Source organism: Streptomyces sp. NBC_00247 (assembly GCF_036188265.1).
Lineage (GTDB): Bacteria > Actinomycetota > Actinomycetes > Streptomycetales > Streptomycetaceae > Streptomyces.
This window is the reverse complement of sequence record NZ_CP108093.1, coordinates 6658403-6889088: the sequence shown is the minus strand read 5'-3', so window position 1 is coordinate 6889088 and position 230686 is coordinate 6658403. Positions and strand designations below refer to the sequence as shown.

Here is a 230686-nt window from a genome sequence, read left to right as displayed (position 1 = left end):
GACGACACCTCCGCCGTGACGAGGTCGAGCAGCGCGGTGTCGAGGGCGGTCCCGGACAGCTCCGCGTGCCGCTCGGCCCAGCTCGGCCCCGCGGCGGGAGGCTCGGGAGCGGTGAGCAGGGGTGCGCCGGTCGTGCCGCGGGTCACGGTGGCATCGAGCCAGTGGCGGCGGCGCTGGAAGGGGTAGGTGGGCAGGTTTACCGTGCGCGGCGCGCGGCCCTCGAAGACGGCCCGCCAGTCGACCGGCACCCCGTCCGCGTGGAGGCGGGCCAACGCCGTCAGCAAGGTCGTCGCCTCGGGCCGGCCGCCGCGCAGCAGGGGCACCAGGACGGCGGGCGACGCCGCGTCGGGAGCCTGGACGGTCAGGATGTCGGCGGCCAGCCCGGTGAGGACGGCGTCCGGCCCGATCTCGACGAACCGGGTGGCCCCGGACGCGCGCAGCTCCCGCACCACGTCGAGGAAGCGGACCGGCCGCCGGGCGTGCTCGGTCCAGTGGTCCGCCGTGCCGAGCTCCCCCGCCGTGGCGGGGGCGCCGGTCAGGTCGGAGACCACGGGGACGGCGGGCTCTTCGTACCGCAGCGCCTTCGCCGTGCGGTGGAACTCGTCCAGCATCGGGTCCATACGGGGCGAGTGGAAGGCGTGGCTCACCCGCAGCCGGGAGGTTCTGCGACCGCGGGCCTTGAAGGCGGCGGCGACGGCGAGCACGGGTTCCTCGTCTCCGGAGACGACCACCGAGCGGGGACCGTTGACCGCGGCGATCGCGACGGTCTCCCCCGCCCCGGCGAGTTCCTCGGCGACTTCCTCCTCGGTCGCCTCGACCGCCGCCATCGCACCGCCGGGCGGCAGCGCCTGCATCAGCCGCCCGCGCGCCGCGACCAGGGCGGCGGCGTCGTCCAGGGAGAGCACCCCGGCCACGTGGGCGGCGGCGAGCCCGCCGATCGAGTGCCCCGCGACGAGGTCGGGCCGCACGCCCCAGGTGTCCAGCAGCCGGAAGAGCGCGACCTCCACGGCGAAGAGGGCGGGCTGCGCGTACTCGGTCCGGTCGAGCAGTCCGCCGCGGTCGGCGGACAGCACGGCCTCGCGCACCGGCTGGGAGAGGTGGCCCTCGCAGTGGCGGTCGAGCGCTGCGGCCACCTCGTCGAAGGCGCGGGCGTAGGCGGGGAACCGCTCGTGCAGCTCCCGCCCCATGGCGGCCCGCTGGCTGCCCTGTCCGGTGAAGAGGAAGGCGGTGCGGCCGGTGCGTGCGGTGCGGGGAAGATCCTCCCCGGCACCGACGACGGCGGCCGAGGAGTGTCCGTCGGCCAGTGCCCGCAGCCCGGCGAGGAGCTCGCGACGGTCCGCCGCGACCACGGTGGCGCGGTGCGGGTGCGCGGTGCGGGCGGTGGCCAGCGACCAGGACACGTCGAGCGGGTCGAGTCCGGGGCGGGACTCCAGCAGCTCCGCCAGCCGGGCCGCCTGCTCCCGCAGGGCCTGCGCCGACCTGGCGGAGAGCAGCCAGGGCAGCACACCGGTGGCGCGGGACCCGGCGTCCTCGCCCGGCTCGCTCCCGTCCGTTCCCGGAGAGTCCGTACCCGCAGAGTCCGTACCCGGAGAGTCCGCGGTCGGAGAGTCCGCGGTCGGTGCGGCGGGGGCCTCCTCGACGATGACGTGGGCGTTCGTCCCGCTCACGCCGAAGGCGGAGACGCCGGCCCGGCGGGGACGTCCGGTCTCCGGCCACGGGCGGGCCTCGTCCAGCAGCCGCACCCCGCCGCCCGCCCACTCCACGTGCGGGGTGGGCGTGCCGGTGTGCAGGGACTGCGGCAGGACGCCGTGGCGGATCGACTGCACCGCCTTGATCAGTCCGGCCACTCCGGCGGCGGCGGCCGTGTGTCCGATGTTGGACTTGAGCGAACCGAGCCAGAGCGGGGCGTCCTCGGACCGGCCGCTTCCGTAGATCTCCTGGAGCGCCTGGGCCTCGATCGGGTCGCCGAGGGTGGTGCCGGTACCGTGCCCCTCCACCAGGTCGACGTCGTGCGGGGCGAGATCCGCGGCGGCCAGCGCCTGCCGGATGACACGCTGCTGGGCCGGCCCGTTGGGGGCGGTCAGGCCGTTCGACGCGCCGTCCTGGTTCACCGCGGAGCCGCGTACCACCGCGAGCACCCGGTGGCCGAGCCGCCGCGCGTCCGACAACCGCTCCACCAGCAGGAGGCCCACGCCCTCCGCCCAGCCGGTGCCGTCCGCCCCGGCGCCGTACGCGCGGCACCGGCCGTCCGGCGACAGGCCGCGCTGGCGGGAGAACTCCACGAAGCCGGCCGGGGTGGACATCACGGTCGCCCCGCCCGCGAGCGCGAGGTCGCACTCCCCCGAGCGCAGCGCCTGTACGGCGAGGTGGAGCGCCACCAGCGAGGAGGAGCACGCCGTGTCCACCGTCACCGCCGGACCCTCGAACCCGTACGTGTAGGAGATGCGCCCCGACGCCACACTGGCGAGGTTGCCGATGCCGAGGTACCCCTCCAAGTCGGCCGGTACCTCGGCCAGGCGGTGGTGGTAGTCCTGCGCGGTCAGGCCGACGAAGACGCCGGTGCGGCTGCCGCGCAGGGAGTCCGGCGCGATCCCGGCCCGCTCGAACGCCTCCCAGGACGACTCCAGCAGCAGCCGCTGCTGCGGATCGGTGGCGAGCGCCTCGCGCGGTGACATCTCGAAGAACTCCGCGTCGAAGTCGGCCGCGTCGTAGAGGAATCCGCCGTGCCGGGCGTAACTGGTGCCGGGGTGGGTGGGATCGGGGTCGTAGAGAGCTTCGTGGTCCCAGCCGCGGTCCTCGGGCCAGGGTCCGACCGCGTCGCCGCCCGCGGCCACCAGCTCCCAGAGCGCCTCGGGCGAGTCCACCCCGCCCGGCAGCCTGCAGCTCATGCCGACGACGGCGATCGGCTCCCGGAGGCCGGACTCGACCTCCCGCAAGCGCTTCTGCGCTTCCCGGTTCTCGGCGAGCGCGCGCTTGAGGTAGCTGCGCAGCTTCTCCTCATCGGCCACGACCGGTCACCTCCTCCATGGTCCGTGCTCCTGTGACGAAATACCCTTGGTGCAGCGCGAGTCGCTCACCCGCCGATCGGTCCTGGTTCATCGCGCCTCGCTGTCCATCAGCTCGAAGAGCTCTTCGTCGGTGGCCTCGTCCAGGTCGATCTCCTCGGCGTCCCTCTCCTCGGGCGCGGGCCGGCCGGTGTCCCATCGGGCCACCAACGCGCGCAGCCGGGAGAGCAGTTCGGTTCCGTCCGGGTCGAGGGGGCCGGTACCGGGCACGGCCTGTTCCAGCAGGGCGAGGGCGTCCTCCGCGGAGCCTCGGCCCGCCGCCGGATCCGCCGTCGGGGAAGGGGCGTCGGGCAGCAGGGTGGCGAGGTGCGCGGCGACAGCGGCAGGGGTCGGATGGTCGAAGACCAGGGTCGCCGGCAGCCGTACGCCGACTGCGGCGGCCAGCCGGTTGCGCAGATCGACGGCGGTCAGCGATTCCAGGCCGAGCCCCTTGAAGGCGTGGTCCGCGCCGATCTCCCCGGCGTCCTCGTGTCCGAGCACCTCGGCCGTCTGGCGTACCACCAGGTCGAGCAGGGCCTCGGCGCGGGCCGCGGGTGACAGGGCGGCGAACCGTGACTCCGGGCCCTGCCGCTCCCGCCGGCCCTCCTCCTCGTCCTGGCCGCGGGCGAGGCCGGAGGCCCCTGCGAGCGGCCCGGTGGCGGCCGTGCCCGCGTCCAGCCAGTAGCGCCGGCGCTGGAAGGCGTAGGTGGGCAGATCCACGCGCTCCGCCCCGCCCGCCCGTCGGCCCTCGAACGCCGGGGACCAGTCCACCCGTACGCCGCGGGCGTGGACGACCGCGGCGGAGGTGAGGAAGCGGTCGAGTCCGCCGTGGTCCCGGCGCAGCGTCTCGGTCACCGCGACATCGGCGCCCCCGGTCTCGTCCACGGTGTCCTGGATGCTGCTGGTGAGCACCGGATGCGGACTGACCTCGATGAAGACGGTGCAGCGGTCGGCGAGCAGGTCCTTCACGACGGGGGCGAACCGAACCGTCTGCCGGATGTTGCGGTACCAGTACTCCGCGTCGAGCTCCCCGGGTCCGGCGAGCGCGGCGGTGACCGTCGACCAGAGCGGGATCTCGCCCTCGCGGGGCGTGACGAACGCGAGGCGTTCGAGGAGCGCGTCCTTCACCTCGTCGATCACCGGCGAGTGTCCGGCGACGGTCGCCGCCCTGATGCGGCGGGCACGCTCGCCGCGTGCCTCGCATGCGGCGAGCAGTTCGTCGAGTGCCGCCTCGTCCCCGGCGACCACGGCGGCCGAGGGGCCGTTGACCGTCGCCACCGAGAGCCGTCCCGGCCAGGCCGCGATCCGTTGCTCGACCTCGGCGAGCGGCAGCGCCAGGGAGGCCATGCCGCCCCTCCCGACGAGCCCGGCCAGGATCAGGCTGCGCTCGACGACGATGCGGGCGGCGTCCTCCAGCGTGAGGATGCCCGCCACGCATGCGGCGGCCACCTCGCCCTGGCTGTGCCCGACCACCGCGTCCGGCCTCACGCCGTAGGCCTGCCACTGGGCGGCCAGTGCCACCAGTACGGCCCACAGGGCGGGCTGGGCCACGTCCACCCGGTCCAGGCCGGGTGCGCCCGGGACCTCCCGCAGGACATCGGTGAGCGACCAGTCGACCAGGGGTTCCAGCGCTCCGGCGCACTCCTCGATGCGCGCTGCGAAGGCCGGCGCGGTGTCGAGGAGCCCCCGCGCCATCCCGGCCCACTGCGATCCGTGGCCGGGGAAGACGAAGACCGTGCGGGTGCCTTCGGAGGCGGTTCCGCGGACGAGGTTCCCGGCGGGTTCGCTCCGTACGAGCGCGCTCAGGCCGTCCGCGAGGCCGTCGCGGCCCGCGGCGACCACGACGGCCCGGTGGTCGAAGCGCGAGCGGTCGGTGAGGAGTGCGTGAGCGGTATCGGCGGTGGCCGGGGCCCGGCCGGGACGGTCGAGCAGCTCCAGGAGACGCGCGGCCTGGTCGGAGACGGCCTGCGCGGTCCGGCCGGAGAGCACCCAGGGCAGCGGGGCGGCGTCCTCGGTGCGTGCGGTGTCGGGGGAGGCGCTCGGCGGGGCGTCCTTGGGGGCGCTCGCCTCGGGGCCGGGCTGTTCGAGGATGACGTGCGCGTTGGTGCCGCTCACGCCGAAGGAGGAGACGCCCGCGCGCAGCGGCCGGCCGTCCGCCTGCCAGGGGCGTTCCTCGGTGAGGAGGCGTACCCCGCCCGAGGCCCAGTCCACGTCGGGCGAGGGCGTGTCGACGTGCAGCGTCCGGGGCAGCACGCCGTGCCGCATGGCCTGCACCATCTTGATGACGCCGGCCACTCCGGCGGCGGCCTGGGTGTGGCCGATGTTGGACTTGAGCGAGCCGAGCCAGAGCGGCCGGCCCTCGGGGCGCCCGGCGCCGTACGCGGCCACCAGCGCCTGGGCCTCGATGGGGTCGCCGAGGGTGGTGCCGGTGCCGTGCCCCTCCACCGCGTCGACGTCGTGGGGGCCGAGGCCCGCGGTGGCCAGCGCCTGGCGGATGACCCGCTGCTGGGCCGGCCCGTTGGGGGCGGTCAGCCCGTTCGACGCGCCGTCCTGGTTCACCGCGGAGCCGCGTACCACCGCGAGCACCCGGTGGCCGAGCCGCCGCGCGTCCGACAACCGCTCCACCAGCAGCAGCCCGACGCCCTCGGCCCAGCTCGTGCCGTCCGCCGAGGCCGCGTACGCCTTGACGCGGCCGTCGGGGGCGAACGCCCGGTGCCGGGAGGTGGCGACCATCCCCGACGGCGAGGCCATCACGGCGACTCCGCCCGCGAGCGCCAGGTCGCACTCGCCCGAGCGCAGCGCCTGCGCCGCGAGGTGGAGCGCCACCAGTGAGGAGGAGCACGCGGTGTCCACCGTCACCGCGGGGCCCTCGAACCCGTACGTGTAGGAGATGCGCCCCGAGGCCACGCTGGCCGCACTGCCGTTGTGCACGTACCCCTCCAGCTCCGGCGGCAGTTCCCGCAGCCGGGAGGCGTAGTCGTTGTACATCACGCCGACGAAGACGCCGGTGCGGCTGCCGCGCAGCGAGTCCGGCGCGATCCCGGCCCGCTCGAACGCCTCCCAGGACGACTCCAGCAGCAACCGCTGCTGCGGGTCCGTCGCCAGCGCCTCGCGCGGCGAGATGCCGAAGAAGCCCGCGTCGAACTCGGCCGCCTCGTGCAGGAATCCACCGTGCTGGGTGTAGGTGCGGCCCGGCTCGTCGGGGTCCTCGTCGAAGAGGTTCTCGTTGTCCCAGCCACGGTCGGCGGGCCACGGGGTGATGGCGTCCCCGCCCTGGGAGACCAGGTCCCACAGGTCGTCGGGCGAGGCCACCCGGCCCGGCAGCCGGCAGCTCATGCCGACGATGACGACCGGGTCGTCCGCGTCCGCGGACGGGACGGTCACGGGTGCGGGGGCCGCCGGCTCAGGGTGTCCACCGAGCAGTTCGGCGAGGAGGAAGCGGGCCAGGGACTGCGGGGTGGGGTGGTCGAAGACGAGCGTGGGCGACAGCCGCAGCCCGCTCGCCGCCCCCAGCCGGTTACGCAGGTCCACGGCGGTCAGCGAGTCGAATCCGAGGTCCTTGAAGGCCCGGCCCGAGGCGATGGAGTCGCGGTCGGAGCGCCCGAGCACGGTCGCCGCCTCCGCGCGGACCACATCGGCGAGGAGCTCCTCGCGTTCGGCCGCGCCGAGCGGGAGGAGCCGCGCCGCGAGGGTGGAACCCGATGTTCCGGCGGCCTGGCGGGCGACCGGCCTGCGGGTCCGTACGACGTCGCGGAGGACCGGCGGGATCTGTCCGGGCTCGGCGCCGTGGCGCAGGGCGACCGGCACGAGGAGCGCGTCGGCGGCCGCCCCGGCCGCGTCGAGGAGCGCGAGGCCCTCGGGGGTGGTGAGGGCGCGGGTGCCGTGGCGGGCGTTGCGCCGGTGGTCGGTGTCGTCCAGGTGGGCGGTCAGCTCACCGCTCTCCTCCCACAGGCCCCAGGCGAGGGAGGTCCCGACCAGGCCGTGGGCCCTGCGGTACGCCACCAGGGCGTCGAGGAAGGTGTTGGCGGCGGCGTAGTTGCCCTGGCCGGGGACACCGAGGACGCCCGCCGCCGAGGAGAACACCACGAACGCGCAGAGCGGGGCGTCCCGGGTGAGCGCGTGCAGGTTCCATGCCGCGTCGGCCTTGGGGCGCAGCACGGTGGCCAGTCGGTCGGGGGTGAACGAGCCCACGACACCGTCGTCCAGGGTCCCGGCCGCGTGCACGATCCCGGTGAGCGGGTGGGCCGCCGGGATGCCGTCCAGCACGGCCCGCAGGGCTTCCCGGTCGGCCGCGTCGGCGGCGGCGACCGTCACTTCGGCTCCGAGCGCGGTGAGTTCGGCCGTGAACTCCGGGGCGCCCGGCGTGGCAAGGCCGCGTCGGCCGGTCAGCAGCAGGTGCCGTACGCCGTGTTCGGTGACGAGGTGGCGGGCCACCAGTTTGCCGAGGAGCCCCAGGCCGCCGGTGACCAGGACGGTCCCTTCGGGCGGTCCGAAGTACCAAGTCCGCCCGGTCTGTGCGGATTCGGTCGAGGCGGGGACGAGTCGTGGGGCGTGGGCGGTGCCGGCGCGGAGTGCGAGCTGCGTCTCACCCGTGTCGAGCGCCGTCGCGAGCGCCGCCGCGAGGTCGGACGCACCGGGTGGCACGCCCTGTTCCACGCGCTCGGTGTCGATGAGCAGGAAGCGGCCGGGGTGTTCGGACTGGGCCGAGCGCAGCAGGCCCCAGACGGCGGCCGTCGTGAGGTCGGGCGACTCTCCGACGGCGGAGACCGCGCCCGTGGTCACCAACGCCAGTGGCACAGAGTCAAGTTCGGGGTGGGAGAGCCATTCCTGGACGAGGGCGAGCACCCGCTCCAGGGTCGCCCTCGCCCGCGCCGGCGGGGGTGTCCCGTCCTCGAGCCGGGGGTCGGCGGGCACTTCGTACAGGACGGGCCCGGGCAGGCTCCCGCCCGCACGGACGGCGGCGGCGGCCTCGGCGGGGTCGCGGAACCTCAGCGAGGCTTCCGGGTCCGCGTACCGGGACACGGCGCCCTCCGGCCGCAGGAGCGCGAACGGCCCCGAGGCGGGCGCGGCGAGCGGGAGCGGGGTCCAGTCGAGCCGGTACAGCGGCTCGGCGGCCCCGGGACCGGAGGTGAGCCGGGCTGCCGCCACCGGGCGGTACACCAGGGAGTCGATGGAGACGACCGGAGCGCCCGCCGGATCGGTCGCGTCCAGGGAGAGTCCGCCGTCGGCGGTGGGTGCGAGCCGTACGCGCAGGGCCGTCGCTCCCGAGGCGTGCAGCCGCACCCCGTTCCAGGCGAACGGCAGCAGCACCTCGTCCGGTCCGGCCTGCGGCGAGGCGCCGAGGGACGCCGCGTGGAACGAGGCGTCGAGCAGGGCCGGGTGCACCCCGAACTCCCCTGCCGCCGACTCCTCTTCACCGTCGAGCGCGATCTCGGCGAAGACCTCGTCGCCGAGCCGCCAGGCCGCGCGCAGCCCCTGGAAGCGGGGACCGTACGCGACTCCGGAATCAGCGAGCCGGTCGTAGAGGCCGTCCAGCGGGAGCGCGGTGGCCCCCGGCGGCGGCCAGCTGACCGGTGCGGCCTCCGACCGCGCCGGGCCTGCCGTACGGGTGAGGTGTCCGGTCGCGTGCCGGGTCCAGCCCGCGCCGTCCGCCGCGTCCTGGGGGCGGGAGTGGACGCTCACCGCGCGGCGGCCGTCCTCGTCGGGGGCGGCCACGGCCACCTGGATCTGGAGGGCCTCGCCGGGCGGCAGCACGAGGGGCGCTTCGATCACCAGCTCCTCGACCGTGTCGCGGCCCGCTTCGTCGGCGGCGCGTACGGCCAGCTCCACCAGGGCCGTGCCGGGGACGAGGACGCGGTCGAGCACCGTGTGGTCGGCGAGCCACGGGTGGGTACGGACGGAGACGCGCCCGGTCAGGAGGAGCCCGTCGCCCTCGGCCGGCCGCAGCGACGCGCCGAGCAGCGGGTGTCCGGCGGCGCGCAGGCCGAGCCCGGGGACGTCGGCCGCCCTGGCGCTCGCGCTCTCCAGCCAGAACCGCTGCCGCTGGAAGGGATACGTGGGCAGGCCGGCGAGGTCGTCCGGGGCGGACGCGGACGGACGCGGCCCGGCGAGCGCCGGGTTCCAATCGACGGCGACGCCGCGGACCTGCGCCTCGGCCAGCGAGGTGAGGAAGCGGGCCTGTCCGCCCTCTCCCCGGCGCAGCGAGCCGGTGACGACGGCTTCGGCGTCGGGGTGCGCCGCTTCGGCGGTCTCCTGCACGGCGGAGGTCAGCACCGGGTGCGGGCTGGCCTCGACGAACACGTCGTGGCCCTCGGCGAGCAGCTTGCGGACGGCCGGTTCGAAGAGGACGGTCTGCCGGAGGTTGGTGTACCAGTACCTCGCGTCCATCGTGGTCGTGTCGAGCCAGTCGCCGGTGACCGTGGAGAGGAGGGGGACTCTCGCGGCGCGCGGGGCGACCGGCGCGAGGGCGGTCAGCAGCTCCTCGCGGATCGTCTCGACCTGGGCCGAGTGGGAGGCGTAGTCGACCGGGACCCTGCGGGTGCGTACGCCGTCCCGCTCGGCGGCCGCGATGAACTCGTCCAGGGCGGTGGGTTCACCGGCTACCACCACGGCGGTGGGGCCGTTGACCGTCGCCACCGAGATGCGCCCGCCCCAGGGGGCGATGGCCGTCTCGGCCTCGGCCAGGGGCAGCACCACGGAGACCATCCCGCCGCCGCCGGAGAGCGCGCCGATGGCCCGGCTGCGCAGGGCGACCACCCGGGCGGCGTCTTCCAGGGTCAGGGCCCCGGCGACGTACGCGGCGGCGATCTCGCCCTGGCTGTGCCCGATCACCGCGTCGGGGCGCACCCCGTACGACGTCCACAGCTCCGCGAGGGAGACCATCACGGCCCAGAGCGCGGGCTGCACGACGTCCACCCGGTCGTGGTCGGGGGCGTGCTCCGCCCCGCGCAGCACGTCGGTGAGCGACCAGTTGGTCCAGGGCTCCAGCGCCCGGGCGCACGCGTCGATACTGTCGGCGAACACCGGTGCGGTGTCGAGGAGTTCACGGGCCATGCCGGTCCACTGGGAGCCCTGGCCGGGGAAGACGAACACCGTGCGGCGCTCGCCCCCGGTGGCCGTCCCCCGCACGGACCCGGGCGCGGATTCGCCCGAGGCGAGCGCGTCGAGCCCGGCGATCAACTCCGCCCCGGTGGCGCCGACGACGACGGCGCGTTCCTCGAACGCGGTCCGTCCCGCGACGAGTTCACGGACGACGGCGGCGGTGTCCGGTCCGGTGCGGAGGTACGCGGCGAGGTCGGCGGCCCGTGCCGCGAGGGCGGCGGGGGTGCGCGCGGAGAGCAGCAGGGGTACGGCGGTGGGCTCGGTCCCGTCGTGCGGCTCGCCGGCCGGTCCGCTGTCGGCGGGCGCGGGTTCGGGGGCCTGTTCCAGGATGATGTGGGTGTTGGTGCCGCTCATGCCGAAGGCGGACACGCCCGCGCGGCGCGGCTCCCCGGTCTCCGGCCACGGCCGGTGGTCCGCGAGGAGGGAGACGGCGCCCGACGCCCAGTCGACGTGCGGGGACGGCTCGTCCAGGTGCAGGGTCTTCGGGAGGACCCCGTGCCGCATGGCCTGCACCATCTTGATGACGCCGGCCACCCCCGCCGCCGCCTGGGTGTGGGCGATGTTCGACTTCACCGAGCCGAGCCACAGCGGGGCGTCTTCGGTGTGCTCCTGGCCGTAGGTGGCGAGCAGCGCCTGCGCCTCGATGGGGTCGCCCAGGGTGGTGCCGGTGCCGTGCGCCTCGACGGCGTCGACCTGCCCGGCGGTCAGGCGGGCGTCGGCCAGTGCCTGCCGGATGACGCGCTGCTGGGCGGGGCCGTTCGGCGCGGTCAGTCCGTGGGAGGCGCCGTCCTGGTTGGCGGCCGTGCCCCTGATGACGGCGAGCACCCGGTGGCCGAGGCGGCGGGCGTCGGAGAGCCGCTCGACGAGCAGCAGTCCCGCGCCTTCGGACCAGCCGGTTCCGTCGGCGGCACCGGCGAAAGCCTTGCAGCGGCCGTCCGCCGCGAGCCCGTGCTGCCGGGAGAACTCCACGAAGGTGGAGGGGGTGGTCATGACGGTGACCCCGCCGGCGAGCGCGAGGTCGCACTCGCCGGAGCGCAGCGACCGTACGGCCAGGTGGAGGGCGACCGAGGACGAGGAGCAGGCCGTGTCGACCGTGACGGCGGGGCCCTCGAACCCGAAGGTGTAGGAGATCCGTCCGGAGGCGACGCTCGCCGCGTTGCCGACGACGATGTAGCCCTCCAGGTCCTCGGGAACGGCTCCGGCCGGGGGCGCGTAGTCGTTGCCGTTGCTGCCCACGAAGACGCCGGTACTGCTCCCGCGCAGGGTGTCGGGGCGGATGCCGGCCCGCTCGAACGTCTCCCAGGCCGTCTCCAGCAGCAGCCGGTGCTGCGGGTCGGTGGCCAGCGCCTCGCGGGGCGAGATGCCGAAGAAGTCGGTGTCGAAGTCGCCGGGCGCCGCGAGGAACGCGCCTCGCCGGGTGGAGGAGGTGCCGGGGCGGTCCGGGTCCGCGTCGAAGAGAACCGAGGTGTCCCAGCCCCGGTTGTCGGGGAAGTCGCCCACTACGTCGCCGCCTTCGGAGACAAGCCGCCACAGGTCCTCCGGGGAGTCGATCCCGCCGGGGAAGTGGCAGCCCATGCCCACGATGGCGACGGGTTCCTGGCCGCCTTCCTCGGCGTCGCGCAACTTCTTGCGGGTCTCGTGGAGTTCGGCGGTGACCCGCTCCAGGAGATACCGCATCCGGCTGTCGTTCATGAATCCACCCTTCGTGCGGAGTGCCCGGTGCAGTGAAGGCCGAGCGGATCGGGCAGTGGGCCGAGCGCCCGGGGCCGGGCGGTCGGTGGTGCGTCGTGGAGGGCCGGACGCGAGGGGCGCGAGGGACCGGCTGTGGGCATGCGCCGGGGCGTGTGCCGAAAGTGGCGCCGTCCCGCCGGACAGGCGGGCCTTTCGACACATGCCCTAGGCGATGCCGAACTCCTTGCCGATGAAATCCATCAGTTCGTCGTCGGTGGCGGACGAGAGGCCTGCGGCCACGTCCCTTTCGTCACCGCCGGCCGGGCGGGGCGTTCCGTGGTCGCCCGCCGCCAGCGCGGCCAGCCGGGCCGCCGCCACCGCGCGTTCGGGTCCGCCCGGCGGCAGGGAGGCGAGCAGGGCCTCCAACCGGTCGAGATGTCCGCTGAGTTCGTGTTCCGCGGCGTCCTGCGTCCGGTCTGCCGGGGCGAGGCGCTCGTGGAGCAGCTCGGCGAGCGCGTGCGGGGTGGGGTGGTCGAATACCGCGGTGGTCGGCAGGTTCAGCCCGGTGTGCCGGTTGAGGCGGTTGCGCAGTTCCACGGTGGTGAGGGAGTCGAAGCCCTGTTCCTTGAACCCCCGGTGTATCTCGACCGAGCCGGCGGGCCTGCCGCCTTGGACCTCGCCGACCTGGGTCGTCACGAAGCGGAGCAGCAGTCTGCGGCGCTCCTGTCCGCTCGTCGCTCCGGCCAAGTCTGCGAGAAGACCGCTTTGTTCGGGTTCCTGCGGCGAGGCTGTCCCGGTGGTGGACGGTGCGGCCGTCAGCTCCGCCAGCAACGGGTGGGCGCGGCCGGCGGCGAGGGCCTGCCAGTCGGCACGGCAGACCACCAGATGGGTCTCGTCCTGGTCCAGGGCCTGTTCCAGTACGTATACGGCGAGTTCGGGCTCCATCGGGAGCAGCCCGCCGCGCGCGTTGCGGTGGGCGCCTTCGTCGCCGGCGATGCCGTCGCCCGCCCACTGGCCCCAGGCGATCGAGGTGGCGGGGAGCCCGGCGGCCCGGCGGGTGTGGGCGAGGGCGTCGAGATAGGCGTTGCCGGGGGCGTAGTTGCCCTGCCCGGGGGTGCCGGCGATCCCGGTGACGGAGGAGAAGAGCACGAAGGCCGAGAGGGGCAGGCCGCGGGTGAGTTCGTCCAGATGGCGTGCTCCGAGCGCCTTGACCCGCAGGACCCGGTCGGCCCGCTCCGGGGTGAGGGCGTCGAGCAGGGCGTCGTCGAGTACGGCGGCGGTGTGCACGACCGCCGTCAGCGGGTGTTCGGCGGGCACCGCGGCCAGTACTCCGGCGAGCGCGTCACGGTCGGAGACGTCGCAGGCGGTGAAGGTCACCTCGGCTCCCAGCGCGGTGAGTTCGTCGCGCAGGGCGTCCGCGCCGGGCGCTTCGCCGCCCCTCCGGCTGACCAGCAGGAGATGGTCGGCGCCCTTGCGGGCCAGCCAGGTGGCGGTGTGCCGGGCGAGCGCCCCGGTGCCTCCCGTGACGAGGACCGTGCCGCTCGGGGTCCAGCCGGTCGTACGGCCGCCGGGGGCGGCTTCCAGTGGTGCGGGGACGAGGCGGCGGGCGAGGAGGCCCTCGGGGCGCACGGCGAGTTCGGCTTCCCGGTGGCCCCCGGTGAGGGCGGCGGCCACCCGGCCGGCGGCGCGGGCGTCCGCGCCTTCGGGCAGATCGAGGACACCGCCCCATCCGGGGCTCTCCACGGCGGCGATCACGCCGAGCCCCCAGACGAGTGCACCGGTGGGGTCGGCCGTCCGGTCGCCGGAGGTGGCGGTCACCGCCCCCCGGGTGAGCGCCCAGTGCGGGGCCCCGGTTCCGGTGGTCTCCAGCGCCTGGAGAAGCGTCGTGGTGGCGGCCGTACCACGCGGAAGGGCGGGCAGGTCCGGGTCCGTGCCGTGGTCGAGCGGGAGCAGGGACAGCACTCCGGTCACCGGCTCGGCCGGGGCCCGCCCGGTCGCTTCCGCGAGCAGCGCGGCGAAGGTGTCGCGGTCCGCCCGCAGGTCCGCCACCGGGACCAGGTCGACGCGCGCGCCGCTGCCGGTGAGGGCCTTCTCCAGGAGCGGCGCCCAGGTGTCGTACGGGCGGTCGCCGTCGGTGGGCCCGGCCGGTACGAACAGGAGCCAGCGGGCCGGTCCTGCCGGGGGGGCCGGCTGGTCCGGTACCGGCTGCCAGCGCACCCGGTACCGCAGACCGTCGGCCTCGGCGGCCCGCCCGCGTGCGCTCCGCCAGTGGGCGAGCCGGGGCAGGACGGTGCCCAGTGCCTCGCGGTGTGCCGGTTCGAGGAGGCCGAGGGTGTCGGCGAGGGCGTCGAGGTCCTGGCGTTCCACGGGCTCCCAGAACCGGTCGTCCCCTGCGGGTACGGCGGAGGGGGCGCGGAGTCCGGGTGCGTCCGCCCAGTGGCGGCTGCGCTGGAACGGGTAGGTGGGCAGCTCCACCCGGCTCGGCCCGGTGAGGCCGAGGACGGCGCTCCAGTCGACCGAGGCGCCCCGGGTGTGGGCGGCGCCGAGCGCGGTCAGCAGGGATTCCGGCTCGGGACGGCCCCGGCGCAGCAGGGAGGCCAGGGCGGGCGGCGGTGTGGCCTCGGGACGATTGCCGAGCAGGGCCTCCTGGGTCAGCGCCGTGAGGACGGCGTCGGGGCCCAGCTCCAGGAAGGTGGTGACGTTGTCGCGTTCCAGGCGGCGGGCGACGTCGAGGAAGCGCACCGGGCCCCGGGCGTGCGCCGCCCAGTAGTCGGGCATGAGCGGGCGTTCGGGGGTGAAGTGTTCGCCGTCGAGCGCGCTCAGCAGGGGGATGCGGGGCGGGAGGTGGGTGAGGCCTTCCGCCACCTCGCCGAGTTCTCCGGTCATCGGGTCCATGAGCGGGGAGTGGAAGGCGTGGCTGGTACGCAGCCGGCTGGTGCGGCGGCCACGTGCACGGAAGCGTTCGGCGGCCGCGAGGACCTCCTTCTCCTCACCGGACATCACACTGGCGGTGGGGCCGTTGACGGCCGCTATGCCCACGGTGTCTGCCAGTCCTTCGAGTTCGGCCAGCACCTCCTCCTCGTCGGCCTCGACGGCGATCATGGCCCCGCCCTCGGGGAGCGCCTGCATCAGGCGGGCGCGAGCGACGACGAGCGCGGCGGCGTCCCCGAGGCCGAGCACTCCGGCGACGTGGGCGGCGGCGATCTCGCCGACGGAGTGTCCGGCCACCACGTCGGGGTGCACGCCCCAGGACTCCAGCAGCCGGAAGAGCGCCACCTCCAGGGCGAACAGCGCGGGCTGGGTGTACAGGGTGCGGTCCAGTTCGCCCCCATGGCCGGCGGGCGCGTCCGGGGCGCCGTGGATCACGTCGCGCAGCGGAACCGACGCGTGCCCTGCCAAGTGCACATCGAGAGCGTCGCAGTTGGCGTCGAAGGAGGCGGCGAAGACGGGGTGGTCCGCGTACAACTCCCGCCCCATGCCGACCCGCTGGCTACCCTGCCCGGTGAAGAGGAAGGCGACCCGGCCGTGGGCGGCGGCGTGGCCGCGTACTGCTCCCTCGGCCGACTCGCCCCGGGCGAGGGCGCTTACGGCGGCGCGCAGCCCGGCGGGGTCCCTGCCCACCAGCACGGACCGGTGGTCGAAGGACGGCCTCCGGGCGAGCGCGTACGCCACTTCGGCGGGGTCGGTCGCGCTCGGGCCCTCCGGTGCCTCGTCATGGTCGAGCAGCGCGGCCAGTCGGGCGGCCTGGTCCCTCAGCGCCTGCGGGGTACGGGCCGACAGGACCCAGGGGACGGGGCTGCCGGGCGCGGCCGGGGTGCGGGCGGGCTGTGGCGGGGCGGCGGGTGCCTCTTCGAGGATGAGGTGGGCGTTGGTACCGCTGATGCCGAACGCGGAGACGGCGGCGCGGCGCGGGCGGCCGACGGCCGGCCACGGGGTCTCGCGGGTGAGGAGTTCGACGGAACCCCGGCTCCAGTCGACGTGCGGCGTGGGCCGGTCGACGTGGAGCGTCCCGGGCAGCGAGCCGTGGCGGAGGGCCTGGGTCATCTTGATGACCGCCGATATGCCGGCCGCCGCCTGGGTGTGGCCGATGCTGGACTTCAGGGAGCCGATCAGGAGCGGCCGGTCCTCGGGGCGGTTCTGTCCGTAGGTGTGGATCAGTGCCTGGGCCTCGACGGGGTCCCCGAGGGTGGTGCCGGTGCCGTGGGCCTCCACGGCGTCGACGTCAGCGGCGGTCAACCCGGCCGATTCGAGGGCCTGTCGGATGACTCGCTGTTGGGACGGGCCGTTCGGGGCGGTCAGACCGTTACTGGCGCCGTCGGAGTTCACCGCGCTCCCCCGGACCAGGGCGAGCACCCGGTGGCCGTTCCGGCGGGCGTCGGAGAGGCGTTCGAGCAGGACGAGCCCCACCCCCTCCGACCAGGCGGTGCCGTCCGCCGCAGCCGCGAAGGGTTTGCAGAGCCCGTCCGGGGCCAGACCGCGCTGCCTGCTGAACTCGGTGAACATGCCCGGTGCGGCCATCACGCTCACGCCGCCCGCCAGCGCGAGATCGCATTCGCCCGAGCGCAGCGCCCGGGCCGCGAGATGGAGCGCCACCAGGGACGACGAGCAGGCGGTGTCCACGGTGAGCGCCGGGCCCTCCAGGCCGAGGGCGTAGGCGATCCGCCCCGAGGCGACGCTGACGGTCGCGCCCGTGAGCCGGTGGCCCGCACCGTCGCCGGTGGTCTCGTGCAGCCGGGGGCCGTACTCCTGCTGGGTCGCGCCCACGAAGACCCCGGTACCGCTGCCACGCAGTGCGGCGGCGTCCACCCCGGCCCGTTCCAGCAGCTCCCAGGAGGTCTCCAGCAGGAGCCGCTGCTGGGGGTCCATCGCTTCGGCCTCGCGGGGCGACAGGCCGAAGAAGTCGGCGTCGAACCGGTCGGCGTCGTGCAGGAACCCGCCCCGTGCGACGTACGATCCGCCGGGCCGGTCGGGGTCCGGGTGGTGGAGGTCCTCGGGCCAGCCCCGGTTGACCGGGAAGCCGCTGGTCGCGTCGGTGCCCGAGGCCAGCAGGTCCCAGAGCTGTTCGGGGGTGTCGGCGCCGCCGGGCCACCGGCCGGCGGTGGCGACGATGGCGACGGGGTCGTCGTCCGACGCCGCTCTCCCGGGCGGCCGTGCGACCTCCGGCGCGGCCTCCCGCCGGGACTCCGCCTCCAGGTGCCGGGCGAGCGCGAGGGGCGTGGGGTGGTCGTAGGTCAGGGTGGGCGTCAGCCGGAGCCCGCTCGCGCGGGAGAGGCGGTCGGCGAACTCCACGGCACCGAGGGAATCCAGGCCGAGCGCCTTGAACGTACGGTCCGTGTCGAGCCCGTCCGTGGAGGCGCTGCCCAGGACCTCCGTGGCGGCGGCGGTCACCAGCCGGAGGAAATCCGGGCGGGCGGCGGTGTCCGGCGCGCGTCCGACGTGCGGGAGCTCCCGGCCCGGCGTGGGCTCGTCCCGGCCTTCGGCACGGAGGGCCGGGTCCCGTACGGTGTCCGGCGCGGCGGTTCCGGCCCGCGCCGCGGTGGCGAACCGGAAGGGCCGGCGCTGGAACGCGTACGTGGGCAGGGTGGCGCGCTCCGTGCGGTCGGTGCCGCCGAAGAAGCCGGACCAGTCGGCGTCCGTACCGGTCGTGTGGAGTTCGGCGAGTCCGGTGAGCAGGGCGAGCCGTTCGGGCGTCCCGGGCCGCAGCAGCGGTACCGCGGTCGCGGTGGTGTCGCCGTCCGCCGCCAGGATGGAGCGGGTCAGCGCGGTGAGGACGTTGCCGGGTCCCAACTCGAGGTAGCCCGACACCCCTTGTGCTGTCAGCGTACGCACGGCGTCGTGGAACCGGACGGGGCGCCGGAGGTGCTCGGCCCAGTAGTCGGGGGAGGTCAGCTCGTCCGGGTCGGCCGGCTGCCCGGTCGCGTCGGAGATCACGGTGAGGGTCGGCGGGCGGAAGGCGAGACCGGAGGCGGTCCGGCGGAACTCCGCCACCGCGCCGTCCATGTGCGGGGAGTGGAAAGCGTGGCTGACCTTGAGGGCGCGGGTGCGGCGCCCCTGGGCGGCGAACCGTGCGGCGGCCTCCTCGGCCGCGTCGGCGTCTCCCGAAAGCACCACGGCCCTGGGGCCGTTGACGGCCGCCAGGGCCAGACGCCCCGCGTAGTCGGCGAGTACGGGTGCCGTCTCCTCTTCCGTGGCCTCCACCGCGATCATCGCCCCGCCGGTCCGGGCCTCGCCCATCAGGCGTCCACGCGCCGCGACGAGGGCCGCCGCGTCGGCGAGCGACAGCACCCCCGCGGCGTACGCGGCGGTGAGACCTCCGACGGAATGGCCGAGTACGAAGTCCGGCTCCGGAAGGTGTTGCCCGAGCACCCGGTGGAGAGCCGCACCGAGGGCGAAGAGCGCGACCTGGGTGTACTCGGTGCGGTCGAGCAGAGCGGCTTCCGGGGTGCCGGGCTCGGCGAACAGGATCTCGCGCAGAGGTCGTTCGAGGTGGATGTCGAGGTGGGAGCAGACCTCGTCCAGCGCCCCGGCGAAGGCGGGTACGGTGCGGTGGAGTCCGAGGCCGGCGCCGGGACGCTGGCTTCCCTGGCCGGGGAAGAGGAACGCGAGGGTTCCGGCCGCGCGGGCGCGTCCGGTCTCCGCGCCGGGGGTGCGGTGGCCCGCCGCGACGGCGTCCAGGGCGGCGAGCAGGCTCGTACGGTCGGTGCCGAGGACCACCGCGCGGTGGTCGAACAGGGCGCGTGTGGTGGCGAGAGCGTGCCCGATACCGTCGGGGGTGGCGTCCGGGTCGGCCCGTACGTGCGCGGCGAGCCGACGGGCCTGGGCCCGCAGCGCGGCCGGGTCGGCGGCGGAGAGCGTCCAGGGCAGGACGGCCTCCGCGCGGACGGATTCCTCAGGGGCGGCTTCCGCACGGGCGGCTTCCGTACCTGCGGCGGCTGTACCGGCGGCTTCCGTACGCGCGGCCTCGGTACGGGCGGTGGCGGCGGTGGTGACTCCGGCTCGGGGTGACGGGCGGACCGGCGTGGGCGGTTCGGCCAGCAGGACGTGGCAGTTGGTCCCGCCCATGCCGAAGGAGCTCACCCCGGCGATCAGCCGCCGGTCCGGGCGGGGCCAGGGGCCAAGGTGGCGCTGGACCCGCAGGCGCAGGGTGTCGAGCGGGATACGCGGGTGGGGCGTCTCGTGGTTGAGGGTCGCCGGAATCCGCCGGTTCTTCAGGCTCAGCACGGTCTTGAGGAAGCCGGCGATCCCGGCGGCGCCCTCCAGGTGGCCGATGTTGGTCTTCACCGAGCCCACGAGGAGCGGTGAGCCGGCGGCGCGGCCCACGCCGTAGGCGGCACCGAGCGCGGCGGCTTCCACCGGGTCCCCCACCGGGGTTCCGGTGCCGTGCAGTTCGACGTACTGGACCTCGTGCGGGTCGATGCCCGCTTCGTCCGCCACCAGCCTCAGCAGCTCCCGCTGGGCATCGGCGCTCGGCACGGTGAGGGCCTCGGTCGCACCGTCGTTGTTGACCCCGCTGGCGAGGATCACACCGTGGACGCGGTCACCGTCCGCGAGGGCCGCGTCCAGGGGTTTGAGGAGGACGAGACCGCCGCCTTCGCCCCGTACGTACCCGTTGGCGCGCGAGTCGAAGGTGAACGAGCGTCCGTCCGGGGAGAGTCCGCCGAAGCGGGCGGCGGCCGAGGTGCTGTCGGGCGCCAGGTTGAGGTTGACCCCGCCGGCCAGCGCGAGGTCGCAGTCGCCGTCCCGGACGGCCCGGTGGGCGAGGTGGAGGGAGACGAGGGCGGAGGACTGGGCGGAGTCGACGGTCAGGCTGGGGCCACGAAGCCCGAGGTGGTACGACACCCGGTTGGCGAGCAGGCCCCGGTTGAGGCCGGCCAGGGTGTGCCGGGTGAGCGGCTCGGCGTCCTCGCGGTGACGCAGCAGCGCGTAGTCGTACGCCATCGCCCCCAGGTAGACGCCGACCGGGGTCCCGGCGAGCGAACCGGGGACGATCCCGGCCTCTTCCAGCGCCTCCCAGGCGAGTTCGAGGACCAAACGCTGCTGGGGGTCCATCTCGGCGGCCTCGCGCGGGGACACCCCGAAGAACGCGTGGTCGAAGTGGTCGACCTCGTCCAGGAAACCGCCGGGCAGATCCTCGTCGGAGCTTCCGGCGGTCCCCCGCCCGCCCGGGGCCGCCGGGCGGCGGTCCTCCGGGAGCGGACGGATCGCGTCGGCCCCCTTGCTCAGCAGGTCCCAGAAGGAGTCGGGGCCAAGGGCTCCGGGCAGCCGGCACGCCAGCCCGATCACGGCGACGGCCCGGCCCCCGCCGTGGCCGGCACCGGCCGTGCGGTTGGCACCCTGACTGGTCGTCGTCATCGCCGAGCCCTTCTCGATCGTCGCGCGGAGCGTTGCCGGCGCTACGGGTCCCGCTTTCCGCGGTCCTGGAATTCGACGACCGGGCTGGAATGAGCCCGAGGAATTCTTCTCCGAAGGCCGCCGGAAACCCTGGTGTCGCCTCCCACATCCTTGCCCCCGAGGCCGTCCACGCCTACCCCTAGCCTCCCCCTATGACCCCCACCAACCGGTCGGCACCTGGGGTTTCACCGCCTCACCCCTTGTTCTGCACCCTTGCGGAGGTCACCCCCTAGGGGCGCGGGGAATAGGGGTTCCGTTCCGGAAAAGGACCGCCGTAGCGTCGAATGGAAACAATGCGAAAGCCTCACGATTCACCGACTCACCGATCCGGGAGGAATCAGAAATGGATTCGCTGACCGAGGCCGTTCTCCGGGGAGCCTCACCCGAGGAGCTGGAGCGCGCCCCCGTTCCCAAGGACTTCGTGGCCGCCCACATCCGGCAGGAGGACGTCGGCATCTTCGACGGCGTGGCCGACAAGGACGTACGCCGCTCGTTGAGAGTGGACCGGGTGCCGATGCCCGAACTGGCGCCGGACGAGGTGCTGGTCGCGGTCATGGCCAGCTCCATCAACTACAACACCGTCTGGTCGGCGACCTTCTCGCCGGTCTCCACGTTCAACGCGCTCAAGCGGTACGCCCGCACCGGTGGTTACCACGCCCGTCACGACCAGCCGTTCCAGGTCGTGGGGTCCGACGCGGCCGGCGTGATCGTACGCGCCGGCGCCGGGGTCCGGCGCTGGAAGGTGGGCGACCACGTGGCCGTCAACGCCGCGGTGGTGGACGAACAGGACCCGGTGACGCACTCCGACGGCATGCTCGGTGCCGACCAGAAGGCCTGGGGGTACGAGACCAACTTCGGCGGTCTCGCGCACTACACCGTCGTACGGGCCAGCCAGTTGCTGCCCAAGCCGGCCCATCTGACGTGGGAGGAAGCCGCCTGCGTGCCGCTCTGTGGCGGGACGGCGTACCGCATGCTGGTCAGCGACCGGGGCGCCCGCATCAAGCAGGGCGACATCGTTCTGATCTGGGGCGCGACCGGCGGGCTCGGCGCGTTCGCCGTCCAACTGGTCAAGAACGGCGGCGGTATCCCGGTCGGAGTCGTCAACTCCGAAGCCAAGGAAAAGCAGTTGCGCAAGCTCGGCTGCGACGTGGTGATCAACCGCGAGGAGATCGGCATCGGCGGCGAGCCCGCGGCCGGAGCCGGGACGGTGGAGTTGGCCAAGCGGCTCGGCCGGGCCATCCGGGCGGAGCTCGGTGAGGACCCGCACGTGGTCTTCGACCACGTCGGCCGGGCCACCTTCGGCATCTCGGTCATCGTCGCGCGACGCGGCGGCACGGTCGTCACCTGCGGTTCGAGTACCGGCTACGACCACAGCTTCGACAACCGGTACTTCTGGATGAACCTCAAGCGCATCGTGGGCAGTCACGGGATGAACCTCCACGAGGCGGCGGAGATGATGCGGCTGCTCAAGCTCGGCAGCATCGCGCCGGTCCTCTCCGAGGTGTACCCACTGGCCGAGGTCGGCGAGGCGGCCCGCCTGGTGCAGACGAACAGCCATACCGGAAAGGTCGGCGTCCTCGCCCTCGCTCCCGAGGCGGGTCTCGGCGTGACGGACCCCCAACTGCGGGCCCGGATAGGCGAGGAGCGGCTCGGTCCGCTGCGTTCCCCCCTCTTCCCGCAGCCCGCTCACGCCCGGTGAGCACGGAGAGCGGGACACGCACCGCACCACCCGCTTCCACCCCGGGCACACGGACCCGAGCCCGTACACGCACCGCACCACCCGCAACCGCCATGAGTGCCCCGAGCCGAACGCACCGGCGACCCACCCGCCGCAGCGACGAGAGGCCTGACACCCCATGACCGCTTCCTCCCCCGCGACCCCCACCCTCCACGCAACCGGTCACCCCGGGTACGGCTCCGGCGCGCCGGACGCCACGACGGGCGAGCTTCCGAGCCTCCCCGAAGTGCTGCGCCTGCGCGCCCGGACCCGGCCCGACGACCTCGCCTACGTCTTCCTCCGCAACGGCGAGAACCCCGAGCAGACACTGACGTACCGTCAGCTCGACATTTCCGCACGGGCCCGCGCCGCGAGGCTCGACGCGGCGGGGCTGCGCGGCAAGGCGGCCGTCCTGCTCTACCCGTCCGGCCTGGAGTTCGTCTCCACCCTCCTCGCCTGCATGTACGCCGGTGTCGCGGGCGCACCCGTCCAGGTGCCGACGCGGCAGCGCGGCCTGGAACGGCTGCGGCGCATCGCCGACGACGCCGGGACGGCCACCGTGCTCACCACGGCCGCCGTCAAGAGCGATCTGGAGCAGCGCTTCGGCGGGTCCCCGGAACTGGCGGGGCTCACCCTCGTCGCCTCCGACACGTTCGACGCACCGGCCGAGAGGCCGACGGACGGCTCGCCCGGCGTCGAGTGGTCCGGACCGCCGGCCGGTCCTGACGACACCGCCCTGCTCCAGTACACCTCGGGTTCCACCGGTGACCCGAAGGGCGTCCGCGTCACCCACGCGAACTTCCGCAGCAACGTCGCCGAGACGGACCAGCTGTGGCCCTGCCGTACGGACAGCGCCGTCGTCAACTGGCTGCCGCTCTTCCACGACATGGGGATGCTGTTCGGGGTCGTCCTGCCGCTGTGGGCGGGGATTCCGGCCTATCTGATGGCTCCCGAGGCGTTCATCCGCAGGCCGTCGCGCTGGCTGGAGGCGATCTCCCGGTTCCGGGGCAGCCACACCGCCGCGCCGAGCTTCGCGTACGAGCTGTGCGTGCGGGACGCCGCCGACAACGGCCTCGCCGAGGGGCTGGACCTGTCCTCGCTCCGGGTAGCGGCGAACGGGGCCGAGCCGGTGCGGTGGGACACGGTCCGCGCCTTCACCGGGACGTTCGCCCCGGCCGGGTTCCGGCCGAGCGCGATGTGCCCGGGCTACGGCCTCGCGGAGAACACCTTGAAGGCCACCGGCAGCCGGGAGGACCGGGAGCCCACGCTCCTGGTCCTGTCGGCCCAGGCGCTGCGCGAGGGCCGCGCCCAACCGGTCGCGGCGCCTCAGGAGCCCCGGGAGGAGCCGGCTTCCTCCGCGCGCACGGTGCACGCGGTGGGCAGCGGCACCACGGTCGGTACCACCACGGTCCGGATCGCGGACCCGGAGCGGCTGACCGGTCTGCCGGACGGATCGGTGGGGGAGATCTGGGTCAACGGCCCCTGTGTCGCGGACGGTTACCACGGCAGGCCCGGTGAGACTCTGCGGACCTTCCGGGCGCGACTGGTGGGCGAGGAGGACCTGGGCACCTGGTTGCGAACCGGCGACCTCGGTTTCCTGCACGAGGACGAACTGTTCGTGACCGGCCGCCTGAAGGACGTGATCATCCGCAAGGGCCGCAACTACTATCCCCAGGACATCGAGGTGTCGGCGGAGAGCGCCGACCCGGCGCTCCAGCCGAACTGCGCGGCGGCGTTCTCCGTGGACGACGGTGCGGCCGAGCGGCTGGTGCTGGTGGTCGAGGCGGACGGCCGTGCCCAGCGCGACGGGGGTGCGGAGGGTCTGCGCGACCGCGTGCGGGCCGCCGTGCTCGACGGGCAGCGGCTGGAGCCGGACGAGATCCTGCTGGTCCGACGCGGCTCGCTGCCGAAGACGTCGAGCGGAAAGGTGCAGCGCCGCGAGACCCGACGACGTTATCTGGACGGCGAATTCGAGGGACGCGCGATCCCGTCGTCCGTTCCGGAGGCGTGATGGGCACCGGGGCGACGGACATCCGCACGACACAGACGCGTACGGAGACGGGCCCTGCGGGCGACGTGAGCACCGCAGCCACGGGGAGGCTCCGGGCGGCGGCGCCGGTCCCCGGCTCCCGTCTACTCGGCGTCGGCGCCTATCGGCCCGCCCGGGTGGTGGGCAACGACGAGGTCGCGGGGCCGATCGATTCGAGCGACGAGTGGATCCGGCGCAGGTCGGGCATCGCCGCCCGGCGGTTCGCCGCCCCGGACGAGACGGTCGTCGGCATGGCGGCAGCCGCCTCGGTGAAGGCACTGGCCCAGGCGGGCATCGCTCCTTCGAGCGTGGACACGGTGCTGCTGGCCTCGATGTCCCACCGGGAGCAGTCGCCGCCGGCCGCTCCCCGGGTCGCCCACCTCATGGGGGCGGCGTCGGCGGGCGCCATGGACGTGGGGGCGGCGTGCGCGGGGTTCTGCCACGCGCTCGCGGCGGCCGACTCGCTGATCAGGTCCGGCAGCAGCAGATACGTCGTGGTGGTGGGTTCGGAGCGGATGTCCGACATCGTCGACCCGACGGATCGCGGGACGGCCTTCCTCTTCGGGGACGGCGCCGGCGCGGTGGTGGTCGGCCCGGCGGCCGAACCCGGGATCGGGCCGGTCGTCTGGGGTTCCGAGGGCGGACGCCAGGAGGCCATCGCCCACTCGTCGCCGTGGCCGGCGGTCGGGTCGGCCGCGGCCGGCGCACCGCCCACCCTGCGGATGGACGGCCCCGCCGTCTTCCGGTGGGCGGTCGCGACGGTGCCGAAGACGGCGCGGGCCGCGCTCGACGCGGCCGGTCTGACCCCGGACGACCTGGCCGCGTTCGTACCGCACCAGGCCAATCTGCGGATCATCGACGGGGCGGCCGCGGCGCTGCGGCTGCCGCCCCACGTGGTGGTCGCCCGGGACATCGTGCGGGCGGGCAACACCTCCGCGGCCTCCATTCCGCTCGCCATGGAGGAGTTGCTCGCCCGGGGCGCGGTGCCCCGGGGCGGCCTGGCGCTGCTGGTGGGCTTCGGTGCCGGACTGGCGCACGCGGCCCAGGTGGTGGCACTCCCGTGACGGAGGGGGTCAGGACAGCCAGGGGGTGGTGAACGTCTGGACGGCCGAGCCGTCGGCGTCGGCCAGTTTGATCCCGGCGAGTTCCCGGGCGAGGCCGGAGGTCTGCGCCCGGAACGCGGGCCGCTCGGCGGTGAGTACGTCCACCACGGAGGCCGCCGCTTCGGCCGAACTCTGCGCCTGGTCGAAGAGGCCCTCCGTGGTGGCGAGGTACGCCTTGAACGCGGCCTCGTACGGTCCGGCGGCCTCGGTCAGCCCCGGCACGGACGGACCGAGGGAGGCGACGAACTCACTGGCCACCGGACCCGGTTCGACCACGGAGACCTGTACCCCGGTGCTCGCGGCGACCGGTGCGAGCGACTCCAGGAAGCCTTCGACGGCGAACTTCGCCGCGCAGTAGGCCTCGTTGAAGGGCTGGCCGATCACGCCGCCGAGGCTGCTGACGGTGATGACCCGGCCGCCGCTCGCGCGCAGATGCGGGAGCGCAGCGAGTGTCACCTCCACGACTCCGAAGAAGTTCACCTCCATCACGGCGCGGAACGGCTCGACGCCGAGCTGCTCGACGGTGCCGAGCTGCCCCACCCCGGCATTGTTGATCACGGCGTCGAGCCGCCCGTGCTCGGCGACCGCCCCGGAGACGGCTTCGGCGACGGACGCCGGGTCCGTCACGTCGAGGCGTGCGACCCGGACGCGCGTCGCCACGCCGGCGGCCTCCGCGGCGGCGCGCAGGGCGCCGGCCCGGCCGGTGTCGCGAAGGGTCGCGACGACGTTCCAGCCGGCCTCGGCCGCGGCGACCGCGGTGGCCAGGCCGATACCGGAGGACGTGCCGGTGATGAGGACGGTACGGCGGTCGGTCATGGGACCTCCTGCGAAGTGCGCGTTCGGCGCGTGTCGGTTCGTACGCGCGCGTTCGCGCGGGCGGGTGCGGGACCGGAACGGCTCCGCCGCGCGCCGGGACACGGGTCCGGTGCGTGGCGGGCGGTTCCTGGGATGCGGTCCACCGTGTCACCGGCGCCGGGAGGGAACCAACCCCTATTTCCGGTGCCCCCTATGGCGTGTTCCGAAAGTCGCGACTGTCCGGCGAAGCCCGGCACGCACGCTCCTCGCGTGGTCGGGATCGCACGCACCGGACCGCCGCCGGACCCGCTCTCCGGGCGGACGGCTCCACGTCGAGACACGAACGCGGGCCTCATGACCACCGGGCCGGGGGCTTGTCCCGCGTCCCCGAGTCTGATTGTGTACCGCGCACCTCACGCGACGGGCGTGGCGGCCGGGACGGGAGCGGACTGCGTGCGAGCGACAGAACGACAGGACACGGGCGGGCCGCTGCCCGAGGCCCTCCGACAGGCGATACGCGGGACCGCCGACGACATCGCCACGCTGTTGCGGAGCGCCCCCGCCACCACGGCCGCCGTACCCGGATCGGAGTGGACGATCGGCGAGGCGGCGGCCCATCTGGCCATGGTCAACGAGTTGATGGCGGACCTGGCGGCCGGACGCGAACGCCCGTACGGCGACGGTACGCCGCAGAGCCTGGCTCCGGCCAACGCGCGGGCCCTCGCGGCGTTCGGGGAGCGCCGGGCGCAGCCGCTGGCGGCGATGATCACGGAGCAGGCCGACGCGTTCCTGGCCGCCGTGGACCGGGCTACCGTGGACCGGGCTGCCGTGGACCGGGCCGCGTCCGGGACGACCGACGCGGACACCGGGGGCTCGGCCGAGGCCAGCGATGCCGGTGCCTCCGACGCCCCGACGCTGATCACGCCTCTGGGCCCCATGAACCGGGCCGTACTCGCGTCCTATCTGCTGACGCACATGCTGGGCCACGGTTACGACCTCGCCCGTGCGCTGCGCCGCCCGCACATGCTCGACGGCGACCGTGTGGGTCTGTGCATGCCGTTCATACTCTCCGTCATGCCGCGGGTGGCCGATCCGGCCGCCGTCGCCCGCCGTACGGCCCGCTACTGCGTGCGGCTGCGCGGCGGCGGGACGGTGTTCGGCGTCGATCTGGCCGACGGCGCGGTCGTCGTCGTCGAGGGGCGACCGGAGCGGCCGGACTGCACCCTCCACATCGACCCCGTCGCCTTCCTGCTCATCGCGCTCGGTCGGCGCGCCCCGTGGCGGGCCATGGCCCGGGGCCAGGTCTTCGCCCGGGGACGCGAGCCGTGGCTCGGCCCCCGCTTCCCGGCACTGTTCACCGCGCCCTGAGCAGGCGTCCGGTACGTTGCCGGGCCTCACTCGCGCAGTCGTGCCATGCCGCTGTGGGGCGGCAGGCACCGCCCGCTTCGCCCGGATCCGTTCACAGCGGCTCCCGCAGAGGCTCGCGCCCCGGCAGGTCGGACGGAGGAAGGCGCCTCTGGCGCGGAACCGAACGGGTGTCGCAGGCGTTTGTTCCCATGCAAGGTCCAATGCCCTCCGGGTGCCGACGGCGGGCCGAGTCTCGCGGGGGCCGTGGTGTTCGGATGGGCGTTGCTCAGGTACTGGGGCTCGGTCAGGGCGCGGTGGTTCGGTCCGCAGGGGCCTGAGGACATGGCAGCCGCCCAGGCCCGGATCCTCGGCCTGGCTGCCGCGCCCGCCGGTCTCGACCGGCGGATGCAGGACCTGCCGGCGGACGCGGTACACCAGGCCCTCACGGACCTCGTGACGCTGGCCGGCGGCGCGGGCTCGGCGTGGCAGGACACCGAGACGGCTGCGGCGATGGCCGAAGTGCTCGCCGCGACCGGGTTGTTGATCGGTACGAATGACGAGCCGCAGGCGCTCGCCATGGCCGACCTGCTGGAAGCGGACGCCCGGGTGCTGCGTGGTGTGGCGGCCGATGTGCGGCACGACCGTGCCGAGGCACACCGGCAGTTCACCCTGGCCGAGCGTGCCCGCAGCCCTCTGGATCCCTTCGCGTCGCTCTTGGGAACGATCGGCAGACTGGGTACCGGAGACGACGAACCCCTCGGCGACCGGCGCGTGCGAAAAGACGTCGGACGCGCCCTGGAAGCCGTCCCCGGAAATGACAGGTCCGCGGCCGATGCGGTGCTGGGGGCGCTCATCACACGAGGCTCCGCGCGGGACACAGCGTCTCTGGTGGCCTCCGGCACGAACAGTGGGTCGGCAAGCAGAAAGGTGGGCCGCTGGCTGCGTGCCCACGGGGCGCAGAGCGCACCGGAGTTGTGGTTCGCCCTCCTGCCCGGTCTGTCGGCGCTCAGCTGGGAGCCCGGGCCCGCGGCCCTGGAGCGGGCCCGCCTGCTCGACGCCGCGTTCGAAAACGTCCCCGGCCTCTCCTCCTTCCGGGACGTCCTGGAGTCGCAATTCCGCGGCCGGGGCGAGCTGCACCGCTCCATCGAGGTTCTGGAAGAGCTGTACGCCCTGGGACCAGGCCCCGAGCGCCCGGTGTTACGGCTGGCCGCCACGTACAGCCAGGTGGGTGAGGACGGAAAGGCGGAGTCGATCCTGCGCGCGCACCTGACCGACCCGCCCGCCCCCGAGGACGGAGAACTCGTGCGGCTGCTCGTGCTGACCCTCCTGAGGACCGGGTCGCCCGAGGCCGTCCACTGGGACGCGCACCTGTCCCGCCTGCGAGACGGCTCCGGGCTGGCGGCCACACTGCCGACGGACTCGCGCAAGGGGTTCTCGCTGCCACCCGCCCGGTTGCTGGCCCGGTTGGAGAACGGCACTCTCACGATCGACCCCTCGGCCGCGGCGCTCCCGCCACCCCTGCTGCACATCCACATGACCGCCGCCCTGATCGTGGGAAGCCCGGACGGCCCGGATCGGCTGCGGCAGCTGGCCGACGAAGACCCGGAGACGGCGGCACAGGTGGCGGAGCTCCTGGGAGTGCCGCTGGAGGCGCCGGTGGCTCTGTCGGAGAGGACCGAGGTCGCCGAGCTGCTGCTGAGCGGCGACCTCCACTTCCAGCAACGCGAGTTCGAGCAGGCCGCGGGCTGCTACCGGCAGGCCCTGGAGCTGGATCCGGACAGCACCTACGCCCTGCTGTGGCTCGGCGACGTGTACTTCGCCCAACAGCAACGTGCCTTCGCCCGTGCCTACTTCGAAGAATCCCTCGCGGCCGGTGAGACGCCCATGGCCTGGCGCTTCCTCGGTGACGTACTCGGTGACCGGGCCGAGACGGTGGAGCGCGCACGCGCCTGCTACGAGCGGGCCCTCGCCCTGGACCCCGGTTACGGCGGGGCCCGGGAGGCGCTGGCCGCGCTTCCCCGCTCCGCACCCCCCGGCCCCGCCGTGGACGAGTCCCGCATGGGGGCGCCTCCGAAAAGTCAGACGCTCTGGTCGCGCGCCTGGCTGGCCCGGGCCGCAACTCCCCAGGCGCCCCGCCACACGCCCGGCGCGGCGCAGGAGGACCCGGCCTTCCAGACCCTGTCCGAAGCGGGTGCGCTGACCGGTCTCCCCGCGAAGTTCGAGGCTCTCGTGCGGAGCCGTGAACCATGCCTGCCGGGAGTACTCGACACCCTCACGGACGACGACGCGTTCGGACGGTGGAAGGAGCAGTGGCTCCCCCATCACTTCGCCACCGTGACGTCGACGCTCACCGCCCTCGTATGGCAGTGGAACGCGAAGTCGCGCGAGACCGGGCGTGCCCTGCTCCTGGCGCGGCGCCAGGTGCAGATCGCCGAGACCCTGACCTCCCAGTGGGGTGACGGCGCACCGCACTACGGCGGCCGCGCCCTGATCATCGCCGACGCGCTCCAGCAACTGGCCTCCGTACTCAAAGACCTGGGCAGGTGGGCCGAGGCGTACGCCGTCCTGCGGCGGGCCGAGGAGTCCCTGGAGACGGACCAACGGGAGCGGGAGCGTGCCGGGCGGCCGCTGACGAGCCTGCACGACGAACCGGACGACGTGAATCCGCGGATCGCCCTCCATCAGGAGCTGGCGGAGACCGCCGCCCTCTGCGGGGACCAGGAAGCCGCGGAGCGACATCGGGAGGCGTCCCGCGGATGGAACGAGCGGGCTCCCGTCTCCGACCATCAGCGGGTCGTGGCGCTGGTCGAGGAGGGGCTCGACCGGCTGGAAGCCGGCGATGCCGACGGCGGCCTCGACTGCCTGGACCGTGCCCTCCCGATGGCGGAACGCGCCGTGGCCTGGCTGCCGGTCAAACAGACCCTCGCCGTGGTCCACCACTTCCGTGCGCGCGCCCTGACCGGGCTCGGTCTGCACCGCACCGCCCTACGGCACATCGCCGAGGCCCGCGCGTGCAACACCGGCAATGCGGACCGGCTCGCCACCGACTGGCTCGCAACCGCGGAGATCCTGCGGGCGCGCCCTGATCTGGGCGACGCCCTCCAGGCGTTCGAACACGCGCTGAGCCTCTCGGGCGTACCGGGCCAGGAGGGTGACCCGCTGCTGTGGCGGCCCCGTCACGGCACGGGCGGCCCCGTCCGCATCCAGCATCCCGAACGGGCCTGGGAGGTCGTCGTCCCCATGGCGCGCGCGGCCCGGGAGTCGGGAGCCTGCGAAACCGCGATCTCCGTGCTGGAACTGGGCGTCGAGGTGGCCGACCTGGTGCGTGCCGCCCAGAACGCCCCCGCGCAGCGACGGCACGTCCAGGACCAGCGGGCCGACGTCTACGAACTGCTCATCCAGAACAACCTGGAGCAGGGAAGGACGGAGGCCGCGTTCACGGCAGCCGAGCGCCTGCGGGCCAGGACTCTGCTCGACGCCATGAGCACGGCCGAGCTGAGGCCGCCGGACGCCGTTCCCGCAGACCGGCTCGCCCGGGAGGCCGCGCTGTTGAGCGAGCGCACGGCCCTGGAACGCGCGCCTCTGACGGACTGGGGGCGCCACCACCAGGTCCGCGAGGAGTTGGAGCGGCTGTGGTCGGCCATCTCCGCGCACGGCCCAGCTGCCGAGGACTACGTCGAGGTGCGGAGGGCCACGGTGTCCGGCGCTGCCGCGCTCGCCGGGGAACTCGCGGGCGAGCGCGTCGTCGTGGTGTCGTACGCCCGGCTCGGAGACGGACGCACGGTGCTGTTCGTCCTCGACCCGCGCGCCGGGCTCTCCGTCGTCCCGGTGGACGCGGACAGCGGGCGGATCGACCGCTTCGTCGCGGACAACCTGGGCAGCGCGGGGCGGGTCCGCGAAGCCGCCATCGACATGCCGGACCTCCTGCGGCAGGTGCTCTCCCCGCTCGTCGCTCCGCTGACCGGGCTCACCGATCCCGGCGACACCGTGGTGATCTGCCCCACCGGCGTCCTTCAACACGTGCCCTTCCACGCCCTTTCGCCGGACGGCGGCGCCGTCCTGCTCGACCGCAACCCCGTCGCCTACCTGCCGAGCGCCTCCCTGCTGACCACGCTCCGCCGCCGTACGCCCCACACGGGCCGCGGCGCCGTCGTGCTCGGGGACCCCGGCGGCGACCTCCCGTACGCCCGTGCCGAGGCCGAGTACGTCGCACGCCGCCTGAACGGCGTGCCCCTCGTCGGTCGCGCCGCCACCCGCGAGCGGGTGCTGCGGGACATGGACGGCGCCGAGATCTTCCACGCCGCCTGCCATGCCTCGTTCGATCCCGACGATCCGATGTCGTCGGGACTGTCCCTCGCCGACGGCCTGCTGACCGGACACGACATCCTGCGGCAGGACTGGCAGGGTGTGCGCCTGGCCGTGCTGTCGGCCTGCGAGACAGGTCTGGGCAGCACAGGCCGCACCGACGAGGCTCCCGGTCTCAGCCGTGCCCTGCTCTTCTCGGGCGTACGGTCGCTGGTGATCAGCCTGTGGCGGGTGCCGGACGACACCACCGCCACCCTCATGGGCGACTTCCACGACCTCACACTGGCCGGTGAGGCACCCGCTGCGGCCCTGCGCACCGCCATGCTCGCTGCGCGCGACCGCCCCGGCGGGGATCGGCTCGACCGCTGGGCGGGATTCTGCCTGCTGGGCGAATGGCGCGCGCCCGACACGTTGGACAAGGGAGCGAAGCATGCCGAGCACCACTGACCCGAGCGGTCGGCTGCCCGCCGATTACGACCTCCTCGGGCTGATCACGCCCACGGTCGAGGAGGACGAGCCCGACCGCGCCTTCACGCCGGTCGACGAGGCGACGATCCGCCTGCTGCGCCGCGAGACCCGCATCGGCCTGGCCCGCGGTACGGTCACCCGGGTGGAGTCGGACGACCCCACGACGCAGCTGTACGACATCCCGCTGATGTGCGTCGTCCAGACGCACCCCGAGTGCGCCGTGCGGTGGTCGCGTCTGGTGCTCGACCTCTCGCCGACGCCGGGCACCACCGTCGTGGACATGGCACCAGCGCTGGTCGAGGGCACCACCCCGATGGAGATCGAGACGACCCTCGGCGCAGACCTCGGCTTCGATGTCGCCGGCTCACTCCTGACCGCCCAGGCCACCCCGCAGATCCTGCGACGCCGTACGGTCTACTGTCCCCGCATCACCTCCTCGGGGATCGGTTTCACCACGGCCTACTGGGACTTCCGGGCTTCGGACCAGGAGTTCCTGCACGTCAACGAGGAGTTGCGGCTGCTGGTGCGGGCCCCCGCAGGAACACCCGTGGACGCCATCGTCACCCTGCGCACACGCGTCGTTCCCCGCGGCCTCGGCCGTGCACTGCGTCTGTCGGGAAAGGTGGCGGGCCTCGACGGGAGGTGCAGGCTGGCTTGAAGGACACGTCTCCTCGCGCCCGGCTCGCGCCGGCGCGTTCCGGGTCCGGCGACGCGGGACTTCACCGGGCGTCGCGGAGCCGGAGCAGATAGGCGGCGGTCAGCGAGACGGCGCGGTCCTCGTCGTCGGACAGCTCGACCAGGGCGTGCGACGCCGTCGGTCCCGGGATGCCCGCCAGCGCCTGGGTCAGCCGTCCGCGCGCGCCCGCTCCCGTGGTGGACCGGGCGAGGCGGTCGACGAGTTCCTCCGCGATACGGTCGGCCGTCGCGGTGTCGCTCGCCAGCACGCTCAGCGCGTCGGCCGCGTCGGTGTCGTTGCCGCCCTCCACGATCATGCCGATGAGCGTCGGGACGGCGTCGGCGACGCCCCGGGCCCCGAGCGCCAAAGCCGCGTAGCGCCGTACCACGTCGTCCGGACTCGTGAGGGCCACGCGCAGGTGGGCGGTCGCCTCGGCGCCGGGCAGCTCGGCGAGGGAGTGGACGGCCCGCTTCCGCACCGCGGCCTCGGGTGATCCGAGGCCTTCCGCCAGCAGTTCCCGGCCGCCGTCGCCCGACCGTGCCAGCGCCCATCGCAGGGCGCCGGCCACGACCGGGTCCGTCTCGCTCAGTACCGCGTCGACCAGGACCTCCACCGGCAGGGGAACCCGGTCGACCGAGGAGAGGGCCGCGCGCTGGCGGGCGTCGGCGCTCTGCGACCCCAACGCCTGGAGGAGGGAGACGACGTGGAGGACGCCTTCCCAGTCGGCCGGGTCCGCCGCGTCGATCCGGCGCAGCCGGGTGAGCAACTCCGTCTCGGCCGCGATGCGTTCGGCCGTCCGGCGGACGAGGTCGTCCACGAGCGCGGAGGGCGCGAACCCGGGGTCGTCGAGCGCGCGCCCGATCTCCCGCAGCGACAGTCCCAGCGACCGCAGGCTCTCGATGTGGAAGATCCGCCGGATGTCCTGTGCGGAGTACTCCCGGTAGCCGGAGCCCGTACGGCCCGAGGGCCGCACCAGGCCCAGCGATTCGTAGTGCCGGAGCATGCGGGCGCTGACCCCGGACCGTTTCGACACCTCACCGATCAGCACGGTGCTCATCGTCCGCCCCGGGGGCTCCGGTGAGGGCCGCGACGCGCCTGGCCTCCTCGATCGCCGCCTCGAATCCGGCGTCCGGCTCTCGCAGCAGATGTTCCGTGGCGAGCGCGTGGGCACGGACGCGCGGGTCGGGGTCCGTCGTCGCGCCGTTCAGAGCGGGCACGGCCGACTCGCCCAGTGCGACCATCGCCTGGCTGAGACTCAGCTGCATTGCTCGCTCTCCGCGAGCGAGTTGCTTCGCCAGCTCCACGGCGAGGGCGGGTTCCTCACCTTCCGGGACGAGCACGACCGCGGCCCGCCAGGCGCTCCTCGCCACCTCGTCGTCGGCGTCCGCCAGCAGCTCCGGTGTGATCGCCGGCCATGCCCGCCGGTCACCGATCTTGGACAGCGTGTGCAACGCCTGACTGCGCGCCTGAGGACGCTCCGAGCGGGCCTCCCGGAGTAGCACGGGGAGTGTCAGGGACACCGGGTGGCGTACCAGCGCCCAGGTCAGCATGTCCCGGACGAAGAACTCCGGCTCGATCGCGCACCGCTCGACGAGCTTGTCCACGAAGCACGGGTCGGGCGTCGTCCCGACCGCCAGGGCGGCCCTCAGCCGTGCGGTCGGACTGCCGTCCTCCAGTGCCTGAAGTGCTCGTGTCGCGTCCGTGCCCTGCCTCGTCGTGGTCATCGGACCACCTCCTCGGGAGGCAGTGAAGACCTTGTCACCGTGTCAGGGTCAAACGGCGCGGCTGCCCTGCGCCGTCCCAGGGGGAGCGCCACCGCCGTCGGCGCGCGGGCCTCACGCGGTTCTCGCTCTTCACCGCGCGGCCCTCCGCTCACACCGCTTTGCCGGGGTTCAGGATGCCGTGCGGGTCGAAGGCGGCCTTGACGCGTCGTTGCAGCGCATGGTTCTCGGCGCCCAACTCCTCGGCGATCCACTGCCTTTTGAGTGACCCGACGCCGTGCTCGCCGGTGAGCGTGCCGCCCAGCCGGAGCGCGAGAGCGAAGATGTCGCCCGCCGCCTCCCAGGCCGCCTCGGGGAGTTCGGACAGGGCCGGGTCGACCACGATGATGGGGTGCAGGTTGCCGTCCGCCGCGTGCGCCAGGGTGAAGACGGGCACCTCGCGCCGCGCGGAGATCTCCGCGATGCCCCGTACCGCCTCGGCGAGCCGGGAACGGGGGACGGCGATGTCCTCGATCAGCGGGCGCCCCAGGCGTTCGAGGGCGGGCAGGGCCAGCCTGCGCGCCGCCAGCAGGGCGTCCGCCTCGGCGTCGTCGGCGGCGACGGTGAGCGAGGTGGCGCGCTTCTCCAGGACGGCGCCGACCCGTTCGGCCTCGGCCCGCGCACCGGCGCCGTCGCACTGGACGATGAGGAGGGCCGCGCCCCTGCCGCGCAGCGAGGTGCCTCGGGCCGCGTCGATCGCGTCGAGCACGGGGCCGTCCAGCAGTTCGGCCATCGCGGGCTCGATCCCGGCCGCGGTGATCGCGGTCGCGGCGTCGGCCGCGTCGGCGAAGGTACCGAACCAGGCCGCCAGGGTGGCCGTCTCGACGGGTACCGGCCGCAGGCGCACCGTGGCGCCCGTGATGACGGCGAGCGTGCCCTCGGACCCGGTCAGCAGGGCCGTGAGGTCGTACCCGGCCACCCCCTTGACCGTGCGCCGGCCGGTCCGTACGACCGTCCCGTCCGCGAGGACGGCCTCCAGGCCCAGCACGCTGTCCCGGGTGACGCCGTACTTGGCGCAGCGCAGTCCGCCGGCGTTGGTCGCGATGTTCCCGCCGATGGTGGAGAGGGCGGCGCTCGCCGGGTCGGGGGCGTACCGCAAGCCGTGCGCGGCGGCGGCCCGGTCGAGGTCGGCGGTGACGACGCCCGGTTCCACGACGGCGAGTTGGTCGTCCGGGGCGATTTCGACGATCCGGTTCATCCGGGACAGGTCGAGCACCAGGCTCCCGTCACCGGCCGTCGCACCTCCCGAGAGTCCCGTACCCGCGCCGCGCGGGACGACCGGGACGCCCAGTGCGTCCGCGTGGCGCAGGACCGTGCACACGTCGTCGGTGCCCAGGGCGTGCACGACGGCGAGCGGTTCACCGTGACGGGGGGCTCCGGAGCGGTCCGTGGCGTACGAGGCGGTGCGCAGGGGATCGCTGGTGAGCCGGTCGGGAGGCAGGTCCCGAGCGAGCAGGCCGAGTAACCGGGCTCCCGCCGAGGCCTGTTCGACGGATTGGGTGGCCGTGTTCACGGTCCGGCCGTGGTGTGCGACATGCCGCCAGGATGGCGAACCCTCCGTGCACCTTCAACAAGGAGGAACGATCACAAGCGATCGTGAATGCTTATTGGTTGATGCTAGCGTGCCCGCATGGGGCCAGTTTTCGACATTGTCGCTTTGCGTAGTCTCGTCGCCGTCGCGGACCGCGGCGGATTCCACCGGGCCGCCGAGGCACTGACACTCAGCCAGTCGGCGGTGAGCCAGCATGTCCGCCGCCTGGAGCGGGCGTTGGGCAAACCGGTGGTCGAACGAGCGGGCCGGGCGACCCGGTTCACCGACGCCGGGAACCTCCTTCTCGAAGAGGCACGCCGGATACTCGGGGTCCACGACGAGGCCGCACGCAGGCTGCTGGACTCCGAGCCCGCCACCATCGTCATCGGCTCCACCGAGCACGGAGCGGACCAGATACTCCCCCGGATCACCGAGGCCGTCCACGGGACGCTCCCGCACTGCCGGGTCCGGTTCCGCATCGACCGTTCCGCGCGGCTCGTGGAGGCCGTCGACCGCAGGTCCGTGGACCTGGCGGTGTACGTGACCGAGGCAGCCTCCACGGAGGGCATGCAGGTCGGCGGGATGCCCCTGACCTGGTACGCCGCACCGGGATGGTCGCCACCGCCGGGCCCGGCCCCCCTCCCGCTGGTCGCGGTGGCGGCACCGTGCGCGATCCGCCGCAGGGCGCTGGACGTCCTCTCCACGCACGGCATCACCGCCTCGGTCGTCTGCGACGCCGGCTACCTCGCGGGGGTGCTGGAGGCCGCGCGCGCCGGGCTCGGGGTGGCCCTGCTGGCGACCGCGGGCCGGGGCCCCGACGGCCTGGTCGAGTACGCCGGCCTCCCGCAGGCACCCGCGATCCGGATGAGCGCGCACGCCCGGCCGGGCGCCGACCCGGCGATGGTCATGCACGCGGTGGAGGCCGTCCGCTCCCTGCTGGTCGGGCTGGAGCCGCCCGGCACGGCCGCCTCGCATCCGCCCCACCCGGCTCCGGGGACGATCGCCACCGGCCCGGCACCTTCGGCCGTGACGGTCCGGTGAGCCGGATCGCCCCGGGATCGCCCCGGGCCTGTGCGATGTCTTGACGTGACCCCGACAGAATGGCTTTATGGGAGCGCTCCCATTTGTGGGAGCGCTCCCATATCGCCCGATGCTCGACGCGTCCACCCTCTGGAGCCGCAGTGAGAACAGCGAGAAGCACGGCACGAACGCACCCCGCCCTCTTCATCAGGAGAGCCCTGACCGCTCTCCTCGGGATCATCCTCGTCGGCGCGCTGGCGCCGGCGACCGCCCTGGCACGGACCGGCTCGACGGAAGCCGCCACGACCGGACTCCACATCAGCGACGGGCGCCTCCTCGAAGGCAACGGCAAGGACTTCGTGATGCGCGGGGTCAACCACGCGCACACCTGGTACCCGGGCGAGACCCAGTCGCTGGCCGACATCAAGGCGACGGGCGCCAACAGTGTCCGCGTGGTGCTCTCCGACGGTTACCGGTGGACGAAGAACAGCCCCACCGAGGTCGCCGGGATCATCACCCAGTGCAAGGCCAACCGGCTCATCTGCGTGCTGGAGGTGCACGACACCACCGGCTACGGCGAGGACTCCGCCGCGGGCACCCTCGACCACGCGGCCGACTACTGGATCAGCCTGAAGGACGTCCTGGCCGGCCAGGAGAGCTACGTCATCATCAACATCGGCAACGAGCCCTGGGGCAACACCAACCCGGCCGGGTGGACCGCGCCCACCATCAGCGCCGTGCAGAAGCTGCGCACCGCCGGATTCCAGCACACGATCATGGTGGACGCCCCCAACTGGGGCCAGGACTGGCAGGGCGTCATGCGCGCCAACGCCCAGTCGGTGTACGACGCCGACACCACCGGCAACCTGATCTTCTCGATCCACATGTACAGCGTCTACAACACCGCCCAGGCCGTCACCGACTACCTGAACGCCTTCGTGAACGCCGGACTTCCTATTCTCATAGGTGAGTTCGGAGGCCCGGCGGATCAGTACGGGGACCCGGACGAGGACACCATGATGGCCACCGCCGAGCAGCTGAAGCTCGGTTACCTGGCCTGGTCCTGGAGCGGCAACACGGATCCGATCCTGGACCTGGTCATCGACTTCGACCCGACCCGGCTCAGCTCCTGGGGCGAGCGCATCTTCCACGGCGTCAACGGCATCGCGCAGACCTCCAAGGAGGCCACCGTCTTCGGCGGGACGACGGCCGACACCCAGGCCCCGACCGCCCCCGGCACCCCGACCGCCTCGGCGGTCACCGCCACCTCCGCCACCCTCAACTGGGCCGCCTCGACGGACAACGTGGGCGTGACGGGGTACGACGTCGTGCGCGTCAACGGCACCACCGAGACCTCGGTCGCGGCCTCCACCACCGCGAGCGTCACGGTGAACTCCCTGACCGCGCACACCGCTTACTCCTTCGCGGTGTACGCACGCGACGCGGCCGGAAACCGTTCGGCCCGCTCGGCCGCGGTGAGCCTGACCACCGCCACCGGCGGCGGCTCCACCGGAGCCGCCTGCTCCGTCGCCTACCGCGTGGTCGGCGACTGGGGCAACGGCTTCCAGGGCGAGATCACCCTCCGGAACACCGGCACCGCCGCCGTCAGCAACTGGAAGCTCGGCTTCTCCTTCGCCAACGGCCAGACCATCGGCAACATGTGGGGCGGGACCCCCACCCAGAGCGGAAGCGCGGTGAGCGTGGCCCCGGCCGCGTACACCTCCGCCATCGCCGCCAACGCCTCGGTCACCCTCGGCTTCATCGGCACCCGGGGGGCCACGAACACCTCACCGGCCGCCTTCGACCTCAGCGGCACGGCCTGCGCCGTCGCCTGACCCTTCCGGTCCGACCACCCTCGCCCGATCCCCCGGTCCGACCACCGTCGTCCGACCCCTCCGGTCCGACCGTTCCGACCCGATGCCCGGCAGGGCCCCGCCCTGCCGGGCATCGGCTTTCGGGCGAGAACTGCCGTAGCCGGCAGGTTTGTCCGTCCATCATGTGGACCGCCCATTGCCCGGGCACGGCACGACTGCCAAGGTTCGTGACCATGACAACCCCTGGGGAACTCGGGTACGCACCCGCCCTGCTCGTGGCCCGTCGCCACGTGGACCAGTGCAGGCAGTCCAGCGCACTCTGTCGCTGATCCCACCGGTCCGGTCCCGACGGGACGTTCCGCCGCTTCTCGGCGCCTCTCCCGCACCCCGGGTTCTCCTCTTCGACGTCCCTCCGCACCGCGGCCCCGGACCGTCGGCCTCCTGGCAGTGACACCCATCGGCTCGCTCCGTCGCCCCTGACGTCGCCTGCGGACGAACTCTGCCCCCATCGGTCAGCATCTACCGATTCCTCACGGATGTCCGCGTTCTCGGCTGCCGTCCGTCGCCGTCGGCTGCCCCCTGCCGTCCTCTCCCGAATGGACTCCACCGTGCCTCGTCCGTCCCTGTTCCCGCGTGCCGCAGTGCTGGGCGCCGCCACCCTCTTCACCCTGGCGGCGGCTTTCCCGGCCCAGGCCGCGACGACGTCCGGTCCGCTGCCGCCGCACAACCCGTACAGCGGCCCCCAGGGCACCGCGACCATGCACGGCGACACCGGCTCGTCCGACGCCACCCCGCTTCCCGGGCCGGGGACGGGTTCGCTGACCTCGAAGCGGGTCGCCCTCCAGTCGGCTTGCCCCACGATCCTGGTCGGGTCGGACGGCTACCCGGTGGCCCTCTGCACGCCGATCTTCGGCCAGGTGCCCACCGTGCACCTGCTCGACCCGGCGTCCGGCGCGTCGCTGACGACGCTCACCATCGCCAAGGGCTCGCTGCTGGGCGGGGTGTACGCCTACCTCGACAACCAGGACCGCCTCGTCGCCGTCGACGGGAACCGCACCCTGCTCCGCATCGGTCACCGCCGGAACGCCTCGGGCAACTGGGAACTGTTCGTCGCGAGTTCACTCTCGCTGGCCGGGGCCGTACCGGAGGGCGACGCCGTCACCGGGGTGTCGCCGGACTGGCAGGGCCGCGTCTGGTTCGCCACCGGTGGCGGCGTGGTCGGCACCGCCGACGACACCACCGGCACCGTCCGTTCCCTGGCCCTGCCCGCCGGGGAGCGCATCGACAACTCGATCTCGACGGCAGCGGCCGGCACGTCGATCGCGACCAGCCACGCCACGTATCTGCTGACCGCCGCCGCGGACGGCACGCCCACCATCGCCTGGCGGCAGGCCTACGACCGCGGGCCCGCCCGCAAGCCCGGTCAGCTGAGCTGGGGCACCGGTTCGACCCCGACGTTCTTCGGGCCGCGCACCGGCACCGACTACGTCACCATCGTGGACAACGCCTCGCCCACCGAGAACCTCCTCGTGTACCGGACCGACACCGGCGCCCAGGTCTGCTCGGTCCCGGTGCTCAAGTCCGGCAGCGGAAGCGAGAACTCCCCCGTCGCGGTGGGCAACTCCGTCTTCGTCGCCAGCACGTACGGCTACCCCTACCCCGCCCTCCCGCAGAACGCCGGCACCAGCGTCCCCGCCTCCGCCGACTTCACGGGCGGCTTCAGCCGGGTCGACGTACGCGCGGACGGCTCCGGCTGCGACCTGAAGTGGGACACCGGCATCCGCTCCTCGGCCGTGCCCCGGCTGTCCACGGCGGACGGCCTCCTCCACACCATCGTCCGCAGCCCGCTCATCCCGGGAACCACCAGCACGTCCGTCCTGGACAACTTCGCCTACGCGGAGATCGACCCGGAGACCGGCAAGACGGTCCGTACCAAGTCCGTCGGTACCGGCTCGCTCTTCGACTCCCTCCAGATGGTGGGCTCCATCGCCCCGGGCGGCGTGGTCTACCAGGGGACCATCACCGGAGTGGTGCGCATCAACAACGGCTGATCCGGGAGAGGGCGAGGGCGGTGACGTGGTCCGCCGGTGCGGCCGGGGCGGTGGTCCGTCCGGCCGGCCGCCCGGGAAGCCACGTCACCGTCGGTGTCAGTCCTCGGCGTTCCGGAAGGGCCTGTCGCGGCGCGGCTTGACCTCCCTCCACGCCCAGGCGCTGACGGCGCCGTCGCGGCCGTCGTGGAGGAGGAACAGGATGCCCCGGTGCGCGCTTTCGGCCGCTTCCAGGGCGAAGGCCCTGCGGTCGGCGTCGGCGGGGAGGGCCGCGATCACCCGGCCGTACTCCTCCGTCACCCGCTCGACGAGCCGGTCGTGCCGCTCGTGCAGGGAGGCCGCGACGGCGCGGGTCCAGTCGGCGAACTCGTCGGGCACCTCGTCGAACAGGACCGCCGGGTCCTGACCGGACGCCAGCACTTCCCAGACGGTCCGTTCGTTCGTGCCGGTGAACAGCTTGTGCAGGGCCAGGTAGGCGGACAGTTTGATCTTCGCCCTGGCTCCGGAGGCGTAGCGGATGACGTACCCCTCCTCGTCCGTACCGTCGGCCCTCACTCCGTCCAGGGTGGTACTCGTGGCGGCCAGCCGCTCCAGTTCCGCGAGACCGTCCCGCAGACCCCAGCACCGGACGACCGTCCCGATGGGCTTCCAGCCCGGGGCGACGGCGGCCAGCGGCTCCTCCACGCGGGCGGCCGGCCGGTAGGCGGCGAGGAGGACGAGGTCTTCGCGCCGCCCGTAGTCGACGACGACCCGATTGGCGGGGTAGATCGCCTCGGCGAGGTAGGTGAGTTCGGGGTCGAGGCCGGACAGGTCGGCGGCGTCGAGGACGGCCTGGGCCCATTGGGCCTGCGCGGAGACGAAACTGCCCTTCGACGCGGCGTGCCAGCCGCCGTCGTAGTGGAAGACGATGATCAGCGAGCCGTCCGTCTTCTCGAATATCTCGAACGGCTCGGCGGGCAGCGGCGGCGCGAAGTCGTGCGCTCCGTGCATGGCCGTCAGGAAGATCTTCGGGAACGGCAGGGCGACCACCGCGCCGGAGAGGTCGTCGGCGATCAGGCCACGGCAGCGCATGGTGACCGGCGTCCACACGTGCCCGTACTGGCACTCCCGCGTGTAGGTGTAGATCGACAGGGGCAGGGTCGGATGGGTTTTCCGGCTGACGTGGCCCGCCTCCATGGCGGCGGCGAGGTCGGCGGGCGGGACGAGGGTGTCGAGGTCGGTCATGCGGGACAGCTTGCGCGGCGAAACCCCTGCGGGGCGACGGCTTTTCGCCGCCACCGGCAGGAGGCGACCACACCAGCCGCGGTCCGGCCGGCTCCGGGGACGGAGAGGGGCATCCCCCCGTCCCCGGATTCCGTCATGGGGCGGCCGTCACCTGCCGCGGTGCCGGCAGGAACCCGGTGCCCCGGAAGTACCTCAGGTAGCGGTCCAGCACCTCGTCGGTGAGCGGCGGCAGGTGGACGCCGAGGGCGGCCACCGCCCCGGTGGTGCGGCCGGAGTCGAAGCGGCGGTGGTCCGTCGCCCCTCCGCCGGACCCTTCGCCGTCGCCGCCGCTGCCGCCGAGGAACAGTTGTGCCGCGTTGTCGGGCCGGGCCGCGACGCGGGCCCGCCACTCGTCGGCGGGTACGGTGCGCACCTCGTGGCCGAGGCGGCCGGCGGCCTCGAAGACGCGGTCCAGGCCGGGCGCGTCCGGGTTGGTGTGGTGGTACGTCCCGTCGCCGGAGCGGCCGGAAAGGGAAAGCGCCACCACCGCCGCGCTGACGTGGTCCACGGGCACCCAGTCGGTCGAACCGTGCGGCAGGTCCGGTACCGCCTCCGCCTGCAGGCACCCCTTGATCAACTGCCAGAGCAGGTCCCGGTCCTGGCAGGCGCCGGTGGTGGTGTCGCCGCTGATGCGGCCGGGGCGGTGGACGGTCACCGCAAGTCCGCGCTCCCGGGCGAGGCCGACGAGCCCTTCGGCGACCCATTTGCTCTGTGCGTAGCCGTCGGGCAGCGCGGCGGCCGGGCCCGTCGGGCTCGTCTCCGTGAGGAGGGTGACGGGGCCGGAGGCGGGGGCGTAGACGCCGGTGGTCGAGACGTAGTGCATCCCGGGCGATGCGGAATCGGCGAGCAGGCGCAGTAGTTCCTCGGTGCCGGCGACGTTGGCGGCACGCAGATCTCCGTACGGGGCGGCGAAGTTGACGTGTGCGCCGTTGTGCAGGACAGGGCCGAGACGGCGTACCAGGGCGGTCCGGTCCTCGGGTGACAGCCCGAGCCCCGGGGCGCCGAGGTCGCCGGGGACGGCGTGGATCAGTTCGGCGTACCGGGGGTGCCAGAGGCCGTAGTGCTCCAGGTTGGCGCGCAGCCGGTGGGCTGCGCGGGCCCCGTCCTCGGCGCGTACCAGGCAGTCGACGGGGCCGCCGGTGGACTCGATGAGGTCGCGCAGGAGGAAGGCGCCCAGGAACCCGGTGGCGCCGGTCAGCAGTGGGCGGGCGGACGGCCGGGCCGGGCGGCGGGCGGGTTGGGGCGGCGGGGCGCTCCGGCCCGTGCCGGTGATGTCCGGGGCCAGCCGGACCTCCGCGGTGAGGTCCACGTCGGCTGCGCTCGGCGTGGGGACCCCCTCCCCCGCGCCGCCCGCCAGGAGGCGGTCCAGCCCTTCGACGGTGGGCGCCGCGAACAGGGTGCGCAGGGTGGGGCGTTCGCCGCAGCGCTCTTCGATGCGCTGGGCGAGGTTCACGGCAAGGAGCGAGTGGCCGCCGAGGGCGAAGAAGTCGTCGGTGACGCCGACCCCGTCCACCCCGAGGGTCTCGGCGAACGCCTCGCAGAGGGCCTTCTCCCGGTCGGTGCGCGGGGCGCGTCCGCCGGTCGGTGCGGAACGGTCGGGCTCGGGCAGGGCTCGCCTGTCGGTCTTGCCGTTGGGGGTGAGGGGCAGCACGTCGAGAGTCACGTAGGCGGCGGGGAGCATGTGCTCGGGGAGAGCGGCGGCGAGGTGGGCGCGCAGCTCGGACGCTCCGGGTCCGGCCTGGCCGTCCGCCGGCACGGTGTACGCGACCAGGCGCCGGTCGCCCGGGCGGTCCTCACGGACGACGGCGCAGGCCGCCGCCACGCCGGGCAGGGCGGTGAGCACGGCCTCGATCTCGCCGAGTTCGATGCGGAAGCCGCGCAGCTTGACCTGGTCGTCCACGCGGGAGACGTAGACGAGTTCACCCTGTGCTCCGTCGCCACCGGCCCAGCGGACCAGGTCGCCGGTCCGGTACATCCGGCCTCCCGTACGGTCGCCCGGATCGGCCACGAACCGGCTCGCGGTGAGACCGGGCCTGCCGTGGTAACCGCGGGCGACTCCCGCCCCGGAGACGTAGAGCTCACCGACGACACCCACCGGCACGGGGGCCAGCCGGTCGTCCAGGACGTGGACCCGGGTGCCGTCGACGGGTACGCCGATGGGCACCGTGCGGTCGGGGGCGAGCGGTCCGTCCGGGTGCTGGGCGGCGCTCATGGTCGCGCAGACGGTGGTCTCGGTGGGTCCGTAGGCGTTGACGAGGAAGCGGCCGGCCGCCCACTCCCGTACCAGGGCCGGGGTGCACGCCTCGCCGGCGAGGACCACGGTGGTCCCCACGGGCAGCGAGCCGGGCGGCATCACCGCGAGCGCGGCGGGCGGCAGGGTGAGGTGGGTGGCCCCGCGTTCGCGGACGGTGGCGGCGAGAGTGGGGCCGGGCAGCAGGGCGTCGCGTTCGTCGATCTCCAGGCAGGCCCCCGAGAGCAGCGCCATGCAGAGTTCCCAGAACGCGGCGTCGAAGCTGACGGACGCCATGTGCAGCACCCGGCTGTCCGGGCTGACGCGCAGCCGTTCCCGCTGGGACCTGGCCATGGCGCCTGCGCCCCGGTGGGTGACCACGACCCCCTTGGGCCGGCCGGTGGAGCCGGAGGTGTAGATGACGTAAGCGGGGTGCTCCGGCAGCGGGTGCCGGGCCGTGGCGGGGCCGTCGCCCGGGTCGCCGGGGTCCGTCGCGTACAGGGGGGGCACCGGTGTCGCGGGGAGCCGGCGGTGGATCGCGGGGGTGGTCAGGAGCAGGCGCGGGCGGGCGTCTTCGAGCATGTAGGAGAGCCGGTCGGCGGGGTAGTCGGGGTCGAGCGGTACGTACGCCGCCCCGGCCTTGAGGACGCCGAGGAGAGAGACGAGGAGCTCGTGGGTGCGGGGCAGGGCGACCGCCACCCGGTCCTCGGGGCCGACGCCGAGGGCGGTGAGCCGGCGGGCGAGCGCGTCGGCGCGGGCGTCGAGGGCGGCGTACGTGAGGGTGGTACGGGCGTCGCGCACGGCGGGCGCGTCCGGGGTGCGCCGGACCCACTCCTCGTAGAGGGAGGGGACGGTGGAGCCGGGCAGGTCGTCCGCGGGACCGGTGCCCCAGATCGCCAGGCGGGTGCGCTCGGTCGCGGTGAGCACCTCGTACGTGTGCAGGGGGCGGGACGGGTCGGTGGTGACCGCGTCGAGCAACAAGGCGAGGCGTTCGGCGAGGGCCCGCACGGTGGTGGGGTCGAAGAGTTCGGTGGCGTAGTCGACGGTGGCCCGCATGCCGTCGGGCGCCCCGTCGGCGTCGTGGGTTTCGGTGAAGGTGAAGGAGAGGTCGAACTTGCTGACGGCCGTGTCGACGGGCACGGCGGTGACGGCGAGTCCGGGCAGTTCGACGGGGGCGGCGGGGGTGTGGTTCTGGAGGACGAGCATGGTCTGGAAAAGGGGGTGGTGGTTCTGCGAGCGGGCGGGGTTGAGGAGTTCGACCAGCCGCTCGAAGGGCACGTCCTGGTGCGCGTGCGCCAGGAGGTCGAACTCCTTCACGCGGGAGAGGAGTTCGAGGAACGTCGGGTCGCCGGAGAGATCGGTGCGCAGCACCAGGGTGTTGACGAAGAAGCCGACGAGGTCGGTGGCCGCCTCGTCGGTGCGGCCGGCGACCGCCGTGCCGAGCGGGATGTCGTCCCCGGCGCCGTGGCGGGAGAGCACGAGCGACAGGGCGGCTTGGAGCACCATGAAGACGGTGCTGCCGGTGGCGCGGGCGAGGTCGTTGATCCGCCGGGCGGTGGCGCGGCCCAAGTCGAAGGCGTGGGTGGCGCCGGTATGCAGGGAGACGGGCGGGCGCGGGCGGTCCCGGGGCAGCTCGACGATCTCCGGGAGCCCGGCCAATGCGGTGCGCCAGTGGTCCAGTTGGCGGTTCAGCAGGCTGTCCGGACCACCGGGCCCCCCATCGAGCAGGCGGCGCTGCCACAGGGCGTGGTCCGCGTAGTCCACGCGGAGCTCCGTCCAGGCGGGGGCCTCGCCGCTCAGGCGCGCCCGGTAGGCGGTGGCGAGGTCGCGGGCGAAGGGGGCGAGGGACGATCCGTCGGCCGCGATGTGGTGGATCACCAGGATCAGGACGTGCGCTTCGCCGGCGAGGCGCAGCAGGGTCGCCCGGACCGGGAGGCGGTGTTCGACGTCGATCGGCTCGGTCGCGGCGGCGCGGACCCGGTCGGCGAGTTTCTCCTCGTCGGCGGCCTCGACGACGAGCGGGAGCCGCACGTCCTCGGGTGCGGTGATGTGCTGGCACGGCCCGCCGTCACGCTCCGGGAAGACGGTGCGCAGGGAGGCGTGCCGGGTGACGACGTCGCGCAGCGCCCGGTGAAGGGCTTCGGTGTCGAGCGGCCCGTCGAGGCGTACGGCGAAGGGGATGTTGTAGGTGGCGGAGGGGCCTTCGAGCTTGTGCAGGAACCACAGGCGCTGCTGGGCGTAGGAGAGCGGGAGGGTGGCGGGGCGTTCCTGCGGGACGAGGGCGGGGCGGGCGGGGCGGCGGGCGTGTTCCAGAGCGGTGGCGAGCGTGGCGACGGTGGGGTTCTCGAAGAGGGTGCGGATGTCCGCCTCGGTGTCCAGGGCGGAGCGGATGCGGCCGACGAGACGGGTGGCGAGCAGGGAATGGCCGCCCAGGGAGAAGAAGTCGTCGTCGGCGGCGACGCGGTCCACACCCAGCACGTCGGCGAAGAGCCCGGCGAGGATCTCCTCGTGGGCGCCGCGCGGCGGTCTTCCGGCCGGTCCGGTCGGCCGGGCGGGCACGGGCAGGGACTGCCGGTCGAGCTTGCCGTTGGGGGTGAGCGGGAGCGCGTCGAGCAGCGCGATGGCGGCAGGCACCATGTACGCGGGCAGGTGGCGGCCGACGTGCGCGGCCAGCAGGCCGGGGTCCGGGGTGCTGCCGGGCGCGGGGACGACGTAGGCGGTGAGGGCGCGGTCGCCGGACAGGCCCTCGCGGACCAGGACGCAGGCGGCGCGTACGGACGGGTCGGCGCGGAGCACCGCTTCGATCTCGGCGGGCTCGATGCGGTGCCCGCGCAGTTTGATCTGCTGGTCCGCCCGTGCCAGGTGGTGGAGGGCGCCGTCCGGGTCGCGGCGCACGAGGTCGCCGGTGCGGTACATGCGGGCTCCGTCCCCGGCGAAGGGGTCGGCGACGAAGCGGGTGGCGGTGAGTCCGGGGCGTCCGAGGTAGCCGCGCGCGACGCCGGGGCCGGCGAGGTACAACTCCCCTTCGGCACCCGGGAGTACGGGGCGCATGGCCGTGTCCAGGACGTGGGCGCTCATGCCGTCCAGCGGCCGGCCGATCGCGGGCACCCCGTCGGGTTCGTCGCCGGGACGGACGCGGTACAGGGTGGCGAAGGTGGTGGCCTCGGTCGGCCCGTAGGCGTTGAGGACGGTGGTACCGGGGTGGGCGGCGGCGAGCCGTTGGAGGACGCCGGGGGCGGCGGACTCGCCACCGGCGGCGGCCAGCCGCAGCATGCCGAGCGCGCCGGGGTCGGTCTCGGCGACGACGTTGAACAGGGCGGTCGTCAGGAACGCCGCCGTCACCCCGTGGCGTGCGACGAGGTCGCGGATCGCGGCGGGCTGGAGGGTCCCCTCGGGGGCGAGGACGACGCGGCCCCCGTTGAGGAGGGGGATCCACATCTCGAAGGTGGAGGCGTCGAAGGCGTAGGCGGAGTGCAGGAGCACGGCGTCGGCGACGCCGCCGCCCCAGGTCCGGTCCGCCGCGAGGGCGGTGATGTCGGCGTGGGTGACGCCGACGCCCTTGGGGAGCCCGGTGGAACCGGAGGTGAACATCACGTAGGCGAGGCGGGTACCGCGGCCGCCACCGTCGAAGGGCGGTTCGCCGGGTACGGCAGGTCCCCCGTGCAGCACCCGGCCGGCCGGGTCGACGGTCACCACCGGTGTGCCGGGCGGGAGTTGCCGGACCCAGGGGTGCGCGCGGGTCGACTCGTCGACGACGAGGACACGCGGGGCGGACACCTCCGCGACCCGGGCGAGGCGTTCGGCGGGCCAGCGCGGGTCGAGGGGCACGTAGGCGGCCCCCGCGCGCAGGGCCGCGAGCGAGGCGGTGACCAGGGCGGTCGAGCGCCCCAGGAGGATGCCGACACCGCTCTCCGCCCGGGCTCCGAGCCCGGTGAGCGCTCCGGCCAGTCCGTCCGAGAGCCGGAGGAGCCGGGCGTAGGTCAGCTCCTCACCGGCGCCGGTGACGGCGATCGCGTCCGGCTGCTGGGCGGCGATGCGCGCGACGGCTTCCGGCACGCCCGTCGCCGTCGCACCGGGCGGGAGTTCGGCGCCCCGCCCCCGGGTCACCAGTGCCTCGTGTTCGCCGTCCAGGAGAACGGGTACGGCGTCGGCACGCAGGTCGAGCCCTTGCGCCATCACCGTCAGCAGCCGGCGCATGCGCGCCGCCGTGCGGGCCACCTCCTCGCGGCCCAGGACGGCTGTCCGGTGGCCGAAGGTGATCCGCAGCGTGTCGCCGGGGGCGATGGTGAGGGTGAGCGGGTAGTGGGCGGCGTCCGTGCCGCGGAGGCCGGTGACGGCGATGCCGGACAGCCCTTGCTGGGCGGTGCGCAACGCCTCCGCGTCCAAGGGGTAGTTCTCGAACACCGTGAGGGTGTCGAAGAGTTCGTCCAGGCCGGTGGTCCCGCGGATCTCGGTCAGCCCCACGAACTGGGCTCCGAGGAGGCGCCCCTGTTCGTCCTGGAGGCGGGTCAGGAGCGTGGCCAGGGTGTCGTCGGCCGCCGGCCGCAGCCGTACCGGCACGGTGTTGATGAACAGTCCGACCATCGACTCCACCCCGGGGATCTCCGGCGGCCGGCCGGAGACGGTGGTGCCGAACACGATGTCGGGGCGGCCGGTGAGCCGGGTGAGCAGGAGCCCCCAGGCGCCCTGCACCAGGGTGTTGAGGGTGAGCCGGTGCGCCCGGGCCGTCTCCCGCAGCCGGACGGTGGTGGCCTCGTCCAGGTCGAGGACGAGCGTCTCGGGCAGTTCGCCTCCGTTCCCGGACCCGCCCGGGGCGGGCTCTCCCGAGGACGGTGCGCCGCCGCGCCAGGCTCCGGCGAGCAGTGTGGGCGCCTCGATGCCGGCCAGCGCGGCGCGCCAGGTGTCCAGGGCCTCCGCGCGGTCCTGCTGGGCCAGCCACGCGAGATAGGTGCGGTACGGGGCGACCCGGGGCAGGGCGGAATCGTCGCCCCCGGCCGCGTACAGCTCGAACAACTCCCTCACCAGCAGCGGCATCGACCATCCGTCCAGCAGGATGTGATGGCAGGTCATGACGAGCCGGTGCGTGCGCGGCGCGGTGCGGATCAGCGTGAAGCGCATCAGGGGCGGGACGGCGAGGTCGAAGCGCCGGGTGCGGTCGGCGGCGAGGAACGCGGCGAGGCGCTCCTCCGTGGCCGCGGGACCGTCCGGGCCGGTCAGGTCCAGTTCCTCCAGGGGTACCGGCACCTCGGCGGCGACGGCCTGGACGGGCTCGTCCAGGTCCTCGTGGAGGAAGCCGACCCGCAGGTTGGCGTGCCGTCGCAGCAGGCCGCCGACGGCGGCGCGCAACACGGAGACGTCGGGGGTGCCTTCGAGGTCGAAGACGAACTGCGCGGTGTAGACGTCCACGGCGGTGGAGTCGTACAGCGCGTGGAAGAGCATGCCTGCCTGCAACGGCGTCAGCGGCAGTACGTCTTCCAGCTGGAACCCGGTCACTTGCGTCCACCCCACTTGTTCTGCAGTCGGTCGATCTGGGCCTGGTCCAGGGAGACCAGGGGGAGGTCGGACGGCGTCCAGCCGCCCGCGTCGGGCCGTCCGGCGTCTTCGGCGAGTACGCGCAGGGCACGGGCGAAGGCCTCGGCCAGGGCTTCCACGTCCTTGTCCGGGAGGAGTTCGACGGGCCAGGTCCATCGGGTCACCAGGGTCGGTCCCTCAGGTCCGTCCTCGGTGTGCGCGTTGATGTCGAGCACGTGGTGGACGGGCATGCCGGGGTCCTGGGACCGCGGACCGCCGGCGTCGAGCAGCACCTCCCAGTCGGCTCCGCCCGACTCCCCCGTGTCCCTGGAAGCCCCGTACCTCCCCAGGTAGTTGAAGCCGATCTGGGGGTCGGGGGCGGTGGCCAGCCGGGGGCGGGTCGTCGCGTTGAGCCGGCGCAGCATCCCGTAGCCGACTCCGTGGTCGGGGACGGTCCGCAGCTGTTCCTTGACGCGCTTGAGGGCGCGTTGGGCCAGGGCGGCGTCGAAGCGCCCGGGGTCGCGGGGGTCGAGCGGGCCGGGGTCCAGCCTGACCGGGTACAGGCTGGTGAACCAGCCGACGGTACGGGACAGGTCGAGGCTCTCGTCGATCTGCTCGCGGCCGTGGCCCTCCAGGTCGACGAGGACGCTGGGGCCGTCCGTCCCGCCCGGAGTCCCTTCCGCGCGCCGGGCGCTCACCGCGAGGGCGAGGCCGGTGAGCAGTACGTCGTCCACTCCGGCGTGGAAAGCGGTGGGAACGGTGGTGAGGAGGGGCCGGGTCCAGGTGGCGGGCAGTCGGGTGACGAGGGTGCGGGTCCGGTCGGCGGTGTCCCGGCCGGGGTCGAGCGGGCGGTGTCCCAGTCGCGAGTCAGGGGTAGTGAACATCGCTTCCCAGAGCGGCAGTTCCGCCTCGCGTGCCGCGTCGCGCGCCTGGGCGGCGAGGAGGTGTGCCCACTGCCGGTAGGAGGTGGTGGCGGGGAGGGCCGCGTGCGGCCCGGGACTTTCGGTGACGGTCCGCCAGGCGGCGGCCAGATCGTCGGCGAGGATGCGCCAGGAGACGGCGTCGACGGCCAGGTGGTGGATGACGAGGAGCAGCCGGCCGCGCGCCCGGGGCCCCGCGTCGCACCAGACGGCCTCCACGACGTTGCCGTCCGAGGGGCTGAGCCGGCCGCGGGCCTCCTCGCCCGCCTCGGTGACGGCGGCCCGGACCGCTTCGGAGCCGAGACCCACGAGGTCGATCCGGGTGAACCGGTCGCCGGCGGCGACGGAGCCCCGGGGCAGCGCTTCGAGGACGGGCTCGCCCCCGGCCGCCTCCGTCACGCGGAGCCGGAGCATGTCGTGCTGGTCGATGAGGAGTTGCAGGGCGGCGGTCAGGCTTTCCGGGGCGGCTCCCAGCGGCGTGCGCAGCACTGCGGACTGGTTGTAGCCGTCCGTGGTTCCGGGGCGCTCCAGGAACCAGGCGACGATGGGGGTCGCCGGCATGGTGCCGGCCCCTCGCCCGTCGGGCGCGAAGGCGGCCGGGCCGGACGCGTCGCCGTGGTCGAGCGCGGTGGACGCGGCGGCGATGGCCTCGGGCGTGCGGTGGACGAAGACGTCGCGGGGGGTGACCCGGAGGCCGGCCTCGCGCACCCGGCTGACGAGCTGGATGGAGAGGATGCTGTCGCCGCCGAGCGCGAAGAAGTCGTCGTCGGTACGGACGGAGGGCACGTGCAGGACCGAGGCGAACACCTCGCAGAGGGCCCGTTCCCTCTCGGTGCGCGGCCGTCCGCCGGAGCGCACGGCGGCGGGTCGGTCCGGGGCGGGCAGGGCCCGCCGGTCGGTCTTGCCGTTGGGCAGCAGCGGCAGCGCGTCCAGGGTCACGAAGACGGCGGGCACCATGTACGGCGGCAGGGTCCCGGCGAGGCGGGTGCGCAGTTCGCGCTCCGCCGGCGCCGGGTCGCCGTCGCGTGTGCCGGGGACGGTGTAGGCGACCAGGCGCCGCTCGCCGGGCCGGTCCTCACGGACCAGGACGCAGGCGGCGGCCACGCCGTCGAGTGCGGCGAGCGCGGCCTCGATCTCACCCGGCTCGATGCGGAATCCGTTCACCTTGACCTGGTCGTCGGCGCGGCCGACATGGGTGAGCAGGCCGTCGGCGTGCCGCCGGACGAGGTCGCCGGTGCGGTACATCCGGCTTCCGGCGGGTCCGTACGGGTCGGCGACGAACCGTGCGGCGGTCAGGCCGGGGCGGCCCAGATAGCCGCGGGCGAGCCCGTCGCCCGCGAGGTGCAGTTCGCCGGTGACGCCGGGCGGCACGGGCCGCAGACCCGCGTCGAGGACGTAGGCGCGGGTGTTGTCGACCGGGTGTCCGAGCGGCACGCTCCCCTCCCCCGCCGGTCCGCCGGCTTCGGCGGCACGGTGGTGGTGGGCGGTGGCGTCGATGGTGGCCTCGGTCGGCCCGTAGAGGTTGTGCACCTCGGTCCGCCAGTCCCGTGCGACGCGTCCCGCCAGTGCCCGGGGCAGGGGTTCGCCGCCGCACAGGACGGCCCGCAGCGTTTCGGGGGCCTGGCCGGGAGACGTCTCGGTGAGGACGACCGCGAGGTGCGAGGGCACGAACTGGGCCACGGTCACGCCTTCGGCACGCATCCTGGCCAGCAGCCCGGCGGGGTCGTGGTTGAGGGCGGGCGGCACGGGGCAGGTCGAGCCGCCGTGCAGCAGCGGCAGCCAGGTCTCCCAGACCGAGGCGTCGAAGCTCGGCGAGGTGCGGGCGAGGACCCGGTCGTCGCCGGTGAGGCCGAGGTGGTCCGCCATCCACGCCATGTGGTTGGTGAGCGAGGCGTGGGTGACCACCACTCCCTTCGGGGTGCCGGTCGAGCCCGAGGTGTAGATGACGTATGCCGCGTCGCTCGGGTCGGGCGCCGGGACGGGCGGCGTGGCGCGCCCGGTGGACCAGGCGGCGCGGGCGTCGATCGCCAGGGCGGGCAGGGTGAGGTGTGCGGCGCGGCCGGTGTGGGTGAGGAGCAGCGCCGGACGGGCGTCTTCGAGCATGTGGGCGATACGCGCCTCGGGGTACTCCAGGTCGACCGGCAGATAGGCCGCTCCGGCCTTCGTGACCGCGAGCATCGCGAGGACCTGGTCCGCGGTGCCTTCCAGGGCCAGCGCGACCAGGTCGCCCCGGCCGATGCCCCGGTCACGCAGGTGGTGTGCCAAGTCGTCGGACAGCAGATCGAGTTCACCGAAGGTGAGGCCGTCGCCGCCGTCGCGTACGGCCCGCGCCCCGGGGGTGCGGGCGACTTGCGCGCGGAACGCCTCGGGCACGGTACGGGCGGGCCCGGAGCGGGTCGGGCCGTGCGCGACGCGGTCCAGGCTCCGTAGCTCGTCCGGGCCGAGGACCTCCACGGCGTTCACGCGCCGGGCGGGATCGGCGGAGAGGGCGGTGAGGAGGCCGGTCAGCCGGGCGGCCAGGGCGTGGGCGGTGGCGGGCACGAAGAGTTCGGTGGAGAACTCCAGGACGCCCCGGAGACCGGCCGGCCGCCCCGAGTCGTCGTGCTCCTCCGTGAAGGTGAAGGTCAGGTCGAACTTGCTGATGCCGGTGTGGACGGGCTGTTCCGTCACCGTCAGTCCGGGCAGGCCGATCGTGGCGTCCGTCTGGTTCTGGAGGACGAGCATGGTCTGGAACAGCGGGTGGTGGTTCTGGGCGCGGACGGGGCTGAGGGCGTCCACCAGCCGCTCGAACGGCAGGTCCTGGTGGGCGTAGGCCGCCAGGTCGAAGTCCCGCACCCGGTCGACGACTTCACCGAAGGTGGGGTCGCCGCTCAGATCGGTGCGCAGCACCAGGGTGTTGACGAAGAAGCCGACCAGGTCGTCGAGCGCCTCGTCGGTGCGGCCGGCGACCGCGGTGCCCAACGGGATGTCCTCACCGGCTCCGTGGCGGGAGAGGAGGACCGCCAGAGCGGCCTGGAGGACCATGAAGAGGCTGCTGCTCCGGGCCCGGGCCACGTCGGCGAGCGCCCGGTGGGTGTCAGCACCGACGGTGAAGGAATGCGCGTCGCCGCAGTGGGCCGGCACGGCGGGTCGCGGCCGGTCGACGGGCAGTTCGAGCAGGTCGGGGGCGCCGGTGAGTGCGGCGCGCCAGAAGGCGAGCTGGCGGGCGGCCTGACTGGAGGGGTCGTCCTCCTCACCGAGCAGTGCGCGCTGCCAGAGGGTGTAGTCGGCGTACTGGACGGCGAGCGGGGTCCAGCCGGGCTCCTCGCCCGCGGCCCGCGCCCGGTACGCCTCGCCCAGGTCGCGGGCGAGCGGGGCCAGCGACCAGCCGTCCCCGGCGATGTGGTGCAGGACCAGCACCAGGACGTGCGCTTCGGGTGCGATCCTCAACAGCCGTGCGCGCACCGGGAGTTCGGTGCTCACGTCGAAGGCGTGCGCCACCTCGGCCGTGAGTGTGTCGCCGAGGTCCACGAGGTCGGTGTCGCGGGGCGTCAGGTCGAGGTCGGCACGGGCGGCGTCGAGCACCGACTGCCGCGCGACACCGTCGGTTTCGGGGAAGACGGTGCGCAGGCTCTCGTGGCGCCCGACCACGTCCGCGAGGGCCTGCTCCAGGACCCGCGCGTCGAGCGGGCCGTCCAGGCGGAGCACCAGCGGCACATTGTAGGTGGCGCTGGGCCCCTCCATCCGGCCGAGGAACCAGAGGCGCTGCTGCGCGAAGGAGAGCGGCAGGGGATCGGGGCGTTCTCCGGTTCTCTCCAGGGGTCTTCTGGCCTCCTCGGCGCCGTCCAGCACGGCGGCGAGGGCGGCCGGGGTGGAGTGCTCGAAGAGCGCCTTGACCGGGACCTCCACGCCGAGCACGGTGCGGATGCGGGCGGCGAGGCGGGTGGCGAGCAGGGAGTGTCCGCCGAGGGCGAAGAAGTCGCTGTCACCGCCGACGTGCGTCCCGTCGAGTCCGAGGACGTCGGCGAAGAGCCCGCGGAGGATCTCCTCCCGGGCGGTCCGGACGGTGAGGACCGCTCGGGCCGTGCGGCCCGCCCCCTTGCGGTCCCGGTCGACGGGCGCGGGTGCGGGCAGAGCACGCCGGTCCACCTTGCCGTTGACGGTCAGCGGCAGCGCGTCGAGCGGCACGAAGGCGGAGGGCACCATGTACGCGGGCAGGGAGCGGCCGAGCGACCGGGCGAGGTCGGCGGGCGTCGGGCGCGTACCGGCCACGGGCACCACGTAGGCGACGAGGCGCCGGTCGCCCGGGGTGTCCTCGCGGACGACGGCGAAGGAGTCGGCGACCCCCTCGCAGCGGGCCAGGACGGATTCGATCTCGCCGAGTTCGATGCGGTAGCCGCGCAGCTTCACCTGGCCGTCCGCACGGGCCACGTAGGCGATGTGCCCGTCCGGCGTCCAGCGGACGAGGTCACCGGTGCGGTACATCCGTGCGCCCGCCGGGCCGTACGGATCGGCGACGTAGCGGCCGGCGGTCGGCGCGGGCAGGCCGGTGTAGCCCCGGGACACCCCGCGCCCCGCGAGGTACAGCTCGCCCACCACGCCCGGCGCGACCGGGCCGAGGGAGCCGTCGAGCACGTACAGCCGCATGCCGTCGAGCGGGCGGCCGACGGGCGGCGGCCCTGCCGGGAGCCCGGCGGCCACGTCGAACCGGGTTGCGAAGGTGGTGGTCTCGGTCGGCCCGTACACATGGAGGACGCGCAGGCCGGGCGTGGCGGCGGCGATCCGCTGCATGGCGTCCGGGGAGGCGAGTTCGCCACCGGCGCACACCAGGCGCAGGCCACTGAAGGCCCCCGGGTCGGTCTCGGCGATCACGTTGAAGAGCGCGGTCGTCAGGAAGACGGCGCTCACGCCGTGCCGGCGGACGGCGTCGCCGAGGACGCGGGCCTCCAGGACGCCCTCCGGCGCGACGACGATCGTGCCGCCGCGCAGGAGCGGGGCCCAGATCTCGAAGGTGGAGGCGTCGAAGACGTACGCCGAGTGCATCAGCACCGCGTCGGTCGCGCCCTCGCGCCAGGCGGAGTCGTCGGCCAGCGCGGCCACGTCGGCGTGGGTGACACCGACGCCCTTGGGCAGACCGGTGGAGCCGGAGGTGAACATGGTGTACGCGAGGGCGTCCGGCCCCGGTACGGCGACCGGGTGGCCCGGCCGCTCGGGGGCACCGCGCAGAACGCGGCCGAGCCGGTCCACCACCAGGACCGGAAGCCGGCCTGCGGTCGCCGCCACCCAGGGGGAGGCGAGGGACGCCTCGTCGACGACGAGGACCCGCACCGACGCGACTTGTGCGACCTGGGCGAGCCGCTCCTCGGGCCAGCGCGCGTCCATGGGCGCGTAGGCACCGGCCGCGCGGACCGCGCCGAGGGAGGCCGTCACGACGGCGGGCGAGCGCGCGAGCAGCACGCCGACACCGGATTCGGGGCCGGCACCGAGTCCGGCCAGTGCGCCGGCGAGGTCGGCGGAGAGCGCGTCGAGATCGGCGTAGCTGAGGGTGGTGGTGTCGTCGGTGACCGCGACGGCGTCCGGGGTGCGGAGCGCCTGGGCGGCGAAGAGGGCGGGCAGGGTGGTGTCCGGGGCGGCCTCGCCGATCGGGCGGCCGGTGCCCCAGCGGGTGACCCGGGCGTGTTCGCCGGCCGTCAGCAGGTCGTAGCCGGCGAGCGGCCGGCCGGGGTCCGAGGCCACCTGTTCCAGGAGGCGGAGCAGCCGGGCGGCGAGGGTTTCGACGGTGTCGCGGTCGAAGAGTGCGGTGGCGTATTCGATCCCGGACGTGAGGCCGCCGTGTTCGGGCTCCTCGGTGAAGGCGAAGGTGAGATCGAACTTGCTCAGACCGTTGTGGACGAGCCGGTCCGCCACGGTGAGACCGGGGAATTCGGGGCGGACGGTCTCCTGGTTCTGCAGCACCAGCATGGTCTGGAAGAGCGGGTGGTGGTCGCCTGCCCGGACGGGGTTGAGGCTCTCCACCAGCCGCTCGAACGGCACGTCCTGGTTGCTGTAGGCGGCGAGGTCGAACTCCCTGACGCGCACCAGGAGTTCCCGGAAGGTCGGATTGCCGGACAGGTCGGCGCGCAGGACCAGGGTGTTGACGAAGAAGCCGACCAGGTCCTCCAGCGCCTCGTCGGTGCGCCCGGCGACAGGGGTGCCGAGCGGGATGTCGTCGCCCGCGCCGTGCCGGTGCAACAGGGTGGCCACCGCCGCCTGGAGCACCATGAAGAGGCTGCTCCCCGACTCCCTCGCCAGGACCAGGAGCCGGGCGTGGAGCGCGGGGGGTACGTCGAACTCGTGGACGTCTCCCCTCGGGTCGGCGGTGACCGGGCGCGGCCGGTCCAGCGGCAGGTCGATCAGGCCGGGCAGTCCCGCGAGCGCGGTGTGCCAGTGGGCCAGTTGCCGGCCCAGCACGCTCTGCGGTGCGGTGTCCTCGCCCAGGGTGGCGTGCTGCCAGAGGGTGTAGTCGGCGTACTGGAGCACGCCGGCGGCCGTCGGCGCGGGTTCCCGGCCGGCCAGCCGGTCCCGGTAGGCCTCGCCCAGATGACGGGCGAGCGGGGCGAGGGACCAGCCGTCGCCCGCGATGTGGTGCAGGACAAGCACCAGGACATGGCGACCGGGGGCGGCGCGCAGCAGCAGGGCGCGCAGCGGCAGGTCGGCGGTGACGTCGAACGGCTCGCGCACGGCGTCGAAGACGGCCTCGTCCAGATCGGCGCGGGCCACGTCCACGACCGGCAGTGCGGGAGCGGCGATGTCCGCGCCGACGACCGACTGGTGCGGTGTGCCGTCCCGTTCCGGGAAGAGGGTGCGCAGGGACTCGTGCCGCTCCGACACGTCGCGCAGCGCCGCGCGCAACGCGTCCGTGTCCAGTGCGCCGTCGAGTTCGAGCACCAGCGGGATGTTGTAGGTGGAGCTGGGTCCTTCGAGCCGGTTGAGGAACCAGAGCCGCCGCTGGGCGAAGGAGAGCGGCAGCGGATCGGGCCGCCGCTCGGCCGGGGCCACGGGAGGGCGGGTCCGGGCAGCCGGGTCGAGGGCGCGGGCCAGGCCGGCGACGGTCGGGTGCTCGAAGAGGGTGCGTACGGCGATCTCGGCGCCCAGTACGGCGCGGACGCGGCTCACCACGCGCATGGCGAGGAGCGAGTGCCCGCCGAGGTCGAAGAAGCCGCTGTGCGGGCCGACTTCGGCCACCTGGAGGACGTCGGCGAAGATCCCGGCGAGCAGTTCCTCCCGCAGGGTGAGCCGCCCGGGTCCGGCCGGGCCGTCGGCGCGCGGATCGGGTTCGGGCAGGGCGCGCCGGTCCACCTTGCCGTTGGGCAGGAGGGGCAGGGCGTCCAGTACGACGACGGCGGAGGGCACCATGTGGTGCGGGAGAGCCTCGGCGAGGCCGTCCCGCAGGGCGACGGGGCGCGCGGCGGGGTCGTCGGTCACGGCGTAGGCGACGAGGCGGCGCCGGCCGGGCGCGTCCTCGCGGATCACCGCACAGGCGCCCCTGATGGCGGGGTTCGCCAGGAGAGCGGCCTCCACCTCGCCCAACTCGATCCGGAAGCCGCGGAGTTTGACCTGGTCGTCGGCGCGGGCCAGGTAGTCGAGCAGCCCGTGGCCGTTCCACCTCACCAGGTCACCCGTCCGGTACATGCGGGTGCCGTCGGTGGTGAAGGGGTCGGCGACGAAGCGTTCCGCGGTCAGTGCGGGCCGGTGCAGATACCCCCGGGCGAGGTTGGGGCCGCTGAGGTACAGCTCCCCGGTGACACCGGGCGGTACGGGGCGCAGCCGGCCGTCCAGGACGTACGCGCGCATGGTGTCCACCGGTCGGCCGATCGGGACGGTCTCGGCCGGGGAGGCGGTCCGGGGGCCGTCCTCGCGGTGCGCGGTCGCGTCGATGGTCGCCTCGGTGGGCCCGTACAGGTTGTGCGCGTGGGCGCCCCAGTGGCCGGCGATCTGGTCGGCGAGGGCGCGCGGCAGGGGTTCGCCTCCGCACAGGACGGCGCGCAGCCGGGGCAGTGGCGCGGCATGGGCGGCCTCGGCGAGGACGTGGGTCAGGTGCGAGGGCACGAACTGGGCGACCGTGATGCCGAACCGGCCCATCCAGGCGAGCAGTTCGGCGGGTTCCTGGTTGGCCCGCGGCGGCAGCACGCAGACCTCGCCACCGTTCATCAGCGGGAGCCACAGCTCCCACACGGAGGCGTCGAAGCTGGTGGAGGTGCGGGCGAGCACCCGGTCCTCGCCGGTGAGGTCCAGGTGGTCCGCCATCCACGCCATGTGGTTGGCCAGTGCGACGTGGGGCACGACCACGCCCTTGGGGCGGCCGGTGGAGCCGGAGGTGTAGATGACGTACGCCGGGTCGTGCGGGTGGGGTACGTGGCGGACGCGCGGGACGTCCGGCGCGGGCGGGTCCACCGGGGTGTCGAGGGCGAGCCAGGGCAGTCCGGTCGCGGGCAGCGACGGGTGGGTGGCGGCCGTCGTGAGCAGCAGGACCGGCCGGGCGTCGTCGAGCATGTGCCGGATGCGGGCCGCCGGGTACTCGGGGTCGACGGGTACGTAGGCGGCGCCGGCCCGCAGCACGGCCAGCACGGCGACGACGGTGTGGACGGACGGGGGCGCGGCGACGGCCACCCGGTCCTCGCGGCCCGCGCCCCGCCGGCGCAGGGCGTGGGCGAGGGCGTCGGCGCGGGCGTCGAGTTCCGCGTAGGTGAGGCTGGTGCTCTCGTCGCGGACCGCGACGGCGTGGGGGGTGCGCGCGGCCTGCTCACGGACCGCCTCCGGTGCGGTGGCGGCGGGCAACGACCTTGTCCTGCCCCGCCCTTGGGTGAGCATCCGGTCCCGCTCGCCCGGCCCGATCGGGTCGAAGCCGCCGACGGGCCGGTCGGGGTCGGCGACGGCGAGGGCGAGGACACGGGCGAACCTTGCGCTCAGACCGCGGGCGGTGGCGGCGTCGAAGAGGTCGGTGGCGTACTCCAGATACCCCTCGATGCCGGCGAACTCAAGATCGGCGACGACGAGTTCGCTCAGCGAGAAGGTCAGGTCGAACTTGCTGATCCCGGTGTGCCCGGACCGGTCCCGGGTGGTGATCCCGGGCAGGTCCAGGTCGGTCCGCTCCTGGTTCTGGAGGACCAGCATGGTCTGGAAGAGCGGGTGGTGACCGCCGGACCGCTCGGGGTTGACGGCCTCCACGATCCGCTCGAAGGGGAGGTCTCCGTGGCCGAAGGCCGCGACGTCGAAATCGCGTACGCGCGCCAGCAGCTGACGGAACGTCGGGTCGCCGGAGAGGTCGGTGCGCAGCACGACGGTGTTGACGAAGAACCCGACCAGGTCGCCGAGAGCTTCGTCGGAGCGGCCCGCCGCGGCGGTGCCCAGGGGGATGTCCGTGCCGGCGCCGTGGCCGTGCAGCGTCACCGCCAGCGCTGCCTGGAGCACCATGAAGGGGGTGCAGCCCGCCGCGCGGGCGAGCCGGACGAGTGCGGCGTGTTCGGGGGCGGGCAGGGCGAAGGGGACCGCGTCGCCCCGGTGGCTGGCCACGGTGGGCCGCGGCCGGTCCAGGGGCAGGTCGAGGAGGTCGGGGGCGCCGCGCAGGGCTTCTCGCCAGTGGGCGAGCTGGATCGCGGCCAGGCTCTCCGGGTCGGTCTCGTCGCCGAGCAGCCGGTGCTGCCAGAGGGTGTAGTCGGCGTACTGCACCGGCAGCGCGGGCCAGTCGGGGGTGCCGGTGCCCTCCGTCCTGGCGCGGTAGGCGGCGCCGAGGTCGCGGACGAGGGGGGCGAGGGACCAGCCGTCGGCGACGACGTGGTGGAGGACGAGAACCAGGAGATGGCGGGCCGGGGCTTCCTGGAGCAGGCTCACCCGGACGGAGAGGTCGCCGGTGAGATCGAAGGGCTCGGCCGTCAGACGGCGGATCGTTTCCTCCGCCCAGGCTCCGACCACTCCCTCCGCACCAGCGTCTCCCCCCACTCCGGTTTCTCCGGTTTCTCCGGTTTCTCCGGCACCGGGTTCCCCGCCCGGGGGCCGCAGGACGGTCAGCGGGACCATTTCCGCCGCGACGGCCGCGTCGAGGACGTGCTGACGGGGCACGCCGTCGAGCTCGGCGAAGACGGTGCGCAGGCTCTCGTGCCGGGCGAGCACGTCGGCCAGGGCGCCCCGCAGGGCCTTCGTGTCGAGCGGGCCGTCGAGTTCCAGGACGAGCGGAATGGTGTACGTGTCGCCGGGGCCCTCCGCCTTGTTGAGGAACCACAGCCGCCGCTGCGCGAAGGAGAGCGGCACCACTTCGGGGCGCGGCTGCGGCGTGAGGGCGGGCCGGGCGGCGCCGGCGGTGTCGAGGACCGCGGCCAGCGAGGCGACCGTGGGGTGGTCGAAGAGGACACGCAGGCTGAGTTCGGTGCCCAGAGCCGCGCGCACCCGGCCGGTGAGACGGGTGGCGAGCAGCGAATGGCCGCCCAGGGAGAAGAAGTTGTCGTCGGCGCCGACGGCGGCGACGCCCAGCACGTCGGCGAACAGACCGGCCAGCAGCTCCTCGTACGCGGTGCGCGGGGCGCGGCCCGTGGAGGTCGCGGCGGGGGGTGCGGGCAGGGCGCGGCGGTCCACCTTGCCGTTGGGGTTCAGCACGAGCGCGTCGAGCGTCACGAACACCGAGGGCACCATGTAGCTGGGCAGGGCACGGCCCACCCGGCGGGCGAGCGCGGTGTGGTCCAGGTCCGTGCCGGCGACCGGCACCACGTACGCGACGAGCCGGCGGTCGCCGGGTATGTCCTCGCGGACCAGGACGCTCGCGGCCCGTACGCCCGGGTCGGCGAGCAGGGTGGACTCGATCTCGGCGGGTTCGATGCGGTACCCGCGCAGCTTGACCTGCCCGTCCACGCGTCCGACGTACTCGATCTCGCCGCGCGCGGTCCAGCGGACGAGGTCCCCGGTGCGGTACATGCGGGCCCCGTGCGGACCGTGCGGGTCGGCGACGAACCGCCCGGCGGTCAGCGCGGGGCGCTCCTGGTAGCCGCGCGCGACGCCGCGGCCGGCCACGTACAGCTCTCCCACCACGCCGGGCGGCACCAGGGCGAGCCCGGCGTCGAGGACGTGGAGCCGCATCCCGTCGAGCGGGCGGCCGATGGGCGGCAGTCCGCCCGCGCCGGCGGCGACCCGGTGGCGGGCGGCGAAGGTGGTGGTCTCGGTGGGCCCGTAGACGTGCAGGACCTGGGTGCGGGGCGCGGCGGCGGCCACCCGCTGCATCAGGTCCGGGGTGGCGGCCTCGCCGCCCGCGGCGACCACGCGCAGCCCGGCGAAGGCCGCCGGGTCGGCCTCGGCCACGACGTTGAACAGGGCCGTGGTGAGGAAGAGCGCGGTCACGCCGTAGCGGTCTACCAGACCGGCGAGGACCGGCGCCTCCAGGCCACCCGGAGGCGCGACGACCACCCGGCCGCCGTGCAGGAGCGGAACCCAAGTCTCGAAGGTGGAGGCGTCGAAGACGTACGCCGAGTGCAGCAGCACCGCCTCGCACGCCCCGCCGGTCCAGGCGGTGTCCGCGGCGAGCGCGAGCACGTCCGCATGGGTGACGCCGACCCCCTTGGGCAGGCCCGTGGAGCCGGAGGTGAACATCACGTAGGCGAGCCGGTCGGGGTGCGTCGCCTCCGGGAGGCGTCCCGGTACCGGTGGAGCGCCGCGCAGCACCCCGCCGAGGGCGTCGACGACGATCACCGGCAGGACGGCCGCGGTCACCTTGACCCAGTTCCGCCCGGCGGCGGCCTCGTCGACCACCAGGGCACGGACCCCGGCGACGCCCGCGACGCGACCGAGGCGCTCCTGGGGCCACTCCGCGTCCATCGGTACGTATGCGGCGCCCGCGCCGACCACGCCGAGGGTGGCGGCCACCGTCGCGGCGGAGCGGTCCACGAGGACGCCGACGCCGTCCTCCGCGGAGAGCCCCCAGCCCGCCAGCGCTCCGGAGAGCTCCGCCGCGCCGCGGGCCAGCTGCCGGTACGAGAGGGTGGTGTCGCCGTCCACCACCGCCGGGGCGTCGGGGGTGCGGCGCGCCTGCGCGCCGAACGCCTCCGCCAGGCCCACGGCCGGTTCCGGGACTCGCAGATCGGCGCCGCGGCCGTGCGCGAGGAGTTCGCGGGCGGCTGTCTCGTCGGTCAACGGCAGTTCGCGCAGCGGGGTTTCGGTGTCCGCGCCGGCGAGGGCCCTCAGGAAGGAGACGACGGCGCGCTGGCTCAGCCGCACGTCCTCGGGGCGGTACAGCTCCGGGTTGGCGTCGAATCCGATCAACGGCCCGGTCCCTTCGGAGCGTTCGGAGACGAAGAGGGAGACGTCGTCGACCGGTCCGATGGACAGAACGCGGGAGGTGGCGGGGCTGCCGGCGAATTCGAGGTCGTACTCGTAACCCATGATGTTGACGACGACGTCCGTCAGACGTGCCGCGTCGTCGGCCATCCTGAGTTCGCGGGCGAGTTGTTCACGGGAGAAGCGCCGGTGGCGCAGGGCCCCGCGCATCTCCAGGGCGACGGCCCGGACGAGTTCGCCGACCGTCATGTCGGCGGTGATGCTCAGCCGCAGCGGCAGGATGTTGGCGGTCATGCCGACGATGTGCCGCAGTCCGCCGTGGCGGCCGTTGGAAGCGAGGCCCACGACGACGTCCCGGGTGCCGGTGGCCCGGCCCACGTAGGCGGCGACCGCGCTCACCATGACGGCGGTCCAGCTGGTGCGGTTGGCGGCGGCGAGCCGGCGCAGCTCCTCGAGGACGGCGACGGGCAGCGTCTCACCGGTGTGCAGGTGCACACCGTCCGCGCCGGCCGGACCGCCCGGGGCCGGGGTGTCGGTACGGCGACGGATGAGCGGCGTGCCGCCCCGGGCGCCGGTCCCGGGGACAGAGCCGTCAGAACCGGCGGCGTCCGGAGCGCGGTCGGCGAACTTGGCGGTCCAGTAGGCCCGGTCGGCCTCGTACCGGTCGGATGCGAGGTAGGCGGTCTCGTCCGCGAGGAGGTCGGCGAGCGGAGCGGGCGGCAGCTCGGCTCCGGCGATGTCCTCGCCCCGCTGGACGCGAGCGTAGAGGTCGGCCACGGTGCGGGCGAAGACGGCGCCGCCGAGGCCGTCCACGACGATGTGGTGGAACCGGATGTACCAGTAGTGCCATCGGGGGCCGAGACGCAGCAGTGCCAGGCTGTGACGCGGAGTGTCGATGCGGTCGACGGTGGCCATGTCCTCGGCGAGGTAGCGCTCGGCCGCGGCCGCGGGGTCGTCGGTACCGGAGAGGTCGACCAGGCGGAGCCGGTCGGTGTGGGACCGGGGCACCGGCATGACCCGTTGGCGCACGGCTCCGTCCCTGAGGACGAACTCGACGTTGAGGCTGTCGCAGAGGGCGACCGCGCGGGCGACGGCGGCGGCGAACACCTCCGTGTCGAGATCGCCGCGGATCTCGAAGCATTCGGCGATGTTGAACTTGGGGCTCTCCGGTTCGACCAGTTGGCCGTACCACACGCCCTGTTGAGCCGCAGTCAGTTCGAAGAACTCTTCGGGAATCGAACGAGGCGGGATCGAGTCGTTTTCAGTCATACCGGTCGACACCTTTGGGGAGAGATTTCGGGGACGACGGAGAGGGCGGAGAGGGACAAGAGAAAGCCCACCGCACCGGTGCGCACATCGTCGGGCAAGAGGTCCGCGGAAGCGGAGAGAAGCCGCCGCACCCATGGCGGGATCCACCGGGGTATCACGCCGGGTGCGTTCACCCGACGCAAAGCCCGCCCCCTCCTCCGAAGGGTCGCGGGACGAATTACCGGCGCCTTCTGTGCGGCTCGAAAAAACCACGCGGCGGCACGGGAATCCTGTCCGCCGAACACGGATCAAAGACCGGTCACACCCCGATCGGTTCCGCTCCCACCAGACCCGTTAAGGACACAAGAAGGAGCAGAAGCGATCAAGGTGCGCACCGGATCACACACCGAAGCGCCATCCATCCCGAGGCGGGCGGAGCGCTTCCGTGTACCGGCGGCCGGCCTACTCGGCCGCAGCCTCCATGGCCCGCACCAGGCCGGCGGGCCGCATGTCGGTCCAGGCGGCCTCGATCGCGTCCAGACACTCCTGACGCGACCCCTCCGGGCCGACGGCGCGCCAGCCGCCCGGGATCTCGATGTGTGCGGGCCAAAGCGAGTACTGACCCTCGTCGTTGACCAGCGCCACGAACCGTCCCGACTCGTCATCGAAAGGATTGGTCACGGCCGTCCCCCACTTGTTCTCGCTCTTTCTGCGACATGTTCATCGGTCATTCCCGAGCACATCACGCCGGATCGTTTCCCGCCGCGATTCCGCCGGCCCCCGACCATTCCCCCGACGCGTCGGCGTACGAAGAGCGGCGAGATATCGCACACTTTTTCGATTGACCTTGGCGACCGGGTCGGGGTCACCCCGACTTCACCCGTTCATGCCAATCACATTAGAGGATGCACGGCCCGCCATGCCTCCATTCGCCCCATTGCCCGTACGCCCTCAATCCGACGAGGCGACACATCTCGCCCTGGACATATGCCAAGTGATCACCTGTGAACCTGTTCAGTCACCCCGTGTCCCGCTTGCGCGGATATCAATGAATTTGGTCCCCGGTATTCCAAGAAAGCGCCCGCGCGCGCCCGCAGACGCCGTGCCGCCGAATGATCCAACCGAGCTACCGTGCGCCGGGCACGCGCCCCGTCCGCCGCACCCTTGCCCGTGCCCGCGAGCGGCTCGTGCGCCGCCTCTCGCCTCCTGGGTGGTGCCGGCGGACAGAGGTCCCTCAGCGGCCCGGTCGTCCGGTGCGGTGCCGCGTCGTGGAGCGCCCGCCGCGAAGGCCGTACCGGCGCTGACCGACGCCCCACGCCCGACTCCCCGCACCCCGGAGTCGACTCCCCGTGCCCCGTGCCCGCGTCAGAGAGGGATCAGCCCCGCCTGCGTCACCCGGAAGCCGCAGACGTCGAGGTAGAACGTCCGTAGACGCTCCTCGAAGTCGACGTGCAGCCAGGAGCACCGCGCGGCGCGGGCCTCGTCGACAGCGACCGCGACGAGAGCCGTACCGACCCCGCGCGACCGGCGCTGCCGGGCCACGACCGTGTCCAGGAGAAAGGCGTGGAGGCCGCCGTCCCACGCCACGTTGACGAAGCCGATCAGCGAGCCGTCCTCCCACGCGCAGACCCAGCCCAGACTGTGGCGCTCCAGGCGCGCCCGCCAGTCGGTCCCGGTGGCCCGACCGCCGAATCCCTCGGCGTGCAGCGCGTCGAGGGTCGCGTTGTCGAACTCACCCCGCCACTCGTATGTGATCGTCATCCCAGGATCGTAGGAGCCGCCGCCGGAGCGTCCACCCCGGCGGGCCGACGTGCCGGTCCGCCCGGGCGGACCGACGTGCCGAGCGCTCGCCTCCCCCGGGCCGCGCCGTCGCGCGGATGCGTCCTACCGATCAGCATCAGCGGGCGAGCAAGGAGCGGTAGGTCCGACAAGAACGAGGCAGGGGAGGAGAAGCAGGCCTCGTCGTCCGAAGAGCGCGGGTCCGGTGTCGATCAGCAGGCCCGGCGTCCTTCAGCACTTCCCCGACGGCACCGTCGTCCGGGGGACTCGCAAGAGGCGGGTGAGGCACGGCCGAAGATTCCGGGCCGGCGGCCGGGCGAACCCGGCACCCGTCGTGAGGAGCGCCGTCGAACGCCGCGGGTCCGGCCACGGGTCCGGCCGCCGGAAACTCGGGACCGGTCTCCGCCGCGGAACCCCCGGTGGATCCGGAGGCGGTGGCCAAGGCCGCCGAGATCCCGCGGACCCGGTGAGCGGGCGGGCGCGGCCGACCGGCGCGGATCAGGACCGGACGGGCAGGCGCGGCACGCTGTCGATGAGGCGGCGGGTGTAGGGGTGCGCCGGTGCGCCGAGCACCTGGGAGGTGGCGCCCTGCTCGACGATCTGCCCGCGCTCCAGCACGGCGGTGCGCTCGCAGAGGGTGGCCACCACCGAGAGGTCGTGGGAGACCATGACCAGCGTCAGCCCCCGCTCCTCCTTGAGTTCGGCCAGCAGGTCGACGACCTTCACCCGGGTGGTGACGTCCAGCGCGCTGACCGGTTCGTCGGCGAGCAGGACGCGCGGGTCGCAGACGGTGGCACGGGCGATGGCGATGCGCTGGCGCTGCCCGCCGGAGAACTCGTGCGGGTAGCGGTCGACGGCGTCGGCCCGGAGGCCGACCCGCTCCAGTGCGGCGGCGACCTTGGGAGCGGCGGTCGTACGGCTGTCGATGCCGAGGGAGCGCAGGGGTTCCGCGACGATCGCGCCGATCTTCCGGCTGGGGTCGAGCGAGGAGTAGGGGTCCTGGAAGACGCAACTCACGCTGCGCCGGAAGCGGCGCATCTGTTCGCGGTCCCGGGTGTTCAGATCGGTCCCGTCGAAGCGGACGGCCCCGGCCGTGGGCCGGGCAAGGCCGAGCAGCAGGCGGAGCAGGGTCGTCTTGCCGGCGCCGGACTCGCCGACCAGCGCGAGGCTCTCGCCCGCGTCGACGGCGAGGGAGACGTCCCGCACCACGTCGGTGGCGGAGCCCCGGTAGCGTACGGCGGCCTCCTTCAGCTCCAGTACGGGCGTCATCGCGCGCTCCTCAGGTCCAGGGCGGATTCCAGCTTCCGGGCGCTGGCGACCAGGGTGCGGGTGTACTCCTCGCGCGGTGCGTGGACCACGTCGTGGACGGCGCCCTGTTCGACGGCCCTGCCGTCCTTCATGACGAGGACCCGGTCGGTGACCTTGGCGACGACGGCGAGGTCGTGGCTGACGAACAGCACGGCCATCTCCCTCTCGCGCACGAGGCCGTCGATCAGTTCCAGCATCTCCGCCTGGACGGAGACGTCCAGGGCGGTGGTGGGTTCGTCGGCGATGAGCAGCTTCGGTTCGCAGGCGAGCGCCATGGCGAGGGCGACGCGCTGACGTTGCCCGCCGGAGATCTCGTGCGCGAAGGCGCGCGAGATCCGCTCGGGTTCGGGGAGCCGGACCTGCTCCAGTGCCTCGATCACGGCGACGCGCAGGGGCTTGCCCTTGAGGCCGGTGCGCCGGGCGAGCGGTTCGGCGATCTGGCGGCCCAGTCGCATCAGCGGGTCGAGGGCGGTCAGCGGCTCCTGGAAGACGATGGCCGCGTCCCGCCCCCGGACGGAGGTGAGGCGCTTCTCCGGCGCGCCCACCGTCTGCGTCCCGGCGAGTTCGACGCTGCCGGAGGCGGTCATGCCCTCGGGGAGCAGCCCGAGCACCGCGAGGGTGGTCAGGGACTTGCCGGAGCCGGACTCGCCGATGAGGCCGAGCCGTTCGCCGCCGTCCACCGTGAAGTACAGGTCGTCGACCAGGGTGCGGCCGTCGTCGGTCCGGACGGTCAGTCCCGTCACGTCGAGGAGAGTCACGCGCGCCTCCGCCGGGTGGCCGGGTCGAGGGTGTCCCGCAGGCCGTCGGCGACGAGGTTCACGCCGATGACGAGGAGGACGAGGAGGATGCCGGGCGCGAGCGCGCCGACGGGTGCCGTGGTGAAGGTGGCCTGGGCCTCCTGGAGCATGCGGCCCCACGAGGCGTTGGGCGGCGGCGCGCCGAGGCCCAGGTAGGACAGCCCGGCTTCGGCGAGCACCGCGAGACCGAACTGCAGCGCGAGGTTGACGACGAGCGTCGGCCAGATGTTGGGCAGCACGTGGGAGAGGACGGTGCGCGGCCAGGTGGTGCCGGAGGTACGGGCCGCCGTGATGTAGTCGCGGGCCAGGACCCGCTTGACGAGGATGCGTACCAGCCGCGCCACGACCGCGCTCTGCGCCAGGCCGATCGCGAGGACCGCCGAGCCGAGGGTCGCCGAGCGCGCGGCGACGATGAGCATCGCCAGGAGCAGCGTCGGGAAGGCGATGAGGATGTCCAGCAGCGCGGAGAACGTGTCGTCGAGCCAGCCCTGCGCGAACGCGGCGAGCACCCCGAGGGTGACCCCGATGAGCGCGGCGACGAACACCGAGCCGAGGCCCGCCTCGACGGCGATGCGGGAGCCGGTCAGAACCTGGGTGAAGAGGTCACGTCCGAGCTTGTCGGTGCCGAGCAGATGGCCGCCGCCGGGTCCGTCGAGCCGGCCGCCGGAGGTGTCCTCCGCGTCGAAGGGCAGCCAGAAGACCGACACCACGGCCAGGAGTGCGATCAGCCCGGCGAGTACGCAGCCGACGACGAGGTTGGCGGAGCGGCGGGAGCGCCTCTTGGTCGAGGTGGGCGCCGGGGTTGCCGCCGGGGTGATCAGGTCGGTCCCGGTCATCGGGCACCTCCGGAGAGCCGGCCGCGCAGCCGCGGGTCGATGATCCGCTGGACCAGGTCGGCGACGAAGCCGATCAGGAGCACCGCGAGGGTGGAGACGAACAGCACGCCCTGGATGACCGGGTAGTCGTGCTGGGAGATGCCGTTGGCGAGCATCGAGCCGAGGCCCGGCAGCGCGTACACCGATTCCACGACGACGGCTCCGAGCAGGGTGGAGGCGAGCTCGATTCCGAGGATGGAGATCACCGGGACGGCGGCGTTGCGCAGGCCGTGCCGCCACATGGCGCGCCCGAAGGACGAGCCGAGGGCGCGTGCCGTACGCAGGTGGTCGCTGCCGAGGACGTCCAGGGTGGCGGAGCGTACGTAGCGGATCAGGGACGCGCTCATCACCAGGGCGATGGTCACGACCGGCAGCACCAGGGCGCGGACGGCCTCGGCGGGGTCGTCCCAGCCGTCCGGCGGGAAGCCGCCGGACGGCAGCCAGCCGGCGTTCAGCGCGAAGACCGCGATGAGGATCATGCCGAGCCAGAACACGGGGACAGCGATGCCCAGTTGGGACACGCCGCTGAGCAGCGCGCCGTACCAGGTGCGCCGCTTGTACGCGGCCACGAACCCGGCCGGTACGGCGACCACCACGGCGAGCACGAACGCGGCCAGCGTGAGCGGGACGGTGACGTCGAGCCGGGCGCTGACCTCGGGGCCCACCGGGAGCGAGCTGACGAACGAGGTACCGAGGTCCCCGCTCGCCAGCTGCCCGATCCAGTGGGTGAACTGCTCGGGCAGCGGCCGGTCCGAGCCGATGGAGTGGCGGGCCGCGGCGATCTGCTCGGGACTGGCGCCGACCGCGGTGAGTGCGTTGGCCGGGTCGCCGGGGAGCAGGCGCAGCAGTGCGAAGAGCACCACGCTCGCCAGGGCCAGCGACACAAGGAGGAAGGCGAACCGGCGCAGGAGGTAGCGCGCCATCAGCCCGTCTTCTTGATGTCGTAGGCGAAGAACTGGGTGTTCAGGCCGTTGACCGGGTAGCCGGAGAGCTTGGTGCTCGCGACGACGATCTGCGGGTAGAGGTAGAGCCAGTCGCTGGCGGCGTCCTTCGCGGTCTGCTCGTTGACCTTCTTCAGCAGTTCGGTCTGGGCGGCCGCGTTGGGGGCCTCTTCGGCCTCCTTGACCCACTGGGTGACCTGCGGGTTGTCGTAGCCCCAGTAGAAGTCGGGGTTGCCGTACCAGACCAGGTCGCGGTCGTTGACGTGCTCCTGGAGCGTGGCCGAGAAGTCGTGGTTCTTGTAGACCTTGGTGTACCACTCGTCGGGCGTGATCGTGTTGATCTTGACGGTGATGCCGACCTTGGCCAGCTGGGACTTGATGAAGGTCGCGGCGGTCGGGTGCGGGTCGTAGTTGGGGGTGTCGAGGGTGAAGCTGAATCCCTTGGCGTAACCGGCCTCCGCGAGCAGCTTCTTGGCCTTCGTCACGTCGTAGGCGTTGACGGAGGTGAGGTCCTCGTACCAGGGGTCGGTGGGCGGGACCATCGAGCCGATCTGCTTGCCGTAGCCGCCCCAGACGGACTCCAGGAGCTTCTTGTCGTCGATGGCGGCGGAGACGGCCTGGCGCACCTTGACGTCGGTGAACGGCTTGGCCTTGTCGTTGAACGCCAGCAGCAGCTTGGTGGTGGAGTCGCCGTCGCTGACCTTGTAGGAGCCGTTGCTCTTGAACTGCTCCAGGGCGTCGGGCGACTGCTCGCTGGTGACCACGTCGACGGCGTTGGTCAGCAGCGCGTTGTTCAGCGCGGTGGCGTCCTTGTAGTAGTGGAAGACGACCTGCTTGTTGGCGGCGGCGGTGCCCCAGTAACCGGCGAAGCGGTTCAGGCTGAGCGCGGAGCCGCGGGTCCACTTGTCGAGGGTGTACGGCCCGGTGCCGTCCTCGGTCGTCTTCAGGTTCTTCGCCTGGGAGTTGATGATCCAGACGTAGGAGAGGTTGTAGACGAAGGAGACCGACTTCTGGGACAGCGTGATCTTCACGGTCCGGGCGTCGGGGGTGGCGATGTCCTTGACGACTTCCAGGTTGCTCTTGCGTGCGGACTGGGAGTCCTTCGCGAGCACCTTCTCCAGGCTGTACTTGACGTCCTCGCTGGTGAGGGCCTTGCCGCTGTGGAACTTCACGCCGTCGCGCAGGGTGAAGGTGTAGGTGAGGCCGTCGGCGCTGGTCCGGTAGTCCTCGGCAAGGAGCTTGTCGACCTTGCCGTCGTCGGTGAGCCGGAACAGGCCTTCGTAGACGTTGCCGTTGAGCACCTCGGTGACGCCCTGGCCGCCGCCGGCGGTGTTGTCGAGGTTCTGCGGCTCGTAGAGGGAGCCGATGTTGACGATCGCGTCCTTGTTCCAGGTGCCGCCGCCGGAGGCGCTGGTGCCGCCGTCGCCGCCGCAGGCGGTCAGGGCCACGGCGAGGGCGGCGACGGTCGCGGTGGAGAGCAGGACGTTCTTCTTGGTGCTCATGGGGTGAGGGTTCTTTCGGTGCGTGGAGCTGCGGGGCGGTGGGTACCGGCGATCAGTGCTGGGCGTCGAAGCCGTCGCGGAAGACGGGGAGCTTCTCACCGGCCTCGATGGGCAGGTGGAAGCGGTTCTGCCGCGGCGGCATCGGACAGTTGTACTGATCGGAGAACCCGCAGGGCGGCACGAAGGCCCGGTTGAAGTCGAGGACGACCCGGCTCTCGTCCTCGGTGCGCCGCACGAAGAGGAAGCGGCCGGCGCCGTAGGTGGAGTCGCCGTTGGTCGGGTCGCCGAAGACGAGGAGCAGGGTGCCGTCGTCGTCGAAGGCGCTCAGGGTGTAGTCGCGGCCGTCGAAGGTGAGCGCGATGTCGCCCGGGACGACCAGGTCACGGCTGCCGCCGTTGTCCCGGATGTGCTCGAAGGCGACGCGCCGGGCGCCGGGGACGGGTGTGTACGTGGCCTCCAGCACCAGAGCGGGGTCGTACGCGAAGGTGTCGACCCGGTCGAAGGCGCGGATGGCGGGCGCGTCGGCGTCCCAGAGCCGAAGGCCCCGCTCGGGCTCACCGCTGACCAGGTCGGTGCGGCGGACCTCGGTGACGGTCACGGTGTCCGGCGCGTCCGCGCGTGCGGCCTCCGCGTCCGGGGTCTCCCCCGTCGGCGCCCAGCGGGTCTCGACCAGGGCGAGGTTGCCCATGGGGGAGGTGAGCGCACGGTGACGCTCGGCGCGCCAGGCGTCCCATTCCTCCGCCGGGTCGACGGCGGCGCGGGCGGGGGTGGAGTCGGACACGGCAGTACTCATTCGTCTAGGCGGGGCAGCCCTCAGCGCCCCGAGTGACAGGACGTGAATGCATGGCCAAAGCATCCCCTTTATTGACCATAAGTCCCTCTAATGTCAAACCTCCGCACCACATGCCGAGACGGCCGTTCCGCCCACCGGAAGCCGACACTCCGCTCCCTCGACCGGCAAGGAAGGCCAAGTCATGGTGTGACAGAGGGACTTGCGGGCACTCGTGGCCTTAGGCCGGTCCGTCCCCGGATCGGCACCCAGGGTGATCGTCCCAAGGAGTGAACAGATGACCACGGAGTACGACAACCAGCCGACCGGGCAGCAGTACCCCGGCACGCCGCAGCGCACCGGCGGGGCAGGAAACGTGCTGAGCATCATCGCGATGGTGCTGGGCGTGATCGCGCTCCTCTTCTTCCCGATCGTCTTCGGCGTGATCGGCGTGATCCTGGCGATCGTCGCCAAGACCGTCCGCCACGAGCGCTTCGCCACGATCGCCATCGTGGTCAGCGCGATCGGCCTGGTGGGCGGCATGATCCTGGGCGCCGTCGTGGCGAACGCGTGACCGCTCCCCAGGATCTGGGGCCGTCGAGCAGTTTCGAAGCACACCGGGGTGGGTGGCGACGAGGTCGCCACCCACCCGTCACCGGTTACGACCCACCCGGCCCAGCCCTCGGGCCGCACATCCGGTCGAATACCGGGCGCCCCGTCCGATCCCCCGGAACAGGGATTCGGTCACGAGGCGTGGACGAGCTGCGGAAACACCCGGAGCACGTCGGCGTGCAGCTCCTGGAGGTAGATGTAGAGGCTGTTGTCGCACTCGTCGACCATGTTTGAGCTTTTTCCACCCTCAGGTCGGTGAAGGACGAGAGTGGTCCTCACGATGCCGTTCCCAGTGGTCCGTGGTCCGTATCAGGATGGGCCCCTCGTCCGTCCGTTCAGGACACCCGGATCGCCCGGTCGATCTCCGCGCCGGTGCGGGCCACGACAACGGGCCACTCGTCCCTGAGGGCGGCGGGCAGAAGGTCGCGGTCCTCGTCCCGCTGAATCATGGTTGGTCCGCCCGGGACGACGAGCACGGCATCCAGCCGGCGCAGCAGGACGGCCAGGAGGTCCATGATTCCGCTGCCTCCGAAGCGGTTGAAGGTGATGTTGTCCTGGCTGGAGATGAACACATCCGCCTCCTCCCCCTTCGCCGTACGGACCTGCAGGAAGCCCGTCCGGGGGTCCCGTGCCACCACATAGGGATCGAGGACCTCGTGCGCAGCACTCGTGTCCAACGGCGTCGGCTCACCGTTCTCGAACCGGCACACGAAGATGTCGAAACTCATGGAGCCATTTTTCCTCAGTTCGAGGCATGGCGAAGGGGGCGACTGCCCACCTCGGTCTGTTCAGTTCAGGTGCGGGGTGAGGAGGGCTTGGACGAGCCCGGTGATGCGATTGATGCTGCAGCGGAGTTTGCGTGGCAGGCGCCGGGTCTTCAGGGTGGCCATGGCCTGCTCGCCCCGGCACGGATGCGCGCGTGGGCGATGTTGACGGCTTGCTGACCTGCGGACAGTCGCTCCCACCGGCCGCGGAGGGGTACTCGGACGGTGCCGCCCGCGCCCTGGTAACCCTTGTCGGCCCAGCAGGCCAGACCGGCGTCGGTAAGGGCATCGATGATGCCGTGGCCGCGGGCCGCCTTGAAGTCATGCACACGGTCAAACAGGGGCTCGATGAACAGGGCTCGTTCCCCCGCCCGCCCCGGCCGCACCACCCCGTCACCCCTCACCGGATCCGCCCGACAGCCGGACTCCGGTGAGCCTTCGCGCGCCACCGCTGTGAGGCACCACCCCACGACGACGAACCGCAGCGTCCTCGTCCCACGCCCCCCTCCGGCCAACCTCCTTTCCGGCCAACGGCTTACGCCGGGATCGCCCCCGCGTAAGCTGCGCTCGGCATGAACACGGCGGGGGTGCGGAACACATGACGGCTGGACCGGCGCAGAGCTGGGAATCGACCCTCGACTCGGTCGTGGTGTACGCGCAGGGCGCGGTCTGTCGCCGCCTGGCCCGGGGCACCGTGCCGCCCGACGGCCGGATACGGGTGACGGGGCTGCCCCGCACCCTCGACCCGGGCTCGCTGCGGGCCCGCGTCCTGGGCTCCTCGGGGCTTCGCGTCACCGAGGCCAGGGTGGCCACGGAGGCCGCACCGCTCGACGCGGAAGCCCCCCAGGGCCTGCGGGACGAGGTCGAACGGCTGAAGGACGCGTACGCGGCGGCGCGGGATCGCCGGGACCGGGTGCTGAGCCGGATCGAGGAGACCGGGGCGCTCCGCCCGGTACCACCGCCGCGCAAGCGCGACGACCCGCACCGCCGCACCCCGGTCGACGCGTGGCTGGAGCTGGCCGATTTCGTCGACGGGCGCCTGACGGAGCTGCACCAGCGCCTCGCCGGGCTGGAGGAGGCCCTGCGCACGGCCGAACACGAGTGGAAGGTCGCCTCCGACCGGCTCGCCCGCGCCTCCACCGACGCCCCGGCCGCGCACGTGGAGGCCTCGGTCGGCGCCGTACTGACCCTCGACGGCGCCGGTGAGGCGGAGTTGGAGCTGGAGTACGGCGTGCCCGGGGCTGTCTGGGTGCCGGCCTACCTCCTCGCGTACCGCCAGGGCGACGGAGGCGGGCGCCTGGTGCTGCGCGCGTCCGTCGCCCAGCGGACCGGCGAGGACTGGACCGGCGTACGCATCGCGTTGGCCACCGCCGACCTGCGGCGCCGGACCGATCTTCCGAAACTCCGCTCCGTCCGGATCGGGCGCAGTCAGCCCGCCCCCGCCCCGGCCGGGTGGCGTGAGCCTCCGGCGGGGCTGGCCGGTCTCTTCTCCGGCTACGACGCGGCGGGCCCCCGCCCGGCCGCGCCCGTCACCTCACGGGCGGCCCCGGCGCTCGCGGGCGGCGCCGCGGCCGGCTCCGCCCCGCCTCCGCCTCCGCCGCTGTCGGCGCCCGCGTCGGCGCGGGCGCGGAAGGGACGCGGTGGTCCGCCGCCCACCGGCGGTTTCCCGGCTGCCCCGGCCGGCATGTCCTACGGTGCCGCCCCCGCGCCCGGCGCGCCCGCCCCCATGGCGCCCGGTGCCCCCGCGCCGGCCGCGGCGCCTCCCCCGCCGGCCGGCCCGCCCCGGCCGACCAGCGCCGAGCTCGACTACACGAGCCTCGTCCTGTCCGGCCCCGACGAGCAGGGCGGTCGCCGGGGCAGGCTCTTTGCCGACGTGCCGTTCGATCCGGTGGTGGCCGAACACCGCCGCCGTGCCGAAGCGGTGGCCTCGTTGCCACTGCCGGGACAAGCCGTGCGGCCCCGGGAGTCGGCGGGTTCCTTCGACCACCGCTTCGACGCCGCCGCCCGGGCCGACGTACCGTCCGACGGCACCTGGCACACCGTCACCGTCGGCGAGATCCCGGTGGGCCTGCGCGCCGAGTACCTCGCGGTGCCGTCCGTGGAACAGACCGTCTACGCGACGCTGGTGCTCTCCAACGCCACCGGCCAGGCTCTGCTGGCCGGGCCGGTGGAGGTCACCGTCGACGACGAGTTCCTGCTGACCGCCGCCCTGCCCACGCTCGCCCCCGGTGCCGTCCGCCGGGTGGGGCTCGGGCCCGCCGAGGGTATCCGCGTCACCCGGCGCTCCAACCTGCACGAATCGACCTCCGGACTGCGCGGCAACACCACCGTGCTCAACCACGGTGTGCGCGTGGAGCTGGCCAACGGGCTCGCGCGGCCCGTCCTGGTCGAGGTCCACGAGCGGGTGCCCGTCACCTCCGATCCGGACGTACGGATCGAGGAGCGGGCCGGCTGGACCGTGCCCGCGGAGGGCGCGGGGCCCGACCACCACGCACCGGGCACCCGTGTCTGGCGCCTGGACCTGGCCGCAGGTGCCACCGCCGCCCTCGACGGCGGCTACGAGATCCGCATACCGACCGGCAAGTCCCTGGTCGGCGGCAACCGCAGGAGCTGACACCCGCCATGTCCACGGCCCCGAAGCCAATTCCCCTCCCCGTCACCGCCGTCACTTGCCTGGAAGACCGGGCCCAGGTCGAGCGCACCGCCGCGCTCGACCTGGTGCCCGGCGTCCAGCGGCTCCGTCTCGGCCCCGTCAGCGCGCTGGCCGTCGATCGGAGTCTCCACGCGGAGCTGACCGCTCCGTACGCCGCGACCGTCCTCGACGTGCGGATCGTCCGCACCTGGACACCGCGCGGACCGCATCCGCTCACAGATGAGGACTCTCCCCTCCGCCACCGCGTGCGCGCCCTCGAAGAGGAGCTGCCGCTCCTGGAGAGGCAGCGCGACCGCCTGCGCACCCGCCTCGACGTCCTCGGCCGACTCGCCGCCGATCTGCTGCGGGACATCGGCGAGGGCTCCGGCGCCGGCGAACCCGAGCAGTCCCGCTGGGCGGGCGAACTGGACAGGGTGGACGAAGAACGTGACGCGTACGGCGAGCGACTCCGCTCCGTGGAGGCCCGGCTGGCGACCCTGGGCGACCAGCTCGGCGAAACGGAAAGGGCCATGGCCCTGACCGAGGAGGAACCTGCCGAACTCGTCGGCCACATCGAGCTGACCGTGGAAGCCGGGGCGGCGGGGGCGGCCGTGCTGCGTCTGACCCATCTCACCCCGTGCGCACTGTGGCGGCCCGCCTACCGGGCCGCGCTCGACGGGGAGTCCCTGACGCTGGAGACGGACGCGGTGGTCTGGCAGCGGACCGGCGAGGACTGGTCGGACGTACCGCTGACCCTGTCGACGGCCCGCTCGGCGTCGGCGGGCGCACCACCGCGGCTGACCGAGGACCGGCTGACGCTGAAGGACCGCCCTGCGGCCGAACGCCGTGCGGTGGAGGTCGAGTTGCGCGAGGAGGAGATCGCCTCGCTCGGCCCCGCCCCGGTGCTCGGCCTCCCAGGGGTGGACGACGGCGGCGAGGCGCGCGTGCTGAGGGCTCCCGCGCCGGTCTCGGTGGCAGGTGACGGCCGCGCCCACCGTGTACTGCTCTCCTCGTTCACCTCCGCCGCGCGCGACGAGTACGCCTGTGCACCGGAGTTGTCCCCGCTGGTCACCCAAGTGGTGCGGTTCGAGAACCTTTCCGGCCACGCGCTGCTCGCCGGACCGGTGGACCTGATCCGCGGAAGCGGGTTCAGCGGGCGCGGCACGCTGGACTTCACCGCGCCCGGCGGCCCGGTCGAGCTGGCCTTCGGCAGCCTCGACGACTTCCACGTGGTCCGGGAGGCCGAGGAGTCCCGCGACACCACCGGCATCACCCAGCGGACCGTGGCCACCCGGACGGTACGGCTGCGGGTATCGCGGTTCTCGGCCCCCGGCGACGCGGGCGAACGGGTGGTCGTCCTGCACGAGCGCGTCCCGGTCTCGGAGGTCTCCGCGGTGGAGGTGCGCGTGAGCAAGGACGGCTGCTCCCCCGCGCCGGACGCGGTCGACGCCGAGGGCATCGTCCGCTGGGACGTCTCCCTGCCGCCCGGCGGACATCGCACGGTCACTCTGGTCTACGAGGTGTCGGCGGGCGCCAAGGTAACCGGTCTCTGAGCGGGGCTGGAGCGGCGCGGCCACCGGGCTGTCGCGGGGTGGACGGGGGGCTGGAGCAGAACGGAATCCAGCCGTCCGCGGGTTGACGGGACCATGTCCGAACGGCAAAGATCATCGAACTCGACTTTGACAACGTTGTCGTACGAGAGGAATGCGATGAAAGCGCTGAAGAAACGCGTATGCGGCGTCCTGTTGATCGCCACCACGTTGGTCGCCGCGTCCGCCACCTCCGGTGTCGCGAACTCCCGGTCCCAGGGAGCGAAGTTCGCCGCCGATCCGACCACGCTGGTCGACACGTCGATCGGCAACAACGGCGACGGGACCACCTTCCCCGGGGCCGCGGCACCGTTCGGCATGGTGCAGCTGAGCCCCGACACGCAGCTGAACAAGTACGCCTCCTACGACTACGCCCAGGACACCATCCTCGGTTTCAGCCACACGCACCTCTCGGGCGTCGGGTGCCAGACGATGGGCAACTTCCGGTTCATGCCCACCACCGGTGCGGTCACCTCGTCCGACCCTGCGCAGTACGGCGCGAAGTTCAGCCACGACAACGAGACCCGCTCACCGGGCTACTACGGCGTGGAGCTCGACAACGGCATCAAGGCCGAACTCACCGCGACGGAGCGCACCGGTCAGCACCGGTACACCTTCCCGGCCGGCTCGGACTCCGAGAACGTGCTGATCGAGACCGGCCAGAGCAACGGCAGCACCTACGCGGGTGACATCAAGGTGGTCGGCGACGACACCGTCGAGGGCTGGCTCCAGGGCGGCAACTTCTGCGGCGAGACGGGCAAGGAGCGCTACCGGATCTTCTTCAGCGCCAAGTTCGACCGGAAGTTCTCGACCTTCGGCACCTGGACCGACAGCACCCTCACCCCCGGCGCCCGTGAGGCGACGCGCGGCACCAAGCGCGCCGGTGCCTGGCTGTCCTTCGACCCGGAAGAGGGCGACCAGGTCGGCACCTCGGTCGGCCTCTCCTACACTTCGGTCGACGGCGCACGCCTCAACCGCAAGGCCGAGCAGCCGAAGTCGTTCGACAAGGCCCGGGCCGGCGTGCACGACGCCTGGAAGGACGAGCTGAACCGGATGCGCGTCGCCGGTGGCACCACCGCCGACCAGCGCACCTACTACAGCGCGCTCTACCACTCGCTGCTGCACCCGTCGATCGGTTCCGACGTCGACAACCGCTACCGCGGCTTCGACGACCAGGTGCACCGCGCGGACTCCACGTACTACCAGATGTTCTCGCTCTGGGACACCTACCGTTCGCAGAACCAGCTGGTGGCCCTGCTGAACCCGGACAAGGCCACGGACATGGCCAAGTCCGTGCTGCACGTCTACCAGGACGGCGGCTGGCTGCCGCGCTGGGGTCTCGGCAACGGCGAGACCAACGTGATGAGCGGCGACCCGATCACGCCGTGGGTCGTCGACCTCTACAACCGCGGCCTGCTCGACAAGAGCACCTCGCGTCAGCTCTTCGACGCGCTCTGGAAGAACGTCAACGAGGTCCCCGCCGACCAGTCACTCTTCCGCGGCCGCGACGGCAACCCGACCTATGTCCAGAACGGCTGGGTCGCCTACCAGAACCTGCCCGGTTACACGTACGGCGACAGCCGCCAGGCCGGTTCGGCCACGCTGGAGTACGCGCTCGCCGACTGCGCGCTGTCCACCATGGCCGGCGGCCTCGGTTACCGGGACAAGGCCGCGACGCTCGCCTCGCGCTGCGACAACTTCTCCACGCTCTGGGATTCCAGCGTGACGTCGCAGGGGTTCACCGGCTTCCCGGTCACCCGCAACGCGGACGGCACCGTCGCCGGCGACCCCGACCCCACCCAGTCCGGCGCCTTCCACGAGGGCACCGCCTGGCAGTACCAGTGGCTCGCCCAGCAGGACCCGCAGACCCTCTACGGTCTGATGGGCGGCAAGGACAAGGCCGAGCAGCGGCTCGACACCTTCTTCGACCTGCCGACCGTGCTCGCCGACCCGGCGAAGGCCGCCGAGGAGAGCTGGGTGACCGGGGCGTACGACTACCACAACAACTTCGCCTTCAACCCGAACAACGAGCCCGACTTCCACACGCCGTGGATGTACACGTGGACCGACTCGCCGTGGAAGACCTCGTCCGTGCTGCGCGCGATGCGGACGCTCTTCACCGACGACGCGTACGGCATGCCCGGCAACGACGACCTCGGCGCGACCTCGTCGCTGCTCGTCTTCGCCATGGCCGGTGTCTTCGAGGCCCAGCCCGGTTCCGCCAACTACATCGTCACCGCCCCGATGTTCGAGAAGGTCGAGATCCGGCCGGAGCACGGCCGGACGATCACCATCGAGGCCCCCGGCGCCAGCGCGTCGAAGCTCCAGTACGTGTCCTCCGTGACCACGTCCAAGGGCAAGCTGCGCCAGAGCTGGCTCTCCCACGAGAACCTGCTGCACGCCGGCACGATGCGGATCAGCCTCTCCGAGAAGCCGACCACCTGGGGCGTCGACGCCGCCCCGCCCGCCATGGGCGCCACGGCCGCCAGGCACTGACGGCCGCGGGGGTGTCCGGCCGGGTCGACCACGCCCCGGCCGGACACCCCCGCCGCGCGTGGTGGGGGTCGACCGGCGAGTGCCGAGTGGTCCCGTAGGCGTTCCGTGGTCGGGGGGAGTCAGAGGAAGATCAGCGGAACGTCCTTGTCGACGCAGAGCCGCAGGACGCCCGCCGGCGGGCGTCCTCGATGTGCCGCTGAAGAAGCGGGTCGCCGCCCTCCCGTACCCATTGGTCCGTGATCGCCTCCAGCCCCATGCGCCCTCCCCTGCTTGCCGAATGCACAGCATCGGGGGCATCGCGCAGCGTCCGCAACCGAGATGCCCCTGGTTGGGCTGGGGTGATCACGACGGCGTCAGAGCCGTCCCGGACGGCTCCGCTCTCCGGGCTGAAGCCCGCGCGCGTCCGGGAAGTCGGGGACGGTTCCGCGTCGCGAAGGTGAGTACGCGGTCCGCGGGGGCCGGCCGTGGAGCCTTCGACCGCAGCCGGGGCACCGCGCGTCCTGCGACACCGCACCCGGTCCGCCTCCAGCCGACCGCCCCCCGAAAGCCCGTACGCACAAGCGGACTTCGGGGAATCGGGCGAAACTCTTGCGCGCCTCGCCCCGCCGGTTTAGCGTCTGTGCCACCCAAGCGCCCCTCCCCCCACTCGACGCCGGCTCTGAATTGTTAGCGCTAACAATTCCACTCCACGGCCTGACCTGCGACCACGCGAGGAACCGCGCCTCCCCGCTGCCCCCGACCGCGTGCGACACGGCCATGTCGCCGCACCGGGCGCAGCTCCGCGCCGACGGGCGCCCGGACGGACCCCGCTCGCCGGACGACGTACCCCGCACGCCGTCCGGACCTGGCTCCATGACCGAACGACGTACCCCTGTCCCAGGGGTCGTCAGGTGTGCGCGCACCGCTTTCCGCCCTTCCTGAACGTCCTGGTCCGGAGTTCTGTGCTGCCCTGCCGCCCTCCGCGTACCGGCCGTGTCCGTGCCCGAGGTCGTAGGGGCCACGGCGCCGGCGGAACGCTCAGGCGCCGGTCAGTCATGCCCTTCGGCGATTCCCCGGCCCATCAACGAAACGAGGACAGTGATGAAAGGACTCCGGTCCGTTTTCCGTCGCCGCGCAGCCGCGCTGACGGCGGCTCTGGTCGGCGTGCTCGTCGCCGGCACCCTCTCGGGCACCACGGTCTCCCAGGCCGCGACGTCCCAGCCCTGCGACCTGTACGCCGCCGGTGGCACTCCGTGCGTCGCCGCGCACAGCACCACCCGCGCGCTGTACGGCTCGTACAACGGGGCGCTGTACCAGGTGCGCCGCGCCTCGGACAGCACCACCCGTGACATCGGGGTGCTCAGCGCCGGAGGGTACGCCAACGCCGCCGCGCAGGACTCGTTCTGCGCGGGAACCAGCTGCGTCATCACGGTCGTCTACGACCAGACCGGCCGCAACAACCGCCTCACCCAGGCTCCCCCCGGCGGGTTCAGCGGCCCCGCCGCAGGCGGCTACGACAAGCTCGCCAACGCCACGATGGCGCCGGTCACCCTCAACGGCAACCGGGCCTACGGCGTCTTCGTCTCGCCCGGAACCGGGTACCGCAACAACGCGACGAACGGCATCGCGACCGGTGACAAGGCCGAGGGGATGTACGCGCTCTTCGACGGCACGCACTACAACGACGGCTGCTGCTTCGACTACGGCAACGCCGAGACCAACAGCCTCGACAACGGCAACGGCACCATGGAGGCCATCTACTTCGGCAACAGCAAGGGCTGGGGTTCGGGCGCCGGCAACGGCCCCTGGGTGATGGCCGACCTGGAGAACGGCCTGTTCTCCGGCGTCAACACCGGATACAACGCCAACGACCCCACCGTCAGTCACCGCTTCCTCACCGCGATCGTCAAGGGTGAGCCGAACCACTGGTCCATCCGCGCGGGCAACGCGCAGTCCGGTTCGCTCTCCACCTACTACAACGGGGTCCGGCCGAACGCCTCCGGCTACAACCCGATGAAGAAGGAGGGCGCGATCATCCTCGGCATCGGCGGCGACAACAGCGTCAGCGCGGCCGGTACTTTCTACGAGGGCGTCATGACCTCGGGCTATCCGACCGACGCCACCGAGAACGCAGTCCAGGCCAACGTCGTCGCGGCGGGTTACGCGCAGGGTTCGGGCGGCGGGACCGCCCTCAACAGCGGTTCCTCGGTGTCGCTCCGGGCGACCACCTCCTGCTGCACCACCAGCTACCTCAGCCACTCGGGGGCGAACGTCAACACCACGGTGGTCAGCTCCGCCAGCTCGGCCACCGACAAGGCGAACGCCTCCTGGATCGTCCGGCCCGGCCTGGCCAACAGCGCCTGCCGGTCCTTCGAGTCCAAGAACACGCCGGGCAGCTATCTGCGGCACCAGAACTACCAGCTCTACCTGCACTCCAACGACAACAGCGCGCTCTTCGCCAGTGACGCCACCTTCTGTTCGCAGGCGGGCGTGAACGGCCAGGGCAACTCACTGATCTCGTACAACTTCGCCGACCGCTACGTCCGCCACTACAACAACACCGGATACGTCGCCTCGAACGGCGGCTCCAACACCTTCGACGCCACCGCCCTCTGGCCGGACGACGTCAGCTGGGCGGTCGTCGCCGCCTGGACTCCCTGATCGCACGGGCCTGAACTCCCCCATCACGTGAGGAGCGGGCGGCCGCCCCCGGGGACGGCCGCCCGCTCTTCGCCGTGTCTCATTCGAAGAACTTGAGGCTCCATCCGGTGTCCGACGTCGCTCCCGGGACGTTGGCGCGGCTGTAGGTCGTACCGCCCCACCAGCAGAAAGACCCGGTGTACCAGTACCGGTTGGCCCACGAGTACGCCGTCCCCTTCGGGACCGCGTGGAACATCAGCGGAAACGTCGGGCCGGCCGGCGGGCTGGTGTTGATGTCACCGTCCAGCAGCACGAAGCTGTGGTGCCCGGGTCCGTTCACCTGCAGTGTGGGATCCCAGCCGGGATTCATCGTCGAGCCGTTCGAACCGAACAGGCACCCGTTCGACTTGTACCAGTCCCACACGTACGTCGGGTCGCCGCCGGCCCGCAGTCGCACTTCGGCCAGGCAGTACTGGTCGCTCCAGCTGCCGTTGGCCGAGTACACGATGTGCAGCTGGCCGTTCGGGTCCTTGATCGCCTCGGGTGCCTCGTTGATGTACGGGTTGCCGACCACCCGCTCCCAGCTCTCCCGGGGCTGCGAGATGACGTGACGCGCCCCGGTGGGCGTGGTGGGGCTGCTCATCCGGGCGATGTAGAGGTTCTGCTCGACGTTGGTGTCCCCGGCCCAGCCGGACCAGACGAACCAGCGCTGCCCGTTGAAGGTGAACATCGTGCCGTCGATGGCCCATTTGCCGTCGGGCAGGGCGAGTTGGGTCTCGGCGGTGTAGCCACTGTCGGCGGTCGCCGAGCTGATCACGTACATCCGGTGCGCGGCGCCGGCCCCGGCCGTGAAGTAGATGTAGTAGCGGCCGCCGTCCCGCACGAGCTCCGGAGCCCAGACCTCGCCGAGGCCGCGGGTGTCGGACCAGACCTGCCGCGCGGACGCGGACGCCAGGGCGGCCGTGGACGACGCCTGCCGCACGGCGATGCCGCCGCCGGTCGACTGTACGGAGACATAGGTGGAGCCGACCCGGATCACGCTCGGATCGGCGGCCCGCATGCTCGTCTGGGAAGCCCGGGCGGGCCCGGCCGACGACACGGACACCACGACCGTGAGGAGTCCCGCGAGAACGAGGGCGGCAAGGCCGTACATACGGCGGGTGAGATTCATGGTCCCCTTCCGTGGTTCGTCTGCGCTTCGACGCCGGGCGAGGACCGGCAAAGGGGCGCCGGGCCGCGTACGGCATCCGGCCGGGACCGCCGCGCAGGACGCCGCAGGGCGGTTCCTGCCGTGACTCCCCGACTCGTCGATCTCGCGCGCTCGCCGGGCTCCCCGGCTCACGCAACCCCTGACGAAGCGTCCTCACATGGATGTGAGAGCGCTCTCACAGCATCCGGAATGGTCCTGTCCATGTCAACATCCACGGCCGGTGGCGCCCCGTTCCACGAGCCGTCAGCCGACGTACCGTCGGGCCGTCCGCGCCACGCACCCAACTCCCCCGCCTCCGGGTCGAACTCGACTCGAAACGATCAGTTAGCCCGTTCGCCGTCCGGTGCCCGCCCCTCCTCGATTCCGCCCCGGAAGAAGGTGACCTGCGCAAACGGGAGGCCTGAGACGGAGTACCGGGCCTGACCGGGTGACATGGGCGTCGGCTCCCCGTGTTGCGGGCGTGACGGAGTGTCGGTTGCCTCGGACGCGGAGCACAGCGGAGGAGCCGCGCTGTCCGGCCGGGCCCCGCTCTCGATGGAGGAACCTCATGCGCAACACACGCACCGGTGCGGGTATCTGTCTGGCCGTAGGTCTGGTGGCCCTCACGGCTCCCGCCGCCGTGGCCGCGGACCCCGCCGGTGAGCAGACCATCCACATCAGCCCGGCGAGCGCCTCACCCGGTTCGCTGGTCACCGTCAGCACCCGGGCCTGCGGCAAGGAGACCTACGGCAAGGGCACCTCGGAAGCCGCGGGCGCGTTCCACCTCTTCGAGGGAAAGCGCAAGGGTGTCCTCGTCGGCGAGTTCGAAGTGCCGGACGACGCCCGGCCGGGCACCGACACGGTCACCGTGAAGTGCCCCCCGCGCATCTTGATGACGGACACCTACCGGATCGCCGACCGCACCCCCAGCGGCGGGGTCGCCGCCGGATTCAGCGTGCCCGTGAACCACGGCGCGCAGCTCGCCCTGGGAGGCGTCCTGCTCGCCGGGGCGGCGGCCGGGACCGCGTTCAGGCTGCGCCGCCGGGCGGCGTCGGCCCGCGGCTGACCGTACGACACCTGTCCGCGCGCCCCGAATCCCGTCGTGCTCCGGGGCGCGCGGACGTGCCGTTCCAACCGCCGCGAACAGAGGACACGCGATGGAAACCGGGCGCAGTACCAGAACGTCGCCCCAGCCGTTCCCGGCGGTGAAACACCTGGTCTGGGCCGTCGTGGCGGGTAGCGTGCTGGTGGTCAGCGGCATGCGGGACGACCGGCCGCCGCAGCCACCGCGCGCACCGGCGGTCGCCGCGCCTCCGCCACCGTCCGCCGCACCGCCCCTCGCAGCACCACCACCGGCGGCAGCCCCGGGCCCGGTGTACATGGCGTCGCGGTATCCGGTGCCCCCGCCGCCCTCCCTCGTACGCCGCTCCACCGCGCCGCCGGTGCTGCTCCCCCGGCCGCCCGTCCGGCCGGCGCCCCTGCGACCGGCGCCGGCGGGCCCAAGGCCGGGCGCGTCCGCCGGCCCGGCCCGTCCGGCGGGCCCCGTCGTACTGCCGCTTCCGCCGTCCCCGCCCGTACGGCTGCGCATCCCCGCGCTCAAGGTCGACTCGCCGATGATGAGGCTGGGGCTGGACGCGTCCGGCGCGCTGGAGACCCCGCCCGACAACGACCCGGTGCTCAGCGGCTGGTACACGGACGGGACGGTGCCGGGGGCGGTGGGCACCGCCATCACGACCGGCCATGTCGACACCCGGCTCGGGCCCGGCGTCTTCTTCCTGCTCGGCGCCCTGCGCGAGGGCGCCACCGTCGAGATCGTCCGGGCGGACCGGAGCGTCGCCGTGTTCACGGTGTACGCGGTCGACTCCTACAGCAAGAAGGACTTCCCCGACGAGAAGGTCTACGGCCCCTCGGACCGGCCGGAACTGCGGGTCATCACCTGCGGTGGCGAGTACGACAAGAAGTCCGGCTACCAGGAGAACGTCGTGGTCTTCGCGGCCCTGACCGGCTCTCGCTGACCACCCGCCGGTGACCACCCGCCGGTGACGGACTCCCGGCGAACGCACCGGTCCCCGGCGGCCCGGGGGGGGGCGCGCCGGGGACCGGTGTTTCCGGATCAGTTCCGGTGGAGCAGGGTCGTCACGGCCTTGTGGAGCGCGGCCTCCGGGTCGGGCGCCGCGTCCTGTGCGCGCCAGGCGACGAATCCGTCGGGGCGTACCAGCACGGCGCCCTGGGCGCAGGTGCCGTGGACGGCGGCCCAGTCGGCGCCGTCCACGGACCGCAGATCCGCGTCGGGGCCGGACCCGACCGTGAAGGCGTCCAGACGGATCGCCAGTCGCTTCGCCACCTGGCCGGCCGCGCCGCGCCACTCCGAGCTGTTCGCGTCGCAGAGCAGGACGAACGCCTGCTCGTAGAGGTCAAGCGTGGAGATCCGCTCGCCGTCGCGGTCGAGCCACATGTGCGGGGCACGGGTGCCGGGCTCGCCCGTCAGGCCGATGCCGTCGGGAACGACCGGCAGCTCCGGGTCCACCCCCAGGACCGCTCCCCGCACATAGCGGTAGCCGAGGGCGACGGAGAGCATGCCACCCTGCCGGCCGCCGCCGGGGCCTCCAGGACCGCCCTGTCCACCCGGACCGCCCCGTCCACCGGGACCACCGGGACTCCCCTGTCCGACCGGTCCGCCGGGCGGGCCGGCGTAGCCCGGGTGGCTGTGCTCCCCGGAACGGGCCGAAGCGCGCGCGCTCGTGGCCTTCGCCACCGGGAGCCGCTCCGCCTCGTACGTGTCCAGCAGCCCCGGACCGGCCGCCCCTCCGGTCACGGCCGCGAGCTTCCACGCCAGGTTGTGGGCGTCCTGGATGCCGGTGTTCGAGCCGAACGCCCCGGTGGGGGACATCTCGTGGGCGGAGTCGCCGGCCAGGAAGACCCGGCCGCAGGCGTACCTCTCGGCGACCCGCTCGGCCGCGTGCCAGGGGGCCTTGCCGGTGATCTCGACGTCGAGCTCCGGATCGCCCACCGCCCGGCGGATGTGCTCGGCGCACCGCTCGTCGGTGAAGTCCTCCAGTGTCTCGCCCCGGTCGGGCTGCCACGGCGCGTGGAAGACCCACCGCTCCTCGTTGTCGACCGGCAGCAAGGCCCCGTCCGCCGCCGGGTTGGTCAGGTAGCAGACGATGAAGCGCCGGTCGCCGACCACGGAGGCGAGGCGGCGGGAGCGGAAGGTGATGCTGACGTTGTGGAAGAGGTCTCCGGGGCCGGTCTGGCCGATGCCCAGCTGCTCGCGGATGGGGCTGCGGGGGCCGTCGGCCGCGACCAGGTAGTCGGCGCGCACCGTGGTGTGCTCCCCGGTCTCCCGGTCCTTGACGACGGCGGTGACTCCGTCCTGGTCCTGCTCGAAGGTGAGCAGCTCGGTGGAGAAACGCAGTTCGCTGCCCTGGGCCCGGGCGTGGTCGACCAGGACGGGCTCCAGGTCGTTCTGGCTGCACAGGCACCAGCCGCTCGGGCTGAACCGGGCGAGTCCGTTACCCGGGTCGATCTCCTTGAAGAGCCATTCCTGGTCGTCGCCGGTGAGCGAACCGGCTTGCAGGATGCCGTGATTGTCGGCGAGCACGGATGCCGCGTCCCGGATGAGCCGCTCCGCGCCGGCGCTGCGGAAGACCTCCATCGTGCGGACGTTGTTGCCCCGGCCCCGGGGGTGGGTCGAGGTGCTGCGGTGTTTCTCCACCAAGAGGTGGTCGATGCCGAGCCGGCTCAGGAAGAGAGAGGTGGACAACCCCACCAGGGAGCCGCCCACGATGAGGACCGGCACGCGGTGGTCGACGCTTTCGTTCATTCGATTGCTCCAGCTCAAAGGCATGGGGGACGCAGTGTCCATGCCCTGCCGGGAGTCGGTCGGCGGGGCTTGTGCCGACGCCTCACCTGAACGGTTCATAAATCTGGCGCCGCCCGTACCAGCGTTCCACGATCGGTCGCGGGAGCGGTGCGCGCGTCGCACGGGGCGGGACGTCACCCACCGGCAGGCAGGAACCTGCACGACTTCCACCGAAACCGGCCCATGACGGGCGGGACGGGACAGGAGAACGGAAAGCGATGACAATCCTCTCGGAACGGGTATCCCAGTCCGCCTTCGACGGTTCGAGGCTCCGGGTCATACTGCTCCTTGACCTGCACGACGGCGCCCAGAACCAGTTCCTGGAGGCGTACGAGCACATGCGCAACCAGGTCGCCTCGATTCCCGGACACATCAGCGATCAGCTGTGCCAGTCCATCGAGAACCCCTCTCAGTGGCTCATCACCAGCGAGTGGGAGAGCGCGCCGCCCTTCCTCACGTGGGTGAACAGCGAGGAGCACGTGGCGACGGTGCAGCCGCTGCACAGCTGCGTACGCGACACCCGCTCACTGCGCTTCAGCGTGCTGCGGGAGACCGGGGCCGCGTTCGAGAGCACTCCGGAGCACGCCAAGGGCCGGCTCCAGTCCGCGCCCCGTCTGGGCAACGGCGTCGTACGTCACGCGCTGACCTTCACGGTGAAGCCGGGCACGGAGGAGATCGTCGCGAAGATCCTCGCCGACTACGACTCCCCTCAGGCCCAGGTCAACGAGAACACGCGGCTGCTGCGCACCTCGCTCTTCATGCGCGGCAACCGTGTCGTGCGGGCGGTCGAGATCGAGGGCGACCTGATGGCGGCCCTGCGGCACGTCTCCCGCCAGCCTGAGGTCAGGGCCGTGGAGGAGGCGATCAACCCGTACCTGGAGCAGGACCGGGACCTGAGCGACTCCAACTCCGCCCGGCTGTTCTTCACCCGGGCGGCGCTCCCGGCCGTCCACCACGTGACGGCCGGCCGCCACGACGCCGCGGACGTCCAGCGGCACGCGCTGTTCTACCAGGCCAAGGAAGGCTGCGGCATGGCGCTGGCCCGGCTGTTCGCCGGCCAGGACGAAGAGGCCGCGGACGACGTCGCGAGCCCCGTCGAGAGCAGCACGATCTTCCAGCGCGACGACGTCGTGGTGCGGCTCCTCGAAGTGAGCGGCCCGCTCGACGCGCAGCCCACGCAGGCCCTGGGCATCGGCGGCGACCGCAAGGCGGCGATGCTCGAACGCCTCCTCGACGGCGGTTCGCAGGGCATGCCGAGAGACGACGCGGAGGCCGCGCGCTTCCTGGCCGACGCCGAGATGAACCTGATCACCGACCGTCGGTCCGCCGAGTCCTGACGCGTCACCGGCAACGGGGGGCGGCCCCGCCCTGCCGTCACACCTCACAACGTGCCTGGAGAAGAACAGCCATGACCATCCACCGGCATCGCATCGTGGATCTCAGCGAGACCCAGCCCAACCGCAGGCGCGGCGGCGACCTGCGCGCCATGCTCACCCCGACGGCGGTCGGAGCCACCAGCGGCTTCATGGGGCTGGCCCTCGTCGACCCCGGTGACCGGATCGGCGAGCACTACCACCCCTACTCGGAGGAGTTCGTCTACGTCGTCGCCGGACACCTCGAAGTGGACCTGGACGGCGAGACGTACCCCATGCGGCCCGATCAAGGTCTGCTGATCCCGCCGCACGTCCGCCACCGCTTCCGCAACGTGGGGGACGTGGAGGCTCGCATGGTCTTCCACCTGGGCCCGCTCGCCCCGCGGCCGGAACTCGGCCACGTCGACACGGAGGTCACCGAGGCCACGGAGGCGACCGAGCGGGCCGAGCGCGGAGCGCCGCCAGAACGAACGGCGGCGTCCTCATGACCCGGCGCGTGGCGGTCACCGGGGTCGGCGTCGTCGCCCCCGGTGGTATCGGCGCCCCCGCGTTCTGGGACCTGCTCGCCAACGGCCGTACGGCGACCCGCGGGATCACCCTGTTCGACCCGTCGCAGTTCCGGTCGCGGATCGCCGCCGAGTGCGACTTCGATCCCGTCGCCCACGGCCTGGACGCGGACCTGATCGCCCGCTCCGACCGGTACGTCCAGTTCGCGCTGGTGGCGGCCAGGGAGGCGCTGGGCGATGCCGGTCTCGACCTGGAGAAGGAGGACCCCTGGCGCATCGGGGTGTCCCTGGGCACGGCGGTCGGCGGCACCACACGGCTGGAGCACGACTACGTCGCGGTCAGCGAGGGCGGAGCGCGCTGGGACGTCGACCACCGGTCGGCCGGCGCCCACCTGGAGCGGGCGTTCGCGCCGAGCACCCTCGCCTCCGCGGTCGCGGAGGAAGTCGGTGCGCACGGGCCCGTACAGACCGTCTCCACCGGCTGCACCTCCGGTCTCGACGCGATCGGGTACGCCTTCCACTCCGTGGAGGAGGGCCGCGTGGACGTCTGCGTCGCGGGGGCGTCCGACACCCCGATCACCCCCATCACGGTGGCCTGCTTCGACGCCATCAAGGCGACCTCGGCGAACAACGACGACCCGGAGCACGCCTCCCGGCCGTTCGACGCACGCCGGGACGGGTTCGTGATGGGCGAGGGCGGTGCCGTCCTCGTCCTGGAGGAGCTGGAGCACGCACGGGCCCGCGGGGCGACCGTCTACTGCGAGATCTCGGGGTACGCCACCTTCGGCAACGCGTACCACATGACCGGGCTGACACCGGAAGGGCTGGAGATGGCCGAGGCCATCAACACCGCCCTCGCGCACGCCCGCCTCGACGGATCGCGGGTCGACTACGTCAACGCGCACGGTTCGGGCACCAAGCAGAACGACCGGCACGAGACGGCGGCGGTCAAGCGGGCTCTGGGCTCCCACGCCTACAAGGTGCCGATGAGCTCGATCAAGTCCATGGTCGGCCACTCGCTCGGCGCCATCGGGGCCATCGAGATCGCGGCGTGCGTGCTGGCCCTCAAGCACCAGACGGTGCCGCCGACGGCCAACTACGAGACCGCGGACCCCGAGTGCGATCTCGACTACGTACCGCGCACCGCACGGCCTCTCAAGCTGCGCAGTGTGCTGTCGGTCGGCAGCGGATTCGGGGGATTCCAGTCCGCCGTCGCCCTGACACGTTCGGGCGGGAGGACCTCATGAGCGCCCGGGCAGGCTCCGCGCACCGCGCCTGCGTCATCACCGGGATCGGTGTCGTCGCCCCCAACGGGACCGGCGCCGGCGCCTTCTGGAAACAGACCCAGGAGGGTGTCAGCGTCCTCGACCTGATCTCCCGCGAGGGGTGCGAGAACCTCCCGCTCAAGGTCGCGGGCGAGGTCAGGGACTTCGACCCGGTCGCTTTCATCGAAGAGCGCTTCCTCGTCCAGACCGACCGCTTCACGCACTATGCCATGGCCGCCGCCGATCTCGCCCTGAGCGACGCGCGGCTCGGCCGCGCCGACTACGAGGACGCGCCGTTCAAGGTGGGCGTGGTCACCGCCGCCGGTTCGGGAGGCGGCGAATTCGGCCAGCGCGAACTCCAGCGGCTGTGGGGGGAGGGCTCCCGTTTCGTCGGCCCGTACCAGTCCATCGCCTGGTTCTACGCGGCCAGCACCGGTCAGATCTCGATCCGGGGCGGCTTCAAGGGGCCGTGCGCCGTCGTGGCGAGCGACGAGGCCGGTGGTCTCGACGCACTGATGCACGCGGCGCGTTCCATCCGGCGGGGTACCGACGCCGTGGTGGTCGGCGCCGCCGAGGCGCCGCTCGCGCCGTACTCGGTGGTCTGCCAGCTCGGTTACGCCGACCTCAGCCTCAGCGACGAACCCACCCGCGCCTACCGGCCGTTCACCGCGGACGCCTGTGGATTCGTGCCCGCCGAGGGCGGCGGCATGCTGGTGGTCGAGGAGGAGGCTGCGGCCCGCGACCGCGGCGCCCGGGTACGGGCGGAGCTGGCCGGCCACGCGGCCACCTTCACCGGCGCGTCCCGCTGGGAGGAGTCCCGCGCGGGCCTGGCCCGTGCGATCGACGGGGCACTGCGGGAGGCCGGCTGCGCGCCGGAGGAGATCGACGTGGTCTTCGCGGACGCGCTCGGCGTGCCTTCGGCGGACCGGGCGGAGGCGCTGGCGATCGCCGACGCGCTCGGCGCGCACGGACGCCGGGTGCCGGTGACGGCACCCAAGACCGGGACCGGTCGCGCCTACTGCGGCGCGCCGGTGCTGGACACGGCAGCCGCCGTACTGGCCATGGAACACGGTCTGATCCCGCCGACGCCCAACGTCTTCGACGTGTGCCACGACCTGGACGTGGTCACCGGGCGTGCGCGCCCCGCCGAACTGCGCACGGCGCTGGTACTGAGCCGCGGCCTGATGGGGTCGAACTCGGCCCTCGTACTGCGCCGCCCCACCGACACCCCGCTGTGAGAAGGAGTGGTCCCCATGCCCGTTCAGCTGACGTACGAAGAGCTGGCCGCCCTGATGAAGAGCGGCGCCGGCCTCGACGCCGACGCCTCCGAGATGGCGAGCCGTCCCACATCGGCCTTCGAGGACTACGGCCTGGACTCGCTCGGCCTGCTGGGCATCGTGGCCGTGCTGGAGAACCGCTACGGCCACGCGCTGCCGGCCGACGCCGACCAGTGCAAGTCGCCCGCCGAGTTCCTCGACCTCGTCAACAACACCCTCGTGACAGGAGCCTGACGTGTCCGGACACACCGAGAACGAGATCATCATCGCCGCTCCGCTGGATCTCGTCTGGGAGACGACGAACGACCTGGAGAACTGGCCGCAGCTGTTCAGCGAGTACGCGGCCGTCGAGGTGCTGAAGCGGGAGGGGCAGAAGACGACCTTCCGCCTCACCATGCACCCGGACGACAACGGCAAGGTCTGGAGCTGGGTCTCGGAGCGCACCACCGACCGCCCGGGGCGCAACGTCCAGGCCCGCCGGGTCGAGCCCGGCCCGTTCCAGCACATGGACATCCGGTGGGAGTACACGGAGGTCCGGGGCGGTACGCGGATGCTCTGGCGGCAGGACTTCGCGATGCGCCCGGACGCCCCGGTCGACGACGCGTGGATGACGGACAACATCAACCGCAACTCCCGCGTCCAGATGGAGCTCATCCGCGACAAGATCGAGCAGCGCGACCGTGAGCGCCGCTCCGCGGCCGTACCCGCCAACTAGAGGCTGTCCGGTACTCGGCGGACCGCGGTCGCTCCGGTCCGCCACCGGCAACCCCTGACGCCCCGAAAGGCAGCCAGATGCACCACGCTCTGATCGTCGCCCGGATGGCTCCGGGTTCGGCTCCGGACATCGCGAAGCTGTTCGAGGCCTCCGACAACACGGACCTCCCCCACCTCGTCGGCGTGCACCGGCGCACGCTGTTCCAGTTCGGTGACGTGTACCTGCACCTGATCGAGTCCGACCGCCCTCCGGGCCCGGAGATCGCGAAGGTGACGGAGCACCCGGAGTTCAAGGCCATCAGCGACCGGCTCACCGCCTTCGTGAGCCCGTACGACCCGCAGACCTGGCGCGGTCCGAAGGACGCGATGGCCCAGCCGTTCTACACGTGGCAGCGGTAGGACTCGCTCCCGCGCACAGCGAAACGCCCCGGGTCCGGCACTTCGGTGCCGGACCCGGGGCGTTTCGGTCGCGCGGCCGGTTTACGGCACGGTGCACTCGAAGGCGTGGAGGTAGGCGTTGACCGGGTGGATCTCGCCCACCTGGAGGCCCGCCTCGGACATGCGTGCGAGCAAGCTCTCCCTGGTGTGCTTCGCTCCCCCGACGTTGAGCAGGAGCAGCAGGTCCATGGCGGTGGTGAACCGCATCGACGGGGTGTCGTCGACGAGGTTCTCGATGATCACCACGCGGGCGCCGGGGCGGGCCGCGGCGACGACGTTTCCGAGGGCCCTGCGGGTGCTCTCGTCGTCCCATTCGAGGATGTTCTTGATGATGTAGAGATCGACCTCGAACGGGATGTCCTCGCGGCAGTCACCTGCCACGATCCGCACCCGGTCGGCGAGCGGGCCGCCGTCCCGCAGCCGCGCGTCCGCGCGGGCCACGACGCCCGGCAGGTCCATGAGGGTTCCCCGGACCGAGGGGTGCTTCTCCAGCAGGCTGGCGAGCACGTGTCCCTGGCCGCCGCCGATGTCGGCGACGGAGGAGACGCCGGTCAGGTCGAGGAGTTCGGCGACGTCACGTGCGGACTGCACGCTGGAGGTGGTCATCGCCCGGTTGAACACGTGGGCGGACTCGCCGGCGTCCTGGTGGAGGTAGTCGAAGAAGCCCTTGCCGAAGGTCTCGGGAAAGACGCTCGTGCCGGAGCGCACCGCGTCCTCCAGACGCGGCCAGACGTCCCAGGTCCAGGGCTCGGTGCACCACAGGGAGATGTAGCGCAGGCTCTGGGGGTCGTCCTCGCGCAGCAGCCGGGACGTCTCGGTGTGGACGAACTTGCCGTCCTCCGTCTCGGCGAAGACGCCGTAGCAGGTCAGCGCTCGCAACAGGCGCCGCAGCGGTACGGGCTCGGCGTCCACCACGAGGGCGAGCTCGGCCGCGGAGGCCGGGGTCTCACCGAGGGCGTCCGCGACACCCAGCCGGGCCGCCGCGCGGACGGCCGCGGCGCAGGCCGCTCCGAAGGCGAGCTCCCGCAGGCGCATGGACGGCGGCGGGGCCGGGGTGCCCGCGTGGACGTGGGGCGCGGCGAGGGTGGAGGTGAGCGATGCCTTCTCGGGGCTGGTCTCGGGGGTGGGGCTCACGGTGGTCATGCCGTCTCGTTCCTCCTGGCGCGGGGGTGGTTGGTCATTCGGCGCACATCCCGGCCGGTACGGAGGTGGCGCAGGTGTTGCCGACGAAGGTGTTGCCGGTGCCCGAGGTGTCGCGGTCGGCGAGATCGGCCGGGCTGTTGCCGCTCACGAGGTTGTCCTGGACGGTGTTGTCGGTGTTGAGGGCGCCCACGAAGCTCTTGAGGAGCAGGATGCCGCCGGAGAAGTCGGTGGAGCCCGCGTTGTCCTGGATGACGTTGGACCGCACCACCGTGCTCTCGCTGCCGGTCAGGACGATGCCGGACCCCTGGATCGCCGAGAGGCGCGGGGTCGCCGCGCAGAGCTTGTTGTTCTTCACGATGCGGTTGCCGCTGATCGTCATCGCACCGGCCGCGGGCTTGGACTCGTCGCCCACGACGAAGATCCCGCTGCAGTTGCCGGTGATGGTGTTGTCGTCGATCAGGAGGTTCCTGACCCGACGTACGGTGACGCCGATGCGGTTGCCGCTCACCGCGTTGTCCGCGATGGTCGTCCCGCCGGTGTCCGTGGCTCCGCCCTCCTCGTTGACCGCGTTCGCGACGAAGATTCCCGCGTCGCCGTTGCCGGTGGCGGTGTTGCGCCTGATGTCGGCGCGGGTCGAGTGCTCCTGGGCGATGCCCCAGGTCCCGTTGTCCCGGGCGGTCACCCTGCGGACGGAGAGCCCGTCGGTCCGGGACGCCCAGACTCCGTTCTTGGTGAAGCCGGTGACGGTGAGCGCGCGGATCCGGACGCCGTCGACGGGGTTCTTCTCGGTACCCACGACGCAGACGCCGTTGCCGCCCGCCGCACACGCGTTGACCGCCCTCGGCCCCTTGGCGGCGGCGGGAGCTCCCTGTGTGGTCTTGGCGGGCGTCGTCCCGGCGGGCGCCTCGGCGGATGTCCCGGCGGGTGCCTCGGCGGATGTCCCGGCCGCCTGGGGTGCGAGAACCGTACGCTCGCCCGTTCCGCGCAGCGTCAGGCCCGGCGTGGTGATCAGCACACTCTCGCGGTAGGTGCCGGGCAGGACGACGACGGTGTCGCCGGGGCGGGCGGCGTCGACCGCCTCCTGGATCGATTCTCCTGGGTGCACCACGTGTTCGTGGTGTCCGGACGCTGCCGTGGGAACGGCCGAGAGCCCCAGGACGGTTGCCGTGACGGCCGTGACGCCCGCCAGGCATTTCATGTGTTTTGTTCTCATGAGCCGAAGCTATGGGCGATCAACCGCCGACGCCACGCAGGGTGAGCGAGTGGATACAACGCGCGCCCCTGAATGGCTTACAGGTGCGTCCCGCCACCCCCGCCCGCCCCTGCCGTGCCGGAACACCCGGCGGGCTCAGTGGGCGTCCCCCGTCGTGGACGAGGTGATGATGTCTCCGTGCGCGAAGTCCCCCGGAGGGATTCCCGGATGGTGCCCCTCGGACCCCGGACGCGGGGCGGAGGTCCCCAGCGCCAGCCGGGAGACGATCCGGTAGCGGTCGCCCCGGTAGAGGGAGTGCACGTACTCGACGGGCCGGCCCGCCGTGTCGGTGGTGAGTCGCTCGATCAGCAGGGCGGGCGAGAGTACCGGCATGTCGAGGACCGCGGCCTCGGCCTCGTTGATGACGGTCGGCTCGATGGACTGGACCGCCTGGTCGACGTGGACGTGGTGGTGCTCGCGCAGGTGGTCGTAGAGGTCCCCCGCCTCCAGCTCCTGCGGGGTGAGGGAGGGGACGAGCTCCGCCGGGATGTGCAGGTGCTCGATCGCCATCGGCGAGCCGTCGACCAGCCGCAGGCGGGCTATGTAGAGCACCTCGGCGGCGGGTGACACCCGCAGCTTGCGGCCGATGCGCGCTCCGGCACGGATCGTGTCGAGCTGCAGGAGTCTGCTGGACCAGGTACCGGCCGCCCGGGGCACCACGAAGGCCGCGTCGTCCGAGACGAGTTCCTGGGTGATCTTGGCCGGGGCCACGAACATGCCGCGCCCGTGCTCCCGTACGAGCTGCCCGGTGGCGACGAGTTCGTCCACCGCCGCCCGCAACGTGGGGCGGGACACACCGAGTTCCGCGCTGAGCGTGCGCTCCGAGGGGATGGCGTCCCCGGGCCGCCGCACCTCGATCAGACCGAGGAGGTGCTCACGGACCCGCTCCCGTTTGAGTACGCCACCTGAGCCTGAGGAGCTGTTCTGCATGGATCTGACCTTTCCGCCTCTTCGTCGGCAACTGGTTCGGTGGTAAGTGATGAATGGAGCACCCCGGAGTCTACAACGCACCCAACTGCCCTTATTACTTCGAGGGTTGACGTCATCACTGGTCTATGCCACCTTCTAGCCACGCCGTTGCCCAGTTGACCAATTGGTCAACTCCCATTCGAGGTGAATCCAGTGAAGATCCGCTTCATCCCGACCGCGGTCGCCCTGGCGGCCACCTGCGCGCTCACCGCGTGCGACAGCTCCTCGTCCGGGTCCGACCAGTCGGACGGACCCGCCACGCTCACCGTGTGGATCATGAAGGACAGCGTCTCCGACGCCTATCTCCAGCGGTTCGAGAAGGACTTCGAGACCCAGCACCAGGGAACCGACCTGGACATCCAGATACAGGAGTGGGACGGGATCGGCGAGAAGATCACCGCCGCGCTCGCCAGCAAGGACGCCCCGGACGTGCTGGAGGTGGGGAACACCCAGGTCGCGCAGTACGCACAGAGCGGCGGCGTGCTCGATCTCAGCGACAAGGTGTCGGATTTGCAGGGGGCCGACTGGCTGCCCGGCCTCGCCGAGCCGGGGAAGGTCGACGGGAAGCAGTACGGCATCCCCTGGTACGCGGCGAACCGCGTGGTGATCTACAACAAGGACCTCTTCGCGAAGGCCGGCGTCACCGCGCCGCCCACGACCCGCGAGGAGTGGCTGGAGACCACCGGCAAGCTCGACATGGGCGGCACCCAGGGCATCTACCTCCCCGGGCAGAACTGGTACACCCTGGCCGGCTTCGTGTGGGAGGAGGGCGGCGAGCTGGCGGTGAAGGACGGCAACACCTGGCGGGGCGCGCTCGACAGTCCCGAGGCGCTCAAGGGCATGGAGTTCTACAAGCGGCTCCAGGCTCTGGGCAAGGGGCCCAAGGACTCCGACGAGGCCAAGCCTCCCCAGGCGGACGTCTTCGCCAAGGGCGACGTCGCCCAGATCATCGCCGTGCCCGGTGGCGCGAAGATCGTGGAGCAGGCGAACCCGGCGCTCGCGGGCAAGCTCGGCTTCTTCCCGATCCCCGGCAAGACGGCCGGGAAGCCGGGGGCGACCTTCACCGGCGGCTCCGACCTCATCGTCCCGGTCGCCTCGGCACACCAGAAGGCCGCGTACGAGGTGATCGCGGCGCTCGCCGGGGAGAAGGAGCAGACCGAACTCGCCCGCACCATGAGCTACGTGCCCAACCGGACGTCCCTGGCCGGTGTGCTCAAGGACGACGAGGGCGACGCGGCGATGGCTGCCGCCGCCGCGCAGGGGCGCGCCACGCCCAACTCCCCCGAGTGGGCCGCCGTCGAGGCGACCAACCCGGTCAAGGAGTACATGACGGCCGTGCTCACCGGGACCGACCCGGCGAAGGCGGCGAAGACCGCGTCCGACGCCATCAGCAAGACCCTCAACCCGTGAGCCGGACACCGATCGAGGGGGCGGGCGCGTGACGCGGACCGCGGACCGGCTCGAAACGGCGAAGACCGTACCGGCCGGCCCCACCGCCCCTATGGACGCTTCCCGGGCCCGCGGGCGGGGCGGACGTCGCGCCGGCGTGCCGGCCACCCTGTGGCCGTATCTGCTGATCGCGCCCACCGTGATCGGGTTCGCCTTCCTGCTGGCCTATCCCCTCGCCCGCAACCTGCTGATCTCCTTCCAGCACTACGGCATGGCGGAACTGATCCGCGGGAACGCGGACTTCGCGGGCCTGGGGAACTACTCGGCGATCCTGCGGGACGGTGAGTTCTGGCAGGTGGCGCGGCGCACCCTCTGGTGGACCACGGTCAACGTCACGCTCATCATGGTGATCGGCACGGGCGTCGCGCTGATGCTGCAACGGCTCGGCAAGCGGATGCGGACCCTGGTCCTCGTGGGGCTGGTGCTCGCCTGGGCGAGTCCGGTGATCGCCACCACCACGGTCTTCCAGTGGCTCTTCTCCTCCCGGCTCGGAGTGGTCAACTGGGTGCTGGTCCGGCTGGGGTTCGACTCCTTCCAGGACTACTCCTGGTTCGCGCACGGTACGGCCGCCTTCACCGTCCTGGTGCTGCTCGTGGTGTGGCAGTCGGTGCCGTTCGTCGCCATCACCCTGCACTCCGCGCTGACCACGGTCCCGGCCGAACTCTTCGAGTCCGCCCGGATCGACGGGGCCGGCGGCTGGCGGATCTTCCGCTCCGTCACCCTGCCGGTCCTGCGGCCGATCTTCGGTCTGGTGCTGAGTCTGGAAGTCATCTGGGTCTTCCGGTGCTTCGCGCAGATCTGGGCGGTCACCAAGGGCGGGCCGAGCGGCGCGACCACCACCCTGCCCGTCTACGCCTACCAGGTCGCCCAGTCCCTGCACCGCTACGACCTCGGGGCCGCGGCGGCGACCCTGACGGTGCTGGTCCTGATCGGCGCGCTGATCCTCTACTTCCGCCAGATGTTCCGTCAGGAGGCCGAGCTGTGAGCGCCCGTCCCGTCCGCGTGGTCCTGCGCGGGCTGCCCCTGAAGGCCGGGGCGCTGGTCGTCTTCGGCTTGAGCGTCTTCCCCGTCTACTGGATGATCCTCACCGCGTTCAAGCCGACCTCGGACATCCAGGCCGAGACACCCGTGTTCCTGCCCACCTCGCTGACGCTGGAGCACTTCTCCGACGCGGTGACGGCCGACGGCTTCTGGTCGTTCTGGCGCAACAGCCTCCTCGTCACCACCGGCTGCGTGCTGCTGGCCCTCGTCGTCGCCCTCGGCGCGGCGTTCGCGGTGGCCCGGATGCGCTGGAGAGGCCGGCGGGGCTTCGTCCTCATGGTGTTCGTCGCGCAGGTCGCCCCCTGGGAGGCGCTGCTGATCCCGATGTACGTCATCGCCCGCGACACCGACATGCTCGACCGGCTCACGACCCTGACCCTCGTCTACTTCATGATCACGCTCCCGTTCACCATCGTGACCCTGCGGAGCTTCCTCTCCGCCATCCCCGCCGAACTGGAGGAGGCGGCCCAGGTGGACGGCTGTACCCGGGCCGCCGCTTTCCGCCGGGTCACCTTCCCCCTGCTGGCGCCGGGGCTGCTCGCCACCTCCCTCTTCGGCTTCATCACCGCCTGGAACGAGTTCGCCTTCGCCAACATGCTGATCATCAAGAACCAGGACGACCGGACCCTGCCCGTCTGGCTCTCCTCGTTCTCGAACGTCTTCGGCACCGACTGGGGCGCCACCATGGCCGCCTCCACCCTCTTCGCGCTGCCCGTCCTCGTCCTCTTCCTCGTTCTCCAGCGACGGGTCGCCACCGGTATGACCGGTGGCGCGGTCAAGGGATAGGAGAAACCGTGTCCATGCCCCCCACCGGTCTCGGCCTCGTACCGGGCCCCTTACGGCTCCATCTGCGACGGGGCCGGTTCACCTTCGACGCCGCGACGGCGATCCGCGCCACCCCGGGCACCGAGCCCGCCGCCCTGCTGCTGCGTACCCTGCTCGCCCCGGCGACCGGGCTGCCCCTGCCCCTCGCGGACGACGGCCGGGTCGTCCTCGCCCTCGACCCCGGGCTCACCGGGCTCGGCGACCAGGGCTACGGACTGACCGTCAGCGAGGACGCCGTCCTGCTGCGGGCGGCCCGGCCGGAGGGGCTGCTGCACGGCGTCCAGACCCTCCGCCAGCTTCTCCCGCCCGCCGTCCTCTCGGCCGCCCCGGTGCGCGGCACGCCGTGGTCGGTCCCCTGCCTGGAGACGACGGACGTGCCGCGGTTCGCCTGGCGCGGGGCGATGCTCGACGTGGCCCGTCACTTCCAGCCCGTCTCGTTCCTGCGGCGCTTCACGGACCTGCTCGCCCTCCACAAGCTGAACGTGCTGCACCTGCACCTCACCGACGACCAGGGCTGGCGGATGCCGGTCGGCGCCTGTCCCCGGCTCACCGAGGTCGGTGGGGTGCCGCACGGGGGCGCGTACACCCGCCGGGAGCTGACGGACCTGGTGGCGTACGCCGCCGACCGGGGGGTGACCGTCGTCCCGGAGATCGAGATGCCCGGTCACGTCCGTGCCGCCCTCGCCGCCTACCCGCACCTCGGGAACTTCCCGGACAGGCGGCTGGAGGTCTGGGACCGCTACGGCGTGTGCGACACCGTCCTGGGCGTCCACGACGAGGCCCTCGACTTCTGCCGGACCGTACTCGGCGAGGTCATGGAGGTCTTCCCCTCGCCGTACATCCATGTCGGCGGCGAGGAGTGCCCGACCGGCGAGTGGCGCACCTCGCCCTCCGCGCTGCGGCGCGTCGCGGACGAAGGGCTGGCCGGCCCCGAGGCGCTCCGCGGCTGGCTGATGGAGCGGGTCGGGGCGTTCCTGACCGAGCACGGCAGGCGCCCGCTCGGCTGGACCGAGCACGGGGACGACCTGCCGGAGTCGTTCACCGTACTGGCCTGGCGGGACCAGGAGCACGGGCTCGCGGCCGCGCGCAACGGCCACCCGGTCATCATGGCGCCGCACCGCTCCACCTACCTGGACTACCCGCAGTCCACGCACCCGCAGGAGCCGCCGGGCCAGCCCGGCTTCTCCGTGGACCTGCCCACCGTCTACGCCACCGACCCCGCGCCGGCCCACTGGGACGCGGCGGACTCCGCACAAGTCCTCGGAACCCAGGCTCAGTTGTGGACCGAGTACGTGCCCACCGCAGCGCACGCCGAGTACCTCGTCTTCCCCCGGCTGTGCGCCCTGGCCGACACCGCCTGGTCCGGCGGCCGCGACTGGGACGGATTCCGGACGCGGCTGGACCACCACAGAACCCGGCTCGACACCCTCGGCGTGCCGAGCCGTCCCTCCACGCTCCACCATCCCGAGAGGAATTCCAGGTGACGAGCACCAGCACGAGCAGAAGAGCACGCACCCCCCGCCGCGGCGTCTCCCGCGTCCGCGTCGCACTGGCCGCCACCGCACTGGCGGGCCTCGGCTGCGCCACCCTGGCGGCCGTTCCCGCCACCGCGGCCGGCGAGCCGTTGACGATCCAGTACCGCCAGAGCTCCACCGGCTCCGACCAGGCGGAACCCTGGTTCAAGGCTGTCAATACCGGCAGCGCGTCCGTCTCCCTCGCCCAGGTCAAGATCCGCTACTACTTCAAGGCGGACTCCGGGGCCTCGTACACCTACGCCTGCTCCTGGGCGGTCAAGGGGTGCGCGAACATCACCGGGACCTTCGGCACCCTGGCCAACCCCACCGCGACGGCCGACCGGTACCTGGAGATCGGCTTCACCGCCGGCGCCGGCTCGCTCGCACCGGGCGCGGACACCGGAGACATGCAACTGCGCTTCTACCGCTCCAACTGGCAGTCGCTGAACCAGGCCGACGACTACTCCTTCGGATCCGGGCAGACCTCGTACGCCAACTGGTCCAAGGTCACGGCGACCGTCGGCGGCACCCAGGTGTGGGGCACGGCGCCCACCGGCAACGACCCGGGTACCGACCCGACGGACCCGACCGACCCGCCCACGGGCGGGCCCCGGCTGTTCGACGACTTCGACTACACCTCGTACAGCGACCCGGCGATCGGCGCCCACGGCTGGAACGTGCGTTCCAACTCGGGCGGTCCCGGGGTGCCGGGCGCGAGCTGGCCGGCCGAGAACGTCACCTTCGCCAAGGAGGGGACCAACTCGATCATGAACCTGGAGACCTCCACCGCGGGTACGGCGGAGAGCACCGAGCAGAGCGAAGTCCTCACCAAGGCGACGAAGTTCCGCAACGGCACCTACGCGGCGCGGGTCCGGTTCGCCGACGCCCCGAAGTCCGGGCCGGACGGGGACCACCTCGTCAGCACCTTCTTCACCATCAACGACCTCAAGGCCCCGATGGCCGACGACTACGCCGAGTACGACTTCGAGTACCTGCCCAACGGCGGCTGGGGCGAGCCCTCCAACATCCTCTACACCACGTCCTGGGAGACCTACCGCCCCGACCCGTGGGAGGCGGTCAACCAGCACTCGGAATCACGGACCAGCTACGCGGGCTGGCACGACCTCGTGCTCACCATCGACAACACCGCCATCGTCTACTACATCGACGGCGTCGAGTTCGGCCGCCACGACTCCCGCTACCTGCCGGAGCGGCCCATGTCCATCAACTTCAACCAGTGGCTGATCGACCTCGCGGGCCAGACCAGCACCACCCCGCGCGCCTACGACCAGAAGGTCGACTGGGTGCTGCACGTCAAGGACCAGGTGCTGACCCCGGCCCAGGTCACCGCGGAGATCGCCGCCTACCGGGCGGCGGGCACCGCCTTCGAGGACACCGTGCCGGCGGCCTGATGTCCCCGTCCTTCCCGCCGTACCCGACCCCTCCGGCGGAAAGGACTGGCCCGGTGTTCCACCCGGGGGACGGACGCGCCCGTCCCACAGGCGCGTCCGTCCCCCGGCGAGCGGTTCCGCGAAGAGACCTCAGTCGGGCGGGGGTGTGCGTCCCGACTCCAGCTCCCGCAGGGCACGCGAGACGTCGAAGGGCAGGATCGTGACCGCGACGTGCGGGAGGTTGCCCAGCGCCTTCGCCATCGCCTCGCCGGTGCCCCGGTGGAGCACCTTGCCGAGGGCGTTGGCGTACAGCCGCCGGGGCACGAGCACCGTCAGCGAGGTCTCGCCGTCCCGGGTGGTGCGCACGGCCAGTTCCCGCATCGCGTGGCGCAGCCTGCGGTCCGGGCAGGCCACCAGTTCCAGAGCCACCGAGGTCGCGGCCGTCGACTCCCACACGTCGGACAGGTGCCGTGCGCGGGTCTCGTCGATGGCGAAGTGCACCGCCCGGGTCTCGTCCGGCCGCAGTTCGTGGGCGTACCGCAGAGCCTTCAGCGTGGCGAGGTCCAGTGAGTCGACGAGGACGAACACCTGGTGGCGCCGCACCCGGGGCCGGTCCGCTCCGGTGGGCAGCCGTTGCAGTACGGCGGCCTCGCGCCGGTACTCGCGGTTGATCCGCATCAGTACCCACACTCCGAGCGGGAAGATCACCACGACCAGCCAGGCCCCCTCGGTGAACTTGGTGACCGCGAAGATCAGCACCACGGCCGCGGAGATGGCCGCCGCCAGCGCGTTGACCGTGATCTTCGTCCGGCGCAGCGGCTCGCGCCTTCGCAGGTGGTACGCGGTGAGACCGGCTCCCGCCATGGTGAAGGCGGTGAACACACCGATCGCGTACAGGGCCACCAGTCGGTCCACGCTGGCGCCGGTGGCGAGCAGCAGCGCCAGGGAGATCACGGCGAGGGCGATGATGCCGTTGGAGAAGGCGAGCCGGTGCCCTCGCCGGGTCAGCACCCTCGGCAGGAACCGGTCCTGGGCCACGAAGCTGGCCAAAAAGGGAAACCCGGTGAACGGGGTGTTGGCTCCGGTGTAGAGGACCAGTGCGGTCGCCAGTTGGACGAAGACGAGCCCGGCTGTCCCCGGCACGCCGTCGCCGAAGGCGAGATGCGCCTCCTGTGCGATGACCGTCGGTGTTCCGTCGGTGTACGGGACGGCGTGGGTGAAGTGCGCCATGGTGGAGACGCCGAGGACCAGGACGGCGAGGACGCAGCTCATGGTGACGAGGGTGCGCCTGGCGTTGCGGCCCTGTGGTTCGCGGAAGGCGGAGATGCCGTTCGAGATCGCTTCCAGGCCGGTGAGGGACGAGCCGCCGTTGGCGAAGGAGCGGAGCACGATGAAGAGCGAGGCGCCGTAGAGCCATCCGTCGCCGGGAGTGCCCAGGGGCACGACCCCGGCGGCCTTCAGGTCGGCGTGCGGCAGTCCGCCGGTCAGGCCACGCACGGCCGCCACGACCAGGACGAGGCCGACGGCGGTCATGAAAAGGTAGGCGGGCAGCGCGAACATCCGGCCCGCCTCACGGATTCCGCGCAGGTTTCCGAATGCGAGCAGGACGATCACCCCCGCCGAGACCGGAAGTTGGAGGTGGTCCAGGCCCGTCCAGTCGTCGCCGGCGAGGTGGGCGAGCGAGATCAGCGCGTTGGTTCCGGCCGAGACCTGTACGGCGACGGTGACGATGTAGTCGACCAGCAGCGCCACGGCGGCGACCTGCGCGACGTCCGGTCCGAAGTTCTCCCGGGCGACCACGTAGGAGCCGCCGGCCCGGGTGTAGAGGGTGACCACGTCGCTGTAACAGAGCGTCAGGAGAAAGAGCACCAGCAGGATCGCGCCGGTCAGCGGCATCAGCAGGGTGAAGGCTGCGGCACCGACGACGGGCACCAGCACCCGGAGCATCTCCTCGGAGCCGTACGCCGAAGAACTGACGCAGTCGGAGGCGAGGACGCCCAGCGCCGTCCGGTTGCCGAGCTTCCGGCCGATGGACTCGGTGGTGAGGGGCGCACCGAGGAGGCGGCGCTTGGCGCGGTACATCGGCCGGTCGAGGGTCACGCCCCCATCAGAACGGGCGGGCGTACGGGAGCCCGGCAGGCACCACCGGCAGCCACTCACACGGGGGCGCCCCGGCCGCGGGGCCGGGGCGCCGTTCCGGCAGCGGGCCAGGTCGCGGCGACGCCGGCCGGCCGGCCCGGCTCCTGGACGACGTGGCCGCGGGCGGGGTCCGCAACGACGTCGCGGGCCGCCGTCCCCCCGGTCGGCCTCCCCGCCGTCCACGCCGAGGCCGACCGGGGCGCGCTGCGCGGGAAGACCGTCATCACCGTCCGGAGTCCCCGAACGGCGGCGGTGGGCCCGGTGACCCGACGCCGTCAGAAGGCGTACCTGACCCGCATCCAGGGCGCGTGCTCCCCCAGCAGGCCCTGGACGCGGGTCAGGGACCGCCGCTTGATCTCCCGCTCGTAGCGGACGTTGAGCGCGCCGTTCTGCGAGCGCTTGGTCTCCTGGGCCTCGGGCTGCCAGAGCACGTCCTCGGCGCGGGGGTGCCAGCCGAGGTTGACCTCGTGCAGCGCCCGGTTGTGGGTCAGCATGATGATTTCGGCCGCCGCCTGCTCCTTCACCCGGGCGGGCAGCACGTCGTCGAGGTGGGTGAACAGCTCGGCCCAGTCCCGTTGCCAGCCGGGGCGAAGTACGACCGGCGAGAGGTTGAAGTGGACCTCGTAGCCCGCGTCGAGGAAATCGGCGGCGGCGGCGATCCGTTCGGCGACCGGGCTGGTACGGATGTCCAGCAGCCGTGCGTCGTCGTGCGGCATCACGGAGAAGCGCACCCGGGTACGGCCCCGGGGGTCGAGCGCGAGCAGGTCGGGGTTGACGAACTTCGTGGCGAAGGAGGCCTTCGCCGTCGGCAGCGTACGGAACGCGGCGACGAGGTCGGCGGTGTTGTCGCAGATCAGGGCGTCCACGGAACAGTCGCCGTTCTCGCCGATGTCGTAGACCCACGAGCGGGGATCGCAACTGTTGGGTTCCGTCTTGGGGCCCTGCGCCCGTACGTGGCGCCGGACGTGGGCGACGATCGCCTCGATGTTGGTGAACAGCGTGATGGGGTTGGCGAAGCCCTTGCGCCGGGGGACGTAGCAGTAGACGCAGGCCATCGCGCAGCCGTTGGAGGCGCCGGGTGCGATCCAGTCGGCCGACCTTCCGTTGGGGCGTGTGACCAGGTGCTGTTTGACTCCGAGGACGAGCGTCTCGGTCTTGACGCGTACCCACCGGGCGATGTTGCCGTCGTTGCCGTGGAGGGAGGGGATGCGCCAGTGGGTGGGGACCTCCGTCACGGGCACCCCGGGCAACCGGGCCATGATCTGCCGGCCGCGCGGCGAGTCGAGCGCCGCCGGCTCGGCGTAGACCTCCCGCACGTCGAGCATCCTGCGTGCCCGGGGGGTGTCACGGAACGGCTGGGGCACGGCGGACTCCCCTGCGGTGTCCGGCCATCCGAAGAGTGCCTGCTGCTGGGGCTCCGCCGGGGCGGGTTCCTCCGCCGGGGCGGGTTCTTCCCTCGCGGGCCGCCCGGAACGCGGGTCCACGTCCTGCTCCTTCTCTCGTGCGGGCGGTCGGCGGCCACCGGACGGGGTGGTCGCGTGCTCAGTCCGGGCGGTGGCGCTCCTGCTCCAGCAGTTCGTCCAGATCGGTGAGCCGGTCCAGTCCCCGGACCACCTGGCCCATCCGGGCGTTGTGCTCGAACCGGTCGCGGTGGCGGTGCAGCAGGTTCCAGTATCCGGCGGTGAAGGGGCAGGCGTCCTCGCCCACCCGCACGGTGGGCTTGTAGCGGCAGGGGCCGCAGAGATCGCTCATGCGGTCGATGTAGGCGCCTCCGGAGGTGTACGGCTTGGTGGTCATCCGGCCCCCGTCCGCGTACTGCGACATGCCCACCACGTTGGGAACCATGACCCAGTCGTAGCCGTCCACGAAGCTGCGGTGGAACCAGTCGGTGACGGCGCGCGGTTCCCAGCCCCGTTGCAGGGCGAGGCTGCCCAGGATCATCAGGCGCGGAATGTGGTGGGTCCAGCCGGTCTCCCTGACCTGGTCGAGGACGTGGGCGACGCAGTTCGCGCCCGTGCCCCGCGAGGACAGTTCGGTGAACCACTCGGGCAACCGGCCCCGGTGGCGCAGGGTGTTGCTCTCCCGGTACTCCGGGCCGAAGTACCAGTAGACGTGCCAGACGAACTCGCGCCATCCGGCGATCTGCCGTACGAAGCCCTCGGCGCTGTTGAGCGGAGCGTCGCCGGACCGCCACCGCGCCTCCGCCCGTTCGACGCACTCCGCGGGGTCCAGCAGCCCGAGGTTGAGGGACGAGGAGAGCAGGCTGTGGCTCATCGTCCTGTCCTCGGCGAGGACCGCGTCCTCGTACGCGCCGAACGTGGCGAGCCGGTGCTCGGCGAAGCGGCGGAGTGCCGCGAGGGCCTCGCGACGGGTGGCGGGAAATCTGCGCGGCGCGTCCTCCCCGACGAACCCGACGTCCCCGTCGCGCGCCCAGCGGTCGAGGTCCGAGCGCACCTCGGCGTCGATGTCGCTCTCCCGGGGCCGGTAGGGCGCCGGGACACCGAGCCCACTCGCGCCGCGCGGTGGCGGCTCCCGGTTGTCGTGGTCCAGGTTCCACCGGCCGCCGGCCGGCCGGTCGCCCTCCATCAGCAGATCGTGTGTCCGGCGGACCCAGCGGTAGAAGTCCTCCTGACGGAGATGCTTCGTGCCGCGGCCGTCCGCCCATTTCCTGAACTCCTCGTGCGCCACGAGGAAACCGCGCGCCGGCAGGACACGTACGGAGGGCAGGGTGTCCACGAAGGCGCGGGCGGCGTGGGACGTGGGGTGGTGCACGGTCACCGGTCCGTCCCCCACGGCCTCGCGCAGCCCTTCGCGGTAGGTGTCCGCCTTGACGTAGCGCACCCTTTCCCCGAGTTCGGCGGCCCGGTGGCGCATCGCCGACAGGATCAGATGGGCCTTGGCGCGGTGGAACCGTCTGCGGCGGAAGACGCTCCTGGCCTCGATCATCAGCAGCGGCGCGTCCCGGTGCGGCCCGCCGCCCGACGGATCGGTGAAGTGGGGCCCGAGCTGATCGCCGAACAGCCAGTGGGGGGTGGCGGACTCTTCGTCGCTCATGCCGGGCGCTCCCTCGACGGTCCGTTCTGCCCTGTCCTCGTCCACCGATCAAAGCGCACGCCGGTCCGGGCGGTGTCCCTCACACGCCGGGTACGTCGCCCGGAGACTCCGGTGCCGAGGCGAAAACGGCGGTCCGGTCGGGACGACCGGCCGGGTCGGCGGCGTTGAGGCGGTTGAGCGCCTGGGCGGTGGCGGCGTCCGCAGGCAGGAACGCCTCGACGGCCAGCTCCGCGACGGTCGCGTCGAGCGGCATGCCGAAGGTGGCGATGGTGCAGATCAGCGAGAGTTCGGCGCCCCGGTACCGCAACCGCAGCGGCAGGGTGAGGTCGGTGCCCTCGGCGCGGGCCGGCCGGTCCGGTTCGCCGGCCGCCGGGTAGCCCCGCAGCTCCCGCAGCAGCCCGGTCAGCCCCGGTTCCGCGGTCAGCTCGACCCGCCGCTCCAGGCGCAGCAGCAACTGGTCCCGCCATTCGGGGAAGTTCAGGATGCGCGGCCGCATCCCCCGGGGGTGCAGCGCGAGTCGCAGCGCGTTGACGGGCGGGCGCAGCAGTTCGCGCGCCGCGTCCTCGGCGAAGAGCGCGAAGCCGCTGTTGCTGAGCACGATGTTCCAGTCGTGGTCGACGACGAGGGCGGGCAGCGGTTCGTGTCCGGTGACGATCTGCCGGAGCGCGTCGCGAACGGGGCGCATGCCGTCCGTGTCCAACGGTGAGTCGGTGCGGACGGGGGCGTACCCGGCGGCCAGCAGAAGCTGGTTCCTCTCGCGCGGCGCCAGCTCCAGGTGCCGGCCCAGGCGCAGCACCATGTCGCGGCTGGGGCTCGACCGGCCGGTCTCCAGGAAGCTGAGGTGGCGGGCGGAGATGTCGGCCCGGGTGGCCAGCACGAGCTGGCTGTAGCCCCGGCGTTCCCGCCACCGGCGCACGAGTGCGCCCACCGGTCGGTGCGGCTGCCGTTCGTCGTGCGCCTCGGTCATCCCCCCACCCTGCATCAGTGCGGGTTCGGGAGACAACCGCGGTACGGGTCGCGGGAGATGACGGGACGGGCCGTCCGTGGAGGGGCCGCTGCCCGCCCGGGTCCGGGCAGCGGGGCCCGGACGGGCCGCGGGGCCGGAGGTCACCCCTCGTGCCGCTTCGTCCGGGTGAAGCGGTGGTGCTCCCGGACCTGTCCCGTACCGTCGCGGAGCAGGAAGTCCACGCCCTCCGCTCCCTGGTCGGCCCTCTCGCCGGCGCTGGCCTCGCGCCACCGGTAGCGGAGCGCATCGTGCTGCGCGGAGGTGCTACCCGCCAGGAGCCGCACGCCTCCGTCCACGAGTGCGGCGGTGATGGAGTGCGGGCCTTCGTGCACTCCGTCGCCGTCGACGAGGCGGGCGTCCGGCAGGTAGAGCCGGGCCGCGTCCGTCAGCGCCAGGTGGCGCTCCGCCTGCCCGTCGAGTGCTCCCGAAGCCTCCGGGGGCTCGTTGAACTGGTAGTCGGCGGCGATCCGGCCGTCACCGTCCAGCAGCACCACGTCGAAGCCGACTGCGAGCACCTCGTCCTTCCGGTCCGCGGGCGTCATCACCCAGTCGAACGCCAGTGCGCTGCGGTTGCGCATGAGTTCGCCGCCGGACCTGAATCGAAGTGCCCGGCCGCCGACGAATTGGTCGTACGCCTCGGTGATGCGGGCCACCAGTTCCTCGGTGCCCCGAAAGCGCCGGGTCGCGGTGAGATGCAGGCCGTCGGGCCGCCACAGGGCCGCCACCGCGGCTCGCCGGGCCGCGGGGTCGGGCTCGTTCCAGAGGGCGATGTAGCGTTCCAGGGTCGCGTGCGCGCTCATGCGGGGTTCTCTTCCGGTCGGCCCCGGGGGCACGGCAGGCCGCCGCTCCGGGAGGTCGGTGGGGATCACTCGGCGGGGGCGTTCGTGCGGGGCAGGGCCTGCACCAGCAGGGCCAGTGCGGCGGCGACCGCCACCAGGAAGACGATTCCCCGGATGAAGGCGTGCGGATAGGAGGCCGCCGCGGGGTTCTCGCCGAGGGCTCCGAAGAAGACGAGGCCGATCGCCGCCACGCCGATCGCGTTGCCGATCTGCAGGCCGGTGGTCAGTACGCCGGAGGCGGCCCCGGCGTACTGCGGGCCGACCCGGGCCAGCACCGTGGAGGCCAGGGGTGCGACCGCCAGGCCCATGCCGGCGCCGTCGATCACCAGTCCCGGGACGAGCCACGCGGTGCTGCCGTCCGTACCGAGCCGGTCGGCGGTGAGGCCGATGACGACCAGGCCGGCGAGCATGAGCAGGGCGCCGACGGCGAGCACCTGACGGCCGAGACGGGCGGCGTACTTCGAGGCGTTCATCGACGTGTAGAGGTACCCGGCGCCGATCGCGGCGAAGAGCAGGCCCGCCTCCAGGGCGGTCAGGCCCCGGCCGTCCTGGAGGTACAGGGCGAGTACGAGGAAGAATGACGCCTGGCCCGTCCAGAAGACCAGCTGCAGGGCGAGACCGACGACGAAGGCGCGGTCACCGAACAAGTCCATGTTCACCAGAGGCGATCCGCCGCGCGCGGCGATCGTCCGCTCCACGGCCACGAACACGGCGAGCAGCACCGCGAACGCGCCGAAGGACACCCAGGTCCACGCCGGCCAGCCCTGCTCCCTGCCTTCCACCAGCGGCAGCACGAGGGCGACCAGGGCGAGGGTGATGAGGGCGACGCCCGCGAGGTCGAGCTTCGGCCGGCCCTCCGCCCGGGCCTCGGGTACCACCTTCAGGGTCAGACCGATGATGAGTGAGCAGAGCGGCACGTTGACCAGGAAGCAGGAGCGCCAGCCCCAGCCGGCGATGTCGGCCTCGATCAGCAGACCGCCGATCAACTGGCCGAAAACGGCTGCCAGTCCCATGGCCAGGCCGTAGCCGACGAACACCTTGCCCCGGGCCGCCCCGGTGAAGACGGTACTCAGCAGCGCCAGGACCTGGGGGGCGAGCAGCGCCGCGGCCAGCCCCTGGAGGACCCGGGAGAAGACCAGGAAGTCCCCGGTCCGGGCGATGCCGCACAGGAGCGAGGCGACGGTGAACAGGGCCAGGCCCAGCAGGAACATCCTGCGCCGCCCGTAGAGGTCGCCGAGGCGCCCCCCGGTGATCAGCCCGACGCCGTACGCGAGACCGAACCCCGCGACCACCCATTCGACGGCGGCGGAGCTCGCTCCGATGTCGGTCCGCAGCGAGGGTATCGCGACGTTGACGATGAAGAAGTCGAGGGTGGCGATGAAGACGCCGGCCAGCACGACGGGCAGGACCAGCCGGTGCGGAACGCCCGGACTCCCGGGCGGCACGGCTGGCGGTGGGAGCGCCGGGGCGCCGCGGTCGGTCTCGGTGGTCATCGGTCGGACTCCTGATCGTTCACGAGGGGAGGTCCCGTCGGCGTTCACGTCCGCATGGACGCGGGACCGAGCGGTTCGCACAGCGTGCCGAGGACTCGCTCCGAGGGTCAATTACTCGCCAGGTAAGAGACGTTGTTTCCCAAAGGGCCCTCGGACATGGACACCCCCACCGACCAGGGAGAGCGAAGGAGGGCGGGGCACCGGAAGGAACCGGGCCCTCCCGTCCGGTCCGGCCACCCGGAACCGCTCGGAGGGAGCGGGGTTCCGTTCGACCTGGGCACACTCGTTCGCCACATTTTTTGGCAGCACCGGCCCGCTCACCCGAATACCCGTCGGCGTACGGCAGTTGTGCCGCCGCAGATGCGGCCGAAACACGTCCGCGCCCGTACAAACATCAGGCGGCGCGTGATCATCGTATCGAGTTAATGTCAGCGGTTTTCCTTGGTCCCGGGGGCGGATCGGCCATTAGTGTCCTCTGCGTCTGGAGGGGTTTCCTTCCACATACCCCTTTTCCCTCGTGTTGCCCGGTGACGTCCGTATGCCCGCGTCACCGCCCTGACCATGGAGAGCGTGCACGATGACTGTTGACTCGAGCCCGGACGAGCAACTGGCACTGCCCCGGCAGTCCAGCCTGAGCACGGCGGCTGCCCGCAACCTTGCCAACACGACCAAATCCGCCCCGCAGATGCAGGAGATCACCTCCCGCTGGCTGCTCCGCATGCTCCCCTGGGTGGAGACCCAGGGTGGCGCGTACCGGGTGAACCGCCGTCTGTCCTACACCGTCGGCGACGGGACCATCGAGTTCGTCCAGGAGGGCGCCGATGTCCGGGTGATCCCGCGTGAACTCGGTGAACTGGCTCTGTTGCGCGGCTTCGACGACGTCGAGGTGCTGGCCGCGCTCGCCGACCGGTGCGAGCAGCGCGATTTCCGCGCCGGTGAGACGCTGGTCGAGCGCGGAGCACCGGCGGACCGGATCCATCTGGTCGCCCACGGCCGCATCAGCCAGACCAGCGTGGGCACTTACGGCGACGAGGTCGATCTGGACGTACTCGCCGACGGCGACCGGTTCGGCGAGCACGCACTGCTGGACGAGGACGCCCGGTGGGAGCAGACCGCCACCGCGGAGACCTCCGGCACTCTGCTCACCCTGTCGCGTTCCGATTTCGCCACCGTGCTGTCCCAGGCACCCGGACTCCGTTCCCACGTCGAGGAGTTCACGGCGCTCTCCGGCCGGCACCAGAACCATCGCGGTGAGGCGGAGATCGCCATGTCCGCCGGTCACGTCGGCGAGCACGAGCTTCCCGGCGCCTTCGTCGACTACGAGCTGAAGCCGCGCGAGTACGAGCTCTCCGTCGCGCAGACCATTCTGCGGGTCCACACGAGGGTCGCCGACCTCTACAACGGACCGATGAACCAGACCAAGGAGCAACTCAGGCTCACCATCGAGGCGTTGCGGGAGCGCCAGGAGCACGAGCTCATCAACAACCGGGAGTTCGGGCTGCTCCACAACGCCGACTTCAAGCAGCGCCTCCAGCCGCACTCCGGCCCGCCGACCCCGGACGACCTGGACGAACTGCTCTGCCGTCGCCGGGGTTCCAAGTTCTTCCTGGCGCACCCCCGGACGATCGCGGCGATCGGGCGCGGGTTCAACGCGCGCGGGATCTACCCGGACCACGTCGACCTCGGCGGGCAGCAGGTGCCGGCCTGGCGCGGGGTTCCGATCCTCCCCTGCAACAAGATCCCCGTCACGCCGGAGAAGACCAGCTCGATCCTCGTCATGCGTACCGGCGAGGCGAACCAGGGCGTCATCGGTCTGCATCAGACCGGCCTGCCGGACGAGTACGAACCGGGCCTGTCGGTCCGCTTCATGGGCCTCGACGAGAAGGCGATCACGTCCTACCTCGTGAGCACCTACTACTCCGCCGCCATCCTCGTGCCGGACGCGGTGGGTGTGCTGGAGAACGTGCAGATCGCCCACTGGCCCAGGTAGCGGGCCTGCCCAGAAGGGGCGGCCCCGTGACGTCCCCGGACCAGCAGGGACGGTCGCGGGTGCCCCGGAGGGATTTCGGACAGCCGCCCACCCCACCCGAGGAGCCATGGATGCCAGCGCCCGAGCTGCCTCCGCCGCGGTCGAGCCTGCCTGAGGCCGCCGCCCACTTCGGGGCGCACGTACTCGCGTCCGCCACGACCCGCGCCCCAGACGTCGAGGCCGCCATCGGCGGCGCACCCGGCGGGCTCTCCGTGCCCGCCCCGCCCGCGGGTCCCGTACCCGCCCCACTCGCTGCCCCGCAGGCCGCGCCGCCGCCCCCCGCCGGCGCGGGGGCTGTCGCTCCGGCACCGGACGCCGGTCTGGAGCGCCTCCTGCGCGGCCCCAGCGGCCTGGGCACGGCGGGGCTCCGCCTGATCCTGCGGGAAGCGCCACCGGCGGCGGCGCCTCTGCCTGCACCCGTGCTTCCGCCACTGTCGGCACCCCTGCTTTCGCCGGCGACACCGGCGACGGGTGCCGAGGCGGTCGTGGACACGGCGGAGGGTACGCCCGTCCCGGGGCTCTACTACCACCCGGTGGCCGAGCCCGATCCGGCGCGGGTCGAGGAGGTCAGCAGGCGGATCAAGGCCTGGGCCGTGGACGAGGTCAGCCTGTTCCCCGACGACTGGGAGAAGGAGTTCGACGGCTTCTCCGTCGGCCGCTACATGGTCGCCTGCCATCCGGACGCGCCCACCGTCGACCACCTCATGCTCGCCACCCGGCTGATGGTGGCCGAGAACGCGGTGGACGACTGCTACTGCGAGGACCACGGCGGCTCGCCCGACGGCCTCGGCGAACGCCTCCTGCTGGCGCACACCGCCCTGGACCCGCTCTACACGACCGAGGAGTACCAGCCGCGGTGGGCGGAGTCGCTCGGGGCCGACGCACCCCGGCGCGCGTACCACTCCGCCATGGAGTACTTCGTCCGGGCGGCCAGCCCCTCCCAGGCGGACCGGCTCCGGCACGACATGGCCCGGCTGCACCTGGGGTACCTCGCCGAGGCGGCCTGGGCGCAGCTGGACCGCGTACCGGAGGTGTGGGAGTACCTGGCGATGCGCCAGTTCAACAACTTCCGCCCCTGCCCGACGATCACCGACACCGTCGGCGGTTACGAACTGCCGGCCGATCTGCACGCCCGAACCGCCATGCAGAAGGTCATCGCGCTCGCCGGGAACGCGACGACCATCGTGAACGACCTGTACTCCTACACCAAGGAACTCGACTCCCCCGGACACCACTTGAACCTGCCCGTGGTGATCGCCGAACGCGAGGGCCTCTCCGAACGGGACGCCTATCTGAAGTCGGTCGAGGTGCACAACGACCTCATGCACGACTTCGAGGCCGAGGCCGCGGCCCTGACCGAGGCGTGCCCCTCCCCCCATGTGCAGCGCTTCCTGCGGGGCGTGGCCGCATGGGTCGACGGCAACCACTACTGGCACCGGACCAACACCTTCCGCTACCGACTGCCCGACTTCTGGTAAAGAACGGACCCACCTGTGACCCACACCGAACTCACCCCCGCCCCCGCCTCCCTGCGCCTCCCCCGGCCGGCGACGGCCAGCCCGGCGACGCCCTACCAGGGGGACATCGCCCGCTACTGGGACGGGGAGGCCAGGCCGGTGAACCTGCGCCTGGGCGATGTCGACGGCCTGTACCACCACCACTACGGCATCGGCGACGTGGACCACGCGGCACTCGGCAGTCCCGAGGACAGCGAGAGCGAGAAGAAGCTCGTCGCCGAACTCCACCGGCTGGAGTCGGCCCAGGCCGAGTACCTGCTGGGACACCTCGGCGACATCGGCCGGGACGACACCCTGGTGGACGCGGGCTGCGGCCGCGGTGGCTCGATGGTGATGGCGCACCAGCGCTTCGGCTGCACGGTCGAGGGCGTGACGCTCTCCGCCAAGCAGGCCGAATTCGCCAACGGCCGTGCCGCTGAGCTGGGTATCCAGGACCACGTCCGCTCCCGCGTCTGCAACATGCTCGCCACCCCCTTCGAGACCGGGTCGGTCGCGGGCTCCTGGAACAACGAGTCGAGCATGTACGTCGACCTGGAGGACCTCTTCGCCGAGCACTCCCGCGTCCTCGAAGTCGGCGGTCGCTACGTGACCATCACCGGCTGCTGGAACCCGCGCTACGGCCAGCCCTCCAAGTGGGTCTCGCAGATCAACGCGCACTTCGAGTGCAACATCCACTCGCGCCGCGAGTACCTGCGCGCCATGGCCGACAACCGCCTCGTGCCGACGGCCGTCGTCGACCTCACCCCCGACACGCTGCCCTACTGGGAGCTGCGGGCCACCTCCTCGCTGGTCACCGGGATCGAGGACGCCTTCATCAACTCGTACAAGGACGGTTCCTTCCAGTACCTGCTGATCGCGGCGGACCGCGTCTGACCCGTCCGGTCTCCGGCCTCACCGTGCAGTGGGCCCGTTCCCCGGAACGGGCCCACTTCCGTGACCGCCCGGCTCAGGAGCTGACCGTCACCGCCGACCGGGCTCGTGGGTCCAAGGCCGCGGGCGGGGCAGGGTCCATGGCGCGCGTGCTGCGGGACCGGAAAGCGTGGTGTCGGTCCCGTTCGCCGGACATCGGGGCCCGCGAGACGGGCATTCCGGTGGAGGTGAAGCATGCACGGCGGCGGGTCGACCGACGCCGGAAGGACAGCGCGGGAGCGTGTGCGGCTCCATGCCGTCGAGCGTTCGAGGGCGGGCGGAAGAACGCGGGGACCGCGGTCGCGTCGAGGGTGAGCCCGCGTTCGGCGGAGGGGTGGCGTCTCGCGTCGCGCTCCGCCCCTACGAACCCGTGACCCGCCGAAACGGGGCGATGATCTTCCGTACGGCCTCCGCCGCTCCCCAGCCGTCGTCGTCGTGGGCGATGACGCCCAGCAGTTCCCGGAGGTGGAAGAGGTCCATCCTCTCCCGCCAGCCCGCGTCGATCCCGGTGATCTCCTCGTAGACGGCGAAGAACCGGTCCGAGGCGGGTGGACGGGGGGAACACCACAGCATGCTGAGGTCGACTTCCGGCCAGTTGTAGGAGACGGCGGGGTCGATGAGCACGGGTGCGCCGTCGGCGGTGGCGACGATGTTCTCCTGCCACAGATCGCCGTGGGTCAGGCACGGTGGCCGGTTCGGCACCAGCTCGGGCAGGGCCGCGCACAGCCGCTCCAGGGCCTGCCGCTCCGAGGCGTCGAAAGCCGCCTCGACCAGGGGTTCCTCCAGCCAGCGCAGGATGCGCCGCTCCCCGAAGAACGTATGGCCGTCGGTGTCCCAGGTGTTGTCCTGGCGCAGCCTGCCCAGCCAGCCCGGACGGTGCCAGCCGAAGCGCTCGCCGGTGGTGGTGGTGTGGAGGGCGGCGACCGTGTGGGCGAGCCGCTCCCAGAAACGTGCGTCGTCGCGGCGCGGCCGCATCTTCTCCAGCACGAGCAGTCGGGGCGAGGCGCAGAGTACTTCCGGCGTGATCACCCCGCCGATCTCGCGGAGTTCCGTCAGGCCGACCGCCTCGACGGGGAAGACGTCCTGGTCCGGCCCGAGGAGGGTTTTCGCGAATACCTGGGAACCGTCCTCAAGGGTCACCAGCCCGGCGACGGCGACCGCTCCGCCGGTGGATCTGTCAATCCCCGTGGCCGCGTATCCCGCTCGGTGGAGACGCTCGACCAGTATCGCTTCGTGAGAATCCACGGAACCGCGCTCCTTCATCCAGCGACGTCGACGCCGTAGCCGCGGGCCAGATCTGCCAGCCCGTGGTCGTATCCCTGCCCTACGGCCCGCAGTCGCCAGCCGTCGCCCCGGCGGTACAACTCGGCCAGGATCATGGTGCGTTCGGTGGTGGCCGCGTCGAGTGTGGCCCGCGCGGCAGGGGCTGCGCCGACCCCGCGCAGGGCGGTGATCTCGATGGCCCCGACCTCGGAGAACGTCGCATCGCCGTCGATCGCGGCAGCGACGACGACCCGGTGGATCTCCAGGGGCAGACGCTCCAGCTCGACGGAGACGGCCTGCCCCGTCGGACCGTCCGTAGCGAGTCTCACCGTCCCGTCCGGGTGCTCGGGCGCCCCGTGGAAGACGAAGTCCTCGTCCCCCGGTACCTTTTCGTGCGCGTCGAGGGCGAACGCGACCACGTCGACGTCGCATGCGGTGTGCTGGGCCCAGGCCGCTGCCACCGTCCAGGCCGTACCGGTCTCCGACAGGTCGATGACAGCGCCTCGGACCATGAGTTCCGCACCGTCCCGCGGGTTCTCGGCCACGCTCCGTGGGAGCGCGCCGGGCGCGGCCGACTCGGTGGATTCAGCGAGTGCGACGGGCTCGGCGGACTCGGCGGACTCGGCGAGTACGACGGACTCGGCGGCGAGGAGCCAGTCGGCGTCGTGCACCCGCAGGCCGAGGGAGGTGACCCGGCTCCGCCGCGTGTCGGCCTCGCCGCCGGGAAGCACCACGACATCGGTCACACCGGCCGACAGGTTCACCGCCACGGAGGCACCCCGCGCGACAGCCCGAACGCGTACCTCGGCGGCCTCGCCGTGGGTGCCGCCGAGAACCAGGACCCGGCGCCCGGCCAGGGGCCCCCTTCCCCTGCCCTTCGGGGTGGAGAGCGGGGTCACCGTCGAAGCGGGTACGCGCGGTTCCGGAACGCTCACGGCCGGGGCGGCGCTCGGGGCGGGCGTCGCCGTCGCCCCGCTCACGGGCACCCTGCCCGCGCGGGGCTGACGAGCGGCACCCTTGGCCTGACCGGGCCGTACGTCCTCCAGCAGTCGCAGGTAGGTCGGCTCGTCCAGGAGGAGAACGCCCTCGTCGGCGGCGCGGCGCAGTTTCCCGGACGCGGTGGCGGGGTCGTTGGTCACGAGAGCGCTGGTCTGACCGCTGACCGAGGTCGTCATGTTCAGTCCGGCCTCGACCGAACGGGCGACGAGTTCCTCCCGGGATACGTGGGTGTCTCCGGTGATGCTGACCTTCATGCCCTGGACCAGTGGCATTCCGCGCTCCAGGCGGCCCGGATTCCGGTAGGCACACGGCACCTTGGGGGTGCGGGGCCTGAACCCCTGGCGCGGCGGGCAGTCCAGGAACGGCAAGGAGAGCCCGAGCCGTTCGGCGGCGCCGAGCGAACCGCGCAGGATTGCGGAGAGGACGCGTACGTCGTCCTGCGCGTCGTGCGCCCGCTCCTGACGCACCCCGTAGTGCGCGGCAAGTGTGCCCAGCTTGAGATCGGCCGTCGGGGGACCGACCAGACGGTTGAGGGCCAGCGTGCAGAGTCGTCTGCCGACGGGGAGCACGAGACCGGCGCGGGCGAACTCGTGGGACAGGAAGTTGTAGTCGAAGTGCGCGTTGTGGGCGACGAACACGCGGCCGTCGAGGTACTCGCCCACCTTCGGCGCCACCTGGCCGAAGGTGGGCGCGCCCGCGAGACGTTCGGAGGTGAGGCCGTGGACGTGTACCGGTCCCGGGTCGCAGCCCGGATCGAGGAGGGTGTGGTACTCCCCCGTCTGCCGCCCGTGCGCGTCCAGCGTGAGCACCGCCAGGGACAGCACACGGTCCTGGCCAGGCCTCAGCCCGGACGTCTCCACGTCGACCAGCGCCCACTCGTCGCCGTGGCCGGGCGTCGCGGACGGCTTCGGACTCGACGACAACAGGGCCATGCGAGGCTCCCCTCCCCCGGGTGCGGCAGGCGGTACGCCGTCGGCCGCGGTGATCCATCGAACTGAGGGGATTTTCGCATGTACGCACCACGGTTCCCGACAGGGCGGCGTCCGGCTCCGTTCGGGGCGGCGAGCCGCCCCGGCTCGTGCCCGACACCTGCCGCTCTGCGCCCTCCCCGTCTGCCGGACCGCCACAGCGGTTGACGGACCTCACCGCTCCCCGCTATTGGTGTCGTTGACCGTGCGGGCGTGTCGCGGCGGAGGGAGAACGTGTGAGTACGTGGTGGTGGGTGCCGGCGCCGCCGGTTCTGCTCGGTTGCTGGACCGCCTGGCGGCTCGTCCGGTACCCGGGCAGGTGGGCCCACGCGTTCCACGAGGCGTACGGCAAGGAGCGGAAGGCGCTGGCGGAAGCCCGCGGCTCGGTGAGGAAGCTGAGGAGCACCGCTCGTCGCGAGACGAGGCGGGCGTGGTTCGGCGTGAAGCGGGCGGAGTCCGCCCACCGGCGCGGGGTCCGCCGAGTCGAGTCCGATCTGGAGCAGTTGCGCACGCCGGTCCGTGGTACTCGAATCGACCAGCTGGGTGCGATCTCGCTGTACGAACACGCGGTCCTCGTCGCGGAGGACGAACTTCCGCTGGCGGGCCTGCACGTCCGGTTCGAGCTCGCACGCACCGAGCACGTGTCGTACGTCTACCTCACCCGGCCCGAGGGGCAGACGCACATGGAGCGGTACGAGGGCGAAGAGTTCCCCGAGGAGATCGTGCGCAGGTTCAGCGTGCGAATCGGTAACGCCGCCGCCGCGGCGCACCGGACACGCGAGACGCGCGAGAAGGACATCGCCGCGCTCGAAACCGCCCTCGGCGAGGCCCGCAAGGCGACCGGTCCGGTGGAAGAGGCGCAGCAGCGGCTGGAGGAGACGCGCGCCCGCCACAGCTCCGACCCCAGGCTCCCGCGCGCTCGTGCGGCCCTGGACGACGCCCGCACGGATTGGCGGAACCTCACCGGCCGCCGCCCCTGGTGATCGCCGCCTCCCCGGGTCAGCCGACCAGGTCCGGTGCGCGCAGCATCTCGGGCGGGATTCCCCAGGCGTCGACGAGGTCGACGGCGAGGGGGCGGACCTTGCGGCAGAGTTCGTTGACCTCGCGGGTGATCGCCTTGGAGCGCTGGACGGTCAGCCGGCCGTGCTCCATGAACCAGGCCCGGTCCGACTCGATGACCGACAGCGCGGACAGGTCGCGGAGCAGGCTCAGCGCGGCCTTGTTGCCGCCCTCGGGCAACGTACGCACCTTGTCGGTGAAGGCCTCCAGCACCAGTCGTTCGACATGGGCGCGGGCGACCCCGATCACATGGTCCTGCACCTGTGAGAAGACGGCGCCCGGGTCGCGCTTCTGGTCGATCCCGCGCTGGAGACGGCGTGCCGCGCCGGCGAGCATGTGCTCCTCCCGGTAGCGGAGCATGGCGATTTGGTACTCCGGGTCGAGGAGGCCCGCTTCCTGGTCCCCTTCGTCGCCACCGGGCAGCAGGTCGCGTACCCGCTCGAGGAGTTTGTGGGCCGACGTCTTCTCCAGCACCGTCTCGACGGCGAGACCGGTCACGTGGCGGACCATGCCGAGCTGGTCCAGGTCCTCGAACTCGCTCGCGTAGTGGGTGAGCAGGCCCTTGGCCACGAGCTGCAGGAGAACGTGGTTGTCGCCCTCGAAGGTGGTGAAGACGTCGCTGTCGCTCCTGAGGGCGGCGAAACGGTTGACGGTGAGATACCCGGCGCCGCCGCACGCCTCGCGGCACTCCTGGATGACCCGGGTGGCGTGCCAGGTGCCGAGGGCCTTGGTACCGGCGGCGCGTGATTCGAGCAGGCGCCGCGCGTGCGGATCGTCCCCGGTGCCGGAGAACGCCTCGTGGAGTTGTGTGCGCACGACGTCCTGCGCGAAGTGCAGGGCGTACGTGCGCGCGAGGAGCGGCAGCAGCCGACGCTGGTGGAGGCCGTAGTCGAGGAGGAGTTGCTCCTCGGCCTCCGGGGCCGCCTGGAACTGCCGCCGCCGTACCGCGTACTTCGTGGCGATCGTGAGGGCTACCTTCGCGGCGTTGATGCCGGCTCCACCGACGCAGACCCGGCCCTGCACCAGCGTGCCGAGCATGGTGAAGAAGCGCCGGTCGGGGTTGTCGATCGCGCTCTCGTAGACGCCGTCGGCGGTGACGTCGGCGAAGCGGTTGAGCAGCGCCTCGCGCGGCACGCGTACCCCGTCGAACCGGATGCGGCCGTTGTCCACGCCGTTGAGGCCCATCTTGCGGCCGTCGTCCTCGATCCGGACTCCGGGCACCACCTCACCACCGGAGCGGATCGGCACGAGGAACGCGTGCACGCCCACGGACTTCCGGCCGACCTCCAGCTGGGCGAAGACGACCGCCAGCTCGGCGTGGCGGGCCGCGTTGCCGATGTAGTCCTTGCGCGCCCGGTCGCCCTCGGTGGTGATGACGAACTCCTGGGCGGCGGGGTCGTACCTCGCGACGGTGCCGAGCGCTTGGACGTTGGAGCCGTGCCCACTCTCGGTCATCGCGAAGCACCCCATCAGCCGCCCGGTGATCAGGTCGGCCAGATGGGCTTCGTGGTGGCGTCGGGTGCCGAGTTGGAGGATCGCGCCTCCGAAGAGCCCGAACTGCACACCGACCTTCACCAGCACCGAGAGGTCGCCGAAGGCGAGCGTCTCGAACGCGGCGACGGAGGCTCCGATGTCGCCGCCCCCGCCGTACTCGCCGGGGAAGCCCATGCCGGTCTGGCCGGTCGCGGCCAACTCGACCACGATCTCGCGCACCCGCTCGCGGAACGCGTCGATGCCGAGCTCGTCGGCCTCGTCGAGGACGGCGGCGTGGGCCACCAGGTTGGTCCGGACGAGATCGCGGATCTCGGCGTACTCGCCGTCGAGCAGCCCGGTCAGCGCCCGGACGTCGACCTCGGGCCGCACGTGACCGGTGCCGGGGGTGGTTGCGTTGTCGGTGGTCATGGCATCTCGCTACCCCGGCTTCGGACGATCAAGCGGTCGGCGCTCCCGGTGTTCCGGGGCCCCGCGACAGCTCTTTCGCGGGCGGGTCGACGCGGGCGGCACCTCGCACCGGGTCAGCCGACGGCGATCAGGTCACCCGCCGCGGCCCGGACCGCCGTGTACGCCTGTTCCAGCACCTCGGGCGAGGTGGTCTCCCGGGGCACGTCGTCGGGGGTGTGGAACTGGCGGAAGTTCCCGGCGAGGGAGAGCAGGGGGACCGCGGGGCCGAGGAGCTTGTTCCAGACCGCGCCCTCACCGGGGAACGCGGCGAGCGGGCCGAACCGTGCGGTGGCGAGATCGGCGGCGAGGCCGGGAACCGTGTCGAGACGGGGGTTGGCGGCCGCGCCCCGGGGCGTGAGTGCGAGCCGTCCGTCGGGGCCGGGAGCGGCAGCCGCGAGGGCGGAGCCCAGGTGGAAGACCGCGCGCGGCCGGAGGTCGAAACCGTCTGCCAGGTAGGCGCGCACACCGTAGTTGCTCAGCTCGTGGCCGGTGTTGCCGAGGAAGAAGACCGGGTGCTCGCGCGAGAGCTCGGCGGCGAGCGCCAGAGCCAGCGCGAGGCCGGTCCCGCGCTCGGCCGCGCAGGTGAACCATCCGCTGAGGGGGGTGGTGACCACGATCGGGTCGGCGACCGGCCTCCGGGTGCCGAACCAGCCGGTCAGGCAGTACGCACGCCCCTGGACGGTCCGGGCCCGGAAGTCGACGTCGGCTCCGTACCGCTGGATCCGGTCGGCGAACCGTCCGGGGACGAGGAGCGTCGGGACGCCCGTCTTCGGGGCGTCGGGATCGCTGTTGTAGGCCACAAGACCGTCGTACGCCGGGTAGTTGGCCGTGGTGCTGGTGGTGGGCAGGACCGCCACCGAGGCTCCGGCCGCGGCGGCGTCGGCCACCGCGGCGAGCACGGCGGGGTCGTTGCCGTCCTTGCTGGTGGTCACGGGCCGTACGAAGTCGGCGCGGCCCTTCCGCCGGCCGACGCCCTCGTAATACAGCGGAACGGTGGGAACGCTGACGCCTCCGGCCCGGACCTGCGCCTTCCACGCGTAGTGCGGGTAGTCGTAGTACCAGCGGGCGGTGGTCGCGCCCAGCTCCCGCAACCGTCCCTCCAGCCACCGGAGGGCGGCGGCCTCCTCGCTGCTTCCGGTGCGGTGCTGCCACCTGCTGTACCCCTCGACCAGGGAGTAGAGCGAGGCACCCGACCCGAGGGCACGGCGGCCGGCCCCGGCCACCCGGTGGGAGGACTCGGCGTGCGCGGGAGCGGCGCCGAAAGCTGCGAGACCGGCCGCGGCGGCTCCGGCGGTGAGCACGGCACGACGTGACGGGCCGCCCTGGAAGTTCGGTCGGTTCATGGGTATTTCTGCTCCAGAGAAGGGTGTGGCCGCGCCCCGTTCCGGACGGAGGGGCGTGGACGGGAGAAGGACTGCCCGGTGCACGGGAGATCGCGCACGGACGACGCCCCGGGGCCGTTTCGCGGAGCCGCTCCGTGGCCCGACGGACCTGTCACCGCCGCACCCGGCGGAAGAGGCCCGCGCCTTCTGCGGGTCCGCGCCCGAATCAGGTCACCGGGTCCCGCCACAACGGCCCGCACGGCACACGCACAGGGGCCGGGACGGGACGAGTGACGGGAGGCGGCCGGGGTGCGCGATCAGCATGTTCGTCATTCGATCATGCGAGTGACACGCGTTCCACGGAACGGAGCCACCTGAAACGTGAATGACACACTGCCGCCGCGATCACGGTTCGGCCGGCCGGCTGAGGACAGCCCACCACGCGCACCGGGGGAGGGAAGGCGCCGGCCGATACGGGCCGGCACCGGGTCCGAGTCTCCGGGACGGCACGGCGGTCAGCAGAACCAGCCGTTCTGGACCCAGCCCCGGCGGTTGATGTCGCCGTAGGCGAACCCGTGAACCCATGTTCCGCCGGCTTCCTCCACGAGGAAGGTCTGCCCCCGGTACAGGGTGCCCATCCAGGCCCCGTTGGGGGCCGTGACCCGGACGAAGAGGTCCTCGGCGCAGACGGTTTCGCGCTGCCCGGCGGTGCCGTTGGCAGCTGCGGCGGGACCTGTGGCCAGGGCCGCCACCGTGGCGGCAACGGCCAGGACGAGGGCTACGCGCTTACTGGTACGGGTCACAAGGTGCCCTCCGGGGGTGCGATTCGGGAACGTCACCATGATCCGTAACCGCCCAGGCACTCCTGCCTGACGAACCCCCAGTCGTTGGGCCCGAAGTCGAAGGTGGCCGCCCATCCGTTGTAGACGGGGTGGGCGCCACGCGTGTGTCCGACCTTGTCGCCCCGCGCGAGTACCCGCTTCAGACCCGCAGGCCCGGAGGCGCTGTCGTAGTTGGCGTAGAAGCTGGCGCTGTCGCAGACGATGACGGCGTGGTCCGGAACCGTCGGCTCGGCCTGCGCCGATCCGGCGGCGATCAGGGCGAGGGCGGCGGCCAGGGGCAGCACCAGACCCTGCAATCGCGTCGAGGCCATGACCATCATGATGGGCCGCCGCCGCCTTCGTGTCGAGAGGGCCCCGCGCCGCGGAAAGGGACGCGCGCGGCGCCCACGCCCTCGGACCGGGCGCACCGGAACGCACAGTTCACCCGCTCTTCATGACTCCACCGGCAGGGAGCGTCCCAGATGATTCTTGGCGTGAGCATGCTCTGGCCTGCACCGCCCCCGTACCACTCCCGACTTCCCCACCGGAGGCCCCCGTGCTCGGCAGATCCGTGTTCCGCCGCAGTCGCACCGCCCTCACCTGCGCCTTTGCCCTCACCGCCCTGGCTGCCGTCGGCCTGTGGACCGGCATCGGCGGGTCGTCGTCGGCGCAGGCCGCGGCCAGTGTGCCCACCCCCGACCACGTGATCGTGGTGGTCTTCGAGAACCACGGCTACAGCCAGGTCATCGGCTCGTCGAGCGCCCCGTACATCAACTCGCTGAAGACCGGCGGTGCCAACCTCACCGCCTCCTACGCCGAGACGCACCCCAGCCAGCCCAACTACTTCGCCCTGTTCTCCGGAGCCACCCAGGGCATCACGGACGACAGCTGCTACACCCCGGGCTTCTCCAGCCGGCCCAACCTCGCGTCCGAGCTGATCGCGGCGGGCAAGAGCTGGGCGAGTTACAACGAGACGCTGCCCAGCCAGGGTTCGACCACGTGCAGCAGCGGCAACTACGCCCGCAAGCACAACCCCTGGTTCGGCTTCAGCAACGTCCCCACCTCGTCCGCCTACACCTTCCAGCAGTTCCCCACCGACTACACGAAGCTGCCGCAGGTCTCCTTCGTCGTCCCGAACCTGTGCAGCGACATGCACGACTGCTCGGTGTCGAGCGGCGACACCTGGCTGAAGAACAACCTCGGCGCCTACGCGACCTGGGCCAAGACCCACAACAGCCTGCTCGTCGTCACCTTCGACGAGGACAACCGGCTCAGTGGCAACCGCATCCCGACGGTCCTCTACGGGCAGCGGGTGACCGCGGGCGCCACCTCCGCCACCACCTACAACCACTACGACCTCCTGCGCACGCTGGAGGACATGCACGGCCTCGGGCACGCGGGGAACGCCGCGACCGCCAAGGACATCACCGGAGTCTGGACCTCCTGACATGTACGTAGCGGACAGCCGCGCCACTCGTGCGGGGTCCGCCGAACGCGCCGCCGGGCCGGGCACACAGCCGGCCCGGCGGCGCGTGGCGGTCGCCCCCACCGTGCTGGCGCTCGGCACGGTCAGTCTGATCACCGACGTGTCCTCCGAGATGGTGACCGCGGTCCTGCCGCTCTACCTGGTGGCGGGTCTCGGCCTCAGCCCTCTCGGCTTCGGGCTGCTCGACGGTGTCTACAACGGCTTCTCCGCCCTGGTCCGGCTGGTCGGCGGTCACTTCGCCGACCGCGGAGGCGGGCGCCACAAGCACGTCGCCGTCTTCGGCTACGGCCTCTCGGCGCTCTGCAAACCCCTTCTCCTCATGGCCCACACCCTCACGCCCATCGGTCTCGTCCTGGCGGCCGACCGTACCGGCAAGGGGCTTCGCACCGCGCCGCGCGACGCGATGATCTCCCTGTCGTCGCCGCCGGAGGCCCGTGGCCGCGCCTTCGGCGTCCACCGCGCCATGGACACCGCGGGCGCCCTGCTCGGTCCGTTCGCCGCGTTCCTGATCCTGCGCGCCACCGTCGACGGCTACGACGCGGTGTTCACCGTGAGCTTCTGCGTGGCGGCTGTGGGCGTGCTGGTACTGGTGCTGTTCGTACCCGCGAAGAGCACCGCCCCGCTTGCCTCCTCCGGTCCGGGCACCCCGCGTGTCGTGAAGCCGGCCGAGCACCCCGGCACCGCCGCCCCCCGGCCCACCCTGCGCGCGGCCTTCGCGCTGCTCCGGCACCGCGCGATCCGGCGGATCGCCGTCTGCGCGCTGCTGCTGGGTCTCGCGACGGTGAGCGACTCGTTCGTCTACCTGCTGCTCCAGCACCGTCTCGGGGTGCCCGACCGCTGGTTCGCCCTGATGCCGGTCGGGACCGCCGCCGCGTTCCTGCTGCTCGCCCTGCCCCTGGGCCGGCTCGCGGACCGGGTCGGTCCCTGGCGGGTCTTCCTCGCCGGGCACGTCGCACTGCTGGGCGCGTACGGTCTGCTGCTCTCCTCGTGGCACGGGGCGGCGCTCCCGTACCTGGTGCTCGTCCTGCACGGCGCCTTCTACGCGGCCACGGACGGGGTCCTGATGGCGGCGGCCTCGCAGAGCGTGCCGGAGGAACTGCGCTCCTCCGGTCTCGCACTGATCCAGACCGGGCAGGCCTTCGCCCGGTTCATCTGCTCGCTGGCCTTCGGCGCGGCCTGGACCGCGTGGGGCGACCGCACGGCCCTGCTCGCGGCGGCGGCCGCACTCGCCGTGTGCGCCGCGTTCGCACTCCGCACCGGCCCGACCGTGAAGGTTCCCGCATGACGCGCCCACGCTCCCGGCTCCTCGTCCTCCTCTGCGCCGTCACCGTGCTCGCGGTCGTCGCCACCGCCTCCGTGCTGCACGCCGCGGCCAGGTCCGACCGGCTCGACGTGGCGAAGCCCGGCGGGCCGGTCGTCACCACCGGGCGGATCACGCTCGCGGACCAGCACCGGATGATCTTCCGGAACATGGCCTGGGGCCCGCACCGCGACGAGCTGACGACCGTACCAGTCACGGCGCCCACCGGGGCGCGCACCGCCTCGGGCGTCAAGTGCCTGCGTTTCTACGCGGCTTCGGGTACCGGAGTCTGCCTCCAGGCGGTGCACGGGGCGCTCCAGGACACCTACCGGGCCACGATCCTCGACCGGAGCCTGAAGGAGAAGGCGCACTACCCGATCCCCGGCATCCCCTCCCGCGCCCGTGTCTCCCCCAGCGGCCGGCTGGCCGCCTGGACGGTCTTCGTGGGCGGCGACAGCTACGCGGGCACGAACTTCTCCACCCGCGCCGCGATCCTCGACACCCGCACCGGCAAGCTCGTCCCGAGTCTGGAGGACTTCGCGATACGCAAGGACGGCCGCCCCTACCGCGCCGCGGACGTCAACTTCTGGGGCGTCACCTTCGCTTCGGACGACCGGCACTTCTACGCGACCCTCGCCACGAAGGGCCGGACCTACCTGATCCGCGGTGACCTGGAGGACCGTACGCTCACCACTCTCCGGACCAACGTGGAGTGCCCCTCGCTCTCCCCGGACGGCACCCGCATCGCCTACAAGAGCCGCGACGAGGGCCTGCCCGCCGACGCCCCCTGGCGCCTGCACGTCCTGGACCTGGGCACACTCGCCGACCACCCGCTCGCCGAGACCCGCAGCGTGGACGACCAGGCGGTCTGGAAGGACGACACCACCGTCACCTACGCTCTGCCGGGCGACTTCGGCGCCGACCTCTACGAGGTCCCGGCCGACGGCTCCGGCCGCCCGCACCCGGTGATGACCGCGGCGGTGTCCCCGGCGTACCTGTGACCGACGGTCCACGGCGGCCGGCCGGGGGCCTCGGCCCCCCGCCGCCGTCACCGGGCGCGGCAACCGATGCGACGTGGGACCACGCACGGGACGGGAACGGCCCCGCATCGAGGCCTGGGCGCCGGCCGCAGAGTTGCCGGCACCGGACCATCCGGAGCACGCGGTCGCGCTGCTGAACGAACTCGAAGAGCAGGCCGAGACGCTCGCCTGCGAGGGCCCGGCCGAAGCGGCCGCCGACCGCGCAGACCGCCTCCACGACCGCGCTTCGGCGCTCGCGGCGGAGGTCTGGGAGAACGCGCCGACACTGGAGAACGTCTCGGTGGTCGCCGCCGCTGACCTCTCCGGTCTCGAACGCTCGCCACGAGGGTGGGGTGTCCCGGCGACCGTCACCGACCGCGGGAGGCGACGGCGCGGCGCAGAGGGTCACGCCGCGCCCGGAGGCGGTGACCCGTGGGACGCTCAGGCGGTACGTGCCGGAACTCCGGCACGGTGGACGGCACCGCTGCCTCCCCCGGCTCGCGCGATGTCGCCGGCACCGTGCCGAACCGGCCGTACCGGCCGTCCTCGTCGAGATCGACCTGCGAAGGAATCCACCATGGACCTGGGCCTGTCCCACCGCATCGCGATCGTCACCGGTGCGAGCCGTGGCATCGGACTCGCCGTCACCCGGGCTCTCGTCCGCGAAGGCGCGACCGTGGTCACGGGGGCGCGGAAGAACACCCCTGAACTCGAAGCGCTGGCCGGTACCGGACGCGTCCTCGCCGTCGAGGTCGATCTGAGCGGTCCGACCGGCCCCCGCTCTCTCGTCGACGCAGCGGTCTCCGCGTACGGCGGCGTGGACGTCCTCGTCAACAACGTCGGCGCGGTGCGCCCACGCGTGGACGGCTTCCTGACGGTGACCGACGAGGAGTGGGAGGCCGCGTGGACCATCAACTTCCTGGCGGCCGTCCGTGCCACCCGGGCCGCGCTCCCCCACATGGCCGGAAGGACCGGAGCCGGCGTGGTCACGATCAGCTCGGTCAACGCCTTCCTCCCCGATCCGCTGGTGATCGACTACGGCACCGCGAAGGCGGCGCTGTCCAACTTCTGCAAGGCGGTGTCCAAGGAGTTCGGGCCGCAGGGCATCCGCGTCAACACGGTCAGCCCCGGACCCGTCAGCACCGCGCTGTGGCTGGGGGACGACGGTGTCGCCGCCTCGGTTTCCGCGGCGACGGGTGGCAGCCCCGAATCCGTGGCGGAGCAAGCCGCGGGCGGTTCGGTGACCGGTCGCTTCACCCGTCCCGAAGAGATCGCCGACCTCGTCGCTTTTCTGGCGAGCGACCGGAGCGGGAACATCACCGGGGCCGACTTCGTCGTCGACGGCGGCCTGGTCACCACCCTGTAGTCGCCCTCCCCTCCTTGCATGGGCACACGGCACCGCTCACGGCTGCGGGGATACGCGGGTGGCGCGGCGGTCCGTACGACCGCCGCGCCACCGCGCACCTCTCCTGACGTCACCCGCTCACGGTCGGCCCGGTGGTGGCCACCAGGCCCCACCACCGCCGCCGCGCACCGGCGTCAGGCTCCGACGACCCCGTTGGAGTACGACTTCATGAAGTACGTCCCGAAGCCGTTCTGGACCGGGTCGCCCGCATTGTCGATGCAGTGCAGGATGCCGCCGCCGGCCGCGTCGTTGAGGCAGACCGTCATCAGGTCGGTGAAGACGACGCCGGGGGTGTTCGGGACCTCGTAGGCGGCGTCGGTGTAGATGTTCGCGCCGAGGTTGAAGAAGCAGTAGCTGCCCAGGCCCCAGGCGTGGTGCTCGCGCACGTTGTCGCCGACCTTGTACGCGGCGTACCCGAGGGCGGAGCCGTGCCGCCAGGCCGACTGCGTGGGCACGTCGTACGGGTGCTCGTTCTGGAAGAAGTAGGTGCGGCCGTGTTCGCCCTGCCACACCACCTCGTACTTCTGGTAGTGCTCGACGAAGAGCCCGTACACGGTGACGTGGTCGCCGTTCACCACGATGCCGGTGTCGGCGGGGTTGACCGTCCAGCCGACGGTGCCGTCGAGACCGTGGTCGGCGCGCCAGAGCCAGAGGTGGTCGCAGATCACGTCGTTGCTGTCGACCTGGACACTGATGCCCGCGCCGCCGGCGATCGCGCCGCCGATGCGGGCGACGATGTCGAAGAGCACGGTCGGGTCGCCCTTGTGCCGCAGCCGGCTCCGGCCCTTGCCGACGCGTACCAGCACCGGGGTGTGCTTGGAGGCCGCCTCGACCAGCAGCCCGGCGAGGGTGACACCGGCGACGTCGGCGACGTCGATCACGGTGTTGCCGCGGGTGGAGCGCAGGGTGGTCAGGCCGAGGCCGAGCACCACGGTGCCGGCCCGGTTGACCCGCAGCGGCGCGGAGATGTCGTAGATGCCCGGCGTGAACAGGAGGTGCTTGCCGTGGGCGAGGGCCTGGTTGATCTCGGCGGCCGAGTCGCCCGGCTGGGCCACGTGGAACCGCGACAGCGGGATGCTGTGCCCCCGGGCCTGCCCGTGTTCCCAGGTCGTGCCGGTGCTGTTGGAGCGCAGCGCGGGCACGAAGACCTGGTAGGAGCCGTGGCGGTCCACGGTGAGGAACGGCTTCTCCCGTACCACGGGGGTGCGGTCGACGGTGGTCATCGGCGGGGCCGGGAAGGACTGGGCGGGGGCGCCCTCGGTACCGACGAACACCATGTTCCAGTTGGAGCCGGTCCAGCTGCCGAAGGTGTCGTTGCGCGACAGCCACTGCTGCTGGGAGCCGGAATCGACCTGCCCGTCCACCTTGCTGTCGACCAGGAAGCCGCCGCTGGACCACTGGTTGCCGGGCGGGCTCGGCATCAGGGTCATGTTCCCCTTGATGTGAACGCGGCGCATCGGGGCCGCCTGGGAAACCGCCCAGCGCTCCAGCCCGTCCGGCGGCACGATGGTCAGGTTCTCCGCGGCCCGCCAGAAGTTCTGGGTGCCGTTCCCGTCGAACCACTGGGCGTCGACGGTGACATGACCGTTGATCACTACATCGGAAGGGCTCGCGCCGAGACCGAGGACGTGCGTGTAGAAACCGACGTTGATGTCGACGGTGTAGGTGCCCGGCTTGAATGCCAGGGCGAAGCGCTCGTCGCCGAACTGGTTGGACTCCTGGACGGCGAACACGGCGTCGACCTTGGCCTGGATCGAGGCGTCGCTCATGGACGGATCGAAGACCAGGACGTTCGGGCCGAGCGCGGAGGTGGCGTGGCCGGTCCGGTGCTCATCAGAAGCGTGGCCGGCCCCGTGCTCGCCGGAGGCCGCGGCCGACGCGAACGCCGGTCCTGAACTGACTCCGCTGATCAGCGGCACCGAGGCAGCGGCAGCGGCTGCCCCGCGCAGCACACTACGGCGAGAGGGAATCATGGACACGGCTCTCCCTGCATGGCGTGAATGGACGGGGCCGTCACCGGGCCCCCGATCTCTGAGAGCGCTCTCTCAGCCACGAAGTGAATCACCGCGGATGTGGAGCGTCAATGCGCGTGCAGCAAGGGGGATTTGAAGGCCCGCGCACCTACCGGACGAAGCCATGAGAAGCGCACGATTCCACCCATGGCCCCTCGGCCCGAGGAACGGTAGCGAAGCATGCCCGGGCCGCCGAATCCGGCTCCCGGGTGCTGAACCGGGCACCGTGCGGTCCGTCCTGAGCACGCGTCACCGCGGGACCACCCGCGCGCGAGCCGTGGGCCGGGCGCAGCAGACGGTCCGAAGCGGACTTACCGGGGCCTGGAGGACGGCTCTTTCCGCGGCGGCGGACAATGAGCCCTCAAGGAGACTCCGGCAGCCGAGGCCGGAGCGGAACCAGGGCACGGGCGGCGGATCGTTCCGGGGCCGCGGCGGACGGGTGGTACGACGACCGCGCCGCGGCCACCACCCGGCTCCGGTACGGAACGGTCCGCCGGACGGAACCTCAGGAGGGGAAGCATGACCGAGACGAGCGACACCCGATCCGCCGCCGGTGAAGCGGCGAAAGCACCACCGAGTGGACTGGGGCGACTGATGCGCTGGGTCCCCCTGACCGCTCCCGTGCTGCTGTGGGCGGTGCCGTGCTGGGTTCTCCTGCACGCCGGGCAGCACTGGCCGCCCCCCGTCACGTCCATCGGCACCGCGCTGTTCCTCCTCGGCCTGGCCGGTATGCCGCTCGCGATGGTGCGCGGCCACGGCCGGCGCCAGCGGGACCGGGCGGCGATCGTCGGGGACACGCTGCTGGGCGGCATCTGGGTCCTGTTCACCTGGTCGGTTCTGCTCGGCGTCCTGCTGCGGCTCGCCCTGGCAGTGGCCGGGGTCGGTGACGGACAGGACCGGGCGCGCACCGTCACCTGGGCCGTCCTCGGAACAGCCGCCGTGCTGCTCGCCTGGGGGTACGCCGAGGCCCGGCGCGTGCCCCGCGTACGCCGACTCGACGTGCGGCTCCCCCGCCTGGGGGCCGGGCTGGACGGAACCCGCGTCGCCCTGATCACCGACACCCACTACGGCCCCCTCGACCGCGCCCGCTGGTCCGAGCGGGTGTGCGAGACGGTGAACACTCTGGAAGCCGACCTGGTCTGCCACACCGGCGACATCGCGGACGGCACGGCCGAACGCCGTCGCGCCCAGGCCGCCCCGCTCGGCACCGTGCGGGCGACTCGGGCCCGCGTCTACGTCACCGGCAACCACGAGTACTACAGCGAGGCCCAGGGCTGGGTCGACCTGATGGACGAACTCGGCTGGGAGCCGCTGCGCAACCGCCATCTGCTGCTCGAACGCGGCGGCGACACCCTCGTGGTCGCCGGCGTCGACGACGTCACCGCCGAGTCCTCCGGACTGGCGGGGCACGGGGCCCACCTCGCCGGAGCCCTCCAGGGCGCCGACCCCGAGCTCCCCGTCCTCCTCCTCGCCCACCAGCCCAAGTTCATCGACCGGGCGGCGGCCCACGGCGTCGACCTCCAGCTCTCCGGCCACACCCACGGCGGCCAGATATGGCCCTTCCACCACCTGGTCCGCCTCGACCAGCCGGCCCTCGCCGGACTCAGCCGGCACGGGTCCCGGACCCTCCTCTACACGAGTCGCGGCACCGGTTTCTGGGGCCCGCCCTTCCGCGTCTTCGCACCCAGCGAGATCACCCTTCTCGTGCTCCGTTCCCCGCGGTAGGACGTGCTCCTGCCGGCGCTCCCGGGCGTCCTCGGCGCGGGCACCCGGGAGCATGGGCCGGTGGGAGGTATCCGTGCGCTTCGTGACCCTTTGCCGATGGAGACCTTCCGGGTACGGGACCGGCACACCGCCGAACCGTGGGGCGTATCCCCGCCCGACCGCCCGGGACGCCGAGTTCGGCGTTCAGCCTCCGGCCCCCCTCCGGCACACCGAGTCACCGGCCGGCTTCGTCGTTCGGCGGACAGCGGATCGGCCACGGGCCGGTCAGGTGCGGGGTGACCTCGGTCCAGTGGTTCCGCCGGGCGCGCGGAACCCGTCGCGGTCAGACGCAGGCCGGGCACAGGCCGCGGTAGGTGACCTCCACCGAGCCGACGGCGAACCCGAACCGTTCGGCCTCGGGCAGGTCGCCGAGGGCGTCGCCGACCGGGTGGACGTCGCGGACCGTGCCGCAGCCGGAACACACCAGGTGCTGGTGGGGGCGGTGCGCGTTCGGGTCGTAGCGCTTGGCCCGGCCGACGGTCGAGACTTCCAGCACCTCGCCGAGCGCGACGAGTTCCCCCAGCGTGTTGTAGACGGTCGCACGGGAGATCTCGGGCAGTCGCGCGGCGGCCCGCAGATGCACCTCGTCCGCCGTAAGGTGCACGTGATCGCCGTCGAGGACCTCCGCGACGACACGCCGCTGCGAGGTCAACCGCCAGTCACGGTTCCGCAGCCGCTGAAGGAGGTCGCTCATCCGGTCTCACCCGCTCCGCTCCGCGGGGAACGAGCCACCCGGAAAGAATCCGACGACACCACGCCCCGAACGATGTGATTCTAAGGCACTTCTTGACTTGGACGAAGTCCATCGTAGGATCTGTTCCGGCGACATCCAAGAGACAGGAAGACTCCGGTACGGCAGCAGAGACACGTGACGGGACACCGCCGGCCGAGCATCGGACGCCGGCCGCGCGCCCCCGTCGTCGCACCGCCAGGGACCGTCGGGTCCGGTGGCCCGTGAGGCGATCGGGCCACCCGCGACGAGACTCCGGCACCCGGAGTGCCCCTTCTGCACCGTCCGAATCCTCCTCCCCCGTTCAGCGCCCCACGACCCACCGGGTCCGGAAGGACTTCCCATGACCGAGAACCCCGAGTCGCACGTCTTCGACCCCGTCGTTCCGGACTCGCCCGAGACGGCCATTCCCGAGGTGCCCGAGGCTCAGGCAGCCGGCTGCCCCGTGGCCCACGGCCGCGCGCCGCACCCCACTCAGGGCGGCGGAAACCGCCAGTGGTGGCCGGACCGCCTCAACCTGAAGATCCTCGCCAAGAACCCCGCCGTGGCGAACCCGCTCGGCGCGGACTTCGACTACGCGGCCGCGTTCGGCGGACTCGACCTGCCCGCGGTGAAGCGGGACATCGCCGAGGTGCTCACCACTTCGCAGGACTGGTGGCCGGCCGACTTCGGCAACTACGGGCCGCTGATGATCCGGATGGCCTGGCACAGCGCCGGCACGTACCGCATCAGCGACGGCCGCGGTGGCGCGGGCGCCGGTCAGCAGCGCTTCGCCCCGCTGAACAGCTGGCCGGACAACGGCAACCTGGACAAGGCCCGCCGACTGCTGTGGCCGGTCAAGAGGAAGTACGGCCAGGCGCTGTCCTGGGCCGACCTGCTGATCCTCACCGGCAACGTCGCCCTGGAGACCATGGGCTTCAAGACCTTCGGCTTCGCCGGTGGCCGCGAGGACGTCTGGGAGTCGGAGGAGGACGTCTACTGGGGCCCGGAGACCACCTGGCTCGACGACGAGCGCTACACCGGCGACCGCGAGCTGGAGAACCCGCTCGGCGCGGTCCAGATGGGCCTGATCTACGTCAACCCCGAGGGCCCCAACGGCAACCCGGACCCGATCGCGGCCGCCCGCGACATCCGCGAGACCTTCCGCCGGATGGCGATGAACGACGAGGAGACGGTCGCCCTCATCGCCGGTGGTCACACCTTCGGCAAGACGCACGGCGCGGGTCCGGCCGAGAACGTCGGCGCGGACCCCGAGGGCGCTCCGCTGGAGGAGCAGGGCCTCGGCTGGCGCAGCACCTACCAGACGGGCAAGGGCGGGGACGCCATCACCAGCGGTCTGGAGGTGACCTGGACCAGCACCCCGACGCAGTGGGGCAACGAGTTCTTCCACAACCTCTTCGCGTACGAATACGAGCTGACCAAGTCCCCGGCCGGCGCGCACCAGTGGATCGCCAAGGACGCCGAGGCGACCGTCCCGTACGCGCACGACGCGTCGAAGAAGCAGAAGCCGCAGATGCTCACCACCGACCTGTCGCTGCGCTTCGACCCGGCCTACGAGCCGATCTCGCGCCGCTTCCACGAGAACCCGGAGGAGTTCGCGGACGCCTTCGCGCGCGCCTGGTACAAGCTGACGCACCGCGACATGGGCCCGATCCAGCGCTACCTGGGTCCCGAGGTGCCCTCCGAGGTGCTGCTGTGGCAGGACCCGCTGCCCGCCCGCACGGGCGAGCCGCTGGACGCCTCGGAGATCGCCTCGCTCAAGGAGCAGCTTCTCGCCACGGACCTGACGGTGTCGCAGCTGGTCTCGGCCGCCTGGGCCTCGGCCTCGTCCTTCCGCGGCAGCGACAAGCGCGGCGGCGCCAACGGTGCCCGGGTCCGTCTGGAGCCCCAGCGCGGCTGGGAGGCGAACGACCCGGACGAGCTGGCCCAGGTCCTGCGCGTGCTGGAAGGCGTTCAGCAGGCCTTCGACGCCAAGGGCGGCAAGCAGGTCTCGCTGGCCGACCTGATCGTCCTGGCCGGCGGCGCCGCCGTCGAGCAGGCGGCCAAGGACGCCGGCGTCGAGGTCGAGGTGCCGTTCACCGCGGGCCGGGTCGACGCCACGCAGGACCAGACGGACGTCGAGTCCTTCGCCGCGCTGGAGCCCGCGCACGACGGCTTCCGCAACTACACCGGCAAGGGCAGCCGCCTGCCCGCCGAGTACCTGCTCCTCGACCGCGCCAACCTGCTGACGCTGAGCGCCCCGGAGACCACGGTCCTGGTCGGCGGTCTGCGCGTGCTCGGCGCCAACACCGGCGGCTCGAAGCACGGTGTCCTCACCGACCGGCCGGGCACGCTGACCAACGACTTCTTCGTGAACCTGCTCGACCTGGGCATCACCTGGAAGTCGACGTCGTCGGCGCAGGACGAGTTCGAGGCCCGCGACGCGTCCGGCCGGGTCAAGTGGACCGGTACGCGCGTCGACCTGGTGTTCGGCTCCAACTCCGAACTCCGGGCCCTCGCCGAGGTCTACGCCGGCGACGACGCGAAGGAGAAGTTCGTGAAGGACTTCGTCGCCGCCTGGACCAAGGTCATGGACCTCGACCGGTTCGACCTGAACTGACCCTGCCCCATCACGATCGCTCCCTCAGCGGCCGGCGCACCCCGGTCGCGGCTGTGGGGCCGGTGCGCACGTGCGCACCGGCCCCACAGCCATTTCACCGTGACGCGGCACCGACCCGACTGGCTCGAGAGCCGAGGTGACGGCCGCGACGGCGACGGCGGGACGTCAGATGGCCGGACGTCAGACGGCGGGACGTCAGGTGGCCGGACGTCAGGTGGCCGGACGTCAGGTGGCGGGACTCCAGATGGCGGCTCCTCCGCCCACGCGTGACGGCTCTTCGAACCGATCGGACGCTGAACCGACCGGACGCTGAACCCGTGGATCCCCGGCGATCGACGGAGAGTCCGGCCCTTGACCTCAAGCGCACTCGATGTCAGAGACTCGGGCACCGCCGCCGGAACCCGGTGGGCCCGAGCGAATGGAGAACGCCATGCGTGTGGCACAGGTGGTCGGGTTCGGAGGCCCGGAGGTACTGGTCGCGGCGGAGGCCGTCGACCCGGTGGCGGGGCCGGGGCAGGTGCTGGTCGCCGTGGCCGCCGTGGACACGATCTTCGTGGAGACTCAGGTGCGGGCCGGCTGGGGCAGGAAGTTCTTCCCGGTCACCCCTCCGTACGTTCCCGGGGGCGGTATCGCCGGGACGGTACGCGCGGTCGGCGAGGGAGTGGAACCGGCTTGGGCAGGACGCCGTGTCGTTGCCTCCATCGGGTACACCGGAGCCTACGCGGAACTGGCCGTGGCTCCGGTGGAGGCTCTGGCCGTCGTCCCCGACGAGGTCTCCTTCGTGGACGCCGCCGCCTTGGCGCACGACGGGGCGACAGCGGCCGAACTGCTGGACGTCACGGCCGTCCGGCCGGGTGAGCAGGTTCTGATCGTGGGGGCGTCGGGCGGCATGGGAACACTCCTCGTGCAGCTGGCCGGAGCTGCCGGGGCCCGGGTAGTCGGCCTGGCCCGCGGGCAGCGGAAAATGGACCTGGTAACGGAGTTGGGAGCGGATGCGGTCATCGACCCGACCGGCGCGGACTGGGTGGACCGCGCGCGGGAGGCGCTCGGCGACGCGGGCGCGGACGTCGTCCTGGACGGGGTGGGCGGCGAGGTCGGACTGGCCGCGTTCTCCCTGGTCGCGAACGGCGGCCGGTTCTCCGCCCACGGCGCCCCGACAGGGGGATTCGCGCCGGTGAACCCCTCGGAAGCGACGGCCCGCGGCGTCCGGCTGCTCGGTATCGGAGACATCCGGCTGACCGCCTCGGCTCACGCCGCACTCCTCACGCGCGTTCTCGACGCGGCCGCGAAGAAGGTTCTGAAGACGGTGGTCGGAGCCACCTTCCCCCTTGCGCACGCGGCTTCGGCGCACGAGGCGATCGAGTCCCGAGCGCTGCTGGGCAAAGCGGTGATCACCGTCCGACCCGAATGCGGACACCGTCGGGAGGGGGCGGCCGGCCGCGAACGCACTGGCCCGGACCCGGCGCGTTTCCGGCTGTCAGCCCGCGATGCCGAATCCACCGGGACATGAGAGCCATCCCGTCGGGCAGCGGCCGACGGACTTGCGGGAGGCCGATGGCCTCCCGGCTCACGGGATCGTTCGAGTGGTCCGGCACCGATCGGCTTCAGCCCTCCTGCGGTGATCAGGTCGGTTCCCAGGCCGCCGCGCACAAGGACTCTGCCACGGCGGCCGTGTAACGGGCGGCGGCGAGCCAGTACATGGCGAAGGCGTCGTTGTCGGCGGGAAGGAGCCGGCCGAAGAGGTCGCGGTCGCGTCGGGTCGCCGAGGCGCACAGCGCCGTCAGGAGTCCGGCGGCCGTGGGAAGACCCGCCCGGCCGAGGCGGCGGGTCTGGGCGGTGACGTCCCCGAGCATGCCGAGGGCGGCACGGCCCGCCGGAACCGCCTGTTCGACCCGGCGCTCCAGGAGGTACAGCGGCGAGTGCGCGCCGGACCCTTCGGGGTGTGGAAGGGCCGGGTGCACGGAGGCGGCAGGGTCCGGAAGGTCGGCGCGGCGCAGGCGGTCGAAGCCGAGGTCGATCGTGCCCTCGCCGGTGGGGTGCGAACAGGCGAGGAGGGTGAGCCGGGGGTGGAGGGCGGGCACGAGGCGGCCGATGATCCTCAGCCGGGTCCCGGGCGCCGCGGCCAGCAGCATCAGGTTGTCGCGGTGGGCCAGCGCGGGGTCGTCGTCGGCGACGGTGAGCCGGACGTGCGTCCCTCCCTCGCACCGGGCGAGCAGGCAGCTGCCACCCGGCTCCCGCACGGCGCCGAGGAGTTCGACGTCCAGGAAGAGCAGGTCGCTGCCGCCGCCGTGCTGGTCCTCGTAGCGGGAGGTGGACCTCAGGGCACGGGCTGCCTGTTCGGCCGGAGCCGTCTCCCACAGGGCCGCGAGCGGCGTCTCCGTCCACGCCACGCCCCGGGCGGTAACGGCCTTGACCCCCTTGCCTGCGCCCAGTCTGCCGTCCGGTGACACCGTGGCGCCCGAGACCGCCAGGCCGGCCCGGCCCAGCTCCCGATGGGTGAGCGCGCTGTCTCCCAGGCGCACGGCCCGGTCGGCCACGCCCAGGGCGCGTCCGACGCCGCCGGGCGCCACGTCACCGACCGTGCAGAGACGGCCGTCGGATCCGGCCACCCAGGTGCGGACACCGCCGTGCCCCGAGTCGGTGACCACCGGTTCGGTGAACAGGCCGTACAGGCGCAGCGCGCCGTCCGGGCTGTACGGGCGGCGCGCGCGACCCCTGACGGCGGCCAGTTCCGCACCGGACGCCGTCCCCACCCGGTGTGCGGTGCCGAGGAGTTCGGCCAGGGCTGTGACGAGGTCGGCGGTGCGGAAGGACGGGGAACCGGAGCGGGCCGCGCGCAACAGCGTGACGACCGACAGCGCGGCGCCCGCGGCGCGCGGCAGGTGCCGGAGCCGGGCGGTGTGCGCGGCACGGAGGAGGGCCGACTGGGCGACCGCGCCTGCCCCGTCGACGCCGCCCTCCAGCACGGCGGCTCCCGCCGACCACAGGGCGTCGGCCGCTGCACGCTGGGCCGGGCTCGCCACTTCGATCGCGGCGGCAGGGTCGGGAGCGGGTGCGGTGGGGGCGGTGGGGGCGACCGGTGCGGTGGGGGCAGAGTCGGTCGCGGAGGCGGAGGCGGAGGCGGAGGTGGCAGCGGCAGCGGCAGTGGCTGTGGTTGTGGCTGTGGCAGGGTCGGGAGTGGAGGGGGGCTCGGTCCCGGAGACGGGTTCGGGGACCCCCGGGGTGGGCTGGTCGGCGAGTTCCGGCGCCGGGTCCGCCACGGGGGCGGCGCAGGCGGCGGCAGCCCGGTGGACGCACGCCGGGGCGAGTAGGCACCCGCAGGTGATGGCGTCGGCCGTCTTCACCACGCCGCCCGGGGCGTGCAGGCGCAACTCGCTCTCGTCGTCGACCGCGATCGTCACCGTGTCCCCGACGCGGTGTGTCGGGCGGGCGCCGAGTTTGGTGACTGCCGCGTCCAGCCGCTTGCGCAGCCGGGGCGGGAGGTCCTCCACCAGCGTGGCCGTGACCTCCGGCGCGACGGGTGGCAACTGGGCGGCGGTCATGCGGTCTTCTCCCCTATCCAGCGGGCCAGTTCGAGTGGGCTGAGGGCCGCCACCGGCATGCCGGCGGCTACGAGCTGCCCGGCGACGCCCGTCGAGTAGCGCGGCCTGCCGGCGTCGTCCAGGCTCGCGCAGCCGAGGACGTGGCAGCCGGTGGACACCAGGGCCCGCACCTCGGCCAGCAGTCCGCCGAGCGGCGCGCCCTCTTCGAAGTCGCTGATGACGACGACGAGGGTGCGGGTGGGCACCGCGATCAGGCTGCGGGCGTGCCGCAGCCCGGCGGCGATGTGGGTACCACCCCCCACGCTCACCTCCAGCAGGAGGGAGAGGGGATCGTGCACATGGCCGGTGAGGTCGACGACCTCGGTGGAGAAGGCCAGGAAATGGGTGCTCAGAGTCGGCACCCCGGCGAGTACGGAGGCGGTCAGCGCGGACCAGATCGTGGACGCCTCCATGGATCCGGAGACGTCGGTGACCAGGATCAGGCGCCAGTCGGCCGACCGGCGGGCGCGACTGCGGAACACCGGTTTCTCGGGGATCACCCGAACCGTTCCGTCGGCCGTCCGGCGGGCGGTGGCCAGGTTGGCGCGCAGCGTGCGCGGCAGGTCGAGCCGGCCGCCGGGTCGGCGGGTGGGCCGGGACGACATCGTGCCGGTGAGGGCGGGTCGCAACCGGGTGGCGAGCTGCCGGGTCAGTTCGCCGACCAAGTGCCGGACCAGGGGCCGGAGCGCCGCGAGGCGGGCTTCGGGGAGGCCGCCGGCGTACCGCAGGATCGTCCGGAGCAGTTCCACGGAGGGGGTGACGGCCGCCGGGTCGAGTTCGGCGAGGACGTCCTGGCGGCCCGTCGCGGCTGCGGCGGCGAGGACCTCCTCGCGAATGCCGGGGCCGAACAGCGCGGCCAGTTCGTCGGACCACTCGCGGACGCCGGGGAACGAGGGTTCCCGGCCGCCGCGTGAGCCGGGCAGGCCGCCCCTGGATCCCTCGCCGTGTCCCGCACCGTAGAGCTCGTCCAGAGCGGTCGCCAGGCGGGCGGCGCCGGAGGGCAGTCGGCCGGGACGCCGGCCGAGCACCAGCCGCCACCGGTCGGCGGGGGCGAGGATCCGTGCGGAGGCGGCCCCGGTGGAGGATGCGGTATCGGGGTGGGTTGCGGCCGAGGCCGGATGGGTTGCGGCGGAGGCGGGGTGGACCGCAGCCGGGTGGGTTGCGGCCGAGGCCGGGTGGCCGGGCGGCGGGAGAATCCGGTCGTCGGACACGGGCGGCGGGACGGGCAGGCCGAGGCTGGTCAGGAGCTCGCGGGCCGCGAGGTCGGCGACGGTCCGGCGGGCCGTCTCGGCCGGATCGTCCGCGTCGAGGGTGCCCACGCGTTCGCCCAGGCGCTCCTCGACGGTGTCCAGCAGCCGGTCCCGGGCCGCCGGGCTCAGGGTGTCGAAGCCGCCGCGCAGGGCCGGCAGTCGGGTCAGGAAAGCGGTGTCGTCCAGCTCGACGACCCGCTGGAGCAACGGGTCCAGGGCGTCGGCGCCGACCGCCAGGAGCGGACCCGCCACCGTCAGGACGCCGGTGAGGCGGGCGGTGAGAGCGGCCCGGAGGGTACTGTCCGCGGCTCCGTCCACCCAGGACGCGACGCGCCTGCCGAAGGTCGCGGCCTCTTCGTGGCCCGTGAGCACCCTGACCGCTCCGGCGGCCGCCGCGATCAGCGGGGTGCCGTCGGCGGCCAGCCGGGCGAGGGCGTCGGCGAGCCGGATGCCACCCAACCGGTCAGCGCGCTGGGCCAGTTCGAGCAGCGCCCGGGCGTCCTCGGGCTCCTCGGAGCCGGTCAGGCCGCCGACCTGGCGGACCGCGGCCGAGGTCAGGAGTTCGGCCGCGCGCGCCGTGCGGTCGGTACGGGCCAGGGTGGTGGCGTCCGGGGCCGGGGCGTCGGACTCCGCCAGGCCCGGCAGGTGGCCGGCGTCGATGCGGTCCAGCAGGTCGAGCCCCGCGAGGAGTTCGGGGAGGGTGCCGCTCGCGGGGAGTACGGCCGACAGTTCCGTCAGCCGCTCGTCGGCCAAGGCGGGGAGTCCGCAATCGGCGGCCTCGGTGAGGCCGCGGACGACCTGAGCGGCCGTCGGGCCGCCCTCCGCGCGCTCGGCCGCGCGCCGCTGCCGCAGCACGCCCTCGGCCGCCTGGACCGGGGTGACGCCGCGGGCCCCGGCCGCGGTGAGCATCGCGGCCGTCGCCGGGGTCCACCGCACCTGCCAGCGCGTCGTGAGCCCTTCGGTGCCCGCCGCGCCGCTCACGTCCTGCTCCTGCGCGTAAGGGATGCCGCACACCGTCAGCCTGCGTAGCAGCAGTTCGCGGCGCCGGTCCAGGGTGGAACGCGCCGGGTCGAGCCGGAGGTCACGCGGTGTCTTCTCGTGCCCGTCCTCCGGACCGGGGAGGGAGAGCGCCTCGGTCTCGGCCTCGACCGCGGGGCCCAGTCCACTGCGCGGAGCGGCGGGCGTGGGCCGTCCGGTGCGGGTTCCGACGAGTACGCGTTCGAGGGCCTGGGCGACGGCGCGGCCCGTGCCGTAGGTCTCGCCCCGCCCCAGCACCGTCTGTACGGCTTCCAGGAGTTCACCGCGGCCGGGGGCGGGCAGATCGCGCAGGCGGGCCAGGTCTCCGGCCACCCGGACGACTTCCCGGCCGTCGGCCGGGCCGTAGGGGTGGCCCTGTTCGCGCAGGGCGGCGCAGACCCGGACCGCGGTGCGGATCAGGGCCTCGTGCAGCGCGGCCGGGTCCCCTGCGGCGTCCAGGACGGTGTGCTGCCACTCCGGGTCCCTGATACCGGCCGGGTAGCCGGACCGCGAGTCGAGCAGCGGGTACGTGTACGGGACCAGGGAGACCGTGCAATCCGCCGTCCCGGCAACGCCGTTCACGTGGCCGTCCGCGCCCCGCCCGGTCAAGGAGGCGGACGCCTCCGCCCCATCCGGAACAGGACCACCGGCGGCTCCGGCGGCTCCGGCGGCTCCGGCGGCTCCGGCGGCTCCGGCGGCTCCGGCGGCTCCGGCGGCTCCGGCGGCTCCGGCGGCTCCGGCGGCTCCGGCGGCTCCGGCGGCTCCGGCGGCTCCGGCGGCTCCGGCGGCGGACGGTAGCAGTGCCGGGGCGTGGAAGGCTCCCACCACCACGGCGGGCCGGCCTCCGTTCGCCAGGGCCTCGGCGAGGTGTCCGCGCATGCATTCCTCGCGCGCCAGGTCCGTACCGTGCACCCCGCCCCGTGCCTCGGCCTCGTGGCGCAGTGCCCAGCCGGTGAGCAGGGCGGCACGGCGGAGCGCCTCGGGTGTCGAACCGGGCGCGAGGGCCTCCACCAGCCGGTCCCACAGGTCGTCGCCGTCCCGGCCGGTGAGCCGGGACCGGAGCGCGGTGGACAGGTCGTACCCCTCCCCCGGCACGGGTGCCGAGTCGGTTCCCGGGGCAGGGGCGGGGTTGGGGGTGCCCTGACCGCCCCCCGCCCATGCCCGGTCGGCCAGCGGGAGATCGCAGGCCACGGCCGGGACACCGTTTCTCGCCGCCCAGCGCAGTGCGACGAGTTCGGGCGAGAAGTCGGCGAACGGGTAGAAGGCGGGCCCCCCAGCACCTGCCGAGCCGGGCCCGGTCCCCTCGGCAAGCACCGCGGCCAGCGCCACCGGGGCCTCGGTCTCCTCGTGCGCGAGCCAGCCGAGCCAGGGCTGGAACTCGGCGGGGAGTTCGACGAGGAGGACGTCGGGGGCAGCCGCGTCCAGCAGCGCGGGGAGGGCGGCCGCCAACGAGGGTGCGTGGTGGCGCACCCCGATCAGGAACGGCAAGCCGGGTCCGGTCGCCGCGAGGGCCGCCGCCGCGGCTTCCGGGACGGCGGGCCCGGCCGCCCGGCCCCGCGCCGGAGAAGCGACCGGCGCACCGGCCGTGGGCGGCCCCTCGGCGGTGGACCGGGTCCCGGGGGTGGTCGACTCGCTCATCCGTCAGTTCTCCAGCACCGCGCGCAGGTCCCACAGGGCACGCCAGGTGGCCGAACCCTGCTCCGCACGCCTGCGCACCGGCCCGTCCCAGTACCCCAGCAGCCGTGCCGCGTCGGCGGGGTCGTCCTTTCGGACGACCCCGAGCAGATGGCCGGGCAGGAGGGAGAGCACGTCCCGGTCACCGGGGAAGTAGGCGGCGGCCAGGCCCAGGGAGCCCGCGACGGAGACAGCCTCCGCCGTGCTCATCACCGTGGAGGGGCGCTCGACCTCCCAGCCCTCCACCGAGTGGCCCTCACGCAGGTCCCGGAAGGCGGTGACAAGGGCTTCGAGGACCGCGTCGTCCACCTGGTAGGCGGCGCCCACCCGTTCGACGGCCGCCCGGGACTGGCGCCGGACGAGCGCGGTCTCGGCGTCCACGTCCCCGATGGGACCCACGGTCTCGAAGTTGAAGCGCCGCTTCAGCGCGGCGGACATCTCCGAGACGCCCTTGTCCCGCAGGTTGGCGGTGGCGATGAGGGTGAAGCCGGGGGCCGCGTGCACCTGGGAGCCTTCGCCGCCCGCCAGTTCGGGGACCGCGATCCGCCGCTCGGAAAGCAGCGACACGAGGGCGTCCTGGACCTCCGGCAGGCAGCGGGTGACCTCCTCGATACGGGCGACGGCCCCCCGGGTCATGGCCGTGAGCACCGGCGAGGGCACCAGGGCCTGCTCGGTGGGCCCCTGGGCGAGCAGCAGCGCGTAGTTCCAGCCGTACCTGAGCTGGTCCTCGGTGGTGCCGGCGGTGCCTTGCACGGTGAGAGCGCTGGTTCCGCAGACGGCCGCAGACAGCAGCTCGGAGAGCATGGACTTGGCGGTGCCGGGTTCTCCCACGAGGAGAAGTCCGCGCTCTCCCGCGAGGGTGACCACGCACCGTTCGACCAGGGCGCGCTCGCCGACGAACTTCTGTTCGATCACCAGGCGGAGCGGCACCCCGGCTCCTGACCGGGCGCCCTTCGGCAGGCTCAGTGCCTCGCCCGCGCTGCCCATCACGAAGGTGACGACGGCACGCGGGGTGAGCAGCCAGCCGGGTGGGCGGGGCCCTGCGTCGTGGACGGCCAGGAAGGCCAGCTCGGTGGCGTACCGGTCCTCGGGCGGCGTGGTCTGGCGGTGCTCCCGGCCGGGCGGCGCCGCCCGATCCGGGACGCGGGCCGCGGCGGTGCTGTCCATGGTGGGTGTGGTGTCGTTCGTCATCGGCGGCGGCCCTTCCGGGTTGCGCGGGTGTCCAGTTCTTCGAAAGCGGGGGCGTCCCCGCCGCGGACCCGTGCCCAGGCGGCTGCGAACAGCGCGGGCACGGGGTGGTGGGGCAGGGTCCGGGCGTACCCGGCCACCGGGTACAGCTTTTCCTTCCAGGTCTCCAGCGGCAGTCCGGGGGCGCCGCGTTCCAGCCAGCCGCAGGGGAGGAACAGCGTGCGCCCGGCGCGGGAGCGCTTCGCCTCCACGACGAGGTCGGTGGCGGTGAGCTCCGCACGGGCCTTCTTGACCCGTGCCGGTTTCCACCCGGTCCACCGGACACAGTTGCGGTCCGTGGGGTCGGGCAGGGCGAGCAGCATCAGGTAGAGAGCGGCGGCGTCCTCGCTCAGGCCGAGGGCGTCGACGGCCTCGGCCAGAAGGTCCGGCACCGCCCGTGTCGGGTCCTGGACAGGGTGGAGCGGGGAGCCGTCGGGGGCGCCCGACGCGGCCAGCGCGAACGTCTCTTCGCCCAGCAGCGCGCGCAGGGCGAGCAGATCGCCGGTGGCGTGGCGGGCGACGATGCCCTCGACGAAGCCGAACGCCGGATCGTCGGGGCCCGCCAGGCCGGCCGGGCGAATCAGCAGCCTCTCGCTGCTGCCGTGGTCGGGGGCGAGGAGCAGCGCCGTACCGACCCGGACCAGTCCGTCCGCGCCGGCGCCGCCGGACTCGGGGAGCTGGTGGGCGGCGCGGACCGCGGGGCCGATCGAGTTCCCCGCCTCGGTCCAGTGCAGACCGAGGTCCAGCACCAGGCCCGGGTCGGCGAGGTGGCCGCGCAGAGCCGTGAGCCCGACGGGCAGGTGCGCCCGCAGGGGATGCCCGTACGGCAACGTGTAGGCGAGGGTGCGCAGGGCGGTGAGTACCGGAACGAGGGCACCGCGTGCGCTCACCAGGCGCAGCACCGGGCGGCCGGTGCCGTCCGGTACATCGGTGCCGTGGGCGAGCCAGGTCCGGGAGCCGGTGTTGAGGATCAGGTCGACGGCGTCCGCGGTGGTACCCGACAGGTCGAGGTCCAGTTCCTCGGGGACGCGGACGACGGAGGCCAGTCTCTCCTGCCAGACCTCGGCGGCGGCCCCGACGTCGGGGCCGGTGGACCAGAGCTCGGCCGGGTCCGCGGGGAGCAGAGCCCGGAGCAGGGCGTGCAGGTCGGCGGCGGGCAGTGCGTCCAGCCCGGCCTGGGCGGCCTCGAAGGCACGCGTTTTCACTCCGAGCAGCGCCAGCGCCTCGGTGCCGGGTTCCCGCACGGCGCCGGACAGCAGCGCGGCGGACTGGAGGGGGCCGATGCCGGTGGCCGCGTGGAACGCCTCGGCGGCCTCCGGACTCCAGGGTGCCGGGCCCTGCTCCCGTACCTGGGTGGTGAGCCGGGTGAGCCGGTCGCGGGCGATGCCGTTCCGGTACACGTACTCGCGGTCCAGGGTGAAGCCGGGGACGGGGCCGAAGGCGCCGGTCGGATCGTGGTCCAGGGCGAGCCAGCGTGCGGCGTCGTTCCGGGAGTTCTGGCCGCGGCTGTCGAGAACCACCACGGTGCGGGCACCTCTGCGCAGCACCTGGCCGAGGCGGTCCACGGGCTCGTGGCGTCCCGTCCCTGGAGTCCCCGCGTCGTACGGCTCGACGAGCACCACCTGCCGGACGGTGCCCGCCGGGTCGGCCAGCGGGCCTGCGGCGAGGGCTTCCAGCAGCACGAGAAGCCCGGTGCGGTGTTCGGGGGACGTGGTCGCCGAGGCTGCACGGTAGGAGAGTTCGGGCAGCATGCCGAGGACGGAGGTCCAGCTCAGGGAGTCGCCGGGCACGGTGTACTCGTCCCGTTGCCAGCCGTCCACGGACGTGAACGGGACCTTGGACGGCGCGGGCGGGCCGAACGCCGGCCGGCCGGCGAGGACATGGTTGACGGCGAGGATCTGCCGGATCACGGTCCACCGGCGTCCGGCTCCCCACCAGCCGCCGCGCATCCGCTCGGAGCTCCAGGCGGAGGCGTTCTGCAGGGTCGTGTCGTCGCCGTGCTCGGGCTCGTGGTCGAAGAACATGCCTCGGGTGCGCGCGAGGTCCTGGGGAGCGGCGGGCTGCACGGGCTTGGGCGGTTCGAGGTACCGGTCGGCTGCGGCAGCCCGGTCCACCGCGTTCCGGACGAGCCCGGTGATGCCCGCGAGGAGCCGTGGGTCGGTCACCTCGGGCAGCACCCGGGCGACGGCTTCCTCGCACAGCTCCCTCGACGAGGGCCCCGTGTACTCCTCGACGGCCCGGAACGCCTGGAGGTGCTGGACGACCGCGACGGCGACCTGCTCGAACAGCTCCCCCGCCCGGGAGTCGGTCAGGTTCCGCAGGACCGCGGAGCCCCGCTCGTCCCTGGGGCGCAGGGCGTGCCAGTAGGCGACGGGAGGTACGTAGGGGGTGCCCGCCACGTCGTTCCCGCCGGAGGAGCCGGGGTTGACGGACCACAGGGCGCCACCGGTGCCGTCCGTGTCCGCCGGGTGCGCTTCGACGGAGCGGTGGCGCAGGACCGCGACAGGCCGTGACCCGCCGGGCAGGGTGAGGGCGCCGAGCGGCACCGGGGAGCCTCCCCCGGGCAGCGGGTACGGCAGGGTCACCGTGTGTCCGTCGGGGGTGCCCGCGACGATCCGGTGCCCGTGGGCCGGGGCTGCCGTGCCGGGTTCGTCGACCGTGCGGCGGACCCAGCGGCCGAGGACCGTGCCGTCCGTGCCGAACGGCGTGGACTCCAGACCGGGCTGGAGGGGCAGCACCTGGCAGTGCTCGGCAAGCAGCCGGGTGCTGTCCCGAACCCCGGAGCGGAGGAAGGCGGGGAGGGACGCACGGCCGTGGGTACCGGCGGCCGGGTCGTATTCCAGCCACACCTGCTGGGAACCCTGGTGGCCTTCGCGCCAGTGGCCGGTGCCGTCGGAGATGACGGCACGCTGGGGCGGGAGGGAGGTGTCGCCCGCGTGCAGGGCCTTCCCGCCGGTGGCCCGGCCGCCGCCGGGCAGGGGCAGACACACGTCGTCCGAGGCGCCGGAGCCGCCCCAGCGGGGGATCTGCTCGCCGGCGACGGTGAACACCTCGGCGGGGCGGTGCGACCAGTAGCCGCGCTGCGTGCCGTCCTCCCACCAGATGACCAGCAACTCGCCGTCGACGTAGCGGAAGGCGAACGTCCGCCAGTGGTCGACGGCGGCGGGCAGCCGCAGGGTGTGCCGGAGCAGAACACCCTCCGGGCCGATGACGACGGCTCGTTCGAGGGTGTGCAGGATCAGCGCGGGCCAGGCGCCGGTGACACCGACGCTCTCCGACCGGTGATGCCGCTGACGTGTCGCGGAAGCGACCTCGGCGGCGAGTTCGGCGTACGTCTCGTCGAGCGCGGGCCAGCCCAGCTCGTCGAGGACGCCGGTACGCAGAGTGGAAGCGAGCAGGGGCACGACGTCGTGGTCCTTGAGGAGCCGTACGGCCTTTGGGGCGACGTCCGCGATCACGGTGCGGAACGGCGAGAGTTTGTTCTGCGCGGTGCGCAGCCCGGGAAGCCCACGGGCGGCGGTGTACTCCTCGGCGCAGACGGTCAGCCACTCCCGGAGGATCGGGGAGAGCGCGGGATGCGCTGCCAGCTTCGCCATGCCGGCGTCGCCCAGCCGCTGACTGCGTTCGCTGCCGAGGCCGCCGATGTTCCGGCGCAGGAGGGCGCGGAAGACCGGCCGTTCGGCGACGGCGGCGAGGTCCCGCGCGCCGGGCGCGGTGTCGGTGAGCCACTGGCCGAGAGGGACACCGGCAGGCTGTCCGGTGCCCTGATCGTCCGGCTCGACGACGGGGACGCCGGAGGCCAGGCAGAGGTCGAGAAGGTCCAGGTCCGCGTTGCGCTGCCAGCGGCCCTGGAACAACTCGACAGGACGCCCGTCTGCGCGCAGCCGGTCCGCCATCCGGGCGGCGAGGCCGAGGGTCTGCGGACTGCGGGCCGCGGTGGCGCGGTTGCGCCGGCGGTGCGCCTCCCAGCGGGCGAGCCAGTCGGCCGGGGAGACGGGCGCGGTGGCCGAGGCGGACGAGGCGAAGTCGGAGGCTGCGCCCTCGGAGGTGTCCGGGTGGGCGGTGAGCAGGTCCTCCGCGCCGGAATCGGCCAGCAACACGAGCCAGTCGGCGTCGCCGTCCGTGTCCTTTTTGGTCTCGCCGAAGGTCTCCGGGAAGAAGCCCAGGAGCCGGACCCGCACGGCCTCGTCCTGTCGGGCGAGGGCGACGAGCGCGCAACGGTAGGTCGTCCAGAACGAGGTCGGCGCGCGGACGACGCCCGGGGACCCGATCAGATCGGCCATCAGCTCGCGTTCGGCGGCCTCGCGGTCCAGACCGGCGGCCTTGACCAGCGCGCGTACGTCCTGCGGCAGCGCCGCGTACGGCGGCATGCCGGCCGCGCAGCGCTCGACCAGCAGACGTCGGAACTGTGCCCAGGCGTCCACCGGTGCGAGCCGGGCCACCAGGTCCCGCACGTACTGCCGCAGCGCCTTGACCGTCAGCGCCCCGGCGAAGGCGAACTCCAGGAAGACGGCTCGCTGCCGCTCCTCGTCCACGACCAGTCCGTGCACCCGCTCGGCCTCGCGGGCCTTGCCGAAGAAGGAGGCGGCGTAGGTGGTGTTCTCGGCCTGGAGGAAAAGGCGTGCGACCTGCTCGTAGTAGGTGGGGAGGAAGTGGGGGACGGCACGGCCGAGCCGGGTGCCGAGTTCGTCGAATCCCTCCTTGGCCGCTCCGGCACGGGTTCTGGCCTGCCGGCCCAGCCGCTCGATGTCCTTGACCAGGGCCAGGGCATGGTGTCCGTTGGCCGGGTCGTTGACCAGCGCCCACGCCGGGAAGCCCAGAGTCTCGCGGCGCACCTGTCCCACGACGGGCGCCTCGGAGGTCCGGGCCAGCCCGAGGAACTCCAGCGCCAGGTCCTCGGCTTCGCCGAGAGTGCCGGGAACGAGCCGGACCACGGCGCGGTCGTCGAGGGCGGTGTGGGTGTAGGTGCGGGCGGTCAGCGCGTCGGCGTCGTCCCGGTCGGTGGTACCTGCCGGGAGGATCGCGCCCGCGTCCAGCAGGGCCGCCGCGCGTGCCTCTGCGGCGGTGCGGGAGATGCTCTCACCCCGGTCCTGGGCGGGGAGGGACGCCTCGCCCTCCGCCGTCGGGATCGTGTGGGTGTTCGTCGTCGTGATGCTCATGCCGCCCGCTCCTCGTCCGCCACGTCGCGGCCGGCGTAGAGCGCCGCCGCCATGCGCATGCCCTCGGACCACGCGACCGGGCCGACCTCGGCGGCCGCCAGCGCGCGCCCCGCGGGGTCGGTCCAGCCCAGGGGGCCCGTCTCGGTGTCGTACTCGCCGTAGCCGTCGTGCTCGCCGATCCAGATGCGTGCCTCGACGGTGGCACCGCCCTCGACTGCCGGGCAGACCGCGTATCCGCCGCGCGACCGGTACCCGAGTTGGGTGACGCGGCCGTGCAGGAAGCGCAGTTCCTTGAACACGCCGCCGGCGTAGGTGTCCACGGAGGTCGTGTCCGGGGCGAGTCCGGGCGGGCGGCGCCACACCTCGCGGAACAGCTGGTCCACGTTCTGGCTCACCGCCAGCTCGACCGCGAATTCGCGCAGGTCGTCGAGGTCGTCGAGGAGTACGGGGTGGGGCACGCTCACGACGTCCGGGGTGATGCGGACCGTGTCGCCGTCCAGGTCGACGAGGCCGAGACCGCGGTCGGGGTCGACGTCGCGCAGGAACCCGGCGATCCCACCGTCAGCTCCGGTGACCACGACGTCCCGCAGGGCGGCCCGCCACGCCGGGTCGGGCCAGACGCGGGCGAGCACGGCCGTGGGGACGGGAAGCGAACGCACCATCCACTGCTCGACGTCCTTCAGGCACTGGTGGTCGTGCCGCTCCAGCCATTCGGTCAACTGCCGGAGCCCGACGACCGCCGGATCGTCCTTCAGTTTGGCCGGAACGGACTGCAGCCGCCGGCCCTTCCCGTTGCGGCAGACCACCTTGCCCGCCTCCAGGGCGACTTCGTAGTCGCCCGCCTGAACCCACCCCATGCGCTGTTCTCCCCGTTGTTCCGGATGGCCGCCGAACCGGCGGCACGCCGATGAAACCCGTCGACGGCGACTCACCGTGACCAGTAGCGGAGACTCTAGGCGCCCCCTCTGACAACGGGTTCGGCTGCCTCCTCTTCTGCGTACGGCCCGCACCCGTCATGTACTTCGCCGTTCCGCGCGCAGGGGCGGCTCGCCTCCTGACTCGGCGGGGGTGGTGGGGCCTCGGCCCGGGCCCGCCCTCCGTAGCGGCCCCACCGGGAGACGCTCGTGCGGAGCGGCACTTGCGCCCTCGGTCCGGTCACGTGGACGCCGCCAGGCCGTCGTCCCGCGGGTACGGAGGCGATGCCCCGCAGAGCGACACGGCCATGGGCAGGGGGCAGGGGGCTGGGGGCTGGGGGCTGGGGGGCAGCGGACACCCGGAGCATCCGGGTCCACGAACGCCAGGGCGTCCCTCTGCCTGCGGGCGGCAGCCGTACGCGGGACGGACGCCGGCCCCGACCGCCACCGGGCTCGGACGCCCACGGCGCACAGCCCGCCCCTCGGCGGAACGGAAGGCCGACCGGATACCGGCCCTGTCCCGGGCTCCCGCCGAACTCGGCGCGGTACGGCACTGCTCGTGCCTGGTCGGCCTTCGGAAGATCGTGAGCCGCCCGGACCGGACGACGTCATCCGCCGAAGCCACCACCCCCGCGTGGGGAGGCGACACGGAGAACACTCACCGCGCCTCGACGCCCGGCCTCGACAGGGGCGCCCAGGTGTATCGGACGCCCACGCCCCGGTCGCGGAGCCACGCGGCCTCGCGGTGACGGAGTTCGCGTGCGGACTCCGGCGCGATGGCGCTGGGCCAGCGGACGAGTACCGCGGTGACGTGGCCCGTCTGTGCCAGCTGTCTGACACGCCGCCACCCTCGGCGTCGGGCCGGGTCGGGCTCACCGTAGGTGTCGGTGACGACCTCGGCGATCGTCAGTCCGCGTTCCCGGGCGAACTCCTGGCCTTCCGTCCGCGCGCGCTGTGCGGCTTCCCCGGGTGCACCGGGGGCCCGGTCGGCGCACACGTACAGCACGACCGGGGAAGTGTTTTCATCGTGGGGGGTCATGGGCGCCTTCTGTCGATGGATCGAGGAAGGGGGGTTCGGACGGCGCCACTTTCGACACACGCCCTACGCCCACGACGTCAGGACCGGGCCGTCAACTCGGCCCAGACGACCTTTCCTACGCCCCGGGTCGAACGTGCGGAGCCCCAGCTGTCCGCGAGTTGCTGGACGAGGAGCAGCCCTCTCCCGCCCTCTTCGCCAGGGCCGGCGTGACGCTCGGACGGGCGGACCGGGGTGCTGCTCTCGTCGTGGAGTTCGATGCGCAGGCGCCGCTCGTCGCCGGTCAGTGCGAGGCCGCACATGACATGACCGCTGTCGGTGTGGAGTACCGCATTCGTGGTCAGTTCGGAGACCAGCAGCACCGCGTCGCAGCACGTGTCGCCGGGTACCTCCCAGAGGCGGAGCCGGTCCCGCACGGTGTCGCGGGCGGATCTCACACTGGTACGCAGGGCGGGGAGGCCGAACCAGTACTCCCGGCGTGGCACCGTCGCGGCTAAGACGGGGGTCGAGGCCGGGGCTGAGGGCATGGACAGTGTCACGTGTGTCGCCTTCCAGCGCCTGCCGGAGGGACGGGCGCGGTGAGGGGGTGCGGGCTGCAGCACGAGCGGTGAAAGGCGTGTGCCGAGGCAGGCGTCCGGCGGCGGGGCGCCGACGGCACCATCGACATCACGCATCCTCTCCCGGTCGGATCCTGCGTCGGCACTGCGACTCGGCCGCTCACCCCACCACTATGCGCGTGATCGGACTCACGCTGCAACCGACTCCCTGATAATTTCAGAAGCGCGGGTATCACCCTGGTGTCCATTTCAAGTCAGTGTCAGAATGGCGTTATTGATGGACCCTCAGGAGGTTGGGCGTGAGCGAAGCCCGTACCGGCACCAGCGCGCCGACAGTCCTGCGCATGATCCTCGGCCGCCGGCTGCAGGAGATGCGGATCGGCGCCGGCGCCTCGCTGGAGGATGCGGCAAGGGCTCTGCGGGTCAAGACTCTGACGATCCGTCGGCTGGAGAAGGCCGAGGTCGCGCTGAAGCCTCTCTACGTGGAGAAGCTCCTGGAGACCTTCGGCGCGGACCGCCAGGAGATCGACGAGTTCGTCGACTTGGCCGAGCAGGCCAACAAGCCCGGCTGGTGGCACTCCTATCGCGACGCCGTCCCCAGCTGGTTCACCGCCTATGTCAGCCTGGAGGCCGGCGCCAAGACCCTCCGCACGTACGAACCCCAGTACGTCACGGGCCTTCTGCAGACCCCCGACTACGCACAAGCCGTGCTCCGGGGCGGGTTGCCGAACGGCAGCGAGGAGGAGATCGCGCGCCGCGTGGAGCTGCGGCTGCGCCGCCAGGCCCTGTTGGAGCGGGAGGACGCCCCTACCTTGTGGGTGGTCATGGAGGAGGCCGTCCTGCACCGGACGGTGGGCGGACCTCAGGTGATGAGGGAACAGATCGAACGGCTCCTGGACGTCTCCGAGCTCGCGCACATCAGCATCGACATCGTGCCGTTCTCGGCGGGCGCGCACATCGGAGCGTGCGCCCCGTTCACGTATTTCCGTTTCGAGGAACCCGAGTTGCCCGACATCGTCTACAGCGAACTCCTGTCCGCCGCTGTCTACCTCGACCAGCGCGCGGACGTCGTATCCCACCTCGAGGCGCATTCCCGTATGGCGCTCCAGACGTCGTCCGAGGACAGCAGGGCGCTCTTGAACCGAATGCGCAAGGAGCACTCATGACGACCACCGACGAAAGCATCTACAACGGCATGCCGGCCCGCAACCTCGGGGAACAGGGCTGGGAACGCCCGTGGAGCGGGCCCAACGGCGGCCAGTGCGTCGAGACGAAGCAGCTCACCGACGGCCGCGTGGCCGTCCGGCAGTCGACCGACCCGGCCGGGCCCGCGCTGATCTACACACCGCAGGAGATCGCCGCGTTCGTCCGCGGGGTCAAGGAGGGTCTGGCCGATCACCTGGCCGCCGGGTGAACCGGCGGCGGGCAGGAGGGACGACGACACCGGTCCCGCACCGGCCCTGTGGGCCGACAGACACACGTATCAAGGGGAGAACATGACCACCAGTCAGGCCCGCCGGGATCTCGACACGAGCAGGCCGCACTCGGCCCGGATGTACGACTACTTCCTCGGTGGCAAGGACCACTTCGAAATCGACAAGGAAGCGGCCCTGCGCGCGGCCGAGGCCCACCCCGGTCTCTACCTGACCGCCCGAGAGAACCGGGCTTTCATGCAACGGGCCACCCGAGTGTTGGCGGAGGAGCACGGCATCCGCCAGTGGCTCGACATCGGCACGGGCATCCCGACCGAGCCCAACCTGCACCAGATCGCCCAGTCGGTGGTGCCCGAGGCCCGCGTCGTGTACGCCGACAACGACCCCCTCGTCCTCAAGTACGCCGAACGCCTCATGCGCAGCACGACTCAAGGGCGTACGGCCTACATCGAGGCCGACGCCACCGATGCCGATGCGCTGATGAGCGCCGTGCAGGACTCGGGAGTCCTTGACTTCAGCCGGCCCATCGCCCTCTCCCTCAACGCGCTCATGCACTTCATCACCGAGCCGCACGACCCTTACAGCATCGTCCGTCGGCTGCTCGAACCGCTCCCGGTGGGCAGCGCCCTCGCCATGAACCACTGCACGCCCGACTTCGACCCCGACACCTGGAACCAGGTCGCGGATGCCTACACCAACTCCGGGACCCCGGTGAAGTTCCGTTCGCACAGCGACGTCAGCCGCTTCTTCGACGGGCTCGACCTGATCGAGCCCGGCATCGTCTGCTGTCATCGCTGGCGTGCCGCCGAACGCGCCACGAACGCGCCGGAGATCGCGGACGCCGAGATCAGCCTGCTGGCAGGTGTGGGCATCAAACGCTAACCGGAGGGGTCCGGCTCCGAAGAGCCGCAGGGCCGGACCCCTCCGACCCGCGCGAGCCGACTCGGCCCGTCCCCTCGCCGACCGTCCGCCCACCAGCCGACGTTCTCCGCACACGGCGTGGTTCGGCCTTGCGGCAGAACAGACCGACGGCCCGGCAACCCGCCCTCTCGAAGAGACGGAGGGGCCGGCCATTTCGAGTGATCGCGTCGTCTCGGACAGCCGGGCCACCGGACGGACGGGCGTACCGGCACATGCGTTGCGGCGCCGCGATCCGGGACTCAGACTGTGCGGGTGCTGATCCGACGTGAAACACCTGACGACATCCTCGCCGTGACCACGGTCACCGCGTTGGCATTCGCCAAGCCGGAGACTCCGGTTCCGGTGGAGGTAACCCTCCTCGCCCAGCTGCGCGTCTGCGACGGCTGGCTACCGGAACTGTCGCTCGTGGCCGTCAGCGACAGGGACGAGGTCGTCGGCCACGTGGTCTGCACTCGTGGCCGTGTGGGCACCGCGCCTGCCCTGGGCCTCGGCCCGCTCAGCGTGCACCCCGACCACCAGCGCCGCGGTGTCGGCCTCGCCCTTGTCCACGCCGTGCTCGGCGCGGCGGACGCGCTGGGCGAGCCCCTCGTCGCTCTCCTCGGCAGCCCGGCGTACTACGGCCGCTTCGGTTTCCGCGCCGGTTCGGACCACGGCATCACCGCACCGGACCCCTCGTGGGGCGAGTACTTCCAGGTCCGCGCCCTGACCGCCGACAGCCCCGCGCTGCGGGGCGTGTTCACGTACGCGGAGCCGTTCGATCGGGTCTGAGGTGAGTGCCGGGGGCAGCTTTCGAAGTCGCTCCGGGGTGCCCACGGGGACGCGGACCAAGTCCGCGACGGCGGGCATGCCTGTGTGGCGGGGCCGTGTCCAGCGTCAGTACCGGGAGCGCAGTGAAACGTTCTCGGGCCGGCCCGGAGCCGGCCGGCCGTCAGGTCCTGGGGCGGTCTTCGTCTCCGCCGCCCGGGGCCGGCCCCGCAAGGTGGGCGGGGCCAGGGATCACCATGGCGGTCGACCTGCGGCAACAGGCATGATGGGCACTCAAGTTCCGTACGCCCCATCACATGCCGCGTGTCCCCGTCGCCCCACCGGCCCCGGGGGCCGGGAGGTCAGATACGTGTCACGCCAGATGCTCACCGTCGCAGTGGACGGTTCGGGCGATTTCCGCACCGTGGCGGAGGCCGTCGCACGGGCCCGTAACGGGGCCGTGGTCAGTATCGGTCCCGGCCGCTACCAGGAGTCCCTCACCGTTTCCGCCGCGATCACACTGACCGCGTCCGAGGGTGCCGGGACGGTGGAGCTGGCGCCCCGGCGCGGCACCGCGCTGACCTTCACCGGCGACGCCGTGCTGGTGAGCGATCTGGTGCTGCGCGGCCACGACGACGAGCTGCCGGTCGTCGACTCACCGCGCGGGCAGATCGCGATGGACCGGTGCGAAGTGCACGGCTCGGCGTGGGCGGCGCTGTTCGCGCGGGGCAGCGGGTCCCTCGTCCTGCGCGAGTGCCGGGTCAGCAATCCGGCGGGCGCCGGTGTGGTCTCGACGTCCGGGAACGAGAGTTTCGTCGAGGACTGTGTCGTCGAGCATCTTGGCACCTCCGCGGTGGTCGCCGGCGAGCGCGGGCGGATCACCGTACGCGGCGGCAGGCTGCGCGACACCCGCGGCAACGGGGTGCTGACGAACGGCCAGGCGCACCTGCGCCTGGAGGACTGCGAGATATCCGCGACGGACAAGCCCGGGGTCGCCGTCGAGGAGGACAGCACGGTGCGCATGGTGCGCGGTTCGGTCCGGCAGGCGGTGGTCGGGGTGTACGTCAGCTCGACCGGGCACACCGTGCTGGAGGAGGTGACGGTCACCGACACGACCGGGCACGGCTTCGTGCTGGGCGCCGGCAGTTCCCCCGCCCTGACCGCCTGCCGGACGGAACGGACGGCGGGCCACGGGCTGTTCGTGACCGAACGCAGCCGGGGCACGTTCGAGAACTGCGTGTTCACCTCCGCGCGGGACGCGGGGATCCGGGTCAACGGGTTCTCCTCGCCGGTACTGACCGGGACCGTCGTGGCGGATGCGGAGGCCGTCGGAGTACTGCTCGACGAGGACTCGGCGGGTGAGTTCGACCGCCTGGAGGTACGGGACGCGGGCGGGTCCGGCATCGTCGTACGTACCGGTGCCAACCCGCTGCTGCGCCGCGCGACCGTCACCCGGTCGGGGTCGCACGGGGTGGAGGTCGCCAAGGACGGGCGAGGCCGGCTCGAGGAGTGCGTCGTCGAGGCGTCGGCCGGCTCGGCCGTGCACGTCTCGGGGCACGGCAGCCTGTACGTCGGCGGCGGCACGCTGCGGACGGCGGCCGAGTCGGGCGTGCGGGTCGGGGCGCTCGGCACGGTCACCCTGCGCGACACCGCCGTCGAGGGAGCGTCCGGTGCGGGCGTCCGGATCGATCCGGAGGGCGAGCTGTCCGCCGCGCGGGTGCGGGTCACCGGCTCGGGTGAGCACGGAGTCCTGGTCGCGGCGGGCGCGCGGGCGGCCCTGAAGTCCTGCGAAGTGTCCGGCTCCGGCGCCGACGGCGTACGGGTCGAGGGTACCGACCCGGCGTCGCTGACCGGCTGCACGGTACGGGACAACCGGGGCAGCGGGCTGCGGCAGGCGGTGCCCGGCGACCGGCTCGCCGTCGAGGGCCTGAACAGCGCGGACAACGGCGCTCCGGACGCCTGGGGCAGCGCCGCGGGTGCCGAGGCGGCGGGCGACGGACGGCTCCCGGGAGGCGCGGTCCCCACGGCGGCGGAACCGGACGCCGACACCGGCCCGGTGGCCGAGCTGGAGTCCCTGATCGGTCTCGCCGACGTGAAGCAGCAGGTCCTGACGCTGATCAACCTGAACCGGCTGGCCCAGCGGCGCGCCAGCCTCGGCATGCCCGCCCCGCCGATGAGCCGCCATCTGGTGTTCGCGGGCCCGCCCGGAACCGGCAAGACGACGGTGGCCCGGCTGTACGGCTCGATCCTCGCGTCGCTCGGAGTGCTGCGCAGCGGGCACCTGGTGGAGGTCTCGCGGGCCGACCTGGTGGCCCAGATCGTGGGCGGCACCGCCATCAAGACCACCGAGACGTTCAACAAGGCGCTGGGCGGAGTGCTGTTCGTCGACGAGGCGTACACCCTGGTGTCCGACGGGGGCGGTTCGGGCGCGGACTTCGGCCGGGAGGCCATCGACACGCTGGTGAAGCTGATGGAGGACCACCGGGAGGACGTGGTGGTCGTAGCGGCCGGCTACCCGCAGGAGATGACCGGTTTCCTCTCTTCCAACCCCGGTCTGGCTTCCCGGTTCACCCGCACCGTGGAGTTCACCGACTACACCTCGGACGAGCTGGTCACCATCGTCGAGCGGATGTGCGCGGGGCACCGCTACGAGCTCGAACCGGCGGCCAGGACCGCGTTGCACGGCCACTTCGACGCCATTCCGCGCGATGCGTCGTTCGGCAACGGGCGCACCGCGCGCAAGGTGTTCGAGGAGATGGTGGACCGACAGGCGTCCCGGCTGGCGGTCATGGCGGAGGTGAACGAACGCGATCTGGCGGTACTGACCGCGAAGGACGTCGGCGTGAACGCGGCCGTGGACCCCAAGGCCGACGACGACCCGCTGCTGCGGCTGGACGCGCTGGTGGGGCTCGCCGCGGTCAAACGGGAGGTGGGCGACCTGGTCAACCTGCTGGCCACCGCACGCCGCCGTGCCGAGGCCGGACTGCCCGCGCCCCGCATCAGCAACCACTTGGTCTTCGCGGGCCCGCCCGGGACCGGCAAGACGACGGTGGCCCGGCTGTACGGAGAACTGCTGGCCTCACTCGGTGTGCTGCCGCGCGGGCAGCTGGTCGAGGTGTCGCGGGCCGATCTGGTGGGCCGGTGGGTCGGGCACACCGCGCAGCTCACGAAGGAGGTGTTCACGCGGGCGCTCGGCGGTGTGCTGTTCATCGACGAGGCGTACACCCTCACCCCCGCGGGGAGCGGCGGTTCGTCCGACTTCGGCCAGGAGGCCGTGGACACTCTCCTGAAGCTGATGGAGGACCACCGCGACGAGGTGGTGGTGATCGCGGCGGGCTACACCGAGGAGATGGCGCGCTTCCTGGGCTCCAACCCGGGTCTCGCGTCCCGTTTCCCCCGGCACGTCGAGTTCCCCGACTACTCCTCCGACGAACTGGTCACGATCGTGCGCCAGCACGCCGTCGACAACGGTTACGAGTGCGCGCCCGGCGCCGCCACCGCGCTGCGCGCGCACTTCGACGGGCTGCCCAGGGGCCGCGCGTTCGGCAACGCACGTCTCGCGCGGCAGACCCTGGAGGAGATGATGACGCGTCAGGCCGGTCGGCTGAGCGTGGTCGCGGCGCCGAGCCTGGAGGATCTGCGGCTCCTGTTGCCGGAGGACCTGACCGCTCTGCCGCAGCCTTCCTGAAGGCCGCCCGGCCGTGCCGCCGCGCAGTCCCGCCCGGACCTTCCGGATCTCCGTACGTCTTGGACCTCATCGAACAGAGGAACGCCCCGCATGCACCGCCGTACGACCCTTGTGCTGCTCTGCGCCGCTCTCACCGTCCTGCCGGTCCGGCTCGCTCTCGCGGAGGACGGCGACGGACGAGTGGTGCTGCCCGGGGTCCCTGAGCGACTGTCCCCGCAGCAGGCGTGCACGACCGCCGAGGGCCGTGCCACCTCCGACGCCCCCTGGACGCGCCAGGCGCTCGGCCTGGACCATGTGTGGACCCTGTCGCAGGGGCGGGGTGTGACGGTCGCGATCGTCGGCACCGGGGTGAGCGACGTGCCCGCCGTGCCGGCCGGCCGGGTCGACGCGGTGGGTGACGCGGACGAGGACTGCGTGGGACGAGGGACCTTCCAGGCGGGCCTCGTCGCGGGGGCGGCCACTCCCGGCCAGGGCTTCGCCGGGGTCGCGCCGCGGGCGAGGATTCTGGCCGTACGGGGCACGGGCGTCCGCGGCGAATCCGACCCGGCGCGGCTGGCGGCCGGGGTGCGGACGGCGGCCGAGCGCGGGGCCGGTGTGATCGTCGTGTCCGCGCCGCTGAACGGCGCGGACAAGGCGGTACGGGAGGCTCTGGCGGTGGCCGCGGCCGAGGACTCGCTGGTCGTGGCCCCGGCGGCGGCGGACAGTGTGCCGCTGTCCACCAGTGCCGATGCCCCCGCCGAACCCGCTCCCGCGCCTCCGGAGAGCGTCCTCGCCGTACTGGACACCGGCCCGCAGGGCACTCGTCCGGACGGTGCCCCGCCCTACACGCGTGCCGACCTCACCGCGCCCGGTGACGCGCTCGTCGGCCCGGGCCCGGTGGGCGGCGGCATGTGGACGGGCTCCGGCGCGTCGCTGGCGGCGGCGGTGACGGCGGGCGCGGCGGCGCTGGTGCGCTCCTACCACCCCGAGCTGGACGCGGCCCAGGTGCGGGAGAGGCTGCTGCGTACGGCGTACCCGGCGGACCTGCCCGCGCTGGACCCCTACGGCGCGGTGGCGGGCGCCGAGGCCCCGGCCTCGCGGGCGGTGGCGGCGCGCCCGGACCCGGTACGGCCGGTGCCGCCGCCGGACGCCGCGGGCGCCAGGAACACCGCGCTGCTGGTCACGGCGGGCGCCGCGGGGGTGGCCCTGCTCGTGGCGTTCCTCGCCTTGGTGCTGCCGCGGGGGCGGGCCAGGGGCTGGCGGCCGGGACGGCTGGGTACGGGGGACACCCGCGGGAGCGGCGGCACCGCCTGACGGCCAGGGTGTGTCCGGCGGATCAGGACCGGACAGGACGCGGCGTCCGGTGCGGTGCATCGCAAGGCGCTGGAATGCCCGCATCGCGGAGCGATCCGGGCGTTTCGACAACGCCACGAGGCGCCGTGCCGGACACCGCGGACCCGGTCAGGATCCGCCGGACACACCCTGTTCCTCCCGCTCCCCCTTCGGCGGCGCCACCTCACGGGGAAGCGCGATCTGGACCAGCGCCGCCTTGCGGCGGGCTATCCGCAGCGCACGCCCCGGCGGCAGGATCCTCGGCTTGACGCTGTCGAAGACGTATCCCTCCGAGGTCGGGCAGGACAGCTGGAGGGCCGGGGAGTTGACCTCTTGGAGCTTGCGCATCAGGGGGTCCATGCGTGACGCGCCGGTCGACGCGCGGGCCACGACGAGGTGGAGGCCGACCTCGTAGCCGAGCGGAATATGCGGCAGCAGCGGTTCGAAGGGGACGCTGAAGCCGGTGCCGACCATCTCGTAGTCATCGACGAGCACGAACACGCGCGGCCCGGTCCACCAGTCGGCCCGCCGCATCCGGGCCGGGGAAATGTCCTCGCCCGGGGAGCGGACGACCATCGCCCGGGTGACCCCGTCGACGAGTTCGCGCAGCGGGTCCGCCGCCACCGCGTGGCCGAGCCGGTACTCCTCGGGGACCGCCTCGACGAGCTCGCGGCGGTAGTCGACCACCAGGATGCGCGCCTGTTCGGGGGTGTGGTTCGCGATGATCTGCTGGACGAGCAGCCGCAGCGCACTGGTCTTGCCGCTCTCCGTGTCCCCGACCAGCATCAGGTGCGGGCTCTGAGCGAAGTCGTGCCAGATGGGCGCCAGTTCGGCTTCGTCCAAGCCGAACGGGACGCGCAGCGGCCGCTCCGGGTCGGCCGGCGGCAGGTCGGCGGCGGTGAGCTGGGCCGGCAGCATGCGGACGGGCGGGGCCGGCGGGGCGTCCCAGTTCTCCGCGACGGCCTCGACGAGGTCCGCGAGCGCGTCCGTGAGGTCCTCCGCGTCCTCGCCGCCGTCGATGCGCGGGAGTGCGGCGAGGAAGTGGAGCTTCTCGTTGCTCAGACCGCGTCCGGGCACGGCGGGCACGGTGCCGGCCTTGCGGATGTCGACGGCGGAGTCCATCGGGTCGCCCATCCGCAGCTCCAGGCGGGTGCCGACCTGGTCGCGGAGGGCGGCGGACAGCTCCACCCAGCGGGAGGTGCTGACCATGAGGTGGACGCCGTAGTTGAGGCCCCGGGTGGCGATGCCGTTGAAGACCGCGATGTCGTCGAACATGTCGCTGCGTACAGTGGACCAGCCGTCCACGACGAGGAAGACGTCACCCAGCGGTTCGTCCGGGTACTGCCCCTCGGCCCGCCGCCTGCGGTAGGTGGCCATGGAGTCGATGCCCTGCTCCTGGAAGAACAGTTCCCGCCGGTTGAGCAGCGAGGTGACCTCGGCGAGGGTGCGGGAGATCCGCTCCCGGTCGAGACGGCCGGCGACCCCGCCGACGTGCGGCAGTCCGGACAGGCCGAGCAGCGCGCCTCCCCCGAAGTCCAGGCAGTAGAACTGCACTTCGCGCGGGGTGTGGGTGAGGGCGAGCGCGGCGATGAGGGTCCGCAACACGGTGGACTTGCCGCTCTGCGGGCCTCCTGCGACGGCGAGGTGTCCGCCCGCGCCCGAGAAGTCGACGGTGAGCAGGTCGCGCACCTGGTCGAAGGGCTTGTCGACGATGCCGACGGGGACGCGCAGCTTTCCCCGGTCGGCGGACCCCGTCGTGGTCAGGCCGAATTCAGGGTCCGGGACCAGGGGTGGCAGCAGTGCGTCGAGGGCGGGCGGGGCGTCCAGCGGAGGCAGCCACACCTGGCGGGCGGGCGGCCCGCTGTCGCGCAGCCGGCCGAGGGCGAGCGCGAGGAGGGACTCGCCCGAGTCGGGCTCCGCGGTCACCGGTTCGGGCGCGGCGGGCAGGGTGCGCGGCACCACCCAGTCGGTGCCCCACGGCACGACCTGGCGGGCGATCTGAGCCTGTTGGGCGGCTCCGCGCCTGCTCGTGTACGCCCCGGAGACGTACGCGGCGCGGAACCGGGTCAGCGCCTCGACGCCGCTCTTCAGGTAGCCGCTGCCGGGAGTGGGCGGCAGGTGGTAGGCGTCGGGGACACCGAGCACGCCGCGGCTCTCGATCGCGGAGAAGGTGCGCAGGCCGATGCGGTAGGAGAGGTGGGACTCCAGCTGGTGCATGCGGCCCTCCTCCAGCCGTTGCGAGGCGAGCAGGAGGTGGACGCCGAGCGAGCGCCCGAGACGGCCGATCATCACGAAGAGTTCCATGAAGTCACGGTGCGCGGACAGGAGCTCGGAGAACTCGTCGACGACGATGAAGAGGGAGGGCAGCGGTGCCAGCGGAGTGCCGGAGGCGCGGGCCTTCTCGTACTCCAGCACGGAGGAGTAGTTCCCGGCCCGGCGCAGCAGTTCCTGGCGCCTCATCAGTTCGCCGTGCAGGGCGTCCTGCATGCGTCCGACGAGGGGGAGTTCCTCCGCCAGGTTCGTGATGACGGCCGAGGTGTGCGGCAGCTCGTCCATTCCGAGGAAGGTGGCGCCGCCCTTGAAGTCGACGAGCACGAAGTTGAGGGTCTCGGAGGAGTGGGTGAGCGCCAGGCCCAGCACCAGGGTGCGCAGCAGTTCGCTCTTGCCGGAGCCGGTGGCGCCGATGAGCATGCCGTGGGGGCCCATGCCGCCCTGGGCGGACTCCTTGATGTCGAGTTCGACGGGCAGCCCGTCCTCGCCGACGGCTATCGGTACCCGCAGCCGGCCGCGGCTCTCCAGCGGGCGGCTGTCCCACAGCTTGGCGGGGTCGTGGCGGCGCAGGTCCGCGATGCCGAGCAGGGAGGTGAGTTCGGTGTCGGAGACGAACGGTTCGGCCGAGACCGCACCGCCGCCGAGGCGGTACGGGGCGAGCCGGGCGGCCAGCGTACGGGCGGCGACCGGCCCGAGCGTGTCGGGTTCACCCAGCAGGGTGGACTGTTCCTTGCGTTCGCGGTCGGTGCGCACCAGATGGAGCCCGTCCTCGTCGATGCGCAGCCGCAGTGTGCCGCGGGCGGGCTTCCAGGCCAGCGACTGCGACAGGTCGACGACGACTGCGTTGCGGTACCCGGCTCCTTCGAGGCGGTGACCGCCCGGCACGGTGCCGCCGTCCACGACGACGACGGTGAAGGGCTCGTCGCGGCCTGGCGCGGTCTCCGGGTCGAAGGGCGGGCGTTCGGTGAAGTCCGCGCCGAGCAGCTCGTCCAGCTCCGCGAGTCCGGCAGCGACGGTACGGGCCGGCCCCGCACCGTCGCGTTGGTAGGCGTGCTGGGTGTGCGGCAGCCACTTCACCCACTCCCAGTCGGCGCGCCGCGCGTCGGAGACGCAGAGCGCGACGGTGAGTTCCTCGGGGGCGTGGAAGGCCGCGAGCTGGGCGATCAGGGCGCGGGCGAGGGAACGGGCCCGCTCGTCGTCGCCGTGTACGAGAATCCGCGACCAGGCGCGCAGGTATAGGGCGATGGGCTGGCCCGGCACGGTTCCGTACGCCCGGATGAAGCTGCGCAGGGCGTGTGCGGTGAGCGGTTCCAGGTCTTCGACGGGTCTGGTGGCCAGCGGGGCGAGCCGGGTGCCCAGCTTCTGCTCGCCGACGGCCACACGTACCTCCGCGAAGTCCTCGTCGGCGGGGCGGCGTTCCCACTGACGGCTGGTACCGGTCAGCGCCCACAGCCCGGCCGGGTCCGGGTGCCGCCAGGCCAGGGCTTTTTGCTGATCGGCCACCGCGCGGCGGATCTTGCGCCGGGTCTGGGCCAAGTACCTCAGGTAGTCCCGGCGTTCGCCCTTGAGCTTGCGCTTGCGTTCGCCCGCGCTGCGCATCAGCTGTCCGACGATCATCGCGACGGACGAGAGCAGCATCAGCCCGATGGCCAGGTAGCTGAAGGTGGTTGCCTGGCCGGGTCTGATGAACATCATCATCATGGCGATCGACGTCAGGCCCATGGGGAGGTACATCCACATGGCCGAGGTGTTCGGCTCCGCCTCCGGGAGGGCGGGCGGTTCCTGGAGGCTTATCTCGCCGTCCGGCATGTCGGGTCCCCGCCTGCGGGCAGGGCGACGGAACAGAACGGTGCTCACGCGGAATTCGCTCCTCGGGCTCGTCGCCTCCGCGGCGGTGGGAGGCAGGGGTTCCAGGGCGGTTCGGCACGAAGGACGTGAATGCCCCGCTCTGAACGGTCACACCAGTGGCAGACGGCCTGACGCAAGATCAAAGGTAGTGTGCGGCCATCAACTTTGGTATCCCGCCCCTCGGAGAGGTGTGGCCCCGCCGCAATGACAGACATATCCGCCCCCGGCCTGTGCCGGCTCACGGTGAGAACCCACGAACGGATCATCGATCTGGCGGTCCCCGCCGACGTACCCGTGTCCGACCTGCTGCCCATCCTCCTCGACCACGCGGGCCACGACCTGGCGGAGAAGGGGATCGAACACGGCGGCTGGGTGCTGCAACGCCTGGGCGAGGAGCCCCTGGACGAGGAGCGCACCCCGGAGAGCCTGGCGCTGCGGGACGGCGAGACGCTGTTCCTCCGCCCTCGCACCGAGGCGCTGCCGCCGGTCCACTTCGACGACCTGGTGGACGGGGTCGCCGAGACGATGCGCGACCGCCCGCACGGCTGGGAGGCCCGGACCAGCCGGTGGCTGCTGCGCGGCACGGCGGTGGTGCTCCTCGCGGCCGGGCTGCTGGTGCTGGCGCTGCCGGGCGGCTCCGCACCGCTGCGGGCCGCGGTCGCGGCCGGCACCGGGCTGCTGGTGCTGTTCGGCGCCGCCACGGCGAGCCGGGCAGTGGGCGACTCCGCGGGCGGCGCCGCACTCGGCGTCCTCGTCGCGCCGTATCTGGGGCTGGCCGGTGCGCTGCTGCCCAGTGGTGACGCGGACGCGCACCTGACGGGGGCGCGGCTCCTCGCGGGTTCGGCGGCGGCCGCGGGCGGGGCGGTGCTGGCGGTGGCCGCGGTCGCGGCCTTCGTGCCGTTGCTGCTGAGCACGGCGGCGGTCGCGGTCGCGGGCGCCTCGTGGGGTGCGCTGATGCTGGTCACCGACTGGCCCGCCGCGCACGCGGCGAGCGTCCTCGCGGTCCTCGCGGTCGTCTTCGGCGGCCTCGTCCCGGGCATCGCCTTCCGGCTGTCCGGGCTGCGGCTGCCCGCCCTGCCGACCAACGCGGAACAGCTCCAGGAAGGGATCGAACCGCATCCCAGCCAGGTCGTGGTGAGCCGCACCGCGCTCGCCGAGGAGTGGATGACCGCCCTGTACGCGGGGACGGGCCTGGTTTGCGCGGTGGTCCTGACCGCCCTCGTCGTGGTCCGCCCGGACACCGCAGCCGTGGTCACCGCCGCGGTGCTGTGCCTGCTCCTGCTCCTGCACGCGCGTGGTATCGGCAACGTGTGGCAGCGGCCCGCCGTCATGCTCCCGGGCCTGTACGGTCTGGTCCTGATGGCGGTGCGGGCCGCCGGTTCGCTGGACGCCGGGCAGCGCCCGTTCCTGATCGCGGCGCTCGTCGCCGTCGCCGTGTCGGCGGCCATCGCCTCCTGGACGGTGCCCGGCCGCCGGATGCTGCCCTACTGGGGCCGAGCGGCCGACGTCCTGCACACCCTTCTCGCCGTGGCCCTGATCCCGCTGTCCCTGTGGGTGCTGGGCGTGTACACGGCCCTGCGCACCGCCAACGGCTGAGGGGGTACGACATGCAGTCCAGGAAGGACCAGGTCCAGGCCCACCTCTTCGTGATGGGGCGGCTGACCAGCGGCATGCTGCGGAGCGACCCGGACTCCCCGGAGTCCCCGGTGGGCCGCACGAACCGGGGCATGGCCTGGGGAATCGGCCTCGGAGTCGTCCTCACCGTCGGGTTCCTGCTCTTCGGCATGATCTCGCCCGCGGGTTCCAAGACCTGGCAGCAGGACTCGAACCTGATCGTGCAGAAGGACACCGGTACCCGTTTCCTGTATCTCGACAAGACGCTGCGCCCTGTGCGCAACTGGGCTTCGGCGAAGCTGATCGCGGCCGACGACCTCAAAGTGGTCTCGGTGTCCGGGGCGTCCCTGGCGGGCGAGCGGCACGGCACCCCGGTCGGCATCCCCGGCGCCCCCGACGCGCTGCCCGGCCCCGGAGACCTGGAGCGGGGGGCGTGGCAGGTCTGCGCGGAGGAGCCGGACCGCACGGGCGCCGACCGGACCGGCCGGCGCCCCGTCACATCGCTCCGCGTGGGCATGGCCGCCGACGGCGTCTCCCCCGGCGACAACCGCGCCGTCCTCGTCCAGGGCCCGGACGGAGCCACGCACCTGCTGTGGGGCGATCATCGGCTGCGGCTCGGCAAGCACGGCGCGGCCGAGGCGCTGGGCTACTCCGGGGTGACGCCGGTGCCCGTCTCCGCGGCGTTCCTCGACAGCGTGCCGGCCGGACCCGACCTGACGGCGCCGGAGGTGGACGGCCGGGGCGCGGCCGGCCCCCGGATCGACGGCCTCGTCGGACGGACGGGTCAGGTGTACGCACTGGCGTCGCCGGGCGCCGTCACCCAGCACTTCCTTCTGGAGGAGAGCGGGCTGCGTCCGCTCACCACTCCCGGGGCAGCCCTCGTGCTGGGTGACGACCGGACGGCGAAGCTGGCCTACAAGGGGTCGGTCCCGGTCGCGCTCCCGCTCACCGCGGACCAGCTGGCCCAGCACCGGGCGCCGGCCGGCGAGGCGGCCGGGGACCCGGCGGGCTGGCCGTCCCGTACGCCCGTCGTACGGGACCCCGGTCCCGGCACGTCGGTCTGCGCCCGGATCCAGCCGGAGGGCTCCGCGCCCCGAGTGGCCCTGGCGCTCGTACCGACGGCGGCACGGGCGGCTCCGGTCGCCTCCGGCCCCGAGATCCGGCGGGCGTGCCTGGCGGTGGACGGTCTGGAGGTACGGCCCGGGGGTGGCGCGCTCGTGCAGGCGCTGGGCGCGGGGGGCTCGGTCATCGGCACGACGACGTACCTGGTCACGGATGTGGGCGTCAAGTACCGGCTGCCGGACGCGGAGTCGGTGGAGCGGCTCGGTCTCAAGGGCGGGCACGCGCAGGCGGTGCCGTCCCGGCTGCTGGACATGCTGCCGACGGGGCCGGTGCTCGACGCGGCGGTGGCCGACGGTGAACGTGCGGCTCCCGCGGTCCCGTCGGAGGAGTCCTGCGGGTGAACGGCCGGCCGATGAGCGGTACCACTCCTGATCACCACTCAAATGTGGTCGCCCTGAGAGCCGTCAACAACCTTCCCGGTTAAACAATGATCAATTCCAGCTCAGATCTCGCCTCGGAGCATTGCTTGCTCCACATCGCCCTCCCTAGCATCGGCAGACGCTCACGTTCTGGAAAGGACACCTGACATGTCGAACACCCCCGCCCCACCCGGCAACCTCCAGACGTCGTCCCAGTCCGAGAACCAGAAGGGCTACAACGCCCTCAGCACGGTCCAGAGCGGTATCAAGCAGTCCCAGGAGGAGGTGCGCACGACCATGAGTGGCCTGATGTCCGCGTACGGGGGCCAGGACGGCGGCGCGTACCAGCGGCTGCTCGCGGACTGGACCGGCCAGGTCGACATCATCACCAGAAACATCAACCAGATGATGGAACAGCTCCAGGAGACCGGCGTGCTCCAGCGCGGGCTTCAAGGACAGAACACGGAGACGATCCTGACCAGCAACCGGTCGAACGACGTCTTCAACCAGCTGATCTGAGCGCCCGTCCGGCGCCTGCCGACTGCCGTCCCAGCCCTTCCTCCCTCTCCAGGAGTTCGCCATGACCACTCCGTACGATCCCTCCAACAAGACCGACGGCATCATCCACGTCGAGTACAGCAGGGTGGACCAGGCCGCCGAGGACATGCGCCTCCAGACGAACCGCATCCAGTCCCTGGTGCAGGCCCTCAACGAGGAGCTGGCCGGGCTGCGCGGTGCCTGGCAGGGTGCGGACGCGGCGACGTACGCGGCTCTGCAGAACCAGTGGAACCAGGCCACCACACAACTGGGCCAGGTCCTGACGAAGCACAGCGCCACGCTGAGCGACATCTCGGACCAGTACCGCAAGCACGAGAACCGCAGCGCCTCGGACTGGGGGAACATCCGCGTCGGCGGTTGATCCATCGCCTGCCCGGACCGCTGCCTCCCGCCCGACCCGCCTCCCCCGACGATTGTGAGCAGCCATGGCGGCCGACCCGACCAATCTGTCGCACCTGGACACGGACTCCCTCCAGAGGTTCATCGACACCGACGTGCAGGAGTTCATCGACCTGCTGACCGCGCTGGAGAAGGATGCCGAGAAGGGTGGGATCTCCTCGCTGAAGTTCCTCAGCGCCCAGATGGCTTCCCCCGAAGTGGGCCTCAGCAGCCACGTGCTGAAGCTCGGCAAACTGGTCGGGAAGGACGCGACCCCGCTGAGCGCGAATCCGCTGGTGGAGTACCTCACGGGCGCGGCGGAGTCCCAGGCGGGCGTCATCAGCAACCAGCTGAAGCTCTTCAACGACATACAGAAGAACATGAGGACGGTGCTGGAGACGATGAAGAAGAACCAGGCGGACAGCCTGGAGGACATCAAGAGCCAGGAGTTCCTGAACGCCCTGGGCGATGTCGACGGGGACCTCGCCCCGACCCAGAAGACCTGACCCTCACCTTTCGTCTCCGCTCGTCGCACAAGGAGAGTCCTGCCCGTGGCAGTCGATTCAAGCTGGGAATCCGTCGTCAAGCAGCTCACCGGTTTCGACGGGGGCACCAGGGCCAATGTCGCGGCCGTGGGCGGTGCCGACGCGAAGACGGGAACCGGCAGCGAGTGGATGAGGGTCACGGTCAAGAAGGTCACCAAGGTGGGCGTGTCGGACGACCGCAACACCACGGGCGAGGTGGAGGCGGGCGAGACGCCCGAACGGGTCATCCAGTTCTACGGCCCCTCCGACGGGCAGTCCAGCACCTACCTCGACGTCTACAAGGCGACCGTCTCACTCCCCTGGAGTTCGTCGAGCGGCGCGGACTGGAGCAACACCGGAAACGCGGGGGCTTACGACTGGGGCTACGGAAAGGCGCTGGAAGCGCTGCGGGACACCTTCACCACGGACGGGTTCGGCGGCGGTTACGACCACACCCCGGCGGTCGTCACGGCCGACGCGGTCAATCTCAAGGAATTCAGCCCGATCGCCGAGGCGTTCAACAGGGTCGTCGACTACTTCTCCGCCAAATCCGTCGACCTCGAGAAGTGGGTGAAGCAGCTCGACGGCGAGTTCTCGTCCTATCAGGGCAGTGGCGCCGACGTCTTCCGCGACCTGATCGACGCGGTGGGTCTCGGCTACAAGGACTTCCTCACCCTGATCGCCCCGAAGACCGGCGCGGTCCAGCCCGGCGGCGGCAGGGAGTTCAAGAGCAACAAGGACTACAACTCCCGCTCCGTGGTCGGGGACAAGCTCGTCGACGCCGAACTGGCGATCTGGACGGCGGCCGACAGCCTCGCCACGGCTTGGAACGGCTGGCAGAACAACTCGGATCCCGGCGTCCAGAACGCGGTCAACTCGGCGTACGCGGGTCTCCGGGTCCAGCCGGCGAACGTATGGCTCGGGACGTCCCATCTCGACGCGCTGCTCGACGATCTGGCGTTGTGGCTGAACGAGAACAACATCATGAGGATGCGCCAGAACTACGGCAACAACAAGCCCGGAGACGGGTTCCTGCACATCCACCCGGTCTACGGCAACCTCACCGTCGAGAGCGACTGGAAGAACCTCGCCACGCGGGCGTGCACCAACTGGCTCGCCACCCTCGCTCCTCTCGACCTGGCCGCGAGCAGGGCCATGCTGGCACTCAACCAGGCCATGGTCGGGATGAACTCGGATTCCTCCTTCCCGTTCAAGGCAGGTACGGGCAGCCTCACGCAGGCGAACGCGGGCGACGAGGCCGCACGCGCCAAGGAAGAGGCGGAGAAGGCGAAGGAAGAGGCCGAGAAGGAAGCGGAGCAGCAGAAGGAGGACGCCCAGAAGGAGCTGGACGACCTCGGCCAGGACGCGGACGGCGACGGCGGAACCGGCGAGGTCGACCTTCCACCGCAGATCGGGGAGAACGAAACCGGCAGTGAATTCGGCGGCGGCGGAGCGGGCAGCGACCTCGGCCTGAACGGCGAGAACACCGGCAGCGGCATCGTCCCCCCGCCCACGATCGGCCTGAACGGTACGGGCGACGGCAGCGGCCTGGGCGGCACGAACCTCCCGATCACCAACCCCGACGGCTCCACCAGCCTCGTGAATCCGGACGGTTCGACCACCACCACCTACCCGGACGGCCACCAGGAGACGACGCCCGCGGGCGTCCTCCCGCCGGTCCTGTCCCCCAACGTCACGGGCGGCGGCAGCGGCGGCTACCCCGTCAAAACGGTCAAAGGCCCTGACGGCAGCACCACTTCGTACAACGCCGACGGCTCACGCACCACCACGCACAAGGACGGCACGACCACCACCGTCAACCCCGACGGCACCTCCGTCACGAACAATCCCGACGGCTCGAAGACGGTCCTGAACAAGGACGGCAGCGAGACCATCACCTACCAGGACGGCACGAAGACCACCATCGGCCCGGACGGTACGACGGTCACGCAGTATCCGGACGGCACCTCGACGAAGCTCGCCCCGGACTCCACGCTCACCAGCACCGACGCCCAGGGCAACAGCACCACCAGCCATCCGGCGCCCGGCTCGACCGTGCACAACGCGGACGGTTCGTCCACGGCGTTCGGCACGGACGGCACGACCACCACCACGCACGAGGACGGCACGAAGACCTCCGTCTCCGCGAACGGCACCGTGACCACCACCGACCCCGACGGCACCAGGACCGTCTCGCACCTGGGCAAGGGCACCTCCACCGTCCAGTACGCCGACGGCTCGGTGTCCCAGGTGGGCCAGGACGGCACGGTGTCCACCACGTACAAGGACGGCAGCACCACCAAGCTGGGGCCCGACGGCACGTACACCACCATCGACGCCGACGGCCACAAGCAGACCGAGCACCTCAACACCACCGGCAGCGGTGGTGCACAGACGCGGACGACGCACAACGCGGACGGCTCGTCCACGACGACCTACCCGGACGGCACCGTCGACAAGACGCTCAAGGACGGCGGCCACCAGATCAGCTACCCGGACGGGCGCACGGTCACCACCGACGCGTACGGACGGACGACCGGCACGACGGGCGGTACCGCCGGGCTCGGAACGAACCAGACCGGTGGCGGTCTCGGCGACTTCGACTACTACGACTACCCGGACGAGGGAAGCGACGGATCCCCCCTGGGCGGGGGTGGTTACGGTGACACCGGCACCGGCGGGTCCGGCAGCCTCCCGCTGAACCCGCTCGGCAACCAGGGGCTCATGCCCGGCGGCGGCACGGGCGCCTCGGCGGGCGCCGCCGGAACCGGGCTGGCCGCGGAGCGCGGCCGGGCGATAGCCACCGGAGAGGCATCCGCGGCGCGGAACGCCAAGTCCGCCCAGCTCGCCGCGGAGGAGGCCGCGGCGGCGAGCCGGCGGCCCAGCACCACCTCGTCCGGAAGCACCCCGATGATGCCGCCGATGGGCGGTGGTATGGGCGGCGGTGCGGGCGGCAACACCCAGAGCGACGAACGCGAGCGGTCCACCTGGGTGAGCGAGGACGAGGACACCTGGGGCACGGACCAGGGCGGCGTCGCGGCGGTGATCGGGCGGTGACAGCCGCTACCAGCCGGAGGAAGGGACCGAGTGGCATGAGCGGGATGAAGGGCACGGAACGCGGATGAGCAACCCGATGGAAGAGCACCTGGCCGAGGCGCTGGCCGAGTTCGAGGAGGCCCGGACCAAGCTGACCGAGGCCGGGGCCGCCGCCGCCCGGATCTCCGCGACCGTCATGGCGAAGGACCGCTCCGTGGAGGCGACGGTCGGGCCGCAGGGCGAGCTGACGAACCTGCGTTTTCCCACCGCGAGGTACCGGACCATGCCCCCGGCCCAGCTCGCCGGCGTACTGATGACCACCATCGGATCGGCCCGCGCCCAGGCCGCCGAGCAACTCGCCGACGTGTACCGGCCGTTCGGCCCCATCCCCGGCCTCTCACCGACCGGCGAGGGCGGCTTCCAGGAGCTGGACTGGGACGCGCTGTTCGCTCCGCTCCGCGAGGAAGGGCTGCCGGTACCCCCGTCGAAGGCGCCCACCCGCTCGTCCGGTGGCGCGCTGCTCGACGAGCTCGTCGACGAGGACGACGCGACCGGCACGGACGAAGGAGCGCAGCGATGAGCGGGCTCGACGTCGACACGGACGGGCTCGACCGGAGCAGCGAGAACCTGGACCAGGTGGCCGACCACATCAAGCTGATCCGCGACGACTACCTGGACAAGATCACCTCGTACCACGGGTGCTGGGGCACGGACAAGTTCGGCATGACCTTCGCGGAGAAGTACCTGCCCGCGGTCAAGGACGCCAAGACGGGCATCACCGCGCTGAGCGACGCGCTGGTCGGCAGCGGGCAGAGCCTGCGCGACGCCTCGACGGACTTCGGCAATCTCCAGACCGGCATCACCGAATCGCTCGGCGGACACAAGACCGGGAAGAGCTGACCCTTGTCCCTGGAGTTCCCTCCCGACTGCGCCTGGCTGTTCGCCGCACTGACCGGTGAAGTACCGCCGAACGGCGACGAGGACAAGCTTTTCGCCTTGGCCGAGGTCCACAAGGACCTGCACGGCAAGCTGAGCAACGACATGAAGCAGCAGATAGCCGCTGCCCTCGGCTACACCAGCGAGAGCTTCGACGGTGACGCCGCCGCGATGTACCAGGCGGCGATGAAGAGCTTCATCGGCGAGGAGGGGCTCAACTACTTCGACGCGGTCGCCGACCAGGCGCAGCTGCTCGCGACGTTCACCCGCAAGGCCGCCACCCAGCTCCAGTACACCAAGTACATGATCATCGCCCAGCTGGTGGAGCTGCTGTTCGAGGCGGTCGTCGCGGCGGCGCTGGCGTTCTTCTTCGGGGCGTCGATCCAGGCGTATCTGGCGAAGTGCGCGATCGTGCGGTTCCTGATCCGCTCGTGGCTCGGCCGGGCCCTGATGACGCTGCTGATGCACCAGCTGATCAACGTGGGCATGGGCGTCGCGATGGATCTGCTGGTCCAGTGGACGCAGCTCAACAAGGGCACGCGCGACGAGTACGAGGGCGACCTGACCAAGGGTGCGGCGCTGTCCGGCATGATCCAGGGCTTGCTGGCCGGACCGTTCCAGTTCCTGGGCAACAAGCTGGGCAAGAAGCTCGCCGACATCTTCGGCAAGGGCGGCGGGAAGCAGCTGGGCAAGGAGCTCGACAACGCCTTCCCGCAGCCGCCCGTGCAGGGCCCCAAGGGGCCGAAGGGCGTGGGGCCGAAAGCCCCGAAGACGTTCGGGGAGGACTTCGCCAAGAACTTCGCGCACGACCTTCCCCCCACCGTCGGGCCTGGTGGCAAGGCGGCCGGGGACAAGTTCGTCCGCAACATCGGTGAGACCTTCAGCAAGCACCTGGGCGGCGAGAAGGCGGGAGCGGTCGGCCGCGACTGGGCGAGGACGCTGCTGGAGAACACCGGCAAGAAGGATCTCCCGAAGCTGCTCGAAGACGCGCTCAAGCCGCTCGCCAAGGAGGGCGACGGCGCGCTCGGCAAGATCCTCGGCCAGGGCGCGGCCGACCAGCTCGGCAGGAGCGCCATCCGGGCGATGGCCCAGTCCGGCGTCCACGGCATCACGGAGGGCGTGTCCGAGGGGGCGCACGCGGCGGTCTCCGAGGGCTTCTACAACCTGTTCTTCAGCGACGACCACACGTTCAGCACCTCGGGTCTGACCTTCGGCTCGGGCATGGTGGAGGGACGCGTCGGACACATACTCGAAGGCGCGGGCGACAAGCTCGGGGCCAATCTACGCAACCAGACGCTGGAAGCCGGGTTCAAACTGCCCGGCGCCGGTCAGGAGTCCTCGGGCGGACACACGGGGTCCGAGCCCGGCAGCGGTACGGGGAACGACACGGTCGGCGGTACGGGCATCCGGACGAGCACGATGGGGAACAGCGATGCCCCGATCTCTGATCAGAGCGACACTTCGTCCCTGTCGTCCGCGATCAGCGACAGCGACAGCGACAGCGACAGCGACAGCGACAGCGACAGCGACAGCGAGCGAACGAACAGCTCCGGCTCCGGCTCCGACTCCGACTCCGCGGCCCAGCAGTCGCAGGACGACGAGAACGACCACACCGACGAGAGCGCGAAGCAGCCCGTCGTGACCGCACCGCCGACCATGCCCCGGGGCACCAACGCCCCGCTCACGACGACGGCGGGCACTCCCGCGGCGTCAACGGTGCCGGCTCCGGCCAACAGCACCGTGAAATCGACGAGTTCCACCCAACAGAACACCGCTTCGGGCCCCAGTGGTCCGGCGAACGGGCCGAACACGACGTCCACGGAGACCGTCGCGGTGCAGGAGAAGGAACAGCCGGAAAAGGACCCGACGCAGGACCAGGAAAACGGGCGGCCCGATGAGCAGGAGAAGGGCTCCGAGTCCACGGGTCGAAACGCCACGCCTCGGACTCTCTCGCAGCCCATCACGCCTTATTCCCCCGAGTCCCACCTCGCCGTCAACACCGGCGCCCCCGACCTCCCGAGCAGTAACGCGCCGCGGGAAGAGCCGCATACGACCATCACCATCGAAACCGACATCTCCACGGACATCACCACCGAAACCAACGCCAACGCCAACGCGAACACCACCAGCACCAGCACTGACGTCCTCACCGACCTCGCCGGCGACGCCCACGACGGCGCGAGCAACTCCACCCCACCGCCTCCGCCGCCGCCTCCGCCACCGCCCGCGTCGAATGTGTGGCTGTCCGACGAGGTACGACGACTCGGCACAGATGCCTCCGAAGGCATCAGCGGCGTCCACCTGGCGCCGATCTCGGAACGGGTCGCCACGTCCCTCCAGCAGCAGGCGCTCGACACCCTGGAGACGTCCTCCGGCCGCCTCCCCGAGACACAGCGGGCCGAAGTGCGCGCGCAGCTGGCCGAGCTGCTCTCCCCGCAGGCGCTCCAGGACAACCGTCTGATGCTGCTCAGCATCGACGGTCACCCGATCACGCTGACCGTCGACGGCAACCAGCGCTCGTTGGCCGTACAGCTGAGGCTGGAGAAGCCCAAGCCCTCCACGCTGTTCGGCGCCGGAAGGCATGCACCGCCGCACAACAACGAGCAGCGGCACGCGGCCACGTTCGACAGCACCTCCACCGCCACCACGACGAGCGTCCGTACGATCTCGCTGACCCCGTTCTCGAACGCCTTCAGCGTGATCGCGGGCTTCCTCACCCACGTGCCCACCGCGCTGAACTTCAACATCACTCATCAGCAGAAGACTCTGTCGACGACGGTGAGCAGTGCGGTCACCTCCACCAGTCTGTTGCGCAGTTCGGAGCCGGCGAGCCTTTTCGACTACACCGCTCGGGGCCGGGTGTGGGAGGCATCCTCACCGACGTTGCCGGAGATCGCGCCGGAGCCGGCGGAGGGGCGGGTACTCGGCACGGTGTCGGCCTGGTTCCCCGAGCATCTGGCCGTGCCCGGATACAGTGCGGCCGGCCGCAGCGGCTTCAACCACATGCAGGACGCCGACTTCCAGAAGCATCTGGACGATTCACCGCTGTGGGTGATGGACTCGATGGCCGACCCCGGCAGCCTGCTGCGCGAGGTCCGGACCCGGTTCGGTGAGCAGTTCGGCTCCCTCGACGCCGGCTCGCTGGCCGCCGTGGAGAAGTTCCTCGGCGCCGAACACCTGCTCGGTGCTCTTCCCCTGCAGCGGGTGAGCGGCCGCCCCGGCGGCAGTACGGGCACGTGGTCGCCGGTCCTGCTGGACAAGAGCGGCAACGCCCTCGGCATGTTCAAGGTCACCGCGGAGGTGACCCACCGCACGGCCAGGGAGATCCTGGTCGGTCCGAAGTACAGCCTGGAGCGCTTCCTCGACCGTCAGCGCAAGACCGACTCGCTGTCGAAGGTGTCCCAGGCTTACGACTTCGAGGGCGGGGTCGGCGGAGTGTTGAACACGATGCCGGACGAGGCCGACAAGGCTTTCCGGGACTTCCACCTCGGCGGTTCCGTACTGCCCAAGGGCGGCTACGGGTTTCAGAAGGACCAGAGTCTCGGGGCGGGCGCCACCCACGGTGTGACACACAACATCCGCACCAACGGGGGGCACGTGCTCACCCCGGCGAACGTGGTGTACAGCGTGGAGTTCATCGCGGCGGACGGGAAGCCGACAGACCCGGTGCCCGTGCCACCCACCCGGGTGCGGCTCAGGATGCTCACCCCGCAGACCGTAACCGGCACCGTGCCCACGGCAGCCACACGGAAGCAGGCACCCCCTGAGGTGGCGCGGCTCGACGCCATCGGCCTCACCACCACCCCCCTGGCGGTGCACGGCGAGGGCGTCACCGAGGTACTGGAACAGGCACGGACCTGGCTTCTGAACAACGGCTACCTCCCACGTGAGGGCGAGCAGAACGGCAGGCTGATGGACGAGGGCCTGGTCAAGGCCCGTCTGGAGAACGTGCGGAAACTCTCCCTGCTGGGTTCGCAGCACGGCCTGCTCGGCGCCATGGACGAGCTGGTCGACGGCGGCATGGTCCTGTACTTCAACAAGCCCGGGTTCGGCGGCGGTGTGGACCGCGTCCGGCTCCGCTTCACCCTGGACCGCGCGCCTGGCGACACCACCGCCCCCATCCATCGCACCTCGCTGAGCGATGTCCATCTGCCGAACACCAGCGCTCTGTCCGTGCCCGGGACCAGCCAGCAGTCGTCGGGCCGTTCCGGCACCGTCCAGGTGGCCGCCCAGATGACCGGTTTCGCGGCAGGTCATCTCAGGGGCGCGCTCACGGCCGACTACAAGGGCACCTGGCAGACGACGAACACCTCGACGGCCGCGGCGGGAGTCTCGCACTCCCAGATGATCATCACGACCCAGCAGACGACGGAGGTCTTCGAGGTCCCGGCCGTGTTCGCGGTCGAGATCACCGACGGGGCCGGTCCTCTGCCCACCGCCACGTTCACGTCCGCCACCCATCCCGAGCCCGTGACCGTCGACCTGGCGGTGCCGGAGAAGCGCACCGAGAACTTCTCGGCGGAGTACGGGGAGGCGAAGCTCCAGTCCCGAGACACGCCTCTGCCTCCGGACGAGCAGACGTTCCTGCTGCCCGACAGCTCCCTCGTCGACGTCGTACGCGGCAGCAGGCAACTGTACGAGGCGGTCGACGAAATCCTCGCGGGCCTCTCGGAGCCCCCGGTGGAGCAGGAGCGCACCGACGACATCGAGCTGAATCAGTTGGGCAACGCCGGCGGTTCCGGCCACGGCCCGACCCTGCCCGTGTTCGGCACGGGGGTTCCGGGGGACGCGGAATCGGCCAACACGCCCTCGACCTGGTGGGGAGCGGCGACCGAGGCCGCGAAGTCCGTCGCCGACTCGGTGCTGTCCACGGCCACGGTGGTGCGGCAGACCGTGTCCACCGGGGACCGCACCGACCAGGGCCTGCTGCTGCACGAAGCCCTGCACGCGCAACTGACGCCCGCCGCGCTGATGTCGCGCGCGCACCAGATGGTGAAGGGGGTCTTCGTCATCGACGACCTGTTCGTGCCGGGAGTGTCGGGCGGCACCGACCTGGTCGTCGAGGTGAAGGCCGTACTCACCGCTCCTCAGGATCTGGGCACGGTCCGGCAGTACGGCGAGACGGACCTCGGTGCCACCGACAGCGCCTCCCACCAGGTCACGGAGGCCTCCTCGCACCAGGGCGGCCCCGGGTTCACAGCGAAGTACGGCCAGAGCTCGGAAGAGGTGGAGCAGGCCGCTGCCGAGCCTCCCGTCCTCGATCCGTCCACGCCCGGCGCGTCGAAGCCGGCCACCGGTGGCGCCGGCGGAAAGGGCGTCTACGGGCGGGGGAACAGCAGCTCGGTGACCACGTCGGCGTCGACCAGCATGACGCGGGTCCCCACCGAGGGCGGTACCCACCACCGGATCAGCGCGGACATCACCTACGTGGTGACCGTCCACCGGGGGCACCGGCGGGTCTCCCCTTTGAACCGGACCGCGGACTCGGTGACCCGCACGGTCCACGTGCCGGGCGGCATCACGTTCCTCGCCACGGCCGATCAGCTCCGGCGCGGCGGTCCGATGCTGGAGCCGCTCGCGGGCGAGGAGACGGGGCCGCCCCGCCCCGACACCGCCCGCCTGCCGTACCGCTTCGTCGAGTACGGCGCGCTCGGACTGGCGGCGGTCCTGGAGGCGACGCCCCTGGCGAAGCCGCACCCGCATCCGGCCGAGGCCGACGAGAACACATCCCAGGAGCAGAGCTCCGCCGAGCAGACGGCCGAGGAGCAGAGTCCGGCCGACAGCGACCCCCGTCGGCCCCATCTGCTGCGCGAGGCGCTCACCCGCCTGGTCGGACAGCACGCGCCGGGCAGCCTCACCCCCGGCCACCGGAACTACGTGCCCGGGCTGGCCCAGCGCATCGCGGACTACACCTCGCCCGCCGCCCTCGGCGCGCTGCCCGGACGCGGCAAGGACGGAGCACTGAGCTTCAGCTTCCCGTACACGAACGGCCTGACCACCCGTACCGTCACCGTGCGGGTGCTCGGCGAGCCCGCGTGGACGAAAGGCCAGCTCCGCCGGGTCACGGGCCGCAGCAGCGACACTGGGGCCGGGGTGGAGAACTTCTCCGCCCACTCCCCCGCGAACGTCACCGAGAGCAGGGTGCGTACCACCCGCTGGGGCTGGACGGTGCCGGGGAGCATCGTGGTGCCGACGTCCGCCGAGACCTCCCGCGAGGCGACCTTGAGCCCGTCCGGCAGCGGCTCGACAACCCGTTCGGACACCGTGGGAAGGACGCTCACCGCCGAGGACCGGCTGTGGCAACGCGTCGAGGGCGGCAACGAGTTCACTCTCGCGTACACCTTCGCCGTCGATCTGCACATCGAAGGCAATCCCCCCACCACTCGTCCGTACGAAAAGGTGGACGGACGGGTCACCCTGCGGTTCTCCGGGGACACCGACCAGCAACAGGCCCCGGAGAAACCGGCGACGGAACTTCGCCAAGGAAAAAGCACCGAGGACCCGAGGCTCTCCGGTCCGCTGGCCACGGCGACACCGCTCCGGCCCACCGGCACCGAGGTCGCATACGCGCTCAGCAACCAGCGGGACCTCCTGAACGCGGTGCACGAGCTGGCGCCCGAGCTGGCCGGCGAGGGCGTCGGCTCCGGAAGCTCGTCGGAGGCGGCTGCCGCCCGGCTGACCGAGCTGCTGCACGGCGGGAGCATCACCATGGACCCGGTGCGGGGGGCGGCGGGAGCGGGCGGGACCGTCACCGGGACCGCGACGCACCCCAAGGTCATTCTGTCGACGCAGGTGTTCCGGCCGCGCGTGATCGACACCACCAGGAACGTGGCGGTCGACCGGGTGCGGGTGACGGGCTTCAGCACGAGCTCCGGCTCCTCGGTCTCCCGCAGCGGCGCCTTCACCCTGGGTGTGTCCGGAACCCTGACCTCGGGGGGCGGCTTCGACTTCGGCGGATCGATACCCCTTCTCTCGAACCAGTCCGTCCCGGGCGGTCAGGGCGGCGGAGTGTCGGCACTCGCCCGGCACTGGGAGAAGACCGGCATCGCGGGCATGCCCGGCGCCGACCAGGGACTGCGTACGCACGAGGTCGAGGTCGACACCGTCACCACGCTGACCGGCCCGGGCGGGGAAGTGCGGTACGTGACGGGCACCGCGTTGCTGCGGGTGCCCGAACGCGATCTGCTGGGCCTCGGCGTACTCCCCGAAGCACGCCGCGGCGAGGGGGTGTGGGACCTGTCCGCACCGGACGTGCGGAACCTGAATGCCTCACTGATCGCACAGCTGATCACCGCCTCCGACGACGTGCTGCCGCCGGGAGCCGTGGTGCAGTTGTGGCTGGATCTCGGGAGGAACCCCACCCCGGACGAGCGCTTCGAGGCGCTCTACCTGGCGCGGTCCATCGCACGGGCGAGCGGGCAGACCCTGGAGCTGGCGCTGCGCGAGGGCGACGGCACCCGTGTCTGGACCCTGGCCCCGGACAGCGAAGAGATCCCCGACCGGAACGGAACGCGAGAACAACTACGCCACACGCGAGACCAGTTGGAGCTGTTCGAGCAGACCTACGGACGTCCGTCCTCCCAGGACGCACATCCGCGAGAAACGCTGCGGCAGGCCACCGATCTCCGCACCGCCGCCGCTCGCGATCTGCAACGGGCGCGGCAGGTCCACGCGGACCAGCGGGCTCTCGTGGCGGGCCTCGACTACACGGAGACCGAGGCGCACGATGCCCTGCGGAGCGCCACCCGCCTGCTGGATTCCACCCGCACGCTGCTCTCCTCGGCACCCCCCGACCGGGCCGAGACACTGGCCCGGCGTCAGGCCAACCTGCTCGACGCGGTGGCCGAGCTGGAGCGGCACATCGCGGCGCACGACGATCTGCGGGTGGCCGCCGAGTCCGGCCACGAGGCGGAGACCCTGCTGGAGGAGGCGAAGCTCGCAGAGGAAGCCGCACAACTGGCCCTCCAATGGCATGAATTGACGCAGGAGGTCGAGCGGGCGAACGCACGGCTCGTCGAGATCGGGGTGCAGCAGCTCGCGCTCGAAGCGGCCATCACGCAGGCGTACCGGGCCGACGACGCCGAGGCGACCGGTCTCACGGTGCCACCACTCTCGGAGCCGGCCCCCACAGTCGTCCACGCACGAGCGCCCCGCCCCGGAACGGGACCGGTCGGGCAGTCATCACCGCGAGAAACCGCGGCAGCGTCGATCGAGAGGTCGCCGAGCGTCGACGAGCCGCTGAGCGAGGAGGAGATCGCGGCCCGGGCACGCCTGCGCGCCGCCGAGTCGGCTCTGGAAGCTGCCGGACTGCACGCCGACGACCTCCAGCAGAGGATCGACACAGCCGCCGATCCACGGGAAAGGGCGGCTCTGCGAGCGGAGTCAAAGAGACATGCGACTGTCCTCGCCGACGCCCTTCACGAGGTCGACCTGGCGCTCGCGGAAGCACGGCCCGGGAGCGAGCCCGTCGCGCGCCCTCGGATGCGGCTGGACCGCACTCCCCGCTTCACCGTTCCCTCCCGCTTCGACGTCCGCCGTATCCGGCACGACGACGAGACGGTCGCCGACCTCACCATCACCGTCGCCTTCAACGGCGGGAACGGTGAGGCGGCCTGGAACAAACTCAGGCAGGGAGTCGAGGAGTACTACAACGCTCCCGGCTACCGTCTGCCCAACGGCGACCTCCTCCACGTCACCGTCGAACCCGCCCCGCCCGGCAGCACACCCCATCTGAGCGTCGACCTCGTCGGCCCGGACACCGTCATGGACCAGAAGACCTGGCACCACGACGCCGGCCCCATCGACTACGCCCACGAACTCGGCCACCAGTTGGGCCTGCGCGACGAATACCAGGACGACACCGTCCCCCACCGCCCGGACATCGAGGGCAGCCTCCCCGGCAACTACCACCAACCCTCACCCGACGCGCTCCCCCAAGGCCAACTACGCGAACGGCACTTGGCGCTCCTCGCCGCCCTCATGGGCGAAACCGAAATCCAGACCGGCAACGGCAACTGGGCCCAGTCACGGGCCAATGCCATGCCCGTCGAACGTAGTCACACATGGGTCGACCCCGTCTCCGAACCCCTCGGCCCCCGGAGCGACGACAGCACCGCGCAACGGGAAACCGACTCCGTCGCCGCCCGCATGTTGCCGATACCACCCGGCTTCCGCCAGATGTCCGCCGACTCGGACGACTCGGACGCGGCTGACTCCGACTGGGACGACTCCGACGGGGACCTACCCACACCGACCCCGGCCCGCCCGCCCGCGGTGCCACCCATCCAGTGGGTGCAGCCCCCTCAACCCGCGCCGAGTCCCGTGCAGTCGCCGCCCTCGCCCGAGCCCGCGCAGGACGACCAGACGGAGGAGAGCGCACCGTTCGACGCTTCGTCCCTGGTCACGTACGTCCTTCCGGACAGCCTCCCTCAGGGACCGTTCAACGCGGAGACCCTGTGGTCGCTGGCACCCCCGATGGAATCCTTCGCCGTGGTCACCGACACCGGGCGGGGTGAGACGGTACCGCTCAAGTACCCGGAGAATTATCCAGCAGCAGCCGAGTGGAGCGACTCCTGGGACGCCTTCGCCGCCTTCGACGCCGTGATGGAACCGGCCGGCAGGTACCTCGATCTCGTGATCGAGCGGGCCGAGCGCATCCGGGCGGACGAAAACGCGCCCGGGAGCGAACGGGACGCTGCGGAGCGCCTGTTGAGGACCAACACGTTGCTCAAGAACGACGGCTGGCGACCCGAGTACCGGGTTGAGTTCCTGCGCGTACAGATGCTCATGACAGAGCACGGCCTGCTCGACCGTCTCCCCCGCGAACTCGTGAGCAATCCCGACCGGCAGCGGCAGAGCGGCCGGCCGAACCCCGAAGACACACCATGGGCCCTGGTCGATCCCGCCGACATGACCGGCCCCATCGGCGGTTCACTCCGCGGCGCCGACGGCGTGTCCGCCCGGTTCCACACCTGGCTGAACGACAACGGCGGAAACAGCGGCTGGCTGTCCCTCTGGGCCGAAGAACAAGCAGGTGGATCGATCAACACCGAATCCCAGCGGTTCAAGGTGCTGATCAGCCACTTCCGCCCGCCGAAGGCCGACTACGGCTACCACATGGCCACCTTGAACCAAGCCCTCAAGAACGACGAGTTGGGGTCGGGCGCCCGGAATTATCCCGTCACGCGATTCGACCCGGGGTTCCTGGGAGATCACACGGTCTACCTGCGCAGCATGATCGCCCAGCACGTCTTCACCTACGAAGTGCTCACCCGGGTGAAGATGCCCAACGTCGACAGCACGAGAGGAGTCGTCCAGCTCATCCGCCTGGAGAAGCGGAGCCTGCTGGAGGACCAGAACGGCGGACCCATGACCGTCGGCGACAACGTCCAGATGACCCGTGGCCCCGCCGAGTCGTACAGCCTTCTGACGCCCTACAAGGACCCCACCGACGAGAGCAGTCACACACTCGGGCCGTTCTGGGTGACCTCACAGGAGGTGCCGCTGCACCATGTGTTCGGCACCTACCTCCAAAGCCGCGCCGACACTGTTCCCGACCAGTCACTCCTCCTGGGCGAAGGAGAGAACGAGTTCCTCGCCCTGGGTGAAGGCGCACCCATCACGTACCACGGCACCAACACCCCACCCCTGCTGACCATCACACCCACCCAGCCGCCGGCCCCGCTCGCCCCTCAGTGGCCGCCCCACTCCCCGGACGACAGTGAGACGCCAGACCCGACCGGGACGGGCAGTACCCGCAATATTGGCCGGCGGACCGAGAACCCGGTGCTTCCGCACGAGGTGGCGGCGCTCCCCAGGGGGAAGACGGCCGCCGTGCACACCGAGCGCTTCGATCCGAAGCTGGTGCAGGCCCGTAGCCGGGAGGGGTTCCTCGACGGTTCGCTGACCCTGATCCGCAACCACGTGCGCCGGATCCGGATGCCGGACGGTCGGACCGTCCGGCAGTTCTACGTGGCCCTGCCCATGCGACTCACCGACGGGTTGGACGCGCAGGACCTGGCCGTGTTGCAGACCCGCCTTCAGTCGGCGCTGGACGCCCACGTCAACGCCGGATACATCCTCCCGGAATCCGGTGACCAACTGCACGTCACGTTGGAGCTCGTGCGGGCACCCGGGCACGACGAGGCGGTGACACTCTCGCAATCGGACGGTACGCCGGTCCGAGCCGACCAGCGCAGGTGGGACGTCGGGCACAGTGACGCGGTGCTCACGCACGAGATCCTGCACTACCTCGGCCTGGCCGACGAGTACTCCGATGCCAGGGAGCGGCGCGAGGACCGCCACCTGTTCCGGCGTGACGACCGGGCGAGCGGGGTGCGCCGCGAGGGCCTGATGGTGAGCACCCTCCAGGGGAGCTTGGAGAACCTCCCGAGCGACTACCTCGCCACCATCGAACGGGTCAGTGACAACGCCGTCGTACCGCTGCACACCACACCGACCGCTCGGGCGGCGGATGCGGATGGGGAGCCGGAGCCGGAGCCAGAGCAAGAGCCGGAGCCGGAGTCGGATTCGGAGTCCTCCGAGGAGACCACCACGGAGCATCCGGAACACGGGTCCACCCACTCCGCGCTCTCCGATCTCACCCTGCACCTCCTCACCGTCGGGTCCACCAACGGCCCTGCGGGACCCGCGTGAGATCCCGGGAGCTAGGGTCAGCGTCGCAACCAGGCACAATCATTGATGGAGGGTCAGTGCAGCGCAGCGGCTTCATCCGTCGGGAGGAATCCCGGTGAGCGGGCTGACATCGCGGCTGCCCCGGTGGCGCGGACGGCACTCGGCGGCGGAACCCTCTCCCGGCCCTGCCGCGTCCGGCCCCGCAGCCCGTGAACAGGAGGGCCCTCGCACGGTTCTCGACGAGTTCGGCGCGGAGTCCGGTCCCGGCGGCGCCTGCGGATTCCTGCTGCGTTCCTCCGCCGACCGCCGCACCTCCGTGCGTGAGCTCGCGGGAAACCTGCGTGTCGAGCGGGAGCGCCCGGTGGTCATCGTCGACGTGGCTGCGGACGCGGCGGGGAACCTCGGCGAGAAACTGGGCGGTCTGCTCGCCCGGCTACGGGATGAACACCGCTCCGCGGCACGGCTCGTGATGTCCGGCGCCGCCGCACGCCCGCCCGACGGCCGACTCCCACTGGCCCAAAGGCTCGCCGACGCATGGGACTTCGAGATCGAGGCACCCGACGCCGCAGCGGTCCTGCTGCCCGACGGCGGACTGTACGTGAGCGAGCCCGCGACCCCGGCGGGTGGCTGGTGGCGCTTCGCGCCGGGCACGGAACCCGTGGCTCTGGGCGCACGCATACCCGCCCCGCACTGGCAGCGCGCGCTCGCCCGGGTACCGCTGGGGGAACTGGGCGACCACACGGTCCGGCAGATACCCGCGGGGCTGCTGCTGCACCCCACGGGCGCGGCGGTGCCCCGTCCCGGCGATCTGGCGTTCGCCCTCGCCGTGCACCCGGATCGGCTGACCGTGCTGGTGAACGGCGCGGAGAGCCGGGACGATCTCGCGGAGGACCTGGCCACGCTGCTCGCCCGGCTGCCCGCGGAACTGCGTGACCGGGTGCGGCTGGCCCCGGGCGGTGGGCCCGATCTGCTGCCCGTCGCCCAGCGTGTGGCAGACCTGCTCGACACGGAGGTGACCGTCTGTACCGGGCTCCCGTTGTCCGTGCCGGACCCGTCGGGGGATGCGCGGCGGGAGCGGATACGGCTGGTGTCGGCGGAGGGCGAGTACACCTGGCCCGCCCTGCTCACCACGGTGAGCTGCGCCCCCGTGGACGCGGAAGCCGGGAAAGCCGGACCGGATGCGCAACGGCCTGCCCCGCGTCCGGTGCACTGGCTGCTGCCCGACGCCGTGACCGGCCCTGATCCGGAACCCGCCGTGGGCCGTCTGCCCGGCGGATCGTACGTGGTGGCGGTACGGGCCGGCCTGTGGGTGGGCGACTCCCCCACTCCTCCGGTCGCGGTCCGGGAGCGGCCCGCCGAGGAGCGCGCGATGCGCATCGAGGTGGGTAGCGCGGGCGATGACGGACAGACCCGGAGCGCACTCCTGAAGGCACTCGCCGCCCTGTTGCCGGAGCTGGACGGTCAGGTCCGCGCGTACGCCGAGATCGCCTCACCCGCAGGTGCGGGAGCCGAAACGGTGGACGCGCTGCGGCGCTTCGCGGTACGGAACGCGCTGATGTTCGCCGCGCCGGCACCGCGTCCCGCGGTCGCGGCAACAGCGCCGTCGCCCGCACCTGCCGCTCCCGTACCGGCCGCGCGCGTATCCTCCGCGCCCACGCCCGCCGCGCCCGCACCCCGGCCGATCCACGCCGAGGCGCTCACCGCGTCAACATCCCCTGCTCAGGCTTCGGCCCACGACCTGGTTCCGGCTGCCGCCACCCGCCCGGCCACCAGCAGCCGCCACGCCGGGCCGCCCGAGCCCGTGCCGGGAGCCGGAGCGCCCCCTGAAACTCCGCACCCCCGCCGCACCGCCCCGCAGGCCGCATCGGCTCAGAGCACACCCGCGCCCCCTCCGGCTCAGGCACCCGCGCCAACTCCACCTGCGCCGGCGCCCGTCGCCGTTGCGTCCCGCAGGCTCCCCGCCCCCGCGTCGGCTCCGCCCGGCTTCAGTAGTGGCGCGGACCGGGCCGCCTTCCGCGAGCTGGCAGCGTCGGTCTGGGAGGAGCACACCGGAGCGGTCGGCCGGGCTCTCACACGGCTCCCCGCCCTGCGCGGTTCCAAGGAGGAAGAAGCGCACGTCGACCTCGTCGCCGTCCACCTGTATCTGACGTCGGCACCCGGCGGACGGTTCGGAGGGCTCGCGCTCGCGGCCGACGCGGGTGCGGGGAGCGGTGAGCTGGCACCGTACGCCGCCTGCCTCGCCTCGGGACTGCGGAGGCTGCCCGCACTGCGGGGCACACTGATGCGGGCCCTGCCCGGGCCCGGCATCCCGGACGACGCCGTCGTGGGAGCCGTCCTGCGCTGCGACGCGCCACTGGACGTCGTACACCGTGAGCAGAAGGGCGCTCCCGCGCCACCGGCCGGTCATGTCCGTTACGTCATGAGGCCGGTGACCGCACGTCGCACCTCGGTGCTCACGGCCCCGGGTGCCGGCGGTGCGACGGCGCTCTTCGCGGCGGGTACCGAGTTCTCCGTACTGGCCAGGCACGAGGCGTCCGAGGACGCTCCGGCGCGCGTGCTGCTGGCGGAAATCCCGAGCGGGACGACGCGGTTCCGCCCGCCGTCGGACGAAGCGGTCGCCCGTCTCGACGAGGCGGCCCGCCGGGACGCCGGTGGGCCGGCCGCCGGCTGGCCCGCCCGCTGCACCGGCCACTTCCCGTGCCGTGCCTGAGCCACAGCCGCACCACAGCCCACCGCCCGTCTTTCCCCGTCCCCATCCTGATCCGTCCGAGAGGCATCCGATGGCAACCAGCGAGTCAGCCCCCGCCGGTGCGGAGTCCGGCACCCCCGGCTCACCGGTCCCCCGCGCCGCGGCAGTCGCAGTCCTGGCCGAGGAGCCGTCCACCGGCCTGTTCCCGGCGAAGCCGCCGGCCGGGACCGCCCCGGCACCGGCCGGCAGCGGTACCCCCGCCACGGTGTCCGGTTCCCCCGCCCCGGCCGCCGAGGGCGAGGGCGAGGAGGCGGAAGCGCCCCGGGCGGCAGCCGAGGCGCAGCCCGAAGCGGAGACCGAAGGGCAGCCCGGGTCCGAGACCCAGCCGGAAGCCGTCACCGCCGCCTCCGGCACGATCGTCCCCGCTGTCGCCGAGGCGAGCAGGGCCGCCTCCGCCGAGACCACCACCACGGCGACGACCGCCGGTGCTACCCGCCCCCGCCGTGCCGGTGTGCTCCCACTGGGTCGCCCCGGCAAGCCGCTGATCGCCGCAGCCGTGGCCGGTGGGCTGGTCCTCGTCGGCGTGCCTTTCCTGATCTCCGGCCTGTCCGGGTCCGGCGACGACACCTCCGCGCCCACCGCACTCGCGCCCGCAGGCAGCCGGATGGGCCCCGACGGCGCCGGCCCGGGTTTCGTGCCGGGCCAGCAGAACGCCCCCAGTGGCAACCCGCAGACGCCCGACGGCAAGTCCACCACCGGCCCCACCGGCTCCGCGGCAGGCGGCTCCGGTACGGGCGGAACGGCGACGGACGCGATCCACGAGACCGGGTCGAAGAGCCTCCCCACGGGCAGTACCGAGGAGACCCCGAAATCTGGGGCCGAGAGCGCCGCATCCGGGAAGGACGCCGGATCCGGAGCGGCCGACGCTCCGGCACCGACGAAGGAAAGCGCTACCAAACCCGCGTCACCTCAGCAGGAGCAGGTGGCCGCAGTCACGTACAGCCACCTCATCGGTCCCGGTTGCGAGACCCCCGGTTTCGCCACGTCCGACCAGTGGCGCGATGGCCTCCAGGGCTGGGTCGGCCGCACCGGCAGCCAGACGTCCTACGGATGCAGCGGCTTCTACTACAGCGTGCCGCTCTCCAACAGCACCACGACGTACAACGGCTACGCCCAGTGGAAGTTCCCCACCGGGTCGGTGACCGACGGAACCTGCCAGGTCTCTGTCTACATCCCGAACGTCAAGGACATCAGCCGGGTCGGCGGCAACCCGGCCCACTACGCCGTCCACCGCTATTTCGAGGCCAAGCCGAGCACCCAGATCGACACCTTCGAGATCGACCAGCCCTCGCACCTGGGTCAGTGGGTCAACGCCGGAACGTTCCCGGTGAGCACGGGCAAGATCTCCATCGTGCTGGAGAATCGCGGAAAGACCTCCGGCAACCGGCACGCCGCCGCCGCTCCGGTCAGAGTGAACTGCAAGGCCTCCTGACCACGTGTCGTCGTGAACGGCCCCGGGGCAGGGCCGTCGGACCCGGTCCACGCAGGTCGGATCGCCCGACGGTGCCTGCCGCTTCCGTCCCCCGGTCGATCTGCTGCGGTACCAGGCACACGTGTCCCCTCGGCTCTGTACAGCGAGCATGCGTGGCGACAGGAGCGCCGGTTCGCAGGTCCGTCCGAGGGGAATGGATGCGGGAGCCCCGGCCGACGCGCCTGTGCGCGCCGCGGCGTGAACGGAGGACCGCCCCGTATGACACATATGGCATCGCTGCGGACGGGACGGACGAGCACGTGGTCGTCCGTCGCTCCGCCTTCATCGGCATCGGCCTCACCGGCCCGGACGAGAGAGCGGTGGGCTTCGAGATCGCGGGGTGTGCACGGGCCGCTTGGACCGCACGCCCTCCAGCAGCAGGATCGGACGCCACTCATGGGTATGTCTGAAGTCTCATCACCCCAGGAGGAACCCGCGCCATGAGCATTGCGCACCGCCTGCTCGGATCCGGTGACCACAAGGTCCTGGTGCTCCACGACTGGTTCGGCACCAGCGCCGGATGGGGATCGTTCCTCGACTACCTCGACGGCGACACCTTCAGCTACGCCTTCCTCGACTACCGCGGTTACGGCGATCGCAAGGCCGTCACCGGCACCTACACACTCACCGAGATCGCCGACGACGCCCTCACGCTGGCCGACGAACTCGGCTGGCAGCGCTTCTCCCTCATCGGCCACTCAATGGGCGGGAAAGCCGTCCAGCAAGTACTGGCGCAAGCCCCTCAGCGGGTGCGCAAGCTGGTAGGGCTCGCTCCCGTCCCCGCAGGGGCGTACCCGCTGGACGCCGACGGCGAGGCCCTCTTCTACGGCGCCGCGCACGACCGCGACAAGCGGCTGGCGATCATGGATCTGGTCACCGGTCGACGCGCGAGCAGGGTATGGGTCGATCTGATGGTCGACCGCTCCCTCCAGCTCTCAACCCGAGAAGCGTTCGGCGGCTACGTCAGGGACTGGGTCTCCGCCGACCTGACCGAGCGGATCGCCGGCAGCACCGTCCCGGTGAAAGTCATCGTCGGGGAGCACGATCTCGCCCTGACGGCCGAGGTGATGCGGGGAACGTGGCTCAGCCACTACCCGCACGCCGAACTCGAAGAAATCGCGAACTGCGGCCACTACCCGATGCATGAGACCCCGGTGGCACTGGCAACAGCGCTGGAGGCATTTCTGCGCACCTGAACCGAGGACACTGTGAAGGGACGCCGACGCGAGGATCGCGAGGCCTCTTCCCGCCCGGCTGCCGAGCGGTTGGCAGTTCGCTGGGTGGCGCACGACTCCACGGCCACCAACCAGCCGGAGCCGCTGCCCAGTTGTCAAGTTGCCTTCACGCCGACCAGGAACGGCGAGCCGGCCCACCGGTGTTCCTGACGTGTTTCCCATGACCATGGACGCCCTCGCCATGCCCGTAGAGGGCAGGGCGACGGGCGCGATACGCAGCAGTCGTCAGGGGCGCGTCCGGTGGCCGTCGCGCTCGTCCGGCATCAGGGCCTGGCACCGCTCGCCCAGCACTGACCAGAGCGGGGACTCGACCACTTGGTGCGGCCGCACATCACTCCTACCGTGACGGCAGACGCAGCCCTGCCCAAGGAGTGACAGGCGGATCCGACGTCCGCATTGTCGCGATTCGTGTCCACCCACATCCGTTGAGACAGATCCAGCCCATCCGGATGTCACCACGCACCGAGCCCGTCCATCGTCGACACCGTGCGGGGGCACACTGCGGCTCAAGCGGGTACACCGCGCAGAAGTCGGCCATGGGGCCCCCTCTTCATGTTGTCGGCTCGTCACCCTGCCGCAGGCGAGGCTCGTCGCCGTCCGTCTTCGTGCCATGCGGGATAGTCATGCGGGACAGTTCTGCCCGCGCCGACCGTCCCTCAGCCGAACCGCACCGTACGCCGCGGCACCTCGCGCACATGGCTGGATCACGTCAGCCTCAAAGAGCACCTTCCGCGCAGGACCCGAATCCTGAGAATCGATCCCTGAGGCCAGGTGCGACAACTCGCGAGCTCACCTCTCCTGGGCCGAACTCGGATACGACTTGGCACACCGTAGGCGTTCAAGACTTGAAGCCTGTGCATCTTCTTGACGGTTCACCGTTGCCACTCAACACTTCCTTGACGGATCCAGCACCTCGCCCATCCGTAGATTGAGAGCGTTTTCAAGAGGTTGATTCAAAGGTCTGCAGAGTTGTCAAGGCGATGCACTGCGCAGTGTCGAGACCGTCTGCACCCTTTCTTCCGCGTTGATCCGGTGTTCACTTCACGAAACCAGGTGAAAGGACCCCCCACCCATGCGCACTACCGTCCCGCCCGGCCGCATGAGACCCCTGCCAGGTCCGAAGCACCGCGTCGTCGCTCTGCTGAGTGCGCTCCTACTCGCGCTCGTCGGACTGCTCGGCCTCGATCAGAGCGCCGCTCCCGCCTCGGCAGCCGCGCCTGACTACACCCAGGGCGTCACTCAACTGAGCTCCACGCAAGCTCAGATCTCGTTCACACCGACCACGTCCGCGGTCTACGTCGATGTGCACTACCTGGTCAACAGCGCCAACCAACAGAACGTCCGTATGACCAACAGCGCGGGCACGTGGACTCAGACCGTCGGCTCGCTCGCCAACGGAACGGTCCTGGAGTACTGGTTCACCTACGAGAAGAGCGGGCCTCAGTACGACACGACCCACTTCACGTACACCCAGGGCGGTGGAGGAACCGGCACTGTTGCCACACCCACCTTCACTCCCGCGGCGGGCACCTACGCATCGGCCCAGAGCGTGACGCTCGCCGACGCGACCGCGGGCGCGAGCATCCGCTACACGCGTGACGGCTCCACCCCCACCGCGGCGTCCACTCCGTACAGCGCGCCGATCAGCGTCACGGCCACTGCCACCATCAAGGCCATCGCCATCAAGTCCGGACTCGCCGACTCCGCCGTCGCCAGTGCGACTTACACGATCGGCGCATCGGCGAGCTGCCCCACCCAGTCGGACACGCCGAACTTCGGCCCGAACGTCCACATCTACGACCCGAGCATGTCCAGTGCCACCATTCAGGCGCAGCTCGACGCGCAGTTCGCACAGATGAAGGACACCGCCTCCGCGCAGTTCAGCGAGAACCGGGTGGCACAACTCTTCAAGCCGGGTACGTACGCCGTCGACGACAATGTCGGCTACTACACCTCGGTGGCGGGTCTCGGGCAGAATCCGGGCGACGTGACGATCAACGGACACGTCACCGTGGACGCCTTCAACGCCTCGGACGCGGGCAACGCGACGCAGAACTTCTGGCGCTCGGCCGAGAATCTGGCCATCAATCCGGTGGGCGGGAACCGTTGGGCCGTGGCCCAGGCGGCCCCGTTCCGCCGGATCGACGTCCGCGGCGACCTGCAGCTCTACCCGGCCAGTTACGGCTGGGCGAGCGGCGGCTACATCGCCGACACCAAAGTCAGCGGCCAGGCGGCGTCCATCTCGCAGCAGCAGTGGTACACCCGGGACAGTAACGTGGGCAGCTGGGCCGGCGGCGTGTGGAACATGGTCTTCTCCGGCACCGCCGGTGCTCCCGCGAACACCTTCCCCAACCCGCCCGAGACCACCTTGGCCACCACCCCGGTCTCCCGTGACGTGCCGTATCTGTACGTCGACGGCGCCGGAAAATACCGCGTGTTCCTTCCGTCGCTGCGCACCAACGCATCGGGGGCGAGTTGGGCGAACGGCAGCACTCCCGGCACCTCTCAGCCGATGAGCCAGTTCTACGTGGTCAAGGCCGGCGACACTGCCGCGACCATCAACAACGCCCTTTCTCAGGGCTGCAACCTGTTCGTCACGCCGGGCGTCTACCACCTGAACCAGACGCTGAACATCACCCGGCCCAACACGGTCGTCCTCGGCATCGGCTACCCGACCTTCGTCCCGGACAACGGCGTCAACGCGATCCAGGTCGCCGACGTGGACGGAGTCCGTCTCAAGGGCCTGCTGATCGACGCCGGAACCACCAACTCGGCGGCGCTGCTGACCGTCGGCCCGTCCGGATCGTCCGCGAGCCACGCGGGCAACCCGACGACCATCCAGGACGTGTTCTTCCGGATCGGTGGCCAGATCGCCGGCAAGGCGACGACCAGCCTGATCGTCAACAGCAACAACGTGATCATCGACCATATCTGGGCCTGGCGGGCCGACCACGGCACGGCGGGAACCTTCGGCTGGACGACCAACACGGCGGACACCGGCGTGATCGTCAACGGCGGCAGCGTTCTGGCGACCGGTCTCTTCGTCGAGCACTACCAGAAGCACGAAGTTGTCTGGAACGGCCAGAACGGCAAGACGATCTTCTTCCAGAACGAGATGCCGTACGACGTGCCCAACCAGGGCGCGTGGATGAGCGCGGCAGGGGTCAACGGATATGCCGCTTACAAGGTGGGCGCGGGCGTCACCACCCACGAGGCGTGGGGACTCGGCAGCTACTGCTACTTCAACGTCAACCCCGCGGTGAACAGCTACCACGCCTTCGAAGTGCCCAACACTCCCGGCGTGAAGTTCCACAACGCTCTGACGGTCTCACTCGGCGGCGTGGGCACCATCACCCACGTCATCAACGACGTGGGGGCGGTGACCGCCTCGAACACCACTCCCAGCAATGTGGTCGCCTACCCATGAGGCAATGACCTGACGTGAAAAGTGGGCCGGGGCTCCTCGCGTTCGCGAGGAGCCCCGGTGTTCGCAGTACGCGGCGCCACCGAGGGCCGGGCGCTGGTTGTCGTCGTGGACGGCGAGCTGTGGCACGTCGTGGCGGTCGACACGAGGTCGCCCGGCCCGTTGAGGCATCTGCTCTCCTACTCGGCCGTCGCGGAAGCATCGGTTCCCGGTCCTGTCTGCTCACGGCAGGCCATCTTCGTGGTTTCCACGGTGCTGCGGGCCATGGCGACGGCTTCTCGCAGCAGGTCCGTGCGGGTGGCGTCGCCGTCGTGGGGTTCCTGCTGGGCGCGTAGCAGGGCAGCCGCGCAGGTGAGGGCGTCGCAGGCGGCGCTGATCGCCGACGGGATGCGCCGACTGTGTGGGGCGCGCAGTTCCAGGGCCAGCCTTTCCAGGTCTCGCACGATCGTCGCGAGGCCCGCGGTCGTGTCATGGAGGGCACTCATGGATCGACTCCTTCCCCCTCGGGATCGGGGATGCCGTGCGAGAACGCCCGGGTGGGCGGGCCACCGGGTCAAGCGGGTCCTTCTCGGTGCGGCGCCCCCGCGGTGCGGTCCAGGGTGAGGACGGCTCCGGCGGTCGCCTGGGCGCGGCCACGGTCGAGAATCGAGAAGTGGTCGCCCTCCAGTGACAGGTGCCGGAAGGCCGCCGACGTGTGGGTGGACCAACGGGGGTCGTAGTTCTGCGAGCGGGTCGCCGCCAGGAAATCGACGGGGGCGGTGGTGATTCCCTCGGGCCGGTGGTCGCGGCCTGCTCGGAAGACCGAGCGGAACCTGTTGATGTAGCAGATGAACTCGCTCTCGTTGAGGCTGGCGAGGTGGGGGACGGCCCGGGCCATCAGCGGGAAACGGTGCCGGAGTTCGGAGGCCAGGCGGTGCTTCGCCGGGGTATCGAGGCGCGTGCGGACCGCTCGCCACATGTCCTCCGCCGACGCTCCGTCCAGGGACAGCGTGTCCCCGAGCCAGGTGAAGTCGTCGAGGAGGGCTCGTTCGTGTTCCGGGGTGAAGTCCCCGGCGTCGTCGGGGCTCGGGAGGTCGAGGCCGTACGGCGAGTCCACGAGGACCAGGCGTTCCAGCGGCTCGCCGCGCTCGTCCAGCAGCTTCGCCATCTCGAAGCCGACCAGACCGCCCAGGCTCCAGCCCACGAGGACGAACCGGCGGGGCCCATCGAACTGCGCGTCGAGGGCGGCCACATACTCCTTCGCGAGCCCGGCGACAGTCAGCGGCCTGGGGGCCTCGAACCGCTCGTGCGGCAGCTTGATGCCGTAGAGGTCGGCCCGGCCGGAGAGTTCCCGGGCCAGGCTGGTGTAGCCGTAGACATCGCCGCTGACGTCGTGGATGGCGATGAACGTGGCAGCCTTCCCGGTGGTGGCCCGCGCCAGCGGCACCAGGGCGGTCCGCTGGCCGTGGGGCTCCAGGTCGCCTCGGTTGAGCCGGTTCCACACCGCTGTGAACTGGCGCTCGAGGGTCCAGCAGTCGACGAGCTCCGCGATCTCGAATTCCGTCTCGAAGGCGTCGTTCAGCTCCGTCACCAGGATGAGGGACTTGAGCGAGCTGCCGCCCGCCGCGAAGAAGTCCGTGTCCCCCGCCAGTTCGTCGTTCCCCAGGACTTGCGACCACAGTTTCTTGATCGTGTCCCGTACTTCGTCCTCGGTCTGCATCTCTGCTGCCCTTCGCGGTCTGCCTCGGGTTGCGGTCACAGGGGTGGGAGCGTCGACAACGGCCGCTCCGGGGATGACACGAGGTCGAAGGCGGCTCGGACCACCTCCGCCATCGATTGCACCGTCTCCCGTCTGAACAGGGAGCTGTCGTAGTTGAGGCTCACCCGCAGGCCGTCCTCGGTCTCGTCGACCAGGAAGGTCAGGGGGAATTTGCTGATCCGGGGGCGGTCGACGTGGTAGTGCTCGACCGTCAGATGCGCGCCGGGGAACAGGTTCTCCACGGAGAAGCGCGGATAGTAGGCGAACATGACCTCGAACAGCGGGGTCTGGTCGTCCCGCTGGATCCGGAGGTCGCGGACCAGCGTCTCGAACGGGTACTCCTGGTGATCCAGTGCCGCGAACAGCTCGGTCGCGTGCGCCGCCAGCAGGTCCCGTATCGGCCGTGTGCGATCGACACCCACCCGGACCACGAGGGTGTTCACGAACATCCCTATGGTGGACCGGATCCGCTGGTCGCGCCGACGCTCCACCGGGATGCCCAGGGTGATGTCGCGCTCGCCGGTGATGTGCGACAGCACACTCGCGAACAGCGAGAACAGCGTGGAGAAGACGGTGGTCCCTGACGTCCTGGCCAGCGATTCCACCTGCCGCCGCTGCCCCGCCCCGATCCACAGCTCGACGTAGTCGCCGCTGAAACGCTGGACCTTGCCCCTGGGGAAGTCGATGGGCAGCGCGAGGGGGGCCCGGTCGCCGCCGAGTTTGCCGAGCCAGTAGGCCCGCTGCCGGGCCTGCTCCTCCGCGTTCTCCCGCCCGTCGAGCAGCGCGTGGGCGGCGTAGCTGAGTCCGGGTACCTCAGGGACGGCGTCGCCGACGTACAGCCGCACCAGGTCGTCGAGGAGCAGGGCGACCGACGCGCCGTCGAAGATCACATGGTGGATGTCGATGGCGATGTGGTGCTCGACGTCCGAACGGCTCGCGATCTTGACCCGCATCAGCGGCGCCTTGCCGAGATCGAACGGCTGCACGAAGCCGTGCAGTACGTCGGTCTCCTCGCCCGGCAGGATCTCCTGCCGTGTGATCGGGACCTCCACGGTGGGTTCGACCAGGCCGATCACCTCGCGGTCGCGGATGGTGAAGCGGGTGCGGAAGGCGTCGTGCCGCCGGACCAGCTCGTCGACGGCCTTGCGCAGACGTGCCTCGTCAAGCGGGCCGCGCACGGCGAAGGACAGCGGGATGTTGTAGGCGGTGCTGCGCGGGTCGAGTCGTTGCAGGTAGTAGATACCGGCCTGGGACGTGGTGATCGGGTACTCGGTCACGGTCCGCGGGCCCTCGACGGCGGGAGCCTCGGCACGCGGCGCGCGGTCGTCGGCCGGAACCTCCGCGCGCGGCGCGCGGTCAGCGGCGCCCTTCTCGATCACCGCCGCCAGCCGGCGCACGGTCGGATGGTGGTAGAGGTCGCTGATCCGCAGTTCGGTGCCCAGCTCCTTGTTCAGCCGGGCGATGACCGTCATGGCGCGGAGGCTGTCGCCGCCCAGGTCGAAGTACGAGTCGTCGACGCCCGCGGCGGGCGCGTCCACGACGGACCGCCAGATCTTCAGCACCCCGGCTTCGAGGTCGGTCGCCGCCGCCGCCGGGGCGCGCGCGCCGGTCGGATCGGGCGCTCGGCGGGCGAGCAGCGCACGCCGGTCCACCTTCCCGTTCGGTGTGAGCGGGAACTCCGTCAGGCGGGCGATCCGGCCCGGAACCATGTACCTCGGCAGGGTGGTGAGGAGCGCGCTTCCGACGTGGTCCGGCAGGGCCGGGGATCCGTCCGCGACGTAGTACGCCTCCAGCTCGGCCGTGGCGCCCTCCCCTCTGATCAGGACGGCGGCCTGCCGTACGCCGGGGAGACGCTCAAGGGCGGCCTCGATCTCCCCCAGCTCGATACGGCGTCCGCGGACCTTGACCTGCGCGTCGTGCCGCCCCAGGAACACCAGGTTGCCGTCCGGCCGCCACCGGGCGTGGTCGCCGGTTCGGTACAGCCGCTCGCCGGGGAACTCGGGATGTTCGATGAACACTTCCTCGTCGAGGCGGGGGCGGTTGACATAGCCCAGGCAGAGACCCCGGCCGGAGAGGTGGACCTCGCCGGGTACGTCGATGCCGACCGGTTGCCCGGCGGGGTCGAGAACACGGACCCGTGTGTTGTCGATCGGCCTGCCGATGGGGACGGCCGTGGTGCGCTCGTCGAAGCGGTAGACCGTGCTGTACGTCGTGTCCTCCGAGGGCCCGTACAGGTTCCTGACCTCGGTGCGGCGGAGGTCCACCAGTTCCCGGAGCGCGGGCGGTGCGGGCTCCCCGGCGACGTTGACGGCGGTGACGCCCGACAGGTCGTGGCCCGAGCGGCCCAGCTCGAGGACCACCGAGGGCACCGTGTTGAGGAGGATGCGCCGGTGCGCGTCCAGCCACTCGCCGATGTGCGCCGGTGACTCGATGATCCGTACGGTACGGGCCGCCGTCAGGGTGAAGAAGAGTTCGAAGATCGAGAGGTCGAAGCAGATGGAGGTGGCGGCGAAGACCACGCCGAAGTCCGTGTCCGCGAACTCCCGCAGGCACCACTGGAGGAAGGCCGCGAGATTGTCATGGGTGATCTGCACGCCCTTCGGGTCGCCGGTGGACCCGGAGGTATAGATGACATAGGCGACCGACTCCGGTGACGGCGGCACGGCGGGGACGGCGGGCCAGCGGTCGAGGTCCTCCCGGAACCGGCGCACGAGCGATGCGTCCACGACGACCTCGCAGCCGGCGTCGCCGAGGATGAACTCGATCCGGCGTTCGGGGTAGGACGGGTCGAGCGGTACGAACGCGGCGCCCGCCTTCAGGACGCCGATCAGGCACGCGACGAGCCAGTCGTCCCGTTCGAGGAGAATCCCTACGCGGTCCCCGGGGCGGACACCCAGTTCCGCGGCAAGGAATCCGGCGAACCGGTCGGAGCGGGCTCCCAGTTCCGCGTAGGTCACCGTCTCGTCCGCGAAGAGGAGGGCCGGATCATCGGCCCGGGTCACGCAGCGGTCGGCGAGCCGGGTGAGGAACGGGGTGCAGTCAGGGTCGGCGAGGCCCCGGCCGAAGTCGTCCAGCACCAGCCGCCGTTCGGCCTCCGGGACGCACCGCAGCCGCCCCACCGGGCGTGCCGGGTCGTCGCACGCCTCGGCGAGCAGGGTTTCCATCGCACCGATGAAGCGGCGGACCGCGTCCTCGTCGTAGAGGTCGGTGTTGTACTCGGCTTCGAGGGCGAGGCCCACGCCCGGCCCGCGGTCGGCGAAGTCGAAGGTGACGTCGAACTTGCTGAACCGTCGCGGGGCCGGCCTGCGCCGGAGCTTGAAGTCCGGGCCCTCGATGTGGTCGAGGGCGTGGTTCTCGGTGGCGTTCTGGAGGACGACGAGCAGGTCGAACACCGGGTTCCGGCTCGGGTCGCGGCGCGGCCGGAGGTCGTCGACGATGGCGTCGAAGGGATGGGCCCGGTGCTCCAGCGCCTCGGTGACACCGGTCTTGACCCTGGCGAGGAGCGCGTCGAACGTCTCGTCCGCGGTCAGTTCGGTACGCAGCGGGAGCGTGTTGACGTAGAACCCGATCTGGTCTTCCAGGTCGATGTGGTCCCGGCCCGCGACCGGCGTCCCGAGGGTGATGTCCGGCTGGCCGGTCTGCCGGAACAGCGTCGCGTTGAGGGCCGCCACCAGCACCATGAAGAGCGTGCATCCCCGCCGGGCGGCCAGGTCCTCGATGCGGGCGACGAAGGGTGCGGGGAAGGCGTGCCGGACGACCGCGCCGTCGTGGGTCTTGACGGCGGGGCGGGGCCGGCAGCCCGGGAGGTCGACCGGGGGTACGGCGTCGGCCCCCGCCAGGGTGTCCTGCCAGAACCGGCGGTGGGTCTCGTGCTCCGCGGACGCCAGGGAGGCCCGCTGCCAGGCGGCGTAGTCCTTGTACTGGACGTCGAGCCCCGCGGTGGGCGGGCCGGCGGGTGCGGGGTCGTAGAACTTGAGCAGGTCGCTCGCGAAGACGCCGAGGGACCAGGCGTCGCAGACGCTGTGGTGGATGACGAAGGCGAAGACATGGCCCCCGTCGTCGGTCCCGGCGAGTGCGGCGCGCAGGAGCGGCCCTCGGTCGAGGTCGAAGGGCCGTCCGACGAACTCCGTCAGGGTGTCCTCGTCGGCCGAGGGGAGGTGTTCCAGGTGGAAGTCCACCGACGACGGGGCGCGGACCACCTGCCGTACGTCGCCGTCCGCCCCGGCGCGGAACACGGTGCGCAGGCTCTCGTGCTTGTCGATGACGCACAGCAGTGCGTGTTCGAGCCGCTCGGGCACGATCTCGCCGCGTATCTCGTAGATCGAGTGGAGGTTGTACGCCTGGGAGGCATCCGCGAACTGGGAGGTGAGCCAGAGCCGCCGCTGCGCGTTGGACGGCTCGTAGTCGCGGGCGGGCGCGAGCCGCGGGATGCCGGCGAACAGCCCCGGGTCGGCGGCGCTGACGACTTCGGCCAGGTCGTCGAGCCGGGAGTGCTCGAACACGGTGTTGAGGGTCAGCTCGACGCCGAAGTCCTTCGAGATGTGCGAGAGCAGTCGGACGGCCGTGAGGCTGTGCCCGCCCAGTGCGAAGAAGTCCTCGTGCCTGCCCACCCGTTCGCGGTCGAGCAGGCCGGCCCAGAGCCGGGCCAGCCGTTGCTCCGCCGGGGTGGTGGGCGGCTCGTAGTCGCCGGTGGCGCTTCCGCCGGGCACAGGCAGCGCGCGTGTGTCGAGCTTGCCGCTCGGGGTCAGCGGGAACGCGGTCTGCCGGACGAAGTGGGTCGGAACCGCGAAGGCGGGCAGGCTCCGTGCGGCCTGCTCCCGGAGGGTCCGCAGGTCGAGCGGGGCGTCCGCGATGTAGTAGGCGACCAGTACGGTCTCGCCCCGGACCGTCTTGGGGCAGACGACGACGTCGTGGACGTCGTCGGCCGCGCGGATCGCCCGCTGCACCTCGCCCGGGGCGATCCGGAAGCCGTTGATCTTCAGCTGGTCGTCGGCGCGGCCCACGTAGACGAGCCGGTTGTCGGCGTCGCACCGGACGAGGTCCCCGGTCCGGTAGAGGACGCCGTCGAAGTCGGTCTCGGCCAGGTCGACGCGGACGAATCGGCGCGCCTGCTCCTGCGGGTCGTTGATGTATCCCTTGGACAGGCCCGCGCCGCCGAGGTACAGCTCGCCGACCATGTGGGGCGGGCACAGCCGCTGCTGCGGGTTGAGGACGAACAGGCGGATACCGTCCACCGGGCGGCCGATGGGGATCGGCCCACCGTCCGGCCGCAGGTCCTCGCTGTCCAGCTGGTGGTGGCTGACGACATCGGTGAACTCGGTGGGGCCGTAGGAGTTCATGATCTTCGCGGCGAAGTTGGGCGACCCCGCCCACGCGGTGAGCTTCGCGGCGTCGATCGGTTCGCCGCCGAGCACGACATGGCGCAGCGACCTCAGCGCGTGGAACTGGTTCTCGGCGCTGAACTCCAGCAGGGGGTAGAAAGCGCTGGGGGCGCAGTTGACGACGTCGATGGCGTGGGTGTCGACGTACCGGACCATGGCGGAGTAGTCGTCCAGCGCGGCGCCCAGCAGATGCAGTCGCCCCCCGCGCAGAAGGGGGGCGAAGAGGTTCTTCTGGGCCAGGTCGAAGCTGACGGGGGCGATGAGGAGGAAGGTGGGCCGCTCGTGCGCGCACACCTCCCGTGTGTACCAGGCCAGGAGGTTACGGAAGGCGCCGTGCTCGACTGCGACTCCCTTCGGTGTGCCGGTCGACCCGGAGGTGAAGATCACGTACACGCTGTCGTCCGCGCGTATGTCCACCTCGGGGGCGGTCGTCGGGCAGCCGGCGATGCGGTCCGCCTGCCGGGTCAGCGCGACGACGTTCCCCGCGGGCGCCGCGAGGTCGCCGGGTTCGCGCACGATCACCGCGGCGGCGCGGCTCTGCTGGACCAGCAGCGCCTGGCGGTCCGCGGGGTAGCGAAGGTCGATCGGCACATAGGCCGCGCCCGCCTTGAGCACCGCCAGGACGGCCACCAGCAGGTCCCTGCTGTCGGGGAGCGCGACACCGACGAAGTCGCCGCGTCCGATGCCGTGTTCGTCGCGGAGGAAGTGGGCGAGCCGGTTGGCTCGCTCGTCGAGCAGGCGGTAGGTGAGCGTGCCGGCGCCGTCCACCACCGCCACGGTGTCGGGCGTGGCGGTGACCTGACGGGAGAAGTCCGTGAGCAGGCTCGGGGGCAGCTCGGGGTCGGGCACCGGGCCGGTCAGCGCGTCGGTGAGCCGGGCGGTCTCGGCGGGGGTGAGGACGGGGATCCGGCTCAGCGGCCGGTCGAGGTGCTCCCGGAGGCTCCGCACAAGTGCGGCGTAGTGGTGCAGGAATCCGACGGCCAGGCGCTCATCGCATCCAGGGCCGTAGGACAGGACGATCTCCCGGTCATGCTCGTCGATCGGCACCTTGAGCAGGAAGGCGGTCCGGGTCGCCAGCCAGGCGTTCTCGACCGGTCCGCTTCCGCACACCAGGCCGAAGCGGACGGCTTCGAAGGGCTGGTCCTGGGTGTCCATCCAGTCGAGCAGGCTGTCCCACGGGTAGTCGCGGTACGGCGCGCAGGCGAGTGTCTCGGCCCGGGTCGTGTCGACGGCGTCCCGGAGGGTTCCGTGCCGGTCGAACGGGATGGTGTGAAAGACCGGCGCCCCGGGGCCCGGTGCGGGGCCGGCCATCGCGATCGCGTCGGATTCCGGTCCGAAGGAGAACGAGAGCAGAAACCGGTAGAGGGTCGCGTGCAGGACCGCTTCGGCCCGCCCGTCGCCCCGGCCGGCCTTCCGCAGAAACCCCAGGTCCTCCTCGGACAGGGTCAGCGACCGGACTTCCCGGACGTCGGCGGGGTCCGCCGGAGGCAGCGCCATGGGCAGGTCCGCCCCGCAGCGGTCCCTGAGCCTGCGCACCCAGAAGTCGAGGGCAATGCGCGGGTCGAGCGCGTTCTGCGTCATCATCCCGTCCTAGAAGTCGAAGTCGAAGTCGATCTCATGGCGAGCAACGGCAGCCCGCTCTTCCTCGACCTCTCCGCCGTACGCGGAGAGCGGGCGGCCGGGCGCGTCCGCCACCTCCGCGAGCAGTGCCGTGAACCGCCGCCAGAGCAGGGCGACCGACCCCTCGTCGTACAGTGCGGGATCGAACTCGACCATCGCCTCGACACGTCGGCCGCGCGAGACGAAGTTGAAGGTCATGTCGAACTTGGCTACGCAGGCGCGCCGTTCGCGGAGCGCGATCTCCAGGCCGGTCGTGCGGCGGACCCGTTCCTCCAGGTCTCCCCAGTCCTGGAGCACCAGCAGGATGTCGAAGAGGAAGCCGTGCCCCGGCTCGGGGCGCGGGATCTCGCCGGCCAGTCGCTCCAGTGGGTAGAGCTGGTGCGTCTGGGACTCCAGGAACTCGGTCCGGGCGGTCGCCAGCAGTTCGTGAAAGGTGGTGTCGGCCGTGAAAGTGGTGCGCAGGGCAAGGGTGTTGGCCAGGAAGCCGATCTGCGCGTTCAGATGCCGGGAGAACTCGCGGCCGGTCGACAGGGTGCCGAGGCAGAGGTCCGTCTGACCGGTGCGGTTGTGCAGGGTCAGCGCCATGACGGAGTGGAGGAGGGTGAACAGGGTGACGCCCTCGGTCCGGCACAGGTCCCGCGCGCGGGCGGCCAGTGCTTCGTCGACGACACCGTGGAACACCGCTCCGCCGAACGACTTCGCGGGCCCGCGCGGGCGGTCCGTCCTGAGCCGGAGGGCAGGCGCACCGTCCTTGAACTTCTCCTCCCAGTAGGCGCGGCTGGGGTCCAGCAGGCCGCGGTCGCCGAGTTCCTGGAGCCAGAGGGCGTAATCGCCGTGCTGGATCGCCGGTTCGGGGAGGGAGCCCCGCCGTAGCGCGTAGGCTTTCAGCACCTCGTCGGTGAACAGGCCGACGGAGATCGCGTCGCAGATGATGTGGTGCATGGAGAGCATCAGCACGCCGTGCGGGTGGGCGCCGGTCACGTAGGTCACCTGGAACAGCGGGCCCTCGGCCAGGTCGAAGCGGCGGTGCAGTTCCCGCTGTTCGAGCCCGGCGAGCGCCGTTTCCTGGTCGGCGTCCGGGTCCAGGTGTTCGACCAGGATCTCGACGGCAGCGGGGGCACTCTCGACGTGCTGCACCGGACCGTCGTCGTGCGGAGCGAAGCGGGTGCGCAGGATCTCGTGCCGGGCGACCACCGCGCCGATGGCCCGTTCGAGCCTGCGGGGGTCCAGGTCACCCCCGACGTGGATCGACGCGAGCACGTTGTACGACGTGCGCTGGTCCTGTACCCAGATCCGGGTCTGGTTGGAGGTCGCGGGGTATGCGGCGCGCGCCGGGCCCCGGGACAGCGACGGCCAGGGCGAAGCGGAGGCCGAGACCAGTCGTGCGCCGATGCCGGCGATGGTCGGTGCCTCGAAGACGTCCTTGAAGGAGAGGGTGAGGCCGGTGGTCCTCTCCAGCCGGTGCAGCAGGTCGATGACGCTGATCGAGTTGCCGCCCAGCTCGAAGAAGGACGCCTCGGGGCCCGCTGGGACGACGCCCAGGACGCCTTCCACGCATTCGGCGACGGCCCGTTCCCGGTCGTTCAGCGGCCGTGCGGGCCCGGTGGCGCGCGCGGCGGGCTCGGCGACCGCGCTCAGCCTGACCGTGTCGATTTTGTTGTTGGGGGTGAGCGGGAACGCATCCAGCACACGGACCGTGGCCGGGACCATGTAGGCGGGCAGATTCCGGACCAGCAGGTCGCGCAGGTCGGCACGGCCGAGAGCGGCACGCAGGCTCGCGTCGGGGACCTCGGCGTAGGCCGTCAGGGACTCTCCCCGGTCACCGTCCCGGTGCTTGAGGACCCTGGCCCGGGTGACCGCGGGGTGGAGCGTCAGGACGGTCTCGATCTCGGCCGGCTCCACCCGGTTGCCGTTCACCTTGAACTGCCGGTCGGCGCGGCCGACCAGTTCGATCTCCCCGCTGGGCAGGAACCGGCCCAGGTCGCCCGTGCGGTAGCCGGTCTCCAGGAACTTCCGCGCGCTGAGGTCCGGCAGGCCGAGGTAGCCCCTCGCGGCATACGGGGACCCTGCCACGATCTCACCGACCTCGTACACCTCCGGGCCGCCCCCGTGCGCGACGAGCAGGTTCAGCGTCGTGCCGTCGCAGGGCGGGCCCAGCGTCATCACGCGTGCGGCGTGCTCGGGCTCGATCCGGCGCAACGCGTTGACGGTGCTCTCGGCCTGGCCGTAGAGGTTGTGGAGGCCGATGCCGGGGAGCTGCTCGAAGTGCCGGACCGCGTCGCCGGGCAGGACGGGCTCCCCGCCCAGGACCACGGCGCGCAGGGCTCCGGTGTCCGTCCCGCTGCGGGTGGACATGATCTTCCGGTACAGGGAGGGAGTGGCGTGCAGGACGGTGACCGACTGGTCGCTCACCCACTTCCAGAGGTCGCTGTGCGCGGGGTTGTCGTGCAGGGCCAGGACCCGTAGCTGCGCGCCGGTGACCAGCGCCGTGTAGACGTCGAGGACCGCGGCGTCGAAGCCGAGCGACGACACCAGACTGAGGGTGTCCTGTTCGGTGATCGCCAGCCGTCGCCGGTACTGGTCGACGAAGTACCGTACGTTGTCGGCGTCCTGGATCACGCCCTTCGGCGTTCCCGAGGTGCCGGAGGTGTAGAGCAGGTAGCCGGGCCGAGGTCCGGCCGCGGTGCCGTCGTGGGGTCGTGCCGCGCCGATCCCGTCGATGGGCACGACCCGTGGGCCCTCGTCCCCGGCCCAGGGGATGTCGCCGTCCGCCAGCACCAGGCGGACACCGGCGTCCGCGACGATCCGCCGCAGCCGCGTCTCGGGGTCCCGGGGCTCCAGGACCACATAGCGGCGCCCGGCGTCCAGTGTGCCGACCATCGCGGCGATGGCGGACGCGGTGTTCGCGGCGTGGAAGTGGAGGCCGATGGGGGCGTCCGAGGGCTCGTTCCGCAGGTGGGTGCCGATGCGGCGGCTCGTTTCGAGGAGTTCCCCGTAGGTAGTCCCGCCCTGGGGCGTCACCACGGCCACCCGTTCCGGGATCCTCGCCATGGTGGATTTGATCATGTCGACGAGGGGAGGCAGGGTGCCGGCGCGTTCGCCGTCCGGCTTCTGCACGGGTCGTGGCGGCAGCAGGGGCTGGGTGCTCAGCGGCTCGTCGGGGCGCTGAGCGAGTCGCCGGAGGCAGGTCTCGAACCCGGCCATCCACAGACGGACCGTGTCCGGATCGAAAAGGGAGGAGTCGTAGTCCCAGCGCAGCGAGCCACGCCCGTCGCCGTCGAGGATCGCGTAGACATCGAGGTCGAGGCGCGCGGTCAGGCCCTGGTCGCCGAGGAATCCCGCGGCGATCCGGTCGCGCGGGGCAAAGGTCAGTCCGTTGAAGTACACCGAGGTGAGTGGGGTCCGCGCGTCGTGCCGGCCGGCGCCCGGGTCTCCCACCGCCTCTCCCACCGCCTCTCGCACCGGCAGCGTCCGGCGCCTGAGCGCCTCGGACAGGGTGCGGCTGAACTCCGCGATCCGGTCGGCGCCTGACTGGTCGTCCGAGAGGTGGTAGCGCAGGGTCACAGGATTGACGCAGGGCCCGAAAGTGTCCTGCATGAGCGGCAGTTCGCGGTCGAGGAGCGGGGTGCCGATGACGACGTCCGAGCGCCGTGTGACCTTCCCCATGACGGTGGCGAAGGCGGTCAGCGCCACCCCGAAGGGCGTAGTACCCAGTCGCCGGGCCAGCTGTACGAGGGACCGGGACTGCTCGTCGGTCAGATGCAGCCACTGACTGGCGAGCACGCCCCGGGCGTTTTTGTCGGCACTCCAGCGGTCCCGCGGCAGCCGCAGCGGGACGACGTCCGCCAGCTGCCGGCGCCAGTGCTCAGCCGCCTCGCGACCGTCCCGGGCCAGGGCCTCGCGCTGCCGCCGCACATACGTCCGATAGGAGGTGTCCGGCTTGGCGGCGGAGGGCTCGGTGCCGTCCGCGGCGGCGAGCAGCCGCTCGGCGAACGTGTGGAGGGAGAACCCGTCGCACACCAGATGGTGGGCGACGAAGACCAGAGTGTGGGAGCCGTCGGGACACCGGGCCAGCACGGCACGGAACAGAGGACTTTCGTCCAGGTCGAACGCTTCCCGGACGATCGTCGTGGCCGTCGCCTCCAGCTCCCGCGCCGCCTGCTCCGCGGGCAGCGCGGAGAGGTCGAGCACATCGATGGGGTGCTCGGCCTGGTCCGAGGGGAGCAGGCCCACCCGTCCGTCCTGCCAGACGACTCGGCACGCCAGCAGCTCCGCGCGGCCGAGTTCGGAGGTGACAGCCTCTTCGACGCGCTCGCGGGGGACGCGGGGCGGGAACACGATCCGTATCGGGATGTTGTAGCGATTGTCCGGCTCCCGCGACTGGTGGTCGACCCAGATCGACTCCTGGACGGAGCTCAGAGGCAGCGGGCCGTCGTCCGTGTGCTCCTCGGGCCGCTCCGCCGGTGGCAGGGTGTCCAGCCTGGCGGCGAGCTCGGGGATCGTCCGGTGGTCGAAGAGCAGCTCGACACCGACCGCCCTGCCGGACTCGGCCGACACCGCCGCGGCGAGTTCGGCTAGGCCCAGGGAGTCGAAGCCCACGCCGAAAAAAGTGTCGTCGCGCCCGATCCGGACCGGGCCCCTGAGCCGTTCGACCACCCGCGCGATCAGCCGTTCGGCGTCCGACTCCGCCGGGAACGGGGTCCGGTCCTCCCCCGTGCGGGCGCCGTCCTTCGCCGTCCAGTGCGCGATACCGTCGGCCTGCCCCGCGAGGAAGGCCGACTTGCAGAGGGTCCGCTGGAGCTTGCCGCTGCTGGTGCGCGGCAGACGGCGGTCCGCGACGAGGAAGACCTCTGCCGGGGCGATGCCGAACTCCTCCAGCAGCACGCTACGCACCGACCGGATGACCTCGTCGTGGGGCAGGCCGCAGGTGCGCTGGTATTCGCACTGCACGATGAGTTCCTCACCGTGCTCCTCGTCGACGGAGAACACCACGCAGCCGTCCCTGACCACACCCGGCGCGCCCTGGGCGATGGCCCATTCGAGGTCGTAGGGGTAGTGGTTGCGTCCGCGGATGATGACCAGCTCCTTGAGCCGGCCCGTGACATGCAGCTCGCCGTCGCGGAGAAAGCCGAGGTCGCCGGTGCGGTAGAAGGGGCCGCGGCCGGAGCCGGTGAAGGCGTGGAAGGCCCCGGACGCCTCGGGGTTGTTCCAGTAGCCACCGGCGATGCTCTCGCCGCTCAACCACACCTCCCCCACCTCACCCTCGGGGCACTCGTTTCCGTCCTCGTCCACGATCAGGCACTGGAAGCCGCCCGGGACACCGCACGACACCACGGGTTCGGCGGACGGTGCGAACGAGGCGGGCGCGTGGCCGGTTCCCGGACCGGCGGGCGCGCGGGTGACACATCCGTTGGCAGCCGCCACGAACAGCGTGGCCTCGGCCATGCCGTAGCAGGGCCGGAACGCCTCGGCGCGAAATCCTGCCGTCGCGAACCGGTCGGCGAAGGCCGTCAGCGTCGGCTCGCGGACGAGTTCGGCCCCGCAGTACGCGGTCCGCCACCGGCTCAGGTCGAGCCGGGCGATCTCTTCGTCGGTGATCCGGTCCGCGCAGTGCTGGTAGCCGAAGTTGGGACCGCCGCTGCCGCTCGCCTGGTAGTGGCTGATCGCCTCCAGCCAGGACATGGGCCTGCGCAGCAGTTCGAGCGGGGAGAGGAACACCGCGTGCGCGCCGACGTAAACGGAGTGCAGGACGTTCCCGATCAGTCCCATGTCGTGGTAGAAGGGCAGCCAGGAGACGATCGTCGAGTCGCTGTCCTGGCCGAACGCCGCCTGGATCAGGTCCTGATTGCGGTACAGGTTGTCGTGCGAGACGACAACTCCCTTGGGCGTGCCGGTCGAGCCGGACGTGTACTGGAGGAACGCCGGGTCGGACGGTCGCACGGCCGCGGGGGTGAAGGCGGCCGGGGCGCCACCGGTGATCTCGTCGGTGGCGAGGCAAGGCGCTATGACGGCGAGTCCGTCGCCCGCGCGTCGCAACACCGTCCGGTCGGTCAGCACCACGGCGGCCTGCGCGTCCTGGGCGATGGCCAGGAGCCTGTCGGCCGAGCGGGCGTTACGCGGCGGGTAGCAGGGCACCGGCACGACCCCTGCGAGCAGGCACGCCCAGAACGCGCGGATGAACTCCAGTCCGTGGGGATAGAGCAGCAGGGCGCGGGCGGACCCGGGCAGCTCGGCAAGGCGGGCCGCGAGTACGCACACCGAGTCGTGCAGTTCCTGGAAGGTGACGGTGTGCGCGTCGTCCAGGCCGTCGCCCAGGAAGGTGTACGCCGGTTCCGCCGGTGACTCGGCGGCGCGGCGGCGCAGGACGGCGCCGAAGTTGTGGTCGCCCCGCTCCGGACTGGTGCCCTCAGCCATCGATACGCTCCAACTTCGCCTCGCCGAACGCCGCCCTGATGCGCCGGCGACGTAGCTTCCTGGTACCGGTCAGCAGTCCGTTCTCCGCGGTGAACGGCTCCGGGGCGTGCACGAACAGCGTCACCTTCTCGTGGTCGGCCAGCTTCGGGTTGCCCTCGGCGAGGTAGCTGCGCAGAGCCTCGCGTCCGCCGCGTCCGGCCGGCCAGTGCGCGATGGCGGTGATCCGTTGCCCGTCGAAGGACGTGACACAGATCGAGTTCTCGGCCCTCAGCTCGGGGAAGACGGTCTCCACGGTCGCCGGGTAGACCTTCTTGCCGTTGTCGAGGACGATGACGTCGTCCTTGCGGCCGTGCAGGAACAGAAAGCCGTCAGCGTCCAGATGACCGAGGTCGCCGGTGTGGATGTAGCCGTCCTGGCCGTAGGTGACGACCGAAGGGTCCGCCAGCTCGTCCCGGTCGATCTTGACCAGGATCTCGCCGTCTTCGCCGATCCTCACGGGTACGCGCGGCCGGCCGACGCTGCCGATGCGGAAGTTCCGTTCGGAGCTCATGGAAATGATGCGGGGCAACTCGCTCTGCCCGTAGCCCTCGTAGATCCGCACGCCCACGCGGTAGAACGTCGTGAGGGCCCGCGGGTCGATTGGGGCACTGCCGGAGACGAAGTAGTCCGCGCGACCGCCGTAGACCTTGCGCACCTTGGCGAACAGGTAACGGCCGAAGAGGCGTTTGACCGGGTTGCGGTTGCCCAGCCGATTGATCCGCAGCCGGAGATAGAGGCGGAAGGCGGCCTTTTGACGGTGGTCGAGCTGCTGGAGTTTCTGCTCGATCCGGGTCGCCATCGCCTCGTAGATCATGGGGACGCTCACCATGATGTTGGGCTTCTCCACGACCAGGTCCGGCACGCAGCGCAGGGCGTCGGAGAGCACGATGTCGATCCGGCGCATCAGGGCCAGCCGCACGAAGGTCCGCTGCTGGAGATGGGAGAAGGGCATGAAGATGAAGAGCTTGTTGTCCTTGCGGCTCCAGAAGCTGGTCCGGTACCGGTAGTACTGGACGGCCAGCCGGGCGGCGCGTCCGAGCTTCGCCGGCTGCTCCTCCGCGGGGAAGGTCAGGTCGATCCGTTTGGCCTTGCCGGAGGTTCCCGACGAGTAGCCGATCGAGTAGTGGTCCAGCATCCGGTCGGCGGTGCAGGTCCACTCCACGCCGTCGAGTCCGTCGAAATCGTCCTGGGCCGGGGTGGCGCCCCGCGACCGGAAGAACCACACCGGGGCGTCGACCTCGGTGAGCCGCTGTGCGAGGGAGCGGTCGGCGATGACGACCTCGGCCCCGGCCTCCCGGAACAGCTCGCCGATCTCGCGGCCCGTCAGGAACTCGGGCACCACGATCGTCCGGAAGCCCGCCTTCAGGCAGGCGAGGTCGAGCACCATCCATTCGTACGACGTGGGCCCGATCAGTCCCACCTGGAACTCGCGGCCCTCCGGGCGCAGCGAGGCCAGCCGGCCGACGGCCCGGTCGATGTCGCGGGCCAGTTCGGCCCACGTCTTGCGGATCCGGCCGCCGTCCCGGAACACGACCTCGTTGTCATGGTTGTCCGCGAGCTTCTCCAGTGCCGTGAAGAACTCCCGCTTCATCCCAGGTTCCTGCGGATGATGGCCGCGACCTCGTCGAAGCGACTGCCGACGAACAGCTGGTCGGGCGGCAGCACGTTCTCGCCGAACGCGTCGTCCACCTCCAGCACCATCCGCACCGACTTCAGCGAGGTGCCGCCCAGGTCGAAGAAGTCGTCCGACCTGGCGATGTCGTCCACCTTCAGCACTTGGCACCAGATGGCGGCGAGTTTCTCCTCGATGCCGGACAGGGGGCCCGCCTCGGCGAGGTCTTCCGCCGGCAGGTCAGCGAGGAGCGAGGCCGTGTCGACACGGCCCTTCTCGTCCCTGGGCAGGGCGGCGACGAACCGGAAGCGCTCCACGGGCAGCTCGGCGAACTCACGCCCCAGCTCGGCGCGGAGGGCGACGGCCAGGGCCCGGCGGGTCGAGAGCGGCTTACGCCAGGACGGGGCGGTGACGTCCGGTACCACCGGTCCCCGGCGCGCGTAGACGCCGTACATGTCGGTGTTCAGCAGGTCCTGGTTACGGTCGACCAGCACGCTGAAGCCCTTGTCCTCCAGCAGGGAGACACAGGCGGCGACCCGGCCGTCGATGTCGTGGACCTCCATCACCACCTGGTCGACGCGCTGCCAGAGGTTGTCGTCGATCCCGAGCAGGACCTGCCACTCCGCCTTCTCGACGTCGATCTTCAGCAGGTCGATGCGGTCGACCGAGTGGTCCTGGAGGGCCTGCCCCAGCGTCCGTACCTCGCAGTCGACGGACTCGCCGACCAGCAGTTCGGCAACCACGGTGTCGAGCCCGTCGGCAAAGGTGCTGTCGTCCTCGCCCGCGAGGTAGGTCTTGAGGACCTCCCGGTCCTCCTGGCCGGCGAGCAGGCCGGACATCGCGGTGTTCTTCGGGTAGTACGTGATCTGGGTCCTGCGCCGCGCCTCGCCCACCGCGCCGGGGACGACCACCAGGTCGATGTCGTGCAGCCGGGCGTTCAGCTCGACGGCCCGGCACAGGTGCGGGACGGGTTCGAGCGCGATGATACGGGCGCCCGGGCCCACCAGCCCGAACAGTACCGAGGCCCCACCGACGTTGGCGCCCACGTCGACCACCGTCGGGTGCTTGGGCAGCGTCACACCGTTGCGCAGGTACTCGTTGTCCCGGAACACCTCACGGAAGATGAAGTCGGCCTCCCGCCGGTTCCGGTGGAAGAGCATCAGGTCGTCGTCGGGCTCGAACAGGGAGAACTCGCCGTCCGCTTCCTCGCAGAGGACGGTCGCCCGTCGAACGGTGGGGGCGGCCACGCCGGGTACGGCGAAGACCGTGGCGACCCGTGGGTCTCCCGCCGTGTGCCGCACGACGACGCACTCCTCGACGAGGCCGCGGTCAAGGTGCTCGACTTCAAGGGCAGCTGTGTCGGTCATCGGTGTCCCGGTGTGGTCGAGTGCTGAGCCGACACGAAGTCGACGGCCAGCTGGGTCAGTCGGATCGAGGTGTCGAAGACGGAAAGGTGGTCGCCGGTGGGTTCCTCGACCAGCTGGGCGCGGGCCAGCTCACGCGCGACGCGGTGCGAGCCCGCTGGATGTGCGGTCGTGTCGGTCCGGCTGGTCACCACGAGCGTCGGGTGCGCGACGTCGCCGAGCAGGTGCGTGATGTCGAACGTCATGATCGCGAGATTGAGCCGGCAGTAGTGGTGGAACAGCTCCGGCGTCGCGTACGGGTAGAGCACCAGGGGCGCGACCCGCTCCGGGATCTTCGCCAGGGCCGCCGGACGGTGCATGAGCTTCTGGTAGGCGGTGGCCTTGCCGAGGCTGTCGGCTCCCATCTCCATCAGCGCCTGTACATCCTGCTGGTGGTCGGTCTTGGTCGAGTCGGCGCCGAAGTCGTAGTCTCCGTGCCACAGGCTCACCGATCCGAACCGCTCCGGGTGCCGGTGGACCGCGTCCAGCGCGATCACGGCCCCGCCGCAGAGACCCATCACATGACAGGCCGGCAGGTCGAAGGCGTCCATGACGGCCAGCAGATCGCCGACCTGGTCGGCCACACCGCCGGCCATGCCCTCCTCGGGACCGTTCGGGGCGAACAGGCCGCGGGACTGCCAGGTCACCACGAAGTGGTCCTGGCCGAGCGCCCGCAGCCAACCCAGGGACAACTGGACGGGCATACCACACGGCGGGACCAGAACCACGGCGGGCCGGGACGGGTCGCCGGTGGCGAAGGCGTCGAGCACCAGGCCGTCGCGGGCGCGGACCGGTACCGTCCGGGGCGCCAGGTCACGCGCCCTCGCCGCAGCGCGCCCGATCTGCGCCTCCCCGGCGTCCCGGGCCCAGTCCTGGAGCAGGCTCGCGTCCCGCAGCAGGCCGCTTATCCGCCGCTCCACCGCCAGCCCGAACGAACTGGGGGGCTGCTCCGGCGCGGAGCGGACGTCGACGGCCTGCCGCAGGCCGACCTCGCGGGACACGCCGTCGAGCAGGCGCTGGGCCGCTCCGCCATGGTGCGCGTGCTGCTCCACGACCACCTCGAAGCGGTCCTGCGGCAGCCGGTCGGCCAGTGGCTTGATCTCGCCGAAGACCTCGACGGCCGTTGCCGCCCACTCCTCCAACCCGGCCATGGTCAGCTCTTGCCCAACGGAACGCCGGTCGTGGTGTGGGTCAGCAGCCGGTTGCGGCGGAACTTGTCCTCACCCGACACCAGCACGCACCCGTAGTTCTCCAGCGAGATGCGCCCCCCGTACTCGTGGATCTCGCTCAGCCCCGGGTAGACGTGCACCGACGCGGGGACGTACCGGCCGGCGAAGCCCATGCGCATCTGCTGCGTCTTGCCGAGATGGCCGTGCGAGGCGTGCATCAAGGTCGACCAGAAGACGATGAACTGCCCCGGACGCATCTCCATCGACACGGCCTTGCTCTCGTCCGGCGACCAGTCCGGGTCGATCTGGAGCTGACGGTAGTCGTAGCCGAAGAAGCCGCGCGCCACACCGTTCTTGGTCTTGTTCTGGTTGGCCTCCGGATCGTAGTGCATGCCCAGGGTCTCGTCGTAGAACATCTGCCGGTGCGTGCCTGGGATGAACTGGAGGCAGGCGGTCTCGGTGTTCGCCTCGGTGAAGGCGGTCCACACCGTGATCGTGCCGCCGTACTCCCGGTCCTCGTCCCAGACGATCTGCGGCTCGCCGCCCGCGTTGGCGAAGGTGTCCGCCTGGTGCCAGTCCGTGCCCTCGTCGCCGGGGTGCTTCGGGAAGAACTCCGAGCGCCAGCAGATGACGTCCTCACCGAGGATGCTCGCCACCCGGTGCACGATCTCCGGCCGCGCGATGTGCTCGGCCAGGAACTCGTTGTCGAGGTGGCGGTCGTAGTTGGAGATGTTGGTCCCCTGCGAGATCGCCTCGGTGTCCTGGTAGACGGCGTTGCTGCGGTCGAGCAGCCTCAGCCGCTGCCGGCTCCAGTGCTCGGCCATCTCCTCCGGTTCGTAGAGGGTGAAGGGCCCTGCGTAGCCGTTCCGTTGGAAGTCGGCAAGCTCGGTGGGCGTGAGGCTGAACTCACTCATGACATCAACTCCGGTTCCTGGAATCGAATCGTTCGCCGACGTGGTCGACATAGAGGTCGAACGACAGACCGTCGGCGAACGCGCCGAGGTCGACCTCCACGGAAAGCCGCTTCTTGGTCTCGTGCATGATCCGGATGAGGTCGAGCGAAGTGCCGCCGCTTTCGAAGAAGTCCGCGCGCGACGAGTCCACCGGGTGTCCCAGGACCTGTTCCCAGATGGCCCGCACCTCCTCGGCGTGGTCGTCCCCCGCGTCCGGCCGCGGCGGCTCGTCCTGCGCGAGGTAGGCCGCCCGCAGCGCGTCGTGGTCGACCTTGCCGTTGTGGTTCCTCGGGTGCTCCCCCAGCAGGAGGCACTGCGCCGGGCACGCGTACGCGGGCAGTGACTCGCGGATCAGGGCCAGCACCGCTTCGCGCCGCTCGGGCGTGGGCTCGTGCCGGCACAGGGAGAACAGCACGAGGTGGGCTTCGCCGTCGGCGGGCGACACCTTCAGCACGACGGAGCCGGAGATGTCCGGGTGCGCGTCCGCGGCGGCCTCGACCTCGCGCGGGTCGATCCGGTAGCCGTGCAGCTTGATCTGGGTGTCCGCGCGCCCGACGAAGAAGTGCTCGGTGCCGTCGTAGGTGATGCCGAGATCCCCGGTGCGGTAGGTCGCCCCGCCCGCGTCCGAGCGCGTGAACCGGGCATCGGTGAGTTCCGCGTCGTGCAGGTAGCCCGCGGCGACCCCCGGGCCGCTGACGTGGATCTCCCCGATCTCTCCGGGACCGACCGGCTGTCCGCTGTCGTCCAGCAGGCGAAGGGTCAGGTCGGGGATCGGCACTCCGATGGGCGAGTACTCCGACGTGGCGAGCAGATCCAGCGTCAGAGGCCGGTAGGTCACGTGCACGGTCGTCTCGGTGATCCCGTACATGTTCACCAGTCGCGGACCGGTGTCGCCGCGCCGCGCCAGCCACGCCGCGGCGACGTCCTTGTCCAGCGCCTCGCCGCCCAGGACGACCTGGCGGAGCGCGAGGCCCGCACCGCGACGGGCGTCCACCAGGTCGAAGGCGCGGAACGCGGTCGGCGTCTGGCTCAGGACCGTCACGCCCTTGTCCGCGACCAGCTCGTAGAAACGTTCGGGGGTGCGGGTGGTCGCGGTGGGGACCACGACGGCCTTGCCGCCGTGCAGGAGGGCACCCCAGAGTTCCCACACGGAGAAGTCGAAGGCGATCGAGTGGAACACGGTCCAGATGTCGTCCGGAGTAAATCCGAACCAGCCTTCCGTTTCCCGGAACAGCCGGTCGACGTTCCCGTGCGGGACGACGACGCCGTGCGGCTTGCCGGTCGTACCGGAGGTGTAGATGACATAGGCGGGCGCGTCGGCCGCGACCGGTGCGGGTGTCCAGTCGGGAGCGGCGTCGTCGAGGGCGGCGCCGCGCTCGTATGCCACGACCGTGACCCCGGGCCGGTCGAAGCCACCCGCGAATTTCGGATCGGCGACGACGCACCGTATCCGGCTGTGCTCGACGATGTGATCGACGCGGGGTGCCGGGTGGTCCGCGTCGACGGGCAGGTAGGCCGCACCGGTCTTCAGGACGCCGAGCACGGCGACGACCATGTCGATCCCCCTGGGGAACGACAGGCCGATCACCTCGCCGGGCCGCACGCCCCGTGCGCTCAGACTCCCCGCGAGCCGGTCGGACAGGCTGTCGAGTTCCTGGTAGGTCAGGCTCTCGTCGCCGAACTCGACCGCGGTCCGCGAGGGCAGCGCCCCCGCCTGGCGGCGGAAGACCTCATGGAGCCCACCCCGGAATCCGGGTGTGGCGTTCGCGATGGTTGACATCTGTTCCTTCACTGCCGAGAAGTACCGGTCACGTGCCTTCTGTCGTCCGCGTGTGGAGCGTTCCGTCGCTCCAGATGTGGTTCACCCCGCCCCACTCGGCGACGCTGCGCACATCGGGAAAGAACCCGGAGCCGAGGTCGTTGGCGCTGGTGTTGCAGAGGATCGGCACCCCGCTGAGCTCCGCGTAGTGCCGGAGGAGCTCGTGGATCAAGGGGTTCTGCCGCTCGTTGATCGTCTGCAGGCGTGCCGTGCCGTCCAGGTGGCAGACCGCGGGCAGCCGCTCGATCGCTTCCGGCCGCAACCGGTGGTCGTAGAGCATGTACGGGTCTGGGCTCCCGGGGTCGAAGAACCGCGGCGCGTCCTCCTCCGCGCAGATCGGCGCGACCGGCCGGTACGACTCCCGCCGCTTGAGCTTGTTGAGCAGGGTCTTCATCTCCGGCGACGTCGGCGCGGCCATGATGCTGCGGTTGCCCAGGGCCCGCGGTCCCAGCTCGGCCCGGCCGTTGAGCACGATGACCGGCTGCTGCGACTCGTGGATGAGGCGCGCCAGCTCCGCCGGCGTGCAGTCACGCGCGGACCAGCCGACGGCGTCCCAGGCGGCTTCCCGGATCGAGGGTCCGCTGTAGACGTCCCAGTCGATCGACTCGTACCCGTGCTTGGCGACCAGCTCGCTGCACACGGTGCCGATGGCGCTGCCCGCGTCGTTGGGAAACGGGGGGATCCACAGCTCCGCCAGATTGCAGGACCGCCTGATCGCGCTGTTCCACTTGATGTTCAGCGCGCAACCGCCGGCGTAACAGAGGTTGCGGGGGCCCTTGTCCAGCTCGTCGAGCCGCGCTGAGAGCGTTCGGACCAGCACCTCTTCGAGGAAGCAGTGAAACGTGGTGAGGATGTCCTCGTCACCGAAGCCGCTGGCCTTGGCGCGGAAGACCAGCTTGAACAGCAGTGCGCGCTCGAACTCGAGCATCTGGTCGTGGGTCGTGACCGGCCCGTTCTTCGCGAGCTGCTTCTCGAAGACCGCGTGGAAGTTCGCGAGCAGCGACGGCTGCTTGCGGCCCTTGGCGATGTACGCCATGTACTTCCCGGCCAGCGAGAGGTCGTTCGGGCGGTAGCCCTTGTAGGGCTCGAAGTTGGCGGCGAAGTACGTGTAGATGAACCCGCTCATGGGGAACAGGTGGCCCAGGCACTCCAGCTTGCCGCCACGGTCGTAGTGGAAGAGCTGCGGGAACGACATGCCGTCCCACGAGAGCACGTACGAGGGCTCGCCCCTCGCAGCCATCGGGCTGCTGCAGTAGGAGGAGAAGATGTGCCCGGCGATGTGATGGTAGCTCGTGTACTCCCGCTCGAAGTAGGGGCTGAACGCCGCCTTGTCCGCCAGCGGGTTGGCGTCGACGCCGTAGAGGTGGCCGTACTCGGCGACCTCGAAGGGCACCGCCTCCCCGCCCAGGGTGACCGTGAACGGCGTGGTGTGCCAGCCGTCGACGACGAGCGCGTCCACCTCGCCCCAGTCGTACCCGACGCCATGAAGCAGTTCCGCCAGATCATTCCGGGTGAGCCGGAATTCCGAGTAGCGGGGATTGTTGTCGATCTTCTCCATTTCATGGCAGCAGACGAGGCGATTGTCCTCGAATAAGGCGACGCTGCCGTCATGGCTCAACTTGATGCCGACAGAAATCATTCTCTGATTACGCATGGCCTCAATCTCGTTGTCCCATGCTTCATGGCCCGCGGCCGATGCTGCCGACGGGATTGCGGCCGTCCGAGAGGGCACGAGCCCCGGAACCACACGGTGCCGCCATGCAGAACGGGAACTGATGCTACCGGCGGCCTTGCGGCCGTTCAAGGAGTGCAAGTCCTTGAACTAAGGGCTGTCCCGCAATTCGTGGTGGATCAGTGCGCGGCGTCAGATGCGGTGCATCGCAAGGCGGAGGGGCGTCCGCATACTGGATGTATGTGGACGTTCCGACAACGCGGCGAGGTGCCGTAGCTGTCGTCGCGCACCCGCCAGGAATTGCGGGACAGCCCTTACGCTGTTCCGCCATGCAGAAAACACGTCTCGACTTAGGTCGAATCCAGCTGGCCCGTCAAGTGATCGATCCGCTCTTCCTCGATTCCCCGCTCTACCCCTGCGTCGGTTTGGGGGCCGCCCTGGGCTGCACCGTGAGCCTCAAACTCGAAACCGTGAATCCGGTGCGCAGCTTCAAGGCCCGCGGCACGGAGATCATCGCGAGCCGGCTCGCCGCGAGCGGCCGGAACGCCGTGGTGTGCGCCAGCGCGGGCAACCTCGGCCAGGCTCTCGCGTGGTCCGGGCGCAGCCGGGGGCTGGACGTCACCGTGGTGGCGTCCCGTTCCGCCCCCGCCGTCAAACTGGACCGCATCCGCGCACTGGGCGCGGGCCTGGTACTGGTCGACGGTGACTACGACGTGGCCTGCGAGCGAGCGGCGGCCATCTCCCAGGAGCGCGGCATCCGGCGCATCGAGGACAGTGTGGATGTGGAGACCTGCGACGGCGCGGCGACCATCGGTCTCGAACTGGCGGCTGTCGCGGGGCAGTTCGACGCGGTCCTGGTGGCGCTGGGCACCGGGGCGCTCGCCGGTGGCGTCGGGTACGCGGTGAAGTCGCTGGCACCCGAGGTCGAGGTGATCTGCGTACAGCCGCAGGGCGCGCCGGCGATGACACGGTCCTGGCACGCGCGGAGCGTGATCACCACCGAGTCGACCGACACCATCGCCGACGGTGTGGCGGGGCGGGTCCCGAACCCGGACGCCCTGGCGGATCTCCTCGTGGTCGCCGACGACGCCGTGCTGGTGGAGGAGTCGTCGATCACCGAGGGGATGCGGTTGCTGCTCGACCACGCGGGTCTCGTCGTCGAGCCCTCGGCGGCGCTGGGTATCGCGGCGATCCTGGAGGACCGCGACCGCTTCGCCGGCAAGCGGGTGGCGACCATCGTGTGCGGCAGCAACGTCGACATGGACGCCTATCACCGCTGGGTCGGCACGGCTCCGGCCGTCGTGGCCTCGATCGACGGGTAGGCGTCCTCCCCGTCCGTACGCGGCCCTTGGGTGGTTGTCGCACCCAAGGGCCTCATGCTTTCCGGGTCTCCCACTCGGCCGTGGCCGCCTCGACGGTCGGCTCGGCGGTCGGTTCGGCGGTCGGCTCGGCCACGCTCGCCTTGCGCGGGCTCCGGATCACGAGCGCGGTGAGGACACCGGCGAGCAGACCCCAGAAGGCGGAGCCGATACCCAGCAGCGTCACCCCGGACGCGGTCGCCAGGAACGTGACCGCGGCCGACTCCCGCCAGTCCTCGTCGGCCAGCGCGGACGACAGGGAGTTGATGATGGTGTTGAGCAGCCCGAGGCCGGCGATCCCGGCGATCAGGGCCTTCGGCAGGGCGATGAGCAGGGAGGCGACGGTGCCGCCGAACACACCGATGAAGAGAAAGAACACCCCGGCCCACACGCCTGCCAGGAAGCGCCGGTCGCGGTCCTCGTGCGCCTGGGGGCCGGTGCAGATCGCCGCGGTGATGGCCGCGAGATTGAGTCCGAAGCAACCGAACGGTGCGAGCAGCAGGTTGGTCGCACCGGTCCAGCCGACCAGCGGGGAAACGGGCACCTGATAACCGTCGTTGCGCAGGACCGCCACGCCGGCCAGGTTCTGCGACGCCATGGTCACCACGAACAGGGGGAGTCCGGCGCCGACGATCACCTGCCAGGAGAACTCGGGCGCGGTGAAGACCGGTGCGGCGATCGCCAGATCCACGTTTTCCAGATGGATCGAGCCGGACGACCAAGCCGCGACGGCGCCCGTGGCCAGGGCGGCGACGACCGCGTAACCGGGCCACCATCGGCGGCACACCAGATACACGGCGAACATGGGGAACACCGTGCCGAAGCTGTCGTGCATCGCGCTGAACAGCCCGGTACCGAACCTGACGAGGATCCCGGCGAGAAGGCCCGCCGTGAGGGCCACCGGAATACGGTCCATGACGCGCTCGAACCAGCCGGTGAGCCCGCTGATCGTGATCAGCGCCGCGGATACCAGGAACGCGCCGACGGCCTGCGCCATGGTGGCGCCGAGCAGGCCGGTGGCCAGCACGGCGGCGCCCGGCGTGGACCAGGCCGTGACCACAGGTGTGCGATAACGTAAGGACAGCCCTACGCTCGTGAGGCCCAAGCCGACGCCCAGCGCGAGCATCCACGAGGCCAGCTCGTCGGTGGACGCACCCGCAGCCCTCGCAGCGGTGAAGACGACGGCCGCGGAACTGGCGGTGCCGACCAGCACGGCGATCAGGCCGGCGACGACGGCCGAGGGGGGAGCCGTTTGCCGCGCTAAGTGAAACAGCGATCTCATCCCGTGATCGTACCGGAGCAGGGGGGCCACCTCGGCCGCGGTCGCGGCACTGGATCCGGGCTCGGCGAAGCCACCGGGTGCCGCCCGGAACCCTCCCCCGTCTTCTCTCCCGCCTCGCAATTTCCGCCTCACGTTATGGATGCCGAGAATGCAGGAACAGCCGCTGTATCTCCGCGGTCTCGCCTACACCGTGGGCGACGCCATGCCGCTCGCCGACATCGAGGAGGGTGACCCGGAGCAGGTGCAGGTCTTCACCAAACTCGGCCTGCACTATTACCGGAAGAGCCCGCTGAGCCTGCCTGAGCTGTGCCACCGCTCGGTCGGCGAGACCATGCGGACGAGCGACGTGGCCCCGTCCGACATCGGTGCGGTGCTGCTCGCGCCGACCGTCAACTCCATTCACGCCGTGGGGCTGGACTACCCCGAAGTTGCGCAGATCCTCGGTGACTACGGCCTGGTCGACGCCAAGCTGTACGGGGTCACCCTCTCCAAGTGCTCCAACCTGTCCGCCGCCCTGGAGCTGGGGTCCAGCCTGCTGCGATCCAACGCCTGCGCGGAGGTCCTGATCGTCGTGGGCGACAAGTGCGCCCGGGACCGCGACCGGTTCATGGACTCGGCCGAGTCCATCCTGAGCGACGGGGCGCTGTCGTTCGTCCTGTCGAAGACCGGTGGCGACTACGAGCTGAAGCATCTGACGACGAGCAGCGATCTGTCCCATCTCACCAAGTCCTTCGGCGTGCTCGCCTTCGTGGACAACTCCATAAAGAACCTGGGCAAGTTGTGGCGGGCCATCCCTCCGGAGTTCCCGTTGGAGAAGATGGAGAAGGTCTTCTGCGGCAACTACAACATGCTGATCCAGCGCGGTCTCATGCGGGAACTGCGCGCCGGCCGGGAGATGTTCTACCTCGACAACCTCCAGCGGCTGGGCCATGTGTTCTCCTGCGACGTGCTGATCAACCTGGCCGACTACGCGGCCTCGAAGCCTGTGGCGCCCGGTGCGACCTTCACCTGTCTGACGGTGGGCTACTTCCGGTGGGGTTGCTTCGTACTGCAGAAGTGCTGAGTTCGGCTCCGCCGGACGTCTCGGTGACCGAGGTCTGTTGCCGCCCGTTCACCGGGACAGCCTCGGGTCGCGTTCCGGGCGGCGCTCGTCACAGGTCGGTGTCGGCGATGATCTCCCGCATGATCTCGCTGGCACCGCCGGCGATCGTGTCCAGCCGGGTGTCCCGAAAGAGGCGTGCGATCGGCGTCCGATCGAGGTAGCCGTGCCCGCCGAAGAGCTGGAGGCACTGCCCCGTCACGTCCACGGCCAGCTCGGTGGCGCGCAGTTTCGCCATCGCGCACTCGGACATCGCGAGCTTTCCCCGGCTGTGCAGCCAGGCCGCGTGGTAGGTGAGCTGGCGCGCCGCCTCCGTCTGGCTCATGAGCTCGGCCAGCCGGTGCCGCACCACTTGGTGACCGGAGAGGGCCTTGCCGAAGACCTGGCGCTCACCGGTGTAGCGCCGGGCCAGTTCCAGCGCGCGGTCGGCCTCGCCGATGGCGAGGACGGCGGCCACGACCCGCTCCAGCTGGAACGCCTTCGTGATCCACTTGAATCCGGAGTTCTTCCGGCCGAGGAGCCTGCTGTCGTCCACCTGGACGTCCTCGAAGTTCACGGTCGCGGTGTCGGAGCAGTGCCACCCCAGCTTCTCCACGGGGGTACGTGTCACGCCCGGCGCCTGTGCGTCGATCACGAAGAGGGAGATGGTGCCGGGGCCGGTGGCCGCCGCCGCGCCGTCCGCCGTCCGGACCGCGGTGACGAAGAAGTCCGCGTTCATCCCGTTGGTCACGAACGCCTTGGTGCCGCGGATCGCGTACCCGTCGCCAGTGGGCCGTGCCTCGCAGCTGATGCTCGACACGTCGGAACCGGCCTGGGGCTCGGTGATGGCCAGGGCGGCGATCATGTCTCCCTCGATGGCGGGCATGAGGTGAGCCAGTTTCTGCTGGTGATCACCCGCCAGGTGCAGGTAGGCGGTCGCCATGTAGCTGTGAACGGACATCGCGCCGCGGAAGCCGCCGCTGCCGAGCCGCCCCAGCTCCTCCAGATAGGCCACGGAGTGGAAGAACGGAAGCTCGCGGCCCCCGTAGGCGCGAGGGTAGTGCAGCCCCAGCAGCGCTTCCCCCGCGAACAGTTTCCACACCTCGCGCGGGATCCGCCGCTCGGACTCCCACGTGTCCAGTCTCGGGGCGACATGCTCGCTCAGAAAACGACGTGTTCGCAGGCGGAACGCGTCCGCCTCGGGGGGAAAGTAGATCGAGTCCACGCTCACACCGCCGTTTTCGGGCCGGGGCCCCCTCGCCGGGTGGGAGGAGGATCGTCAGGCGTTGGTGCCGTACAGGAACCTCCGCGCGTTCAGCTCGAACAGGCCGGCCTGCTGCGCGGGGGTCAGCCGCTCGCGCATCTCGTCGATCTTGGCTCCCAGGTTCCCGGAGAGGTCGAAGAGCGGGGCGTCCGATCCGAAGAGAACCTGGTCGGGCACCTTGGCGCAGCCCTCCAGCATCAACTCCGTTTCGAGGCCGGAGAGCTGGTGGAAGGACGAGATGTCCGCGTAGAGGTTGGCGGGGTGCGCGAGCAGCAGCCGGACGGTCCCCTCCAGGTCCCACACCATGCCGTGCGCCAGCGCGACGCGCAGGTCCGGGAAGCGCCGGAGGACCTCTTCGAGGCTGTGCGGGTAGCGTTGAGCGCTGCCGAGACCGGGCAACGAGGGCCCCGAGTGGGTCAGCACCGGAATGCTGTTGTCGTTGCAGTGCTGCCAGAGCGGCAGCAGCCGCTCGTCGTCCAGTTCGAAGCCGCAGGGCGGGTAGAGCTTGACGCCCTCGCACCCGGGTACCGCCGTCCAGCGCTTGACGATGTCGAGCGCCGTGCGTCCGCGCGAGGGGTCGAAGCCCGCGAAGAACGCCAGGCGTCCGCCGGACGCCTCGGTGACCGCCGCGTGGTGCTGGTGCACTTCCTCGATCGACAGTGAGGGCTCCCCGAGCGCCGGACCGAAGTCGGCGATGAGCAGGACCGACTTGGTGATCCCGTAGGTGTCCATCTGCGAGAGCAGCCGCTTGCCGTCCCGGTCCGACAGGTACAGGCGCAACGCGCGACGGACCCGGTCGTCGTCGCCGATCGACTCGGCGATGCCCATGACGAACCCCGGGGAGACGCAGCGCGCGTCGGCCAGGTGCACATGGATGTCGATCATGGGTGCCCGTCTTGGGAGTTGGGGGACCGCCAGGGGCGCCGGGTCACACCGCCGTGGCGCGGTGGAGCGTCGGGAAGATCTCGGGATCGCCGTAGTCGGGGAACCCGTTCTCCGACTTCCGGCATATGAGGTCGTGGGAGTGCTTGTAGACGGGTTTCGTCGTGCTCAGGAAGTTCAGGTCGCGGTAGCGGTTCTCCCCGTCCTGGAGATGCACCGAGAGGGCGCGCCTGGGCATGTCGGACACGTTGGGGTAGCTGCCGTGGATCGTGTAGCAGTCGTGGAAGCTGACCTGGCCGCGCCGGAGTTCCAGCGGTACCTCGATCAGCTCGTCGCCCTCGCTGTTGATCAGCTTCGACTTGATGTAGTCCTGGTTCTTCTCGTCGAAGGTGACCAGCGAGTGGTTGTTGCGCCACCGGTGACTGCCCTTGATCACCACCAGGCACCCGTTCTCCGTGGAGCAGTCGTGCAACGGGATCCACGCCGTGATCATCCGGTCCGACCTGCAGGTCGGCCAGTACCGCTTGTCCTGGTGGAACCCGGTGACCCCCTCGTTCTCCGAAGACCCTCGCGCCGGCGCCTTGTAGATGAGCTGGTCCTTCCAGGACCTGATCTCCGTGGCACCGGTCAGCGCGGCGGCGATCGACGAGATGACCGGGTGCCGGGCCAGGGCGCGGAGCCCGAAGCTGTGGAAGGAGGCGTAGCCGTCGGCGCGGCTGCGGGTGCGGTCGGTGAAGGGGACGCCGAAGTTGGGATCCACGCTCCGGTTGTCGCTCCACGGGAAGCGCTCGTCGTACGTACCGCGGTAGAGCCGCTCGCTGCCCTCCAGCGCGTCGGCGATCAGCTCCTCGCTGAGGATCTTCTTGGAGACGTAATAGCCGTTCCGCCGGTAGAAAGCGATGTCTTCCGCCGAGGGCGTCAGGGCTTGAACGTCGATTTCGCTCTCACTCATGACCCAGCTCCCGTCACAGATCCCGTAACCGTTCCACGAGCGCGACGAGATCGCCGACCGTGGTGATCTCGGCGAGGTCGATGTGTTCGGCGACCTCGTCGAGTTCCTTGCCGATGCTGTCCTCCAGGCTCAACAACAGGTTGATGTATTTCATCGAATCCATACCCAGAGACTGAAGTGGCGTGGACGCGGACAGCTCGGCCCGGCGTTCTGCCACGTCCTCGCCGAGCATCGCGACCAGTACCCGAAACACTTCGTCGAACGGCGTCATTGGAGTCGTCATCGGCACTTCCACTAGGCGTTTCGCAGCGCGAATGGCTTGGGCGGTCGATAAGGCGAGAACCGCCGAGAGATCGGGGAAGCGGACTCGGTCCGCGTCAGCCCCGTCATCGATCGCCGATATTACCCGGGGGGTCAGCCGCGCTCAATGTTCGGTCACCGCCCCGGTGCGAGGAAGGAGCCGGAAGAGTCTCCTCCCGGCTCCTTCCTCGCACACTCCTTTCCTCACGCGGGCGCGGGCAGCAGGGGTCCCGGCGCGGGGAAGCGGGCGCACAGCTCCCGCACCTCGGAGCGGACGGCTTTCGCCTCGGCGGCGTCGCCCCTGTTCCGCAGGGCGCGGACGAACAGGTCGGCGACCGCGATCATCTCCGTGTCACCCATGCCGCGGGTCGTGGCTGCGGGGGTACCGAGCCGGACACCGCTGGTGCGCTGCGCGGACAGGGTGTCGTCCGGGACGAGCTGCTTGTTGGTGGCGAGCCCGACGTCCTCTAGGGCCTGCTGCGCATCCCGGCCCTCCAGGCGGAAGGAGTCGACCGTGTTCATCACCATCAGGTGGTTGTCGGTGCCGCCGGTGACCAGGTCCGCCCCGCGCTCGATCAACCGGCCGGCCAACGTCTTCGCGTTGGACACGGAGCGCGCGGCGTACTCGCGGAACTCCGGCTCCGCCGCCTTCTTCAGCGCGACGGCGATCGCCGCGATCGTGTGCATGTGCGGACCGCCCTGCAGACCGGGGAACACGCTCTTGTCGATCCGCCTCCCGAACTCGGCCTTCGAGAGCACCAGGCCGCCACGCGGACCGCGCAGGCTCTTGTGGGTCGTTGTGGTGACCACGTCGAACCCGTGGTCCAACGGATTGGGCTGCACCCCACCCGCGATCAACCCGCCGATGTGCGACACGTCGGCCATCGTCAGAGCGCCGACCGCATCGGCGACGCGCTTGAACCCGGCGTAGTCCAGGTCACGCGGGAAGGAGGAGTGACCACACAGGACCAGCTTCGGGCGAACCTTCTCCGCGACGCGCTGGACCTCGTCGAAGTCGATGTGGCCGCTCGCGTCGGCCTTGTAACGATGGAAGGTGAAGACTCGGGACATGTGTGAGACGGGAGAGCCGTGCGTGAGGTGGCCGCCGTGGGTCAGGTCCATCGCGAGGATGGAGTCCCCCGGTTCCAGAAGGCCGTAGTACACCGCCTGGTTCATGGCCGCGCCGGAGAGCGCTTGCACGTTGACGTGCTCGGCGCGGAACAACTCGCGGGCGCGGGCGGTGGCCAGCCGCTCGATGGTGTCGGTGTAGGCCTGTCCCCCGTAGTAGCGGTTGCCGGGATACCCCTCGGAGTACTTGTTCGTGAACACGGTGCCCAGCGCCGTGAGCACTTCCGGGTACGTGTAGTTCTCGGACGGGATCAGTTCGAGTTCGGCCTGTTGCCGACTCTCCTCACCCAGGATCGCATCGAAGATCTCCGGGTCGTACTTCTGCAATCGGTCTCGCACCGCTCGCCCTCCGTGACGAAAAAGCATCGGGATACGCGGCCACGACGTGACGTCAGGGCACTCGTTCTCGACGTAGCACCATAAATAGCGACAAACCATACTGTTGAACATGGGGCGGGTCAGCTGACGACGGGGCTGGTTTCAGGGCGTGCCTCGACGAACTCGCCTGGCCGCCGCACCCTTTCGCCAGAGGTGCGGTGCGGTGCGGTCAGGTCTCGTCCCCGTTCTGGTCGCGCTGTTCGAGGTCGATGGCGAGCTGCTGCCACGCCGCGCCGAGGACGCGGGCGAGGTTGGCCACCGTCGTGGTGCAGTGCGAAGGGATGCCGGTGGCCAGCAGGGCACGCTCATCGGTGCTGAGCAGGCGGGCGTCCAACAGCCGCAGCAGGATTCGCCCGGTGTCGGTGTACCGCAGGGAGGGGTCGACGCGCAGTCGGGTCAGCTCCGATTCCCAGTTCACACCGGGCTGGGGCGCGCGCGCTTCGGGAGTGAGCCTTTCCCTCCTTCGGTGGTGGCCGTCGCGGAGCTTGGCGGGGACGGGGTCCCGGCCGTCGCGCACCCGGTCGCGCACGTCCAGAGCGGTCGAGGGGGAAATCCCGGCCGCGGCTGCGACCTGCCGCAGCGGCATGTCCGGATCTTCTCGCAGGAGCCGGCCGGCCAGGACCCGGCCCTCGGCGCTGCGGCCGACGGGCCGCAGCCTTCCGTCGAGGCCCAGCCGCGTGTTCGACTGCACGATATCGTCAGTCGAACGCGCCCGGATCGTGCTGACGGTGCCCGCCGAGAGCCCGGTGACCGAGGCGATCCTGCGATCGGACCAGTGCTGATGCGACTTCAGGATCCGGGCCGCGGACGCCGTGCGGTCGGCCAGTGAGAGCGGCAGCCCGTGCCGGACGTTGTGCTGCACGGCCAGCACGAAGGGGTCCTCGCCACCGTCGTAGAACTGCACCCGTACGGTGTCGACACCGCGCAGTTCGAGGGCCCGCACCCGGTGCCGCCCGTCGATGACGCGCATCGTCGCGCGGTGCACGATCACCGGTGGAAGCAACTCCTCGTCCACCTCGGCCAACGCCCGGACGTGGTCCTCGTCCTCCCCGTCGAGCCGTGGCGATTCGGAGGACAGCAGCATTCTGATCGGCAGCCGCGACGGCGCCGACCCGTCCGGGGGCTCGTCACTCGGGCTCGTGGGCCGAACCTGCTCCGCGGCGTCCACCACGTCGACACCCGACAAAGGATCTTGCCGCCGGTCAGAAGTGTTCTGCAACATGTCCCCTCGATTCAAGCGGTCTCGCGCCCCGCCCGCACAAAGCCGCAGGAACTCCCCGGCCACGGACGACAAATCGATTGCTGACAACACTCAGGCACTCTATTGAGACCGCGCACCACTGTCGACCTGCTGCCTCACAAAAACCGAATAGGCATTGCCCGAGGGCGCCATATCCAGCCGGACTGTCCTGTATTCGCCAGGCGACGTACGTCCCGGGCTGGGGGCCTGTCCGTGACACACCGTCGTATGTCATCCATCGGCGGCAACGGGGCCATGGCTCCGGAACCGGTGGTGAGGGCCTCGGCGTCACAGACGAGAACCGGCACGTCATCCTGCACTTCAGCACCTCTTGCCACCCAGAACCCAGGCACCCCGGATACAGCAGCGCTCACCACAGTCGCAGTTGACGCATTCTCGGCCTCTCGGCGTCATATCGATCACCCGTTGACATCCGGGGTCCTTCCGAGCAGGGTTTTCCGCGATGCTCTGCCCAAGTGATCTCCAAGGGTTGTCCCGCAATTCGTGGTGGATCGGTGCGCGGCGTCAGATGCGGTGCATCGCGAGGCGGAGGGGCGTCCACATACTGGATGCAGCGGGACGTTCCGACAACGCGGCGAGGGGCCGTAGCTGTCGTCACGCACCCGCCAGGAATTTCGGGACAGCCCTTGGCTCGGATACGCGACCTTTCCGCACCTCCGAGGGCACTTCGGTTTCCGCCGTCATCCTCCGGGAGCTCCCTTTCGCCTCACTCGGTGGCCGATTTCCGCGGGCGGTGGACGTGCGCGAGCGCCCGGCCGACATCATCTGTCCGAGAACAACGCAGGCGGCGAGAACCGCGTGGCTTCATTCCAGAGGAGAGCACCGTGGCTGCCGGAGACGAGATCCTGGAGACCGCCGACGTCGCCGTGCTCGACCCGTTCTCGCTGTACAGGATCGCCGTGGGCCACACGCCGGCGGGACGGGCGCTGGGGAACGCGACGCAGGCCGGGACGATCCGCCTCCTCACGCCGGCTGTGGCGTTCGCCGTCGCCTGCTCCATGCGCACCTGCTGGGACGAGACGTGCGACCAGGAACACAGGGAGGGAACCGGCGTCCAGATCCGCAGATTCCAGGAGTTCGGCGGTATCGAGATCGTCGGCCTCACGCCCACGGAGACGGTCGCGGCCGGGCAGCTCTACGCCGCCACCATGGACCGCCGCGTCGCGGGCGCCGAAGTGCTCGCGGCCTGCCACTGCGCGATCCTCGCCAAGGCGTCGGGGGCACCGCTCATTTCGGCGGTCAGAGCGTCGTACTGCTACGCGACACTGGACCGAGCGGACATGGCCTTACGCGTCGGCCTGATCTGACGTCGACAGTCGGCCTGATCCGACATCGGCGCAGCGGCTCGGAAGCCCATCTGTCCGCGTTCTCGAAGAACCGACACCGCAACCGGCTGCCGAACCCGGGTCCGGCAGCCGATGCGCGCCGGTCCGCCGATGGGCAGAGCTGCCGGATCAGTGGCGGTCGCGGGCAGCGCCGGATACGGTTCCGCTTTGCCGTGCGGCGGCGTCGGCCGCCGGTCCCACGTCACCTGGGCGCGTGATCGCCGACGAGGCGACCGGTGCTTGGCACACCCACCTGGTCGTCTGCCGCCGCCCAACCCGTGAACCCTCCATCGCTGCCACTCCCCCATCACGGTGTTCACTCCCGCACGCTTCTCAACTCGGGCCCGGTCGCGCAGAATTCCGTGCGTAACTCTGCGAGGCCCCATGCCGACCGTCGCTGATCGTGCGCGCGGACACGGGATTCGGGATGCGGTTCCTGTCTCGGTGTGTGGGCCACAGCATGAGTTCGCGCGGGCCTTCACCCACATCAATCGGCCCCCTTTCACCTCCGCCAGTGTGAGGGGCGCGGGGAAGCGCTACGAACGGAGACACACCTCATGACCACGGAACAGACCACGTCCTTACTCGCCGGTCTCGCCGTCATGGTGCTTCTCGCCCAGGTGCTGGGGGCGTTGGCGAGGCGTTTCGGCCAGCCACCCGTGATCGGCGAGGTCCTTGCCGGCATCGCGCTCGGTCCCACCTTCTTCCACGGGGCGCTCTCCGACGTCCTCTTCCCCTCCACCACCCGGCCGTTGCTCAGCGCGCTGGCCGCGGTGGGCGTCGCGGTCTTCATGTTCATCGTGGGCATGGAGTGGGACGCGGCCCTGATCCGCGGCAGTGGCGCCATCGCACCCAGTGTGGCGATCTGCTCCATCCTCCTGCCCTTCGCGCTCGGCACCCTGCTCGGCCTTCACCTGGCGGGCGCTCATGGCAACGGTGACCGGACGCCCTTCGTACTCTTCATGGGCATCGCCATGTCGATCACCGCGTTCCCGGTGCTGGCCCGCATACTCACCGACCGCGGCATGTCCCGTACCCCGCTCGGCGTGGTGGCACTGGCCTGCGCCTCCATCGACGACGTCCTCGCCTGGTCGCTGCTCGCCGGCGTCGTCGCCATCAGCGGTTCGGCCGGCCCCGACCAGTGGCGGATCCTT

At 71.9% G+C, this 230686-nt stretch carries 123 protein-coding genes and 5 pseudogenes (2 of these 128 cut by a window edge); 64 read left to right on the top strand and 64 right to left on the bottom strand.

Going from position 1 to position 230686, the window contains the following annotated elements:
• The 3 genes and pseudogenes from OHT52_RS29350 to OHT52_RS29340 all read right to left on the bottom strand — a co-directional run.
• Positions 1-3008, bottom strand: the 5' portion of a protein-coding gene (locus OHT52_RS29350; protein ID WP_328723198.1) for a type I polyketide synthase. The gene continues 1057 nt to the left of window position 1, outside the view; the window shows 3008 of its 4065 coding nt (coding positions 1-3008); the start codon lies at positions 3006-3008; its stop codon lies off the left edge, out of view.
• Positions 3009-3368: 360 nt separating this feature from the next.
• Positions 3369-11741: pseudogene (locus OHT52_RS29345) on the bottom strand (type I polyketide synthase); the annotation flags it as partial.
• 300 nt (positions 11742-12041) lie between these two features.
• Positions 12042-20168 carry a type I polyketide synthase gene (locus OHT52_RS29340; protein ID WP_328723196.1) on the bottom strand — a complete coding sequence of 2709 codons (8127 nt, stop codon included), beginning with the start codon at positions 20166-20168 and terminating at the stop codon, positions 12042-12044.
• 382 nt (positions 20169-20550) lie between these two features.
• Between OHT52_RS29340 and ccrA the strand changes: the two genes are divergently transcribed.
• From ccrA to OHT52_RS29325, 3 genes are all read left to right on the top strand, one after another.
• Complete coding sequence (ccrA, locus tag OHT52_RS29335; protein ID WP_328723195.1) at positions 20551-21906, top strand: crotonyl-CoA carboxylase/reductase; 1356 nt, start codon at positions 20551-20553, stop codon at positions 21904-21906.
• Positions 21907-22063: 157 nt separating this feature from the next.
• Positions 22064-23935, top strand: coding sequence for a fatty acyl-AMP ligase (locus tag OHT52_RS29330; protein ID WP_328723194.1), 1872 nt, complete (start codon positions 22064-22066; stop codon positions 23933-23935).
• A 65-nt stretch (positions 23936-24000) separates the two neighbouring features.
• Positions 24001-25017 (top strand): beta-ketoacyl-ACP synthase III, encoded by a 1017-nt coding sequence (locus OHT52_RS29325; RefSeq protein ID WP_328723193.1) that lies wholly within the window; start codon positions 24001-24003, stop codon positions 25015-25017.
• Positions 25018-25026: 9 nt separating this feature from the next.
• Here OHT52_RS29325 and OHT52_RS29320 read toward each other — a convergent pair whose 3' ends face one another.
• Positions 25027-25872 carry an SDR family NAD(P)-dependent oxidoreductase gene (locus tag OHT52_RS29320; protein ID WP_328723192.1) on the bottom strand — a complete coding sequence of 282 codons (846 nt, stop codon included), beginning with the start codon at positions 25870-25872 and terminating at the stop codon, positions 25027-25029.
• 432 nt (positions 25873-26304) lie between these two features.
• On the opposite strand from OHT52_RS29320, the gene OHT52_RS29315 reads away from it, so the two are divergent.
• From OHT52_RS29315 to OHT52_RS29305, 3 genes are all read left to right on the top strand, one after another.
• On the top strand, positions 26305-27219 hold the full coding sequence (locus OHT52_RS29315) for an SCP2 sterol-binding domain-containing protein (protein ID WP_328723191.1): 915 nt from the start codon (positions 26305-26307) through the stop codon (positions 27217-27219).
• A gap of 321 nt (positions 27220-27540) precedes the next feature.
• A complete protein-coding gene (locus OHT52_RS29310; protein ID WP_328723190.1) occupies positions 27541-31950 on the top strand; it encodes a CHAT domain-containing protein in 4410 nt (1469 codons plus the stop codon).
• A complete protein-coding gene (locus OHT52_RS29305; RefSeq protein WP_328723189.1) occupies positions 31934-32629 on the top strand; it encodes a hypothetical protein in 696 nt (231 codons plus the stop codon). Before OHT52_RS29310 ends, OHT52_RS29305 begins: the two co-directional genes overlap by 17 nt.
• A 61-nt stretch (positions 32630-32690) precedes the next feature.
• On the opposite strand, the gene OHT52_RS29300 is transcribed toward OHT52_RS29305, so the two are convergent.
• From OHT52_RS29300 to OHT52_RS29290, 3 genes are all read right to left on the bottom strand, one after another.
• Positions 32691-33695, bottom strand: a complete 1005-nt coding sequence (locus tag OHT52_RS29300) for a MerR family transcriptional regulator (protein WP_328723957.1) — start codon at positions 33693-33695, stop codon at positions 32691-32693.
• Positions 33682-34371 (bottom strand): HEAT repeat domain-containing protein, encoded by a 690-nt coding sequence (locus OHT52_RS29295; protein ID WP_328723188.1) that lies wholly within the window; start codon positions 34369-34371, stop codon positions 33682-33684. The genes OHT52_RS29300 and OHT52_RS29295 overlap by 14 nt, the downstream gene beginning before the upstream one ends.
• 148 nt (positions 34372-34519) lie before the next feature.
• Positions 34520-35920 carry an FAD-binding oxidoreductase gene (locus OHT52_RS29290; protein ID WP_328723187.1) on the bottom strand — a complete coding sequence of 467 codons (1401 nt, stop codon included), beginning with the start codon at positions 35918-35920 and terminating at the stop codon, positions 34520-34522.
• Between the two features lie 144 nt (positions 35921-36064).
• Here OHT52_RS29290 and OHT52_RS29285 point away from each other — a divergent pair, with 144 nt between their 5' ends.
• The 3 genes from OHT52_RS29285 to OHT52_RS29275 all read left to right on the top strand — a co-directional run bounded on the left by OHT52_RS29285 (position 36065) and on the right by OHT52_RS29275 (position 40823).
• The gene (locus tag OHT52_RS29285; protein WP_328723186.1) at positions 36065-36979 is read left to right on the top strand and encodes a LysR family transcriptional regulator; all 915 of its coding nucleotides are present in this window, start codon (positions 36065-36067) and stop codon (positions 36977-36979) included.
• 140 nt (positions 36980-37119) lie between these two features.
• Positions 37120-38793 carry a cellulase family glycosylhydrolase gene (locus OHT52_RS29280; RefSeq protein WP_328723185.1) on the top strand — a complete coding sequence of 558 codons (1674 nt, stop codon included), beginning with the start codon at positions 37120-37122 and terminating at the stop codon, positions 38791-38793.
• Positions 38794-39368: 575 nt separating this feature from the next.
• Positions 39369-40823, top strand: a complete 1455-nt coding sequence (locus OHT52_RS29275) for a hypothetical protein (protein WP_443046705.1) — start codon at positions 39369-39371, stop codon at positions 40821-40823.
• A 96-nt stretch (positions 40824-40919) separates the two neighbouring features.
• Here OHT52_RS29275 and OHT52_RS29270 read toward each other — a convergent pair whose 3' ends face one another.
• The 11 genes and pseudogenes from OHT52_RS29270 to OHT52_RS29220 all read right to left on the bottom strand — a co-directional run bounded on the left by OHT52_RS29270 (position 40920) and on the right by OHT52_RS29220 (position 72263).
• On the bottom strand, positions 40920-42044 hold the full coding sequence (locus tag OHT52_RS29270; RefSeq protein ID WP_328723183.1) for an RNA ligase: 1125 nt from the start codon (positions 42042-42044) through the stop codon (positions 40920-40922).
• Between the two features lie 133 nt (positions 42045-42177).
• Entirely contained in the window at positions 42178-49806 is a 7629-nt protein-coding gene (locus tag OHT52_RS29265; protein ID WP_328723182.1) for a non-ribosomal peptide synthetase, read from the bottom strand.
• Entirely contained in the window at positions 49803-64289 is a 14487-nt protein-coding gene (locus OHT52_RS29260; protein WP_328723181.1) for a non-ribosomal peptide synthetase, read from the bottom strand. The genes OHT52_RS29265 and OHT52_RS29260 overlap by 4 nt, the downstream gene beginning before the upstream one ends.
• Positions 64290-64730: 441 nt before the next feature.
• Complete coding sequence (locus OHT52_RS29255; protein ID WP_328723180.1) at positions 64731-64949, bottom strand: MbtH family protein; 219 nt, start codon at positions 64947-64949, stop codon at positions 64731-64733.
• Between the two features lie 684 nt (positions 64950-65633).
• Positions 65634-66029: a GNAT family N-acetyltransferase gene (locus tag OHT52_RS29250; protein ID WP_328723179.1), complete on the bottom strand. Its 396-nt coding sequence runs from the start codon at positions 66027-66029 to the stop codon at positions 65634-65636.
• Between the two features lie 516 nt (positions 66030-66545).
• A pseudogene (locus tag OHT52_RS29245) lies at positions 66546-67223 on the bottom strand (ABC transporter ATP-binding protein); the annotation flags it as partial.
• A gap of 89 nt (positions 67224-67312) precedes the next feature.
• The gene (locus OHT52_RS29240) at positions 67313-68113 is read right to left on the bottom strand and encodes an ABC transporter ATP-binding protein (protein ID WP_328723177.1); all 801 of its coding nucleotides are present in this window, start codon (positions 68111-68113) and stop codon (positions 67313-67315) included.
• On the bottom strand, positions 68110-68988 hold the full coding sequence (locus OHT52_RS29235; protein WP_328723176.1) for an ABC transporter permease: 879 nt from the start codon (positions 68986-68988) through the stop codon (positions 68110-68112). The genes OHT52_RS29240 and OHT52_RS29235 overlap by 4 nt, the downstream gene beginning before the upstream one ends.
• Positions 68985-69950, bottom strand: coding sequence for an ABC transporter permease (locus tag OHT52_RS29230; RefSeq protein ID WP_328723175.1), 966 nt, complete (start codon positions 69948-69950; stop codon positions 68985-68987). The genes OHT52_RS29235 and OHT52_RS29230 overlap by 4 nt, the downstream gene beginning before the upstream one ends.
• Positions 69950-71470, bottom strand: coding sequence for an ABC transporter substrate-binding protein (locus OHT52_RS29225; protein WP_328723174.1), 1521 nt, complete (start codon positions 71468-71470; stop codon positions 69950-69952). The genes OHT52_RS29230 and OHT52_RS29225 overlap by 1 nt, the downstream gene beginning before the upstream one ends.
• Before the next feature lie 52 nt (positions 71471-71522).
• A complete protein-coding gene (locus OHT52_RS29220) occupies positions 71523-72263 on the bottom strand; it encodes a DUF1684 domain-containing protein (RefSeq protein ID WP_328723173.1) in 741 nt (246 codons plus the stop codon).
• A gap of 274 nt (positions 72264-72537) precedes the next feature.
• Here OHT52_RS29220 and OHT52_RS29215 point away from each other — a divergent pair, with 274 nt between their 5' ends.
• Positions 72538-72813: a hypothetical protein gene (locus OHT52_RS29215; protein WP_328723172.1), complete on the top strand. Its 276-nt coding sequence runs from the start codon at positions 72538-72540 to the stop codon at positions 72811-72813.
• A 373-nt stretch (positions 72814-73186) separates the two neighbouring features.
• Here OHT52_RS29215 and OHT52_RS29210 read toward each other — a convergent pair whose 3' ends face one another.
• Together OHT52_RS29210 and OHT52_RS29205 are read right to left on the bottom strand one after the other, a co-directional pair.
• The gene (locus tag OHT52_RS29210) at positions 73187-73579 is read right to left on the bottom strand and encodes a hypothetical protein (protein ID WP_328723171.1); all 393 of its coding nucleotides are present in this window, start codon (positions 73577-73579) and stop codon (positions 73187-73189) included.
• A 60-nt stretch (positions 73580-73639) separates the two neighbouring features.
• Positions 73640-73977: pseudogene (locus tag OHT52_RS29205) on the bottom strand (transposase family protein); the annotation flags it as partial.
• A gap of 236 nt (positions 73978-74213) precedes the next feature.
• Between OHT52_RS29205 and OHT52_RS29200 the strand changes: the two are divergent.
• From OHT52_RS29200 to OHT52_RS29185, 4 genes are all read left to right on the top strand, one after another.
• Positions 74214-76229, top strand: a complete 2016-nt coding sequence (locus OHT52_RS29200; protein WP_328723170.1) for a DUF4139 domain-containing protein — start codon at positions 74214-74216, stop codon at positions 76227-76229.
• A gap of 8 nt (positions 76230-76237) precedes the next feature.
• Entirely contained in the window at positions 76238-77800 is a 1563-nt protein-coding gene (locus OHT52_RS29195; RefSeq protein WP_328723169.1) for a mucoidy inhibitor MuiA family protein, read from the top strand.
• Positions 77801-77956: 156 nt separating this feature from the next.
• Complete coding sequence (locus tag OHT52_RS29190; RefSeq protein WP_328723168.1) at positions 77957-80332, top strand: GH92 family glycosyl hydrolase; 2376 nt, start codon at positions 77957-77959, stop codon at positions 80330-80332.
• A 1080-nt stretch (positions 80333-81412) separates the two neighbouring features.
• A complete protein-coding gene (locus OHT52_RS29185; RefSeq protein ID WP_328723167.1) occupies positions 81413-82972 on the top strand; it encodes an alpha-L-arabinofuranosidase B in 1560 nt (519 codons plus the stop codon).
• A gap of 79 nt (positions 82973-83051) precedes the next feature.
• On the opposite strand, the gene OHT52_RS29180 is transcribed toward OHT52_RS29185, so the two are convergent.
• A complete protein-coding gene (locus tag OHT52_RS29180; RefSeq protein WP_328723166.1) occupies positions 83052-84122 on the bottom strand; it encodes a glycoside hydrolase family 43 protein in 1071 nt (356 codons plus the stop codon).
• Positions 84123-84708: 586 nt separating this feature from the next.
• On the opposite strand from OHT52_RS29180, the gene OHT52_RS29175 reads away from it, so the two are divergent.
• Together OHT52_RS29175 and OHT52_RS29170 are read left to right on the top strand one after the other, a co-directional pair.
• Positions 84709-85206 carry a sortase gene (locus tag OHT52_RS29175; RefSeq protein WP_328723165.1) on the top strand — a complete coding sequence of 166 codons (498 nt, stop codon included), beginning with the start codon at positions 84709-84711 and terminating at the stop codon, positions 85204-85206.
• 91 nt (positions 85207-85297) lie between these two features.
• A complete protein-coding gene (locus OHT52_RS29170) occupies positions 85298-86155 on the top strand; it encodes a class F sortase (RefSeq protein WP_328723164.1) in 858 nt (285 codons plus the stop codon).
• A 98-nt stretch (positions 86156-86253) separates the two neighbouring features.
• Here OHT52_RS29170 and OHT52_RS29165 read toward each other — a convergent pair whose 3' ends face one another.
• A complete protein-coding gene (locus OHT52_RS29165) occupies positions 86254-87963 on the bottom strand; it encodes an FAD-dependent oxidoreductase (RefSeq protein WP_328723163.1) in 1710 nt (569 codons plus the stop codon).
• A gap of 257 nt (positions 87964-88220) precedes the next feature.
• Here OHT52_RS29165 and OHT52_RS29160 point away from each other — a divergent pair, with 257 nt between their 5' ends.
• From OHT52_RS29160 to OHT52_RS29130, 7 genes are all read left to right on the top strand, one after another.
• Entirely contained in the window at positions 88221-89339 is a 1119-nt protein-coding gene (locus tag OHT52_RS29160; RefSeq protein WP_328723162.1) for a SchA/CurD-like domain-containing protein, read from the top strand.
• A gap of 71 nt (positions 89340-89410) precedes the next feature.
• The gene (locus tag OHT52_RS29155) at positions 89411-89863 is read left to right on the top strand and encodes a cupin domain-containing protein (protein ID WP_328723161.1); all 453 of its coding nucleotides are present in this window, start codon (positions 89411-89413) and stop codon (positions 89861-89863) included.
• Positions 89860-91128 carry a beta-ketoacyl-[acyl-carrier-protein] synthase family protein gene (locus OHT52_RS29150; RefSeq protein ID WP_328723160.1) on the top strand — a complete coding sequence of 423 codons (1269 nt, stop codon included), beginning with the start codon at positions 89860-89862 and terminating at the stop codon, positions 91126-91128. Before OHT52_RS29155 ends, OHT52_RS29150 begins: the two co-directional genes overlap by 4 nt.
• Entirely contained in the window at positions 91125-92384 is a 1260-nt protein-coding gene (locus tag OHT52_RS29145) for a ketosynthase chain-length factor (RefSeq protein WP_328723159.1), read from the top strand. The genes OHT52_RS29150 and OHT52_RS29145 overlap by 4 nt, the downstream gene beginning before the upstream one ends.
• A gap of 15 nt (positions 92385-92399) precedes the next feature.
• The gene (locus tag OHT52_RS29140) at positions 92400-92657 is read left to right on the top strand and encodes an acyl carrier protein (RefSeq protein ID WP_328723158.1); all 258 of its coding nucleotides are present in this window, start codon (positions 92400-92402) and stop codon (positions 92655-92657) included.
• 1 nt (position 92658) lies between these two features.
• Positions 92659-93138: an SRPBCC family protein gene (locus tag OHT52_RS29135; protein ID WP_328723157.1), complete on the top strand. Its 480-nt coding sequence runs from the start codon at positions 92659-92661 to the stop codon at positions 93136-93138.
• 77 nt (positions 93139-93215) lie between these two features.
• Entirely contained in the window at positions 93216-93536 is a 321-nt protein-coding gene (locus OHT52_RS29130; protein WP_328723156.1) for a TcmI family type II polyketide cyclase, read from the top strand.
• 81 nt (positions 93537-93617) lie between these two features.
• Here the strand turns inward: OHT52_RS29130 and OHT52_RS29125 are convergent, their stop codons facing one another.
• The 3 genes from OHT52_RS29125 to OHT52_RS29115 all read right to left on the bottom strand — a co-directional run bounded on the left by OHT52_RS29125 (position 93618) and on the right by OHT52_RS29115 (position 96900).
• Complete coding sequence (locus OHT52_RS29125; RefSeq protein ID WP_328723155.1) at positions 93618-94718, bottom strand: methyltransferase; 1101 nt, start codon at positions 94716-94718, stop codon at positions 93618-93620.
• 34 nt (positions 94719-94752) lie between these two features.
• Positions 94753-95931: a right-handed parallel beta-helix repeat-containing protein gene (locus OHT52_RS29120; RefSeq protein ID WP_328723154.1), complete on the bottom strand. Its 1179-nt coding sequence runs from the start codon at positions 95929-95931 to the stop codon at positions 94753-94755.
• A gap of 135 nt (positions 95932-96066) precedes the next feature.
• The gene (locus OHT52_RS29115; RefSeq protein WP_328723153.1) at positions 96067-96900 is read right to left on the bottom strand and encodes a GntR family transcriptional regulator; all 834 of its coding nucleotides are present in this window, start codon (positions 96898-96900) and stop codon (positions 96067-96069) included.
• Positions 96901-97092: 192 nt separating this feature from the next.
• Here OHT52_RS29115 and OHT52_RS29110 point away from each other — a divergent pair, with 192 nt between their 5' ends.
• The 5 genes from OHT52_RS29110 (at position 97093) to OHT52_RS29090 (ending at position 103180) form a co-directional block, all read left to right on the top strand.
• A complete protein-coding gene (locus OHT52_RS29110; RefSeq protein ID WP_328723152.1) occupies positions 97093-98349 on the top strand; it encodes an extracellular solute-binding protein in 1257 nt (418 codons plus the stop codon).
• Positions 98350-98440: 91 nt separating this feature from the next.
• Positions 98441-99373 (top strand): carbohydrate ABC transporter permease, encoded by a 933-nt coding sequence (locus tag OHT52_RS29105; RefSeq protein ID WP_328723955.1) that lies wholly within the window; start codon positions 98441-98443, stop codon positions 99371-99373.
• A complete protein-coding gene (locus tag OHT52_RS29100) occupies positions 99370-100215 on the top strand; it encodes a carbohydrate ABC transporter permease (RefSeq protein ID WP_443046702.1) in 846 nt (281 codons plus the stop codon). The genes OHT52_RS29105 and OHT52_RS29100 overlap by 4 nt, the downstream gene beginning before the upstream one ends.
• Positions 100216-100229: 14 nt before the next feature.
• Positions 100230-101738: a beta-N-acetylhexosaminidase gene (locus OHT52_RS29095; protein ID WP_328723951.1), complete on the top strand. Its 1509-nt coding sequence runs from the start codon at positions 100230-100232 to the stop codon at positions 101736-101738.
• Positions 101735-103180, top strand: a complete 1446-nt coding sequence (locus OHT52_RS29090; RefSeq protein ID WP_328723151.1) for a cellulose binding domain-containing protein — start codon at positions 101735-101737, stop codon at positions 103178-103180. The genes OHT52_RS29095 and OHT52_RS29090 overlap by 4 nt, the downstream gene beginning before the upstream one ends.
• Before the next feature lie 129 nt (positions 103181-103309).
• Here OHT52_RS29090 and OHT52_RS29085 read toward each other — a convergent pair whose 3' ends face one another.
• From OHT52_RS29085 to OHT52_RS29060, 6 genes are all read right to left on the bottom strand, one after another.
• Positions 103310-105241 (bottom strand): APC family permease, encoded by a 1932-nt coding sequence (locus OHT52_RS29085; protein WP_328723949.1) that lies wholly within the window; start codon positions 105239-105241, stop codon positions 103310-103312.
• Between the two features lie 332 nt (positions 105242-105573).
• The gene (locus OHT52_RS29080) at positions 105574-106782 is read right to left on the bottom strand and encodes a spore photoproduct lyase family protein (protein WP_443046701.1); all 1209 of its coding nucleotides are present in this window, start codon (positions 106780-106782) and stop codon (positions 105574-105576) included.
• A gap of 58 nt (positions 106783-106840) precedes the next feature.
• Complete coding sequence (locus tag OHT52_RS29075; RefSeq protein WP_328723150.1) at positions 106841-108352, bottom strand: cryptochrome/photolyase family protein; 1512 nt, start codon at positions 108350-108352, stop codon at positions 106841-106843.
• Between the two features lie 79 nt (positions 108353-108431).
• Entirely contained in the window at positions 108432-109319 is an 888-nt protein-coding gene (locus OHT52_RS29070) for a helix-turn-helix domain-containing protein (protein ID WP_328723149.1), read from the bottom strand.
• A 140-nt stretch (positions 109320-109459) separates the two neighbouring features.
• Positions 109460-110158, bottom strand: coding sequence for a hypothetical protein (locus tag OHT52_RS29065; protein WP_328723148.1), 699 nt, complete (start codon positions 110156-110158; stop codon positions 109460-109462).
• A gap of 65 nt (positions 110159-110223) precedes the next feature.
• Positions 110224-111690, bottom strand: coding sequence for an MFS transporter (locus OHT52_RS29060; protein ID WP_328723147.1), 1467 nt, complete (start codon positions 111688-111690; stop codon positions 110224-110226).
• A 577-nt stretch (positions 111691-112267) separates the two neighbouring features.
• Between OHT52_RS29060 and OHT52_RS29055 the strand changes: the two genes are divergently transcribed.
• The 4 genes and pseudogenes from OHT52_RS29055 to OHT52_RS31575 all read left to right on the top strand — a co-directional run.
• Complete coding sequence (locus tag OHT52_RS29055) at positions 112268-113680, top strand: family 2B encapsulin nanocompartment shell protein (RefSeq protein ID WP_328723146.1); 1413 nt, start codon at positions 112268-112270, stop codon at positions 113678-113680.
• A 110-nt stretch (positions 113681-113790) separates the two neighbouring features.
• Entirely contained in the window at positions 113791-115197 is a 1407-nt protein-coding gene (locus OHT52_RS29050; protein ID WP_328723145.1) for a family 2 encapsulin nanocompartment cargo protein terpene cyclase, read from the top strand.
• 15 nt (positions 115198-115212) lie between these two features.
• Positions 115213-116109: a geranyl diphosphate 2-C-methyltransferase gene (locus tag OHT52_RS29045; RefSeq protein ID WP_328723144.1), complete on the top strand. Its 897-nt coding sequence runs from the start codon at positions 115213-115215 to the stop codon at positions 116107-116109.
• 231 nt (positions 116110-116340) lie between these two features.
• Positions 116341-116486: pseudogene (locus OHT52_RS31575) on the top strand (IS630 family transposase); the annotation flags it as partial.
• A gap of 19 nt (positions 116487-116505) precedes the next feature.
• On the opposite strand, the gene OHT52_RS29040 reads toward OHT52_RS31575, so the two are convergent.
• On the bottom strand, positions 116506-117390 hold the full coding sequence (locus OHT52_RS29040) for a fructosamine kinase family protein (protein WP_328723143.1): 885 nt from the start codon (positions 117388-117390) through the stop codon (positions 116506-116508).
• A 14-nt stretch (positions 117391-117404) separates the two neighbouring features.
• Positions 117405-119339, bottom strand: coding sequence for a TerD family protein (locus OHT52_RS29035; RefSeq protein WP_328723142.1), 1935 nt, complete (start codon positions 119337-119339; stop codon positions 117405-117407).
• 272 nt (positions 119340-119611) lie between these two features.
• On the opposite strand from OHT52_RS29035, the gene OHT52_RS29030 reads away from it, so the two are divergent.
• Positions 119612-120358 (top strand): hypothetical protein, encoded by a 747-nt coding sequence (locus OHT52_RS29030; protein WP_328723141.1) that lies wholly within the window; start codon positions 119612-119614, stop codon positions 120356-120358.
• Between the two features lie 16 nt (positions 120359-120374).
• Here the strand turns inward: OHT52_RS29030 and OHT52_RS29025 are convergent, their stop codons facing one another.
• From OHT52_RS29025 to OHT52_RS29010, 4 genes are all read right to left on the bottom strand, one after another.
• Positions 120375-122336: an acyl-CoA dehydrogenase family protein gene (locus tag OHT52_RS29025; protein WP_328723140.1), complete on the bottom strand. Its 1962-nt coding sequence runs from the start codon at positions 122334-122336 to the stop codon at positions 120375-120377.
• A 113-nt stretch (positions 122337-122449) separates the two neighbouring features.
• Positions 122450-123718, bottom strand: a complete 1269-nt coding sequence (locus tag OHT52_RS29020) for a hypothetical protein (protein WP_328723139.1) — start codon at positions 123716-123718, stop codon at positions 122450-122452.
• Between the two features lie 494 nt (positions 123719-124212).
• On the bottom strand, positions 124213-124500 hold the full coding sequence (locus tag OHT52_RS29015; protein ID WP_328723138.1) for a hypothetical protein: 288 nt from the start codon (positions 124498-124500) through the stop codon (positions 124213-124215).
• 32 nt (positions 124501-124532) lie between these two features.
• Positions 124533-124850, bottom strand: coding sequence for a hypothetical protein (locus OHT52_RS29010; protein ID WP_328723137.1), 318 nt, complete (start codon positions 124848-124850; stop codon positions 124533-124535).
• Positions 124851-125074: 224 nt separating this feature from the next.
• On the opposite strand from OHT52_RS29010, the gene OHT52_RS29005 reads away from it, so the two are divergent.
• From OHT52_RS29005 to OHT52_RS28990, 4 genes are all read left to right on the top strand, one after another.
• Positions 125075-125965, top strand: coding sequence for an alkaline phosphatase family protein (locus tag OHT52_RS29005; protein ID WP_328723136.1), 891 nt, complete (start codon positions 125075-125077; stop codon positions 125963-125965).
• 1 nt (position 125966) lies between these two features.
• Positions 125967-127289: an MFS transporter gene (locus tag OHT52_RS29000; protein ID WP_328723135.1), complete on the top strand. Its 1323-nt coding sequence runs from the start codon at positions 125967-125969 to the stop codon at positions 127287-127289.
• Complete coding sequence (locus OHT52_RS28995) at positions 127286-128305, top strand: TolB family protein (RefSeq protein ID WP_328723134.1); 1020 nt, start codon at positions 127286-127288, stop codon at positions 128303-128305. The genes OHT52_RS29000 and OHT52_RS28995 overlap by 4 nt, the downstream gene beginning before the upstream one ends.
• Before the next feature lie 595 nt (positions 128306-128900).
• Positions 128901-129689 (top strand): SDR family NAD(P)-dependent oxidoreductase, encoded by a 789-nt coding sequence (locus OHT52_RS28990; RefSeq protein ID WP_328723133.1) that lies wholly within the window; start codon positions 128901-128903, stop codon positions 129687-129689.
• A 173-nt stretch (positions 129690-129862) separates the two neighbouring features.
• Here OHT52_RS28990 and OHT52_RS28985 read toward each other — a convergent pair whose 3' ends face one another.
• The gene (locus OHT52_RS28985) at positions 129863-131701 is read right to left on the bottom strand and encodes an adenylyl cyclase (RefSeq protein WP_328723132.1); all 1839 of its coding nucleotides are present in this window, start codon (positions 131699-131701) and stop codon (positions 129863-129865) included.
• Positions 131702-132259: 558 nt separating this feature from the next.
• Between OHT52_RS28985 and OHT52_RS28980 the strand changes: the two genes are divergently transcribed.
• On the top strand, positions 132260-133465 hold the full coding sequence (locus tag OHT52_RS28980) for a metallophosphoesterase (RefSeq protein WP_328723131.1): 1206 nt from the start codon (positions 132260-132262) through the stop codon (positions 133463-133465).
• 322 nt (positions 133466-133787) lie between these two features.
• On the opposite strand, the gene OHT52_RS28975 is transcribed toward OHT52_RS28980, so the two are convergent.
• A complete protein-coding gene (locus OHT52_RS28975; RefSeq protein ID WP_328723130.1) occupies positions 133788-134198 on the bottom strand; it encodes a Fur family transcriptional regulator in 411 nt (136 codons plus the stop codon).
• A gap of 379 nt (positions 134199-134577) precedes the next feature.
• Between OHT52_RS28975 and katG the strand changes: the two genes are divergently transcribed.
• On the top strand, positions 134578-136833 hold the full coding sequence (gene katG, locus OHT52_RS28970; RefSeq protein ID WP_328723129.1) for a catalase/peroxidase HPI: 2256 nt from the start codon (positions 134578-134580) through the stop codon (positions 136831-136833).
• 430 nt (positions 136834-137263) lie between these two features.
• Complete coding sequence (locus OHT52_RS28965; protein WP_328723128.1) at positions 137264-138343, top strand: zinc-binding dehydrogenase; 1080 nt, start codon at positions 137264-137266, stop codon at positions 138341-138343.
• A 112-nt stretch (positions 138344-138455) separates the two neighbouring features.
• On the opposite strand, the gene OHT52_RS28960 is transcribed toward OHT52_RS28965, so the two are convergent.
• The 7 genes from OHT52_RS28960 to OHT52_RS28930 all read right to left on the bottom strand — a co-directional run bounded on the left by OHT52_RS28960 (position 138456) and on the right by OHT52_RS28930 (position 153176).
• Complete coding sequence (locus OHT52_RS28960; protein WP_328723127.1) at positions 138456-140375, bottom strand: hypothetical protein; 1920 nt, start codon at positions 140373-140375, stop codon at positions 138456-138458.
• A complete protein-coding gene (locus tag OHT52_RS28955; RefSeq protein ID WP_328723126.1) occupies positions 140372-144319 on the bottom strand; it encodes a DUF5682 family protein in 3948 nt (1315 codons plus the stop codon). Before OHT52_RS28955 ends, OHT52_RS28960 begins: the two co-directional genes overlap by 4 nt.
• 3 nt (positions 144320-144322) lie before the next feature.
• Positions 144323-145546: an ATP-binding protein gene (locus OHT52_RS28950; RefSeq protein WP_328723125.1), complete on the bottom strand. Its 1224-nt coding sequence runs from the start codon at positions 145544-145546 to the stop codon at positions 144323-144325.
• A complete protein-coding gene (locus OHT52_RS28945; protein ID WP_328723124.1) occupies positions 145543-150741 on the bottom strand; it encodes a hypothetical protein in 5199 nt (1732 codons plus the stop codon). Before OHT52_RS28945 ends, OHT52_RS28950 begins: the two co-directional genes overlap by 4 nt.
• Positions 150738-151598, bottom strand: a complete 861-nt coding sequence (locus OHT52_RS28940; RefSeq protein WP_328723123.1) for a DUF4132 domain-containing protein — start codon at positions 151596-151598, stop codon at positions 150738-150740. The genes OHT52_RS28945 and OHT52_RS28940 overlap by 4 nt, the downstream gene beginning before the upstream one ends.
• A 715-nt stretch (positions 151599-152313) precedes the next feature.
• On the bottom strand, positions 152314-152694 hold the full coding sequence (locus OHT52_RS28935; RefSeq protein ID WP_328723122.1) for a hypothetical protein: 381 nt from the start codon (positions 152692-152694) through the stop codon (positions 152314-152316).
• A gap of 77 nt (positions 152695-152771) precedes the next feature.
• The gene (locus tag OHT52_RS28930) at positions 152772-153176 is read right to left on the bottom strand and encodes an ATP-binding protein (RefSeq protein ID WP_443046698.1); all 405 of its coding nucleotides are present in this window, start codon (positions 153174-153176) and stop codon (positions 152772-152774) included.
• A 371-nt stretch (positions 153177-153547) separates the two neighbouring features.
• Here OHT52_RS28930 and OHT52_RS28925 point away from each other — a divergent pair, with 371 nt between their 5' ends.
• The 6 genes from OHT52_RS28925 to OHT52_RS28900 all read left to right on the top strand — a co-directional run bounded on the left by OHT52_RS28925 (position 153548) and on the right by OHT52_RS28900 (position 161327).
• Positions 153548-154414 (top strand): helix-turn-helix domain-containing protein, encoded by an 867-nt coding sequence (locus OHT52_RS28925; protein WP_328723121.1) that lies wholly within the window; start codon positions 153548-153550, stop codon positions 154412-154414.
• The gene (locus OHT52_RS28920) at positions 154411-154662 is read left to right on the top strand and encodes a DUF397 domain-containing protein (RefSeq protein ID WP_328723120.1); all 252 of its coding nucleotides are present in this window, start codon (positions 154411-154413) and stop codon (positions 154660-154662) included. The genes OHT52_RS28925 and OHT52_RS28920 overlap by 4 nt, the downstream gene beginning before the upstream one ends.
• An 82-nt stretch (positions 154663-154744) precedes the next feature.
• Complete coding sequence (locus tag OHT52_RS28915) at positions 154745-155563, top strand: SAM-dependent methyltransferase (RefSeq protein WP_328723119.1); 819 nt, start codon at positions 154745-154747, stop codon at positions 155561-155563.
• A gap of 291 nt (positions 155564-155854) precedes the next feature.
• Complete coding sequence (locus OHT52_RS28910; RefSeq protein ID WP_328723118.1) at positions 155855-156370, top strand: GNAT family N-acetyltransferase; 516 nt, start codon at positions 155855-155857, stop codon at positions 156368-156370.
• 358 nt (positions 156371-156728) lie between these two features.
• Positions 156729-160034 (top strand): right-handed parallel beta-helix repeat-containing protein, encoded by a 3306-nt coding sequence (locus OHT52_RS28905; protein WP_328723943.1) that lies wholly within the window; start codon positions 156729-156731, stop codon positions 160032-160034.
• Between the two features lie 90 nt (positions 160035-160124).
• Positions 160125-161327: a S8 family serine peptidase gene (locus OHT52_RS28900; RefSeq protein ID WP_328723117.1), complete on the top strand. Its 1203-nt coding sequence runs from the start codon at positions 160125-160127 to the stop codon at positions 161325-161327.
• Positions 161328-161474: 147 nt separating this feature from the next.
• Here the strand turns inward: OHT52_RS28900 and eccCa are convergent, their stop codons facing one another.
• Positions 161475-165473, bottom strand: coding sequence for a type VII secretion protein EccCa (gene eccCa, locus OHT52_RS28895; RefSeq protein WP_328723116.1), 3999 nt, complete (start codon positions 165471-165473; stop codon positions 161475-161477).
• A gap of 195 nt (positions 165474-165668) precedes the next feature.
• Between eccCa and eccD the strand changes: the two genes are divergently transcribed.
• The 14 genes and pseudogenes from eccD (at position 165669) to OHT52_RS28830 (ending at position 194507) form a co-directional block, all read left to right on the top strand.
• Positions 165669-167060, top strand: a complete 1392-nt coding sequence (gene eccD / locus OHT52_RS28890) for a type VII secretion integral membrane protein EccD (protein ID WP_328723115.1) — start codon at positions 165669-165671, stop codon at positions 167058-167060.
• 11 nt (positions 167061-167071) lie between these two features.
• Entirely contained in the window at positions 167072-168541 is a 1470-nt protein-coding gene (gene eccB / locus OHT52_RS28885; protein ID WP_328723114.1) for a type VII secretion protein EccB, read from the top strand.
• A gap of 186 nt (positions 168542-168727) precedes the next feature.
• Positions 168728-169078, top strand: coding sequence for a hypothetical protein (locus OHT52_RS28880; RefSeq protein WP_328723113.1), 351 nt, complete (start codon positions 168728-168730; stop codon positions 169076-169078).
• A 61-nt stretch (positions 169079-169139) separates the two neighbouring features.
• Positions 169140-169478, top strand: a complete 339-nt coding sequence (locus OHT52_RS28875) for a WXG100 family type VII secretion target (RefSeq protein WP_328723112.1) — start codon at positions 169140-169142, stop codon at positions 169476-169478.
• Between the two features lie 64 nt (positions 169479-169542).
• Positions 169543-170001 (top strand): type VII secretion system-associated protein, encoded by a 459-nt coding sequence (locus OHT52_RS28870; protein ID WP_328723111.1) that lies wholly within the window; start codon positions 169543-169545, stop codon positions 169999-170001.
• A 45-nt stretch (positions 170002-170046) separates the two neighbouring features.
• Entirely contained in the window at positions 170047-173076 is a 3030-nt protein-coding gene (locus OHT52_RS28865; protein WP_328723110.1) for an AAWKG family protein, read from the top strand.
• A 64-nt stretch (positions 173077-173140) separates the two neighbouring features.
• The gene (locus OHT52_RS28860) at positions 173141-173635 is read left to right on the top strand and encodes a YbaB/EbfC family DNA-binding protein (protein ID WP_328723109.1); all 495 of its coding nucleotides are present in this window, start codon (positions 173141-173143) and stop codon (positions 173633-173635) included.
• The gene (locus OHT52_RS28855) at positions 173632-173955 is read left to right on the top strand and encodes a WXG100 family type VII secretion target (protein ID WP_328723108.1); all 324 of its coding nucleotides are present in this window, start codon (positions 173632-173634) and stop codon (positions 173953-173955) included. The genes OHT52_RS28860 and OHT52_RS28855 overlap by 4 nt, the downstream gene beginning before the upstream one ends.
• Positions 173956-173958: 3 nt before the next feature.
• The gene (locus tag OHT52_RS28850) at positions 173959-185646 is read left to right on the top strand and encodes a WXG100-like domain-containing protein (RefSeq protein WP_328723107.1); all 11688 of its coding nucleotides are present in this window, start codon (positions 173959-173961) and stop codon (positions 185644-185646) included.
• A 94-nt stretch (positions 185647-185740) separates the two neighbouring features.
• The gene (locus tag OHT52_RS28845; RefSeq protein ID WP_328723106.1) at positions 185741-188335 is read left to right on the top strand and encodes a hypothetical protein; all 2595 of its coding nucleotides are present in this window, start codon (positions 185741-185743) and stop codon (positions 188333-188335) included.
• Between the two features lie 70 nt (positions 188336-188405).
• Positions 188406-189806, top strand: coding sequence for a hypothetical protein (locus OHT52_RS28840; RefSeq protein ID WP_328723105.1), 1401 nt, complete (start codon positions 188406-188408; stop codon positions 189804-189806).
• Between the two features lie 479 nt (positions 189807-190285).
• Positions 190286-191041, top strand: a complete 756-nt coding sequence (locus tag OHT52_RS28835; RefSeq protein ID WP_328723104.1) for an alpha/beta fold hydrolase — start codon at positions 190286-190288, stop codon at positions 191039-191041.
• A gap of 1111 nt (positions 191042-192152) precedes the next feature.
• Positions 192153-192521: pseudogene (locus tag OHT52_RS31570) on the top strand (hypothetical protein); the annotation flags it as partial.
• A 108-nt stretch (positions 192522-192629) separates the two neighbouring features.
• Positions 192630-194507: a chitobiase/beta-hexosaminidase C-terminal domain-containing protein gene (locus OHT52_RS28830; protein ID WP_443046819.1), complete on the top strand. Its 1878-nt coding sequence runs from the start codon at positions 192630-192632 to the stop codon at positions 194505-194507.
• 176 nt (positions 194508-194683) lie between these two features.
• On the opposite strand, the gene OHT52_RS28825 is transcribed toward OHT52_RS28830, so the two are convergent.
• The 10 genes from OHT52_RS28825 to OHT52_RS28780 all read right to left on the bottom strand — a co-directional run bounded on the left by OHT52_RS28825 (position 194684) and on the right by OHT52_RS28780 (position 218291).
• Complete coding sequence (locus OHT52_RS28825; RefSeq protein ID WP_328723102.1) at positions 194684-194989, bottom strand: hypothetical protein; 306 nt, start codon at positions 194987-194989, stop codon at positions 194684-194686.
• Between the two features lie 68 nt (positions 194990-195057).
• Positions 195058-196203, bottom strand: coding sequence for a thioesterase domain-containing protein (locus OHT52_RS28820; RefSeq protein WP_328723101.1), 1146 nt, complete (start codon positions 196201-196203; stop codon positions 195058-195060).
• 35 nt (positions 196204-196238) lie between these two features.
• Positions 196239-203207 (bottom strand): non-ribosomal peptide synthetase, encoded by a 6969-nt coding sequence (locus OHT52_RS28815; protein ID WP_328723100.1) that lies wholly within the window; start codon positions 203205-203207, stop codon positions 196239-196241.
• Between the two features lie 6 nt (positions 203208-203213).
• Complete coding sequence (locus OHT52_RS28810; RefSeq protein WP_328723099.1) at positions 203214-209657, bottom strand: condensation domain-containing protein; 6444 nt, start codon at positions 209655-209657, stop codon at positions 203214-203216.
• Positions 209650-211287 carry an AMP-binding protein gene (locus OHT52_RS28805; RefSeq protein WP_328723098.1) on the bottom strand — a complete coding sequence of 546 codons (1638 nt, stop codon included), beginning with the start codon at positions 211285-211287 and terminating at the stop codon, positions 209650-209652. The genes OHT52_RS28810 and OHT52_RS28805 overlap by 8 nt, the downstream gene beginning before the upstream one ends.
• Positions 211284-212675, bottom strand: a complete 1392-nt coding sequence (locus OHT52_RS28800) for an FkbM family methyltransferase (protein WP_328723097.1) — start codon at positions 212673-212675, stop codon at positions 211284-211286. Before OHT52_RS28800 ends, OHT52_RS28805 begins: the two co-directional genes overlap by 4 nt.
• Entirely contained in the window at positions 212672-213862 is a 1191-nt protein-coding gene (locus OHT52_RS28795; protein WP_328723096.1) for an alpha/beta fold hydrolase, read from the bottom strand. The genes OHT52_RS28800 and OHT52_RS28795 overlap by 4 nt, the downstream gene beginning before the upstream one ends.
• Before the next feature lie 2 nt (positions 213863-213864).
• The gene (locus tag OHT52_RS28790) at positions 213865-214794 is read right to left on the bottom strand and encodes a chlorinating enzyme (RefSeq protein WP_328723095.1); all 930 of its coding nucleotides are present in this window, start codon (positions 214792-214794) and stop codon (positions 213865-213867) included.
• Between the two features lie 4 nt (positions 214795-214798).
• Positions 214799-216613 carry a non-ribosomal peptide synthetase gene (locus OHT52_RS28785; protein ID WP_328723094.1) on the bottom strand — a complete coding sequence of 605 codons (1815 nt, stop codon included), beginning with the start codon at positions 216611-216613 and terminating at the stop codon, positions 214799-214801.
• Positions 216614-216641: 28 nt separating this feature from the next.
• Complete coding sequence (locus tag OHT52_RS28780; RefSeq protein ID WP_328723093.1) at positions 216642-218291, bottom strand: carbamoyltransferase N-terminal domain-containing protein; 1650 nt, start codon at positions 218289-218291, stop codon at positions 216642-216644.
• Positions 218292-218653: 362 nt separating this feature from the next.
• Between OHT52_RS28780 and OHT52_RS28775 the strand changes: the two genes are divergently transcribed.
• On the top strand, positions 218654-219646 hold the full coding sequence (locus OHT52_RS28775) for a threonine ammonia-lyase (RefSeq protein ID WP_328723092.1): 993 nt from the start codon (positions 218654-218656) through the stop codon (positions 219644-219646).
• A gap of 52 nt (positions 219647-219698) precedes the next feature.
• Here the strand turns inward: OHT52_RS28775 and OHT52_RS28770 are convergent, their stop codons facing one another.
• Positions 219699-220964 carry a benzoate/H(+) symporter BenE family transporter gene (locus OHT52_RS28770; protein ID WP_328723091.1) on the bottom strand — a complete coding sequence of 422 codons (1266 nt, stop codon included), beginning with the start codon at positions 220962-220964 and terminating at the stop codon, positions 219699-219701.
• A gap of 148 nt (positions 220965-221112) precedes the next feature.
• Between OHT52_RS28770 and OHT52_RS28765 the strand changes: the two genes are divergently transcribed.
• Entirely contained in the window at positions 221113-222027 is a 915-nt protein-coding gene (locus tag OHT52_RS28765; RefSeq protein WP_328723090.1) for a hypothetical protein, read from the top strand.
• 88 nt (positions 222028-222115) lie between these two features.
• Here the strand turns inward: OHT52_RS28765 and OHT52_RS28760 are convergent, their stop codons facing one another.
• The 6 genes from OHT52_RS28760 to OHT52_RS28735 all read right to left on the bottom strand — a co-directional run bounded on the left by OHT52_RS28760 (position 222116) and on the right by OHT52_RS28735 (position 228030).
• A complete protein-coding gene (locus OHT52_RS28760) occupies positions 222116-223273 on the bottom strand; it encodes an acyl-CoA dehydrogenase family protein (protein ID WP_328723089.1) in 1158 nt (385 codons plus the stop codon).
• A gap of 48 nt (positions 223274-223321) precedes the next feature.
• Positions 223322-224191, bottom strand: coding sequence for an amidohydrolase family protein (locus tag OHT52_RS28755; protein ID WP_328723088.1), 870 nt, complete (start codon positions 224189-224191; stop codon positions 223322-223324).
• A gap of 43 nt (positions 224192-224234) precedes the next feature.
• Positions 224235-225140 (bottom strand): phytanoyl-CoA dioxygenase family protein, encoded by a 906-nt coding sequence (locus tag OHT52_RS28750; RefSeq protein ID WP_328723087.1) that lies wholly within the window; start codon positions 225138-225140, stop codon positions 224235-224237.
• A 13-nt stretch (positions 225141-225153) separates the two neighbouring features.
• Positions 225154-225411 (bottom strand): acyl carrier protein, encoded by a 258-nt coding sequence (locus OHT52_RS28745; RefSeq protein WP_328723086.1) that lies wholly within the window; start codon positions 225409-225411, stop codon positions 225154-225156.
• Between the two features lie 233 nt (positions 225412-225644).
• A complete protein-coding gene (glyA, locus tag OHT52_RS28740; RefSeq protein ID WP_328723085.1) occupies positions 225645-226907 on the bottom strand; it encodes a serine hydroxymethyltransferase in 1263 nt (420 codons plus the stop codon).
• Between the two features lie 208 nt (positions 226908-227115).
• A complete protein-coding gene (locus tag OHT52_RS28735; RefSeq protein ID WP_328723084.1) occupies positions 227116-228030 on the bottom strand; it encodes a ParB/RepB/Spo0J family partition protein in 915 nt (304 codons plus the stop codon).
• A 1001-nt stretch (positions 228031-229031) separates the two neighbouring features.
• Here OHT52_RS28735 and OHT52_RS28730 point away from each other — a divergent pair.
• Both OHT52_RS28730 and OHT52_RS28725 read left to right on the top strand, forming a co-directional pair.
• Positions 229032-229514 (top strand): hypothetical protein, encoded by a 483-nt coding sequence (locus OHT52_RS28730; protein ID WP_328723083.1) that lies wholly within the window; start codon positions 229032-229034, stop codon positions 229512-229514.
• Positions 229515-230089: 575 nt separating this feature from the next.
• Positions 230090-230686, top strand: partial view of a cation:proton antiporter domain-containing protein gene (locus OHT52_RS28725; protein WP_328723082.1) — the 5' end (the start) only. The gene runs 699 nt beyond the window's last position; the window shows 597 of its 1296 coding nt (coding positions 1-597); the start codon lies at positions 230090-230092; its stop codon lies off the right edge, out of view.

Excerpts from the sequence above, each read along its gene's own strand:
- OHT52_RS28905 (WP_328723943.1), top strand. The coding sequence starts at position 156,729 with ATGCTCACCGTCGCAGTGGACGGTTCGGGCGATTTCCGCACCGTGGCG.
- OHT52_RS29210 (WP_328723171.1), bottom strand. The coding sequence starts at position 73,579 with ATGAGTTTCGACATCTTCGTGTGCCGGTTCGAGAACGGTGAGCCGACG.
- OHT52_RS28785 (WP_328723094.1), bottom strand. The coding sequence starts at position 216,613 with ATGTCAACCATCGCGAACGCCACACCCGGATTCCGGGGTGGGCTCCAT.
- eccD (WP_328723115.1), top strand. The coding sequence starts at position 165,669 with ATGACAGACATATCCGCCCCCGGCCTGTGCCGGCTCACGGTGAGAACC.
- OHT52_RS28840 (WP_328723105.1), top strand. The coding sequence starts at position 188,406 with ATGGCAACCAGCGAGTCAGCCCCCGCCGGTGCGGAGTCCGGCACCCCC.
- OHT52_RS29340 (WP_328723196.1), bottom strand. The coding sequence starts at position 20,168 with ATGACGACGACCAGTCAGGGTGCCAACCGCACGGCCGGTGCCGGCCAC.
- OHT52_RS28795 (WP_328723096.1), bottom strand. The coding sequence starts at position 213,862 with ATGGCCGGGTTGGAGGAGTGGGCGGCAACGGCCGTCGAGGTCTTCGGC.
- OHT52_RS28900 (WP_328723117.1), top strand. The coding sequence starts at position 160,125 with ATGCACCGCCGTACGACCCTTGTGCTGCTCTGCGCCGCTCTCACCGTC.
- OHT52_RS29180 (WP_328723166.1), bottom strand. The coding sequence starts at position 84,122 with ATGAATCTCACCCGCCGTATGTACGGCCTTGCCGCCCTCGTTCTCGCG.
- OHT52_RS29150 (WP_328723160.1), top strand. The coding sequence starts at position 89,860 with ATGACCCGGCGCGTGGCGGTCACCGGGGTCGGCGTCGTCGCCCCCGGT.
- OHT52_RS29230 (WP_328723175.1), bottom strand. The coding sequence starts at position 69,950 with ATGGCGCGCTACCTCCTGCGCCGGTTCGCCTTCCTCCTTGTGTCGCTG.
- katG (WP_328723129.1), top strand. The coding sequence starts at position 134,578 with ATGACCGAGAACCCCGAGTCGCACGTCTTCGACCCCGTCGTTCCGGAC.
- OHT52_RS28825 (WP_328723102.1), bottom strand. The coding sequence starts at position 194,989 with ATGAGTGCCCTCCATGACACGACCGCGGGCCTCGCGACGATCGTGCGA.
- OHT52_RS28915 (WP_328723119.1), top strand. The coding sequence starts at position 154,745 with ATGACCACCAGTCAGGCCCGCCGGGATCTCGACACGAGCAGGCCGCAC.
- eccB (WP_328723114.1), top strand. The coding sequence starts at position 167,072 with ATGCAGTCCAGGAAGGACCAGGTCCAGGCCCACCTCTTCGTGATGGGG.
- OHT52_RS28975 (WP_328723130.1), bottom strand. The coding sequence starts at position 134,198 with ATGAGCGACCTCCTTCAGCGGCTGCGGAACCGTGACTGGCGGTTGACC.
- OHT52_RS28755 (WP_328723088.1), bottom strand. The coding sequence starts at position 224,191 with ATGATCGACATCCATGTGCACCTGGCCGACGCGCGCTGCGTCTCCCCG.
- OHT52_RS28815 (WP_328723100.1), bottom strand. The coding sequence starts at position 203,207 with ATGATGACGCAGAACGCGCTCGACCCGCGCATTGCCCTCGACTTCTGG.
- OHT52_RS28860 (WP_328723109.1), top strand. The coding sequence starts at position 173,141 with ATGAGCAACCCGATGGAAGAGCACCTGGCCGAGGCGCTGGCCGAGTTC.
- OHT52_RS28765 (WP_328723090.1), top strand. The coding sequence starts at position 221,113 with ATGCAGGAACAGCCGCTGTATCTCCGCGGTCTCGCCTACACCGTGGGC.
- OHT52_RS28940 (WP_328723123.1), bottom strand. The coding sequence starts at position 151,598 with ATGGGGTGGGTTCAGGCGGGCGACTACGAAGTCGCCCTGGAGGCGGGC.
- OHT52_RS29260 (WP_328723181.1), bottom strand. The coding sequence starts at position 64,289 with ATGACTGAAAACGACTCGATCCCGCCTCGTTCGATTCCCGAAGAGTTC.
- OHT52_RS29270 (WP_328723183.1), bottom strand. The coding sequence starts at position 42,044 with ATGACCGACCTCGACACCCTCGTCCCGCCCGCCGACCTCGCCGCCGCC.
- OHT52_RS29050 (WP_328723145.1), top strand. The coding sequence starts at position 113,791 with ATGCCAGCGCCCGAGCTGCCTCCGCCGCGGTCGAGCCTGCCTGAGGCC.
- OHT52_RS29025 (WP_328723140.1), bottom strand. The coding sequence starts at position 122,336 with ATGACCACCGACAACGCAACCACCCCCGGCACCGGTCACGTGCGGCCC.
- OHT52_RS28960 (WP_328723127.1), bottom strand. The coding sequence starts at position 140,375 with ATGACCGCCGCCCAGTTGCCACCCGTCGCGCCGGAGGTCACGGCCACG.
- OHT52_RS28945 (WP_328723124.1), bottom strand. The coding sequence starts at position 150,741 with ATGAGCATCACGACGACGAACACCCACACGATCCCGACGGCGGAGGGC.
- OHT52_RS28995 (WP_328723134.1), top strand. The coding sequence starts at position 127,286 with ATGACGCGCCCACGCTCCCGGCTCCTCGTCCTCCTCTGCGCCGTCACC.
- OHT52_RS29035 (WP_328723142.1), bottom strand. The coding sequence starts at position 119,339 with ATGGCCCTGTTGTCGTCGAGTCCGAAGCCGTCCGCGACGCCCGGCCAC.
- OHT52_RS29130 (WP_328723156.1), top strand. The coding sequence starts at position 93,216 with ATGCACCACGCTCTGATCGTCGCCCGGATGGCTCCGGGTTCGGCTCCG.
- OHT52_RS28770 (WP_328723091.1), bottom strand. The coding sequence starts at position 220,964 with ATGAGATCGCTGTTTCACTTAGCGCGGCAAACGGCTCCCCCCTCGGCC.
- OHT52_RS28745 (WP_328723086.1), bottom strand. The coding sequence starts at position 225,411 with ATGACGCCGTTCGACGAAGTGTTTCGGGTACTGGTCGCGATGCTCGGC.
- OHT52_RS29175 (WP_328723165.1), top strand. The coding sequence starts at position 84,709 with ATGCGCAACACACGCACCGGTGCGGGTATCTGTCTGGCCGTAGGTCTG.
- OHT52_RS28855 (WP_328723108.1), top strand. The coding sequence starts at position 173,632 with ATGAGCGGGCTCGACGTCGACACGGACGGGCTCGACCGGAGCAGCGAG.
- OHT52_RS28875 (WP_328723112.1), top strand. The coding sequence starts at position 169,140 with ATGACCACTCCGTACGATCCCTCCAACAAGACCGACGGCATCATCCAC.
- OHT52_RS28965 (WP_328723128.1), top strand. The coding sequence starts at position 137,264 with ATGCGTGTGGCACAGGTGGTCGGGTTCGGAGGCCCGGAGGTACTGGTC.
- OHT52_RS29000 (WP_328723135.1), top strand. The coding sequence starts at position 125,967 with ATGTACGTAGCGGACAGCCGCGCCACTCGTGCGGGGTCCGCCGAACGC.
- OHT52_RS29190 (WP_328723168.1), top strand. The coding sequence starts at position 77,957 with ATGAAAGCGCTGAAGAAACGCGTATGCGGCGTCCTGTTGATCGCCACC.
- OHT52_RS29250 (WP_328723179.1), bottom strand. The coding sequence starts at position 66,029 with ATGACGATCACATACGAGTGGCGGGGTGAGTTCGACAACGCGACCCTC.
- OHT52_RS28775 (WP_328723092.1), top strand. The coding sequence starts at position 218,654 with ATGCAGAAAACACGTCTCGACTTAGGTCGAATCCAGCTGGCCCGTCAA.
- OHT52_RS28990 (WP_328723133.1), top strand. The coding sequence starts at position 128,901 with ATGGACCTGGGCCTGTCCCACCGCATCGCGATCGTCACCGGTGCGAGC.
- OHT52_RS29115 (WP_328723153.1), bottom strand. The coding sequence starts at position 96,900 with ATGCAGAACAGCTCCTCAGGCTCAGGTGGCGTACTCAAACGGGAGCGG.
- OHT52_RS29225 (WP_328723174.1), bottom strand. The coding sequence starts at position 71,470 with ATGAGCACCAAGAAGAACGTCCTGCTCTCCACCGCGACCGTCGCCGCC.
- OHT52_RS29055 (WP_328723146.1), top strand. The coding sequence starts at position 112,268 with ATGACTGTTGACTCGAGCCCGGACGAGCAACTGGCACTGCCCCGGCAG.
- OHT52_RS29065 (WP_328723148.1), bottom strand. The coding sequence starts at position 110,158 with ATGAGCGCGCACGCGACCCTGGAACGCTACATCGCCCTCTGGAACGAG.
- OHT52_RS28820 (WP_328723101.1), bottom strand. The coding sequence starts at position 196,203 with ATGCAGACCGAGGACGAAGTACGGGACACGATCAAGAAACTGTGGTCG.
- OHT52_RS28920 (WP_328723120.1), top strand. The coding sequence starts at position 154,411 with ATGACGACCACCGACGAAAGCATCTACAACGGCATGCCGGCCCGCAAC.
- OHT52_RS28985 (WP_328723132.1), bottom strand. The coding sequence starts at position 131,701 with ATGATTCCCTCTCGCCGTAGTGTGCTGCGCGGGGCAGCCGCTGCCGCT.
- OHT52_RS28980 (WP_328723131.1), top strand. The coding sequence starts at position 132,260 with ATGACCGAGACGAGCGACACCCGATCCGCCGCCGGTGAAGCGGCGAAA.
- OHT52_RS29155 (WP_328723161.1), top strand. The coding sequence starts at position 89,411 with ATGACCATCCACCGGCATCGCATCGTGGATCTCAGCGAGACCCAGCCC.
- ccrA (WP_328723195.1), top strand. The coding sequence starts at position 20,551 with ATGGATTCGCTGACCGAGGCCGTTCTCCGGGGAGCCTCACCCGAGGAG.
- OHT52_RS28955 (WP_328723126.1), bottom strand. The coding sequence starts at position 144,319 with ATGAGCGAGTCGACCACCCCCGGGACCCGGTCCACCGCCGAGGGGCCG.
- OHT52_RS29200 (WP_328723170.1), top strand. The coding sequence starts at position 74,214 with ATGACGGCTGGACCGGCGCAGAGCTGGGAATCGACCCTCGACTCGGTC.
- OHT52_RS29305 (WP_328723189.1), top strand. The coding sequence starts at position 31,934 with ATGCCGAGCACCACTGACCCGAGCGGTCGGCTGCCCGCCGATTACGAC.
- OHT52_RS29020 (WP_328723139.1), bottom strand. The coding sequence starts at position 123,718 with ATGAACCGACCGAACTTCCAGGGCGGCCCGTCACGTCGTGCCGTGCTC.
- OHT52_RS29220 (WP_328723173.1), bottom strand. The coding sequence starts at position 72,263 with ATGAGTACTGCCGTGTCCGACTCCACCCCCGCCCGCGCCGCCGTCGAC.
- OHT52_RS28835 (WP_328723104.1), top strand. The coding sequence starts at position 190,286 with ATGAGCATTGCGCACCGCCTGCTCGGATCCGGTGACCACAAGGTCCTG.
- OHT52_RS28800 (WP_328723097.1), bottom strand. The coding sequence starts at position 212,675 with ATGACCGACACAGCTGCCCTTGAAGTCGAGCACCTTGACCGCGGCCTC.
- OHT52_RS29275 (WP_443046705.1), top strand. The coding sequence starts at position 39,369 with ATGGACTCCACCGTGCCTCGTCCGTCCCTGTTCCCGCGTGCCGCAGTG.
- OHT52_RS29085 (WP_328723949.1), bottom strand. The coding sequence starts at position 105,241 with ATGTACCGCGCCAAGCGCCGCCTCCTCGGTGCGCCCCTCACCACCGAG.
- OHT52_RS29320 (WP_328723192.1), bottom strand. The coding sequence starts at position 25,872 with ATGACCGACCGCCGTACCGTCCTCATCACCGGCACGTCCTCCGGTATC.
- OHT52_RS28880 (WP_328723113.1), top strand. The coding sequence starts at position 168,728 with ATGTCGAACACCCCCGCCCCACCCGGCAACCTCCAGACGTCGTCCCAG.
- OHT52_RS29105 (WP_328723955.1), top strand. The coding sequence starts at position 98,441 with ATGGACGCTTCCCGGGCCCGCGGGCGGGGCGGACGTCGCGCCGGCGTG.
- OHT52_RS29235 (WP_328723176.1), bottom strand. The coding sequence starts at position 68,988 with ATGACCGGGACCGACCTGATCACCCCGGCGGCAACCCCGGCGCCCACC.
- OHT52_RS29095 (WP_328723951.1), top strand. The coding sequence starts at position 100,230 with ATGCCCCCCACCGGTCTCGGCCTCGTACCGGGCCCCTTACGGCTCCAT.
- OHT52_RS29140 (WP_328723158.1), top strand. The coding sequence starts at position 92,400 with ATGCCCGTTCAGCTGACGTACGAAGAGCTGGCCGCCCTGATGAAGAGC.
- OHT52_RS28735 (WP_328723084.1), bottom strand. The coding sequence starts at position 228,030 with ATGCTGCTGTCCTCCGAATCGCCACGGCTCGACGGGGAGGACGAGGAC.
- OHT52_RS29060 (WP_328723147.1), bottom strand. The coding sequence starts at position 111,690 with ATGACCACCGAGACCGACCGCGGCGCCCCGGCGCTCCCACCGCCAGCC.
- OHT52_RS28805 (WP_328723098.1), bottom strand. The coding sequence starts at position 211,287 with ATGAAGCGGGAGTTCTTCACGGCACTGGAGAAGCTCGCGGACAACCAT.
- OHT52_RS29125 (WP_328723155.1), bottom strand. The coding sequence starts at position 94,718 with ATGACCACCGTGAGCCCCACCCCCGAGACCAGCCCCGAGAAGGCATCG.
- OHT52_RS29165 (WP_328723163.1), bottom strand. The coding sequence starts at position 87,963 with ATGAACGAAAGCGTCGACCACCGCGTGCCGGTCCTCATCGTGGGCGGC.
- OHT52_RS28935 (WP_328723122.1), bottom strand. The coding sequence starts at position 152,694 with ATGACCCCCCACGATGAAAACACTTCCCCGGTCGTGCTGTACGTGTGC.
- OHT52_RS29330 (WP_328723194.1), top strand. The coding sequence starts at position 22,064 with ATGACCGCTTCCTCCCCCGCGACCCCCACCCTCCACGCAACCGGTCAC.
- OHT52_RS28790 (WP_328723095.1), bottom strand. The coding sequence starts at position 214,794 with ATGAGTGAGTTCAGCCTCACGCCCACCGAGCTTGCCGACTTCCAACGG.
- OHT52_RS29145 (WP_328723159.1), top strand. The coding sequence starts at position 91,125 with ATGAGCGCCCGGGCAGGCTCCGCGCACCGCGCCTGCGTCATCACCGGG.
- OHT52_RS28870 (WP_328723111.1), top strand. The coding sequence starts at position 169,543 with ATGGCGGCCGACCCGACCAATCTGTCGCACCTGGACACGGACTCCCTC.
- OHT52_RS29310 (WP_328723190.1), top strand. The coding sequence starts at position 27,541 with ATGGCAGCCGCCCAGGCCCGGATCCTCGGCCTGGCTGCCGCGCCCGCC.
- OHT52_RS28950 (WP_328723125.1), bottom strand. The coding sequence starts at position 145,546 with ATGACGAACGACACCACACCCACCATGGACAGCACCGCCGCGGCCCGC.
- OHT52_RS29075 (WP_328723150.1), bottom strand. The coding sequence starts at position 108,352 with ATGAGCGACGAAGAGTCCGCCACCCCCCACTGGCTGTTCGGCGATCAG.
- OHT52_RS29195 (WP_328723169.1), top strand. The coding sequence starts at position 76,238 with ATGTCCACGGCCCCGAAGCCAATTCCCCTCCCCGTCACCGCCGTCACT.
- OHT52_RS29170 (WP_328723164.1), top strand. The coding sequence starts at position 85,298 with ATGGAAACCGGGCGCAGTACCAGAACGTCGCCCCAGCCGTTCCCGGCG.
- OHT52_RS29120 (WP_328723154.1), bottom strand. The coding sequence starts at position 95,931 with ATGAGAACAAAACACATGAAATGCCTGGCGGGCGTCACGGCCGTCACG.
- OHT52_RS29070 (WP_328723149.1), bottom strand. The coding sequence starts at position 109,319 with ATGACCGAGGCGCACGACGAACGGCAGCCGCACCGACCGGTGGGCGCA.
- OHT52_RS29295 (WP_328723188.1), bottom strand. The coding sequence starts at position 34,371 with ATGACCACGACGAGGCAGGGCACGGACGCGACACGAGCACTTCAGGCA.
- OHT52_RS29010 (WP_328723137.1), bottom strand. The coding sequence starts at position 124,850 with ATGGCCTCGACGCGATTGCAGGGTCTGGTGCTGCCCCTGGCCGCCGCC.
- OHT52_RS28810 (WP_328723099.1), bottom strand. The coding sequence starts at position 209,657 with ATGGCTGAGGGCACCAGTCCGGAGCGGGGCGACCACAACTTCGGCGCC.
- OHT52_RS29160 (WP_328723162.1), top strand. The coding sequence starts at position 88,221 with ATGACAATCCTCTCGGAACGGGTATCCCAGTCCGCCTTCGACGGTTCG.
- OHT52_RS29215 (WP_328723172.1), top strand. The coding sequence starts at position 72,538 with ATGACCACGGAGTACGACAACCAGCCGACCGGGCAGCAGTACCCCGGC.
- OHT52_RS29185 (WP_328723167.1), top strand. The coding sequence starts at position 81,413 with ATGAAAGGACTCCGGTCCGTTTTCCGTCGCCGCGCAGCCGCGCTGACG.
- OHT52_RS28750 (WP_328723087.1), bottom strand. The coding sequence starts at position 225,140 with ATGAGTGAGAGCGAAATCGACGTTCAAGCCCTGACGCCCTCGGCGGAA.
- OHT52_RS28780 (WP_328723093.1), bottom strand. The coding sequence starts at position 218,291 with ATGATTTCTGTCGGCATCAAGTTGAGCCATGACGGCAGCGTCGCCTTA.